Raw genomic sequence first — 224598 nt, 5'->3', positions numbered from 1 at the left:
TTGGCCAAACGCCGTGGCGCGCGTGTGATTGCGATGGCATCCGAATCCAAACACGCCGACGTCGCCGATCTTGGCCCTGATGTGATATTGCCCCGCACACCTGAAGATCTGCGGTCGGCGCTGGGCGACGAGAAGATCACCGTGGTCGCCGATGTGGTCGGTGGCCCTTACTGGCCGAACCTGATCGACGTACTGGAGCGCGGCGGGCGCTACACCTGTTCGGGGGCCATTGCAGGTCCGATGGTCGAACTTGACCTGCGGACGTTCTATCTGCGCGATCTGACCTTCACCGGTTCGACCGTGATCGGACCCGAGGTCATGAAGAACCTCGTGGCATATATTGAAGCCGGCGAAATCAAGCCGGCTCTGGCCGCAACCTATCCTTTGGAGGAGTTGCGGGACGCGCAAGCGGCGTTCATCGCCAAACAGCATACCGGCAATATCGTGGTGGTGCCATGACGCTGGATGATGTTCTCGAGGCGGCCCGCCAATTGCATCAGGCGCATCCTGACCTTGCCGGGTTTGCATCATGGCCGGACGATCTGACACCGACGGGTTTGCAGCCTGCTCACATACCGGCGACCGATCTGGTGGGCGATTTTGGCCTTGATGGCGTGGCGCCAACCCGTGATCTGGTCGCGGCGATCAAGGCCAGCGCGCATCTGGCGCAATGGAAACACACATACACCGAAGAGGAAGTCGGTGCGGATTTCCTGAATCGGTACGGGTATTACGAACTGTTCGGACCGACCGGGCATTTCCACTCGACCCAATTGCGTGGCTACGTGGGATATTGGGGCGCGGGTCTGGACTATGACTGGCACAGCCATCAGGCGGAAGAGCTGTATCTGACCCTTGCGGGCGGAGCAGTTTTTAGAAGCGACGAGGATGAAACCTTCGTCGGCCCGAACCAGACACGACAGCACAAAAGCTGGCAAAGCCACGCCATGATAACGACGGACCAACCGATCCTGACCTTTGTCCTGTGGCGAGGCGAAGGGATGGGCGACCTGCCCAGAATGGACGCCGCATGAAAATCACCCGCATCCGAATTTACCAGACCGGGCTTCCCTATGTCGGCGGCACCTATGCCTGGGGTGCGGGAAACGCAATTGAAACGGCCATCGCATCGGTGGTGGTAATCGACACTGACGCGGGTTTGCAGGGCTGCGGTGAGTTCACGCCCTGTGGCGAAAACTACATGGTGGCCCATTCCGAAGGTGTGACTGCGCTGGCGCGTCTTGTCGCCGGCAAACTGCTGGGCGAGGATCCGCGTCAGGTGGGGCGGATCGAGCACCTGATGGACCATCTGGTACAGGGGCATGGCTATGCCAAGGCTCCGTTCGATGCGGCATGCTGGGATATCCTGGGTCAGGCGTGTGATCAGCCGGTCTGGATGCTGTTGGGCGGCAAGCTGACGGATGGCGCGCCAATGTACCGGGTCGCTCCGCAGAAAGCGGTCGAGGAAACCGTGGCCGAGATGGACCGGTGCCGGGAACAGGGTTATCGGCAGTTTCAGATCAAAGTGGGCAGCGACTGGGCCAGTGACATTGACCGGATACGCACCACTGTACCGTTGCTGAAACCCGGCGAGAAAGCCATGGCCGATGCCAATCAGGGCTGGCGCGTGGACGATGCGATCCGCGTTGCACGCGAGACCCGGGATCTGGATTTCATTCTCGAACAACCTTGCCGCACGTATGAGGAATGCCAGCAAGTGCGCCGGATTGCCGAGCAGCCATTGAAGCTGGATGAATGCGTGACCGGGATCCATATGGCCCAGCGTATCGTCGCAGACCGGGGGGCAGAGATTTGTTGTCTCAAGATCTCGAACCTTGGCGGAATCAGCAAAGCCCGGCGGGTACGGGATTACCTGATCGACAACCGCATCCCTGTGGTCAGCGAAGACACCTGGGGAGGAGAGATCACGTCTTCGGTTGTCGCCCATTTTGCGGCGTCGACCCCGCCTGAATACCTGCAGAACACCACGGATCTGATGAACTACAACACGCGATCTACGGGCGTCGGCGGTCCTGTCGTGAAAGACGGAAAGCTATATGCAACCAATTCGCCGGGATTGGGTGCAACCCCCGATTTTGAAAGCCTCGGCGCACCCGTGGCGGAGTATGCTTTATGAAGATTGAAACCATTACCGTTTTTCAGGTCGATTTGCCGCTCGAGCATCCCTATTGGCTTTCCGGGGGGCGCCTGAAGTTCGAAACGCTTGATGCGACGCTGGTCAGGCTCGAAACCGATACCGGTCTGGTTGGCTGGGGCGAGGGTACGCCCTGGGGGCACACCTATGTACCCGCGCACGGGCCGGGCATCCGGGCCGGGATCGAAACGATGGCCCCCTTCATCCTGGGCCTTGATCCGCGTCGCGTGCTGGACGTGGAACGGGCCATGGATCTAGCCTTGCCCGGACATCTCTATGCTAAAAGCCCCATAGACATGGCCTGCTGGGATATTGCCGGTCAGGCGGCGGGCTTGCCGATTGCCGATCTGATGGGCGGCGGATCGCGGACACCGCGCCCGATTGCGTCCTCGGTCGGGGCAAAAACCGTCGAGGAAACGCGCGAGGTCATGGAGCGGTATCGCAAGCGCGGCTATGTCGCGCATTCGGTGAAGATCGGCGGTGATGTCGAGCGGGACATTGCCCGTGTGCGGGATGTGGAAAGCATCCGGCAGCCCGGAGAGATTGTTCTGTATGATGTCAACCGTGGCTGGACGCGCCAGCAGGCCTTGCGGGTGATGAGCACCTGCGAAGACCTGAACGTGATGTTCGAGCAACCCTGCGAAACACTGGATGATATCGCGGCGATCTCGGGGCTTCATGCGTCCCCTGTGTCTGTGGACGAGTCCCTTGTGACCTTGCAGGATGCCGTCCGGATTGCCCACGATGGTCTGGCCCAGATATTCGGGATCAAGCTGAATCGCGTGGGCGGTTTGACCAAGGCCGCGCGGATGCGCGATATCGCGCTGGCCCATGGAATAGACATGTTCGTGATGGCCACCGGTGGAACGGTTCTGGCCGATACCGAGGCGCTGCATCTGGCCGCCACGATCCCGGATGACCATTGCCACGCGGTTTGGGCCTGTCAGGACATGATCACGGTTGATGTTGCAGGTGGTCAAGGGCCCCGCAACGTCGATGGCCATCTGCATCTGCCCGAAGCGCCGGGGCTGGGCGTGCATCCGGACGAAGCCGCATTGGGTGATCCAGTAGGAGAATATGCTTGAGAATTGACAAGATAACACTCTGGTCCGTCGATCTGACCAGCCATGAAACCTATCACATGGCCGGCGGCAAGACCTGCGCGACCGAGACGTCTCATATCCTGCGCCTTGAGACGGATACAGGTCTGACAGGTTGGGGTGAGGTCTGCCCGATCCCGCATTATCTGCCCGCCTATGCAAATGGAGTACCGGGGGCCATCGCTGAAATGGGGCCCGAGATTCTCGGGATTTCGCCAATTGGGGTCGACGCACCGATGCGAAAGCTGGACGGGTTTCTGCAAGGCCACAGCTACGCGAAATCGATCGTCGACATTGCGTTGTGGGATCTGTTCGGCCGCGCGGCGGGGGTGCCGGTTTACGCGTTGCTGGGCGGGCGGACTCGGGCGGATATGCCGCTTTATCATTCGATCACATGTATCGCGCCGGACGAAATGGCGCGCATCGCCAAGGCAGCCTTTCAGACGGGCATTCGGCAATTCCAGGTCAAGCTGGGTGTCGAGGGTGATTGGCAAGCCGACGCCGAGCGGCTGATCAAAGTGTGCGAAGCCGTCGGAACCGGACCGCTTGTGTATGGCGACTGGAACTGCGGCGCATCGCGCCTTCAGGCAACGCGAACCGGGCGCGCGGTGGCGCATCTGGATGTGATGCTGGAACAGCCCTGCAAAACACTGGAAGACTGCGCCGCTGTTCGTCAGTCGACGGGACTGCCCATGAAGATCGACGAAAACGCCTTTGATCTTGCATCGCTGATGCGGGCGCATGAGTTGGGATGCATGGACGCGGTGGCGCTGAAACTGTCGAAATTCGGCGGTCTTTCGGCAATGCGCCGTGCACGCGATCTGACCGTGCAGCTGGGTGCCGAGATTTGCGCGGAATGCACCTGGGGATCGGATATCGTAACCGCGGCCTCGCTGCATTTTGCGGCTTCGACCCCGCATGGATCGCTGATGAACACTTGCGACTTGTCCTCTTACGTTGCTCCGCGCCTGTGCCCTGACGCACCAAACCGTGAAAACGGCCGGATTGCACCGCCCGAAGGCCCGGGTTTAGGTGTGACACCTGACCTCGAAATTCTTGGCGCCCCGATTTTGGAGATTGATTGAGATGCTGAAGATCCAGACACAGTCCGAGTGGATAGCACGCGCAAAAGAGGTTCTGCCAGCTGGCGGTTTCGGCAACTTCGATCCGGGCATCATCATCGCCCGTGGCGAGGGCAGCCATGTCTGGGACGAGGACGGGAAGGAATATATCGACTATCTGATCGGGTCCGGCCCGATGTTGCTGGGCCATGGCCACCCCGAGGTGATGGAAGCGGTGCTGGAGCAATTGCCCAAAGGCATGACCTTCTTCGCCAACAACAGCAAGGGCATCGAACTGGCCGAGGCCATCATCGAAGCCGTCCCCTGTTGCGAGCAGGTGCGTTTTGTTGCCTCTGGGGGCGAAGCAGACATGTACGCCATGCGGCTGGCGCGTGCCTATACCGGGCGCGACAAGATCCTCAAGTTCGAAGGGGGGTATCACGGAATGAGCGCCGAGGCGCAGATGAGCCTGGCCCCCAGCCGCCGGGTCAATTTCCCGCAGGCCGTTCCCGACAGCGCCGGTATCCCCCAAAGCGTGGCCGAGCAGATGCTGATCGCGCCTTTCAATGATCTTGACGCGGTGGCGGCGCTGCTGGACGAACATGATGATGTCGCTGCGATCATGGTCGAACCCTTGCAGCGGATCATCCCGCCCGAGCCGGGGTTTTTGCAGGGCTTGCGGACCTTGTGCGACAAATTTGGTGTGCTGCTGATTTTTGATGAGATCGTCACCGGGTTCCGTCTGGCTTACGGCGGCGCACAAGAGCGATATGGCGTGACCCCGGATATCTGTACGCTTGGCAAGATCACCGGTGGTGGTTTCCCTCTGGCGGCATTGGGTGCCAGCACCGAGATCATGAAGCATTTCGACAAATCGAAAGTCGGAGAACAGGGCTGGCTGATGCAGTTGGGCACTTTGTCCGGCAACCCCATAGCTTCAGCGGCGGGGCTGAAGACGATGGAGGTTTTGCGGCGCGACGGCACCTATGAACACCTGCGCTCGATTGGGAGGCAGTTGCAGCAGATGCAATCGGACGCTTTGAATGAGGCGGGCATTGCCCATCGCATCTGCGGTGACGAGACCTTGTTCGACATTTATTTCACCAAAGCCGAATGTCGGGATTATCGCAGCGCAAACCATGATGATCCGCAGCGCAATGCCACTTACAATGCAACGTTGCGGGCGCATGGGGTCTTCAAGGCTCCGGGCAAACTGTACCCGTCGCTGGCGGTTACCGAAGCGGATCTGGAACAGACCAGAGAGGCCGTTCGTCACGCCGTTGGCGCGATTTCCTGAACGCGGGTCTGGCACAACGCAATCTGGCACAACGTAAACGGGTCGCTGTTGAACTCAACAGCGACCCGCTACCTTTGGAAGCCGGGGGTCAGCCTCGCCCCCTCGAATACTGATTAAAACACCGGCAATCTGAAAACTTTTCGATACTTTCGAGACTGACCCGACTTCCTCTTCGGTATGTCACAGTAATGCCTGATCGCGCCGCCTGCTACAGTGATCAAGTTCACACTAAACGAATTTATTTTGAATTTTTCCAATCGAATAGATCAGGCCCCGCCTGTTCAAGCAGTTCAGCCGCCATCGCGCGGGCCATCTCAGGCCCATCCTCGACGGGGCCGGTCATATCTCTGCTGGCGGTTTCCGTTCCGTCCGGGCGCAGCACTTCGCCCCGCAACCTTAGGGTGTCGCCGTCAAGTTCGGCAAGGCCGGCGATCGGGGTTTCGCAGGACCCGTCCAGCGCGGCCAGCAATGTGCGTTCAGCCGCCAGACGCCATCCCGTTTCGGTGTGATGAATCGCGTCCAGCATTTCGGCCGCGCGCACGTCGTCGCTGCGCCGCTCGATGCCGATGGTGCCCTGCGCGATCGCCGGCAGCATGTCGTCAGGGGAAATGGCGCTGGCCGGAACCTCATCCATTCCCAAACGGCGAATGCCTGCCATTGCCAGAAACGTGCAATCAGCAACCCCGTCTTCAAGCTTTTTCAACCGTGTCTGCACGTTTCCGCGAAACTCGACCACTTTCAGATCCGGCCTCCTGTTCAGCAGCTGCGCCCGCCGCCGCAAGGACGAGGTGCCCACAACGGCGCCTTCGGGCAGATCGTGGATCGAGCCCAACCGCGGTGAGATGAAGGCGTCGCGCACATCCTCGCGCGGCAGGAACGTATCCAGGACCAGCCCTTCGGGTTGTTCAACGGGCATGTCCTTTGTTGAATGCACGGCGATGTCGATCTCGGCGCGCAGCATCGCCTCTTCGATTTCCTTGGTGAACAAGCCCTTGTTGCCGATTTCCTTCAGCGGTCGATCCGCGTCGATCATAGCGCGATTGTCACCGGTCGTCTTGATCACCACGATTTCGAACGCATCCTGTGGCAGATCGAAGGCATCGCTCAGACGTTGGCGCGTTTCATAGGCCTGAGCCAGAGCCAGCGGCGAGCCACGAGTGCCGATTCTGAGGGGCGATGCGGGGGTGGGCAGGGTCAAAGTCATGTGCACAGCTTTAGTCGCGTCACATTGCCCTGACAATGGGGGCTGAGCTTGACAAATTGCCGCCGAAGGACGACCCGTTGCCAAAACCTGAATGCTGGGGACAAACATGGCCGAGACAAAGAAGCTGCTGCGGGCGCTGGCGGGCGAAGTGCAGGATGTGCCGCCGATCTGGATGATGCGTCAGGCGGGTCGGTATTTGCCGGAATACCGGGCCACACGTGCTCAGGCCGGGGATTTCCTGTCACTGTGCTACAATCCTGAACTGGCAGCAGAAGTTACCTTGCAGCCAATTCGGCGATATGGGTTCGATGCGGCGATCCTGTTTGCCGACATCCTTCTGGTGCCACAGGCGCTGGGGGCTGACCTTTGGTTCGTGACAGGTGAAGGCCCGCGTTTGTCCACCATCACGCAGCAGGCCGAGTTTGATGCGTTGAAACCTGTTGACGCAATTCACGAGACATTGTCCCCGGTTTACGAGACGGTGCGCATTCTTTCGCGGGAATTGCCGTCGGAAACCACCTTGATCGGATTCGCAGGTGCGCCGTGGACTGTGGCCACTTACATGATTGCAGGGCGCGGCACGCCGGATCAGGGTCCCGCGCATGCGCTGCGCGAAGGTGATACCGCTTTGTTCGAGGCGCTGTTGGACCGCATCACCGCGGCAACGATTGAATATCTGTCCGCTCAGATCGACGCCGGAGCCGAGGTGGTCAAGATATTTGACAGTTGGGCGGGGTCTTTGAGGGGCGAAGCTTTCCGCAAATACGCGGTCGAGCCGTGCCGGGTTATCACGCAGGCCATCAAGGAACGTCATCCCGGCATCCCCGTGATTGGATTTCCGCGGGAAGCAGGCGACGGGTATATCGGGTTTGCAAGCTTGACCGGCGTGGATTGCGTGGCGCTGGACAATTCCGTGTCGCCCGAATGGGCGGCTGAGAAAGTGCAGATTGATGGCTGTGTACAAGGCAATCTGGCGTCGTCGCACATGGTTACCGGCGGGCAGGCGCTGGTGGATGAGACCCGGCGCATCGTCGAGGCGTTTTCCAAGGGACCGCATATTTTCAACCTCGGCCATGGGATCACTCCGGATGCCGACCCGGACAACGTTCAGCTGATGATCGACACGGTGCGCGGCGGGTAGAACGCGTGGGAGGGGGCCAGCCCCCTCTTGGCCGCTGGCCAATTCACCCCCGGGATATTTCTGGCCAGATGAAGAGTGTGTCAGGTGCTTTCCGGGGCTTGGAGTTCGTTTAGGATCTCGGCGGTGTGTTGTCCGCGCTCCGGGCTGGGCTTTGGTTGCCACTGGTGTGTGGAGAAGCGTGGGGCGGCGGCGGCCTGTAGGGTGCCGTCAGCCTGGCGCCAGGATTGACGAGCCGCATTCATCGGATGGGCTGCGGCCTCGTCGGGGCTGAGTACCGGTGCGACGCAAGCGTCTGAACCGTCGAACAGTTTGGCCCAATGGTCGCGCGGCCTGGACGAGAAGATTTTGGCCAGGCGCCGGGTCAGGTCGGGCCAGAGATTGCGGGTGTATTGTTGTTGGAACGCCGGGTCCCGAGACAGGCCCAGGATTTCAAGAAATCGGGCGTAGAATTTTGGTTCAAGGCATTGGACCGAAACAAATCCGCCGTCCGCGCAGGTGTAGGTTCGGCTCCAATGCGGACCGTCCAACAGGCTTTGGCCGCGGGTTTCAGACAGGTTTCCGGTTTGGCGCATGGTCATCAGAAGGTTCATCATATGGGCCGAGCCGTCGTAGATAGCGGCGTCGACCACGGTGCCTTTCCCGGTTCTTTGTGCGTTGATCAAACCTGCCAGGATGCCCGTGACAAGGTACATGGCGCCTCCGCCGATATCGCCGACCAGGGTTGCAGGGGTTTGAGGCGGCTGATCCGGGAGAGAGGCGTACCAGAGCGCACCGGACAAGGCGATGTAGTTCAGGTCATGCCCAGCCGTGTCGGCCAGCGGACCATCCTGCCCCCAGCCTGTCATGCGGCCATATATCAGTTTTGGGTTGCGGGTCAGGCACAGATCCGGGCCAAGTCCCAGTTTCTCCATCACGCCGGGGCGAAAGCCTTCGATCAGTGCATCTGCCGTGTCAATCAGGCGACGGGCGGTCGCCAGATCTTCGGGATCCTTCAGATCAAGCGGGATCGATCGTTTGCCGCGGTCCAGAAGCGAGTTGTCCGGCATGCCCGGTGTTACTGCCTGGCCTTTGCGGTGGATCGTGATGACGTCGGCGCCCAGATCAGCTAGCTGCATGGCGGCAAACGGGCCGGGGCCCAGCCCTTCGATTTCGACTATGCGTATTCCATTCAGCATCGGCGCCCTCCGTTGTGGCAGAGTTTGCGGGTGGGTTGACGGATTGCAAGTTGGAATTGAGCATGGTTCTGACAACCATTACAGAATGCGCAGCACGTTGTGCGAAATTGACCTGTTACAGGCTGGTTCCGCGCGATAGGGTCTCGGTCGGAACGGGGAACGGATATGACGACCATTTTGTCCATCAAAAACCTTCGCAAGTCTTACGCGGATGGGTTCGAGGCGCTGAAAGGTGTGTCTCTGGATATTGAAGAGGGTGAGATACTTGCGCTTCTGGGACCAAATGGCGCCGGAAAGACAACCCTGATTTCGACGATTTGTGGAATAACGACTCCGACCTCGGGGGTGGTCACGGTTGGCGGACATGACACCCAGTCCGATTATCGCGCAGCGCGCAGGATGATAGGGCTTGTACCGCAAGAGATCGCGCTGGAACCGTTTGAAAAGGTCTGGAACACGGTCCGGTTGTCGCGTGGGCTGTTCGGGCTTGGCAAAGACAGCGCGCGGATCGAAGAGATTTTGCGCAAGCTGTCCCTGTGGGACAAGCGCAACAACGCGATCAAGGAATTGTCCGGCGGCATGAAGCGGAGGGTGCTGATCGCCAAGGCCCTGGCCCATGAACCCCGTGTGCTTTTTCTAGACGAGCCGACTGCCGGAGTGGATGTCGAGTTGCGCAAGGACATGTGGGAGCTTGTGGCGGAACTGAAACGGGACGGTGTCACCATCATTCTGACCACCCATTACATTGAAGAAGCAGAAGCGATTGCGGATCGTGTCGGCGTCATCGACAAGGGTGAGCTTTTGCTGGTGCAGGACAAAGACACACTCATGTCGCAGATGGGAAAAAAGCAGATCGAAGTCATGCTGACCGAACCCATCGACCGAATTCCCGATAGTCTGGTCAGCCACAATCTGGCCCTCAACGGCGCAGGTGATTGTCTGATCTATACCTACGATACCAATGCGGATCGTACCGGCATAACGACCTTGCTGAATGACGTGTCCGAGGCCGGGTTGGTGTTGCGCGACGTACAGACCAGGCAATCAAGCCTGGAAGAGATTTTTGTCAATCTGGTATCGGGAGAGGCCGCATGAACTGGACCGCAATCGCTGCCATCTACCGGTTCGAAATGACCCGTTTCTTTCGAACTCTGGCACAGAGTTTTCTGTCGCCGGTTCTGTCGACGTCGCTTTATTTCGTGGTGTTTGGCACCGCCATCGGCAGCCGTATCCAAGAGGTCGAGGGCGTTTCATACGGTGCATTCATCGTGCCGGGGCTGATCATGTTGTCGGTGGTGATGCTGTCGATTTCGAACGCGTCGTTCGGAATTTACTTCCCCAAGTTTCTGGGCACCATCTACGAGCTGTTGTCCGCTCCGGTCAATTTCATCGAGATCGTGATCGGATATGTCGGTGCCGCCGCAACCAAGGCGTTGTTCGTGGGGTTGGTGATTTTGGTCACCGCGACGTTTTTCGTCGATATTCGGATCGAGCATCCATTCGCCATGGCCGCGTTTCTGATCCTGTCCTGTCTCAGCTTTTCGTTGCTGGGATTCATCATCGGCATCTGGGCCAGCAACTTCGAGCAGATGTCGCTGGTGCCGCAGTTGGTGGTGACGCCACTGATCTTTCTGGGGGGTACGTTCTATTCGATCTCGATGCTGCCGCCATTGTGGCAGACCATCACGCTGTTCAATCCCGTGGTCTATCTGATTTCGGGTTTCCGCTGGTCCTTTTACGGGCTGGCAGATGTGCCGATCGTTTTCAGCCTTCTTGCCATTGTCGCTTTTACGGCTCTGTGCCTGGCGGTTATCGGCTGGATATTCAAAACCGGCTGGCGCATTCGCAGCTGACCCTCGCCAAGGCGTTGCATTTTTGCCCATCGGGTGTGTGAATTTGGTTCACGTCGCGTTTAACGCCGGCAGAGTCCCTTGTTTACGGGTTGGGGGCACTCTACATCGGCACCCATGAAGCTCAGCCTGCCGTTCGTAAAAAAGCACCCTTGCGTGGCCGTTGTCCGTTTGTCCGGTTCCATTGGAATGGCGGGGCGTGGGGCGTTGAACGACACAACCCTGGCGCCTGTTCTGGAAAAAGCGTTTCGCAAGGGAAAACCAGCCGCCGTGGCGATTGAGCTTAATTCCCCGGGCGGGTCCCCTGTGCAAAGTTCGCTGATCGGTGCCCGCATCCGGCGTTTGTCGGAAGAGCTGGATGTGCCGGTGATTGCCTTTGTCGAGGATGTTGCGGCCTCCGGCGGCTATTGGCTGGCTGCCGCAGCGGACGAGATCTGGGCCGATGATAGTTCGGTTCTTGGGTCAATCGGTGTAATCTCGGCCGGGTTTGGCGCGCATGTCTTTCTGGCGCGGCAAGGGTTTGAGCGGCGCGTGCATACGGCGGGCCAGTCGAAATCCATGCTGGACCCGTTTGCGCCGGAAAAGAAAGAGGATGTGGCCCGCCTGCAAGGTTTGCTGGGGGATATCCACGAAAACTTCATCGCGCATGTCAAAGCCCGCCGAGGTGACAAGCTGGATCACAGTGCCGATCTGTTCACGGGTGAAGTCTGGCTGGCGCGTCGCGCGCATGAACTGGGTTTGATCGATGGTATCGCCCATCTGAAACCCAAAATGCAGGAACGCTTTGGCGACAAGGTCAAGTTCCGCCGTTATGGCGTGCGCAAACCGATCTGGTCGCGGTTCGGGGCCAACCTGGCACAGGATGCCATTGCCGGATTAGAGGAGCGTGCGGCCTACGCGCGTTTTGGTTTGTGACGTGATCATCAAGGCTGTCACACTTTTTCTGATTGGCATGGGTGTCCTGGCGATGTTCGGCAAACTGCGCTTTCCGGGGCAGAAGAAACTGAGTTCGGCCAAGTGTCCGCGCTGCGGACGGTTTCGCATAGGCAAAGGCCCCTGTGCCTGCGAAAAAGGAGGTCGGACTTGATCACCACTTGGCTGCTGTCTGGTCTTGGGCTGTTGATCCTGCTGCTTGCAGGCGATGCGCTTGTGCGCGGTGCTGTAAACCTGAGCCTGCGTCTGGGTGTTCCGGCGTTGATCGTCAGCCTTACGATTGTGGCCTTCGGCACGTCTGCGCCTGAGCTTTTGATTGCCATCAGCGCTTTGAAAGAGAACGCCCCCGGTATCGCACTGGGCAATGTGGTCGGATCAAACACGGCGAATATTTTGCTGGTTCTGGGCCTTCCCGCGCTTCTGGCGACTCTACACACCAGTGAATGCAACAGCCGCCGGAACTATGTCTTCATGCTGATGGCGACGGTTCTGTTCATTGGTTTGGCATTCTTGGGAACGTTCACGTTCTTCAGCGGCCTGATCTTGCTGGCGGCGTTGGGTCTTGTTCTTCTGAACGCCTTCCGCGAGGCAAAAGCCCATCGCAAAGCCTGCGGTGAAGCCTGTGTGGACGAAGAGCTTGAGGGGCTGGAAGAAGCTGATCCTGACATGCCTTATTGGAAGGTGTCGGTGTATCTGATCCTCGGGCTGATTGGTCTGCCAATGGGTGCGCATCTTTTGGTAGATAACGCAACGATCATCGCGCGGACCTACGGGGTCAGTGAGACGGTCATTGGTTTGACGTTGATCGCAGTTGGAACGTCTTTGCCCGAATTGGCGACAACAGTTATGGCCGCTTTGCGCAGACAGGCCGACGTTGCGCTGGGTAACGTGATCGGTTCGAACATGTTCAACCTTTTGGCCATCATCGGGATCGCAACCTGGTTTGGTCGTATCCCGGTTGATCCCGAGTTCCTGCAATTCGATCTTTGGGTCATGCTGGGCGCATCGCTGCTGCTGATACCGTTTGTATTTTTCAAACAAGATATCTCGCGCATCTGGGGGTTGGTGTTGACTTTCCTTTATGTGCTTTATGTCACCGTATTGCTGGTGTGATCTGACAAAACGAGGTGAAGCATGACCCGAGCCCTAGTCACCGGCGCCGGTATTCGTCTGGGCCGGGCCATGGCACTGTATCTGGCAGATCGAGGTTTCGATGTGGCCGTGCATTACGCCTCATCCGAAGGTCCGGCGCAGGAGACGGCGGCAGAGGTACAGACCCTGGGCCGAAAATCCGTGACCCTGAAGGCCGATCTGCTGGACGAAGCTCAGGTTCAGGCGCTGCTGCCCAAAGCGGCCGAGGCGCTGGGCGGGCCAATTACGTGTCTGGTGAACAACGCATCGATCTTCGAATACGACAACATCCGCACGGCAACCCGGCAAAGCTGGGATCGACATCTCGACAGCAACCTGCGCGCGCCCTTTGTGCTGACGCAGGCCATGGCAGTTCAGGGGCTGAGTGCTGGAACAGATGAAAAGGGCGAGCCGCTTGCAACCGGCCTCATCGTCAACATGGTGGACATGCGCGTGCGTAAACTGACGCCCGAGTTCATGTCATACACCATCGCAAAAATGGGTTTGTGGGCACTGACCCGAACGGCGGCGCAGGCGTTGTCTCCGACGATCCGTGTCAATGCGATCGGGCCGGGCCCCACGATGCAGGGCCACCGCCAAAGCGAAGAGCATTTCCAGACACAGCGTTCAAATACCGTTTTGGAGCGGGGATCCAACCCGTCTGACATAACCGCTGCGCTTGGGTACTTTCTGGATGCACACGCGGTCACCGGACAGCTTTTATGTGTGGACGGCGGTCAGCATCTGGGTTGGAAAACTCCGGATGTTCTGGGTGTAGAATAAGTAATTCTGCTGCAAGTTTTGCACCGCTCGCAATTGTGTTACACGCGCGTTACAAAAATGTCTTTTTTTTCATACACTTGCTAAGTATACAAAAAAATAACATTTAAAAACAAGCACTTGATAAGTTGCCTATTTTTTGTGCAAGTAAAGGAAAAGGCAAGGAAACAAGGGGATTTCCGATCTTCCGGAATTTTATCTTCACACTTATCCACAGAAACCGTGGATTTGTTTTCTCTTGATCTGGAAGGCGTGAGATTGCAGCCATTGCCAGAGAATCATATCTCAGGATCATGACCACCGACAGCGAATCATCCCCCACCGGCTATGCCTGCATTCAGCGCTATGTAAAAACGCTGGACAGTTCTCCGGGCGTTTACCGCATGCTCGATGCAGACAGCCGGGTTCTGTATGTCGGCAAAGCCCGAAACCTCAGGGCACGGGTGTCGAATTACACACGGCCGGGTCATTCGGGGCGGATCGAAAAGATGATTGCCGCGACGGCCTCGATGATGTTCCTGACCACGCGAACCGAGACCGAGGCCCTGCTGCTGGAGCAGAACCTGATCAAGCAGCTCAAACCCAAGTACAATGTATTGTTGCGGGATGACAAAAGCTTTCCGAACATACTGGTCGCCAAGGATCATGACTTTCCGCAGATCAAGAAACACCGAGGGGCGAAGAAGGAAAAAGGTGCCTATTTCGGCCCCTTCGCCAGTGCCGGTGCGGTGAACCGGACGCTGAACCAGTTGCAAAAAGCGTTCCTGCTGCGCAACTGCTCGGATTCGATGTTCGACAGCCGAACGCGGCCATGCCTTCTGTATCAGATCAAGCGGTGTTCCGGGCCGTGTGTCGGCCTGATCTCAGAGCAGGATTACCGTGAAAGCGTGAAGGACGCCGAACGCTTCCTGTCGGGCCGCTCGACAAAGGTGCAAGAGGAACTGGCCGAGCAGATGATGGCCGCATCCGAGGCGATGGAGTTCGAACGCGCCGCAGGTCTGCGTGACCGCATCCGGGCTCTGACGCAGGTGCAGACCTCTCAGGGCATCAACCCGCGCGGTGTGGCCGAGGCGGACGTGATCGGCCTGTATATGGACAGCGGTCAGGCCTGCGTGCAGGTGTTTTTCATCCGTGCGTACCAGAACTGGGGCAACAAGGATTTCTATCCCCGCGTCGGCCCGGATGTTTCACCTGCCGAGGTGATGGAGGCCTTTCTGGGCCAGTTCTATGACAACAAGGAACCGCCGCGTCAGCTGATCCTGTCGGACGGAATCGAAAACGTGGATCTGATGCAGGACGCGCTGTCTGAGAAAGCCGGGCGCAAGGTCGAAATCCTTGTGCCGCAGCGTGGCGAAAAACAGGAACTTGTTGCCGGTGCCTTGCGCAACGCGCGCGAGGCTTTGGCCCGCCGCATGTCGGAAAGTGCCACGCAGGCCAAGTTGCTGCGCGGGCTGGCCGAGGCGTTCGATCTGGATGGTCCGCCGGGACGGATCGAAGTCTATGACAACTCTCATATTCAGGGCACCAATGCTGTCGGCGGCATGATCGTGGCCGGCCCCGAGGGGTTCATGAAGAACGCTTACCGCAAGTTCAACATTCGCGGTGATGACCTGACACCGGGTGACGACTTCGGCATGATGAAAGAGGTACTGAACCGCCGCTTCACCAGACTGCAAAAGGAAGACCCGGACCGCGACAAAGGGCTGTGGCCCGATCTGTTGCTGATTGATGGCGGCGCAGGGCAGGTAAGCGCGGTGCATCAGATCATGGTCGAACATGGGGTCGAAGACATTCCCATGGTCGGCGTCGCCAAGGGGGTCGACCGCGACCACGGCAAGGAAGAGTTTCACCGGATCGGCCAGCGCCCCTTTGCGCTGAAACGCAACGACCCTGTGTTGTATTTCATTCAACGCCTCAGAGACGAAGCGCACCGGTTCGCCATCGGCACCCATCGTGCAAAACGCGCCAAGGCCGTGGGTGCAACGCCGTTGGATGAAATCCCGGGGGTAGGGGCTGCGCGCAAGCGTGCTCTGTTGACCCATTTCGGCAGCGCCAAAGCCGTCAGCCGGGCCAATCTGGCCGATTTGAAAGCGGTCGAAGGGATTTCGGCCGGGTTGGCGCAGAAGGTTTACGATTTCTTCCACGACAAGGGCTAGGCTTGCCGGCCCCGCCACAGGATATATAGGCCCGACGCGACGATCAGCGCGCCGCCGATCCACATGTTGGGATCCAGCCTCTCACCAAACATGGCTACGCCAAGCCCAATGCCGAACAACAGCCGGGTGTATCTGAACGGGGTCACGGCGGACACTTCGCCGGTGCGCATCGCCTTCATCAGCGACGCATAGGCCATTACGCCCATCAGCACCGCACCGATCAGATGCAGGCTGGTGTGAAGGCCAACCGGTGCAATCGGCGCGCCCTCCCAGAACCGATAGGCCACCCCGGCCACGATGATGCTGAGGAAGCCGTAAAACCCCAGGACTTCTGTTCCTAGCGTGGCAGGAGCTGCGCGGCTGGCCAGATCACGTCCGGCAAATCCCAGCATTCCCAGCACCGCCAGTATCGACAGCAACGAAAAGCTGTCTCCGGTGGGTTGCAGGATGACGACAACGCCGATCATGCCGACAAAGATAGCGCTCCAACGCCGCCAACCGACTGTCTCGCCAAAGAACAACGCGGCGCCTGCAACAACGACCAGAGGCGTGGCTTGCAGGATCACCGTGGCCGAGGACAACGGCGTCAGTGCGATGGCCAGAACATAGAACAACCGACCAAAGACCTCGAACAGCACCCGAATTTTCATCGGGCGGGACAGAACGTCAGGTTGCAGCAGCCGCTGCCCACGGGCCCGGGCCACCGCAGCGAAAATCACCGACCCGCCCGCGCCGAAAAGAACCAGGACCTGCCAGATCGGCAGCGCGGCTGAAGCTGCCTTCAGCATCGCATCCTCCAGCGCAAAACCGGCCATCGCGGCGACCATCCAGAGGCTGCCGATCATGTTTGACCGTGTGTCGGTTTGAATATGCGCTGTCATCTGGTTCTTTCCGGCTGGGCTTGCGCGGCAATCTGACCGCAAAGCCGGGAAAGGCCAAGAGGTACTGTTCTGAGACGTCGGGCCTGCGGCGCTTTGACCAAGCGCTTTTGAATGATACAGTTTTTTGTCTGATTGGCTTTTCTGTCCCGGACCGGCGATATAGGGTCCAAGCCATGAAGTGGAATTTGCCTAATCTCCTGACCGTCCTGCGCCTGCTGGCCGCGCCCGGGCTGGCAGTCATGTTTCTGTATTTCACCCGTCCCTATGCGGACTGGTTTGCACTGATCCTGTTCCTGTCGGCGGCGATTACCGATTGGTTCGATGGGTATCTGGCCCGCGCATGGAAGCAGGAGACCAAGATCGGAGCGATGCTGGATCCGATCGCCGACAAGGCCATGGTGGTGATCGCGCTTATGATCCTTGTGGGCTATTCGACCGAGCACTGGACGCCGTGGCTTGTCCTTCCTGCAACCGTGATCCTGTTTCGCGAAGTTTTTGTCTCGGGCCTGCGGGAATATCTGGGCGATGTGGCCGGGACGCTCAAAGTCACCAAACTGGCCAAATGGAAGACCACGGCCCAGATGGTCGCCATCGCGGTTCTGTTTTCGCAGGGTATCTTCGAGCACTATGCCGTGATGGCGAGTTTTGGCATGGATGCCGAGCTGGTCGAGCAGATCATTGCGGGTCAGGTCGACGACGTGAACCACCTGCGCCTGAATGTCGATGGCATGTATTGGGCGGGTCAGGTCGGGCTGTGGCTGTTGTGGATTGCGGCAACGCTTACATTGATCACCGGCTATGACTACCTACGTAAAGCCATGCCTCATCTGAAGGAGAGCTAACCGATGGATGTTCTGTATTTCGCCTGGGTGCGCGAACGCATCGGCTTGCCAAAGGAAAAGGTCGAAACGCAAGCGGCCACGGTCAGCGAATTGGTGACTGAACTGAGCGCTCGGGAAGAGCGCTATGCCGCGGCATTTGCCGATCTGTCCGCGCTGCGCGTTGCGTTGGATCAGGAGCTGTCGGATTTCGATGCGTCGCTGGCAGGTGTTCGGGAAGTTGCGTTTTTCCCGCCGATGACGGGCGGTTGACCGATGCGGATCGCGGTTCAGCAAGAGGCATTTGATCTGGGGGCCGAGGCCAATGCCTTTGCCGCCGGGGATGATTCCAACGGCGCCATCGTCACTTTCACCGGCGTTGTGCGTGACCTGGCGAGCGGTGATCTGGATGTGATGGAGATCGAGCACTATCCCGGTATGACCGAACGCGCCCTGACCAAGATCGCCGAAGAGGCGCAGGCGCGTTGGGCATTGGGTGACGTGCTGGTCATACACCGTTTTGGACGCTTGGTTCCGGGGGATCGCATCATGATGGTGGCCACGGCGGCCCCGCATCGCAAGGACGCGTTCGAGGCGGCCGAGTATCTGATGGATTACCTGAAATCCCGCGCGCCATTCTGGAAAAAGGAAATTACCCGTTCCGGCGCCGAATGGGTTGCGGCCAAAGATCAGGACGAAGATGCTCTGACCCGCTGGTAGCGTCGCGCGACCACCCCGGGGTTCTGGAATCCGAGCGGTTTCAATTCTTCTCTGGACGCCGGTTCACGAGCCTGCGCTAAATCTGCGCAAGAGGATCAAGAGGATGGCGCCATGCATGACGGACTGAGAAACAAGGGCCTAGCGACACGGGCAATCCATGCAGGCGAAGCCCCGGACCCGACCAGCGGTGCGTCTGCGCCGGCCCTGCATATGTCTTCGACATTCGTCACGGATCAGGTGGCGGGGTTCTCGGCCCACGATCTGGAGGAAGAAGCCCCTTATCTTTATGGGCGCTGGGCCAATCCCAACGTCAGGACGCTGGAGGCCAAGATCAGCATGTTGGAAGGCACCGAAGATTGCCTGTGTCTGGCGTCCGGTATGGCGGCGGCCACCGCCATCTTCCTGACGTTCCTGTCGGCCGGGGATCATGTGATCGTTTCCGACGTCTCTTACGCGGGTGTGGCAGAGCTGGCGCGGGACACGCTGCCGCGTCTGGGGATCCATGTCAGCACGGTCAACATGTCCGATCTTTCGGCGGTATCAGCAGCCATCAGGCCGAACACGAGTCTCATCCACACGGAAACACCCGTGAACCCGATCGGTCGTCTGACCGATCTGGCATCGGTCTCAGCAATTGCCAAAAGCGCCGGGGCGTTGCTGTCCTGCGATGCGACTTTTGCGTCTCCGCTTGGTCAGCCAAGCAAAGAGCTGGGCGTTGATCTGATCATGCATTCGGCGACCAAGTATATCGGCGGGCACGGTGATGCCATCGGTGGTGCGGTGGCCGGGCGAAAGGACCTGATCGCGAAAATCCGCACCGAATCCGCGATCCACCACGGCAGCATCATGTCCCCCTTCAACGCGTGGATGATCGCGCGGGGCATGGCCACTCTGCCGCTGCGGATGACAGCGCATCAGGCAGGCGCCACCGTCGTTGCCGATTGGCTTGAGACACGCGCGCGCGTGACCAGAGTGATCTATCCGGGGCTGAAGTCGCATCCCCAATATGAGCTGGCCCAACAGCAGATGCGCAACACATCCGGCATGATCGCTTTTCAGGTGGGTGATCACGCAACAGGCGAGGCACTGGCCCAGCAGATGATCGATAAACTCCGGATCGTTCACTATGCCGTGTCGCTTGGCCACCATCGCAGTCTGATATTCTGGATGGGAACCGAAGCTTTGATGCAATCGTCCTTCCGATTGGAAGGGGCGCAATTGGCAAGTTACCGGGATTTCGCAGGCGACGGCGTGTTCAGGCTGTCGGTTGGTCTGGAAGACCCCGAAGACCTGATCGCAGATTTGGCGCAGGTCCTGTGAGCCGTCCGGGAAGGCGGTTTCTCAGTCGGCGTTGTTGATGATCCGACCGCGCATTTCCTCGGCCTCTTGCCGCGCGGCGCGCAGACCGTCCATGGCCGCGGCCAGCTCTGCCTCTGTCTGGGTCAGCTGATTGGTCAACTCGGCTTCACGTTGCTGAAGATAGGTTATGGCCTGATCGCGGGTTTCTTCCGCTTCGTGCAGTTCCTGGCTCATGCGATCCAGATCGGCAACGTCGCTTTGGCGGACGCGGGACAGGCGGTGTGCCAGCCAGTTGGCAAACCAGCCCATGCAGAAGGCCGCAAACAGAATGACGGCTGTGGCGATGATGAATTCGGTTCTGTTCAACTTACTGGTCCTCTGCGTCCGTGTCTGGTGCGGTCGATTCGGTCTGATCCGTTTCAGGCGCGTCGGCCTCAGCCCCAACCTCGGCCTCAGCCTCGAGCGCTTCGAGGCCTGTTTCGGAGGCTTCGACCGGCTCGGGACGAATCAGCCGGAACTCGATCCGCCGGTTTGCTTCGCGGCCTTCTTCGGTGTCGTTGTCCGCGATAGGCTGTGTTTCACCGTATCCAACGGCAGTGTAGCTGCTGGTGGGAATGCGCCGCCCGCGCAGCTCGTTCAGAATCGATTGCGCCCGTGCCTGGCTGAGCTGCTGGTTCATCTCTTCGCGGCCCTGGCTGTCCGTATGGCCCTGGATCTCCAGCCGGATCGGCCCGCAGTCACGCAGGATGTCGGCGATCTGGTTCACCGTATCGCGCGAGTCGGATGCGATCGTCGCTGATCCGGGTTCGAACGCGATTTTGCTGACGGTCTGGATTTCGGCGATCTGCGCTTCGCAGACTTCAGGATCGGGCAGCGCGTCTTCGGGCTCTGGCGGAGGCTGATAGGTGATCGTCAGGGTGAATTCCTGCCCTTCGCCCAGCTTGTCCGACAACTGACCTGCGATACGGGCTTTGGCATCCTCTTCATGGCTGAGGCCGGTCAGTTCGACCGAGCCTGGTGTTACGGTCAAGGCCCCGTTGTGAAGCTGGGCCAACGCCTCGAGGCCGGCCAGAACACGCACCGGCCAATCTGCCGGAAGCCCCGGCGCGATGCGGGTCGCGGTATAGACCTGATCCGAGCCGAAGGCCGCGCGGGCATAGCTGTCGACCATGTCCCGCAACGTTTCATCCCCCAGACGCCCTCGCAGTTGCACAAGCCCTTCGGGGCTGCGGGTCGCCGAGAACTCGACGGGTCCGGTCTGTTCGCTGGTTTCAGGTTCCGGCAGCACAGCATGCAGGGCAAAGACCTGAGGCAACGCTGTTTCAAGTTCACCTACAACCCGGTCGAACAAGGCTGGATCCGTGCCTTGCGCCGCAACCAGGGTGATGTCCGCATCCGACATCGTGACCGAGCCTTTGCCGATTCTGGCCAGTGCCTGAATGCTCTTCTCGGCGGCTTCGGGCCAGCGTGGCGAGGGCTCGCCCAGACCGATGGTGCAGGAATATGTTCCCGACAAGCCGGCATCGCGCGCAGCGGTCACGATCCGGTCGCGTGCCTTTGCATCCTGTGCCGAACAGGCGTCAAATTGCCCACCGTCTTCGTTGATCAGAAAACGCAGCGTAAAGGGCGTTATGACGGGACGAGGTGCCGAGATCGCCAGCCCGATCCGCAGGCTGGGCGGCGCGGCGCGGGTCAGATCGCGTTCAAGACGTTGTTTTTCCTGTTGGCTGTCCGCAATGGCGGTGATTTTGACCAAATCGGCGTTTGCGGAAATTTTGGCACGCGGCAGGCTGGCCAGCGCCTCGATGGCATATGATATCGCGGCATCCCAACCATCGGGCTTGGGGTAATCCGCGGTTTCCATCAGGTCCGAAACCGCGATGTTGGGGTCGAGGTTGCCCAGCCTTCTGATCAGGTCATCTCTGTCTTCGCTGGCGGGGATCAAGCCGATGATCGATATGCCGCGATCGTTGCGCAGAATTTCCGCCGAAAAGCGCGGCGGCGCCAGGGCAGAGGTCGCTTCGACCTCCATTTCATCGATTACACGGGACGCATCGACCTCGGTTCCGGCTGCGGTCAGTGCGTTGAATCGTGTCGCCTCATCGGGTGCAATCCCGGTCAGGACCACGCGCAAGCCGTCTGACTCGACCTCGGCCCAGTCGTGTCCTTTGAGATCAAGCGCCCGGCGCACGGCGAATTCCGATGTTTCTTCGATCTTTGTGACGGCATAGCTGGCTGCCAAAAGCGACAGCCCGGCTGACACAAGAAAGATCAGGGAAACAACGATAAAATACGGCAGACGCATGTTTGGGTTTGACACTCCTCAGGCGGTTGGGCCGATCTTTACAGGCCGCGTTCAGCAGGTGCAATCAGAGCAACAGGGCGACGCAGAGGAAGATCAGCGGAATCAAGCCAGTGTCGCGGTTGAGCCTGAACAATTGCAACAGCCTGGCATTGTCTTCGATGTCCAGCGCGCGGAGTTGCCACATCATGTGCCAGCCCATTGCCCAAGGCCCACAGAGCGCAACGCCCAATGCCAGCATCGAGGCATCCGGCACCCCTGCATCGACGATGGCCAGCCCCATCAGCGACACGGTCGCCACCAAAAAGTACTTCAGCCACCGCGCTGTATCAGCTCCGAACAGACGAGCGGTTGATTTGATGCCGATCAGTTCGTCATCCTCGGCATCCTGATGCGCATAGATTGTATCGTAGAACAGGGTCCACGCAATTCCAGACAGGTAAAGCGTCACCGCAGGCCATCCCACGGAACCGCTATGCGCCGCCCAGGCCAGAAGGGCGCCCCAGTTGAAGGCCAGCCCCAGAAACACCTGAGGCCACCAGGTAAACCGTTTGGCAAACGGATAGATCGTCACGGGCAGCAGGGACAGAACACCCATTGCAATTGCCGCCTGATTGAAGCTGAGAAGGATGCCAAGCGCCAGAATGCATTGCAGGACCATCCAGACCGCGGCCTGCCGGACACTGACCTGACCCGAAGGAATCGGGCGCGAGCGTGTGCGTTCGACCTGCCCGTCGAATTCCCGATCCGTAATGTCATTCCAAGTGCAACCGGCGCCCCGCATCAGGAAGGCCCCAAATGCGCATCCCATGGCGATCCACAGATCTTCCCAACGCGGCTGCCCATCATGCAGGATCGCCAGAGCCAGCCCCCACCAACAGGGAATCAGCAGCAGCCATGTCCCGATGGGCCGGTCGGCGCGGCTGAGGCGCAGATAGGGGCGGGCAAAGGCCGGGGCGTGGGTGTCGACCCAGTTGCCGCTGACGGCATCGGCGACTTGACCATCTGGTGTTGGGGCATTGCCTTGCATATGTAGGGTCTCATGAGTGCGAAGATCAGACTGTATGTAGAGCAGCCCTTGGGTCAGGGGCAATCGGTTCCTTTGACGCGCGACCAGGCGCACTACCTCTTTGGTGTCATGCGACTTGCGGTCAAAGGGCAGGTCGCCCTGTTCAACGGGCGGGACGGAGAGTGGTTGGCCGAAGTCTCCGAGGCGGGAAAACGCGGCGGAACGCTGACCTGTATTGAACAGACGAAACCGTTGCAGTTGCCACCGGATCTGTGGTTCCTGTTCGCGCCCATAAAAAAGGCCCGCACCGATTTCATCGTGGAAAAAGCCGCCGAAATGGGTGCGGCGCGTATCCTGCCGGTGCAGACCGAGTTCACCAATTCCGAACGCATTCGTCAGGACCGCCTGCAGGCCCATGCGGTCGAGGCGGCCGAGCAGTGCGGCGGAACCTACGTGCCCGAGGTTGCCGACTTGCAGCGGTTGGATCGGCTGCTGGATGCATGGCCCGAAGATCGGCAACTGATGTTCTGCAACGAAGCCGAGGTTGGATCGGCCCTGCGACTGGCCGCCAATGAGAAAGGACGGCCCTGGGCGGTTCTCATCGGCCCGGAAGGCGGGTTTTCGGACCAGGAACGCGCGCGTCTGACAGGGTTGCCATTCGCGCATGTGGTCAGCCTTGGCCCTCGTATCCTGCGGGCCGACACGGCAGCGGTGGCTGCATTGACCATGTGGCAGCAGGCGCTAGGGGATTGGGCGTGATCCAAGAAGCCTCGCCGTCTGATACTCCGGCCATTGAGGCGTTTTTGGCCAAACATCCCGATACTTCCATGTTTCTGCGCAGCAACCTGTTGGCGCACGGGATTGGATTTGGAGACGATGACCACTCCACCCGGTTCTTCATTTGGGGGCAGGATCGCATTCAAGGCGTATTTGGCCTGACCAAAAAGGGTTACCTGATGGCGCAACTGCCCGATTGTTCGCCAGAGGCCGCTCAGGCATTTGCGGGCCGGATCGCAGGTCAGACCGTACTGGGCATGACAGGGGCTGCACAACAGGTTGAGATGATATTGGACGCGCTAGGGCTTGGACAGACCGGTTATCGCCTGCATCATGATGAACCCCTGTACCGCCTGGATCTGGGCGAAATCCCAGAGGCACCGATTCCGTTTCGCGCCCTGTCCGAAGCAGACCGGCCGTTACTGACGCGTTGGTTTGCGGATTACTTCGAGGATACCAACCAGGCCAAAGGGCAAGAGGCGCGTGATATGGCCTCCGACCGGATCACCACCGATATTAAATCAGGCAGAGCGATTGTCATGCTGGAAGACGACGCCCCCGTAGCCATGGCCGCCATCAATGCATCAGTCCGGGATCAGGTTCAGGTCGGCGGTGTATTTGTGCCGCGCGAGAACAGAAACTGTGGACTCGGGCGCAAGGTCACAACGGCTGTGCTGCAAAAGGCGAGGGCCGAGGGCGCGAACACGGCCATCCTGTTCGCCAACAATCCACCTGCCGCGCGAGCCTATGAGACGATGGGGTTCCAGCAGATCGGCTGGTATCGGATCGCCCTGTTGCAAACACCACAAAATGTGCTGTCATGAGTTTCATCCGACCCGAGGCAAAACTGGCCCTGTGGCGCTGGCGCGAAGTGCTGGTAGCCGGGTTTGTCCTGATCCTCGGTCTCAGCTGGATCAACGGGCCCGGTGGTCTGCTGGGGTGGATCGGCTGGCTGCTTGTCGCTGTCGCAATAGCCCTGGCGGTCATCGGGGTGCAGCGCGCGCGGTTCAGAACCGGCACTGGCGGACAGGGTGTCGTGACCGTCGATGAAGGTCAGATCACCTATTTCGGCCCACTGGATGGCGGCATCATCGCCACGCGCGAGATTGAGCGGCTGGCGCTCGATCCGACCTCGACGCCGGCGCATTGGGTGTTGGAACAACCGGGTCAGGCGGTGCTTCACATTCCTGTGAATGCGGAAGGGGCCGAGGCGCTGTTCGATGTCTTCTCGGCGCTTCCGGGCCTGAAAACCGAGCATATGCTGGCCGAACTGAACGGTGGATCGGCCCACCCGGTCGTGATTTGGGAGCGTACGCCCTCGCGCCCTCCACACCTTCGGCTGCATTGACACCGGCGCGGTTTGCCCCCACGACTGGCCAAAAGACAGACACATCAGGATCGGAGCACGGGTCTCATGTCCATCCCCCAGTCCGGCGGCGGACCAATCGAACGCCACGAGCAATTGGCCGAATATCTGGAGTCGGGCTGCAAGCCCAAGGCAGACTGGCGCATCGGCACCGAGCATGAGAAATTCGGCTACTGCACGGACACGCTGAAACCGTTGCCGTTCGACGGTGCGCGATCCATCGTGGCGGTGTTGGAGGGCCTGCGCGACCGGCACGGTTGGGCCGAAGTCCGTGAAGCTGGTCATCTGATCGGTCTGGAAAAGGATGGCGCCAATGTCAGCCTGGAGCCGGGCGGCGCGCTGGAGCTGTCGGGTGCTCCGCTCGAGACCATCCACGAAACCTGCGATGAGGTGAACACCCACCTGCGCGAGGTAAAGGACATCGCAGATGAGATCGGCGTGGGTTTTATCGGTCTGGGCGCGGCACCGACCTGGACACATGAGGAAATGCCGTTGATGCCCAAGGGACGGTATCGGCTGATGAACGACTATATGGAAAAGGTCGGCACCATGGGCCGCGCCATGATGCGGCGCACCTGCACGGTTCAGGTCAATATCGATTTCGGGTCCGAGGCCGACATGGTGCAGAAACTGCGCGTGGCGCTGGCCTTGCAGCCGGTGGCAACGGCGTTGTTTGCGAACTCGCCCTTTTTCGAAGGCAAGGTAAATGGCCAGAAAAGCTGGCGCAGCTATATATGGCGGCATCTGGACGATGCGCGTACGGGCATGCTGCCTTTCGTGTTCGAAGACGGCTTTGGGTTCGAGCGTTACGTGCAATACGCGCTCGATGTTCCGATGTATTTCGTCTATCGCGACGGCCAGTACATCAATGCGCTGGGCATGTCTTTCCGCGACTTCCTGAAAGGCGAACTGCCCGCCCTGCCGGGGGAAACGCCCACGCTCAGCGATTGGGCCGACCACCTGACCACCGCCTTCCCCGAGGCGCGGATCAAGAAATTCATGGAAATGCGCGGGGCCGATGGCGGCCCATGGCGGCGCCTCTGTGCCTTGCCCGCCTTCTGGGTTGGCCTGACTTACGATCAGACGGCCCTGGACGCGGCCTGGGATCTGGTCAAAGGCTGGGACACCGAGACCCGCGAGGCGCTGCGTGTCGCGGCTGCCAAAGACGGTCTGCAAGCGAAGGTCGGCAACATCAACATGCACGATCTGGCGCGTGAGGTTGTGGCGATCTCCGAGGCCGGCCTGAAAGCCCGCGCCTATCCCGGTGCCGGTGGCCTGGTGCCGGACGAGACCCATTTCCTCAACGCGCTCAAGGACAGCATCCAAAGCGGGAAAGTGCCTGCGGATGAGTTGCTGGAACACTACAACGGCGACTGGAACGGTGATCTGACCCGGATTTTCCCCGAATACAGCTATTGATCCGCCCGGTCCCGCTTGCATTCGCGGGGCTGGCCCGATAGCAGGTTGGCGACCAAATTCAGAGGGCGTCATGGACGATCTTAAGGCAAAATATCTGGGCCAAATCGCCGAGGCAGGCGACGAGAACGCGCTTGAGGCGATCCGTGTCGCCGCCGTGGGCAAAAAAGGCGAGGTCGCGCTGAAGATGCGCGAGTTGGGTAAAATGACGCCCGAGGAACGCCAGGTGGCAGGCCCAGCGCTGAATGCCCTGAAGGATGAGATCAACGCGGCCCTGTCCGCCAAAAAGGCCGCTTTGGCCGACGCCGCGCTGGATGAGCGTCTGCGCACCGAATGGCTGGACGTCACCCTGCCGACCCGCGCGCGCCGTCAGGGCTCGATCCACCCGATCAGCCAGGCGACCGAGGAACTGACCGCGATCTTTGCCGAACTGGGCTTCTCGGTGGCCGAAGGGCCGCGGATCGAGACCGACTGGTACAACTTTGACGCCCTGAACATCCCCGGCCACCACCCCGCGCGGGCCGAGATGGACACGTTCTACATGCACCGCGCCGAGGGCGACAACCGCCCGCCGCATGTGCTGCGCACCCATACGTCGCCGGTGCAGATCCGGTCGATGGAGAAACAGGGCGCGCCGATCCGCGTGATCTGTCCGGGCGGCGTCTATCGCGCCGACTATGACCAGACCCATACGCCGATGTTCCATCAGGTCGAAGGGCTGGCCATCGACAAGGACATCTCGATGGCGAACCTGAAATGGGTTCTGGAAGAATTCGTGAAGGCGTTCTTCGAGGTCGACGATGTCGAACTGCGCTTTCGCGCCTCGCACTTCCCGTTCACTGAACCGTCGGCCGAGGTCGATATCCGCTGTTCGTGGGACAATGGTCAGCTGAAGATCGGAGAGGGCGACGACTGGATGGAGATTTTGGGCTCGGGCATGGTCCACCCCAAGGTGATCGCCGCTGGTGGGATTGACCCTGAGGTCTACCAAGGCTTTGCGTTCGGGATTGGGATCGACCGTCTGGCGATGCTGAAATACGGCATTCCCGATTTGCGGGCGTTCTTTGACAGCGACCTGCGCTGGCTGCGGCACTACGGGTTCGCGGCGCTGGATATGCCGAACCTGCATGGTGGTTTGTCGCGGTGATTGAAGTAGCCTCGTCAATCTGGGCGACTCTTGATCCAATTCACGACGAACTAATCGGGCTAGCGTTCACGTTATTGGCCGCTTGCGTGCTATTCTTGTTTAGGCCGCGCGTGAAACTGATTTATGGGCGCGCCAATAACTCCCGCAATATCATTTCTGTGCCAACGGAGGATAACACCAGCAACGGCAACCACACAGAAATCTATACTGAAAAGTTTTTTCTCCAGAATGTTGGAAGTAAGCCAGCTACAAACGTGGAGTTTGTGTTGTCGGATTTTCCAGCGGACATTTCAGTTTGGCAACCGCGAAATGTAGAATACAAAAATGTCGAAAAAGGACATTGCTTGGTCACGATACCGCAAATGGCCCCTCGTGAGTTGGTTATTGTCGATTGCGTATACTTAAACCAACGGGCGGCCTTTGTCGCATCTGTTAAATGTGCTGAGTGCATAGGAAATGAAGTTCCATTTTGGACAGTTCGTCGCTTTTCATGGTGGATCAACACATTGATAGCCGCTCTCATGTTTTTTGGAGTTGCTTATCTATTTCAGATTGTTTTCAAGCTTTTCGCTTGATGTCCGGTCCGCACGGGCTGGCGATTTGTCTCCGCAGGCACCCCGTTTGAACGTCAAGCGGACTTGGCCAGCATAAACTGCCCAGCATAGCCCGAGGATCGCCACCCCGCGGTCTGGCAATGGCGCGGCTTGTGATCTAGCCTGACAGACGGGCGACAGCGCGGCTTGTTACAGGTTCCCACAGGGTTGTGACGTGACTTGGCGCTCAGGCTGGGTAGGGTCGGGCGCATGATCCATCGACTGCTTTTTCTTTTGCTGACCGCAACCCCCGCTTTCGCCATGGGACCATGGAAGTCGGATTGCCATGGCGATACGGCCTGTGAGGTCGGCGACCGCTCGTACCATGTGCTGGAACCCGATGGCTGGGACGGTGTAACGCCTCTGCCGGTGTTGCTGCATTTCCACGGCTGGGCGCGGCAGGGGACCGTTGTGGTGAACCACGAACGCATCGCAGGCGCGACCAAGCTGCGGGGTGTGTTGTTGGTGGCGCCGAACGGGCTGGGCAAAAGCTGGGATTTTTGGACCCCGGACACGGGCGATGTGCCCTTTGCCGATGCGGTGCTGGAGGATGTGGCCAAGCGCTATCCAGTTGATCCGGAACGTATCTATGTCTCGGGCTATTCCTTCGGCGGTGCGATGGCGTGGCGCTATGTGTGCCAGTCAGGCAATGACATCGCCGCCCTGCTGGCTGTTGCGGGCAGTATCCGGCAGACGGAAGCCTGCCCCGAAGCCCCGCGCGAGGTGCGCCATGTGCATGGGCTGGACGATACGGTGATGGATTTTCCCTTTGGGCCGGATGGTGACACGACCTATCCGGTGGCGCTGTGGAAAGCCAAGTTCGATTGCAACGGCGCGACACCGCGCGGGGATTGGAGCGTAAAGCCGTTCCTGACGCTTAACCGTGTGGAATGGACCGATTGCGCGCAGGGGCAGGTCACGCTGGACACTCATCCGGGTGGGCATTTCATCCCCCATGGCTGGATCGGCTGGCAATTGGACGAACTTTTGGGCCGCACCCCCACTTATCCGTGACCCGCAACGCTTGCACCTTGGCGCATTCTTTGTCATTGCCTGTGCCGACTGGATATCTGCCAAAAAAGGCCCCGAGCAATGAAATTCACTCTGTCCTGGCTGAAAGACCACCTCGACACCGATGCGTCGGTTGATGAGATCACTGAGGCGCTGACCGACCTTGGCCTTGAGGTCGAAGAGGTCATCAACCCGGCTGACAAGCTCAAGGACTTTACGCTGGGCTATGTGAAACACGCGGAAAAACACCCTGACGCCGACAAGCTGCGTGTCTGCAAGGTGGACACGGATGAAGGCGAGTTGCAGATCATCTGCGGCGCGCCCAACGCCCGCGAAGGGATTACTGTCGTCGTCTGCAAGCCGGGCATGTATATCCCCGGTCTGGACCTGACGATCAGCGTCGGCAAGATCCGCGGCGTCGAAAGCTTTGGCATGATGGCGTCCGAGCGCGAGCTGGAATTGTCGGACGAACATGACGGCATCATCGAATTGCCCTCGGGCGAGGTCGGTGACAGGTTCGTTGATTGGCTTGCCGAGAATGACCCGTCGAAAGTCGATCCCGTGATCGAGATCGCGATCACTCCGAACCGGCCCGATGCGCTGGGCGTGGAAGGCATCGCGCGTGATCTGGCGGCGCGTGGGATCGGCACTCTGAAACAGCGCGACTACGTGCCGGTGCCCGGTGATTTCGAAAGCCCGATCAAAGTATCGATTGACGAGGATACGCTGGATGGCTGCCCGCATTTCACGGGCCGCCTTATCAAGGGCGTCAAGAACGGCCCCAGCCCGCAGTGGTTGCAGGATCAGTTGAAGGCGATCGGGCTGCGTCCGATTTCGGCGCTGGTGGATATCACCAACTATATGACCTTTGACCATAACCGCCCGCTGCATGTGTTTGACGCGGACAAGGTGCAGGGCAATCTTCGCGTTCATCGCGCCAAAGGCGGTGAAACCCTGGTGGCGCTGGACGAGAAGGAATACACCCTTCAGCCCGGCATGATGGTCATTTCAGATGACAAAGGCCCGGAATCCATCGCAGGCATCATGGGCGGTCAGGAAACCGGCTGCACCGAGGATACTGTGAATGTGTTCCTGGAAAGCGCGTTCTGGGATCATGTGCAGATCGCGCTGACGGGTCGTGCGCTGAAAATCAATTCGGACGCGCGGTACCGGTTCGAACGCGGCGTGGACCCTGAATACACGCTGGAAGGGCTCGAGCACGCAACCCAGTTGATTCTGGACATCTGCGGTGGCGAAGCATCCAAAGTGGTCGAGGCGGGCAAAGCGCCGAACCACGCGCGTGCGTACAAGCTGGATGCCGAACGGGTGCAGTCTCTGGTCGGGATGGACATTCCCGAAAGCGAGCAGCGTCAGACGCTCACCCGTCTGGGTTTCCGGCTGGAGGGCGAGATGGCCCACGTGCCAAGCTGGCGCCCCGACATCATGGGTGAGGCTGATCTAGTGGAAGAGGTCGCACGGATCGCCTCGTTGACCAAGTTGCAGGGCAAGCCCTTGCCGCGTGTCACAGATGGTATTCCCAAGCCGGTGATGACACCGACTCAGCGCCGCCAGTCCATGGCGCGCCGCACCTGCGCCGCGCTGGGTTACAACGAATGCGTCACCTATACGTTCATCGATCAGGCTTCGGCTGCTTTGTTCGGTGGCGGGGTTGACGCAACCATGCTTGAAAATCCGATCTCGTCCGAGATGAGCCATATGCGCCCGGATCTTCTGCCCGGATTGTTGCAGGCCGCGGCCCGCAATCAGGCACGCGGATACGCCGACGTCGCCCTGTTCGAAGTTGGCCCTGTTTTCCATGATGGCGAACCCGGCGACCAGAAAACCCAGATCGCCGGCCTGCTGGTTGGCCACAATGGCCCCAAGGATGTGCGTGGGGCCTCGCGCCCGGTGGATGTCTTTGATGCCAAGGCGGATGCCGAGGCCGTTCTTGCGGCGATCGGAGCACCGGCCAAGGTACAGATTCTGCGCGACGGCGATGCCTGGTGGCATCCGGGTCGTCACGGCAAGATCTGTCTGGGTCCCAAAAAGGTGCTGGGTGTTTTTGGTGAGCTGCACCCGCGCGTGTTGCAGGCGATGGATATCAAGGGTCCGGCAATGGCCTTTTCGATCTGGCCCGACGAGGTTCCATTGCCCCGCAAGTCCGGTGCCACACGTGCCGCATTGGAATTGCGTGACTTGCAAGCGGTCGAACGTGACTTTGCCTTTGTCGTTGATGAAAACGTCGAGGCGCTGACATTGGTGAACGCGGCGGCAGGTGCCGACAAGGCGCTGATCGAAGATGTGCGTGTCTTTGACGAATTCATCGGTGGCAGCCTGGGTGAAGGTAAAAAATCGCTGGCCATAACGGTACGTTTGCAGCCGACAGAGCAGACGCTGAAGGAAAAGGACATCGAAGCGGTGGCCGAAAAGATCATCGCCAAAGTCTCCAAGGCGACCGGCGGTGTTCTGCGGGGCTGATGCAGGGCCGCCTCCGGCGGGAGTATTTCAGAAAAGATGAAGGGGCGGTGGCGCCCTTTTCGTGTTTACGGAGGACGAAAGATGCTGAACGTGTACCTCTCTGGCGAAATCCACACCGATTGGCGCGAACAGATCATCGACGGCGCGCAGGGGTTGGACATCACATTCAACAGCCCGGTGACGGACCACGCGGCAAGCGACGATTGCGGCGTTGCCATTCTTGGGGAAGAGCCGAACAAATACTGGCATGACCACAAGGGTGCGATGGTCAACGCGATCCGGACCCGCAAGGGCATTTCGGATGCTGACGTTGTGGTTGTACGGTTTGGCGACAAGTACAAACAGTGGAACGCGGCTTTTGATGCGGGCTATGCCGCAGCGCTGGGTAAATCCATCATCGTGTTGCACGGCCCCGAGCATCAGCACGCGTTGAAAGAAGTGGATGCAGCCGCGCTGGCCGTGGCGGAAAAGCCCGCGCAGGTTGTCGAAATCCTGCGGTATGTGCTGACGGGTGCACTGCCGGGCTGAGTTTTTCAATGCGGGTGCCGGTTTCGGCACCCTGTCAATCGCGAAACAGATCAAGCGCGTGAGGGTATGGCCTTGCCGCGCTGCACCGCCGGGCGTTGCATGAAACGGTCGACATAGGCGACGACATTGGCGTAGCCGTCCCAGCCGACAACCTCTTTCGCGCCGTAGAAGTCCAGAGCATTCAACCAAGGGGCAAGAGCGATATCGGCGATGGAGTAATCGCCGGCGATCCAGTCTTTCCCTTCCAGTTGCGTGTTGACCACGTTCAAAAGGCGTTTGGCCTCGTTGACATAGCGTTCGCGCGGTCGGGGGTCTTCGATTTCGCTGCCCGCGAATTTGTAGAAGAAGCCAAGCTGGCCAAACATCGGCCCTACGCCCCCCATTTGGAACATCAGCCATTGTGTAATGCGATGCTTGTCTGCCGCGCTTTGTCCCAGCAACTTGCCTGATTTCTCGGCCAGATACAGCAGGATTGCCCCGCTTTCGAACAGGGCCAGCGGCTCACCGTCCGGCCCGTTGGGATCGATGATGGCTGGGATTTTGTTGTTTGGGTTCAGCGACAGAAACTCGGGGCTTTTGACATCCGCATCCGATAGCGTCACCAGATGGGGCTCATAGGGCAGGCTGGTTTCCTCCAGCATAATCGATGCCTTTACGCCGTTTGGAGTCGGATAGGAATACAGTTGAATCTTGTCCGGGGATTGCGCGGGCCAGCGCGCCATGATCGGATGAGGTTTGTTGTCCAGCATTGGGGGCTCCTGTTTGGCTGTCCCTGTAAAAGCTAGGGGCCACGCCTGATTTATATAAGCCCTTGGCGATGTGCATTTCCGGTCAGGCCGTGTTTTCTGGCGAACAAAGGGGAAATCAAACGAAACTCGCACCTAGACCGGAAGCCAAACTTGGCTCACAATCTGGTGACCCCCGCGAAAACCTCGCGGGTTTCTTGCTGTTGAAAGGAGATGGGCGTGGATGAGGTCGTAACACAGGTGGGCGCATTTGCCCCGCTGATCATGAGTGCCGTCAAGGCGCTTGTCGTTCTGATCCTGGGCTGGATCGTGGCTGGTGCAATCGGGGGCATGGTTCGCCGCCGGATCAATTCGACGCCGCATATTGATCCGACGCTTGGGAACTTTATGGCAAGCCTGGTCAAATGGGCCATTCTCGCCATGGTTCTGGTCGCCGTTCTGGGCATCTTCGGAATTGAAGCCACCAGCATCGTCGCCATTCTGGGTGCCGCGTCTCTGGCTATCGGCCTGGCGCTTCAAGGAACGCTCAGCGATCTGGCGGCCGGTGTGATGCTGGTTGTCTTCCGGCCTTACAAGCTGGGTCAATTCGTTGATATCGGCGGCACGTCAGGCACCGTAAAGGACCTGAACCTGTTCACCACCGAGCTGGTGACGCCGGACAACGTGCAGATCATTGTTCCGAACGGTCAGGCATGGGGCTCGATCATCACGAACTACTCTGCCCATGACACGCGTCGTGTCGATCTGGTATTCGGAATCGACTATGGTGACAGCGCGGACAAAGCCATGCAGATCATTCTGGATGTGGCCAAAGCGGACAGTCGCATTCACAGCGACCCGGAACCCTGGGTTCGGGTTACGAACCTGGGTGACAGCTCGGTGGATCTGACGGCACGGCTGTGGTGCTCGGCGCCAGACTATTGGGATGTCAAATTCGAGCTGACGAAAACGATCAAGGAAGCCTTTGACGACAAGGGTATTTCGATCCCTTACCCTCATTCGGTGGAAATCCAGAAACAGGGGTGACGGCTCCCGCCCGTCGATCGGGCATTCGAAAATGCCCTCCTTCCGTTAGGCCGGGTACCGCGCAAGGGCGCGGTGCCCTTTTCTTTGTTCAAACCATCGCTTTGGGTCCGACCGCGCCACGCCTGTGGCGTGGCGCTATGCCCAACGCTGGAAACCGCTTTTCAAAAGCGATTTCAGGGGCGGGAGTGGTTACGACTTGACGATTACGTTGGGCGAGACGACGTCAATACCAAGGGCCTTGCCGACCGCATAGTAGGTCAGCTTGCCAGCGTGGACGTTCAGACCTTCCAGCAGATGCGGATCGTCCTGACACGCCTGTTTCCAGCCTTTGTCCGCCAGAGACAGCATGAACGGCATCGTGGCGTTGCCCAGGGCGATGGTCGAGGTGCGCGCCACCGCGCCGGGCATGTTGGCAACGCAGTAGTGCATGATGCCGTCGACGTCGTAGATCGGGTCGGCATGGGTGGTGGCTTTCGACGTCTCGAAGCACCCGCCCTGATCGATGGCAACATCGACAAGTACGGCACCGGGTTTCATCGTCGACAACTGGGCGCGCGAGACAAGTTTTGGGGCCGCAGCGCCGGGGATCAGAACGGCACCGATGACCATATCGGCATCCTGGATCAGCTCGGCCGTGGCACCCGCCGTCGAATACTGATTCTTGAAGGTTCCGCCAAAGACGTCGTCCAGATAGCGCAGCCGCGGCAAGGAGCGATCCAGAACGGTGACATCCGCGCCCATTCCGGCAGCGATCTTCGCCGCATGGGTCCCAACGACGCCGCCGCCAATTACGACCACTTTGGCAGGGCCGACACCGGGTACGCCACCCATCAGAACGCCGCGCCCGCCATTGGCCTTTTGCAGCGTCCACGACCCGACCTGAGGGGCCAGACGACCGGCGACTTCGGACATCGGTGCCAGCAGGGGCAGGCCGCCGTTCGCATCGGTCACAGTCTCATAGGCGATTGCGGTGCAACCCGATTCCAGCAGGTCATGCGTCTGATCCGGGTCCGGAGCCAGGTGCAGATAGGTGAACAGCAACTGCCCTTCACGCAGCATCTTGCGTTCCACGGCCTGGGGTTCCTTGACCTTGACGATCATGTCGGCGGTAGCAAACACCTCTTCCGCAGTGTCGATGATACGTGCGCCAGCCGCGACATAGGCGTCGTTGTCAAATCCCGCGCCGATGCCTGCGCTGGATTCGATCAGAACTTCGTGACCACGTGCAACTGCTTCCTGAGCAGCATTGGGCGTCATCCCGACGCGGAATTCCTGGGGTTTGATTTCCTTGGGGCAACCGATTTTCATGGGGTTCTCCGTACATAAACTGCTTAAATTATGTGCATTTCGCAGTGCAATTTCTGTGAAAGAAAACGTGTCAGTATATTTTTCTTTGGAAGAATATCGCGTAATATACAAAAACCTTGCAAAGGAATTGCATGAATGAGCTTGGATACGACTGATCGCAAGATTCTGGCGGCATTGCAAAAAAACGGTAGGATGTCGAATTCGGAATTGTCTGAACAGGTCAACTTGTCTCCGTCGGCTTGCCACCGGCGTGTTCAGCGGCTGGAGGTTGAAGGCTACATTCGCAACTACGTGGCGCTGCTGGATGCGCGGAAGATGAACGTGCCGACAACGGTCTTTGTCGAAATCACGCTACAGGGTCAGGCCGAAGAGGTTCTGGATGCGTTTGAAAAGGCGGTGGCCCGGATACCGGATGTGCTGGAATGCCATCTGATGGCCGGTACGGCGGATTACATTCTGAAAGTTGTGGCGGAAAACACCGAAGATTTCGCCCGCATCCATCGGCAATACCTGTCGCGCCTGCCCGGGGTGGCGCAAATGCAAAGCTCGTTTGCCTTGCGTACCGTGTTCAAGACCACAGCCTTGCCCGTCTAATTGTCATAAAGGTCCGGGATAGGTGAACAGAAAAAGGTGGGTCAGGTTGAACCCAAAATGCATCATCACAGGCACCCACAGGCGTCTGGTTGCATAGTATCCCAATCCGCAGGCCAGCCCGAGAATGGAAGCAAAAACCACCAGCGCCGGACCCCCGGCGACATGGGCCAGCCCGAACAGCAGACTGGCTGCTATTACACTGCCAACGTCCCCCAGGCGCGGGGCGATGGCCGATTGCAGATAGCCACGAAAGAAGGCTTCTTCCGTCAGGCAGGTCAGAAACAGGTTGGACAGGGCAAATACCAGCCACCAAGGCGGGACAGTAAATTCCGGCTGTACCGCGCCGAAGGAAAGCCCCAACAGAAACAGCCCCGGCAGGAGCAGCAACCCTGCCAGCAAAGCCGTGCGTTTGATCTGCGTTTTGCCGCGCAGCATCCGGGGCCAGGCCAGAAGAACGGCAAAGAAGACCATCGGTTTGTCCAGGTTCAGATGCAGGGTGAAACTGGCGCTTCCCGTACCCGCCTGTACCTGATCCAGAATTTTCAAATTTTCGAATCCCGGCAGCAGATGTGCACCCATCACCAGACACCACAGGATCAACAACAGGTGTCCGGCGACAGCAGGCCATCCTTTCAGATGGGGCAGCAACGAAGCTCCGACCAGACCAATGGCCGCCGCAGCGATCGCCATGGGTGACATCAATCCTGTCGCCGAGGCAATGCTGATGAACAAAACCAGCAACGACAAGCCGATGCCTGTCCGCCGGGTCAGCACAATCAATTGCGCTGATATAAGAACAAGCCAGGGCCAGATAATGGGCATCACGGAAAGAAGGAATGTCACAATCGCCTCGTCTTTGTCATGCGCACCGTGATGCCGCACCAAAACGAGGCAATGCAAGCATCCGTGGCCAAGCGCAACGCATTGCGTCAATTCAGACGCTTGTATCCCGCGGGACAGATGTACAAATTCAGGTGAAAGATCATATTCTCGCGCTGGACCTGATTTGCAGGCACGACAACGGCCGCAGGACTCGTGACCCTAGCATCAATTTATCTGGTGGCATCAGGTTGTTACACGGGCTCGATATGGTCCGAACCCGAAGACCGAGAAGGAGCTGACCTTGGACAACGAAAACACTGGCGCCCCCAAAGACTGGCTGGAAGCCGAGCTGGAGGACACGCTGGACGAAGATTTCGAGATAGAATTCAGTGAGCCGATGCTGTCGATGGAAGTCCGAAAAATCTATCGGGAACAGCATCCGGATATGTTGGATCGCAAGGTTTACTTCCGCAACCTGCTGCGCCTGCAAGCCGAACTGATCAAGGTTCAGGACTGGGTACAGCATACCGGGGCCAAGGTCTGTATCCTGTTTGAAGGCCGTGACAGTGCCGGTAAAGGGGGTGTGATCAAGCGGATCACCCAGCGTCTGAACCCGCGCGTGGCGCGCGTGGTCGCGTTGCCGGCACCCAGCCGCCGCGAACAAAGCCAGTGGTATTTCCAGCGCTACGTACCGCATCTGCCGGCGGCGGGAGAAATCGTTCTGTTCGACCGCTCGTGGTACAACCGGGCGGGGGTCGAGCGGGTAATGGGTTTTGCGTCCGAGGACCAGGTTGAACAGTTCTTTCAGGACGTCCCCGAATTCGAACGGATGTTGGTGCGGTCAGGGATCATTCTGCTGAAATACTGGTTCTCGATCACGGACGAGGAACAGCAGTTGCGATTCCTCATGCGTATTCACGATCCGATGAAACAATGGAAGCTGTCGCCGATGGATCTGGAATCCCGCATCCGCTGGGAATCCTACACAAAGGCCAAAGAGGATATGCTTTTCCGAACCAATATTCCCGAGGCCCCGTGGTACATCGTCGAGGGCAATGACAAGAAACGCGAAAGGCTGAACTGTATCGAGCATCTTTTGACAAAAATCCCGTACGAGGACGTGCCTCAGGAAAAGGTCAATCTGCCCGACCGCAAGTACAACCCGGAATACGAACGCCGCGTTTTGCCGGATGAGCTTTACGTACCAAAGATCTATTGAAGCAAAATCAGGCTCTGAGCCGGAATGTGCGAGGCCGACACGGCCGGCCTCGCACAGGGTCAACTGATCAGGCTGCATCCATCATGCAGTCAAAGTGGAAGAAGTTGACCATTGTGATGTCACAGTCATCGACGTCGGCGGTTTCGGTGCCCGCAGGCTCGGATTCCGTTTCCGGCGTGGCGTCGGCGGTCGGCATCATGTCGGTATCATCGGTGTCTGCCACGTCCGTGTCGCCGTTCACATCGTCACCCCAGTTGAACTCGTCAAACTGCGCTTGCAGGTTTTCGAGGAAACTGGCGATTTCATCCAGGAAAGCCTGAACGTCAAAGCAGAATGCTTCGGGCTCACCGCCATCAACCACTTCGGTGTCCGGCGTTTCGGGTTCCGGCTCTTCGGTTTCGGTGACGTCGGTATCTGGTGCATCGGGTGTTGGTTCTTCGGTTCCGGGTGTTTCGGGTTCCGGTTCCTCGGTCTCGGTGACGTCAGTATCCGGCGTTTCGGGCTCCGGCTCTTCGGTCTCGGTGACGTCGGTGTCTGGTGTCTCGGGTATAGGCGCTTCGGTTCCGGGAGTCTCAGTTCCTGGCTCTTCGGTTTCGGTGACGTCAGTGTCCGGCGTTTCGACTTCCGGCTCTTCTGGTACGGCAACTTCGTCCGGCGTGGTTGGCGGAACGGGCGGTGTGTTCGTATTGCCGTTGTCCAGCATGACTGCCGCGTCGGTTGCGGCAAAGTTCTGGGTGACCATCACCGCATCAAAGCCCTGCATGTCACCGGTTTCGACGCCGATCCCGATATATTTGAAATCCGGATTCAGGATATTGGCGCGGTGGCCCGGGCTGTTCATCAGGTTCTGGTGCAACTGCGCCACGTCATCGCTGATGCCGGGCTGCCCGCGTTCGGACTGCCATGCGATGTTTTCGCCGGTCCGCCAGTTTCCCTCAAGATCAAATCCGGCGTTTTGCATCCGCTGGGTTGCACTGGAACCGCCCGAACCGGTGTGACTGAACGTGTCTGTGTCCAGCATCCAGGTGCTGTGATCTTCGGATGAATCGTTCAGCTGCGTCTCAAGTTGCAGCGGGTTGAGCCCGCGGGATGTGCGTTCCTGGTTGATCAGCCCCAGCATCTCGCGTTCGAATGTACTTGCAGTCGACATTTTTGCCTCCGTTTGTGTTTGTGTCCTTCCGGACGGGCTCACTTAGAGGTGGGGGTGTCGACGGTGGTAGGGGGCGGTTCACTTCAGGCGAGTTTTGGCAACCCGATGCTACCGGTGCGGGATTCGCTGCGCTGCAAAATGCCGGGCAAAATGTTGCTGGTGAGGAAATGGCGGCTTGTCGCACAGCCGGTACCACGAGTCGGCGGATTGAAACCGATCCCCGAAACGACAAACCCCCGGGCGATGCCTCGGGGGTCGTCAAATAGTGTCATCCAAAGCTGGACGAGGAAAGTCTTAGAGCAGACCTTCGCGCTGTGCTTTCTTGCGTGCCAGTTTACGGGCACGACGGATCGCTTCAGCCTTCTCGCGCGCTTTTTTCTCGGACGGTTTCTCGAAATGTTGCTTCAGCTTCATTTCACGGAACACGCCTTCGCGCTGCAGCTTTTTCTTCAGGGCACGAAGCGCCTGATCGACGTTGTTGTCGCGAACACTAACCTGCATGTGGTTGTCACCACCTTTCTAGATAGAGTTGCAAGGAAATTGCAGGAGTTGGCCGTATAGCAAAGCCGCTCTAACTTGTCTAGTACTGGGGTCGACAACCGGAGAACCGCCATGACGACCACATATGAAGATGCAAAACAGCAGCTTTTGGATGCGATGCTGATCCATGTTCCCTTCGATGGGTGGTCGGAATCCAGTTTCCGCGCCTCCATTTCCGACTGTGGTCTGGATGACGGTCTGGCGCGCGCGATTTGTCCGCGCGGCGCGGTGGATTTGGCGCTGGCCTACCACGCGCGCGGGGATCAGGTGATGCTGGACCGCATCAGGTCCGAGGACCTGAGCGAACTGAAATTCCGCGACAGGATTGCCGCAGCGGTTCGGTTCCGGTTGCAGGCCGTCGAGGACAAAGAACTGGTGCGCCGGGGCATGACGCTGTTTTCCCTGCCAACCCATGCGGCCGACGGTGCCAAGGCGGTTTGGCAGACCTGCGATCTGATCTGGGATGCGCTGGGCGACAGCTCGGATGATGTGAACTGGTACACGAAGCGGGCCACTTTGTCGGGTGTCTATTCCTCGACCCTGCTGTTCTGGCTGGGTGATGACAGCCCGGATCATCAGAACACGTGGGAGTTTCTGGATCGCCGGATCGCAAATGTCATGGAGTTTGAAAAGCTCAAGGCGCAGTTGCGCGACAACCCGGTGTTGAAACCGTTTCTGGCGGTTCCGAACTGGCTGGCGGGTCAGGTGAAGGCTCCGGTCAAAATGCGGGCCGATCTTCCGGGAATGCTGAACCCCCGAAAGTAGCGCGTCTTGATGCTGGGCCTTGGCCCTGATGCCTGCTAGGCATTGGGCAAAGGAGGTGCCTATGACCCAGATGATGCGCGCTGTTGAGATCACCGAACCGGGTGGTCCCGATGTTTTGCAACTGACCGAGCGACCGATTCCTGAACCGGGTGCGGGGCAGGTCGTTCTGAAAGTGGCCTATGCCGGGGTGAACCGGCCGGACGCGTTGCAGCGTGCGGGCGCTTACGATCCGCCGCCCGGTGCCAGCGACCTGCCGGGGCTTGAGGCTTCGGGCGAAGTGGTCTCGGTCGGGGCCGGGGTCGAAGGACTGTCCGTTGGGGATCAGGTCTGCGCGTTGCTGCCGGGCGGCGGCTATGCCGAATATGTCGCCACCCCTGCGGCCCATTGCCTACCGGTTCCTGCCGGCATGGGAATGAAAGAGGCGGCCTGCCTGCCCGAGACCTTTTTCACCGTGTGGTCCAATGTATTTACGCGGGGCGGGCTGAAGGCCGGTGAACGATTTCTGGTCCATGGCGGCTCGAGCGGGATTGGCACGACGGCCATCCAGTTGGCCAATGCCTTTGGCGCCCGCGTTTTTGCCACCGCAGGGTCGGATGAAAAATGTCAGGCTTGCGTCAAGCTGGGTGCGGAAAGGGCGATCAACTACCGCGATGAGGATTTTGTGGCCGTCATACGGGCCGAAGGCGGGGCAAACCTGATCCTCGACATGGTCGGAGGCGACTATATCCCGCGCAACGTCAAAGCTTTGGCCGAGGATGGGCGGCTGGTCCAGATCGCCTTCCTGCAAGGCCCGGTGGTCGAGCTGAACTTTGCCCTGATGATGGTCAAGCGCCTGACCCTGACCGGCAGCACCCTGCGCCCGCAAAGCGATCTGGCCAAGGCCCGGATTGCGCAGGACCTGCGCGAAGCTGTCTGGCCTCTGCTTGAGGCAGGCAAGGTTGCGCCTGTCATGGACAGCGAATTTGATCTGGCCGAGGCTGCGGCCGCCCATGCACGCATGGAAAGCTCGGGCCATATTGGCAAGATCGTCCTGAACGTGGCGGGCTGAACTCCGCGCGCGCGGGGCAGACCCGCGCGTTCACGCAACCGCGCGGCGGTACAGGTGCCATGTGGCATGGCCCAGAACCGGCATCACTATGATCAGGCCCAACAGCATCGGCAGGGCACCCAGAAACAGAAGGGCCGCCACGATGAACCCCCAGGTCAAGATGACGCCGGGGTTGTGACGCAACACGCGAAACGATGTCACGACCGCCACCGGCAATCCGACTTGCCGGTCCAGAAGCAACGGAAAGCTGACAACGCTGATCGCCAGAGCGCAAAGAGCGAACACGAACCCAACGGCGAGTCCGACAACCATCATGGTCCAGCCGGCAACCGTAGTGACGGCCTGCTTGGCAAAAGTGCCAAGTGACGCGGGGGCTTCTGGCCCCATTGTATGCGTGTAAATGCTCTGCGCCACCATCAGCCAGATCAGCAGAAGCATCACCAGATAAAAACCCAAAACCAGAATTGCGCCGAAAGCCGGAGAGCGGAATACACCGAACGCATCCAACCAATGCACCGTGCTGCCTTGTTCTCGTTTGCGGCTGATCTCATACAGCCCCACAGCTGCGACTGGACCGATCAAGGCAAAACCGGCGATCAGAGGCGCCAGAAGTGGCACCATGTTGACGTTCAGGGCAAAGCCGAACATCAAAAGCCCCGCAACCGGGTAGATCAGCACAATAAATATGGCATCCGCCCGTGTTTCGACAAAGTCGTGATACCCCGCCTTCAGACAGGCGCGCAGATCTTGCATCGTCAATGTCTGCACCATCGGCAAATGCGTGGTATCTGCGCTTCCGAGTTTTGAAACGCTGTCCGAGACATGATCACTGGCCGCCCCCAGATTCTGGGCTGCCCAACTGATCGGATTTCCGATTGTTTTAGCCATTTTCATCCCCTTTCCTGGCGAGATTTGCGCCGCGGAATGGATCCGGCATTAAGTTGTCCGTGGCCGGACCAGCCGACAACGCCTGATCGCAGTATAGCACAGTTTGGCGGAATCCTGATCAACACTCTGATATCTGACGATTGCTCCGCATCGCAGTCATGTTAGCTTGATGTCAGGCAAGAGGAGGTCAGGATGCAGACAACAGCGAAAACGGTGGTATTGCACGAATTCGGCGGGCCCGAGGTTCTGCGGATCGAAGACAGGCCATTGGGCGACCCCGGACCGGGTGAAATACGTATCCGTCATCATGCCTGCGGTCTAAACTTTATCGATGTTTATCAACGCACTGGATTGTACCCCCTGGAGCTCCCCCATGCTTTGGGGATGGAAGCGGCGGGTGTCGTCGAGGCCGTCGGGGAAGGGGTAACGCACCTGAAACCCGGTCAACGGGCCGCGTATGCCGCAGCCCCACCCGGCGCGTATTGCGAGGCCCGCGTGATGCCTGCGGCACAGGTGTGCCCTTTGCCGGATGGCATCTCTTTCGAAGCTGCTGCGGCAATGATGTTGAAGGGTTTGACGGTTGAATACCTGTTTCACCGAACCACTCCGCTGAAACGCGGGGATACGGTGCTGTTCCACGCAGCGGCGGGTGGGGTCGGACTGATCGCCTGCCAATGGGCGAAGTCAGAAGGGATCACTCTGGTTGGCACGGCGGGAACCGACGAGAAGTGCAGCCTCGCCCGGTTCAACGGGGCCGCGCATTGCATCAACTACCGCTCCGAGAATTTCGCCGAACGGGTGGCCGAGATCACCAAAGGCAAGGGTGTGGATGTGGTCATGGATTCCGTGGGGGCGGACACGTTCGAAGGATCGTTGAACTGCCTGAAACCCTTGGGAATGATGATTTCCTTCGGTAACGCCTCAGGCCCGGTGCCGCCATTCGATATTGGTGTTCTGGGCCAGAAAGGATCGCTCAAGATCACCCGCCCCACTTTGTTCACCCATATTGCGGACCACTCCGTCTGTCAGGCAATGGCGCGCCGCTTGTTCGGCAAGGTCGAGGGCAGAGAGGTCAAGATCCACATCGATCAGCGCTTTGCGCTGGATCAGGTGGCCGACGCACATCGCGCGTTGGAAGCGCGGCAGACGACCGGCAGTACGATTCTGGACCTTTGACGCGAAACCCGGCCTGTCAGGCCGGGTCAAACTTGATCCTGAGTGCCGTTCAGAAGCGGTAAGAGACACGAACCTGCAATGTGGTTGCGTCGACATCCACATTGCTTCCGTTGAAGTTATTGAATTCGTGGTACAGCAGCTCTCCGCCAATGCTGACATTTGGGGCCACGATCTGTTCATAGCCTGCGCCGATGAACCACCCGTCATCACTGCCCAGGGTGTCGGTGCCCGCTTCGGCGTAGCCTGCCGTGCCGTACAGCAGACCTTGCGGGTTTACCTTGTAGCCGGCGCGCGCTTTCAGCCGCCAGACATCTTCGACAGTTGCGGCGCCGGACAGGCCCACGTCAGTCCAGTCATAGTCAAATCCGCCGCCAACGACCCAGTCGCCCAGATCATAGTCGTAGCCCAGGATGATACCGCCGATCGCGCCATCGCCATCGACACCGGACAGGCTGGTGTCTACATCGGCATAACCCAGTTGCAGACCGCCATAAAACCCGGTCCAGTTGCCCGAGGATTGTGCCATTGCCGATCCCGCGACCACGGTTGCGACAGTAGTGATGAGAGCCAATTTCAAAGTCATCTCATTTCCTTTCGATTGTCACTCTGCTCCAGTGAAATTCGGTTCACTTATGCAGACAGTTACGATCCGCGAACGTCATCGGATCAGTGATACCTACGAACCGCTGCCCGAATTTCACCTCTGAAACGTGAAAAGACACGCCGGGGGCCTTTGAAATCGGGCACTTCTGATACGGATGAGATAGGTAGAGATGAGAGGTCTTCAAACGATATGCGGCGGCGGAACATTCCGCCGCCGACACATCTGAAGATTTAGGCGGATTATTGCTTTTGCAATTCAGCAGGGGTCTTGTCCGCGATGTTTTCCCAGTTTGCACTTGCGCTTTCGATAAAGCCCGGGATGTCGCCTTCCCAGCGTTCCTGGATGTCTTCCGACAAGTTCAGGTACAGTTTGTTGTCGACGATTTTCCAGTGGTTCGGGTCACCGTCGAACTTGAAGCCCATGGCTGTACCAAAGGCACAATAGCCGCCATAGGCAGGCAGGTAAGCTTCCGGGTTGGCTTCAAAGGCGGCTTTGTTTTCCTCGGACGAGAAACGGTACAGCGCATCGTCGTGCAGCGCGGTGATGCGATAGTCGCCTTTGGTCGCTTCACCGACGGTGAAATAGGCAACCGGGTCATAACCCTGCATGGCCAGACCGGTCGAGCTTGCGTTGATGTCCACTCCAGCGGCCAGAGCGGATGTTGCCAGTGCAACGGACAGAGCGACGCCACCGATCAGAGATTTAAACTTGTTCATTGTTCCACCTTTCGTGAAAGGAGCCTCGTCTGTGTGCGGATCGAAGGCCCCGGATTGTTGTCCTGTGTGGCCCGTAATTGACCGTCACGACAGCGATCTGGGAAGCAGGCGGATCACGTTCAAAACAATGAATCGTGATTGTGCGTCAGAGAGGAACGTCTGTTCAAAAATGCAGGCCTGACATTACGCGTCCGGTTCAAAATCCAGAACAAACGCGATGACTTTGCTGGCCGCCCTTTCACAAGGTCTCAGCAGCGCGCCGCTGATGCGTGTCTGATACAGGTTCATGCTGATATAGTCGGTGCCGCCCATTTCGTGCGCAACCAGCTTGTGGGATTTCCCCTTTGCCAACTGTTGGCGCACGACGACATAGCGCCGGTCCCCCGATGTACCGGCAAACCTGCCCTCGGGCAGTGCGAAAAACGCGGAAACGAAAGCGTCCGGCGGTGTCACGATTTTCCGATTTTCGGTTCAGTCCCGGCCTTGATCCGTGCGACGTTGGTGCTGTGACGCCAATAGATCAGAAGGGTCAGGATAATCCCAAGGATAAAGGATTGTCCGTTTGTCAGAACCAGCACCCAGGTCGTTGAAAGCGCGGCCGCGGCCAGTGCGCCGACCGAGGATATCCGCCAGATCGCCGCCGCCACCAGCCAGCTGAGACCGCACGCAACTCCGACGCGCCAGTCCAGCGCCAGCCAGAGGCCCAGAAAGGTCGCCACGCCTTTTCCGCCCTTGAAACCCAGCCAGATGGGAAAGCAATGACCCAGAAAGGCAAAAAGGGCTGCGATCTGCGCGGCGTCTTCTCCGGCATAAGCACGGGCAATCAGAACCGCCGCCGCGCCCTTGGCCGCGTCGAACAGCAAGGTCAGCGCCGCGGCGGCTTTGTTGCCGGTGCGCAGGACATTGGTTGCGCCGATATTTCCGGATCCGATTTCGCGCAGATTTCCCAGCCCCATGACCTTTGCAAGCAGCAGGCCGAAGGGAATGGAGCCCAAGAGATATCCAACCACCGCCCATTGGAGCAGTTCGCTGGTCGAGTTGTCGATCGGGGGCATCAGGAACTCCGGAACACTTCTTTACCTGCAACATAGGTCGAAATGACCTTACCTTGCATCCGCTGGCCGTCAAATGGCGTGTTCTGAGATTTGGATTTTAAGGCAAAGCGATCAAGCACAAAAGGCACATCCGGGTCGAACAGAACCAGATCCGCCGGTGCGCCTTCCGACAATCGGCCGCTTTCCAGACCAAGCCGTTTGGCCGGGTTCAATGCCATCGCCCGGAACAGGGTTGGCAGGTCCAACTGGTCGGCATGATACAGGCGCAATGCCGCCGGCAAGAGCGTTTCCAGCGCCACCGCGCCCGAGGCGGCCTCTTCAAACGGCAGGCGTTTGCTTTCTTCGTCCTGCGGCGTGTGCATCGAACTGATCGTGTCGATCAGGCCGGTGCGCACCGCCTCGATCACCGCCTGCCGGTCATCCTCGGACCGCAGCGGAGGCTTGACCTTGAAGAAGGTGCGATAGTCGGCCACGTCCAACTCGTTCAACGTCAGGTGATGGATCGAGGTGCCGGCAGTGATGTCCAGCCCGTTGCGCTTGGCCCGTTCCAGCGCGGGCAGGGCGCGGGCGGTGGTGATCTGGTCGGCGTGATAGGCCGCGCCCGTCATTTCCAACAGCGCGATGTCACGGTCCAGCCCCATGCGCTCGGCCATGGGCGAGACCGCAGGCAATCCGCGCAGGGCGGCGAATTTGCCGCTGGTGGCCGCGGCGCCATGGCTCAGGCCCGGATCTTGCGGGTGGGCGATCACCAGCGCGCCGCAGGATTTCGCATAGGTCAGTGCGCGGGAAAACACCTTGGTATTGGTGATGACGTGATCGCAATCGGTAAAGGCCACGGCGCCTGCGTCCTGCAAGAACCCGATTTCCGTCATCTCACGCCCTTCGCGCCCCTTGGTCAGCGCGGCCATCGGCACCACGTTGACCGGCGCATCCGCCTGCGCGCGCCGGGTCGCGAATTCCAGCGTTTCCGGCGTATCGACCGCGGGCAGTGTATCCGGGCGGGTGACAATGGTGGTGACACCACCTGCTGCGGCAGCGAGGCCTGCGGATTTGTAGCTTTCCTTGTGCCGTTCGCCCGGCTCACACACCTTGACGCCGATATCGACGATGCCGGGGGCGAGGCACTTGCCCCCGCAGTCGATGACCTGGGCGTCAGCAACGGGCGCGTCGCCGTTGCCCTTGCCGTGAATGAGGCCGTCGGCAATGTGCAGCCAGCCGGCACTGTCCGTGCCGGTTTCAGGGTCGATCAGGCGGGCGTTGGTGAAGATCAGGGCGGTCATGTATGGGTCTCTCGGGCTTGGGTCAGCGCGGCCAACGCGGCATCCGGGTCGGGCAGATGGTCGAATCTGAAAAAGGGGTGGCGGTTAAAAACCACCGCTGAGGGCACAGTGCGGAAATTCAGGAACCGGTTGATTTCAAGTTTTTTGGTTTTCAGTTCTTTGTTGACTTGCCACGCGTTCTGCGGCGTCACAACATAAACGCGTTGCGAGCGAACAATGCGGTCCACCCACATCACGAATGCCAGCACGCCCGTGCAACAGATCAGCTTCCAGAAATCCCGCACCGAGTCGACAATCCACGGGCTGGCGAACCACGCCAGACCGACAGAGCCGATCAAAATCCTGTAGGACCAACCCAGATGAGGTGGGAAGAAACCGTTATGCGGCCGCCCGAACCATAGAACCTGTTCGCCCTCTGGTATCTTGTCGCGCCACCATTCGTCGCTCATCCCATCGCCCTTTCAATCGCGGCTTTGGTGGCGGCCGGGTCTGACTGGTATTTGATCAGATGTTTGTCGCCGGTTTTGGTGACAACCTGGACGAAGCTGCCCATGACATTCACGGCGGTGATCTGGTTCAGCGGCACGCTGCGTCCGCCGGGACCGGTCAGCGCGGTGTCTGACAATTGCCAATTCGAGTCCAGTTCTTCCGAGGCCAGATACCACGCGCGTATGCCGATGGCGGCCAGGCCAGCTGGGGCTCCGGTCCAGACGTAAGGATTGCCGATCAGCCACAGCACGGCCATTGCACCGGCCATGGCAACAGCAGCCAGCCATGCATTTGTGCGGATATAGGCCCCTTTGTCCGGGGCGAAGATCACAGGATCAGCCATAAGATGCCTCCGAAGACCAAAAGCGCGACCAGTGCCAGTATGGCCGATCCGACGCGGCGGGGGGTGTCACCCGCTGTGACGGTTTGCGGGGCGGAAAAGGGTTTGGCGCTTTCGGTTTCGATGATCCCCCCGGTCCAGTTCGTGGCCTCTTCCGTGAACAGGCCGATCAGGCGCAGTCGCGGATCGGGGTTCAGCGTCGCCGGGTGTCCGTTGAAAGCCGCGCTGCGAAGGACCATGACCCAACCGTCGACAGAGGCCAGAGCGTTCCGGTCCAGCTGGTCCGCAGACACGCCGCAGCCCTCGGTCATGTAGCCGTACAGGCCGAGCTCTTCGAGGTCGGAGACCGGGAAAATATCGATATGGCTGGGGTCCAGCCCGTCGACCCCAAGCACCTGATCGGCGGCACCCGGTTCGCGCAGGAACTTCGCCTCTTCCGGGCGCATGTCCAGCGTGAACAGGCGCAGAACACCGCGTTCGTGGGGGGCGACGGTCAGATCGCTCATACGGCCTCGCGCAGGTTGCGGGCCAGCAGATCCATCGCGGCCATGCGGACGGCGACGCCCATTTCCACCTGTTCCTGAATGACGGATCGGTTGATGTCGTCCGCCAACGTGCCGTCGATCTCGACCCCGCGGTTCATCGGGCCGGGATGCATCACGATCGCGTCCGACTTGGCCTGCGCCAGCTTTGCGGCGTCCAGCCCGTAGCGGTGGTAATATTCGCGTTCCGAGGGGATGAACCCGCCATCCATCCTCTCTTTCTGAAGGCGCAGCATCATGACGACGTCAACGTCCTTGAGGCCCTCGTTCATGTCGTCATAGATCTCGGCCCCGAACTCGGCGAATTGCGCGGGCACCAGCGTCGGCGGGCCAATCAGGCGGATGCGGTTTTCCATCTTGCCCAGCAGGATCAGGTTCGATCGGGCGACGCGGGAATGGGCGACATCGCCGCAAATGGCAATGTTCAGCCGGTGCAGGCGACCTTTGGCGCGACGGATGGTCAGGGCGTCCAGCAGGGCTTGCGTGGGGTGTTCATGTTTGCCGTCACCGGCGTTCAGAACGGCGCAATTGACCTTTTGCGCCAGCAGATCGACTGCGCCGGAATGCGGGTGCCGCACCACCAGAAGATCCGGATGCATCGCGTTCAGCGTCATCGCGGTGTCGATCAGGGTCTCGCCCTTTTTGATCGAACTGGCCTGCATCGCCATGTTCATCACATCCGCACCCAGACGCTTGCCCGCCAGTTCGAAACTGGCCTGCGTGCGGGTCGAGTTTTCGAAGAACATGTTGATCTGGGTCAGCCCTGACAGAACGTCCGAATGCTTGGTTGACTGGCGGTTCATGTCGACATAGGTCTCGGCCAGATCCAGAATGTCGGTGATATCGGATTGCGACAGATGCTCGATGCCAAGAAGGTGACGATGGGCGAAACGCATGGGCGGGCTCCTGTCTGACAATCGCGCCGCTTATAAGAAGCCGGGCGGCGCAAGGCAACCTAAGGTTCCGTACCCTCAGGCAGTTTTTCGCAGCCGCCTTCGGGCAGGCATTGCTCGCCCGGCTTGCACCACTTGCCATAACCGCAGTCGATGGCCTTGATCGGTACGCAGCCTTGATGCGCCGAGCATTTGAAACCGGGGCGGCATTGTGATCCGGTTTCCTCGCACAGGAACCACCCCGGACGCGAGCAGCCCCCGCCGGGCAGGCAGGCCGAACCGCGCGCGCAGGTTCTGCCATCAGCGCATGTGGTCGGTGGCGTCGTATCCAGTTCCGGTGCGCTTCGTTCACACTCGCCACGGCCATTGCAAAAACTGTCGCCCGGACAATCCAGCCGCGATGCGCATTTGTTCAGGCCTGCGGGCGCACATCTGAGTCCACCAGCGACGCAGCGTTCGAACGGACCGCAACTGCGCCCGCCGCCGCAATAGGTGCCGCCCAGTGGAATGCAATGGCCATCAAAACTGCATCTTTGCCCGCCTGAACAACATGTGCTGCCACATTTGAACTGACCCGCACGGCACTGCCCGTGTTTGTCATGAAATGTGGCCCATGCCGGATCATCGGTGACAACCAGCACTAATCCAATGATGAGGAATCGCAGAAATCTGAGCATCGCATGCCGATGGTCGGCGCGACAGAGCGACCGATCAAGCCCTATTCGCTTTCCCTCAGCCCTCAGGCGGGTAAGTTATCCCTATGGAATCGGGCTTGGACTATTATTCTGCGCGGGCGCTGCTGGAATGGCAGATCGAACTGGGTGTGACCGAGGCAATCGGTGATATGCCGGTTGACCGGTACGCGTTGCCCGACACCACGGCCAAACCCAGGAAACCGGAAACGCCCCCCGCCGCCCCGGCTAAGCCCAGCGATTTGGACCCGGTAGCAATCGCGGGATCCGCAGCACGGGGCGCAGGATCGCTGGATCAGCTGCGCGCAGCGATGGACGCGTTCGAGCATTGCGAGCTCAAGCGCGGTGCGCGGCAGTTGGTCTTTGCCGACGGGACCCCCGGCGCGCGCGTGATGATCATCGGCGAGGCGCCGGGTCGCGATGAGGATCGCGAGGGCAAACCCTTTGTCGGCCGTGCGGGTCAGTTGCTGGACCGGATGCTGGCGGCAATTGATCTGGATCGTCGCGAGAATGTCTATATCACCAATGTGCTGCCATGGCGGCCCCCGCAGAACCGCGATCCCAAACCCGAAGAGATCGGGATGATGAAGCCGTTTCTGGAACGCCACGTGGCCCTGGCCAGACCCGAGGTTCTGGTTGTGATGGGGAATATCAGCTGTCAGGCGGTGCTGGGCAAACGCGGCATCACCCGCCTGCGCGGCAAATGGGATCAGGCAATGGATCTTCCGGTGATCCCGATGTTCCACCCGGCTTACCTGCTGCGGCAACCGCAGATGAAACGGCAGGCCTGGGCGGATCTGCTGGAACTGAAAGCGCGGCTGCGAGGTGCAACATGAAGGTTCTGGCATTCTCTGATCTGCACATGGCGCGCAACCGGGCAGCCGATCTTGTTGCCGCCAGCACCGAGGCTGATCTTGTCATCGGTGGCGGTGATTATTGCAATTCGCGTCAGGGGCTGGACGAGGCGATGCAGATGCTGTCCGGCATTTCGGCCCCGCTGGTCCTGATCCCGGGAAACGCGGAAAGTGCAGAAGAGCTGGGCAATGCGGCCCCGGACGGTGTTCATGTCCTGCATGGGTCTGGCATGACCATAGACGGCTTGCGCTTGTTTGGTCTTGGCTACGGCGTACCACCTACTCCGTTCGGAGACTGGTCCTGTGACCTCACGGAAGGTGAGGCGACCGAGATGCTCGACCGGTGTGAAACGGCTGATGTCCTGATCGTTCATTCTCCGCCCAAAGGGTATGGGGATCAGACATCGCAAGGCCTTTCGGTCGGATCGACTGCCATACGGGATGCGGTGGAACGCCTTCAGCCGGGATTTGCGTTCTTCGGTCATGTGCATGAAAGCTGGGGCTATCGCGGGTCCTTGGGGCGAACGCATTTGGCCAATCTGGGCCCGATGCCAAGTTGGTTTGAGGTGGATGCGTGATCGAATTCCAGACTTTGCTGGTCTTTGTTCCAGCGGCACTGGCACTGAACCTGACGCCCGGTGCTGATATGATGTTCTGCTTTGGCCAAGGGCTGCGATCCGGGGCGTGGCCTTCGGTATCGGCAAGCGCCGGCGTGTCCGTGGGTTCGATGATTCACGTGCTGCTGGCAGGGCTTGGGCTGGGCGCTGCGGTGTCGGCGCTGCCCTGGCTTTTCGAAGTGATCCGCTGGTTGGGTGCCGCTTACCTGATGTATCTGGCTTGGGGTGCGGTCCGGCATGGCGCTTCGACAGGGGATGCGCCTATGCGGTCGACGCGCATGGCCTTTCGGGATGGGTTGTTGGTCAACCTGACCAATCCCAAGGTCATTCTGTTCGTGCTGGCGTTCATACCGCAATTCGTCGACCCGACTGCGGGATCGGTTCTGGTGCAGTTCCTGATCTTTGGACTGATCATCGCGTTTGGCGGGTTCTTGGTGAACGGGCTGGTCGGAATTTTTGCCGGCGGGGCAGGCAAGGTGCTGATCGGCAACCCGCGCGCCTCGCGTATTATTGGTTGGGTCACAGGGGGTATATATTCCGCCCTCGCGATCCGGCTTGTCATGATGGAAAGGGCCTGACGCAAGATGTCACGCATTGACGAAACCAAGGAGTTCATCCCCGTCAGAATTGCCGTTCTGACCGTTTCGGACACCCGATCGATGGACGAAGATCGCTCGGGGCAGACATTGGTGGACCGGATCGAAAAAGCGGGCCATGTTGTTGCGGATCGCCAGATCATCCGGGATGAGCGCGACCAGATCGCCGACCAGTTGCGGGCATGGGTGGCTGACGAGCAGATCGATGTCGTGATCTCGACCGGTGGAACGGGTCTGACCGGGCGGGACGTGACGGTCGAGGCGCATCGGGACGTGTACGAAAAAGAGATCGACGCATTCGGTACTGTCTTTACCATGATTTCGATGGAGAAAATCGGCACTTCGGCGGTGCAGTCCCGTGCAACCGGGGGGGTTGCGGGGGGAACATATCTTTTTGCATTGCCCGGCAGCCCGGGGGCCTGCAAGGATGCGTGGGATGGGATTTTGGAAAAACAGTTCGATTACCGGCATCGCCCCTGCAATTTTGTGGAAATAATGCCCAGATTGGACGAACATCTGCGACGGAAGTAGACTGGTCGTACGTTCAATTCCGTATAACCGCTTTGTGGCTTGGCATAATTCGTAATCCGGCTACATGTTGTGGACGGCAGCTTGGTGCAACCGGGGTAACTGTTTGATGCGATTTCTACGGCAGAGTCTTGTCGGTATCTTTCTGGCGTTCCTGACGCTTGCTCTGCTGTTTGTTGCCGCGCAGATCATCATGGGTGCCGTTCAGGACGTCCTGACGCGTGAGGACCAGGCGCCCGCCGCCCGCGAACGGGTCTTTGCGGTTGCCGTACGTCAGGCCGAAGCGGAAACCGTAATCCCATATCTCGAAGCATTCGGAGAGGTCCAGAGCCGGCGCAGACTTGAATTGCGCGCGGCACTGGGTGGCCGCGTTGTCGCCCTGGCAGAGGATTTTGTGGATGGCGGAACTGTGACTGCCGGGGAAGTTCTGGTTGAACTGGATCCGGCGGATGCCCAATCCGCGCTGGATCGGGCCAAGTCCGATCTATTGGACGCACAATTCGAAGAACGTGATGCCGAACGGTCTTTGCTGCTGGCGCAGGACGAATTGAAATCGGCCGAGGCGCAAGCCGAACTGCGGGAACGGGCGCTGCAACGGCAACGCGATCTGGAGTCCCGAGGGGTAGGCGCCGCCGCCAGCGTGGAAGAGGCGGAACTGGCGGCTGCTTCGGCACAACAGGCTGTGCTGGCGCGCCGTATCGCGCTTGCACAGGCTGAATCCCGCGTCGATCAGGCAACGACGTTGTTGGCGCGGGCGGGGATAGCCCTGGAGGCGGCGGAACGCGATCTTGAGGATATGACCATTCGGGCCGGATTCAGCGGTACGCTGACCGATGTGACGCTTGTGGAAGGGCGGTTGGTGTCGGCGAATGAAAAACTGGCTGAACTGGTTGATCCAAACGCTCTTGAAGTGGCGTTCCGGGTGTCGACGGCACAATATGTACGTCTGTTGGACGAGAATGACAGGCTGATCAACGCACCGGTCACGGTTTCGCTTGAGGTGACGGGCACCGATCTGACCGCGACTGGTCATATCAGCCGCGACAGCGGTTCTGCGGGCGAGGGTCAGACCGGACGACTGATCTATGCGCGTCTGCAAGAGGCATCCGGTTTCAAGCCCGAGGATTTCGTCACCGTCTCGGTTCAGGAACAACCGCTTGCCAATGTGTTCCGCTTGCCGTCTTCGGCATTGGATGCATCGGGAACGGTTCTGGTGCTGGGTGCGGATGACCGCCTGGAAAGCTTGCCGGTGCAGCTTGTCCGCAGACAGGGTGACGAGGTTTTGCTGCGGGGCGAAGGGTTGGAAGGGCGCGAGGTTGTGATCGGGCGCACGCCGTTGCTTGGATCTGGCGTGCGGGTGCGGCCCTTGCGGCTTGAGGCCGGGGCAGACCCGGGTATGGTCGAACTGTCAGATGCGAAACGCGCTGAACTCGTGGCCCGGGTCGAGGCCAACGAATCCATGCCTCAGGATGAAAAAACTCAGGTTCTCGGTCAGTTGCGGGAAGCGCGCGTCCCTTCATCTCTGGTGCGGCGCATTGAAACCAAGGCCGGGGGCTGAGCGTCATGATGCGCGAGATACCTGGCGCAGCGGGTGGCCTTCTCAGCTATTTCACACGGCACCGGACGGTCGCCAATTTGCTGCTGCTGGTGATGCTGGTTCTGGGTGCAGCGGCTATCCCGAACATGCGGGCGCAGTTCTTTCCGGATGTTGTTCTGGAACGTGTGGATGTCACCGTCACATGGGATGATGGCGGGCCGGAAGACATGGACGCTGGGATTGTCCAGCTGCTGGAACCCGCGTTGCAGGCTGTCGAAGGTGTGACCAGCACCGAGGCCAGCTCTTACCCGACCTGGACCCGTATTCGGCTGGAATTCGAACCCAATTGGGACGTGTCACGCGCGGTTGAAGATGTCAGAACCGCGATAGATGGAGTTACGGACCTGCCCGAAGGTGCCGACGAACCCAAAATCCAGCGTGGTGTATGGCGAGATCGGGTGACGGATCTTATCATCAGCGGACCAACCGATCCTGCACAACTGGCAAAACTGACCGATGAACTGATCAATCGCCTGTTCGCTGCCGGGGTCACGCGCACAAGTATACGCGGTCTCGCGGCACCGCAGATCATTGTCGAGGTTCCAACGGCGCAACTGATTGCCAATGACATCACGATGGCGGATATCGCCTCGGCCATTGGGGCCGAGGTCAACACGGACCCCGCAGGCCAGGTGGAAGGCGCGGGTGCGCGGGTTCGCGCTGGAACGGAAAAGCGCAGGCCCGATCAGATCGAAGAAATTGCGCTGCGAACAAATGCGGACGGATCGAAGCTGCGGGTTGGCGATATCGCCCGCATCGTGGTTGAGGGGGTCACACGCGACCACAGCTATTATGTCGGAGACCACCCGGCCATGTCGATCCGGGTCGACCGATCGAACCTGGGTGATGCCATAGAAATTCAACACACTGTCGAGGACGTTGCGCGCAATATGCAAGCCAGCGTTCCTGAAGGCGTGAAGATCGAACTGATCCGCACCCGGGCTCAGGCCATTACAGATCGGTTGAACATCCTTGTCGACAACGGGTTGATGGGCCTTGGTCTTGTCGTCTGCTTGTTGTTTCTGTTTCTGAACGCACGCATCGCCTTTTGGGTCGCTGCTGGGATTCCGGTAGCCATGTCGGCGGCCATTGCATTCATGTATCTGGGCGGCTTGTCGCTGAACATGGTCTCGCTGTTCGGCCTGATCATCACCTTGGGGATCGTGGTGGATGACGCCATTGTCGTGGGAGAACATGCCGATTTCCGCGCCCGCCGACTGGGCGAAGTGCCGGTGGTGGCTGCTGAACGCGCGGCCCGACGTATGGCGATGCCGGTACTGGCTGCTACCGTAACGACGGTGATTGCGTTTTTTGGTTTGACACTGGTCGGCGGACGCTTCGGAGAGCTGATCCGTGATATTCCCTTCACAGTGATCGCGGTTCTGATTGCGTCGCTGATCGAGTGTTTTCTGATCCTGCCCAATCACATGGCGCACGCGATTGCCCATTCAACAAAGGAGCACTGGTACGATCTGCCAAATCGCGTCGTCAATCGAGGTTTTCGTTGGGTGCGAGACCATCTTTTCCGCCCGCTGATCGGCTGGGTGATTTGGGCGCGCTACGTTGTTGTGGCGCTAATGATCGCCATATTGGCAAGCCAGGTTGCCCTGTTCATCCGAGGGGATGTGAATTGGCGATTTTTCAATGCGCCTGAACGCAGTTCAGTCAGTGGTGGCTTTATCATGCGCGAGGGGTCGACCCGGTCCGATACGCTTGAAATGATGCATATGTTACAGCAGGCGACCAATGAACTGGGCCAGATCTATGAAGAACGCTATGGTCAGAATCCGATCGAGTTTGTTCTGGCAGAAGTCGGCGGCACTGCCGGCCGCGGGCTCGCGGCGGCAGATGGCAAAGATGGAAGTGTTTTGGGTGGCATATCAATCGAATTGATTGATGCCGACTTGCGACCCTATTCCAGTTTCGAGTTTGTAGGCGAGTTGCAGGACTTCGTGCCGCGTCACCCGAACGTCGAAGTGCTTACGTTCCGGGGGTGGCGATCCGGTCCCGGTGGAGATGCCATCGACGTGCAGTTCTTTGGCTCGGACGTAAACGTTCTGAAGGGGGCATCAGAGGATCTGAGGGCCGCGCTGTCGAAATTTCCCGAAGTTTCGGCGCTTGAGGATAATCTGGCCTATGACAAGGAAGAGTTCATTCTGGACCTAACCGAACAGGGGCAGGCGCTGGGCTTTCGGATAGAAACACTGGGGCGTGCCTTGCGCAACCGCCTGAACGGGATCGAGGCTGCAACCTTCCCTGATGGACCACGCAGTACCGCGATTCGTGTGGAACTGCCCGAAGGTGAACTGACGGCTGATTTCCTGGAGCGCACGCTCATGCGCTCACCGGAAGGTGTCTATGTGCCTTTGGCGGACATTGTCTCTGTTGAGCGTAAGTCCGGTTTCTCGACGGTTCGGCGGGAAAACGGCGTGCGAGTTGTTTCAGTCAACGGCGATATCTCCGAGGACGATCCGGCGCGCGCGGCTGAAATCGAACGGGCGATGCAGGATGAGATCCTGCCCAACATAGCGGCGGAACGACAGGTGGAATGGCGCATGTCGGGCCTGAGCGAACAGGAAAATGAATTCCTTGCCGAAGCCCGCACCGGTTTGATCCTGTGCCTGACAGGTATCTACCTTGTTCTGGCCTGGGTGTTCGCCAGCTGGACACGGCCAGTGGTTGTCATGGCAATCATACCCTTTGGCCTCGTTGGTGCAATCTGGGGCCACTACATCTGGGATGTGCCGCTCAGCATGTTCACGGTGGTCGGGTTGCTGGGCATGACGGGGATCATCATCAACGACTCGATCGTTCTGGTGACGACGATAGATGCGTATCAAAAAGACCGTGGTCTGGTTCCGTCCATTGTCGAAGGTACCGCAGACAGGTTGCGTCCCGTGATGCTGACCACTCTGACAACGGTTCTTGGGCTTGCGCCGCTGCTCTATGAGGGATCGCAACAGGCGCAATTCCTGAAGCCGACCGTGATCACGCTGGTTTACGGGCTTGGGTTCGGGATGTTGCTGGTTCTGATCCTGGTGCCTGCCCTGTTGGCGATCCTCAATGATGTGGCGCGTCCTATGACAGCCATGCGCCGTGCCGCGCGGGCACCTGACCGGGTGGTTCGGGGGGCGCTGGCGGCAACCGGGGCCGCTTTGGCTGTTTGGTTCGGCCTGACGATGATTTGGCCCGCGGTTACAGGCGCACCGCTTGGCGTGCTGCAAGGCCTCTATGCGGGTGGAGATGGCATTGCGGTGCTGCGAATGGGGTTGGGTGCATTCCTGGCCGGGGCAATTCTGATCGTGGTCCTGAGCGTGATCCTGTCAGGTTTGCTTTATGGGCGGCTGACAAGATCGGCCGATGCCTGATCCGCGCGGATCGCGTGTTCCAAAAGGTCGATGACCCGCGCGCTCATCGGCAGGTCGCCTCGGCGTATCTGCTCGACGGCAAACCAGCGGGCATCCAGCGCGTCGTCACCAGCCTGTGGTTTGCCGGAGAGATAGCGGCAGGCAACACCGACCAACAGGTAATGGGACAAAACCTGACCCGCCTTGTCGTGACGCAGCAGATCCAGATTTCTCAGGTAGTGTGACGGTTCCGCAATCACCGAGGTTTCTTCCCACAACTCGCGCTGCGCCGCCTGCAGAACGGTTTCACCCCACTCTACGTGGCCGCCGGGGAACCCCCACAGGCCCTTGTCCGGCTGTTTGCTGCGCTGAACCAGAAGAACCTTGTCCTGATGCAGAACAACCGCCAATGCACCGATCTTGGGGGATTGGCTCATGCATTCAGCCCGCGCTACAGCCCAGAATATCCACCGCGTGGTCGGACCCCAGAACAGTGATCCGGATCTCGGACCGGTCCAGCGCAAAAGGTGCACCTGATGCGTGTATGATTTCCGCTTCGGCCACCAATGTATCCCCCTGCCTCTGAGATACGGGTTGCGAGGCCCAAAGCGAAGGATTGCCAGGTTCGATCACGGCGACTTCTCGGCCACCCGCGGACGGCATCGTCATCCGCGCCTCGATCCGCATCCCATCTTTCGTGGGCGTCAGATTGCAGGTGGTCTTGGTGACACGAGCTTCGCGTGCAGAATAGGGCCTTTGCGCCATCGCTGCGGCAATCGCCGGGTTGCGATCAGCTTCGGCGTCCAGCGTGTGGTCGAAATCCAGGCGTTCCGGGATGCAAACGTCTTTGCAGACCCCCAGATCCATCTTACCTTTCAGACGGACCGGTTTTGCCGGGTTGCGCGGAGTGACCTTGATGGGCAGGACCAGCTGATTTTCATAGCCAATCGATTGCAGGCCATTCTGGTCAAAGACTTCGGGCGAGGGCCAGATGATTTCCACCTGGCCGACATTGCTGGATCGCTTCCAGTCGAACTCGGGCGGGATGCCGGAATCTCCTGGCGCGCGCCAGTAGGTCTTCCAGCCATCCTTGAGCGTCAGTTTCAGCGCGGACATATAGGTGCCGTTGATCGTCCGTCCACCATCCAGAACATCCAGCCGAACCACGTTGTCCAAGTCTTGCGCGGCAACTGGAACGGACAGGCTCAGACACGCGAGCGCGGCTACGGTGGTGGGTTTGATCGGCATCTTCATACCCCATAAATGCGCGTCGTTGGCGCAGATTCCAAGTCACGATCCGGTCACCGCGATGAAATCCGTCGAAATACGGGTTGGTCTCTTGCAAACTGGGGTGCGGCAGGGCCATTGTTGACGTGAACTGACAAAGAGATGAAGGCTCATGGACCTGACCGGAAAACTGTTGATTGCGATGCCCGGAATGGGCGATCCGCGATTCGACCATTCGGTGGTGTATATGTGCAGCCATGGCGACGATGGCGCCATGGGATTGATCGTGAACAAGCCTTCGGATCTGCGAATCAAGACTTTGCTGGGGCAACTGAACATCGCCTGCCGTATCCCGGTAATCGGAGAGCGCCTTGTGCATTTCGGTGGCCCGGTCGAGATGTCGCGCGGATTTGTCCTGCACAGCGCCGATTATGAGGCCAATCTGCATTCGATGCATATTTCCGCGGATTTCAGCATGACGGCGACGCTGGATGTGCTTGAAGATCTGGCCTCTGGCAGCGGACCACTGAATTCGATGCTGACGCTGGGCTATTCCGGCTGGGGCCCGGGTCAGCTTGAGGACGAAATCGCGATGAACGGCTGGCTGACCACCGAAGCGACGACGAAACTTGTCTTCGACGTGCCTGATGACGAAAAATGGGAAGCTGCCTTGGCGACGCTCGGGGTGGACCCTCTGACGTTGTCCGCCAGCGCAGGCCGGGCCTGATCAGCTGTTGCGTGGTGCGGCGGCGCGGCGCAGCCTGTCGTTGATTGCGGCCCCCAATCCGGTGTTCGGGATCGGAGATACGGCAATGGGTCGACCGGTCTCGTTCAACCTGTGAAGGGCTGCAAAGAGGTTCGCGGCCGCCTCGGTCAGACGTCCTTGGACAGACAGGTTCAGGTCGCAATCCACCGCTCCAAAGCCCAGCAGAACCTCATCCCCGTGACGCGCAGTGGCGTTCAGGCGGACCGGGGCGTCGGGCGCATAATGCGACTGCAACTGCCCCGGAGCGGTCAGCAGATCGCCGGATTGGTGCAGGTGCAGGTGCAGGTTCAGCACGCTTTCGATCCGGTCCAACGCAACGCCGCCAGGACGCAGCAATGTGGGCTCTCCGGCCAGACCGACAATGGTGGATTCCAGCCCCACCGCACAGGGACCGTCGTCCAGAACAGCCGCGATCCTTCCGCCAAGACCGGACCACACATGAGCCGCCGTCGTGGGGCTGATCTGACCCGAGGGATTAGCCGAAGGGGCCGCGACCGGTCCGTCAAAGTCGGCCAGCAGCGCACGCGCCGTCGGATGCGCAGGTACCCGCACGGCCAGAGTGTCCAGCCCGGCGGTCACCAGCGAGGAAACCCCGTGCCCTTCGCGCAACGGCAAAACCAGGGTCAGAGGACCAGGCCAGAAGGCCTGTGCGAGTTGCTCGGCCAGATCCGACCATTGCACAAAGCGCTGGGCCGCTTCGACCGAGGCGACATGGGCGATCAGCGGGTTGAAGCTGGGCCGTCCCTTGGCCTCGTAAATCGATGCGACGGCCTGTCCGTTGCGGGCGTCGCCGCCAAGGCCATAGACCGTTTCGGTCGGAAAAGCGACCAGAAGACCCTGGCGCAAAAAATCGGCAGCCTGCGCGATGCCGCCGGGATCTGCCGTCAATTCCTGTGTGCCGGATGAGATCATATCTGATGACGCCGCGTTTTGGTTGCCTGGAACTTGAGGTAAGGTACGTAATCGGTTCAGGCCCACACGCTTACCGGCGCTTGCATTTGATTCCAAGCCCGCCGATGTATTCTGATCCGTTAGACCCCGAGAGAAATCATGCCATATCGCGCCCCAATCTCAGATTATCAATTTCTGCTGCAACATGTCGTCGGGTTCGACCAGGTCGCCGCCACCGAGACTTTTGCAGATGCCAGCGCCGATGTCGTCACGGCCATCCTGACCGAAGCCGCCAAGATGAGCGAAGAGGTTCTGGCCCCGTTGCAGCGTGCCGGTGATCTGGAACCGGCGCGGCTTGAGAATGGCGTGCTCCGCAGCTCTCCGGGTTATGCCGATGGCTGGAAGGCGATTGCCGAAGGCGGGTGGATCGGGATCAGCGCTGATCCCCAATTTGGCGGAATGGGCCTGCCGATGGCTGTCACCACTGCCGTGAACGAGATGATGAGCGCCGCTTGCCTGTCGCTGCAACTTGCTCCGCTGATGGCGCAGGGCCAGATCGAGGCGTTGGAACACCACGCCAGCGACGAATTGAAGTCACTGTATCTGCCCAAAATGATTTCGGGTGAATGGTCTGCTACCATGAACCTGACCGAAGCTCAGGCCGGATCGGATGTGGGTGCGCTGACCTCGAAGGCTGAGCCAAATGGTGATGGCACATACTCGGTGACCGGGCAGAAGATCTTCATCTCCTGGGGCGACAACGACTTTGCTGAAAATGTCTGCCATCTGGTTCTGGCCCGTCTGCCGGACGGTGTGCCAGGCACCAAGGGCATTTCCTTGTTTCTGGTGCCGAAATACATCCCCGATGCGGATGGCAATCCCGGCGTGGCCAACGACCTGAAGGTTGTTTCCGTCGAACACAAGATGGGGCTGCATGGATCACCCACCTGCGTGATGCAATATGACGGCGCCAAAGGATGGCTTGTGGGTAAGGAACATGGTGGTATGGCGGCCATGTTCACCATGATGAACAACGCCCGCCTGGGCGTGGGTGGCCAAGGTGTGGGCGTTGCAGAAGGCGCCTATCAGCACGCTTTGGCCTATGCGCTGGAACGCAAGCAGGGCAGGACGCCTTCTGGTACGATCATCGATCATGCGGATGTGCGTCGCATGATCATGGATATGCGCGCCGATATCTTTGCAGCTCGGGCGATTCTTCTGGCCAACGCGACCGCGATTGACATGGCGAAAGCCACCGGCGACGCCGATTGGGCCGCGCGGGCCGCGTTGTTGACGCCAATCGGCAAGAACTTTGGGGCCCGGACCGGGATACGCGTGGCCGAAACCGGCGTACAGGTGCATGGCGGCATGGGCTTTGTCGAAGAAACAGGTGCGGCGCAATATTCCCGCGATGTTCGCGTGACCGCGATTTACGAGGGAACCGACGGCATTCAGGCCATGGACCTTGTTGCGCGCAAAATGATGGACGGGGGCGAGGCGGCGTCGAACCTTCTGGACGAGATCGAAGAACAGGCCGAGCACGCGCGTACGACGATGCCCGATCTGGCCGGTCCAGTGTGGGAGGCAACAGAAACCCTGCGCGAGGCAACCGAATGGTTGGTGGCGCAAGACGACATGAACGACCGATTTGCAGGCGCAACGGCCTATCTTCAGGCGTTTGCCCGGGTTCTTGGCGGGCATTATCACCTGTCCGCGGCTCTGGCTGATCCGGAAGGACCACGGGCCAAATTGGCGCGCTACTACATCAACGCCCTGTTGCCCGAGCATTCCGGGCTTCTGGCGCGGGTGCAAAGCGGCGCGGATGACCTCTTTTCGCTCAGCCCCGATGAGTTGGCGGCGTGATGGACGGGGATCGCGTATCGGGGATCAGATATCCGTGGGCGGAACCGCCCGCGCTGGGTGAAGCCGTCGAGGTTGCCGAGGGTGTACTGTGGATGCGCCTGCCTCTTCCGATGGCGCTGGATCACGTCAATATCTACGCGCTGGACGATGGTGAAGGTTGGACGGTGATTGACACCGGGCTGTCGTCGAACAAGACGCGGCGTATCTGGGAAACCCTGATGGGCGGGCCTTTGAAAGGCAAACCGATCACCCGTGTGGTGGTGACGCATCATCATCCTGACCATGTCGGCAATGCCGGGTGGTTTCAGTCGGAACACGGGGCCGAGCTGGTCACAAGCCGCACCTCATGGCTGTTCGCGCGGATGCTGACGCTGGATGTGCAAGAGACATGGCCACAGGAAACGCTTGATTTCTATCGCAGCGCCGGCATGGCGCCCGAGGTTCTGAATGCGCGGATGAAGGATCGTCCGTTCAACTTTGCCGACACGGTTTACCCCATGCCGCTGGGCTTTGCCCGGATCAAGCAGGGCGACGTGATCCGAATGGGAGGGCGCGACTGGGATGTGCATATGGGCAATGGCCACGCGCCGGAACACGCCACTTTCTGGAGCCGTGACGACAATCTGGTGTTGAGCGGCGATCAGATTCTCGGCTCGATCAGTCCCAATCTGGGCGTCTATGCCACGGAACCGATGGCCGATCCGGTTTCAGCGTGGCTGGAAGCCTGCGAGCGGTTGCAGACGCTTGCCCGGCCCGATCATCTGGTTCTGGGCGGGCACAAGCTGCCGTTTTCGGGCCTGCCGCTGAGGATGAAACAGCTGATCGACAACCACCACGGCGCGTTGGACCGCCTGTTGAAGCATCTGGATCAACCCAGAGCGGCCGCGGATTGTTTTCTGCCACTGTTCAAACGCACGATCCGCGAAGGCGAATATGGGCTTGCGCTGGTTGAGGCGGTTGCGCATGTGAATCATCTCTACCACATTGGTGCGGTAACCCGGACGCAACGCGCTGACGGGGCATGGCTGTATCAGCGCAAAGGGTAGAAGAATGCAGGACCAGATCGAAACCTCGGCCGAGGCCGCCGAAGCCGCCGCTTTGCCGCGGTGTCACGAGGTGCACGCGGATCCCAATGCCGAATCCGGAACCAAGGACCTGCCCGAGGGGTTGAAGAAGCCTGTTGCCAACAAAAGCCCGGCGCAATGGGCTTACGAGCGTCTGATCATGTATATCCAGAACTTTGAAAAGACTCTGGACGGCGATCACGAAGTCGCCATGGGCTTTACCGGCGGCGATGCCGGCGTCATGCGAATCGAAGGGATGGGGTATTTCGACCCCGACGTGATCACCTTTTACGGATCTGACGGAACCGGGGCCCGCACGCAATTGGTGCAGCATGTCAGCCAGTTGAACGTGATGCTGCGCGCCTTGCCCAAATCGGTCGAGGACAAACCCGCCAACCGCATCGGTTTCCGTCTGGCGGCGGATCTGGAAGACAGCTGACTTGCAATTCACGCTTGCGCGCCTTTGAATGACTGCATCAGTCCGGAGGCGCACACGTGACAAGGTTTTTTCAAGCAGTAACACATGCCTATGCAGGTGCCTGGGAACGGCGCCGGGTCTTTGTGCCAATCTATATCGCTGTGCGCTTGCTGCTGGTGGCGCTGATCGCGCCGGGTGTGGCTGTGGCTGTCAATCTGGCGGTCTCTCTGTCAAATCAGACCGCTCTGACCGATCAGGACATTGCGATGTTCCTGCTGTCTCCGGCAGGGTTCATCGCGGGTGTTGCGGTGCTCAGTCTGTTCTTGCTGGCCGAGGTGCTTGTGTTCGCGGTCATGGCCGGGTCCTTGCGTATGGGAGAAAACGACCCCTGGCGCGCAGGCAGCGCGGCACTGGCACTGAACCTGTCCCGCTTTCCGGCGCTGTTCGGATTTGCCGTTCGGTTCATCCTGCGCGTTCTGCTGCTCGCCTTGCCGTTTGTGGCCATCGCGGGGTTGATCGCATGGTGGACGCTGACGGAATATGACATCAATTATTACCTGACATTCCACCCTCCGGCCTTTCAGGTGGCCGTGGTTCTGATCGGGCTTGTCGTTCTTGCATTGGCATGGGTGTTGATCCGCCGACTGTCGGGATGGGCGCTGGCGTTGCATCTGGTCCTGTTCGAGGGGGCCTCACCACGCGGAGCATTCGCGAAAAGCGAACAAAAGATGGAAGGCAAGCGAGGGCGTTTGAAGATCGAGCTTGCCCTTTGGCTGGGACTGCGGCTTTTGATTGCGGCTCTGATTGCGGCGGTGGCCAGTCTGTTGTTTGCGGTTGTGCCCTTGCAGGAAGGCGGCAGCCTCAGACTGGCATTGATCCTCAGCCTGATCATTGCGGGGCTTTGGTCCCTGGCGGGGTTGGTTCTGGCGGCCACGGCGCTGGGCGCATTGGCGGTCTTGCTGGACGGTTTCTTTGAAGCTGAGACCAAGGACGTTCCCCATCCCGAACCCCGAAGGATCCGCGTGCCGGTTCTTGTGACTGTCGTGGCGGCCTTGGCCGCGTTGGGCGTGGGCTTCTGGCTTGGGCAAAGCTTACTGGAACGCGTGCAGGCGCCGGATCAAGCCGAGGTCATCGGCCATAGGGGCGCTGCGGCTTTGCGACCTGAAAACACAATGGCCTCGGTCCTGAAAGCGATAGAAGATGGTGCGGACTGGGTTGAGATAGACGTTCAGGAAACGGCGGACGATGTGGTTGTCGTGGCCCATGACAGCGATTTCATGAAATTGGCCGGCGTCAACCTGAAGGTCTGGGATGCGACCATGCAGGATGTGGCTGATATCGACATCGGAAGCTGGTTCGGACCGGAATACGCCGCAGAGCGGACCCCGACCCTGCGAGAGGTACTGGAAGCGGCCAAAGGTAAGTCGAAGGTTCTTATCGAGCTGAAATATTATGGTCACGACGTCGATCTGGAAAATCGGGTGATCGGCCTTGTCGAAGAACTTGGGATGCAGAACGACGTTGCCACCATGTCGCTGAAATACCCGGCCGTGCAAAAGATGGAAAAGTTGCGGCCCGATTGGCGCTCTGGTGTGCTGGCGGCCACGGCCATTGGAGATCTGTCGGGGCTGGAAGGCGAATTTGTCGCCGTCAATGCAGGCATGGTGACACCCGGGCTGATCCGCAAGGTGCAGGACGCGGGCAAGGATATCTACGTCTGGACGGTGAATGATCCGTTGCAGATGTCCAGAATGGCCTCGATGGGGGTGGATGGTCTGATCACTGACCGTCCGGCCATGGCCAATGAGGTTTTACGTGTACGCGCTGAAATGGGGCCGGGCGAGCGGCTGTTGCTGTGGCTGGCCACTACGTTCGGATTGCAGGTCGATACAGAGGCGATGCGCGATGAAAGCCCTTGAACTGGCGCTGATTCTGGCCATGCTGCCGCTGTCGGCATGGGCGCAGGATCTGATGCGCGGAATTGAAATGCCGGGCCACCGCGCCCTGATCGAGCAAAGCGAGGGCGCCGAACTAACGTCGTTTGAAACCGATGGCTGTTCGGGCGGGTTGTCAGCCAGTTGGCGCTGGGTGGCAAAGCAGTTCCCACAAGTTGGCGAGCTGTATCAAGAGCACCCCCCGTGGGAGTACTGCTGCGTGACCCATGACCGGGCTTATCACAATGCAGGAGGAGCGGAGACGGTCGAGGAAAGCTTTGACGCACGTCTGGCTGCGGATGACGCCTTGCACGCCTGTGTGGTAGAGCACGGAGACCGCCATGCAGAAGATTATGCCGACCGGTACGACATGACACCTGACCAGATTCGCAGCGTGCACGCGATAACTGCGGATGCAATGTATGGGGCGGTGCGATTCGGTGGCGGGCCGTGCAGCGGCCTGCCCTGGCGGTGGGGGTTCGGGTATCCCGGCTGCTCGGTTCTCAAGTAAGCGCATCTTGCGTGTGAAAGACGTGGTGACAGGCGTTGTGTTTTCTATTATCCAACAGATCAAACACGCGAATTGGGAATCTGAGACTCATGGCTGAATACAAGCACGGCGAAATGGACATCACGGTCCAAACCAAGACATTCAATGGTTTCATCAAAGCCACCACGTGGTGTGTGGTCGCCATTGCCTTTCTGTGCCTGTTCCTGGCGGTATTCGCCTCCTAATCGTTTCGGGGGCTGACTTGCTCAGGATATTGATTGCCTGCTTTCTGGCAGCGACAGTGGCGGGTTGCGCCAATTCAAGCCGTCCGCAGGCGGATCGGAACGAAATCGTGTCCCGGTCCTACCGTGATCCGGGGCCATCGACGCTGACGCTGTACACGATGATCAGCACCCGCACCGGATCGGGCGCACATACGTCGCTGATGATTTCGGGCAGCGAGAGGGTGATCTTTGACCCTGCCGGTTCGTTCCGGGCGGATGTGGTTCCGGTGAATGATGATGTGCTTTACGGCATTACCCCGGCGGTCGAGCGGGCCTATCGCAGCTCGCACGCGCGCGAGACGCATTATGCCCGCATACAGACCATCCAGGTGAGCCCGCAACAGGCTGAAATCGCCTTGCAACTGGCAAAGCAATCCGGTCCGGTCGCCGGCGCGTTCTGCACCAATGCGACATCGCAACTTTTGAAACAGGTGCCGGGGTTCGAGCAGATCGATGTGACGTTCTATCCGGTGAAATTGTCGGAGCAGTTCGCGCAGATTCCGGGCGTCGTGACCGAAGAATACCGGGAAAATGACGATGCGGATCTGCAAAAAGGTTTGGCGGCAAACAATGCGCGTCTCAACCAGCTGAACGCTTCCTCAACTCAGTAGATACAGCAGACCATAGAGCGTGGCGGCCCCGGAAAAGATGGCCGCTATCACGTTTTTGCTGATCACTCCGACCGCCAGGGCAACGGCTGCCGCCGACATACGGGGCAGATCAGGCTGCCCTTCGGTGGCAGAGGGCCAAACGACCAGCGGTGCGATCAATGCGGGAAGGATGGCCACCGCTGTATATCGCAGGTGACGCAGCAGCCAAGGCGGCATCGGGCGATCACCCACAAAACCGATAAAGACAAAGCGCAGCGCATAGCTGCCGATGGCAAGCCCGATGATAATGGTCCAGATGGTGACGGAAGCGGGCTGTGTCATTGTCGCGTCTTTCTGCGTTCGAGGATCAGTTCCGCTTGTGCTCCGGCAACCATTCCAGCGCATCCGGCGATAAGCAGACCCAGATTGAACGGGATTATGACGGTCAACAACGATACCGTGATGGCCACAAGGGCCGCGACCACATGTGCAAAGGTCCGCATCATCGGCCCTATCATGGCCAGAAAGGTGATCGGCAAGGCAAAATCCAGCGCCCAGCTTTCCGGTATTTGCGCACCCAGCACCGCGCCCAGATAAGTGCTCAGAATCCAAAGCGGTGTGATCGGCGTGACAGAGCCCACGAAATAGGCCATGCGTTGTGGCACTGACAGGTCGGGCTCTTTCTCGAACCGCACGATCGAGCAGGCATAAGATTGATCCACGGTTAGATATGCCGCAAAGGCACGCTGCCACATGGGCGCGGAACCCAGGTAAGGTGTCAGTGATGCGGAATACATCGCCATACGCAGATTCACGGCCAGCGCCGAGATTATGATGATCACGGTCGGGGTGTTGTCCTGCAACAATTGCAACGCCGCGAATTGCGCGGCACCTGCAAAAACGGTCGATGTAAAGGCCATCGTCTGGACAAGGGTCAACCCGGCTTCGGTCGCAAAAACACCAAACAGAAGGCCAAAGGGCACGGCGACGAAGATAAACGGCGTCCCGTCCCGAAAACCTTTCCAGAAGTATGACTTGGATGTGGCAGAGGCCATGGCTAAATCCTATGGTAATTCATGCAGCAGTAACTGTCTTGGGAAGGGGTTGCAATTGGCCACGGAATTCGATCTGTCGGACTATCTTATCGCCCCTGATCCGGGTGCGATGCGCCTGACCCGAGCGGTTGAGGGTGTGGACCAGAACGGTGAAATCAGCCAGATATCTGTGGTCGAGGAACGCCCGCTGACGATCTTCCTCAACTCGCAGGAAATCGTGACGGCGATGACGATTGGCGATTATCCCGAATATCTTGCGCTGGGCTTTCTGCGCAATCAGGGGATGCTGCTGTCGGATGACGAAATCACGCGCGTGGAATATGACGACGATCTTGAAACCTTGATCGTCCGAACCGCGCGCGAAACATCGTATGAGGACAAGCTGAAGAAAAAGACCCGCACCAGCGGGTGTGCCGTGGGTACTGTGTTTGGCGACATGATGGAGGGGCTAGAAGACGTGCAGCTACCGCAGGTTCAGGTGCGCACCTCGTGGCTGTATGATCTGGCCTCGAAGATCAACCGCACTCCGTCGCTGTACCTCGAAGCCGGAGCGATTCACGGCACGGTCCTGTGCCGTGAAAACCGCCCGCTGGTCTATATGGAGGACGTGGGCCGTCATAATGCCGTCGACAAGATTGCCGGCTGGATGTTGTCCGAGAATGAGGCGGCGGAGGACAAGATCCTCTATACCACCGGTCGCCTGACATCCGAGATGGTGATCAAAACGGCGATGATGGGAATCCCCGTTTTGGCCTCCCGCTCGGGCTTCACCGCCTGGGGCGTCGAGATCGCGCGCGAGGTCGGGCTGACGCTGATCGGGCGGATGCGCGGCCAGCGCTTTGTCTGCCTGTCGGGTGAGGATCGCCTGCTGCGCGACGTGGACCCGTCAACCGTTGCTGTCGAAGACAGGAAACACCGCCGGAAAAGTGCAGGATGATTTTGGAAACCCTTAGACTTTTTTTCCTTTTTGTCGTTGCAGTCAGTATCTTGCCGCTGAGCATTCTTGCTGCGCGAAACTACGCACGCAGCAAACGGGCAATCGTAGAGGGCATGGCACGGTTGGACGAAGAAACTCTGGATCGATTGGGGTGGGAGGCAAGAGATTACATCGGCACATTCGACCTGTTTGCCCCCTTCCGGATGGGATGGGCAGCTTGGGGATTGGCGGTGCAAAAACAAAGCGCCGTATTGCAACGTATCCTTCTTCAAGGTTTGCCAGACTCAGTCGTTTTGCCAGATGAAATCAGACGATCACTTCGCAGGTATCGGTGCTTTTTCTGGTTGTTTTTCGCGCCTGTGGCGGTTTTGGTGCTCTTTTTCGCTTTCATTCGCTTGAGCCATGTTTTGGCCGACTTTTCCGGACTTCCTGTGAGCCTGTGTTTCATTTTGCTGGGTGCGGGTAGTGGGGTTTGGATTTTCACACCGCTGGAGAAATTCCAAAAATGGCCGGAAATCGAGGACCCATCATGACGAAACCGCTTGGCGTCATTCTTGCAGGCGGGCAGGCCACCCGTATGGGCGGCGGCGACAAGGGCCTGTTGCAGATCGGGGGGCAGAGCCTGCTGTCCCATGTGGTTGACCGTTTGTCCCCACAGGTAAGTGGGCTGGCGTTGAACGCGAATGGCGACCCTGAGCGCTTCGCTGATCTGGGCCTGCCCGTCCTGCCTGACACGATCGAAGGGTTCGCTGGGCCTCTGGCCGGTGTGCTGGCCGGGCTCGACTGGGCGGCAGAGCAGGGGGCGGACAGCATCGTGACAGCTGCCGCGGATACGCCATTTTTCCCGCGCGATCTGGTTACGCGACTGACGCAGGCTGCGGAAGGGCAGGTACACCCGTTGGTCTTGGCCACCACGCCGCGTTCGGGCGACGAGGCGCTGAAATCCGGTGGCGGCAAGCGAGTCAACCGACACCCGACATTCGGGCTTTGGCCCGTGGCCCTGCGCGATGATCTGCGGGCGGCGCTGATGGACGGGTTGCGCAAGGTGGTGCTGTGGACCGACAAACATGAAGGACGCGAGGCATTGTTCAGCGCCGACCCGTTTGATCCGTTTTTCAACGTCAACACGCCTGAAGAATTGGATCGTGCCCGAACACTGTTGGAGCAGGCATGAGGGTCTATGGTGTCACGGGCTGGAAGAATGCCGGCAAAACCGGGCTGATGGAACGGCTGGTGGCCGAGATCACCAGCCGGGGCTTTACGGTCTCTACGGTCAAGCACGCGCATCACAGCGTCGATGTGGATCAGCCGGGCACGGACAGTCACCGGCACCGCGTTGCGGGGGCCAGCGAGGTGCTGCTTGCCTCGGGGCAACGCATTGCTTTGATGCAGGAATTGCGGGGCGCGCCTGAACCGCCGCTGGCCGAGCTTCTGGCGCGGCTCTCGCCGGTCGATCTGGTGTTGGTCGAAGGCTTCAAGCGCGAGGACCACCCCAAGATCGAAGCGTATCGCGCCGCGGCGGGCCATGCGCTGATGGCACCGGAAAATGGCACCATCCGCGCGGTGGCCAGCGACACTCCGCTGGATCTGGACCGCCCGGTCTATGATCTGGACTATACCGTCGGGATTGCTGACTTCATCCTGAAAGAGGTCGGTTTGTGAGTCTGTTCCAGACCTTTGCAATGGTGGATTGGTCTGGCGGAAACGACACCGGGCCGACCCCGCGCAAGGATGCGATCTGGGCCTGCATTGTACGAAACGGAAAAGCGCTTGACCCCGAATACCTGCGCAACAGGCAGATAGCCGAGCAGAGGTTGGATGCTCTGATCCGCGCCGAACTGAAGGCCGGTCGCCGCCTGCTTCTTGGGTTCGATTTTCCTTTTGGATATCCATGCGGCTTCGCGCGGGCGATGACCGGAACGGACGATCCGCTGGCGTTGTGGGATTGGTTCGACCAACATGTCGAGGATTCCCCGAAGGCCAACAACCGCTTTGATCTGGCGGGTCGGATCAACCTTCAGTTTGGCGGCCGTGGCCCGTTCTGGATGAATGGACTGCGCCGAGATATTGACGGCCTGCCGCGTACTAAATCGGACTATTCAAACCCGTTCCCGAACCGTCGTGTCGTTGAGACTCTGGCAAAAGGAAGCTTCACCTGCTGGCAGATGGCAGGGGCAGGCGCGGTTGGCGGCCAAGTCATGATGGGGCTGCCGATTCTGAACCGGCTTCGCCGCCGGTTTGCCGGGCAAATCTCGGTCTGGCCGTACGAGCCGCTGGATAAACCTGTTGCCTTCGTGGAAATCTGGCCGTCTTTAACCCTTGGCGCGGTACCGGATGGGCGGATCAAGGATGCCTGGCAGGTTAAACAGGTCGCCTTGACTCTGTCGCGTTTGACAGAGCAGGAGTTGGATGCGCAATTGAACATCTCAGCGGCAGAGGAAGGTTGGATATTGGGTGTGCCTCAGGACAAGCCGAACATAGCCCCGCCCCCGTTGCGGAACGATTGCTTCGCGTTGCCCGCCGGGGTCAACTGGACACCGGTGGATGAGGCGCTGGCCTGTTTGCGTGACAGGCTGCACCCGATTACCGCATCTGAGACGATGGCGCTGACCAAGGCATGCGGGCGCGTTCTGGCTGGGGATGTGGTCGCCCGACGTTCGAACCCGCCGCAACCGAATACGGCCGTGGATGGGTACGGGTTTGCCGGTCCCGTCGCTGATGGCCCACAGATCATGCCATTGATTGACGGGCGCGCGGCGGCAGGGATCCCGTTCGACGGTGACGTGCCTGAAGGTCGGGCCTTGCGCGTGCTGACGGGGGCGGCGCTGCCTGCCGGTGTCGACACGGTCATTCTGGAAGAGGATGTCACGGTCAACGACGGCCACATTGCCTTCCACGGCCCGCTGAAAAAAGGCGCCAACACACGGCGCGCGGGAGAAGATGTGACCGCAGGCGATATCGCCCTTCCTGCCGGGCGCAGGCTGACCCCTGCCGATCTTGCGCTGCTGTCTGCCGTGGGGATCGCCGAAGTCAACGTGCGCAAACCGCTTCGCGTGGCCGTGGTCTCTACGGGTGATGAATTGGTCGAAGCCGGAGAGAGCGCTGGTCCGGGTCAGATTTTCGACGCCAATCGCCCGATGCTGCTGTCATTGATCGAACGTATGGGGTTCGTACCCGTGGATATGGGGCGTGTTTCGGATGATCGGGACGCCTTGCGGAATCGATTGGATCAGGCCGCGGAACAGGCGGATGTGATTTTGACCAGTGGTGGCGCGTCAGCGGGTGACGAAGACCATGTTTCGGCGCTGTTGCGTCAGGCCGGAGCGATGCAGCACTGGCGCATTGCGTTGAAACCCGGGCGGCCGCTGGCTTTGGGTTTGTGGTCTGGCGTGCCGGTGTTTGGCCTGCCCGGAAATCCGGTTGCCGCCATGGTCTGTACATTGATTTTCGCGCGTCCGGCTTTGGGGCTGATGTCCGGCGAAGGCTGGGCTGAACCGCAAGGTTTCGAAGTGCCTGCCGCCTTTGAAAAGCGCAAGAAGCCCGGTCGCCGGGAATATCTGCGAGCAAGAATGCGGGATGGGCGGGCCGAGGTTTTCCACTCGGAAGGATCAGGCCGGATCAGTGGCCTCAGCTGGGCTGAAGGGTTGGTCGAAATCGAGGACGGTGCGCGCCATGTCAAACCGGGCGATATGGTCCGGTTCCTTCCGTATGGAAGTTTCGGGTTGTGACGGTCACGATTTCAAGAGGGTTCGCCAATCAGGAACGCGCGCAAACGGCGGCACTGTTCTGGCAGGCATTTGCGGCAAAACTGGGCAAAGTCATGGGGCCGGACGAAAAAGGATTGGCTTTCTTTGAAATCGCATTGAACCCGGATTTCGCGCTGGTTGCACGGGATAAAACGGGCCGGATACTGGGTCTGGCAGGTTTCAAGACACGTGACGGCTCTTTTGCGGGGGGCAATATGTCTGGTCTGGCGCAGGTCTATGGTTGGTTCGGGGCGACCTGGCGCGCGTCGGTTCTGAGCGTGCTGGAGCGCGAATTGAAACCGGGCGTGTTCCAGATGGATGGTATTTTTGTCGCTGCCGAGGCGCGCGGCAAAGGAGTGGGCACGGCATTGCTGAATGCCATCAAGTCCGAGGCCCGCAACCGCAACATGTCAGAGGTTCAGCTTGATGTCATCGACACGAACCCCCGCGCCCGCAGCCTTTACGAGCGCGAGGGATTCCAGCCCATGGGTCAAGAAAAAACCGGACCGCTGAAGTATCTGTTCAATTTCAGCAGCGCGACCAAAATGTCGTGGATTGTCGGGCCGGATTAATCAAACGTGCCCGCCACGCGACCCAGCAACATGAACGCGCGGGCCGTTCGGGTTTCACCCAGTTCACTCAGTTCCGCATCGCTTGCCGTGGGTTCGAACTCGGCCATCATCTTGTCAAACCGACGCAGGAAATGGTGCGCGGCGTCGCGGAAAATCGGATCCTGTTTCATCCGGGCTGCCGTCAGCGCAAGTGAGGATCTGTCGCGCACGCCCCCCAGCGCCGCCACGGCGCGCCCGCGTGTGCCCTGGGCGAACTGGCGCCAGATTTCTGGCCGGGCCTTGTCGGGCCGCAGGTCATCCATGTAGATGCCTTCCTGGCTGAGCAGCGTCAGTACATCCTGCGAAGCTTGCACAAGCTGTGCCGTCTTGCGGTCCTTCAATGCAACACGCAGCGCATTGAAACCCTCGGTGTCATCCTGCGTTTCGGGGAAGTTCAGGGCGCGGATGAAAACCTCGGTACTCAGCGGCGGTGTGATCTCTTCCGCAGGTGTGCCCAGTTCCAACGAGGTCTGGTCGTCCTGAGAGGAACTCTGCGCGGCCGTGGCAGAACGCGCCGTGCGTTTGGTCGAGAACGTTGCCAGGGCGTCTTCGGTTTTCCGTGTGGCCGCAGCGATTTCATCCAGCTTTTTGGTCACCGCAGGTTCATAGGTGCTGGAGGCGCGCTGCTGCTGCGCCACATAGGTCTGCCGGATCGCGTCGATTGCCGTTTGCAACCGCGCACTTTCCTCTCGCATCACCCGGCTGGCGCGCATCGCGGTGGCCGCAACCCAGATCATCGCCACGGGCATGAACACGGCCAGAAAGGCGACGACAAAGCCACCGTTCTGCCCCTGACCGGGCAGCACGAGAAAGACGACCGACACCACCAGCCAGATCAGGCTGAGCACCAGTGCGGCAATCTCGATTTCGGTGACAGCCGGAGTTTTCGGGCGATCATAGATGCCCAGCGACGTCGGCTTTTCGGTTTCCGGGTCAGGTTTTGGCCCCGACATTACATGCGCTCCGGTCAGGCGTACTCGATACTCAGGATTTCGTAAGAGCGCACGCCGCCGGGTGTGCGCACTTCGACACTGTCCCCTTCATCTTTGCCGATCAGGGCGCGGGCGATGGGGGATTTGATGTTCAGCAGGCCGTTTTCGATATTGGCCTCGTATTCACCGACGATCTGCCAGGTCTTTTCTTCATCGGTATCTTCGTCGACCAATGTGACTTTTGCGCCAAATTTGACCGCACCCGACAATTTTGCCGGGTCGATGACATCAGCCAGCGACAGAATACCTTCCAGTTCCTTGATGCGACCTTCGATGAAGCCCTGTTTTTCACGGGCAGAATGATATTCGGCGTTTTCCTTCAGGTCGCCCAGCTCGCGCGCCGAGGCGATGGCTTCGATGATCGCCGGACGTTCAACGGATTTGAGGTTCTTCAGCTCAGCCTCGAGCGCGGCATTGCCCGCAGGCGTCATCGGGATCTTTTCCATACTCTCTACGTCCACGCATAAATTGAGTCGCCCCGCCGCACAGGAGCGTCGGGGCGAATGTTAGATTGGCAGTTACCTGACCCAAATGCCACGTGAATTGCAAGAGGTGACAGCGTCAGCAGCGATCAATTCGCGACTTCGCGCCGTTTTGATTTGGGGTGGGGCCTGTGCCGATGATCGGGATGCCGCGACCTGCGCCAACGCTGTGATGGGGTGCAAAGCCAAATCATCTCAATCATATTGCACCACTTCGAACTCGATCCCGTTGTCATCACGGAAATAGAACCGGCGCCCTGGTTCGTAATCGGCATGGTTGTGGGGCTCGAATCCTGCCTTGCGAACCTTGTCTTCGGTGGCATCGATGTCTTCGACCAGAACACCCACGTGGTTCAGCCCGCCGATTACATCATAGCTGCTTTCATCCGACTGCTTCGGGTCGTCAGGTTTGTACAGTGCCAGATACGTATGGGCCGAACCGACATGCACGGTGTATCCGCCGGCAATTGCGGGGCCTTCCCAACGGGTTTTCCAGCCAAAGACCTTTTGCATCCAATTGGCCGAGGCCTTCGGGTCGCGGACAGTGAAGTTGGTGTGTTCAAGCGTCGCCATCATGGGATCTCCTGTGTTTTTTGGCTTGTCCCGACTCAGCGTAATTTCTAAACCTAACTTTAGGTCAAGGAATTTTTCATGAGGGTTTGATGGCGGCATCAGAGGGGCTGGCGATTGGCGCATTGGCCCGGCGCACAGGTCTGGCCGTGTCGGCCATTCGGTATTACGAAGCGCAGGGTCTGATTTCGCCCTGGCGCAACGCGGGCGGACAGCGGCGCTATCAGCGGGCCGATATTCGGCGGCTGAGCTTTGTCATGATTGCGCAGCAGTTCGGCCTGACGCTGCCGGAAATCCGGCGGGTGCTGTCGGGCCTGCCCGGAAACCGCACGCCGACGCCTCAGGACTGGAAGGCGATCAGCGTACAGCTGAGGGCCCATCTGGATCAGCGAATCGACACCCTAAAGCGGTTGCGCGACAATCTGGATGGCTGCATCGGATGCGGGTGTCTGAGCCTGCCGAAATGCGCGCTCTACAACCCCGATGACCGGGCAAAATCGCATGGTAGCGGTCCCAGGTACCTGATGGGGGATGCACCAGAGGGGTGATGTGTCGAATAGCGCCCTTGTTACGCCGTGTTTCGATTGACCAATGTCTTTCCGACCATGTAATCAGCCGTGAAACAAAATTGCGCAGATCATGCGGTGACAGCGCCAATTCGGAAAGTTAGCTAGGGAGCCCGCGATGGCCGAGATTGAACGCGAAGCGATGGAATACGATGTGGTGATCGTGGGTGCAGGTCCTGCAGGCCTGTCGGCGGCCATCCGTCTGAAACAGCTGGATGCCGACCTGAACGTCGTCGTTCTGGAAAAAGGGTCTGAGGTTGGCGCGCATATCCTGTCGGGCGCGGTTCTAGATCCCTGTGGTCTGGGCGCGCTGATCCCGGACTGGAAGGAAAAAGGCGCGCCGCTGAATGTGCCCGTGAAGGACGACAAGTTCTACATGCTGGGAGAAGCAGGCCAGGTCCGTATCCCGAACTTCCCGATGCCGCCGCTGATGCACAACCACGGCAACTACATCGTCTCGATGGGCAATGTGTGCCGCTGGATGGCGGAACAGGCCGAAGAACTGGGTGTCGAGATTTTTCCGGGCATGGCGTGCTCGGAAATGGTCTATGGCGACAATGGCGAAGTCAAAGGCGTGGTAGCAGGCGTTTTTGGCCTTGAGGCAGACGGTTCCTATGGCCCCAACACCGAACCGGGGATGGAGTTGCACGGCAAATATGTCTTCTTGTCAGAAGGAGTGCGCGGGTCGCTGTCCAAGGAAGTGATCGCCAAATACGACCTGTCTGCCGGCAAAGAGCCGCAGAAATATGGTGTCGGCATGAAAGAGATCTGGGAGATCGACCCTGCCAAGCACAAGGAAGGCAGCGTGACGCACACGATGGGCTGGCCTTTGGGCAGCAACGCAGGCGGCGGATCCTTCATCTATCACCTTGAGAACAATCAGGTTTACGTCGGTTTCGTGGTTCACCTGAACTATAAGAACCCGTATCTGTACCCCTATATGGAGTTCCAGCGTTTCAAGCACCATCCCATGGTGGCCGATCTGCTGAAAGGCGGCAAGCGCGTGGCTTACGGCGCCCGTGCGATTACGGAAGGCGGCTATCAGTCGATGCCGAAACTGGTCGCGCCGGGCGTGGCGCTGTTGGGCTGTTCGGCAGGCATGGTCAACGTGCCGCGCATCAAAGGCAACCACAACGCGATGCTGTCGGGCAAAGCTGCGGCCGAGGCTGCTTTCGAAGCGATCAAGGCCGAGCGTTCGGGCGATGAGCTGACGGCTTACGAGACCGAAGTTCGCAATGGCGCGATTGGCTCCGACCTGAAGAAGGTTCGTAATGTCAAGCCGATGTGGTCGAAATGGGGTCTGACCGCCAGCCTGATGTTGGGTGGTCTGGACATGTGGACCAACACGTTTGGCTTTTCGCTGTTTGGCACGTTGGGCCATGGCAAGAACGACGCGGAATCGACCGAGGATGCCAGCAAGCACCAGCCAATCGATTACCCAAAGCCGGATGGAACGCTGTCTTTCGATCGTCTGACGAATGTCTCGTTCGCAGCGACAAACCACGAGGAAAGCCAGCCCTGCCACCTGCGTCTGGCCGATCCCGAGATCCCCGTGAAGGTCAACCTGCCCAAATACGACGAGCCGGCGCAGCGGTATTGCCCTGCGGGCGTGTATGAAGTGGTCGAGGATGAGGGCGGCCCGCGATTCGTCATCAACTTCCAGAACTGCGTTCACTGCAAAACCTGCGACATCAAGGATCCCAGCCAGAACATCACCTGGACCACACCGCAGGGCGGCGACGGTCCAAACTATCCGAACATGTAAGCAAAAAACGGGCAATGGCGGCGCTGTGAAGGCTCTGCCATTGCCTCTTGCCTGCCGAAGCCCTAGCTTACCCCTCAGTCAACGATAGCAAGGCAGGATTTCGGTGTTTTCCCTGGTTCGTCGCGCGGCTTTGTCCGTGCTGTTCATGTCGTCGGTCGCAGTTCCGGCCTTTTCGGAAACGGGCGCCGGGTCTTATCTGGCCGGGCGGCAGGCGATTTACGAAAACGACTATTCTGCCGCTGAAAGATATTACGCTCAGGCCCTCAGGTTTGATCCCCAAAATGCGCTGTTGCAGGAAAGCGTTGTCGTTGCACGCATCGCTTTGGGGGAAGTGGCGCGCGCGCTGCCGATCGCCCAGCAGATCGAGGAAGCCAACCTTCCCAGCCAGGCAGCGCGTATGGTGATTTCGGCCAATCTGATCGCCGATGGGAAATTTGACGACCTGCTGGCCCGGGACCCTGAAACACAGGGAGTTGGCCCCCTTGTTGACGGCCTGATGATCGCCTGGGCCCATCTGGGACAGGGTGAGATGACCAAGGCGATGGAACAGTTCGATTCTGTCGCCACACAGGATGGCCTCAGGGAATTCGCGCTTTACCACAAGGCGATGGCATTGGCGTCTATCGGTGATTTCGAAGGCGCAGAGGCGATACTTGCCGACAATGATGGAACGGTTGCCCGGTTCTCTCGTCGTGCTGCTTTGGCCCGCACCGAGATTCTGTCGCAGCTGGATCGCAACGAAGACGCCATTCAGTTTCTGGACGATGTGTTTGTAGCGGGCAGTGACCCGACCATCGAGGCGTATTTGAGGCAGTTGGCGGCGGGTGAAACACTGCCGTTCACCCACGTCCGATCCGCTCAGGACGGCATGGCCGAGATTTTTTTTACCGTCAGTGCCGCATTGAACAGCGAAGCTTCGGCCGATTACGTTCTGCTGTACGCACGCTTGGCCAGTTTTCTGCGCCCCGATCATGTGGATGCCATTTTGCTGAGCGCGGATCTGCTGGACAACTTGCAGCAATATGATCTGGCGGTTGAGGCATACCGCCTGGTCCCGGCGGACAGCAACGATCACCATGCGGCCGAATTGGGCCGGGCCGAAGTTCTGGACCGTTCGGGAAAAACCGATGCGGCCGTCGAGGTGTTGCAGAACCTGGCTGCGCAAGATCCTGATTTTCCGGGTGTGCATGTCGCTTTGGCAGACTTGCAGCGCCGACAGGAAAACTATGCCGCTGCCGTGGCCTCTTATGACACTGCGATCGCGCTGACGGATAGCGCGGCGGGTGGGAATTGGTTCCTGCATTATGCTCGTGGAATCAGTCATGAAAGGCTGAAGCAATGGGACCAGGCCGAAGCTGATTTCCGTCGGGCGCTGGAACTGAACCCGGATCAGCCTCAGGTTCTGAATTACCTGGGGTATTCGCTGGTTGAGCGCAAAGAAAAGCTGGATGAAGCATTGGATATGATCGAGCGCGCAGTAGCTGCGCGTCCGGACAGTGGCTATATCGTGGACAGTCTGGGCTGGGTACTTTTCCGTCTGGGGCGTTACGATGAGGCCGTCGAACACATGGAACGTGCGGTTGAGCTGATGCCGGTGGATCCGGTGGTCAACGATCATCTGGGTGACGTCTACTGGGCTGTCGGCCGCGCGCGCGAGGCCGAGTTTCAGTGGAGCCGCGCCTTGTCCTTCATCGACCCGGAAGACACGGACGGCGAAGCCGATCCGGATCGAATCCGGCGCAAGATCGAAGTCGGGCTGGATGCCGTTCTGGCCGAAGAAGGTTCGGAGCCATTGAAAGTCGCCAATGGAAATTAAGGCGTTTGCGCCCGCCAAGATCAACCTGACCCTTCATGTGACTGGCCGTCGAGACGATGGCTATCACCTGTTGGATTCGCTGGTTGTATTCGCCGATCTGGGTGATCGGCTGACATTCACCCCCGGTCCCGAATTGTCCATGGATGTGCGCGGCGAGTTTGCCGACGGAGTCCCCACGGACAGCCGAAATCTGGTCTGGAAGGCGGCAGAAGCTGTCGGCTGGACCGGTCATATTCAACTGACCAAGTCCCTGCCCCATGGGGCGGGCATTGGCGGAGGGTCGTCTGATGCTGCGGCCACGCTTGGGGCCCTGGCAGATCAGGGCCACGACCTCCCGCAGGGCCTGCCGTTGTCATTGGGGGCGGATGTCCCCGTCTGCCTGGAAGGTCGGGCGATCAGAATGCAGGGCATTGGCGATCGTTTGACGGCGGTGAACCTTCCGCACCTGCCCGCCCTTTTGGTCAACCCGAATGTACAGGTGCCCACCGGTGCCGTTTTCAACGCGCTGGCGTCCAGAGACAACCCGCCAATGCCTGAAAGCACACCTGAGTTTGAAAGTGCCGATGAGTGCGCCCAGTGGCTGCGCAATCAGCGCAACGATCTGCAAGTGCCCGCCATGAACGTCGCACCTGAGATCGATCAGGTGTTGGACGAGTTGACGATGACCAATCGCGCGCTCGTGGTGCGCATGTCAGGGTCAGGATCAACCTGTTTTGCGCTGTATCCGACGATGAAAGACGCGCATTTCGCGGCCTATGAGATCGGCGCAGCCCATCCTGATTGGTGGTGCCGCGCCACGCAGCTCAATTGAGACGTGAAACCACGTAATCGGCCAATTCGCGCAACAGGCTGCGAATCTCATGATCCGGCAGTACCTCCAGCGACGCCTTGGCTTTGTTGGCCCAGCCCAAAGCGTCTTGCCGGGTTTCTTCCAGCGTGGCGTATTTGTTCATCAGACCCAGCGCTTGATCCAGATCCCCATCCTGTTGGCGGCCCTTTTCGATCGCACGCTCCCAGAAGGCGCGTTCTTCCGGCGTGGATTGCGCCACGGCTTTGATGACGGGCAGGGTCAGTTTCCGTTCACGGAAGTCATCGCCAACATTCTTCCCGGTCGCTTTGCTGTCGCCCTGATAATCCAGCAGGTCATCGGCAATCTGGAACGCGATGCCCAGTGAATCGCCATAGTCGAAAAGCGCTTTGACCTGCTCTTCCGAGGCACCTGCGATCACGCCGCCCACTTCGGTCGCGGCTGAAAACAATGCAGCCGTCTTGCCGCGTACGACCTGAAGATAAACGTTTTCATCCGTACGCAGATCGGTTGCGGCCGTCATTTGCAGCACTTCGCCTTCGGCAATGGTTGCAGAGGCATTGGCCAGGATATCCAGAACGCGCAGCGAGCCCGTTTCCACCATCAGCTGGAAACTGCGTGAAAACAGGTAATCGCCAACCAGAACGCTGGATTTGTTGTCCCAAAGCAGATTGGCGGTCGGGCGGCCCCGTCGCTGTGCGCTTTCATCCACGACGTCGTCATGCAGCAGGGTGGCGGTGTGAATGAACTCGACCGTCGCAGCAAGGCGCACGTGGTGGTCGCCGGAATAGCCAAACAGGCGTGCTGCGGCCAGTGTCAGCATCGGGCGCAGGCGTTTTCCACCTGCTTCGACCAGATGCCGCGTCACTTCCGGGATGCGTGGCGCATGGTCCGATGCCATCCGCGTGCGGATCAGCCCGTTCACGGCCTCCATCTCGCCCGCCAGAATTTCAGCCAGACGCTCATGCGGTTTTGAGATCATGTCGACGGTCATCACACTCCTGATACAAGGCTCGACTTTCGCCTCGCCTTGCCCTTACATCCATCCCCATGAAAGAACTGTTGCGCAGTACCGATCCGACAATCTTGGCCTTTGCATCCGCTCTCCTTGAGGGCGAGGATATAGACTGCTTTCAGATGGACGTAAATATGAGCATCCTCGAAGGTGGTATCGGGATCTTTCCCCGTCGACTGATGGTTCGGTCCGAAGACCTGACCCGTGCCGAGCGTGTGATGCGCGACAACGAGATCCCGCTGGGCCGATGATGCGCTTTGACGACAATGAATTGACGTGCAACGATTTCCTTGCTGGCCGGGTGCGATTGCTGCAACCTGCGTCAGGTTACCGCGCCGGAGTAGACCCTGTTCTGCTTGCCGCATCCGTCCCTGCAAAGGCCGGGCAATCCGTGCTGGAACTGGGATGTGGCGCGGGGGCTGCCATTCTGTGCCTGTCCGCGCGGGTACCGGGGCTGCAAATGGTTGGGATCGAATTGCAACCGGCCTACGCGGAGCTGGCCCGCCGCAATTCTGAAATCAACGGCTGTGATCTGGACGTGATCGAGGCTGACCTGAACGCTTTGCCTGATGACCTCCGACAGCGGCACTTTGATCACGTAATCGCGAACCCGCCCTATTACCGTTCTGGGGCGCATAGCCCCGCCAGCGACACAGGGCGGAGCATTGCCCTGGGTGAAAATACGCCTCTGATCGACTGGATCACCGTGGCGGCCAAACGCCTTGCCCCTCGGGGGTTCCTGCACATGATCCAGAAAGCCGACCGTCTTCCCGATATGCTGACGGCTTGTGAAGGGAAACTGGGTTCAATCGAGGTGCTGCCGCTCAGCGCGCGGGTGGGCCGCGAGGCAGAGCTGGTCATCCTGAGCGCCCGCAAAGGGGGACGCGCGGCATTTCGCCTCCATGCGCCTTTGATTCTGCACGCCGGTGAGCGCCACGAAAATGACGGTGAAAGCTATACCAAGGCGGTCTCAGCCGTGCTTCGACACGCCGCTCCGTTGCCTCGGAACTTGTGCCATCGGCAATGACCAGCCGAATTTGTCGGATTTGTTACAGATTCTGTGCGTCTGCAGCGTGACAGGGTGGAAACGATGTGGTCAAATTCTTACGTGACATACAGACACATAAACAAGGAGGATCGCAATGAGCGTGAGCGCACATCTGACGGAACTGAAGAAAAAGCACGAATCTCTCGGTCTAGAAGTGGAACAAGCCCAACGCTCGCCAGGTATCGATGATCTCCATATTGCTCAGTTGAAAAAACAGAAGCTCAAGCTGAAAGAAGAGATCGAACGCCTGTCCGCTTAAGTTTTCAGGCTGGCGCGGGCCGCTATCAAGGCCCCGCCGGTGATCAGAAAGGCCGCGATCGCAAGCCCCCAGGACGGGGTCGCGATCCCGGCCACCACCAAAGCAAGGGTCGACAGCAACGGGGCCGCATAGGATGAGGTTCCGAGGATTTGGATGTCGCCTTGCTTGACGCCAATGTCCCAGACGTAGAACGCCAGCCCGACGGGCCCAAGGCCGAGCGCCAGCACCGACGCCCAGCCCAGTGCCGTATCGGGCAGTACAGTGTCTTCCACCGCCAGATGAAGCAGACCCGAAGCCGATGCAGCCGCAAGGCAGAAAATTGCAACGGAACTGGTCGGCGTGCCCTCCAGTTTGCGTGATAGAACGGAATAGCCCGACCATGTCAGTGCGCACAGCAAAGCCAATGCGTATCCGGGCAGGTATTGGGCCTGAAAGCCCGCGCCGCCACCCCCTGCAATGATGACAGCGGCCCCTGCGAATCCAAGGCAGGCCCCGATCAGGTGGCCGATACGCAGATGTTCACCCGGAAGCAGGCCTGACAGAAGCACAATGAGCAGAGGCCAGAGATATGCGATCAGCCCGGCCTCGGCAGCCGGCGCCATGCGCAGGGCCGAAAAATACAGCGCGTGATAGCCAAACAGGCCCAATGCGCCAAACAGGTAGGTCGTCCAGGGGACTTGCTTTAGATCGCTCAGACCACCTGTCGCCGTCGCCCAGACAAGCCCAAGCGCTCCACCAATCGAAAAGCAGATCGTGTTCAGCAGCAGGGGCGGCGTGGGCGCCGACCCGACAGTGAACAACGCCAGCAAGGCCCATAGCAAGACAGCCACGAAGCCGATGGCCGTTGCGCGCATTTTGGTCATGGGCGGGAAACCTCTTCAATCGGTATGATTTTGAACTCATCCGATATATGCGCGGTTTTTTCAATCTCGGTCAGGAACCAATCGCGAAACGCCGCGATCTGAGGTTTCTTTTCAGCCCCCGGCAGGCACAGAAACCGGAACCGGCCTTGTGTTTCCAGGGCCACCTTGAACGGCGCAACCAAGCGGCCTTCGGTCAGGTCCTTGAGAATCATGGCGCGTCGCCCCAGTGCCACGCCGACACCGGCAACAGCGGCATCAATCGCGTGATCTGCATTGGAAAAATGCGCGCCATGGGTCGGAGTGAAATCCATTCCGACAGCACGGAACCAAGCGGGCCAATCACAAGGCGGGGTCAGAAAGCTGATCGAATCGTCATGGATCAGCGGGGCCCCTTCAAGGCTTGCCGGCGTGGTGAATTGTTCCGCAAGTTCGGGGGTCATGACAGGGGTCAGCCATTCCTTTCTGACGGGAACGGAATACAGCCCGTCATCGGCCGAATTCCCGAAGCGGATGGCGACATCCACGTCGTCCCGCTCCAGATCCATGTTGCGCAGCGTGGCCGAGAATTTCAGATCGATCTCGGGATGCGCCCGAGCAAATTCGTAAAGCCGCGGCGCCAGCCACTTGGCGGTCAAAGCTGGGCCCGCGGTGACGGTCAGGCTTGTGTCATCTTCCTGTCTGCGCACCGCACGCCATGCGGCTTGCAAGGTGGCAAACCCTTCTGCCGCACCAGGCGCAAGGGCACGGCCCGCCTCGGTCAGTTCTACGGCGCGGTTCAGACGACGAAACAGCGGCCGGCCAAGGTGTTCTTCAAGCGACTTGATCTGAAAGGACAGGGCAGCTGGCGTCACATGCAGCTCTTCCGCCGCCTTCGAAAAAGACATGTGCCGGGCTGCGGCGTCAAAAGCACGCAACGCGGTCAGCGGAGGCAGATAGTCACTCATAGTGAAGAAAAACTTAACTGAAGTCTCAAGAAAGCTCGTTTGTCGTGTTTGTTTTAGCCTCCATATTCACATCAGGTCAAACAAAACTGATTTGAAAAAAGGAGACTGCCATGATCGAGATGACGACGAATCCCGCCGCCCAGATGGCGATCCTGCGTGCCCACCAAGAGCGCAGCAGGGTGGTCTGGCAGTTTTGGGGATGGATATTCGGTTCCCGCTGATCGCAGCGCGCGCGTTCTTACGGGATCAGAAAGGGCCGGCCCAAAAGGACCGGCCCGTTTTTTGTTCACAACTCTGGATCAGACGAAGAACTGCGCACCGTTGGCCGAGATCGTCGAACCGTTGATGAACTGCGAATCGTCCGATGCCAGGAAGACCACGCAGCGCGCGATTTCCTCCGGCTCACCCAAGCGGCCGGCTGGGATCTGACCAATGATGGACTCGCGCACCTTCTCAGGCACTGCCATTACCATTTCGGTTGCGATATAGCCGGGGCAGATCGCGTTGGCAGTGATCCCCGCCCGCGCGCCTTCCTGCGCCAGGGATTTCACGATGCCCAGGTCACCCGCCTTGGTCGCAGCATAGTTCACCTGAGCGAACTGGCCTTTCTGACCGTTGATCGAACTGATGACGATGACACGGCCGAACTTGCGCTCGCGCATGCCGGGCCAAATGGGGTGCACGGTGTTAAACACGCCAGTCAGGTTGGTGTCGATCACGTCTTTCCACTGATCCGGCGTCATTTTGTGGAACGGTGCATCGCGGGTGATGCCTGCATTGGCGACGACCACATCGATGGGGCCAACCTCAGCTTCGACCTTTTCGATGCCCGCTTTGGATTCGTCATAATCCGCGACGTTCCACTTGTAGGTCTTGATCCCGGTTTCTTCGGTGAATTTTGCGGCTGCTTCGTCGTTCCCTGCATAGGTGGCCGCAACGTTATATCCTTCGGCTTTTAGCGCCTTGGAAATTGCTGCGCCAATGCCGCGGGAACCGCCGGTTACGAGTGCTGTTCGTGCCATTTATGACTCCTTCAATTTTAGTCGTCTTAGTAATGCTGTTACTCTGAGAGATGGTTGTGCGCAATATTGTTTCGTTTTGAATCTCGGTTTCCGGGCGGCAATATCGTCGCATCCAAGGGTTAGAACCTCAATGTAACAAAAAAAGGCGCCCACTGGGCGCCTAATTCTATTTGATTGTCAAAGCGCTTAGTCGCGCTCCACACAAAGGGCAACGCCCATGCCACCACCGATGCACAAGGTGGCCAGACCCTTTTTCGCATCGCGTCGCTTCATTTCGAACAACAGGGTGTTCAAAACACGGCACCCCGAAGCACCGATCGGATGGCCGATGGCAATGGCGCCGCCGTTTACGTTCACGATCGACGGATCCCAGCCCATATCCTTGTTAACCGCGCAAGCCTGCGCGGCAAAGGCTTCGTTGGCTTCGACCAGGTCCAGATCGTCTACCGACCAGCCTGCTTTTTCCAGTGCCTTGCGCGATGCGTAGATCGGGCCGACGCCCATGATTGACGGGTCCAGACCGGCAGTCGCATAGGACGCGATGCGCGCCAGAGGTTCGATTCCCCGCTTTTCAGCGTTTTCGGCTGACATCAGCAGCGTCGCGGCCGCACCGTCGTTCAATCCCGAGGCGTTGGCAGCTGTGACCGAACCGTCCTTGGTGAAGGCCGGACGCAGTTTGGCCATCGCCTCCATGGTTGCGCCATGACGGATGTATTCGTCCTTGTCCATCACGATGTCGCCCTTACGGGTCTTGATGGTGAAGGGCACGATTTCGTCTGCGAACTTGCCGGCCTTTTGGGCTGCTTCGGCCTTGTTCTGCGAAGCAACGGCGAATTCATCCTGCATCTCGCGGCTAATCTGCCATTTCTGCGCAACATTCTCGGCAGTCTGACCCATGTGATAGCCGTTGAAAGCATCCCAAAGACCATCGCGGATCATCGTGTCGATATACTTCATGTCGCCCATCTTGTGACCGGCGCGCAGCGCGGCGGCGTGGGGTGACAGCGTCATGTTTTCCTGACCACCAGCAGCGACGATTTCCGCGTCTCCCAGCTGAATATGCTGGGCGCCCAAAGCAACGGCGCGCAGGCCCGAGCCACAAACCTGATTGATGCCCCATGCGGCGCTTTCCTGTGGCAGGCCGGCATTGATATGCGCCTGACGCGCGGGATTCTGGCCCTGGGCGGCAGTCAGAACCTGACCCATGATGGTTTCGCTGACTTCGCCTTTTTCCACTCCGGCGCGCTCGACAACTGCTTCCAGGACGGCAGCGCCCAGATCATGGGCAGGGGTGTTCGCAAACGAACCACTGAAGCTGCCGACACCTGTTCGTGCGGCGGATGCGATTACTACGTTGGTCATATGATCAGTCCTTTACCGTCATGGGCCAGCGGAATTTCTGACGGCGCAGGTCAAGAGGTGTCCTCTCGAAACAAGAGCGCCCCGTGATCCCCCGCTCAAGTACCCTTGCAATAGCGCAACGCTGCACATGCAGCAACGGGCAGCTTGTCTCAGTGTCGGAAATGGTAGGAAAATGTCGATGAACAGGCAATCAACTTCCTGTTTTTGATTTGTTTTCCTGTTTCCAGGGTTCCGCGACGCTGGGTGCGCCATACAAGAATCCTTGCAGGCAATCCACGCCACTTGCCATCAAAAACGCGGCATCCTCCTGCGTTTCAACCGATTCGGCCGTGACCAGAATCTCGAATTCACGGGCCACCGCGATCAGGGCCCGCACCAATGTCTGGTTGTCGGGGTCGGTGCTGATGCCCCGCACGAACTGGCCATCGATTTTGGCTGCGTCGAACAGAAACTCGCGAAAATACCGAAAGCTGAAATTACTGGCACCAAAGTCATCCAGCGCAAAAGCGATGCCGCGATCCTGCAAGCGGTCCATGAAGTCGACAACCAGCTCAGGCACCTGCATGGCCGAGCTTTCGGAGATTTCGAGGATCAAGCGTTCGCCCAATCCGGCGTCTCGTTTCAGGAATCTGTCCAGTACTCTGGACCAGTTGGAATAACCGATCGAACGAGCAGACATGTTGATCGACAGGCGTATTTCCGGGTTCCTCGCCAATGTGCGCAACCCAAGCTCCAACGCGACGCAGTCCAGATCGCGGCCGATAGGAGTGTTTTCGACCTGAGGCATGAATTCTCGCGCCGGGATGACGCGGCCGGTTTCGTCCAGAACCCGAATGAACCCTTCGTAAAACGCGACTCGGTACGGGGCGTGCGCCTGTATCACCGGCTGAAAAGCCAGTTTGCATTGCTTATGCTTCACGGCATCGGTTGCCATCTGCACAACCGAACGATCCCGCGTCGAAACGGCCGCATTCAACGGGCTGTCCGACCCCTCAGGCAGATTTGCCAGTTTTTTGTTTCCCATAAGCGCGGATTCCCATGTGTCCGGGACAGGTGTCCGGTCACAGTCTCGGGGCAAAGAGATGAATCTGCGGTTAAGGGTTCGGAAAAATTTCCGTCTCGCGGGCTTAGCGGGTGGATTGCCACGCGCGCGCCAAAGAAGCTGCCGCGCCAAGTATCGCGCCCATCGCACCTAGGGCCATCATTGCAAAACCCAACGCGATCAGGGCTGCAACGGCGCCCCCAAGGGCTGCGAGCATGGCCATCAAAAGGCCGAACAGGCCGAAAAAGGTTGAAATGGTTGCCAAACGATTCATACCGACCCTCGCTCACTCACACACGGCGCCCATCGACTGATATGGCGCTGAATGACCGAGATTCAAGGCACAAGCAAGTTTCAGCCGGCTGTTTCAGGCCTGTTCTGCTTGTCCGCTGGGCAGTTTTTTGTCCAGATGCTCAAAACCTGGCGTTCCGCGGTCTTCCGGGTGGCGTGCCAGATGCTTGGCCTTGATCTGTTCCGAACTGTCCCGGCTGCCGTCATGGCTGTACCCAGGTGGGGCAAAGCAGTAGGCCAGTCGCTGTTTCAGGGTCAGCCCCGGCTGGGTCGCGTCGCGCCAGATGGCCACCCATTCGTGAAAGGCCACCCGCAGGGGATTGAAAGTGCCGATATTGTGCACCAGGCCATAGTCCACCCGTTCGTCCTCCTGCTCGGGGACGAAGGTGCCGAACAGCTTGTCCCAGATGATGAACACCCCGGCATAATTGCAATCCAGATAGCGTGCGTTGCGGCCGTGATGGGCGCGGTGGTGACTGGGCGTGTTCATTATGGCCTCGAACCAGCGGGGCATCTTGCCGATGGCCTCGGTGTGAATCCAGAACTGATAGATAAGATTGAGGCCACCGACGAACAAAACCATCGCAGGATGGAACCCAAGCAGGATCAGCGGGGCGCGTACGACCATCATGAAAGTGAACGTATAGGTCCAGGTCTGCCGCAGCGCGGTCGTCAGGTTGTAGTGCTGCGAGCTGTGATGGTTTACGTGGCTGGCCCAGACCCAGCGGATGCGATGGCCAAAGCGGTGGACCCAGTAGTAACGCAGATCGTCCAGGACAAAGCACAGGATGATAACCGGAACTGACGTACCCAGGTTCATCGGTGTGATCTGCCACAGCCACATGAAAAACGCATAGGCGATAAAGCCCAGCAAAAAACCCGATGCGATGTTTCCGGCCCCCATGATCAAAGAGGTCACCGCATCGCGTGTTTCATAACGCCCGCCTTTGCCTTTGACTGCGATCCACAGAAACTCGGCCAGAATCGCTGCGATGAAAAAGGGAACGGCCCATTGTACCGCATCGGGAAAACTAATTTGGTCTGTCATGCGGGCTCCATCAGGTCACGCCAGTGATGGCGTTCGAAATCGTCCAGTCGGATGAGTGTCTTGGGCACCGAGAATTCGTGAAACAGGATCTCAAAGCCTTCCGGATGATCCAGAAGATCATAGTCCATCAGATGCCGGGCCACGGTGTCGGCCCCCAAGGACCAAAGCAACCCATTGCCTGAACTGGTGCGCACCACCGCGGCGTGGCCATCATGGGAAACCGTGACGTCGACCACATCATCGTCCGGAAAGTGACGTGCCCATTGTGAGCGTGCAATGTCGGGCGTCAGCATCACCTGCTGCGACCTGCCGGTGAGATGCAATAACAGGGTGACACCAGCTATGCCGCCGACGACCAGCGCCAGTAGAATTTCAAGTGGCATTCCATCCTCCTGAGCGCAGAGTGCAAAGGAGTTGAAATTCTGTCAAAGGTGGCGTTGCGTCAGCTGTTTTCCAGCCGTTCCAGTATCTCGTGTTGCACCACACGTTCGACGAAGGGCACCAGCCCCTCGGGGCCGGATGTACGATCCTTCAGATGGATGCAGATATCTGGGCGGCGGGCGGCAATAATACCCACCATTTCACCACGGATCTTGTCGTCAAGCCCCGCGCCCAAGATGGCACAGGCAATCCGGGGCTCGGCATCCAGCTGTTTCCGAACCTCGTCCGTGTCATGTGCGCCCAGCCACTGAATCGGCAGATGATCCAGTTGCCGCGCCACATCACCGATCACATTTGGCAACCGGCCGATCAGCAGTACGACGGGTTTCATCATTGCCTCCATTCCAAAAAATATACCTGCCCTGCCCGGCAGGGCAGGAACAGTATATCACGAGATTGAAAGGGGCTGACGCCTTTAGTTGTTGATCGAATAAATGGTTGTTTTGCCTTTACCTTTTTCGCGGGTCATTCGGGCAGTGGCCCCGTCAATTTCCCAAAGCTGACAATCCGTGCCCAGTGCCTTGCCGTCCAATACTCCGTTTCGGCACCAGAATTTTTTGTTCCAGACCCAGGTTCCGCTGAACTTTTTCCCACTTTGGAGTTTGGCTGAAATCGTGCCATCAGCATTCGCGACAAAAACATTGCCTTGTTCGTCGGTCAGCTTTTTCCCAACAATATCGGAATTGAACTGCTTTGCGGTCTTGATCCGTTTGTAGTCCGCGTGTGCGGCGCCAGCGATTGCCAATGTGCCTGCAACAGCAAGGAATAAAATCGTATGTTTCATAAAAAACCTCCCACTCTTAATGCGTGGGAGGGTACCATAATTCCGCAAATTTTTCTAAATGCGTTAACTTTCGGCGCCAACAAGCGTCGAAATGATCGCCTTCGCACTGTCCGAGTTCCATTCGGCGTCGCCGATCAGCCGGGCGATTTCCTGCCCTTCGGGGTTCAGGATGACCGTGATCGGCAAGGCGATGACGCCGAACTCACGGGCAGCGGCCGAGCTGGGGTCCTGGTGACGGGGCAGGTTGGCGATGCCGTTCTCTGCAAAGAACTTTTTGATGCCGGCTGGCGAGTTGCGGCCCGTGGCCAGTGTCAGAACCTGAAACTTGTCGCCGCCGAACTCTTCCTGAAGTTCAGCGATCTGAGGCATCTCTTTGCGGCAAGGCGCACACCAGGTGGCCCAGAAATTCAGCAGCACATACTTGCCCTCATAATCGGCAAGCGTGCCGACGCCGCCGTCATCTTCCAGCTGGAATTCGATTGATTTGGCGGGTTTCGGTTCCTTGTGCAGGATCAGACGTTTCAGGCTGTCTTCCCGCAGAGGGGCCAGCGTCTCGGCATCGGTCGCCAAGGCGGCATTTGCACCCAGCGCAAGGGCCATATAAAGGGGGATCAAACGAAATAGGCGCATATCAACTCCGGGTTTTCTTACATGACCGATCAATCCTCGAACCAGATGTGGGGCGGCCGCTTTGCCGCCGGTCCAGACGCGATCATGGAGGCAATCAACGCCTCGATCGGGTTCGATCAGCGGATGGCAGCCCAGGACATCGCAGGCTCGCGCGCCCATGCGGCCATGCTGGCAGCCACAGGCGTCATAAGTGATAGTGACGCCGAAGCCATTCGGGAAGGGCTGCTCACCGTTTTGTCAGAAATCCAGAACGGAGAGTTCCAGTTCTCGACCGCGCTGGAAGACATCCACATGAATGTCGAGGCCCGTCTGAAAGAGATCATCGGAGAGCCCGCAGGCCGTTTGCACACAGGCCGGTCACGCAATGACCAGGTCGCAACCGATTTCAAACTCTGGGTGCGCGATCAGCTGGACGCTGCTGAGAGCGGCTTACTGGCCCTGATCCGCGCGCTTTTGGCGCAGGCCGAGGCCGGGGCCGATTGGGTCATGCCGGGCTTTACCCACCTGCAAACGGCGCAGCCGGTGACATGGGGCCATCACATGATGGCCTATGTCGAGATGTTTGGCCGTGATCTGTCCCGCGTTCGTGACGCCCGCGCCCGGATGAACGAATCGCCACTGGGTGCTGCGGCGCTGGCCGGAACGTCCTTTCCCATCGACCGCCACATGACGGCACAGGCGCTGGGCTTTGACCGGCCTGCAGCCAACTCGCTGGACGCCGTCAGCGATCGTGACTTCGCGCTGGAGTTCCTGTCGGTGGCCTCGATCTGCGCCGTGCATCTGTCGCGCTTTGCCGAGGAACTGGTGATCTGGTCCTCGGCGCAGTTCCGTTTCGTTACCCTGTCCGACCGGTTCTCGACCGGCTCGTCGATCATGCCGCAGAAGAAAAACCCCGATGCGGCAGAGCTGATCCGTGCCAAGGTGGGTCGGATATTTGGCGCCAACACGGCGCTGATGATGGTGATGAAGGGCCTGCCGCTGGCCTATTCAAAGGACATGCAGGAAGACAAGGAACAGGTCTTTGACGCCGCCGACAACTGGATGCTGGCGCTGGCGGCGATGGAAGGCATGGTCAAGGACATGACCGCCAATCGCGACAGCTTGGCCGCTGCGGCGGGTTCGGGTTTCTCGACTGCAACTGATCTGGCCGACTGGCTGGTGCGGGTGCTGGGCCTACCCTTCCGTGACGCGCATCATGTTACCGGATCGCTGGTGGCCATGGCCGAGAAGAAGGGCTGCGACCTGCCCGATCTGACGCTGGACGACATGCAATCGGTCCATGCCGAGATCACAAATGACGTCTACTCTGTCCTTGGTGTCGAAAATTCTGTAAACTCACGCCAGTCCTATGGTGGCACGGCCCCGGATCAGGTGCGTGCTCAGGTTGAACGATGGAAGGCAATGGTGTGATGACCGAGCTGCGCGCGATTCTGATTGCAGGGTCCGGCCTAATGCTGGCCGGATGCGGAGCCGACGGCGAGCCCGTTCAGCCTGCGCCCGCTCAGCCAACTGTCAGTGCAACCGTTGGCGTTGGCTCTGGTGGAGCGTATGTAGGCGGTGGCGTAGGTCTAAGCCGTGGGCCGCTGGGGATTTACCTGGGATTCTAAGCCACTTTCATATTGCGCATCGGTTTTGTATCCACCAACGTGAGGTGGCATGTCGGTGCGCATGCCATCCAAAGAAAAGATACTGAAATGAGAACACTAGGACTGATTCTGGTATTTGCGGCTTTGACGGCTTGCGAACCTACATCGGCAAGACGCCCGGAACCTGCGGCAGAGCCCAAGCAATCGGGCACCGGAGTTTCGATCTCGGGCTATGGCCGGGTTGGAGTTTCGACCCGAAATTAAACTTGGTCGATGGGTTCGGAATCCATTGATTCGAAGCCATCTTCTGGTCTAAGCGCGCAGACATGGATCATTTTCTCTACCGCGACGGCGCGCTTTTCGCCGAGGATGTCCCTGTCTCCGAAATCGCTGCCGCGGTCGGAACGCCGTTCTATGTCTACTCCACCGCGACCTTGCTGCGGCATTTCCAGCTGTTCGACGATGCGCTTGACGGCACGGACCACCTTGTCTGCTATGCGATGAAAGCGGCCAGCAATCAGGCGATCCTGAAAACTCTGGCACAGGCGGGCGCGGGGATGGACGTGGTCTCGGGCGGGGAATACCTGCGCGCCAAGGCAGCGGGCGTTCCGGGCGACAAGATCGTGTTCTCTGGCGTGGGCAAAACGGCGGATGAGATTCGTACCGCGCTGACCGGCGGCATCCGTCAGTTCAACGTCGAATCCGAGCCCGAGATGGAAGTGATCAATGCCGTTGCACTGGAATTAGGTGTGGTTGCTCCGATCACGGTCCGGGTGAATCCGGATGTGGATGCCAAGACCCATGCCAAGATCGCGACCGGCAAGTCCGAGAACAAATTTGGAATTCCGATATCCCGCGCCTCGGACGTCTATGCGCATGCGGCCAGCCTGCCGGGGCTGGAGGTGATCGGCATCGACGTCCATATCGGCTCGCAGCTTACGGAACTCGAGCCATTCGAGCTGGCCTATACGAAAGTGGCCGAACTGACCGAGCAGTTGCGGGCTGAAGGCCACAACATCCGCCGTCTTGACCTGGGCGGTGGATTGGGCATCCCCTATACCCGCTCGAATGACGCGCCGCCGCTGCCGGTGGAATATGGCGCGTTGATCAAGAAAACACTGGGCCATCTGGGCTGTGAGATCGAGATCGAGCCGGGCCGCCTGATCGCAGGCAATGCGGGGCTGATGGTCAGCAAAGTGATCTATGTGAAGTCGGGCGAAGGCCGTGATTTCCTGATTGTCGACGGCGCCATGAATGATCTGATCCGCCCGGCGATGTATGAGGCGCATCATGATATCGTCGCGGTGCAGGAACCGGCGGCAGGCGTGGAGCAGCAAGCCTATGACATCGTGGGCCCGGTTTGCGAATCCGGTGACACTTTTGCCAAACAACGCAGCATGCCGCCGCTGAAATCGGGTGACCTGATCGCCTTCCGCAGCGCGGGTGCCTATGGCGCGGTGATGGCCAGCGAGTACAATACCCGCCCGCTGATCCCCGAGGTTCTGGTCAATGGTGATCAATTTGCAGTCATTCGTGAACGACCAAGCTTTGACGAAATCATAAACCGCGATACCATACCTTCATGGCTTTGACGCGATGACCGCGCGGGCCTAACCCCGGAGGCCCGTCTTGTCCGACCGTTCAAACCTGCCCATTCCGCGCCTGTCCGTTTGGCTGACCCATGTCGGCATGGTGGCTGAACAGGTGTTGCGCGCGTTCTGGCCGGCATTCTCGATTGCACTTGTTCTGCTTGCGGCATTGATGCTGGGGCTTCAAGATGTTGTTTCCGTGGAAATCGTCTGGGCAGTTGGCGCGCTGTCCCTGGGGTTGTTGTTGACGGCCGCGGTGCTTGGCCTGAGGGGTCTCAAGTTGCCCTCGCGCGCCGACGTTTTGGTGCGGCTGGATGAGACCTTGCCGGGACGCCCAATTCAGGCCTTGATGGATGATCAGGCTATCGGTGCGGCCGATCGGGATTCCGTGGCGCTGTGGCAAGCCCACAAAGACCGGATGGCGCAACGGGTCGCAACGGCCGAGGCCGTGAAACCAGATCTTCGGCTGGCATCGCGAGATCCTTATGCACTGCGCTACGCGGCGTTGCTGGCTTTTGTCGTGGCGCTGGTTTTCGGCTCATTGTGGCGCGTGGGGTCTGTGGCGGACATGGCCCCGGGCACTGCCGCCGCCGGGCAAGGGCCGACTTGGGAAGGATGGGTCGAACCCCCGCGCTATACGGGCCTTCCAACGCTGTATCTTGCGGACCAAACGGATGCAGAGCTTGCCGTTCCCAAAGGCAGCCGCGTTACCTTGCGGCTGTATGGTGAGGTTGGGGCACATAGCCTGACGGAAAACAGCTCGGCCCTGGGGGCCGAGGCGGCGACCGACCCCGAGCAGGAGTTCGTGGCAGAACGTTCTGGCCAGTTGCGCATCGACGGGCCAGCGGGGCGGGAATGGGCCGTTGAGATTATTGACGACACGGCACCACAGATAGCCGTGGCTGGATCGGCTGAGGCCGAAGCGGGCGGGCAGATGAAGCTGCCATTCGTCGCAGGAGATGACTATGGTGTGGTTGCAGGCTCTGCCTTGATCGAACTGGATCTGGCTGCCGTTGAGCGCCGCTATGGTCTGGCAGCAGAGCCCGAGCCACGCGAAGCGATCGCAGTTGAACTGCCTATGCCGATCACCGGCGATCGCGCGGATTTTGCAGAAGATCTGATCGAGGACTTCTCGCAACACCCGTGGGCGCATTTGCCGGTCCGGATTACTTTGATGGCCACGGACGCGGCGGATCAGCAATCGTCTTCCGAACCTTATGTGACCGACCTTCCGGCCCGTCGGTTTTTTGATCCGCTGGCCGCAGCGGTGATTGAACAACGGCGCGATCTGCTGTGGTCGCGGTCCAATGCGCCTCGGATCGCGCAACTGCTGCGGGCTGTATCTCATCTGCCAGAGGATCTGTTTCGTTCGGAAACTGCCTATTTGCGTCTGAGGGTCGTGCTGCGGCGGCTAGAGACCTTTGATCAATACGGGCTGAAACCCGAACAGCAGGCAGAGATCGCCCAGGCCCTCTGGGATCTTGCCGTGTTGATCGAGGACGGCACGCTTGCGGATGCGCTGGAACGGATGCGGCGCGCGCAGGAACGTCTGACCGAAGCAATGAAGAACGGCGCCAGCGACGAGGAAATCGCGGAACTGATGCAGGAATTGCGCGAAGCGACGCAGGATTACCTCCAACAACTGCAACGGTTGGCCCAGCCAAACGGCGAAGATGGCGAGCGTCAGCAGGGCCAGAACGGCGAGTCCCTGCAAATGACGCAGGATGATCTGCAACGCATGATGGACCGCATTCAGGAGCTCATGGAACAGGGCCGAATGGCTGAAGCCCAGCAGGCGCTGGAAGAGTTCCAGCAGATGATGGAAAACATGCGTGTGACTCAGGGCCAGAGCGGTGGGCAGCAGTCCGAAGGTCAGCAGGCCATGGAAGGTCTTGCGGAAACTCTGCGCGAGCAACAAGGTCTGAGCGATCAGGCCTTCCGTGATTTGCAGGAACAGTTCAACCCGGGCGCTCAATCCGGTGAAAGCCAGGGCAATGAGGGACGCAATGGCGGGCAAGGCCGGGGGCAAAGCCACGAAGGTCAGGGCGGTCAGGGGGAAGGCTCGGATCAGGCTGGCGAAGGCCAGCAGGGTCAAGGCACACTTGCGGATCGGCAGCAGGCGCTGAGAGATGAGTTGAGCCGCCAGCAACAGGGGTTGCCCGGTGCCGGTACGCCCGAAGGCGACGCCGCGCGCGAGGCGCTGGATCGGGCCGGGCGCGCCATGGACGAGGCGGAACAGGCCCTGCGTGGGGATGATCTGGCCGAAGCCATCGACCGGCAATCCGAGGCGATGGAAGCCCTGCGCGAAGGGATGCGTTCGCTGGGTGAGGCGATGGCGCAGAACCAGCAGAATCAGCCGGGTCAGGGAACGCAGGATGGCGACATGCAAGCCAACAACCGCGATCCGCTGGGCCGCAACCCCGGTGCCGCCGGTTCGATTTCAACAGATGAGAATTTGCTGCAAGGCGAAGACGTGTATCGCCGGGCGCGGGAACTGCTGGATGAAATCCGGCGCAGAACCGGGGAATCGGACCGCCCCCAGATCGAGCTGGAATACCTGAAACGTTTGTTGGAGCGGTTCTAGACCTCAGTTCTGGGCACCGGATCCAGCCTGTGCCTCAAGCCAGATACGCGCCTGATCCACAAGCGACACGTATGAGCTCAGCAACGGGTCGGCCTGAGGGACTGCTTCGCTGATCTGTTGGGCATTTCCATAGATCAAATACAGAACCACGCCGATGATCAGCATCAACGCGAAGCCGCGTAGGAATCCGCCCGATTTACGGGGTGGCTGCGGGACCTCTTCCGGCTCATCTGATCGCATGGTCGAATTGATGGCTTCGACATCCGGCAGCGCGTCTTTCTGCCCGGCATCGACAGCGGTTTCCGAAGCCGAAGGCCGCTTGGGGCGCACCTTGGGTTCTGGCGGCGTATCCAGCCCCAGATCGGGCTGGCTTTCGAGGCTGCTGCCTTCCTGCGCCCGCAATTCCGCTTCGCGGGCAGCTTCCTCTCTCAGAATGCTGGCGACGGACGGATCGACATTCCCGGTGGGCGCGGCGGGTTCATCAACTTCTGGCTTGTCTTCGGATACCGCTTCTTCAACAGGTTCCGGTTCAACGTCCTGCGGAGCGTCGACCACGTCGGGCGATGCGTCATCCTGTTCAGGGGTTTCCGCTTTTTCGTCCGGTGCCTCTGCGGCTTCGGCAGGGTGCTTCGCTTGGAACCAGGTCTGATCGCAGTTGGAACACTGTACGTCGCGGCCTTCCTCGGGGATGACCTCGTCAGGAACCTCGTACTGCGCGCTGCAATTCGGACATGTAAGACGCATGCTGCCTCCTCGGCCGGGCGAAGGGCCGATAATAGTTTTTTCAGGAATGATATTCGGTTAAGACCCAACAGCAAAGAGCGTTTTCGGTTTCGCAGGTCAAGTGTCACCAATTGGACTCGGTAGAGCCATTGAAACCATCACCATGCTCGGGCAAGAAGAGCGGCAAATAACGGGGGCACGTGTGATCGAGCTGGAAAATGTCAGCTACACCTATGGTGGCGGTGAATTGCTGAGTGATGTCTCGGTACAATTGCAGCCGGGTTCGTTTCACTTTCTGACCGGGCCTTCCGGGGCGGGCAAGACCACGTTGCTCAAACTGTGCTATGGTGCCCTGCTGCCGAGCTCGGGGCGGTTGAGCGTGTTTGACCAGGATATTTCAACGCTTGATCGCGACCAGCTGGCCGTATTGCGTCGCCGCGTTGGTGTCGTGCATCAGGATTGTCAGTTCCTTGACCACATGACGCTTGCAGAAAACGTCGCTTTGCCGCTGATGGTGTCCGGGCGTTCGGAAACATCCGAGCAGGAAAACCTGACCGAGCTGCTCAGCTGGGTGGGTCTTGGCGCCAGGCTTGAAGCGCTCCCGCCTGAACTGTCCGGCGGCGAGCGGCAAAGGGCCGCTCTGGCCCGCGCCGTCATATTGTCGCCTGACGTGGTTTTGGCGGATGAGCCGACAGGCAATGTTGACTGGGAAATGTCGCAACGGCTGCTGCGTCTTCTGATCGAACTGAACCGGATGGGCAAAACCGTCCTGATCGCCACCCACGATCTGAGCCTGATCCGCGCGGCCAAAAGCCAGGTACAGGCCCGTGTCTTGCGTATTTCGCAGCGCAAGCTGCAACTGGCGGGGGCGGATCTATGATCAGTCCTGACCTCAGAAATCTGTTGCGCGGTGACAAACGGGCAGACCGGGTTGTTCCCCCAACGGGATACACGGCGCACCTGACCCTTTTTGTCGCGGGTGCGATGGCGTTTCTTGCGGTATTCGCCCTGGCCCTGTCTCTGGCGTCGGGGCGCATTGCGGATCGCTGGGCCTCGGAACTGGCCGGCGCCGCAACCCTGCGCATCAACGCCCCCGCGGAACAGCGCGCAGCCCAGACCGAGGCCGCGCTGACCGTTCTGGGCCAGACGCCTGGCGTGGCCTCGGCCCGTGCTTTGACGCAGGAAGAGCAGGCGGCGTTGCTTGCCCCGTGGTTCGGGCCGGATCTGCCGCTGGATACGCTGCCCGTGCCGCAGCTTATCGAGATCATTGAAACCGAACCGGGCATCGACGTGGCTGGGTTGCGTTTGCGACTGGGGGCCGAAGTGCCGGGCGCCGTGCTGGATGATCATACGCGGTGGCGGGAGCCTTTGGTTGATGCGGCGATGTCCCTGCGTCGTCTGGGGTGGATTTCGATCCTGCTGATCGGAGGTGCGACCGCTGCCATGATTACCCTTGCCGCCAACGCGTCGCTTGCCGCAAATGCCCAGATCATCGAAGTGCTGCGCCTGGTCGGTGCACGCGATGGGTTCATAGCGGGCGCATTCGTAAGGCGGTTTACATATCGCGCATTCTTTGGGGCATCGGTCGGTACATTGCTGGGCATGACCGGTGTTCTGATGCTGCCCGAAGCCTCGGAATCGGGTGGTTTTCTGGCTGGCGTCGGCTTTCAGGGCAAAGACTGGGCGTTGCCGGTTCTTATTCCGATCCTTGGTGCCATGGTCGCGTTTTTTGCCACCTGGGCTGCGGCCCGACGCAAATTGAAGGAGCTTTCCTGATGTTGATGGCTGTTCAATGGGTTCGGTCATTGATCTTCATGATCGTGATCTACGCCTGGATGCTGATCCTTGGCATTGTCTTTCTGCCCTATGCACTGTTTTCCAAGGCTGGCGCCCTGAGGGCGTGCAAGACCTACGCGCGCAGCACCATGTGGCTGGCTCGTTGGATGGTTGACATTCGGTGTGAAGTGCGGGGTACGGTCCCAACGAATGAGGTGGTCATAGCCGCAAAACACCAGTCGTTTCTTGATATCATCATCATTTTTGATGCCATTCCGCACGGCAAGTTCATCATGAAGCGTGAGCTTTTGTTTACTCCCGTCATTGGAATGTATGCGCGGCGACTTGGCTGTATTCCGGTCAATCGCGGCAAGCGCGGTGCTGCCGTGACCAAGATGGTCAAGGATGTATCGAAAGAGTTTTCGGAACCCGGGCAGCTTGTGATCTACCCGCAAGGGACACGTGTGGCGCCCGGTGCGAAGAAACCTTACAAGGTTGGAACAGCCGTTCTTTACGAAGGGCTCGGCTTTCCCTGCGTTCCGGTCGCGACGAATGCTGGCGTTTTCTGGCCCCGAACGGGTGTCATGCGCAAACCGGGCCTTGCGATCGTCGATTTCCTCGACCCAATCGAGCCGGGTGTTGGCCGGGACGAATTCCTTGCCCGGCTGGAAGATGTGATAGAAACACGTTCCAACGAGTTGATGCGGGAAGTGGGGTTTGATCCGGATGGAGCACATTCGTGACATTGAAACGCTTGAAGCTTTGTATGGTCGGCCCGGTGCTCCGTCCTTGCGAAAGGTCGTTCATCAACTGACGCCTCTCTATCGAAAGTGGATCCTTGCATCGCGCCTCTGTGTGCTCAGCACAGTCGGCCCTGAAGGTGTGGATGGCAGCCCTCGGGGCGATGATGGCCCGGTGGTTAAAGACCTGGATGCGAATACGCTGGCTCTGCCGGACTGGCGCGGCAACAACCGTCTGGACAGTTTGCGCAATATCGTGCGCGATCCACGTGTTTCGCTGATGTTCCTTGTTCCGGGGTCCAACAACGTCGTTCGGGTGAACGGGTTGGCGCGGGTAACGGCGGATGAGACCCTGCGGCATCAATTCGAGAAGGCCGGCAAACGCCCAGCGACCGTTATCGTCGTTGAAATCGCCGAGATATACAGCCAATGTGCCCGTGCTCTGATCCGGGCGCGCATCTGGTCAAGCGGTGATGAAAGCGGCAATCTTCCCACGATCGGTCAGCTTCTGTCCGAGGCAACAGACGGTGTGGAAGGCGGCGCGCAATATGACGAGGAATGGCCTGCACGCGCCGCAAAAACGATGTGGTAGATGTGGGTGTCGGCTGTGGTTCAAACCGCAGCGGCCCCGATCCTGGATACTTTTTCCACCCAGCGATCTACGCTGCCGGGCTTGGGATAGCTTGCACCGGAAAAATAGGTGAAACGGGTTGGTTTGAAGCCGACGAACCCAAGAATCTGGTCCCGTACCTGACGGATTAGCGCCTGCCGGTATATCAGGCGCATGAACCATCCCGGCGTGTCTGACGTCAGGATGACGCGCGCGGTGCGCCCTGTCAGCATCGGGGCCGGAAACCCGATTTTGGTGGTGTTCCGTGTGTCAAAGGTTCGCCCCGGAATGAACATTCGATCGATCAGTCCTTTGAGTTTGGCTGGAAGGCCGCCCCACCACATGGGGGTGGTCAGTACCAGATGGTCGCTCCACTCAAAGTCCTGAAGCACTTGTTCCAGAACCGGCTCAAGCGGTTTGAAGTCGTGATAATTGCCCTGACCGAAATCAAAATCGAACTGCAGATCGCTCAGATGAACCAGCCGTACATCGTGCCCGTTTTTGCGGGCCGCGTCTCTGTATGTTTCGGCAAATGTGCGTGACAGGCTGCTTTCTGCGGGGTGTCCGTCAAGGATGAGAATCTTTTTCGTTTGCATCGGGTATCTCCTGAAAAAGTGACCGTGGTCAATTTATAGAATCAAAAAGTGACCACGGTCAATAAAAAATTTGACCACGGTCAGAAATTATGCGATTGAGCCGTATGCAAAAGACAATTCAGAAACGTACGATCAAGACCCGCGCCAAGCTTCTCTCGGCCGCTGAAGAGGTCATCCGCAATGGCGGATATGAAGCGTTACGGGTGGAAGAAGTCGTAAAGGCCGCAGGGGTCGCGAAGGGCACTTTTTTCGCGCATTTTCACGACAAGGATGCGCTGATGGAAATTTTGATCGCAGACAAGCTGAACGCCTGTCTGGATCAGGCCGAGGCTGGAACACCACCCAAAACTGTTGCAGAAATCGTCACTGCGCTGGAACCGGTTCACAGTTTCATGACGTCCGAGCGATATGTATTCGATCTGTTGATCAGGTATTCCGGTGCGACGGCTGTCGCCGAAATAGGACCGGTGGCCTATTGTTTTGAGCGATACTTCCGCGTCGTGATGCTGTGGCTCGAACATGCAGAGGTCCGCAAGGATGTGCCACCCGAGTTATTGGCCGAAGGTGTGCAGGCCTTTGCCATTCAGGCCATGTCACTAAGATTCTGCGCGTTGCATTCCGCGACGACATTCACCGACAGGTTGGAGACCTATCTGGATGCCTGGTTGACCCCGACAGGCTGATCGCTGTCGGGATCAAGGTTGTCAGCTGGGGATCGGGCCGTCGCCGCAAGCCAGTGCGGCCTCGCGTACAGCCTCGGAATAGGTCGGATGCGCGTGGCAGGGTTTGACGTGGTTCGGCGCAGCCGATGAAAGGTCCGGTGGACCTTTCACGCGTCAAACGGGCGGAGCCCGACCTGCCTAACTGTGGATCGGACCATCGCCGCAAGCCAGTGCGGCCTCGCGCACAGCCTCGGAATAGGTCGGGTGCGCGTGGCAGGTCAGGGCCAGATCCTCGGCGGATGCGCCGAATTCCATCGCCACGCAGACCTCATGGATCAGATCGCCTGCTGCGGGGCCGATGATGTGGCAGCCCAGGATACGGTCGGTTTCCTTGTCGGCCAGGATCTTGACGAACCCGTCAGAGGCAAAGTTGGCTTTGGCGCGGCCGTTGCCCATGAACATGAACTTGCCGACCTTGTAGGCACGGCCTTGTTCTTTGAGCGTCGCCTCGGTTTCACCGACATTGGCGACCTCGGGCCACGTATAGATCACACCCGGAATGACACCATAGTTTACATGGCCATGCTTGCCCGCAACCTGTTCCGCGGCGGCCATGCCTTCATCTTCGGCCTTGTGCGCCAGCATCGGGCCTTCGATCACGTCACCGATGGCATAGATCCCCGGTACGTTGGTTTGCCAGTCCGCACCCACCTTGATCTGGCCGCGCGGGGTCATCTCGACGCCCAGAGCGTCCAGCCCCAGACCATCGGAATAAGGTTTGCGCCCGGTGGCCACCAGCACGGTATCGGCGTCGATCACATGCTCGCTGTCGTCCTTGAGCAGCTTGTATGTCACTTTGGCCTTGGTCTTGGTTGCTTCGGTTTTCTGCACCGCGGCACCCATGATGAAATTCAGCCCCTGTTTTTTGAGGATACGCTGGAATGTCTTCTGTACTTCCGGGTCCATGCCCGGCGTGATTTCCTTGAGGAACTCGATCACCGTCACCTCGGCACCCAGGCGGCTGTACACCGAACCCAGTTCCAGCCCAATCACACCCGCGCCAATCACCACCATTTTCTTCGGGATCTTGCCCAGAGACAGCGCGCCGGTTGAGGTCACAACGACTTTCTCATCCACTTCGACACCGGGCAGCGAGGACGGTTCGGAGCCTGACGCAATGATGATGTTCTTGGTTTCATGGATTTCATCGCCAACCTGAACCTTGCCGGCCGCAGGGATCGAGCCCCAGCCTTTCAGCCAGTCGATCTTGTTCTTCTTGAACAGAAACTCGATGCCCTTGGTGTTGCCCTCGATCACCTCATCTTTATAGATCTGCATCTGTTTCCAATCGACCGAAGGGCTTTTGCCCTTCAGGCCCATCTTGGCAAAGTTGTGTTCGGCTTCATGAAGCTGGTGCGAGGCATGCAGCAGAGCTTTTGACGGGATGCAGCCCACGTTCAGGCAAGTGCCACCCAGCGTTTCGCGCCCCTCGACTACAGCGGTTTTCAAGCCCAGTTGAGCGCAGCGGATCGCGCAGACATAGCCGCCGGGTCCGGCGCCGATTACGATGACGTCATAGTTTGCCATTACATTCTCCTAAACCGACCGGACGATCCGGCGCTTTTCCGACCCGATCTGGCGGGTCGGGAATATCTATTGTCAAACAGGTTCCAGCAGCTTGATCGAGATATGCGCAATGCCGCCTCGTTCATGGTGCATTGCCAATTCCTCGGATCCGAAAAATGCCTTGGCCTTGTCCAGGTTGATCACCTCGAACATCGCGATCGCATGGTCCTTCTGATCGGGATCGCGCCAGACATGCAGGTCGCGGATACCCGCGGCCTTGCGCATCGGCTTGTCCTCGCGGAACACTTTCAGCCAGGCGTCGAAATCGGCCACATCGGCCTGCCAGAGTACATGTGTCGCCATGGTTAAAGATCCATCAGCAGGCGGCGCGGATCTTCAAGCGCCTCTTTCACGCGAACCAGGAAGGTTACCGCGCCCTTGCCGTCAACAATGCGGTGGTCATAGGACAGCGCCAGATACATCATCGGGCGGATCTTGATCTCGCCATTGATGACCATCGGCCGTTCCTGGATCTTGTGCATGCCCAGAATGCCCGACTGCGGTGGGTTCAGGATCGGCGAGGACATCAGCGAGCCGTAAACACCACCGTTCGAGATTGTGAAGGTACCGCCCTGCATCTCGGCCATCGAAAGTTTGCCATCGCGGGCGCGCTTGCCCTTTTCGGCGATGGCTTTTTCAATGGCTGCAAAGGACATGCTGTCCGCGTCGCGAATGACCGGAACCACCAGACCCTGCGGCGTGCCGGCAGCAACGCCCATGTGAACGAAGTTCTTGTAGACGATGTCGGTGCCATCGATCTCGGCATTGACCTCGGGCACTTCTTTCAGGGCATGGCAGCAGGCCTTGGTGAAGAAGGACATGAAGCCTAGGCGCACACCGTGCTTCTTCTCGAACTGGTCTTTGTACTGATTGCGCAGGGCCATGACCTCGGTCATGTCCACCTCGTTATAGGTGGTCAGGATCGCGGCGGTGTTCTGCGCATCCTTCAGGCGCTTGGCGATGGTCTGACGCAGACGGGTCATCCGTACACGCTCTTCGCGGGCTTCATCTTCAGCAGCAACCGGTGCGCGCGGAACCTGAGCAACGGGCGCCGGCGCAGCCGCCGCAGGTGCGGGGGCCGAAGCAGCCGCGACCGCCTTGGCTACATCTTCCTTCATGATGCGACCATCGCGACCGGTGCCGGTGACCTGGTCGGCTGACAACCCGGCTTCGGCCATCGCCTTTTCGGCAGACGGCGCATTTGCAACATCCTTGCCGGTGCTTGCCGCAGCAGGAGCCGCAGCAGCAGCTGCCGGTGCAGGGGCTGCGCCTGCGGCCGCGCCCGAGATGACTGCCAGCTTTGCGGTTGCATCAACGGTTGCACCTTCCGGCGCGACGATTTCCGCCAGAACACCCGCAGCCGGGGCGGGTACCTCGACCGAGACTTTGTCGGTTTCCAACTCACACAGCATCTCGTCCTGCGCGACGCTGTCGCCGACTTGCTTGAACCAGGTCGAAACAGTCGCCTCTGTCACGGATTCGCCAAGCGTGGGCACCATCACGTCAACCGACCCGCCCGATGCAGAGGGTGCGGCCTCGGGGGTTGCTGCGGCTGTTGTCGGGGCAGGCGCGGCTGCACCTTCACCGGCAGCAATCGTCGCCAGCAGAGCATCTACACCAACCGTGTCGCCTTCGGCGGCCACAATCTCACCCATCACGCCGGATGAGGGAGAGGGCACTTCGACCGTCACCTTGTCAGTCTCCAGCTCACACAGCATCTCATCCACGGCGACTGCATCACCGGGCTTTTTGAACCATGTTGCAACAGTGGCTTCGGTGACCGACTCGCCAAGCGTGGGAACACGAACTTCAATCGTCATCGCTTATTTTCCTTCGAGGCTCAGCGCTTCGTTAACCAGCGCTTCTTGTTGGGCTTTGTGTTGGCTGGCCAGGCCCGTCGCGGGCGAGGCCGAGGTTGCGCGACCGACATAAGCCGGACGGGTATGTTTCGCGCCGATCCGGGAAAGAACCCATTCGATATTGGGTTCAATAAAGGTCCACGCACCTTGGTTCTTCGGCTCTTCCTGACACCAGACCATTTCGGCATTCTTGAACCGTTCAAGCTCGTTGATCAGAGAATGTGCCGGGAAAGGATAGAATTGTTCGATCCGCATCAGATAAATGTCGTCGATGCCGCGAGCATCGCGTTCCTCCAGCAGGTCGAAATAGACTTTACCGGAACACATCACCACGCGTTTGATCTTGTTATCCGCCACCAGCTTGGTGTCGGAATTGCCCTTCTGGGCATCATCCCACAGTACCCGGTGGAAGCTGGATCCGGAGGTGAAATCCTCGGCGGTGCTGACTGCCAGCTTGTGGCGCAGCAGTGATTTCGGTGTCACCAGGATCAGCGGCTTGCGGAATGTCCGGTGCAGTTGGCGGCGCAGGATGTGGAAATAGTTCGCAGGCGTCGTGCAGTTCGCCACGATCCAGTTGTCCTGACCGCACATTTGCAGGAACCGCTCCAGCCTTGCCGACGAATGTTCGGGGCCTTGCCCTTCGAACCCATGCGGCAGCAGACAGACCAGGCCGGACATCCGCAGCCATTTCGATTCACCCGAACTGATGAATTGGTCGAACATGATCTGCGCGCCGTTGGCGAAGTCCCCGAACTGGGCTTCCCACAGGACCAGCGCATTTGGTTCGGCCAGCGAGTATCCGTATTCGAAGCCGAGCACTGCATATTCGGACAGCATCGAGTCGATCACTTCGTAATGCGACTGACCTGCGCGAATGTTGTTCAGCGGGTAATACCGTTCTTCAGTTTCCTGATGAACGAATCCGGAATGGCGTTGGCTGAAGGTGCCGCGCGTGGCGTCCTGCCCTGCAAGGCGTACCGGGTAGCCCTCGGTCAGCAAGGATCCGAAAGCCAACGCCTCACCAGTGGCCCAGTCAAAGCCTTTACCGGTTTCAAACATCTGTTTCTTGTGCTCAAGCAGACGACCAACCGTCTTGTGCATGGCAAATCCGCTTGGTGCGCGGGTAAGGGCATCGCCGATTTCGGCCATGGTTTCCGGCGTGATCGCCGTCTCGCCGCGCATGTATTCGTCTTTGTTCTTGTCAAGATGCGACCAGCGCCCATCCAGCCAATCGGCCTTGTTGGGTTTATAGTCCTTACCGGCCTCGAATTCGTCGTTCAGATGAGCCTGGAAGGCCGCCTTCATATCCTCGATCTCACCCTCGGGGATCAGGCCATCCTTGACCAAGCGTTCCGTATACAAGGACAGCGTGGTCTTATGCGTCTTGATCTTCTTGTACATGATCGGGTTGGTGAACATGGGCTCGTCGCCCTCGTTGTGACCAAACCGGCGATAACAGAAGATATCCAGAACCACGTCCTTGTGGAATTTCTGGCGGAACTCGGTCGCCACCTTGGCTGCATGAACAACCGCCTCGGGGTCATCCCCGTTCACGTGGAAGATCGGCGCCTCGACCATCAGCGCGATATCCGTCGGATATGGGCTGGAGCGTGAAAAATGCGGCGCGGTGGTAAAGCCGATCTGGTTGTTCACCACGATATGCATTGTCCCACCGGTGCGATGCCCGCGCAGACCGCTCAGGCCAAAGCCTTCGGCCACGACGCCCTGACCGGCAAAGGCTGCATCGCCGTGCAGCAGAATGGCCATGACCTTGGTGCGGTCCGTGTCGCCCAACTGATCCTGCTTGGCGCGGACCTTGCCCAGAACCACAGGGTTCACCGCCTCAAGATGCGACGGGTTCGCCGTCAACGACAGGTGCACGCTGTTGCCGTCGAACTCGCGATCGCTTGAAGCACCGAGGTGGTATTTCACGTCGCCCGAACCATCCACGTCTTCGGGTTTGAAACTGCCGCCCTGGAATTCGTTGAAAATGGCGCGGTACGGTTTGCCCATCACATTGGCCAGAATGTTCAAACGGCCCCGGTGCGGCATCCCGATCACGATATCACTGAGGCCGAGCGCGCCGCCACGCTTGATGATCTGCTCCATCGCCGGAATAAGCGCCTCACCGCCATCGAGACCAAAGCGCTTGGTGCCCATGTACTTGACGTGCAGGAATTTCTCAAAGCCTTCGGCCTCGACCATCTTGTTCAGGATGGCTTTGCGGCCTTCCTTGGTGAATTGGATTTCCTTGCCATAGCCCTCAATGCGCTCTTTCAGCCAAGCGGCCTCTTCCGGGTTCGAGATATGCATGTATTGCAGCGCAAAAGTGCCGCAATAGGTCCGTTTAACGATCTCGACGATCTGCCGCATCGAGGCGACCTGAAGTCCCAGAACGTTGTCGATAAAGATCGGGCGATCCATATCGGCATCGGTGAAGCCGTAGGTTTTGGGATCCAGTTCCGGATGATTGCTGGCCGCGCGCATGCCAAGGGGGTCAAGGTTGGCGGCCAGATGACCCCGGATCCGGTAGGCCCGGATCAGCATCAGCGCCCGCAGACTGTCCAGCACCGCGCGCTTGATCTGGTCATCGCTGACTTCGACACCTTTGTCGGCGGCCTTTTCCTTGATTTTCTTGCCTGCGGCCTTGGCGTCAATCTCGGCCCACTCGCCGGTCAACGCACCGGTCAGATCATCCGCTGGCATGGGCGGCCAGTCCGTGCGCGCCCACGAAGGCCCTTCGGCTTCGCGCTGCACATCAGGCGCGGCGTCACCCATGGCTTTGAAGAACTCGACCCAGGCAGCGTCTACCGCACCGGGGTTCTTGGTGTACTGCGCATAAAGCTGTTCCAGATATTCGGCGTTGTGCCCCTGCATGAAGCTCGAGGCGTGAAAGGCAGTATTGGGCGAGTGTTCGGTCATTGGGCTACCTCATGTGGGTTGGGACCGTATTGATTGGTGCCTGGCTGGCTGGGGCGGGTCAGCCACCACAGCACCAGGAGGGGCGACACCACCAGAACGATAAGTGTCGGGATGACGATCAGCAATGTTGCGCGGGTAAACAAAATGTCGAGCGTTCCGCCATGCTGAAAACTCGAGGCGATCCCGATACCAAAGATCAGGACGGCAAAGGCCCCAAGGATCAGCAGGATCGGCAGCAGAGCGTACAGCCCACTGCGCCCGGTATCGTGCATCCGCCGCCACGCAACGGCCAGATGCGGGAAGAACACGATCAGGCCGACGATGCTCTGCACCGGTTGGCTGGATGTTGCGGTGACGGCTTTGATCTCATCGCTTTCCGTGATCGCGACCTGCGTGAAGAACTGCCAGTCGATGATCCCGGCGATGATGTTCCAGATCACGATGAACAGGAAAAAGAACCAGTATTCGGGGCGCGAGGCACGACCCGAGAAGGTGAAGAACTTGGAGAAACAGGTACGGATCGCGTCAGAGAAGGTCATTCTGACTTCTCCATGTGTTTTGAGGTGAACGTTGAGTAAACAGTTGCGACATCGATGTGAGATTCTGACACTGTTGAAATACGCTCTGTGTTCAGGATGGCCCCTTTAAGACTTCGTTTGAGTCCGTTGCCCTCGGATGATTGCGGGCGAAGATGGTAGACAGGTGGAAGCGTTTGTGGATCCCGCCCATTGTCTCCCAGCAATTGCTGAAATGTAAATGGAGAGTCTTCATCTTTGAGCGCGAGCAGGCAGGATAAGCGACCGTGGACTTCATGCTCGAAACTGTCGACACGTAAGATGCTACCGGATTGCTCCCGAACAAACCAACGATCTTTCTTTTGCGAGGTTTCGATCTGCTTTAGATTGCGTACACCGGCCGCATTCTTGATTGCTTGCTCCCATGTACTCGCAATTCGGGGGTCCGGAACGTCCCCGAAACCAAGATGATTATACAAAAAAGTCGCCGCATATGATCGTATCGCGCGGTCATCGAGATCCGCTGGCGCGCTAACGCTCCAGCCGTGTTTTGTGAGGGTGTCGGTCAAACTTGCCAAATCAGTGGTCGACTGGCAGGCGGCGATGGTTTCCGATGCAAAGTTTTTTTCATTCGCAGCCGCAGGGACGGTTGTGGCCGCCAAGATGGCAGCCACAAGGCCAAACAGAAATTTCCCGCCCCAAGTCACAGCTTACCCAATCGCTTCCAGCACAGCCTCACCCAGCTGCGCCGGGCTTTCGGCCACGACGATACCGGCCGAGCGCATGGCTTCGATCTTGTCTTCGGCGCCTCCTTTGCCACCGGCGACAATCGCGCCTGCGTGGCCCATACGGCGGCCCGGAGGGGCTGTGCGGCCTGCGATGAAACCGGCGGTCGGCTTCTTGCGGCCCTTCTTGGCCTCATCCGCCAGGAACTGCGCGGCTTCTTCCTCGGCCGAGCCACCGATCTCACCGATCATGATGATCGACTCGGTCTCGTCATCGGCCAGGAACCATTCCAGCACATCGATATGCTCGGTGCCTTTGATCGGGTCGCCGCCGATACCCACGCAGGTGGACTGGCCCAGACCCACATCGGTGGTCTGCTTGACGGCCTCATAGGTCAGGGTGCCCGAGCGGGACACAACGCCGACCGAGCCGCGCTTGTGGATATGGCCGGGCATGATGCCGATCTTGCAGGCGTCGGGTGTAATCACACCGGGGCAGTTTGGGCCGATCAGGCGGGATTTGCTGCCTTCCAGCGCGCGCTTCACCTTCATCATGTCCAGCACCGGGATGCCTTCGGTGATGCAGACGATCACTTCCATCTCGGCATCAATCGCTTCGAGGATCGAATCCGCAGCAAACGGCGGCGGCACATAGATCACGCTGGCATTGGCTTCGGTCACGTGCTTGGCCTCGTGGACCGAGTTGAACACGGGCAGGCCCAGATGCTCCATCCCGCCTTTGCCGGGGGTGACGCCGCCGACCATCTTGGTGCCATAGGCAATGGCCTGTTCGCTGTGGAATGTACCCTGCGAGCCGGTAAAGCCCTGACAGATCACTTTGGTGTTTTCGTCGATGAGGACTGCCATTTTGTCCCTTTCTCTAGGCGGTGTTGGATTGATTGGGTTCGGTCGCCGGCAGAACCTGCGGCGCATAGGTAATTTTCTCGAGCGTGGCACGTCCCAGGGCCAGGTTGGCCGCCGTGCGCAGGCCGCTGCTGATTTCAGCGATGCCACGCCTTACTTTTTGCCGGATCAGGGGCCAGCCTGTTGGCCGCGCGCGCGGCGCACCCAAATTGTATTCGCCGGGCGCTTCGTTGCCCTGTTCGACCATGGCCGGGATCACCTGATAGGTGTTGATCTGGCGCGCCGCCGGCGAGGCGGAAGGGTTGAACAACAAACCATCCAGCGTAATGTCAAAGGGTTTCTGGGCCAGGAAGTGCCGGGCCGCTTCGCGTGTCAGAGCATAAGCTGCACCACCGGGATGGCGCGAGCGCATCAGGCGCAGTTCCCGCCCCAAATGGGACAACCGCTTGCGTCCAAGTGCCACGTAAAGCTTCGTGCTGCGCCAGCGTTCGAACCGGACGATATCGGCATCTGCGGGCCACCATGAGGCATCATTCAGCCAGTCTGCCAGTTCCGGTGTCAGAAACACATCATCCTCAAGGATCAACGCCTGTTCCGCGCCCGAGGCGATCAGCGCCTCCCATGCTTTGGCATGGCTGAGGGTGCAGGCCATGTCCTTGGTATGGAAATAGCCCCACGGCCCTTCGGCCCGACAGTCGCGCAGGAAATCCTCACGGGTGGCGGCGTCGCAATCAACAGCATTGACGCGCGTCGCCGACAGGCCTGCCTTTTGCAGCTCCTGCTCCATCAAACGCGCCCGCCCTGTGGCGCGTTCCAAGCCTATGAGGAAGATTGGGATGGTCATCAGATCGATTGCTTCTTTCGGCCTTGCGCGGCAATGCTTTTCAGCTTGGTTTTAGCCGCGATGGGGCGGGCCCGAGGCCAGCCCCACTTGAACAAGCTTAACCCTTGACCGCTTTCACGATCTTTTCGGCACCGTCTTTCAGGTTGTCCGCCGCGATCACGTCGAGGCCAGAGGTGTTGATGATCTCTTTGCCTTTTTCGACATTCGTGCCTTCCAGACGCACGACCAGCGGGACTTTCAGGCCGACCTCTTTCACCGCGGCCACGACACCCTCGGCGATGACGTCACAGCGCATGATGCCGCCGAAGATGTTGACCAGAATGCCTTTGACCTGCGGGTCTGAGGTGATGATCTTGAACGCCTCAGTCACTTTCTCTTTGGTCGCACCGCCACCCACGTCGAGGAAGTTGGCAGGCTCGGCCCCATACAGCTTGATGATGTCCATCGTCGCCATCGCCAGACCGGCGCCATTGACCATGCAGCCGATCTCACCATCCAGCGCGATGTAATTCAGGTCGTATTTGCTGGCTTCCAGCTCCTTGGGGTCTTCCTCGGTCGTGTCGCGCAGCTCGGCGATGTCGGGGTGGCGGTAGACCGCGTTGCCGTCAAAGCCGACCTTGGCGTCCAGCACCTTGAGATCGCCGCTGTCGGAAACGATCAGCGGGTTGATCTCCAGCATCTCCATGTCCTTCTCGACGAAGGCTTGATAGAGCTGACCCATCAGTTTGACGCATTGCTTGACTTGCGGGCCTTCCAGACCCAGCGAGAAGGCGATGCGGCGACCGTGATACGGCATGTAACCGGTGGCCGGATCGACCGAGAAGGACAGGATTTTCTCGGGCGTTGCGGCGGCCACCTCTTCGATGTCCATACCGCCCTCGGTCGAACAGACGAAAGAAATGCGGCTGGTCTGACGATCTACCAGCAGGGCCAGGTACAGTTCGCGCTCGATGCCCGAGCCTGCTTCGATATAGATGCGGTTGACCTGCTTGCCTGCCGGACCGGTCTGATGCGTGACCAGTGTACGGCCCAGCATCTTTTTGGCTTCTTCGGCGGCTTCTTCAACCGATTTGGTCAGACGAACACCGCCTTTTTCACCGGCGTCGGCCTCTTTGAACGAACCCTTGCCGCGACCACCCGCGTGGATCTGTGCTTTGACAACCCAGAGCGGGCCGTCCAGCTCACCTGCTGCGGTTTTGGCTTCTTCGGCGCGCAACACGGCGCGACCATCGGACACCGGTGCGCCATAGCTGCGAAGGAGGGCTTTGGCCTGATATTCGTGAATGTTCATCGAAACTGTCCCGTCTGACTGCGTTTAATCGTTATAGGGGTGTCTAGCGGGCAAGTTTAAAGGGTTTTTTGATGCTCGATAGGTTTTTAGCGAAGATTTTCAACATTTGTGATCACGGGATTTTAGGGTGTGATCACAAAATTTCTGATGTGGCAAAACGATTCGAAAAAACTGCGCAGCGTCAGAAAATCACATTCGAAAAAAGGGATTTGCGGCGTTTGCGCCAACATTTGCGACCGGGACATGCGCGGACCAAAAGAAAACCGGCCCTGAAACGGGCCGGTCTGTTATTCGGAGTTCAGGGCTGTTTTACGCCAGCGAGCTGTCGATGCCCTTGCACGCGTCGATCAGACCCTTCACGGCGTTCACCGAGTTGTCGAACCCTGCCTGCTCGTCTTCGTTCAGCTTGATGTCAACGATACGCTCGACGCCGCCTGCGCCGATCACGGTCGGAACACCGACATAGAGCCCGTCTACACCCAGTTCGCCGTTGCAGTAGGCCGCGCATGGCAGAACGCGTTTCTGGTCTTTCAGATAGGCTTCGGCCATTTCGATCGCCGATGTTGCAGGCGCGTAATAGGCCGAACCGGTTTTCAGCAGGCCAACGATTTCGGCGCCGCCGTCACGAGTACGCTGCACGATGGCGTCCAGTTTCTCTTGCGTGGTCCAGCCCATCTCGACCAGATCAGGCAGCGGAATGCCGGCAACGGTCGAGTAACGGACCGACGGTACCATGGTGTCGCCGTGGCCGCCCAGAACGAAGGCGGTGACGTCGCGCATCGAGACGTTGAACTCTTCCGACAGGAAGTGTGCAAAGCGCGCCGAGTCAAGCACCCCTGCCATGCCGCAGACCTTGTTGTGCGGCAGGCCCGAGAATTCGCGCAAGGCCCAGACCATCGCGTCCAGCGGGTTGGTGATGCAGATCACGAACGCGTCGGGTGCGTGGGCTGCGATGCCTTCACCAACCGACTTCATGACTTTCAGGTTGATGCCCAGCAGATCATCGCGGCTCATGCCCGGTTTGCGGGCCACGCCTGCGGTCACGATGCAAACATCCGCGCCAGCGATATCGGCATAGTCGCTGGTGCCTTTCATCGAGGCGTCGAACCCTTCCGAAGGGCCGGATTCAGCGATGTCGAGCGCCTTACCCTGAGGCAGCCCGTCTGCGATGTCAAACAGGACAACGTCACCCAGTTCTTTGACAGCTGCGAGATGTGCGAGCGTGCCGCCGATGTTCCCCGCGCCGATCAGCGCAATCTTGGGTCTGGCCATTTGGAATTTCTCCATATCCGGTCGGTATTGAAATCGCGGTTGTGCTAGTCGTTAAAACGTCAATAGGCAAGAGTTCTGCGACGTGGCATACAACCGCATACTGTTTGCAGGCCCTGCTTTGATTGCGCTAAACGGCCTTTGAGACAAGCCAAAACCGGGACTGTCGCATGTTCGAATTGAACTTGATGTTTTTTGCCGTGGCGATCCCTGCCGTGATCTTTGCCGGTATTTCAAAGGGCGGTTTCGGTTCCGGCGTGGCCTTTGCCTCGTCGTCGATTCTGGCCTTGATCCTGACGCCCGGGCAGGCTTTGGCCCTGATGCTGCCGATCTTGATGGTGATCGACGTGGCCACGTTAGGTCCCTATTGGAGGCGGTGGAGCTGGCCGGATTCCCGTCTGCTGATCCTTGGCGCCGTGCCCGGTGTGGCGATGGGTGCGTGGCTTTATCGTGCAACAGATGATAATCTGTTGCGTCTGCTGATCGGTGGCATCTCGGTCGGGTTCGTAATCTGGCACATCGCGCAGTCGAAAGGGTGGGTGCGCGGGTTTGCCAGGCGACTGCCGCCGTCTTCCGGTTTATTTGCCGGGCTGGTCGCGGGTTTCACAAGCTTCGTCAGCCACGCCGGTGGCCCCCCGGCAGCGGTCTATCTTTTGTCGCAACGCCTGACGAAAACGGAATTTCAAGCCAGTACGGTACTGGTTTTCTGGGTGATCAATATCGCGAAATTCATACCTTATGCGTATCTGGGTATGTTCACATGGCAGACGTTATGGGCGGATTTGCTGCTGACACCCTTTGCGATCCTGGGGGCATGGCTGGGCGTCCGGGCACATTTCATGTTGTCCGAACGCCTGTTCTTCGGGCTTGCCTATGTGCTGCTGACGCTCACCGGCAGCAAGCTGATCTGGGACGTGCTTACTTGATCAGGCATTGGGTGGCAGCGCCTCGGCCACCTCTTCAAAAGCCTGACCAGAAGCCACAAGGCAGGTGATCCCGTTGGGCAACGTCACCGTGATCGTCCAGCTGCCGGTTTCGTCCGAGGCAAAAAGCTCCACGACGGCGCCTTTCCGGGCCAGTCCCAAACCCCTGCGCGTTTCACCATAGGCCTCGTGCAACCGTTCCAGTACAGCTTCTCTGGGCGCACAGTTTTGACCCTGAGCATGCACATGTTGCGCGGCCAGGACCATGATCCCAAGCCCCATCGTCATCTTGAACACCGTCTTTCGCATTCCGTACCCCTTTTTGATTCCAACTGCCGTTCAGGGTGGGTGGCAAGGGACGAAATCCGGTTAAGGGAACGCACGTTGCGTCGGGTTTGCTGCGGTGCGGCGATTTTGTTCTTGAACTTTCCTGCAAAAAATGTCCCATTCCGCGCAACTTTATTTCAATGGGAGTGGTCCATGGATCCTCGTCTGCGCCCCTATCGTTCGGTTCTCTACATTCCTGGTTCGAGGGACCGGGCCCTGGACAAGGCCCGTTCTTTGCCTGTGGATGCGATCATCTTCGACCTGGAAGATGCAGTTGCAGCGGACGAAAAAGAAAACGCTCGCGAAACGCTGAAAGGGGCCTTGGCCGCTGGGGGCTATGGTGCGCGGGTCAAGATCGTCCGGATCAATGGGCTGGACACCGAATGGGGGCGTGCCGATGCCGAGGCGGTGCGCGACATGGATGCCGATGTTGTCCTGTTGCCCAAGGTGAATTCGGCGGCTGACGTGGATGCTCTGGCGGCGATCACCGGAGAATTGCCGATCTGGGCCATGATGGAAACGCCGCGCGGAATGCTGAACGCTGCCGAGATCGCCGCGCATCCGTTGATGGCCGGGTTCGTGATGGGCACAAACGATCTGGCCAAAGAACTGCAAACCCGCTTCCGTCCCGATCGCCTGCCGATGATGACTTCGCTGGGTCTGTGCCTGTTGGCCGCCAAGGCCGAAGGTCTGATCATCATTGATGGCGTGTACAACGCTTTCAAGGATACCGAGGGTCTGGCCGCCGAGTGTGCGCAGGGTCGCGACATGGGCTTTGATGGCAAAACACTGATCCATCCGGCCCAGGTCGATGTGGCCAACACGGCCTTCGCGCCATCGGATGACGAGATCGATCTGGCCCGCCGTCAAATCTCGGCATTCGAAGAGACCGAAGCGCAAGGACAGGGTGTTGCCGTCGTGGATGGCAAGATCGTTGAAAATCTGCACGTTGCAACGGCCCGCGAAATTCTGGCAAAAGCAGAGGCGATTTCAGCTTTGCAAGCGGGGTAAGCCAGCATGGGCTTTTTTCTTCTGATCTTGGGCGTGGCACTGTGGTGGGCGGCGCATCTGTTCAAACGTGTGGCGCCTGAACGCCGCGCCGCGATGGGCGACGGGGGCAAGGGGGCAGTTGCCCTGGCGCTGGTCGCGTCGATCCTGCTGATGGTGTTCGGCTATCGCATGACCGACTTCATCTATGTCTGGGCGCCGCCGACCTTCCTGATTCACGTCAACAATCTGTTGGTCCTTGTCGCGATCTACATGATGAGCCCAGCGGGCACCAAAGGTCGGGTGCTGAACAAGTTTCGCCATCCGATGCTGGGTGGGTTCAAGCTGTGGGCCTTTGCGCATTTGCTGGTGAACGGAGATCTGGCCTCGATCATCCTGTTCGGCGGTCTTCTGGCATGGGCCGTGGTGGAAGTCATTGTAATCAACAAGTCCGAACCCGACTGGACGCCGGGTGAGCCCGGTACTTACGGCAAGGATGCGATGTTCTTTGTGGCCTCGATCGTTCTGCTGGGGATTATCGGATATATCCACGGCCTGGTCGGTCCGTCTCCGTTCGGCTCATGAGGACCTGACTCCATGGCGAAACTCTATCGTTTGTTGACCGAAGAAGACACGTCAGCCTTCTGCCACAAGGTGTCAGATGCGCTGGCGAAGGGATGGGAGCTGTACGGCGACCCGTCCTATGCCTTTGACTCAGCCAACAATGTAATGCGGTGTGCGCAGGCTGTGACCAAAGAGGTCGAAGCCGACTATTCCCCCGACATGAAACTGGGACAGCAGTAATGGTAAAAACAAATCCGGGCCGATTTTTCGAGGATTATTCCGTAGGGCAGGTGTTGCAACACGCCGTGCCGCGCACAGTGACCGAGGGGGAACGCGGTTTGTATCACGCGCTTTATCCCGCACGTCACGCGCTGTATTCCTCGGACGAATTTGCCCGGGATTGCGGTTTGCCGGAAAGTCCGCTTGATGATCTGGCGGCGTTTCATCTGGTTTTCGGTAAAACGGTTCCGGATGTCTCGTTGAACGCGGTAGCCAATCTTGGCTATGGCGAAGGCCGTTGGCTGAAACCCGTCTACGCCGGTGATACCCTGCGATCTGTGTCCGAGGTGATTGGCGTCAAACAGAATTCCAACGGGAAAACAGGTGTCGTTTGGGTCCGCACCCGTGGATTGAACCAATTGGACGAAGTCGTCATCGAATATGTCCGTTGGGTGATGGTGCGCAAGGCAGACGTGAATGCGCCAGCGCCCGAAACGGTTGTTCCAGAATTGAAGAAGGCCTTGACGCCCCAGGATCTGATCGTGCCCGAAGGTCTGGATTTCTCGAATTACGATTTCGCTTTGGCCGGTGAAGCGCATCGTTGGGGCGATTATGAAATCGGAGAGAAAATCGACCACGTGGACGGCGTCACCGTGGAAGAGGCCGAACACATGCTGGCCACGCGATTGTGGCAGAACACCGCCAAGGTGCATTTCGACCTGACGTTCCGCCCGGAAGGCAGGTTGATCTATGGCGGGCACGTGATCTCGATGGCGCGGACATTGTCGTTCAACGGGCTTGCGAACGCGCAGATGATTGTCGGCCTGAATGGCGGCGCGCATGCCAACCCGTGTTTCGCGGGCGACACGATCAAGGCCTGGTCCGAAGTTCTGGATAAGGCGGAAACCGGTGTTCCCGGCGTGGGTGCGATCCGCCTGCGTCTGGTGGCGACAAAGGGTGGCGATCCGTTCGTTTTGAAGAATGACGAGGGCCGGTATTTGCCGGATGTTCTTCTGGACCTCGACTATTGGGCGCTCATGCCGCAATAGGCGTGCTGACGGTATTGTGAGCCATTCGCGTGCAAGCCGTGCTAGGCTTGCACCATGCATATTCTGCGCGCGATATTGACCAGCGTTTGTCTGGCGCCGGCGGCTCAGGCCTGCGATCTGGCGCTGGCCCTGGCGGTTGACGTTTCCGGCTCGGTCGACGCCAGCGAGTTTCGTATCCAGATGGACGGGCTGGCCGCTGGTCTGCGCGACCCGATCGTGTCCGAGGCATTGGTTCGTGGTCAGGCTCAGTTGATGCTGGTGCAATGGACCGGGTCGTCGCGCCAGCAGGTCACGATCCCCTGGACCCGAGTCGACAATTTCGCGGCGCTGGATCGTTTTGCCGATCAGGTTGCCGAAGATCCACGCATCTGGCGGAACTTCTCGACCGCGATTGGCGAGGCGCTGCACACGACGCTGGACGCATTTGAGTCCGTTTCCGATTGCAAACGGCGACTGATCGATCTGTCGGGGGACGGCGTATCCAATGAAGGCGTCGAACCGACGCAAGTTCACGCGGCTTTGCGCAACCGCGGCATTGTCGTCAATGCGTTGGCCATCGAAGAAAGTGAACCGGACCTGACGGCCTATTTCTTTGAGAATGTCATCGTGGGCGAAGGCGCTTTTGTCGTTTCGGCCTCGGGCTTCGCGGACTACCCGGAACGAATTCGCAAGAAACTGCTGCGCGAAGTGACGCAGCAAACGGCAGGCCTGAAATGACAGTCAGGAGATTCGTGATCACATGCCTTTGGTCTTGAAATCGCTAACATTGATGAAGGGGAATGTTAAATGTGATCACGACAATATTTTGTGTGATCACATACCGGAATAATCCGTCAAATTGCGCTGAATTTAGTGGTTTTTGCACCCGCAGCACGTGACAGTGTCGCAAAAAACAGTAAAACGTTCGGTAGCCAACCGAAAAGGAGCCGCCATGGCCGATGTAAATCGGGGCAACCGCCCACTTTCGCCGCACCTGTCGATCTATCGTCCACAGCTGACGTCGGTCACATCCATCCTGACACGCATCACCGGAAACGCGCTACTGCTGGCGGCGCTGCTGATCGTCTGGTGGTTTCTGGCCGCAGCAACGTCGCCCGAGGCCTTCGCCGTTGCGAACGGAGTGATAACTTCGGTGCTTGGCGATCTGGTGATGGCTCTGTCCGTTTGGGGTCTTTGGTATCACACGCTGGCCGGTGTACGGCACCTGATCTGGGACAATGCGATTGGGCTGGACCTTCCCACAGCGACAAAGCTGGGCTGGGCCGTCGTCATCGGATCGGTCGTGCTGACCCTTCTGACCCTTGTCATCGTCGCGTGATTGGAGGCCTTACATGCGTTATCTGACCGACCGCAAACGCGCCGCTGGCCTTGGCTCGGCGAAATCCGGCACCGCTCATTTCTGGGCGATGAAAGTCAGCTCGGTGGCTCTGCTGATCCTTGTGCCTTTGTTTGTTTTCACCTTCGGCCCGGTTCTGGGTCAGCCGTTTGACGTGGTGCTTGAATACTACTCGCGGCCCTTCCCGGCCATCGTGGCAGCACTGACGCTGGCGGTTGGCTTCAAACACTTCGCAGACGGTGCGCAGGTGATGCTTGAAGACTACGTTCACGGCACGCTTGAGAAGGTCCTGATCATTCTGGTGACCTGCCTGTCCTACGGTGCGGCCGCGGCCGGCATCTTCGCCATCGCGCGCATTGCCCTTTAATTCCCGGAGCTGAAAGAAATGGCTGCATACGAATACGAAACGCATGAATATGACGTGGTCGTTGTCGGCGCCGGTGGGGCCGGTCTGCGGGCGACATTGGGTATGGCGGAACAAGGCCTGCGTACGGCCTGCGTGACCAAGGTTTTCCCAACCCGTTCTCATACCGTGGCTGCACAGGGTGGCATTGCCGCGTCGCTGTCGAATATGGGCCCCGATCATTGGCAATGGCACATGTACGATACCGTCAAGGGCTCGGACTGGTTGGGCGATACCGACGCGATGGAGTACCTTGCCCGCGAGGCGCCCAAGGCGGTCTACGAGCTGGAGCACTATGGCGTTCCGTTCAGCCGGACGGAAGAGGGCAAGATTTATCAGCGCCCCTTCGGTGGACACACCACTGAATTCGGAGAAGGTCCTGCGGTACAGCGCACCTGTGCAGCCGCCGACCGGACCGGCCACGCGATCCTACATACTCTGTACGGACAGTCGCTCAAGAACAACGCCGAGTTCTATATCGAGTATTTCGCCATCGACTTGATCATGTCCGAAGACGGTCAGTGTCAGGGTGTCGTCTGCTGGAAGCTGGACGATGGCACCATGCATGTCTTCAACGCCAAGATGGTGGTATTGGCGACCGGCGGCTATGGCCGTGCCTATTTCAGCGCCACCTCGGCCCATACCTGCACCGGCGATGGCGGCGGCATGGTGGCCCGTGCTGGGCTGGCCTTGCAGGATATGGAATTCGTTCAGTTCCACCCCACAGGCATCTACGGTTCGGGCTGTCTGATCACCGAAGGTGCGCGCGGCGAAGGCGGGTATCTGACAAACTCGGAAGGTGAACGGTTCATGGAGCGCTATGCGCCCCAGTACAAGGACCTCGCACCACGCGATTACGTTTCGCGCTCGATGACCATGGAAATCCGCGAGGGACGTGGCGTTGGGGCCGAAGGGGATCACATTCACCTGAACCTCAGCCACTTGCCTGCCGAGGCTCTGGCAGAGCGCCTGCCCGGTATATCGGAAAGCGCCAAGATTTTTGCGGGTGTGGATGTCACGAAGGAACCGATCCCGGTTCTGCCCACCGTGCATTACAACATGGGCGGTATCCCCACGAACTATTGGGGTGAGGTTCTGAACCCGACTTCCGACGATCCGACTGCGGTTGTTCCCGGTTTGATGGCCGTTGGCGAAGCCGGTTGTGCCTCTGTCCACGGTGCGAACCGACTGGGGTCGAACTCGCTGATTGACCTTGTGGTCTTTGGCCGGGCGGCAGCGATCCGGGCTGGCAAGGTTGTCGACGCCGAATCCCCCAACCCGGTTCTGAACCAGGCGTCGGTCGACAAGGCGTTTGACCGTTTTGATGCGGTGCGTAACGCCAGCGGTTCAACCCCAACCGCTGATCTTCGGCTTGAGATGCAAAAGACCATGCAGGCGGATGCGGCCGTGTTCCGAACCGCCAAGACCATGGCCGAAGGCGTCGAGAAGATGACGGCGATTGCCGCAAAGATGGACGACCTGAAGGTCACAGACCGTTCATTGGTCTGGAACAGCGATCTGATGGAAACCCTTGAACTGACCAACCTGATGCCAAACGCGCTTGCCACCATCGTCGGCGCCGAGGCCCGCAAGGAATCCCGAGGGGCCCACGCGCATGAGGACTTCAGCGAGCGTGATGACGAAAACTGGCGTGTTCACACGGTCAGCCGGGTTGAGGGCAGCAAGGTTGAGCTCAGCTATCGTCCGGTCATCGTTGATCCACTGACGACCGAGGACCAAGGCGGTATCAGCTTGCAGAAAATCGCGCCCAAAGCGCGGACGTTCTAAAGGCTGGTCAGGAACAGGGGCGAGATGGCAGAGTTTTCTTCGACCGATTATTGGCAACGCCGATATGAGCGCGGCAAGACCTCGGGAGCGGGGTCTTACGGGCGTCTTGCCGTCTACAAAGCGAATTTCATCAACACGATGGTCGAGATGGAAGGCGTGGACTCGGTTGTAGAATTGGGATCGGGCGACGGAAATCAGGCGCAATTGTTTGATATCCCGAAATATACCGGTCTTGATGTCTCGGACCTCTGCGTTCGTCGCTGCAACGAAGTTTTTCGATCCCGCCCCAATTGGGTGTTCAAAAACGCCGATTCCGAGGTTGAGCCGCATGACGTTTCTCTTTCGCTGGATGTCATTTATCATCTGACCGAAGACAGCGTTTTCGAGAACTACATGCGGCGGTTGTTCGGGCTGGCAAAGCGTTTTGTCGTTATCTATTCGTCTGATTTTGACCAGAACCCTTCCAACCAGCATGTGCGCCATCGCCCGTATTCCCTGTGGGTTGAAGAATTCATGCCCGGCTGGCAGCTCTATTGTGAAGAAGAGAACCCGTTTGCCGTCAAAGGGCATGCGCATGCCTCAAAGAACAGCTTTGCCGCGTTCAAAGTGTTCGAGCGGAGTTGAACGTGTGACTGGCGCAAGCACCATATCGACCCGGAAAGCCAAACAAGCCGCTTTTGATCCAGTCACATGCCGGAAGGGCGTTCAAAAAAGCGCGAGTCATGGTGAAATCCCAGGCGTGCCGAGGCGTATGCTTTGCTGGTGCCTGCAATGACGGTCGAGAAACTCCAATCCGGGCAAAGCGATCCCAAGATCATCCTGATCGGCTTGAACCGCTGTGCGACGACCTCGTTTCACAAGCTGTTTCAGAACAACGGGATTCCATCTGTGCATTGGGAAGATGAACAGGGTCTAAACCTTGCACATCGCATGGTAACCAATATTGCCATGGGGCGCAGACCGCTGGATGGGTTTGGTGCCGTTCGGGCCTTCACCGATATCGCCTTTGTCAATTCGCGCTTCATGCTGGACGGCGCGCGGTTCTTTCGAGAGCTGCACGCGGCTTACCCTGACGCCTATTTCTTGCTGAACACGCGCAATCGCGATGACTGGATCGCATCACGTGCCAACCATTCCGGCGGTAGGTACCTAGAGCGATGCTGCAAGGCCAATGGACAGACGGCCGACGAGGTAAAACGGGGCTGGGCGCATATGTATGACGTGCACCATTCCGAGGTCGAAGCTTTCTTTGACGACAACCCGCGCTTTCTGCGCTTTGATATCGACCGGGACGATCCGCAAAGCCTTGCGGATTGGCTTTCGCCGGATTTCGACGTGAACATCGCCCATTGGGGGCATTATAACCGAGGGGCGTCTGAATGCGCCCGGACAGGCTGAAAGGCGGCCTTGTGCTGAATGGAGAATTGACATGGTTCAACTGACCCTGCCCAAGAATTCCCGGATTACCACCGGCAAGACCTGGCCAAAGCCGGACGGCGCCACGAACGTGCGCAAGTTCCAGATCTATCGTTGGAACCCCGATGACGGGCAGAACCCGCGTGTCGACACCTATTTCGTTGATATGGATACGTGCGGTCCGATGGTACTGGACGCGCTAATCAAGATCAAAAACGAGATCGATCCGACGTTGACGTTCCGACGGTCCTGCCGCGAAGGCATCTGTGGATCTTGCGCGATGAACATCGACGGGATCAATACGCTGGCCTGTATCTATGGCATGGATGAGATCAAGGGCGATGTGAAAATCTATCCGCTGCCGCATATGCCGGTGGTCAAGGACCTGATCCCTGATCTGACTCATTTCTATGCCCAGCATGCGTCCATCATGCCGTGGCTGGAAACCAAGACCAATCGTCCCGCGAAAGAATGGAAACAGTCCATCGAAGATCGCAAGAAGCTGGACGGTCTCTATGAATGCGTGATGTGCGCCAGCTGCTCGACCTCATGCCCCAGCTACTGGTGGAATGGCGACCGCTATCTTGGCCCCGCGGCTTTGCTGCATGCCTATCGCTGGATCATCGACAGCCGGGATGAAGCCACCGGTGAACGTCTGGATGAGCTGGAAGATCCGTTCAAGCTCTACCGCTGTCACACCATCATGAACTGTGCCAAGACCTGCCCGAAAGGTCTGAACCCGGCCAAGGCGATTGCCGAGATCAAGAAGATGATGGTCGAACGCGCGGTCTAAACACAGACCCGATTTGCGATTTTCGCATGTCCATCTTGCATAAATAGGCGATGCAGCCCCGGCTGCATTGCCTTATTTTTTGGGCAGGGAGGAGTGATGAGCTTTAGTCAGGATCACTCCAATGAGCAAAGACACATCCAAACGGAAAACCGACGCCCAAGACGCGCTGGAACTGCTTGAACAGGCATGGGCCTATTACACGCCCGAACCTGCGAAGGCTGACAAGGAACCAGAGCTTTTCGAATACGCAAACGCAGCCTGATACAGGCGGCAAGGCTTGCAAACTGACGGTTTATCGGCAAAGCAGAGGGATGCCTGTTCTTCTGCTTCTTCTGGCGGCCGGCGTGTTTGCCTATTTCCTCTGGCGCTCGCGCCATTCCGGGCTGACACGTGATTGCAGGTGGCGGCAGGACAAGAGCCACGGCATCTGGCGGTGCAGCTTCTGCGGTGCCGAAATAACTGCACTGGACCAACCATTGCGGTGCTTGAAGGCGCGTGACCCCTGAAAGATAGGGCTTTCCGAGGGCTGAATAATGCGCCACTCTGCCCGGCATGACCGTTTCAGAAAACACTCTACAACCGCCCGAAGATGCCGAAGCCCGTCGCGCGGTCGCCCCTGTCATCTGTTACCCGAACGAGGCATTGCCGCGACCGGATGTACCTTGGATGAAGTCCCTTCGCGCACGCGCAAGCAAAACGGGCGAAGTGCTGGTGCCGCCACGCGATGCGCGTTGTTTTGAAGTGCCTGCCGGCCATTTCTTTCGCATCACTTCCGTCGAGGGGCCGCAGGTTGGCGATCTGAACCTCTGGAACCGAAACGACCTTTCGGAACGCTTCTATTCCGGAAAAACCCGGGCGCTGCATGGCACGCATCTGACCACCGGAGAGCGGATGTGGTCCAGTTTTCCTCATCTACGCCCGATGGCCACGATTATTGCGGATACGCTGGAGTGGTACGGGATCGATTCCTATGGGGGGTCGGTTCATGACGTCATCGGTACGCGATGCGATCCGTATACGGGCAACCTTTTGTCCGGTACGCAATACCACCATTGTTGCCATTCCAACCTGACACGCGCGCTTGCGGATCACCTCAATATTCCGCTGGCCGAAGCCGAACCCGCGGTGCACGACGTATTGAACGTCTTCATGTGTACCGGTTTCACCCGCGACACGGGTCAGTACTTCATGAAAGCCTCACCCGTGCGCCCCGGAGATTTTCTGGAATTTTTTGCCGAGATTGATTTGCTGGGCAACCTCAGCGCCTGCCCGGGCGGGGATTGTTCTTCGGAACATTCCTCGGACACGGCTGCATGCCACCCCTTGCTGGTGGAGGTGTTCGCTCCTGCCAGTGGTGATTTGAAGGGGTGGGATAGCCCTGCGAGCAATGGTTATGATCGCTCGCACGGGCGTTAGCAACGGCAGGCGCCCGTTTCCTCGTGCCTGCCCACCATCAGCTGTTGGGGAACGCAGCCTGAAGCGCGATTTCCACCATTTCACCAAAGCTGCTTTCACGTTCTGACGATGGCAGAGCCTCTCCGGTCAACAGGTGGTCGGAAACAGTCAGAACGGCCAGAGCGCGGCACTTGTGGCGCGCCGCCAGGATATAGAGTTCGGCCGCTTCCATCTCGACCCCCAGAATGCCGTGACGCACCATCTGTTCATTGAGATCTGGACGCTCGTCATAAAAGACATCTGACGAGTAAATTCCACCAACATGGGTCGGCGTTCCCTTGGCGGCAGCCGCGGTGGCGGCAGCTTGCAGCAGCCCCCAATCGGCGCAGGGTGCAAAGTTGAGCTCTTTCATGATGCCGCGCGACGGCGTGCTCAGCGTGGTTGATGTCATGGCCAGAATAACGTCACGAATTTTGACGCTGTCCTGCATCCCCCCGCAGGATCCGATGCGGATCAGGGTTTTCGCATCGTAATCGCGGATCAACTCGTTTACATAAATGGAAAGAGACGGCATTCCCATGCCGCTTCCCTGAATTGTTACGGGGTTTCCCTTCCAGTTTCCGGTAAAGCCGAGCATTCCCCGAACGTTATTGACCTGTTTGACATCGTCCAAAAACGTTTCGGCCGCCCATTTCGCCCGGTAGGGATCACCGGGCAAAAGAACGGTTTCAGCTATTTCGCCTTTTTCGGCGCCAATATGAATTGTCATTTTCAAAAACGCTCAGATTAGATTTCCAGATCAGAAATATCCACGCCTGCGGTCAGCGCGTCATGCACCCATTGAGGCTTGCGGCCGCGACCGGTCCAAGTTTGATCTGGGTTTTCCGGGTTGCGGTATTTAGCCTTTGTTTTTGTTGGCTTAACGCTGCGCGACGCTTCTCCGGACAGCTCAGACAAAGAGAAGCCGAATTCTGCCGCAGCCTTTTCTGCGGCTTTCAAAGCTTCCTGACGTTCGCGTTTTTCTGCCCTGACCAAAGCTTTTTCAATGTCATTGCGCAAAGCCAAAAGGTCTTTGCGTGGCATATTCTCAAGATTGATCCCCATCATTCTTCTCCATCAGATAATAATTACGGTGCACATGAGCGCGCACCGTAATTCTAAATATCAGCTTATTCCATCCCGAATTTTTCAGAGACGGAAACAGGAGAAAAAGTGCCTTTAAGCTAATTTACTCTGCCGCGAGGTTCCGAGGATCCGCCAGAGTAACGATATCGCCCATTATCGAATTGAGTTCGAAGTTTTTCGGGGTGTAGACCTTGGCCACACCCATGGATTTCAGTTTTTCGGCATCTTCGTCCGGAATAATGCCACCCACCACGACTGGGATATGAGACAACCCCGCCTGCCGCAGACGTTCCATGACGTCTTTGACCAGTGGCAGGTGGCTGCCGGACAGGATCGACAATCCAATGACATGCGCATCATCTTCGCTGGCGGCCGCAACGATTTCTTCGGGTGTCAGACGAATGCCCTCATAGCTGATGTCCATACCGCAATCGCGGGCACGGAAGGCGATCTGTTCGGCACCGTTGGAATGGCCGTCCAGTCCGGGTTTGCCTACAAGGAACTTCAGACGCCGGCCCAGCTTGTCGCTGACGGCATCAACAGCGGCACGCAGGTCGTCCAGCCCTTCGGTCTTGTTCGAAACAGACCCGGAAACACCGGTTGGGCCGCGATAGGTTCCATAGACTTTACGCATCTCTTCGGCCCATTCGCCCGTCGTCGCGCCGGCCTTTGCGGCGGCAATGGACGGTTCCATGATGTTTGCCCCGGTCTGTGCCGCTTCGCGCAGCGCGGCCAGGGCCGCTGCTACGGCCGCTTCGTCCCGTTCTGCGCGCCACGTATTTAGTCGGTCGATCTGTTCTTGTTCCACGGCAGGATCGACAACCATGATGCCACCGTCGTCGGTTTGAAGCGGTGATGCCTCGCCTTCGATCCATTTGTTCACACCGACAACAACGGTTTCGTTGCGCTCGATCCGGTTCAGGCGTTCAGCGTTGGAATCTACCAGTCGGGACTTCATGTATTCGATCGAAGCGACCGCGCCGCCCATCGAATCCAGGTTGGCCAGTTCGGCCCGTGCGCCTTCTTTCAGTTCTTTCACCTTGGCATCGACTGCGGGGTTTCCATCGAACAGGTCGTCGTATTCCAGCAGATCGGTCTCATAGGCCAGGATCTGCTGCATCCGCATCGACCACTGCTGGTCCCACGGGCGCGGCAGACCCAGCGCCTCGTTCCAGGCGGGCAACTGCACCGCTCGGGCGCGGGCATTCTTCGACAGGGTTACGGCCAGCATCTCGATCAGGATGCGATAGACGTTGTTTTCGGGCTGCTGCTCGGTCAGACCCAGAGAGTTCACCTGCACGCCATAGCGGAATCGACGGAATTTCGGATTTTCAACGCCATAGCGTTGTTGCAGGATCTCATCCCAAAGATCCACGAAGGCACGCATTTTGCACATTTCGGTGACAAAGCGGATGCCAGCATTTACAAAGAAGGAAATCCGACCGCAGAGCGCCGGGAAATCCTCGGCAGGTACACGTGGGCGCAATTCGTCCAGCACGGCGATGGCAGTGGCCAGGGCATAGGCCAGTTCCTGCTCTGGCGTCGCTCCCGCCTCTTGCAGGTGGTACGAGCACACGTTCATCGGGTTCCATTTCGGAACATTGGTATAGCAATACTCGGCCACGTCCGCGATCATCTTGAGCGACGGCTTGGGCGGGCAAACATAAGTGCCGCGGCTCAGGTATTCCTTGATCAGGTCGTTTTGAACCGTGCCCTGTAGTTTGGATACATCCGCGCCTTGCTCTTCCGCGACGGCGACATAAAGCGCCAAAAGCCATGGCGCAGTGGCGTTGATCGTCATCGAGGTGTTCATCTGCTCCAGCGGGATCTGGTCGAACAGAACCCGCATGTCGCCCAGATGACAGACCGGCACACCAACCTTGCCGACTTCACCGCGGGCCAAAGTGTGGTCGCTGTCATAGCCCGTTTGAGTGGGCAGATCGAAGGCCACCGACAGGCCGGTTTGGCCTTTCGCAAGATTCCCCCGATAAAGCGCGTTCGAGGCTTTGGCCGTGGAATGACCGGCATAGGTTCGGATGAGCCAGGGGCGATCTTTCTGCGTCTGCGTCATAGCGGGGCCTCGCGTTTCAGTGGGCAATAAAATTTCGTCTTGAGGTTCTAAAGCGCAATTTTCGGGACATGTCAATTCGCTGCGTTGCGGCATGCCGCAATTGTTCAGATTGTGGGCGGCTGTGATTGGTGGCAATCTGCCGCCATGACGCAAACCGTGGAACTTCCGCTTTGGCTTTTCGTGCTGATCGTGGTCTTTGCCATGGTCACTTTCGCATCGCATTTCCTGTTTCCGTCCGTCCGCTGGTTTTTCCGTCGCAGGCTGGAACGCGCGGTGGCGCGCCTGAACCAGCGCCTTCAACGCCCGATCCAGCCCTTCAAGCTGGCGCGTCGACATGACATGATCCAGCGCTTGATTTATGATCCGCAGGTCGGCCAGGCGGTTCAGCAACATGCCCGTGAAACCGGCATGCCCGAGGCCGTCGCCTCGGAGCAGGCACGTCGTTATGCCCGAGAGATCGTTCCGTCATTTTCGGCCTTCGCCTATTTCAGCTTTGCGATCCGGTTGGCCCGCTTGCTGAGCAACACATTCTACGAGGTACGGCTTAGCTATCAGGACGAAGAATCCGTCAGGAACATTGACCCCGAAGCTACGGTTGTCTTTGTCATGAACCACCGGAGCAACATGGATTACGTTTTGGTCACGTATCTTGCAGCCCGGCATTCTGCGCTGTCTTATGCTGTCGGAGAGTGGGCCCGGGTCTGGCCGCTCAGCCGATTGATCCGGGCGATGGGGGCGTATTTTATCCGGCGCAAGTCCGGCAGCGAACTCTATCGTCAGGTTCTGTCCACCTATGTACGCCACGCAACCGAAGCCGGCGTAACTCAAGCCATGTTTCCAGAAGGCGGGCTGAGCCTGACCGGGGCCATTGCGCGCCCCAAGCTTGGACTGCTCAAATACATTATGGATGGAACATCGCCACAGGGGCGCGATGTGGTGTTTGTCCCGGTTGCTCTGAATTACGACCGTGTGTTGGAAGACACCATCCTGACCCGCGCGGCACTTGGAACAGAGCGGCGGTTTCGCGCACGGATCGGCGTCATCACGCGCTGGATAGTGAAACAGATCTGGCGTCGTTTGATCGGCCGATACAAGCGGTTCGGTCTGGCGTCCGTCCGGTACGGCAGGCCGATCTCTCTCAAGGAATTCCGGGCTGAAGGCAGTGACGACATGATGACGGATTTGGCTCGGACGCTGATGCAGCGTATCCAGCATGCTATTCCGCTTGTGCCGGCACCAGCGGCCTGTTTGCTGGTGCGCGACAAGGGCCCGATGTCCGAAGAAGACGTGCTGTCACAAATCCGACAGATGATGGAGCGCGATGATCCGCAGACCAAGGACAATTCGCAGGCCATATCAAATGCTTTGGATCAACTGGTTGAACGCCGGATTCTGAACCGACAGGGGAACATGCTGTCCGTATCAGGTCAGCGCGGCGATCTTCTGGACTATTACGCCGCATCCGCCCCGGCGGATTCAGGTAACCAGGTTTCTGCATCCGCAAAATAACTTTCTGCAACCGCTGGGTCATAAAATTACAATATGGCGCCAAAAACGGTTGCAATATTACTCATCGCCCAATATTCCAGTCTGTGAAGCGCGCGATTCTGCGTCGCGGCAAAGGCACTGAACAGAGGAGGCCGGCATGGCTTTGGACACCGAAAGTGGTATCGCGTCGTACGAGGCACCTGAAAAAGATCTGTATGAAATGGGTGAAATCCCGCCCATGGGATATGTCCCAAAGCAAATGTACGCTTGGGCCATCCGCAAAGAACGTCATGGTGAGCCGAACACCGCCATGCAGCAGGAAGTTGTGGATGTTCCGACCCTGGACAGCAACGAAGTGCTGGTTCTGGTTATGGCTGCCGGGGTCAACTACAACGGCGTCTGGGCTGCTCTGGGGCAGCCGATCAGCCCGTTTGATGGCCACAAAGCACCCTACCACATCGCGGGTTCGGATGCGTCGGGCATCGTTTGGGCCGTTGGCGACAAGGTAAAGCGCTGGAAAGTTGGCGACGAGGTTGTGATCCACTGCAACCAGGACGACGGCGATGACGAGGAATGCAACGGCGGCGATCCGATGTATTCGCCCAGCCAGCGGATCTGGGGTTATGAAACGCCGGATGGCTCGTTCAGCCAGTTCACGCGCGTGCAGGCTCAGCAGCTTATGCCGCGCCCCAAGCATCTGACATGGGAAGAAGCGGCGTGCTACACCCTGACGCTGGCAACCGCATACCGGATGCTGTTTGGCCACGAGCCACACGATCTGAAACCGGGTCAGAACGTCCTGGTCTGGGGTGCATCCGGGGGCCTGGGTTCCTATGCGATCCAATTGATCAATACCGCCGGCGCAAATGCGATCGGTGTGATTTCAGACGAAAGCAAGCGTGATTTCGTTATGGGTCTGGGCGCCAAAGGTGTTCTGAACCGTCGTGATTTCAACTGCTGGGGACAATTGCCCACGGTCAACACACCGGAATATGCCGAATGGTTCAAAGAGGCCCGCAAATTCGGCAAGGCGATCTGGGACATAACCGGCAAAGGCAACAATGTTGACATGGTGTTCGAACACCCGGGTGAAAGCACTTTCCCGGTGTCGACCTTCGTTGTGAAAAAAGGCGGTATGGTCGTGATTTGCGCTGGAACATCGGGTTTCAACTGTACATTCGATGTGCGCTACATGTGGATGCACCAAAAGCGTTTGCAGGGCTCGCACTTTGCTCATCTGAAGCAGGCGGCAGCCGCGAACAAACTGATGGTCGAGCGTCGTCTGGATCCCTGCATGTCCGAAGTGTTCACCTGGAATGACCTGCCTGAAGCACACATGAAAATGCTGCGGAACGAGCACAAGCCGGGCAATATGTCCGTTCTTGTTCAGGCGCCGCGCACTGGTCTGCGTACCCTCGAGGAAGTCCTGGACGCAGGTTGATAACCCGCCAGGGTTGTAGACACAAAACACCCGCGAATCACCTTGTTGGTTCGCGGGTGTTTTGTGTTTTTCAGGCCTCTGACGATCTTTCAAATGTTTGCATTTTTGCCCATCGCTATTTTTGGGGAGTAGAAACCGGCGAATAGGCTGAAAAAGATCATACATGTTATGGTTGTGTTAACCCTTCGTTAACTGTTTCAGAGAGACCCTGATGGCGCAAAATGAGTGGATATTGGACGTATTGTCGGACCTCAATGCTTTCGCCGTTGCGAATGGTTTGAGCGCGCTTGCAGAGCAGCTTGATGACACAAGACTGATCGCGGCTGCCGAGATTGCGTCCTTGAAGAACGAGGTACGGGCGCCCGCGGATGGCAACGAAGGTCGATTTGGGTCAAATCCTTCAGGATTTGGAAAACACCAACACGCTTGAAGAACTCAGCGCCGTAGCGGAGCGTTTGCGGGACGCGTTGAAGGTCGAGCACCTGACGTATCACTGGGTTGACGGTGCCGGAGATCAATACGGCTACACCACCTATTCAGACGCTTGGGATGAGCGCTACAGGGAAAAAAACTATCACCGTATCGACCCAGTGATCTTGGGGTGTTTCCAGCGGTTTCACCCGGTTGACTGGAAGTCTCTGGATTGGTCCGGCAAGGTGGCGAAAGCCTTCCTTCTGGATGCGCAAAGCCATGGCGTTGGCAATCAGGGGTATTCCATCCCAATTCGGGGTCCAAATGGTCAGTTCGCCCTGTTCACGGTCAACCACAGTTGTGATGATCAAACCTGGAAGAACTTTATCTCGACTTACGGGCGTGATTTGATTCTTGTTGCGCATTACATAAATCGCAAGGCGCTGGAGTTTGAAAAAGACAGGCAGCCGGACTGCCCGCGCAGCTTGTCGCCAAGGGAAATCGACGCGATCACACTTTTGGCGTTGGGATACAGCCGCGCCCAAGTGGCCCATTCCCTGACGATTTCCGAGCATACGTTGCGCGTTTACATTGAAAGCGCGCGCTCAAAGCTGGGCGCACATAACACAACCCACGCAATCGCCACGGCACTCAGCCGGGGATTAATAGTGGTTTAAGGGGTGAACGGCCTCCACACGCAAAATTAACCACGACTCTGTACTCCTTTCGTTCCTGCACAGGACGACAAGGGGAACAAGTCATGTTGCGTTATCTATATGCCGATGAGTTACACAGATTTCCGACTCTGGCAGAGGGGATGTTCAAGGATCGCGCGGATCAGTTCAAGACCCGGTTGGGGTGGGATGTCCACGTCAACGAGAAAGGGGAAGAGCGGGACGAATACGATGATCTCAATCCGCTTTACGTCATCTGGGAAGAGCCGGATGGCAGCCACGGAGGGTCGATGCGTGTATTGCCTACGACCGGCCGGGTGATGATCAATGAGGTTTTTGGTCATCTCAACGGCGGTAAGCCGATTTGCAGCCCCCTGATCTGGGAGGTGACCCGGTTCTGCCTGTCGCGAACAGCCAGCCCGCATACTGCCGGCGCCATCATGCTGAGCGGAGGCGAAATGATGGAAGGTTTCGGCCTGACGCATATCGCCGGCGTATTCGATGCCAGAATGATCAGAATCTATCGCCTGATCGGGTCATCGCCCGAGGTTCTGGGAACCCAGGGCAGCGGACGCGATCAGATTTCAGTCGGATTGTGGCCCTATTCCGCGGACGACTGCAACCGGGTGGCCGCGCGTGCGGGCATCCCGCGTGATCTGTCTCGGATGTGGTTCAAGGCCGCATTCGGGCCGAAGAGACAGCACCGGTTCGCCCTGTCCGCTTAAGTGCCGGAAAACGCCAATCCACATCTGGTGGTGGTCGGCGCGGCCCTGTAGGGTCGCGCCATGTCCTTGCCGAATGTAACGTTCTCAGATGATCAGGCCGCCGCATATGATAGCATCGCCGAGATGCTGCGGGCAGCGGGTGTTGATCTCGAAGATGATGCCCTTCTGAAACTGCCAGGCGCAGGAAAATCAGGTGTGATGGCCGTGATCGGCAAGGCTGGTTCGGGCAAAACGCTGCTGTTGGCCGAGCTGTACAAGGCACTGGCAGAGACGGGTGTTCAGATCGTGTCCGGCGATTATGAGAGCCGCAAATCGAAAGACAAGCGCAGCCTTGCTATCCTGGCCCCGACGAACAAGGCTGCAAGCGTTCTGCGATTGCGCGGCGTGCCTGCGACCACGATTCACCGCATATTGTACACGCCGGTCTATGATCCGGAATACGAGCGTATCGCGGAATGGCTGGCCGGCAATGACGAACGCCCCGATATCGAAGGTTTGACGGATGAAGCCTTGGATCGTGCAGCTGCTTTTTATCAAAACAACAATTCTATCCCCGGGGCGCTGGCCGCCGCCGGTTTGCGAGGGTCGGATTTCATCACCGGGTGGAAGCGCCGTGACGAACCGCTGGATATCGGGTTCGTCGACGAGGCGTCGATGCTGGATGACCGCCAGTTCGATGATCTCAAGGAGATTTTCCCGACCCTTCTGTTGTTCGGCGATCCGGCTCAGCTGGCACCGGTAAATCAGTCTGGCAGCATGGTGTTCGAGGCATTGCCCGAGCCCAGGAAGCTGACACTTCAGCGCGTGCACCGCCAGGATGCAGACAATCCAATTCTGGATCTTGCGCATGCGCTGGCTGACCCGGCAATGGGCTTCGAGGATTTCGAGCGACTGATCGAAGAAACAGCCCGTCGGGATGATCGGGTTGTCTGGGGCCAGCGAGTTGAGGTCGATCTGATGGCCCGAAGCCCGGTTCTCGTCTGGCGCAACGCCACGCGCATTCGTTTGATACAGGCCTTCAGGCAAGTTCACGGCGCACCGGATACGGAATTGCTGGAAGGTGAACCGCTTATTTGTGATGGGATCGAATTGCCCTTGAAACATCGCAAGAAACGGCTGGACCTTGAGGCGCGCGGGCTGATCAAAGGAGCTCAGGTAGTATATCTGGGGCCGGGACGAAAGCCGGGGTTCTCGCGTCTTCACGTGATGGGGGCCGAAGACCCGCAGGTCAGCGCCGCGTCCATTGTTCAGATCGAAAAACCGGACGAGGAAGAGCCGTTTATTCCCTATGCCGCCCGCATGGGGGCGACCTTTTTGCACGGAGCGGCCGTGACGATCCACAAGGCGCAGGGGTCACAATGGGATACGGTTCAGGTGTTCGCTCCGGACCTCTATGCCGCCGCTCGCATGGGCCGGACCGAGGCCGGACAGCCATTGTGGAAGCGTTTGGCATATGTCGCGATCACACGCGCGCAAGAGCGGCTGATCTGGGTGGTGCGCAATCGCCTGTCGAAACCCACGCACCCCCTGCGTGTGGATGACTTGAGGGCGATTCCGGCGGCTTCGCTGACATTGGAGGCGGAAGAGACATGAAATCCATCATCGTAACGGGTGCCAGTTCAGGTATCGGCCGGGCAACGGCCCTGCTGTTCTTATCCCAAGGGTGGACGGTCGGGCTGTTGGCGCGCAGCAAGGACAAGCTGGAAGCTCTGGCAAAAGAGCATCAGGCAGCCATCGTCCTGCCTGCGGATGTGACCGACCCGAATGCGGTTGAACGGGCTTTTCGGTCTTTTACAGACCGCACCGGGCGGCTGGATGTTCTGTTCAACAACGCCGGGATCTTTGCGCCGGGCGGCACGATCGACGAGATCGCTCTGGGCGATTGGTATCAAAGCGTCAACGTGAACCTGAACGGCATGTTCCTATGCGCGCGTGAAGCTTTCAAAATCATGCGTCACCAAAACCCGCAGGGCGGCCGGATCATAAACAACGGCTCGATAGCGGCACATGTTCCGCGCCCGAATTCGGTACACTATTCGGCCACAAAGCACGCCATTACAGGGCTGACGCGCAGCCTTTCGCTGGATGGGCGTCGCTTTGGAATTGCCTGCGGGCAGATCGATATCGGAAATGCGCGCACGCAGATGGTTCAGGGCCTTGTGGACGCGGCGCAAGCCGCGGGCGAAACACCAGATCCGACGATGGCCGTGGAAGACGCCGCGCGCTCGGTCCTGCATATGGCAAGCCTGCCGCCCGAGGCCAACGTGCAGTTCATGACCGTCATGGCCACGACCATGCCCTATATCGGCCGGGGGTGACGGTTACTTTTCTCGCAACAGCCGGAAGGCTGTCGAGGCGCCCCAGCCTGCCGCAATCGCTATGACCAGCGACATCAGGCCGTACCAGACGGGCTGCTGGCGGGACATATTGTACAAAAAACGCTCCAGACCGACTTTCCGGACATCAATGATCGCTTCATATTGCGAGACGACCTCTCCGCCTCGGGTGAGGAAAATCCGGGCGGAATAATCGCCTTCGGTCAGGTCGGCGGGCATATCGATTGAGGTACGGAACAGGGTTTGTTCATCCACTGCTACGGTGTTTTCGCGGATCGAATATAGTTGTTCGTGTTCTCGAATTCTTATTACGGCGTCTGCAAAATCCTGTGCGCCCCGGATATGCATCGCGGCACCGACCGAGCGGATCGCGCGTTCGATCGAAATCCGGTAACGCAGGTCTTCGGTGTCGGACAGGATGTCGTCAAAGGGCCCGCTGGTTGCAACGGCGTAAAAGCTGGGTGCAAGGTCGACAAGAACACTGTCGGTGTTCACCCAGATCCCAAGCTTGCGTTCCTTGCGTCGCACGGTGACAGGCTCGGACGGACCCGCAACCGCGACGATGACTTCGACCGGAGGGCCGGAAGGGATTGGGGTTTCCCGCTTGATGGCCCCAAAAATCAGAAGTTCAGATCCGTCGAATGTCGCGGTGATGGCAACCCGGTCCTGGCTGAGACCAAGGACAACCTGTTCTTCCGCTGCCAAAGCGGGCGTGCAGAACAAGCACAGGGCGGCAATAAGCGAACGCAGCATCCTCAGTGCCCTCCGCCGCTACCAAGCGAGTAGAGCTCGGCGGGTTCGATAAGCAGATCAAGTGCAAGCTTGCCACATACGGCCAGCACCAGAGCGGCAAGCAGCACGCGCAATTGTTCCGCCGGCATCCGGGCTCCGATCACGGTTCCGATCTGGGCGCCAATGACGCCGCCAACCAGCAACAAGACTGCCAGAACAACATCAACCGTATAGTTGGTGGTGGCGTGCAGCATCGTGGTGAAGGCTGTCACAAAGATGATCTGAAACAGCGACGTGCCGACAACGACCTTGGTCGGCATACCCAGCAAGTAGATCATGGCAGGGACCATGATGAAGCCGCCGCCAACGCCCATGATCGCCGACAAAACCCCAACGCACAGACCGACCAAGGCCGGCGGGATGACCGAGATATACAGGCCCGAGGTGCGAAAACGCATTTTGAAGGGCATGGCATGGACCCAGCCCCGCTGCCGGCGCTTGGCAGGGGCCGCGCCGCCTATCTTGGCTTTACGCAGTGCCCTCAGGCTTTCGACAAACATCAGGCTGCCAATGACGCCAAGAAAAACAACGTAACAGAGTGTCACCAGCAGATCGACCTGACCCAGGCTTTTGAGATAGTTGAAGACAACCACGCCCAAAGCGGCCCCAACAAGCCCGCCAACCAGCAATACCGTTCCCATTTTGAGGTCCACGGTCTTTCGTCGGAAATGTGCCAGAACTCCGGAAAAGGATGATGCGACGATCTGATTGGCTTCGGTAGCAACAGCCACCGCCGGCGGAATACCGATGAAGAACAGCAGCGGGGTCATCAAAAAGCCGCCACCGACACCGAACATTCCGGACAGGATGCCAACCATGCCGCCCAACCCCAACAAGAGAAAGGCGTTTACTGAGACTTCGGCGATGGGAAGGTATATCTGCATGGGCTCTTCTAGTCGCACTGAGTTGAGAGGCGCAACGCCATAGCGTCGCATTCGCCTAAATATTTAAAAAATTGAATGTGACTAATCGGCACATACGACCAGACCTGCCTGTTTGCGCTGATCGGGTCTGCGGACAACTGCCAGTTTGCAGGAAGGTACACACTCATACCCTCTTAGAACGGTTGCGGCATGCAAAATCAACTCTGCATGCCGCTCCGCAGCGAACAGGACTGAAACTCAGTTCGGAACTGGCCTTATCAGCGCTCTTTGACGTAGGGTTCTCCGCCTGCCCGAGGTGGGATGGCTTTGCCGACGAAGCCGGCAAGGATCACCACCGTCAGAATATAGGGCAGGGCGTCCATCACCTGCACGGGAATCACGACGCCACCCAGATCGATATTTTGGAACCGCAGCGCGATCGCTTGCAGCAGACCAAACAGCAAGCAGGCCCACATGGCATGCCACGGGCGCCACTTGGCAAAGATCAGGGCGGCCAAGGCGATAAAGCCACGACCGGCGGTCATTTCCTTGACAAACCCTGCCTGCAAGGCCGTAGCCAGATAGGCGCCTGCAATACCGCACAGCACACCACAGATGGCGACAGCGGCGAACCGCAGGCCAACCACCGAGACACCGGCGGTGTCCACTGCGGCCGGGTTCTCACCCACCGCCCGCAAGCGCAGACCGAACCGGGTGCGATACAGAATCCACCAAGTGGCCGGAACCATCAGGAACGCGACATAAACCAGGATCGAGTGGCCCGAGAGCAATTCGGAATAGATGGGACCAACAATCGGCACACCGCTGAGGGACTCGGCGAATGGAAAGTTGATCGGTTCGAACCGGCCCCCGCCAAACAGGGAGGGTGTCCGCCCACCTTGCTGAAACCAGCTTTGCGCGACCAAGACAGTCAGGCCCGAGGCCAGAAAGTTGATGGCCACGCCCGATATCAATTGGTTGCCCCGGAAGGTGATCGACGCCAGCCCGTGCAGGCCCGACAGCAACAAAGAGGATGCGATACCAGCCAGCAGGCCCAGCCAAACCGACCCTGTGAAAGCTGCGATTGCAGCCGAAAAGAACGCTGACATCAACATTTTGCCTTCGAGGCCGATGTCGAAGATCCCGGCCCGTTCCGAAAACAGACCGGCCAGACAGGCAAGCAGCAGTGGCGTGGACAGGCGAATGGTCGAATCCAGAACCTGAATGAGGGTTACAAAAAATTCCATCACTCAGCCCTCTTCCGCATACCCAGGAAAAGTTTTTCAAGCGGCATTCGCACCATGTTGTCCAATGCGCCGGTGAACAGGATGACCAGGGCTTGAATGACCACGATCAGTTCCCGCGGAATCGAAGCCCACAGCGCCAGCTCGGCGCCGCCCTGATACAGAAATCCGAACAAGAGCGCGGCCAGAAACACGCCGAACGGATGTGAACGCCCCATCAGAGCCACGGCGATGCCAATGAACCCCGCGCCCTCGGTCGAGTTCATAACAAGTCGCTCGGCTTCGCCCATGACATTGTTGATGGCCATCAGCCCTGCCAGCCCGCCGGAAATCAGCATCGCGACAATCGTGATGCGCACAGGTGAAATACCGGCATAGACAGCGCCGGTCTCGGAATGGCCGTAAGCCCGGATTTCATAACCCAGACGCGTGCGCCAGATCAGCGCCCAGACAACGACGCAGGCAAGCAACGCGATAAAGAAGGTGATGTTCGCAGGAGCGCCGCGGAAAACAACATTCTCTGCGGTCGAGAACATCTCCTGGAAAGAGGGCAGATGCACGCTTTCAGAGAACCGCGCGGTGGCCGGGTCCTGCGACCCTTGCGGGCGCATGACATTGACCAGCATGTAATTCAGGAAAGCAGCGGCGATGAAGTTGAACATGATCGTGGTGATCACGATATGGCTGCCACGCTTTGCCTGAAGATAGGCCGGAATGGCCGCCCAGAGCGCGCCGAACAGCATCGATGCCGCGCAGGCGGCAAGCAAGGCAATGCTCCAATGCGGCCAGTCGACATAAAGACAGACCATGGCCACGCCCAGCCCGCCCAGCATCGCCTGACCTTCGCCCCCGATGTTGAACATACGGGCATGGAAGGCGACGGCCACCGCAAGACCGGTAAACATGAAGTTGGTCGCGTAATAGAGCGTATAGCCCCAGCCATAGGTCGATCCCAGCGCACCAGTGACCATCAATTTGACGGCTTCGACAGGGTTTTCGCCGATGGCGAGAATGACCAGCGCCGAAAGGATTGCGGCCAGTATCAGACTGATCAGGGGGATCAGAATGACATCGGCCCATTTAGGCATTTTTTCCATGTTACGCGGCCTCTCCCGCAACACCGGCCATCAGAAGGCCCAGTTCTTTTTCATCTGTCTCATGGGGCAGGCGTTCTCCCATGATATGTCCGTCAAACATCACCGCGATCCGGTCCGAGAGCGAGAAGATTTCTTCCAGTTCGACCGATACCAGCAGGATTGCCTTGCCCTGATCACGCAGCGCGACAATCTGTTTGTGAATGAACTCGATGGCGCCGATGTCCACGCCCCGCGTGGGTTGCCCGACCAGCAGCAGGTCAGGGTTGCGTTCAATCTCGCGGGCGACAACGATTTTCTGCTGATTGCCGCCCGAGAAACTTTTGGCTGCCAGCCAGGGATTGGGCGGGCGGACGTCGAATTTTTCGATCTTTGCTTCGGTATCGGCGCGCAACGCCGCGTTGTCCATGAAAATACCGCGTTTATAGGCCGGGTCGCGGTGATATCCGAAGGCCACGTTTTCCCAGGCGTGGAAGTCCATGATCAGGCCTTCGCGCTGCCGGTCCTCGGGCACGTGGGCAATGTGTTGCGCGCGACGGGCCTGACCATCTGATCCGGCTCCACTCAGTGCCAGCGGTTCGCCGTTCAGCTTGATCGAGCCCTGTCCGGGGCGCATTCCACCAAGAACTTCCAGCAGTTCGGATTGACCATTGCCGGCCACGCCGGCGATGCCGACGATCTCACCTGCGCGCACGGTCAGGTCGATGTTTTTGACCCGTTCAACGCCTGCCGAATCAAAAACGCTCAGATTTTCGATCTCGAGAATGGGTTCGCCGGGCGTCGCGGGCACTTTGTCGACTTGCAGCAGAACCTTGCGGCCGACCATCAGTTCGGCCAACTCCTCGGGGCTGGTCTCGGATGTTTTGACCGTCGCCGTCATTTGCCCGCGCCGCATAACCGATACGGTGTCGGTGTTTTCCATGATCTCGCGCAGTTTGTGGGTGATCACGATGACTGTTTTGCCCTCGGACCGCAGTCGGTCGAGAATGCGGAACAGCTGATTGGCTTCGGCTGGGGTCAACACGCCGGTCGGTTCGTCCAGAATCAGAATTTCGGCCTTGCGGTACAGCGCCTTCAGGATCTCGACCCGCTGCTGCATCCCCACGCCGATCTCGTCGATGCGCTTGTCGGGATCGACGAACAGTTCGTATTCTTCCTCGAGCTCTTTCAGCTCTTTGCGGGCTTTTGCCAGTGATGGCGCCAGCAACCCGCCATCCTCGGCGCCCAGTACGATGTTTTCTAGTACGGTGAAATTTTCCACCAGCTTGAAATGCTGGAACACCATCCCGATGCCCGAGGCGATGGCCGCCTGGCTGTCCGGGATGTCGGTCTTGGTCCCATTGATCCAGATCTCACCTTTGTCGGCTTTGTAAAAGCCGAAGAGAATGCTCATCAACGTGGATTTGCCTGCGCCGTTTTCACCGATGATCCCATGGATCGTACCGGGTGCAACGCTGATCGAGATGTCTTTGTTGGCCTGAACTGGCCCAAAGGCTTTGGATATCCCTTTGAGCTCAATGGCTGGGACGGTCATGTCTTGCCCTCAACTGCCGAGAAACCCATCCGGCTGTCCGCCCGGATGGCGAAGTGGGTGGCGAGGCGGAAGGCATTCTCCCGCCCCGCGCGTTATCAGAACTGCAGCGCCGGGCAGCTGTCGTTCTCGTAATAGCTTACAACATTGATGTCGCCGTTGATGATCGCCTTGCGGGCTTCGTCTACGGCGTCGCTCATGCGAACCGAAACAAGCTCTTTGTTGTTTTCATCCATGGCAACGCCGACCCCATCTTCGGCCAGACCCATGATGAAAACGCCGGTTTCAACGTTTTCGCCTGCTTTCATCGCTTCATAAACAGCGACGTCCACACGCTTCAGCATCGAAGTCAGAACTTTGCCTGGGTGCAGGTGATTCTGGTTGCTGTCCACACCAATCGACAGGATGCCCTCGTCAGCCGCAGTTTGCAGAACGCCAACGCCGGTTCCGCCGGCCGCAGCGTAAATCACATCAGCGCCCTGGCTGATCTGCGCTTTTGTAAGCTCCGAACCTTTTACCGGATCGTTCCAGGCAGCAGGCGTTGTTCCTGTCATGTTGGCAACAACATTGATGTCTGGGTTCACGGCCTTCGCGCCCTGGGCGTAGCCGCATCCGAAATGGCGAATCAACGGGATGTCCATACCGCCGATGAAACCAACGGTGCCGGATTTCGACGCCATGGCGGCCATCATGCCGACCAGGTAGGATCCTTCGTGCTCGGCAAAGCCAATCTGGCGGATGTTTGGAGCGTCCAGCCAAGTCACGTCAACAGCGACGAATTTGGTGTCGGGGTAATCACTTGCAACAGCGGCCAGGGCATCGGCGATTCCGAACCCCATGGTGATGATCGGATTTGCACCGGATTCCGCAAACCGGCGCAGGGCCTGTTCGCGCTGCGGTTCTGCCTGAATTTCGATTTCCAGATACTTGCCGCCGGTTTCATTCGCCCAGCGCTGCGCGCCGTTGTAGGCGGCCTCGTTGAAGGACTTGTCGAACTTGCCGCCCAGGTCAAAGATCACCGCCGGTTCGGCCAGAACCGCTCCGGCTGACATTGCGACGGCAGCAGCAGCACCCATCAAGGATTTCATCAGGGTCATTTCAGTCTCCCAATTTTATTTTGTTGGCACAGGGTCAGATTAGCCCCGTTCACCCACTTTTAGCGAGCATAACTGTTGTGATGGCGGGTATTAAGGGGGTTTGCAACCACCATGGTCAACTGAATTCTGACCAAATGGTCTAAAAAACGGGCGATTGCCGTTGGGGCAGGTCGCATTCCATTACAAGTGCATCAACTTTTGGGCCCGTTTCGCGCGCATAATACGCCTTGCGCAGCCCGCACTGCCGATATCCGCATCGATTGTACAGGGAAATGGCCGCAATGTTGTCGGCCGCGACATCCAGAAAGGCACGCGTCGCCTGCAAATCGATCGCCTGATCATGCCATTCCTGCATGAGACGAAGTGCCAGGCCCTGCCTTTGAAACGAAGGGTGGCTCGCAATTGTCAGCAACTCGGCTTCGCCCGCAATCACCTGAAACAGTGCAAAGCACCGGGGATCTCCGACGGCATGAGTAAAGCGGTTTTCAAGTAGAGCGGCGAATTCATCTTCTGTCCAGCCGCGCGATTGCGAAAACGCTGCGGCGTGGGTCGATGCCATCTCGTGCGGTGTCATTCGTTCAGCAGAACAGGGGGGGTATCGCGGGACGGAGCCGCGTCGGCGGGCCTTACGTACAAAGGTGCAGGCGGCAAGCTGGTACGATCCCAGCGCCGCGCGGCCAGCCGGGCGATGGCTTGTGCCAGCAAGGCAGGGTCAGAGCAGGAATACAACGGCCCGCCATGTTCCGCTTCGGCCCGAGGCAAGAGACACGGATCGGCACCGGGCATTTTCACATAAACCTGGTCGCGCGGGGCAGGGATCGCCGGTGTCTGCCCGCCTTCCGCCAGCTCACGCAAGGCATCGAAGCCGGAAACTCCGACCGCAGGGATTTCCAGCCCAAGTGCAAGACCCCGCGCGGCCGAAACCGAAATACGGATGCCGGTGAAGTTCCCGGGCCCTATCCCAACGCCGATCGCGTCCAAACCGGCCCAATCACATCCGGTTTCCGCCAGAACGTCTTCCAACAGCGGAATCAATCGTTCGGCTTGTCCGCGTGACATCGCTTCGGCACGGGACGTCACGATTTCGCCGTCGCGCAACAAAGCGGCCGCGCAATGCGCGGCCGATGTGTCAAATGCCAGAATAGTCGGGTTAGACGGCAACAGGGCGAACCTCGGTCACTTCCGGAATGTAATGGCGCAGAAGGTTTTCGATACCCATCTTCAGGGTCAATGTCGAAGACGGGCAACCCGCGCAGGCCCCCTGCATGTGCAGATAGACCACGCCGCGATCAAACCCGTGGAACGTGATATCACCTCCATCCTGAGCCACGGCAGGACGCACACGGCTGTCCAGCAAATCCTTGATCTGATTGACGATATCAGCGTCCTCTCCAGAGTGTTCGGCATGGCCCGAGGCCCCGGCGGAATCTGCGCCCATAACAGGCTGGCCGGATTGATAATGCTCCATCACCGCGCCAAGAATGGCCGGTTTGATGTGGTCCCACTGAACGTCGTCCGATTTGGTAACGGTGACAAAATCGTTGCCAAAAAACACGCCAGTCACACCGTTGACCGCAAATATGCGTTTGGCCAGAGGGGATTTTTCGCCCGCTTCCGCAGTTGGGAAATCCGCTGTTCCAGCTTCCAGCACCGTTTGGCCGGGCAGGAATTTCAACGTGGCCGGATTGGGGGTGGATTCGGTCTGGATGAACATGAGGGCGCTCCGTCTGATGTGCTTCTGATATGCGCGCAGGCGCACGGGAAGTCAAGATTTGGAACGATTCTAAATTGTGGAAGCGTATTCTAGTGCATCATCCAGACGGTCATCGCCCCAGAACAACTCTTCCCCGGCCAGAAAACTTGGTGCACCAAACAGACCAAGCGCGTTGGCGCGGGCAGATTGTTCGAACAGGGCCTGTTTTATGTCGGTGTCCCCTGCACGGTTCATCAGGCTGCTGCGCAGCCCTGCCTCGTCGAGGCAGGAGGCCAGTACGCTGTCCTCGGAGATATTCTGCCCGGCGCCGAATTCGGCGCTGAAGACGGCCCGAACAAACGCCGCCCGTTCCCGATGATCCTCGATGGCCAGAACCAGACGTGCTGCCCTGAGCGAATTCTGCGGAAATGGATCAGGCTTTGCAAAAGGAAGCCCGCGCGCCTTGCACAGACGTTCCATATCGCGCCACATGTACCGCCCTTTGGCCGGATACAGGTTGAAAGGTGAGGTGCGCCATCCTTGATCCTCGAAAATCGGACCCAACAGGAACGGGTGCCATTCAATGTCAACGCCTTTGTCTTGCGCGGCCGCTTCGATCCGCATCGCGCTGAGGTAGGAATAGGTCGAGGCGAATTCGAACCAGAACTGTATCGTCTTCGCCATCGCCGCTCCTCAGGTTATTTCTTCCAGTTTCTCTTTGCTCAGATTGCCCGGAACGATCGTGATCGGAATCGGCAGGCTACCCGAATTCTTCGTCAGTTGAGTCACCAACGGACCAGGACCTTTCTTGTCGGTCCCTGCCCCAAGTACAAGAACACCAATCTCGGGATCGGACTGAACATGTTCGATGATCTGTGCCACGGGATCGCCTTCGCGAATGGCCAGTTCCGGTTCCACGTTCTGCTTGTCCCGCATCCATTTGGCAAACACTTCGAAATGCGCGTGGATACGTTCGCGGGCTTCTTCACGCATGGTTTCGGCCACACCGATCCAGTGATTGAATTCGTCGGGCGGGATGACAGACAGGACCGTCACACCACCTCCGGTATGGGCAGCCCGCATCGCGGCGAACCGCATCGCGTTGAGGCATTCGCGGCTGTCATCCAGAACGACTAGGAACTTACGCATGGGTATCCTCTTTAGGTTTCCGGGATCATGCCCGACCGATCGCACGCTGGCAACTCGGGCAAGCCTGAGGCTTTGCGCTAGCGTTGGCTTGCAGCCCAATCCCAATAGAGCGCGCGGGCACGGCGAGCAACAGGACCCACCTGAAATTGCGTATCCTCCAGTGCAGTTACCGGTGTGACCTTGCTCATGTTGCCGGACATGAAGACCTCGTCGGCCTCGTGGAAATCCTCGAAGCTTAGAACCGTTTCGTGGACCTTTACTCCATCTGCGCGCAGGTTTTTGATATGCCGTGCTCGGGTAATTCCAGCCAGGAAGGTTCCGTTCGGGATCGGTGTAAAGACTTCGCCATCCTTCACCATGAAGATGTTGGCCGTCGCCGTTTCCGCCACATGCCCCATCGCATCGGCCACCAAAGCGTTGGAAAAGCCTTTCGAGCGCGCCTCTTGCAGCATGCGGGCGTTGTTGGGGTAAAGGCACCCCGCCTTGGCGTTTACGACCGCGCTTTCCAGAACCGGGCGGCGGAAGCGCGTGGTCGACAGAGTGGCCGACGCGGTTTCCGGGGCCATTGGGATTTCTTCCAGGCAGATGGCAAAACCGGTGCTGTTTTCCTGCGGGACTATTGCCGTGCTGTCACCGTCGATCCCCCAGTACATCGGGCGAATGTAAACGGCTGTGTCCGGGCTGTAGGCCTGCAACCCTTCGCGTACCAACTCGACCATCTGTTCGGTCGTCATGGTCGGCGTCAGCATCAAGGCTTCGGCTGACCGGTTCACCCGTGCGCAATGGGCCTCCAAATCCGGGGCCACGCCGTCAAAATATCGCGCGCCGTCAAAGACCGAAGATCCCAGCCAGGCGCCATGATCCGCCGCGCGCATGATGGGTGCGTCCCCCTCATGCCATTGGCCTTGAAAATAGGTCCGGATGTTCGTGCCGGTTGCCATGACGCCCTCCTTTGATTCAGGCAAACCCTAGGAGGGCGTCAGGCGAAGGTCCAGTGCAATCAGCGTGATGCGGCGCCGACCATGCCAACGATCTCGTAAGTCTTTTGCAGGATCGGAGCAGCGATTTCACGTGCGCGCTCGGCGCCGCGGGCGAGAATCCGGTCAATCTCGGCCTGATCCCCCATCAGGCGTGACATTTCGGTCGAGATCGGAGCCAGTTTCGCCACTGCCAGATCGGCCAGCATCGGTTTGAACTCACCGAACTGCTTGCCGCCTACTTCGGACAGAACCTGTTCGATGGTTTGATCGTTCAGGGCCGCGTAGATATTGACCAGGTTACGCGCCTCGGGGCGGTCCTCGAGCCCTTCGGCCTCTGACGGCAGAGCATCAGGGTCGGTCTTGGCTTTGCGGATTTTCCTGGCAATCGCTTCGGCGTCATCCGTCAGGTTGATCCGGCTCATGTCAGAAGGATCGGATTTCGACATCTTCTTTGATCCGTCCCTCAGGCTCATGACCCGTGTGGCCGCACCTTCGATCACCGGCTCGGTGACGGGAAAGAAATCGACGCCGAAATCGTTGTTGAACTTGATGGCGATGTCGCGAGTCAGCTCAAGATGCTGTTTCTGGTCTTCCCCGACCGGTACGTGGGTTGCGTGATAGATTAGAATGTCCGCAGCCATCAGAGCAGGATAGGCAAACAAGCCAAGCGAAGCGTTCTGCTGGTTCTTGCCGGCCTTGTCCTTCCACTGGGTCATGCGCTGCATCCAACCCATACGAGCAACACAGTTAAATATCCAAGCCAGTTGCGCGTGTTCCGGCACTTGGCTTTGATTGAACAAAATCGATTTTTCGGGGTTTAGTCCAGAAGCGATGTAACCGGCACAAAGCTCCCGCGTTGCGTGCTGCAACTCGATTGGATCTTGCCAGACCGTGATTGCATGAAGATCGACCATGCAATAGATGGTTTCAAATTCCTCGCTTTGCATTCTCACCCAGTTCCGAAGCGCACCGAGATAATTGCCGAGGTGCAGGTTACCCGAAGGCTGTGCGCCGGAAAACACGCGGGGCGTGAACTGGGTCTCGGTCATCAAAGGGAACTCCTGTCTGGAAAAATCAGCCCCCGTCGCTTACCCATGAGGCAAAGGGACGTCAACAGCCGCGAAAGGCCAGCCCGATGAGCAGTGAGCATTACACACCCGCCGTAAACCCGTTGCCGCCTGTTGTGGTGGCGCTGGTTCTGTTCATCATCGGCGTAGAACTGGCCTTCACGCTGGGAGCGCGCGGTTTGATCGGAGGGCCGGCGGCAGTGGGCTGGCGTCTGGACGCGATACAGCACTATGCCTTCTCGGCGGATATTTTCGATTGGATGGTGCTGAACGGGCGTTGGCCGTTCGAACATCTGGTCCGGTTCGTGACCTATCCCTTTGTATCCGCCAACTTTACGCAGGCGATTTTTGTCTGTGTCTTCGTTCTGGCGATGGGAAAAATGGTTGGTGAGGTTTTCGGTGGTGTCCCCATGCTGCTGATCTTCGTCGTCTCGGGGATTGGCGGCGCGTTGAGTTATGCCGTTTTGTTGGACCCGCGCTATCCCCTGATCGGAGGGTTTCCACCTGTTTATGGCCTGATCGGAGCGTTCACGTGGTTGTTGTGGCGCAAACTGTCGCTTGTGGGGGCAAATCAGGCAAGGGCGTTCCAACTGATCGCCGTTCTGATGGGCATTCAGTTCCTGTTTGGTCTGATCTTCGGCGGAAACGCGGAATGGGTCGCCGATCTGGGCGGGTTTGCCACTGGCTTTGGCATGTCATTTCTGGTGGCGCCGGGGGCCTGGGCCCGGATCGTCGGGCGCATCCGCCGCGATTGATCAGGCCCGGCGCAAGGCGCGTTTGAACTCTGACAATTTGAACGCTCCCAGGACATGACCAAGACAGAAATACGAGACGGCGGCGACCACGATCAGGACCAAAAGCGCAAGATAGCGCCAACCGGGAATGTCCAGCGTCCAACCTAAGAAGTGGATCAACGCAAACAAAACCGCGCCCATACCGACCGAGGCCAGAACGATCCGGCCCGCACGTGCCCTGAAACGATCATCGAAACGCGCTTCTTCGCCCATGCGACGTGCCCCGATCGCCAGAAGAACAACCATGGCCCAGCCGGCAGTTGACGCGGCAATCGCAGGGGCGATCCAACCCACCAGCGGAAATAGGCCAAACGCCAAGGCCGCGTTCACGACCATTGCGACCACCGCATATCGGAACGGGGAACGCGTATCCTCGCGCGCAAAGAAAAGTGGTTGCAGCAGTTTTTGCAGCATGAATGCAGGCAGACCGATGCCATAAATCGCGACCGCCAGAGCTGTCGCAGCGGTATCCTCGGGACTGAACTGTCCCCGTTCGAACAGTACCGAAACCAGCGGGTTCGGGATGATCAGGAACGCCACGGTAGAGGGCAGCGTCAACAGCAGCATAAATTCCCCGGCGCGGGAAAACGCGTTGCGGGCCCCGTCCTTGTCGTCGGCGCGCAGGCGGCGGGACAGGTCGGGCAGCAGGACAATGCCAATGGCGATTCCGACGACGCCCAAAGGCAGTTGGTACAGGCGATCCGCGGCGAACAGCCAACTCACGGCCTTTTCGGTCTTTGATGCCACCAGTTGTCCGACCACCAGATTGACCTGGGTGACCCCCATGGCCAAGGCGGCGGGAACCGCGATGCGGACCATCCGGCGCATCTCGGGCGTCAGGTGGGGCAGGCCGGGGCGGATACGGATACCTGCACGTTCGGTCGCCACCCAGACCAGCACCAGTTGTGCGACGCCGGCGACCGGAATGACCGAGATCAGCCATCGTATCACCTCACCGCCGGAGATGGCCCCGGCAATCAGCGCGGTGCAGGCAAAGATGTTCAGCAAAACAGGTGCCGCTGCGGCCGCGGCGAACCTGCCGGTTGCGTTCAATACGCCCGAGAACAGGGCCGCCAAGGACATGAAAAGGATATACGGGAACACGACATAGCCATAGTCCACGGCCAGATCGAACCGTTCATCGCCATAAAACCCTTCGGCTGTCAGCCACACCAGGCCGGGCATGAAGACCATGGCCAGCCCGACCAGTGCCAGAACAGCCAGGGCCAGCAGGTTGAACGCATCCTGCGCGAAGCCCTGTGGATTCTCATCCGCTTCCAGCCGTTTCGAGAACATGGGCACAAAGGCTGCGTTAAACGCGCCTTCGGCAAAAAAGCGGCGGAACATGTTCGGCAGGCGAAAGGCCGCCACGAAAGCATCCATCACCGGCCCGGGGCCGATGAAGGCGGTCAGCAGAATTTCCCGCAGAAACCCCAGTATTCGACTGGCCAGCGTCCAGAAACCGACCGTGAACAGGCCCGAGACCAAGCGTATTTGCTTCATGACGCAGCACGCTCGGCGCCTTCGGTGATCGCCTTGCGCAGCTTGGCCTCGAGCCCACGTTGCTTGCTTTCCGAATGGTACTTCAAGCCGAACATATCCTTGACGTAAAACGTATCGACCACCTGTTCGCCATAGGTCGCGATCACCGCATTGGCGATGTAAACATTGGCTGCGGCGAGGGTGCGGGTCAGATCAAACAGCAGGCCCGGCCGGTCGCGGGTGTCCACTTCGATGATCGTGTAAATTTCAGAACCGTCATTGTCGAAGGTAATATGCGTTGGAACGTTGAAGGCACGCTCGCGTTTCTTGATCTTGTCGCGTGATTTCAACGCCTCCTTAGCAACGACTTCGCCGCGCAGTGTCTTGTGAATCATCTGCGTCAGACGTGGCAGGCGCGAGGCTTCAAACGGGTGCCCTTCGGCGTCCTGAATCCAGAAGGCATCGGTGACATAGCCGTCTTTGGTGGTATAGCTGCGCGCATCCACGACATTCGCGCCGACCAGGGCCAGCGCGCCGGCAATGCGGGCAAAGATACCGGGGTGATCGCCCATCGCAAAACAGGCTCGGGTTGCGTCGCGATCCTCGTCAGGTTGCAGGCGGATCTCCATCGCGCCGGGGTCGCCGCTTTGTTCCAGCGCACGCAGCATGTTCGCAAACTCGACATGTGTAGCCAGATTGAGACCCTGCCAATACGGGTCATAGTGGCGCCCCGTCTCGGATTTGAGGTCGGCCTTGGACCAGGCTGCCAGTTCGGTGCGCAGGGCTTTCTTTGCCTCGGCGCCGCGATTGGCGCGGTTGAGGTCCTCCATCCCGGTTTCCAGCGCGCGCTTGGTTTCGGCGTGAAGGGCGCGCAAAAGCGTGGCTTTCCAGTTGTTCCATGTGTTCGGTCCCACGCCGCGAATGTCGCAGACGGTCAGAACGGTCAACAGGTCTAGCCGTTTGACGGTTTGAACTGCCTTGGCGAAATCACGCACTGTGCGGGGGTCTGAAATGTCACGTTTCTGTGCCATGTCGGACATCAGCAGGTGATAGCGCACCAGCCATTCGACCGTTTCCGAATCTGCTTTGTTCAGGCCCAGTCTTGGTGCCACCTTGCGCGCGATCTGTGCCCCAAGGATCGAGTGATCCTCGGGGCGCCCCTTCGCGATATCATGCAGCAACAGGGCGACATACAGCACCTTGCGATTGACCCCACCTTTCAGAATCGAAGAGGCAAGAGGCAGCGATTCAATCAACTCTCCGCGTTCGATCTGGGCCAGGTTCACGATGCACTGGATGGTATGCTCGTCCACCGTATAGCTGTGGTACATGTTGAACTGCATCATTGCCACGATGGGCTCGAACTCGGGCAGGAAGGCGGATAGTACGCCCAGTTCGTTCATCCGCCGCAAGGCTCGCTCTGGGTTGCCGTGTTTCAGCATCAGGTCCAGAAAGATGCGCCGCGCCTCTTTGTCATTGCGCATTTCGTCGTCGATCAGATGCAGATTTGCCGCCACCAGACGCATGGCATCCGGATGGATCAGCATTCCCGTTCGCAAGCCTTCTTCGAACAGGCGCAGAAGGTTTACCTTGTCGGACAGAAATTTGTCAGGGTCCGCTACGTCCAGACGACCGTGAACAACCCGGTATCCCGCTTTGACCCGACGGCGCCTGCGGAAAATACGCTCCAGCAAAGGTGCGCCTTTCACGTGCAGCGCCTCAAGCTTCGTCAGAAAAATCCGCGTCAACTCGCCCACACGCGTGGCTTCGCGGAAATAGCGTTGCATGAACACCTCGACCGCCCGGCGGCCGGCGTGATCCTCATAGCCCATGCGCGCGGCAACCTCGACCTGCATGTCAAAAGTCAGTTGCTCGGTGGCGCGACCCGTCACCAGATGCAAATGCGAACGAACGGCCCAAAGAAATTCTTCGGCCTGAACGAAAGTCTTGAACTCTTCCGGGGTGAACAGACCCAAAGGCACAAGTTCAGCCACGTCCTGAACGCCATAGATGTACTTTGCGATCCAGTAGAGGGATTGGAGGTCGCGCAACCCCCCTTTGCCCTCTTTCACATTGGGTTCGACCTTGTAGCGCTCTCCCTGTTTCAGGTGCCGCTCATCTCGTTCGTTCAGTTTGGCTTCGATGAATTCCCGCTCGGTTCCTTTGAACAGCTCGGTTTTCAGGCGTCGCTCAAGCTCGTCGGCCAACGCCTTGTCGCCCGCCAAATAGCGTTGTTCAAGCATTGCCGTGCGGATAGTGAAATCCTCGGTGCCCAGCCGAAGGCAGTCTTTGATCGTGCGCGAGGAATGCCCGACCTTAAGCCTGAGATCCCAAAGGATATAAAGCATCGATTCGATGACGCTCTCGGCCCAGGCGGTGATTTTGTACGGGGTCAGAAACAGCAGATCGACATCAGAAGACGGTGCCATTTCACCGCGCCCGTATCCGCCAACGGCCAGTACGGCGATCTTTTCACCTTGTGTTGGCGTCGCAAGCGGGTGCAGGCGCGTGCTGGAGACCAGCATCGCGGTTCCGACCAGCTGGTCCGTCAGGTAGGTATAGGACCGGGTCAGCGCGCGCGCGTCGAACGGACGCTCGCTGAAGGCATCGGCAATGGCTTTACGGCCCGCTTTCTGAGCGTCACGCAGGATGCGCACTGTTTCAGAACGCATTTTGCTGTTGTCAGAGCTGGTCTCGAACACCTCGGCCAGCGCATCATTGACGCTGACGCTGTCAAAGATGTTTTCGGCAGGGCAAATTAGCGCGCCATCCGGCGCCATGGTCTCGCCCGATCGCTCAGAAACCGGCACCAGAGAAGCTTTGCGGGGCAGGGTCAATCACAACCACCTGTTTATTCTGAATCGTCGCTACGGCAAGGCCGCGTTCATTGGTGCCGTTCGGGCGGAGGCGGAAGATACCGCCAACACCTTGGAAACCGGCATTTTGGGTCAGGGCAGCACCGGTCAGAGCATTGGATTTGCCCTGGCTGACCAAAGCACCAATCGCCGCTATTCCGTCATAGGCCAGACCGCTGATCGGATGAGGCGCTTCTCCATATGTCGCGTTATAGCGTTGACGATAGGCTTGGGCCTTTGACGGGTCGGGCAGGGCGAACCATCCCCCTTGCACGCCCGGCAGCTCCAGCGTTTGCGGGGGGATATCCCAACGGGTTAGACCGATGAATTGTGTCGTCGCCGGAGAAACGCCGGCCTCAGGCAGCAATTGCGAGAAAAGTGGCAAGGCACCCGCTGTCGTTGCCGTCATGAAAATCGAGTCCGCCCCTGTCGAATCGACGGTGGCCTTGATGGTGGGAACCGAGTTGATGACACCCTGTTGCGACCGGTCGTATCCGACCGTTCCCGCATTGTTGACCCGGCTGTTTGCCAGAGCATTGGCGATGGCAGCTTGCCCCACTTGCCCCGCGGCATCATTGCTGTGCACGATAACCGTGTTCGTTTTGCCTTGCCTGCCCGCATAATTCACCAGCCGGTTGGCGGTGTTTTCAAAGGTCGGTCCAAGTACAAATACATTGCCACCCGCAATGCTGGTGTTGTTCGAGAACGAAAGAACATTCACGTTATTGTTCAGTACGGCCAGTCCGGCAGCGTTTGCCGCCTGGGCGTAAACAGGGCCGACAATGATCTTGGCGCCTTCGGCAACGGCCTGCTGGGCCACCGCTGTCGCCGTGGTCGGGTTTCCTGCCGTATCGTAAACACGCAGGTCGATTTTGACGTTGGGCAGATCGGACATCGCCATACGGGCCGCATTCTCAAGGCTCTGCGCCAGCGCGGCGTCACCCGAGCGGGGAACCAGCAAAGCAACCGGAACAGGATTCGAAGTGTCAATCGAAGGGCCACCCCCAACGCCGCCGGGCTCACAAGCGGCCAGAAACGCTGCGGTCGTCAGGGCAATGGCGGCTTTCGCCAGCTTGCTTACGGGCTTGCAAACGGTAAACATCTAAATGAAAACTCCCTGATCCGGCGGCTGTGAATGCTTCTGTTCTGTTGAGCCGCGATAATAAACGTCATGCTGTGAGGGTCCAGCTTTGAATTTCCAAAAGATCAGATTGGCTGCGGGCCTGTATTTTGTTGCCACTCCGATCGGAACCGCGCGCGATATTACGCTCAGGGCGCTGGATGTTCTGGCCTCGGCCGATGTGATAGCGGCGGAGGACACCCGGAGCCTGCGGCGGTTGATGGAAATCCACGGCATCCCCCTGGAGGGTCGGCATATCCAAGCCTACCATGATCACAGCGGCGCCGGGGCGCGTGGCAGGCTTATGGATGCCTTGGCACAGGGGCAATCGGTCGCCTATGCATCCGAGGCGGGTATGCCGCTGATCGCTGATCCGGGATATGATCTGGGCAAGCAGGCGGCCGAAGCCGGGCATATGGTGACCTGTGCGCCCGGGGCTTCCGCCGCCATAACAGCGCTGACCCTGGCGGGTCTGCCAACGGATTCATTCTTTTTCGCAGGTTTCTTGCCCAATGCATCGGGCGCACGCCGGACCCGGATTGAGGCTTTGAAAAACATACCAGGCACCTTGGTGTTCTATGAATCCCCAAAACGTGTCTCGGCCAGCCTTGCAGATCTTGCGGATTGCCTGGGGGCAGATCGTCAAGCGGCCTTCTGCCGTGAACTGACGAAAAAGTTCGAAGAAATCCGTCGTGGAAGCCTGGCCGATCTGGCAGCAGAAATTCAGGAAAAACCGGTCAAGGGTGAGATCGTTCTGCTGGTTGACCGTAGCCATTCGCAAAGTGTTAACGAATCCGACGTAGAAGAGGCTTTGAAGCGAGCTTTGGAAACTCATTCGGTCAGGGACGCAGCGGATCTTGTGTCAGAAATGTATGATCTGCCGCGCCGTCCAATTTACCAGAAAGCTCTGAAACTGGGAAAGGGATGACATGGGGCGGCGTGCAATTCAGGGCTCGGTTTCCTACCAGGCGGGGCAGTCGGCCGAGCTTCGGGTCGCTTCGGACTACGAGCGCCGGGGGTTTGCAATTGCGCATCATCGGTGGCGGGGTGCCGGTGGTGAAATCGATCTGATTGCGCGGGACGGCGATGGGCTGGTGTTCATCGAGGTCAAGAAAAGCTCCAGTTTCGAAAATGCTGCAGCCCGGATCAGCCAAAGACAAATTGACCGAATCTGTGCCTCGGCCGCGCAATACCTGGAAAACGAACCGGGTGGGCAATTGACCAATGTCCGATTTGACGCGGCACTGGTAGATGGTACTGGCGCGGTTCAAATCATCGAAAACGCCTTCGGTCACGCCTAAGCCCCATTGAACCCTCAGGCCTGCTGGGCCATGTATCTTGCGTGAAACTGAGGGACACGACATGAAAATCGCCTTTCAAATGGACCCGATCGGGGCCGTGGACATCAACGCCGACAGCTCATTCCGTCTGGCGGAGGAGGCGCAGGCGCGCGGTCATTCGTTGTTTTTCTATGGGCCGGATCAGCTGGCCTATCAGGAAGGTCGTATCACGGCGCGCGGCCATGACATGACCGTGCAGCGGGTCGCCGGCGATCCGGCGGTTCTGAGCCCCGAACGTGAGGTTGACCTGGCCGATTTCGACGTGGTCTGGCTGCGTCAGGATCCACCCTTTGACATGCACTACATCACGTCCACCCATCTACTGGACCGCCTGAAAGGGCAAACGCTGGTGGTCAACGACCCGTTCTGGGTTCGGAACTATCCTGAAAAACTGCTGGTTTTGGATTTCCCTGACCTGACGCCGCCGACAACGATTGCCCGTGACATAAAAACGATCAAGGCGTTCAAGGAAAAGCACGGCGATATCATCCTAAAGCCGCTTTATGGCAATGGCGGTGCGGGCGTGTTCCGACTGGATGCCAATGACCGCAACCTGACCTCTCTGCACGAGCTGTTCACGGGGTTCTCGCGCGAGCCTCTGATCGTGCAAAAGTTCCTGCCGGATGTCAGCAATGGCGACAAGCGGGTGATCCTCGTGGACGGTGAACCGGTTGGCGCAATCAACCGGGTGCCGGCCGCGGGCGAAACGCGGTCAAACATGCATGTGGGCGGACGCCCGGAAAAGATCGGGTTGTCAGAGCGTGATCTGGAGATCTGCGCCGCCATCGGGCCGCTGCTGAAGGAAAAAGGTCAGATTTTTGTCGGGATCGACATCATTGGCGACTATCTCACCGAGATCAACGTGACCTCGCCCACCGGTATTCAAGAGCTGGAACGGTTCGACGGCGTGAACATCGCCGAAAAGATCTGGCAGGCGATTGAAGCCAAGGTCTAAGCCATGACCCGGGCGCTGATGCGAAAGCTCAGCGCCTCTGCAACATGTGGCCTGCGGATGTCGCCTGAACCGTCCAGATCGGCGATCGTCCGCGCCACTCTCAGGATCCGATGAAAGGCACGGGCCGATAGGCCGAACCGATCAGCCGCCTTCAGCAAAACTGCTTTTCCTTCTGCATCGGGTGTTGCGATCTGTTCCAGAACCTTGCCTTCGGCGTCGGAATTCTGGCGCAGGTCCGGCATTCCCCGAAACCGCTCTGCCTGTATGGCGCGGGCGTTTTCAACCCGCGTGGCGACTGTCGCCGAGCTGTCGCCGGATGGGGGCAGATCAAGATCGGTGAAGCCCACAGGCGGAACTTCGATACGCAGGTCGAACCTGTCCATCAGGGGCCCCGAGATACGGTTCAGATAATCCTCGCCGCAGCCGGGTGCGCGAGAGCAGGCGCGCGATGGATCCGTCAGGTAGCCGCATTTGCACGGGTTCGCGGCGGCCACCAGCATGAAGCGGCAGGGGTATTTCACATGGGCATTGGCACGCGCCACCATGACTTCTCCGGACTCTATTGGCTGGCGCAGGGTCTCCAGAACCGCACGCGGAAACTCGGGAAACTCATCCATGAACAGCACGCCGTTATGCGCCAATGAGATTTCACCGGGCTTGGCACCTTTGCCCCCGCCGACAATGGCTGCCATCGAGGCCGTATGATGCGGTTCCCGAAAAGGACGCGTGCGGTTGATGCCGCCTTCATCCAGCAACCCGCACAGGGATTGGATCATCGAAGTTTCCAACGCTTCGACTGCGGTCAGCGGAGGCAAGATGCCCGGAAGCCGTGCAGCCAGCATGGATTTGCCCGACCCCGGCGTGCCGATCATGATCAGATGGTGACGCCCGGCTGCTGCGATTTCCAAAGCGCGCTTGGCGCGTTCCTGCCCCTTTACGTCGCGCAGATCTCGCACGCTGGGCGTCAGATTCACCTCGCCGGGTTGTGCCGCGGGCAAAGGGGACTGTCCCGAGAAATGGCGGACAACATCGCCCAGGGAACCCGCGCCGATAACCTGAGTGGCGTCGACCCATGCCGCTTCGGCGCTGGAGGCTTTGGGACACAGCAACATGCGATCTTCGGACGCGGCCGTCATGGCGGCGGGCAGGGCGCCGACGACAGGTACCAGAGATCCATCAAGCGACAACTCTCCCAGTGCGACCGTTCCTTCGGCGGCATCGGCTGGGATGACCTCGAGTGCCGATAACAGCGCGACTGCGATGGGCAGGTCGAAATGGCTGCCTTCCTTGGGCAGATCGGCGGGAGACAGGTTGATCGTAATTCGTTTCGACGGCAGAGCGATGGCCATCGCACTCAGCGCGCTGCGGACACGGTCGCGGGCTTCGGACACGGCTTTGTCGGGAAGGCCAACGATGGAAAAGGCCGGCAAGCCGGGCGATACGGCACATTGCACCTCGACCGGGCGGGCTTCGACGCCGTGAAAGGCAACAGTGTGGGCGCGGGCGACCATGGCAGTCCTGTTCTTGGTTAACAGTGTGTTGCTGCCATGATTGTGGTTTAAGAGTCGTTAACGGTTGCGCGCAATGCAGCGAATTTTGGCCACGCGTCGGGATCGGCAATTGTTTTGTCGCGGCAGAATGGATTGCAGAAGCCCCAGCATTTTCCATCCAACTCCAGAAATTCCGCAACGGGTTTGCCGGAATACGGGCAAACTTGGTTGATTGACGGGCCGGAGACCGGCTTGGCGGTTGAAACCCCTCCGATCGGCCAGGGCTTGGACGGCAAATCCAGACGATAGGGAAAAGGGTCGTATCTGACAGTCAGGCCCATTGCGCGCCATTGTCTGACGGCGGGGTCTGACAAAAGGTCCAGGCAATAGGTCCGGTTCGCCTTGGATACTGGCAGCCCGTATCCGATGATCCGCGCTGCGACAGGTGTGTAAAACACGTCCGCCAGCGAATACGAGCCAAACAACGGGCCTTGTTCCACACCTGACATTATGCGCGCATGATCCCAGAGTGTTTCGATGCGTGCCAGATCTGCCAGTGTTTCATCTGATGGGTCGAAATCCTGCCAGACGTGCAGCAATTGCATCGGGCATTCACCCCGCAAGGCTCCAAACCCTGCCACCATCTCGGCGCACAGCCAGCGGGCGGTTGCCCGGGCGGCGGGATCTGATGGCCACAACCCGGCATCAGGGTGGCGCTCGGCCAGGGTTTCAGCCATGGCCAGGCTTTCGCCCACCACAGTTCCTTCCGGCAGGTGCAGGGCAGGCACAAGTCGCGCTGGGGCCAAGGGCTCCATATCCTGTGCCATTGTGCCCGAATACAGGCCAATCATGTGGCTTCTGTAGGGCAGGTTGAATTTCTCAAGCATCAACCAGCCACGCATTGACCAGCTGGAGAAGAGGCGGTCGCCGATATACAAATCATATGTCATACGCAGACGATGCCGCAGGTTCGCAGTTCGGTAAAACATTGATTTGTGAGGGGTCTGTTCACGGAAGGTGATTGATTGTACCGACGGACCACCTGTCTGCGTCGATCAGGATATCCGTCACCGACAAGTTGTCGATTCGGTGTGAAAAAGTCTGTTGTCCGTCCAGATCAAGGGCGCGCTGCACCTGAGTTAGGATAACGCCGAAATGCGCGACGATGACCAGATCGCCGCCTGAATGTGCTGAAACAAGCGTGTCGATCGCCGCGTCGACCCGATTGCGGACGTCGTTCCAGCTTTCACCTTGCGGCGGGCGGACATCGCCGGGGTTGTCCCAATACGCAAAGGCCAGTTCCGGGTCTTCGGCTTCGATTTCGGCAAATCCGCGCAACTCCCAGCGACCAAAATGGATTTCCCGCAAGTCCGTATGATGAGGAAGACGTTGACGTTGGCCTTGTATGGCCGTGGCAGTGTCAACCGCCCGAGACAGATCGGACGAGATCACAAGCGCCTCGGGCGGCAAATGGTCGTGCAGACGTTTCAGTGCGGCTGCATCGCTCAGGTCAGCGGGCAGGTCGGACCAGCCGACCATGGTTTTCGCGTGCGTCGGCCCGTGTCGAACAAGGTGAAGGCGCGTCACGGCAATTGCCCTTTCAGAACAACGGGCAACCCGGCGGTGATCTGCACCACCAGACCGGCCTGCGCTGCAAGCGCGATGTTCAACCGCCCCTGGGCTTCGCGAAACCGGCGGGCCAGGGCGTTGTCCGGGACAATGCCGTGGCCAACTTCGTTCGAGACGATCACGATTTGCGCGGGGCATCCACGAAGGGCGTCAAGCAGGGCGGTTTGTGCCGCCTCCAGATCGGATTCGGCCAACAGGTGGTTGCTCAGCCACATAGTGGCGCAGTCAATCAGGCAAATCTGATCGGGCGACAACGTGGCCAGAACCGGCCCCGGATCGAAAGGTTCTTCAACCGTGGTCCAACCGTCGCCGCGTTGCTCAAGATGGCGCTCTACCTTCTGGCGCATCTCGTCATCAAACACTTGTGATGTCGCAAGGTAAACTCGGCTTTTCCCCTGAGAAACAACTAGTTCTTCGGCGAAAACCGACTTGCCCGACGCGGCCCCACCCAGAACCAAGGTTAAATCCGGCGACACAGTACTTACCTATAGTTGATCCGTTTGGTGCTGTTTTGCGTAATGGTCATAGGTCGGCAAAGCAAGTCTGACCAGTACCTGCAAACAGGGGAGAGGTTTATGGCACTGGATAATGCGACGGACTTTTCGATGTCCCGGCAAGCAATGAAGGCCGAGCTGCTGGATGCGGAAACCGAACTGAAACTGGCTTATGCGTGGCGTGATGAGCGTGATGAACAGGCGTTGCACCGTCTGATCACCGCCTATATGCGTCTGGCGATTTCGATGGCGGCCAAGTTCAAGCGCTATGGCGCGCCGATGAATGATCTCATTCAGGAAGCAGGCCTTGGCCTGATGAAGGCCGCAGACAAGTTCGATCCAGATCGCGGCGTGCGGTTTTCGACCTATGCCGTATGGTGGATCAAGGCAAGCATTCAGGACTATGTCATGCGGAACTGGTCCATGGTTCGGACCGGGTCAACCTCATCTCAGAAGTCGCTGTTCTTCAACATGCGTCGAGTTCAGGCCCGGCTGGAACGTGAAGCCGCCACCGAAGGTCAGGAACTGGACCGTCATCAGTTGCATCAGATGATCGCCACGGAAATCGGTGTGCCGCTGCGCGACGTCGAGATGATGGAAGGTCGTCTGTCCGGTTCTGATTTTTCGCTGAATGCGGTGCAATCCGCTGATGAGGATGGGCGCGAGTGGATCGATGCTCTGGAAGATGACCGCGAGCAGGCAGCCGAAGCAGTTGAACACAGCCTTGATACCGAACAACTGCGCAAGTGGCTGTTGACGGCGATGAATGCCTTGAATGATCGCGAGCGTTTCATTGTGCGCGAGCGCAAGCTGCGAGACCCTGCGCGAACCCTGGAAAGCCTGGGAACCGAGCTGGGCCTGTCCAAGGAACGTGTACGTCAGCTTGAAGCCGCAGCCTTCGCGAAAATGCGCAAGAACCTTGAAGCCCAGTCGCGCGAGGTGCAACACTTCATCGCATGAAACAGTTTGCGATTCTTGTGTGCGTTCTGGGTCTTACGGTTGCGGCAGCGCGACCGGGGCTGGCAGATAGACTTGTTCCCGCTGATGCCATGTCCGTGATGCGGGACGCCGATGTCGTGATATTGGGGGAAGTTCACGACAACCCGACTCATCATCTGGTGCAGGCCGAAGCGCTCGAGGCTGTTTCACCTTCGGCCGTCGTCTGGGAAATGGTCACGGAAGAGGGCGCGCAGAGGCTCGCTCAGAAAGCTGTGTCCAACCCAGAAGAACTGAGCCGCATTTTGAAATGGGCTGAAAGTGGCTGGCCTCCGCTCAGCATGTATTATCCGGTGTTCGAGGCGTCGGGCGCGCCGGTTTACGGGGCCATGGTTCCGCGTGCTGCCGCGCGTGCCGCGATGGAACGCGGGGCCGCCACGGCGTTGGGTGCAGACGCGGCGCGTTATGGTCTGACGGTGCCTCTATCGCCCGAAGAACAGGCCGCGCGAGAGGCCGACCAGTTGGCGGCGCATTGCGATGCGCTTCCGGCTGAAAAGTTGCCCCAGATGGTTGCGATCCAACGATTGCGCGATGCTGTGCTGGCCCGTGCCGTGGTCCGTGCGATGGACGAAACCGGGGGTCCGGTTGCCGTGATTACTGGAAATGGTCACGCGCGAAAGGATCGGGGCATACCGACCTATCTTGCGCGCCTCAGACCAGGTTGGAAAGTCGTGGCCGTCGGACAATCCGAGGATGGAGCGATCGACGGAGAATTCGATATCGTGATTGATAGCCCCACGGCCGAGCGCGAAGACCCCTGTGCAGCATTTCAGGTTCAGAATTAATCGCTGGAACTACCTGCGGGCCTTGCCTAATGTCGGGGCCGACCGGGACGGGAAGGGCTGAACATGCTGTCATCCAAACGCATTCTGCTGATTATCGGTGGCGGAATCGCGGCCTACAAATCGCTGGACCTGATCCGCAGATTGCGCGAGCGTGGCGCGGACGTGACCCCTGTATTGACGCGCGCTGCGGAAGAGTTTGTGACACCGCTGTCGGTATCGGCTCTGGCAGGTGAAAAAGGCTATCGCGATCTGTTTGACCTCACCGATGAGGCCGAGATGGGGCATATTCAACTGTCCCGCTCTGCGGATCTGATCGTTGTGGCCCCCGCAACGGCGGATCTGATGGGCAAGATGGCCGCAGGGCTGGCCAACGATCTGGCCTCGACGCTTCTGATGGCCACGGACACACCCGTTCTGTGTGCGCCCGCGATGAATGTGCGCATGTGGACCCACCCGGCAACACAGCGAAACCTGAAGCAGCTGCAAGCGGATGGCGTGCGCTTTGTGGGCCCGAACGAAGGCGACATGGCCTGTGGCGAATACGGTCCGGGGCGCATGTCAGAGCCGCTGGAAATTGTCACGGCGGTTGAGGCTCGGTTGTCTGCGGGGCCCTTGGCGGGCAGGCGGGTGCTGGTGACGTCCGGCCCGACGCATGAGCCGATAGATCCGGTCCGGTATATAGCCAACCGTTCGTCCGGGGCCCAAGGTGCCGCCGTGGCCCGGGCGCTGGCGGAATTGGGGGCCGAGGTGACCTTTGTGACCGGCCCGGCAGACGTGCCGCCCCCGGTGGGTGTGCGGGTCGTACCTGTCGAAACCGCGCAACAGATGTCTGATGCAGTTGATGCAGCTCTGCCCGTCGATGCCGGAATATTCGCGGCTGCGGTCGCGGACTGGCGTGTCGCCAGCGCGTCGGACAAGAAGCTGAAGAAAAGCCGCGATGGCCTGCCGGTACTGGAATTCGCCGAAAACCCGGACATTCTGAAACGTGTTTCCGGGATGGGCGCGAACCGTCCGCCGTTGGTTGTCGGCTTTGCGGCCGAGACGGACAATGTGATTGAACACGCCACGGCCAAGCGTCTGCGCAAAGGCTGCGACTGGATCGTCGCAAACGATGTCAGCCCTGCAACAGGCATTATGGGCGGGTCGGAAAATGCGGTCACCCTGATTTCGGACAACGGGGCCGAGGAATGGCCCCGTATGGGTAAAGACGAAGTTGCCCGGCGTCTGGCGGCGAAAATCGCGGACGCGTTGGCAGGCTGAAGGAAAGGCAAGGGCATGGTTGCAATCCGGGTGATCCGCGAAGACGGGGCAGACCCCGCCGTGGCGCTTCCCTCTTACGAAACCTCGGGGGCGGCCGGCGCGGACGTGCGTGCCAATCTGCCCGGCGGCGCGCCGATTACGCTGGACCCCGGTCAGCGGGCGCTGGTGCCGACCGGCCTGCGCATTGAAATCCCACAAGGGTATGAGGTGCAGGTTCGGCCCCGCTCGGGCCTTGCGTTGAAGCATGGGATTACACTGCCCAACACGCCGGGCACTATCGACAGCGACTATCGTGGGCCTTTGGGCGTGATCGTGATGAATGCGGGACAGGAACGGTTCGAGATCGCCCACGGAGATCGTATCGCGCAGCTTGTGGTCGCGCCGGTGGTGCAGGCAACGTTTGAACTGGCTCAGGCTCTGGGCGAAACCGATCGCGGGGCTGGCGGTTTCGGCTCGACCGGGCGCGGCTGATGCTGTTGGTTTTCATCCTGGCTGCGGGGCTTTGGGGTGTCGGTTATATCGCCGGCACGTCGAAAAAAGCGCGGGTGGTTTCCGTGAGTGTGTTGCTGGCCGGCGTCATACTGTCCCATCTGATCTTGCCGGATGGGCACCCTCTTCGCGAAGCAACGGGTGGGTCTGCGGCGCTTTGGCTAATCCTCGTGGGTTTCGCGGCGCTGGCTTTGCTGTATGGCAGAATACTCAAAGCCTTGCGTAACCGCGCAGTTTCAACTTCGGAACCGGAGCCCGACATGCCCTCGGACCGATTTACCGAGGCCGAGCTGGACCGCTATGCCCGCCATATCGTTTTGCGCGAACTGGGTGGGCCCGGTCAGAAAAAACTTAAAAAAGCCCGCGTACTGGTGATCGGCGCAGGTGGTCTGGGTGCACCTGCGCTGCAATATCTGGCGGCTGCGGGTGTCGGCACGATCGGGATCATCGACGATGACGTTGTCGAGAATGCCAACCTGCAACGACAGGTCATTCACCGGGACGCGGATATTGGAATGCCCAAGGTCTTTTCGGCGCAGCAGGCGATGGAGGCGCAAAACCCGAACGTCGTTGTTCTGCCCTATCACCGCCGCTTGAGCGAGGAAATCGCCACCGACCTGTTTGCAGACTTCGATCTGATTCTTGACGGAACCGACAATTTTGAGACCCGGTATCTGGCAAACCGAACCGCCGTCGCGCTGGGCAAACCGCTGATCTCGGGGGCTTTGTCGCAGTGGGAAGGTCAGCTGAGTGTGTTTGACCCGGCCAATGGCAGCCCCTGCTATCAGTGCATCTTCCCAGAGGCCCCGGCCCCCGGTCTGGCCCCGTCCTGTTCCGAGGCCGGCGTGATCGGCCCGCTGCCGGGCGTCGTCGGATCGATGATGGCGGTCGAGGCGATCAAGGTGATAACGGGCGCCGGCGTGGCGCTGCGCGGCGAGATGCTGATCTATGACGCGCTGTACGGCGAAAGCCGAAAGATTGTTCTGACCCGCCGGGACGATTGCCCCGTTTGTGGCATGAGAAACGATTAACCTTTCTTCACATGGGATGGGTGTTCTGGAACACCCGGCCATGGCGACATAGCTATGGGATCAAAGGAGATCCGCATGACCAACCCGATCCTGTCCAACTGGACCACACCGTTTGAAATCGCCCCTTTTTCCGATATCTCGGATGATGATTTCTCGCCGGCACTGGAGCAGGCGATGAAAGAGCATAACGCCGAGATTGACGCGATAGCGGCAAATCCGGATACCCCCACATTCGCCAACACGATCGAGGCGCTCGAGGCTGCGGGCGGGCAACTGGACAAGGTTCTGTCGGTCTTCTTCACGATTGCGGGCGCGGACAGCAACCCCAAGCGGGAAGAACTGCAACGCGCGTTTTCCCCCAGGCTTTCGGCGCATTTTTCGGGCATTTCTTCCAACAAGTCGCTGTTCAAACGTGTGGCCGACCTATGGGCACGGCGCGATGATCTTGACCTGACCGAGGAGCAGGCGCGTGTGCTGATGCTGACCCACCGGGGCTTTGTGCGTGCCGGCGCGGCTTTGGAAGGGGACGAAGACGCCCGCATGCAAGAGATCAAGTCGCGCCTCGCGTCGCTGGGCACGTCGTTTACCCAGAACTTGTTGGCGGATGAGCGGGACTGGCACATGGATCTGACCGAAGAAGATCTGAACGGCCTGCCGGATTTCGTCGTGGACGCGGCGCGTGCCGCGGGGCAGGAGAAGAAAGCCAAGGGGCCGGTGGTCACCTTGTCACGGTCGCTGATCGTGCCGTTTCTGCAATTCTCGCCCCGCCGGGACCTGCGTGAAAAAGCCTATCGCGCCTGGGCCGCACGCGGTGCCAATGGGGGAGAGACAGACAACCGAGATATCGCGGCCGAGATCCTGGCCTTGCGCGAAGAGCGTGCCAAGCTTCTGGGCTATGACACGTTCGCCGACTACAAGCTGGAAACCGAGATGGCGCGCACGCCGGATCGGGTGCGCGAACTGTTGATGCAGGTTTGGGAACCGGCCAAGTCCCGCGCCGACACCGACGCGGATGTTCTGACGCAGATGATGCAGGAAGACGGCATCAACGGCCCGCTGGAAGCCTGGGATTGGCGGTATTATGCTGAAAAGCGGCGCAAGGCGGAACATGATCTGGATGAGGCCGCGTTGAAACCCTATCTGCAACTGGATCGTATGATCGAGGCTTCGTTTGCCTGCGCCAACCGGCTTTTCGGGCTGGAATTCAAACCGTTGGACGTACCCCTCTATCACCCGGATTGCCGGGCTTGGGACGTTACCCGCGACGGGCAGCATGTTGCCGTATTTATCGGAGACTACTTTGCACGAGGGTCCAAGCGGTCAGGTGCCTGGTGCAGCGCGATGAGGGCGCAGGCCAAATTCCCAAAGAAGCAGACACCGGTTGTCATCAATGTCTGCAACTTTGCCAAGGGGGATCCCGCCCTGCTGTCCTATGATGACGCGCGGACTCTGTTTCATGAATTCGGCCATGCCCTGCACCAGATGCTGTCCAACGTGACATATGAAAGCATCTCGGGCACGTCTGTGGCGCGCGATTTCGTAGAATTGCCCAGCCAGCTTTACGAACACTGGCTGGAAGTGCCCGAGGTTCTTGCCGAGTTTGCGACCCATGCGGAAACGGGCGAGCCGATGCCGCAGGAAATGCTGCAAAAGGTGCTGAAGGCGGCCAATTTCGATCAGGGATTCCAGACGGTGGAATATGTCGCCTCGGCCCTTGTTGATCTGGCCTTCCACGATGGCGAGGCGCCGACAGATCCGATGGCGAAACAGTCAGAAGTTTTGGCCGGGTTGGGGATGCCGAAGGCCATTGGAATGCGCCACGCTACTCCGCATTTCGCGCATGTCTTTGCAGGCGATGGCTACAGCTCGGGGTATTACAGCTATATGTGGTCCGAAGTGATGGATGCCGACGCCTTTGCCGCCTTTGAAGAGGCGGGAGGTGCCTTTGACCCCGAACGCGCCAAAGCGTTGGAGGACAACATCCTGTCCACTGGCGGTTCGCGCGAGGCAGAAGACCTGTATCTGGCGTTCCGGGGAAGATTGCCGGGGGTTGACGCCCTGTTGAAAGGCCGCGGTCTGATCGCGGCCTGAAATCAGTAGCCCAAAGCGCGATCCACCAGGTGCACGAAGGGCTCTCCGGCTTCGCCGCGACGGATGTTTTCGCAAATGACCTGCGCGGCTGTGGCCGGGCGGGTCTCGGACGCGATATGAGGGGTCACCGTCACGTTCGGATGTGCCCAATACGGATGATCGGGGGGCAGGGGCTCGACCCGGAACACATCCAGCGTCGCGTGACCGACCTGACCCGCGTTCAAGGCATCCAGCAGCGCATCGTCATCGATCAGAGGTCCGCGACCCGGGTTGATGATCCGCGCGCCCTTGGGCAGCAGGGCCAGCGTTTCAGCATTCAACGCGTTTTCGGTGGCAGCGGTGTCAGGCAGCAGCAGAACCAGTATCTCGGCCTGGGAAAGCGCGTCACGTAGACCGTCAGGACCATGCAGGCAATTTACGCCGGGGATGTCCTTGGCGGTGCGGCTCCAGCCTGTGACCGTGAAATTCAGCGAGGCCAGGGCGCGGGCCGCGGCTTCGCCCAACGCGCCGAGGCCCAGAATGCACACTTTGCGCTCTTGCGCCAAAGGTGGGGCATCCGGGGCCCAGACGCCATCTAGGATGGTGATGTGGCGATCCATTCCCAGATGATAGCGCAGCACATGGCCCACCACCCATTCGGTCATACCCTGCGTCAGCCCGTGATCCACCATTCGCGCCAAGGGGACGGTCAGCGTGTCATTGTCCGCGATCTTTTCAACCCCGGCCCAGAGGCTCAGAACCGCCTTCAGGCGTGTAAAGGGCGAAAAATCCAGTAACCCGCCATTTGGAGCGTAGACAACGTAATCGACCTGATCCGGGTCAAATTCCGTACCGAGCCGCGCCTCAACGCCAGCTTCCGCAAGGTATCGAGTGAGCAGCGGTTCATAGACGGGCCACAGGGCAGGGCGCGCGGAAAACAGAACGTTTACGGGCATCGGGGGCCTTTCAGATCAGCGGGGACGATGGATATGAGCGCTTTGGACGATGCCGAACGCGGCCATCAGCACCAGCATGGCCGATCCGCCATAGCTGACCATTGGCAGAGGGACGCCCACAACCGGTGCCATGCCCATCACCATCGACATGTTGACGGCAAAGAACAAGAAGAAGTTCAGCGCGATGCCCAGAGTAACCAGTGACGAGAACCGATCCTTGGTGGCCAGTGCGGTCGCCATGCAGAACACAAGGATCAGGGCATAGAGAATCAAGAGCGTGATGCCACCGACAAACCCGAACTCCTCTGCGAGGGTGGTGAAGATGAAATCGGTGTGTTTCTCGGGCAGGAAGTTCAGCCGGGATTGCGTACCCTGCATGAAACCGCGCCCGTTCCAGCCGCCGGAACCAAGGGCGATCTTGGATTGCGTGATGTGATACCCGGCACCCAAAGGATCGGTAGAAGGGTCAAGAAACGTGTCGATCCGGCGGAACTGATAATCCTTGAGCAACTGCCAGTCGGTCCCACGACTGTTGAACACGGCGGCGATCAGGCCCACGACGGCGGCAATGACGGCTGCAAAGTAAGCCCAGTGGACACCCGCAAGAAACATCAGCCCGCCACCGGCAGCCAACAGCAGGATCGACGTGCCGAGATCCGGCTGCTTCAGAACCAGCAGCGTGGGCAGGACAATCAGAGCCACGGGAATAAAGACCCAAAGAGGGCGAGACGTCTTGTGCGATGGCAGCCAGTCGTAGTACGCCGCCAGAACCATGACCAGGGCCACCTTCATGACTTCTGAGGGTTGCAGGCGCATGAATCCAAGGTCGATCCAACGCTGCGCGCCCATGCCGATGGTGCCGAACAATTCCACGAATACCAGCAACGCAACCGACCCGAGATAGGCCAGCACGGACATGTTGCGCCAGAACCAGATCGGAACCAAAGCAATGATGAACATCGCGATCAGGCCAAGCCCAAACCGCTCCATCTGCGGTTCTGCCCAGGGTGTCCACGACCCGCCTGCAACCGAATACAGCATCAGGAACCCTGCGCTGGCCGTGCTGATCAGCAACAGGGTCAGCGGCCAGTTCATGTACAGGAATTTCCGAAACCCCGACGGCGTGGATTTCACGGCATATTCAAGATAGCTCATGCGCGGTCCTTTCCATCGGGACGCGCTTTGGGGCGACGGTCGCCCTCGAGCCGTTTTTGCTGTTCCTTGATGCGCTCGCGGTCGGCAACCGGATATGCTTCAAGCGGCGGAGTACCGTTGTAGAGCGCCTGAAGCATGATATCGCGGGCGACCGGTGCCGCCGCCTTGGACCCGCCGCCGCCATGTTCAACGACCACGGCAACCGCGTATTTCGGATTGTCATAGGGCGCGAAGCAGACGAACAAGGCGTGGTCGCGACGTTCCCATGGGAGGTCTTCGTTGCGGATAACGCCGGCGGCACGCTCGGCCTTTGTGATGTTGCGGACCTGGCTGGTGCCGGTTTTGCCGGCCATGCGGAACTCGTCTGCGATGATGCGACTGCGATAGGCCGTCCCCCGCCGATCATTCGAGACCGAGTACATGGCCTTGCGCACCTGTTCCAGATTGTAGGCGTTGATGTCCAGCGGTTCCCCTGCGCCCGAAGGCTGCTCGACACCGTCGATCGATCGTACAAGGCGCGGTGTCACCGATCGGCCGGTGGCTATACGAGCCGTCATGACGGCCAGTTGAAGCGGTGATGCCAGCATGAACCCTTGCCCGATGGACGCGTTGGCCGTGTCGCCCACCAGCCAATCCTGACCGTGTGTCCGCTGCTTCCATTCCTGATTGGGGGCAAGTCCAGCGGCAACCGCCGACATCGGAATATCGTGCTTGACGCCTAGCCCCAATGTACGGGCCATTTCGGATATCTTGTCGATCCCGACCCGCAAAGCCACGTCGTAGTAATAGACGTCGCAGCTGCGTTTAAGCGACAGGTTCAGATCGACCGTACCATGCCCACCGCGCTTCCAGCAGTGGAACCTGCGGCTGCCGACCTTCAGATGTCCGGGGCAATACACTGTGTTTCCAGGGCCTATTACGCCGGCCTCCAGCGCGGCCAATGCGGTGACCATCTTGAACGTCGACCCCGGAGGATAAGTGCCTTGTACGGACTTGTTGGCCAGAGGGCGATACTTGTCCCCCGTCAAAGCCCGATAATCCGCGACCGAGATACCGCGCACAAACAGATTAGGATCGAAACTGGGTGTAGAGCTGACAGCGCGCAGGTCCCCGGTTTCGCAATCCAGAACAATTGCAGCCGCGCTTTCACCTGCCAGCCGCGCTTGCGCATATTGTTGCAGGTCGGCATCGATCGCCAATTGCAAGTCCGCACCCGGCTGACCTTCCTGCCGGTCCAGCTCGCGCATTACGCGCCCTGTGGCGTTGACTTCGACACGCTTTGCGCCGGCTTTGCCACGCAAGGCAATTTCCTGCTTGGCTTCCAACCCGACCTTACCAATCTGAAACCTGGGAATTCGCAAAACCGGCTCGGGGTCCTCGAGTTTGCTGAGATCGTAGTCGCTGACCGGGCCGACATAGCCGACGATATGGGCGAAATCCTCATAGCGTGGGTATTGCCGTGTCAGGCCGACCTCGGGCGTCACACCCGGAAGGGCCGGGGCATTGACTGCGACTTTCGAGATGTCTTCCCAAGTGACCTGATCCGCCAGAGTGACCGGCAGGAACGGCGCTGATCGGCGCATTTCGGTCCGGGCGCGTTCGATCTCATCGTCGTTCAGCGGGATGAGTTCCGACAATTTGGCAATCACCTTGTCGACGTCGCCTGCGTCTTCACGCACGATGACGATGCGATAGGATGGTGAGTTCTGACCGATGATCTGCCCGTTGCGATCATAGATACGTCCACGGGTTGGCGGGATCAGTCGAATGTTGATGCGGTTTTCTTCGGCCAGCAGGCGGTATTCGTCGGCCTGATCCACCTGCATGAAACGCATCCGTGCGGCCAGCCCGCCGATAAAAGCCGCCTGCAAACCGCCCAGCAGCAGCGCCCGGCGTGGCAGGCGTTTATAGGCAAGGCCCTGCGACTTGGGTTTGCGTTGTTTCATGTTCCGCCCCCTACGGCTCCGGCATCCGCAGCAGACAGGCGGTGGACGCCAAATACGCTTTGGCTCAACAGCACGATGAACGGGTAGAAGGCGATTGTCAGCACAAGTTGCATCACGACTGGCCACAAAGCGGCCTGCTGCACCGACAAGATCGACAAAACGACTCTGTTCGTCAAAAACACCATGGCAATCACCACACCGACGGACATCCATTCTCCGACAAATCCAGTGTCCTTCATACCCGGAGCGGCAGAGCGCAGATAGGCTGTGCCAAACACCACCAGCGCAGCCAGAAGGCCGGGCGGGCGTTGCAGCAAAAGATCCGCCATCAGCATGACAAACGCGACCAACAGGGTGGGCACATAATCGGGGCGCCGCAATACCCAGGCAAAGGTCAGCGCAACCAATACATCAGGAAAAGGCCAGCGATCCGGTTGTGCATCAAGCGGCAGCAGGTGCATGAACAGCACGACAAAGGCCAGCGCAACGTAAAGGCCGCGCATGGCCCAGTTGTATGAGGCGGGCCTATCCATCGCTTACCTCATCCGGTACAAGCGCAGTTTCGGGCCGAGTTGGCCCGACGATCCCACCCGGATCCTGAATTGGCGGGGGCGAATGGAAGCGCAGAACGCGAAGAAACTCGAGCCGTTCAAAATCCGCTGAAAGGCGAACGCGCAGACGGCCGCCCGGATCCGCGGCGATCTGGCCGATCAAAAGGCCTGCCGGAAAAACGCCTCCGTCGCCGGATGTGATCACCCGATCACCGGGGCGGACCAGCTCTCGGTTTTCCAGGAATTCGACCACTGGGGCCGGAGTATTGTCTCCTTTGATCAACGCGGTCTGGCCAGAAGGCTGAATCGTTGCCGGAATGGCACTGGTGGCATCCGTCACCAGGATCACCCGAGCCGTATCTGGCCCGACGCCGGAAATTCGGCCAACCAGCCCGATGCCATCCATCGTGGCCCAGCCATCAACGATCCCGTCGCGTTCCCCCACATTCAACAGGACGGACTGCCGGAAGGGTGACCCGCTGTCGGCCATCACCACACCCGTGATGTATGTCAGGCGCGGGTCGAGGCGGACATTGTTCAGATCCAGCAGCCGCGCATTTTCCTGCTCCAATTGCAGTGCGGCCTCTTTCCAGGCACGCATCAGGCGCAGTTCGCTGCGCAGTTCGCGGTTCTGCTCGCTCAGACGCTGGTAGCTTTGGAAATCGCGCACAAGGTTCACAGCGGCGGTCACGGGCACCATGGCCCAATCCATCGACGGTACGACCGCGTCCACCACCTGCGCGCGGAACCGCTCGACGCGGGGGCTGTCGATCCGCCAGACCAGAAAGATGCCCAGCAAGCACAGAATGACGATCCCCAGCAACAAGCGGCGCAGAGGGGTCGTGTAGTCATCGCGCTGTGATCGGTCTTTTGCCACAGGTTACCTTCCCGTGCTGCTCGTGCCGAATTCAGACTGCCCCTAAAAGGTGCGCGCCTCAGCTTTCGTAGTCAATCGCATGGCGCAGCTGTTTTTCGTATTCTAGCGCCTTGCCGGTGCCCAAAGCCACACAATTCAGGCTTTCGTCGGCAATCGACACGGCCAGGCCGGTCTGTTCGCGCAGGGCCAGATCTAGATCACCCAGCAATGCACCACCGCCTGTCAGCATGACGCCGCGATCCACGATATCGGCGGCCAGATCGGGCGGAGTGGTTTCCAGCGCAGTCATCACCGCTTCGCAGATCTGCTGGACGGGTTCCGACAGTGCCTCGGCGACCTGGGCCTGGCTGATCTCGATTTCCTTGGGTACGCCGTTCAACAGGTCACGACCCCGAATATGCATCGACTGGCCGCGTCCATCATCAGGCATCCGCGCCGTGCCGATGGTGGTCTTGATCCGCTCGGCGGTGGATTCACCGACCAGCAGGTTCTGCTGGCGACGCAGGTACGAGATGATGGCTTCATCCATGCGGTCGCCACCCACGCGGACCGAGCGGGCATAGACGATGTCGCCCAGCGACAGAACCGCCACTTCGGTTGTACCACCACCGATGTCGACGACCATGTTGCCGGTCGGGTCGGTGATCGGCATGCCCGCGCCGATGGCGGCGGCGATCGGTTCGGCGATCAGGCCGGCGCGGCGGGCACCAGCGGACAGAACCGACTGACGGATCGCTCGCTTTTCAACGGGTGTCGCGCCATGGGGGACGCAGACGATGATCTTGGGCTTCGAGAAAGTCGAACGCTTGTGAACCTTGCGGATGAAGTGCTTGATCATTTCTTCGGCTGTATCGAAGTCAGCAATCACACCTTCGCGCATGGGGCGGATGGCTTCGATCGAACCGGGCGTCCGGCCCAGCATCAGCTTGGCATCTTCGCCGACAGCCAGAACTTTCTTCACGCCGTCCTTGACGTGATAGGCTACGACCGAAGGCTCAGACAGGATGACACCGCGCCCCTTGACGTAAACCAGCGTGTTCGCCGTTCCAAGGTCGATGGCCATGTCCGCTGTGAACAGGCCGCCCAGATTGCCAAAGATCCCCATGTTTCCCCTGATCCTGTATGTCGGTTTTTCTACTGCCCGCGACTCGACGGTTCCGGGACGGATGACTTATAGGGTGCCATCACGCCCGGTAAAAGGGCTGATTCCGCGACAATCAGCACCTTTCCGCCTTATTGAATGGGACTTTAGAAGGCAAAATGCTCTCTTATCAACACATTTACCACGCCGGGAATCTGGCTGATGTCCAAAAGCACGCATTGCTGGCCTGGGTGCTGAATTATTTGACGCAGAAGGACAAGCCGCTCAGCTATGTCGAAACGCATTCTGGACGGGGGCTGTACCACTTGGACGCGGACGAATCCATGCGGACGGGCGAGGCGGCGGCGGGAATCGAGCGCGCGAAACGAGAAGGGTGGTTCGGCCCCGGACATCCGATGGCGCGGGTTCTGAAAAACATTCAGGCCCGGCACGGCGACGCGGCCTATCCGGGATCGCCGATGATTGCAGCACATCTGTTGAGGGATCAGGACAGCCAGCATTTTGCCGAGCTGCACCCCCAGGAACATGCCGCGCTGTCTTTGGCAATGTCACCGTTCGGGGCGAAGGTGTATCGGCAGGACGGGTTTGAACTGGTGCAATCCCTGCTGCCTCCGACGCCGCGAAGGGGGCTTTTGCTGATTGACCCAAGCTATGAGGTGAAGACCGATTACGATCGACTGCCCGGAGCGATTGCCAAACTGCACCGGAAATGGAATGTCGGGGTGATCGCGCTGTGGTACCCGGTTCTGTCGGACAAACGCCACGCCCGGATGATCGCGACGCTTGAAGCGCAAAACTTCCCCAAGGCTATTTGTCATGAGGTGACATTTCCACCGGTGCGCGAAGGGCATCGGATGGTGGGATCAGGGATGTTCATTCTGAACGCACCATTCGGCATCGAGGAAGAGACGACACGCCTGTCGCAGCTATTTGCAAGCCTCTGAGGTCAGCCACCAGAAATGCAACCGATACTCCCGCCCTGTTTGCCTGCATCAGAGATGTCGTCAAACATGTTGGGCCCGGCAGCGCGCTGCATGTCCGCTGCCGGGCCCAAAGCTGCAAGGGCGCTCGGCGCAGCCGGGCAACCGCAGGTGCGGGAGCCCCTCACCGCGCCACTTTGGATCAGGTCAGGTCTTTGTAGCTGATTTCGCGGGCATCCGCGCCCGGGCCGGTCTTTTCCCGGCGCACGATCAGGCGGTTCAGCGCGTGGATATAGGCTTTGGCCGAAGCCACGACGGTATCCGTGTTCGCCGACTGACCCGTGGCGATCATGCCATCTTCTTCCAGCCTGACCGAAACCGTGGCCTGCGCATCGGTGCCTTCGGTCACCGCATGAACCTGATACAGCTGCAAACGGGCCGTGTTGGGGTGAATCGCACGGATTGCCTTGAAGGTCGCGTCTACCGGCCCGTCGCCATGTTCAGTTGCGATGACGTCCTTGCCGTCGACTTCCAGCTCAACCGTCGATTCCGCCTGCCCGCCGGTGCCGCAGGTGACTTTCATCGACACCAATTGCAGATAGTCGTCCGCCTCGTCCAACGTCATCAGCGCAATGAGATCGTCGTCGAACACTTCTTTCTTGCGATCCGCCAGATCCTTGAACCGCACGAAGATGTCTTTGAGTTGATTGTCGCCAACTTCAAAGCCCAGCGTTTCCAGTTTGTCGCGCAGAGCCGCGCGGCCCGAGTGCTTGCCCAGAGGCAGGGATGTGCCCGACAGGCCGATATCCTCGGGGCGCATGATCTCGAAATTGTCGCGGTTCTTGAGCATGCCGTCCTGATGGATGCCGCTTTCGTGGGCAAACGCGTTCTTGCCGACGATGGCCTTGTTGAACTGAACGTTGAAGCCCGACACCGTAGCGACCCGGCGCGAGATATGCATGATCTTGGTCGTGTCGATCCCGGTGTGGAAGGGCATGATGTCATTGCGCGTGCGCATAGCCATTACGACCTCTTCCAGGGCGGTGTTGCCGGCGCGTTCGCCCAGGCCGTTGATGGTGCATTCGATCTGGCGTGCGCCACCGATGACCGCCGCCAGCGAATTCGCTGTCGCCATGCCGAGGTCGTTGTGACAATGGGTGGCGAAGATCACCTCATCTGCGCCCGGAACCGTTTCGATCAGGCGTTTGATCAGGTCAGCGGATTCCAGAGGCGCAGTATATCCCACGGTGTCGGGGATGTTGATGGTGGTTGCCCCGGCCTTGATCGCGATTTCGATGACGCGGCACAGGTAATCCCACTCGGTCCGGGTCGCGTCCATCGGCGACCACTGCACGTTTTCGCACAGGTTGCGCGCGTGGCTGACCGTTTCGTGAATTTTGTCAGCCATCTCGTCCTGTGTCAGGTTCGGAATGGCGCGGTGCAGCGGAGAGGTGCCGATGAATGTGTGAATGCGGTTCTGTTCCGCGTGTTTGACCGCCTCCCAGCAGCGGTCGATATCGGCGAAATTGGCGCGGGCCAGACCGCAGATGCGGCTGTTTTTCGATCGTTGTGCGATCTCGGACACCGCTTTGAAGTCACCTTCGGATGCGATCGGAAAACCCGCTTCGATGATGTCGACGCCCATGTCATCCAACAGTTCGGCAATCTCGAGCTTTTCGTCATGGGTCATGGTCGCGCCGGGGCTCTGCTCGCCGTCGCGCAAAGTGGTATCAAAGATCAAGACGCGGTCTTGGTCGGTCACGTTGGTCATGGGAATCTCTTTCTTGTCTGTCCTAAAGCCTGTTGGCGCGCTGGCGTCCTCCTCTGAGCGGGCGCGCCGGATGGCACGCTCAGAGGCGGATTAGGATCAGTAGGCCACGCAGAACCGCGCCGTGAGGGGCGGCTTTGGCAAAAGGGATATCTGCGCAGTTGATCATGGGTTTGAGGTTATACAGACGCCGCCGGGAATGAAAAGAACCAATTTTCGACAAGTTGCGGTGTACGGGGTTGGAAATTCCCGTCCCTTGATTGATCCGTCCATGCCGCTAGCTGGTCGCAGATGGATACTGCTTTGATCATTGGTGCGTCCGGCGGGATTGGTGCGGCCGTACGCGAGCAATTGGAGGCACAGGGCGTTGCGGTGACGTGCCTCTCGCGCTCTGTCGAGGGGTTCGATCTGATGGAGCCAGATCGAGCAAGCCGGATGCTTGATCGCCTATCGAGCCCGTTCGATCTTGTTCTCGTCGCTTCCGGGGCGCTGGAAATTTCAGGCAATGCGCCCGAAAAGACCATTCGATCTGTTTCGGCAAGGGCAATGATGGACCAGTTTGCTCTGAATGCCGTTGGTCCGGCGTTGGTGCTAAGCCGGGCCCATCAGTTGTTGCCGCGACAGCGGCGTTCGGTATTTGCTGTATTGTCCGCGCGGGTCGGGTCCATTGGCGACAATCGGATGGGCGGCTGGATCAGCTACCGCGCGGCCAAGGCCGCGGTCAATCAAATCGTCCATACTTCGGCAATTGAATTGGCCCGGACCCATAAACAGGCGATATGTGTTGCGCTGCATCCCGGCACGGTCAAAACAGAGTTTACTCGGAAATATCTGGGACGGCATCCTGCCGTTGAACCCGGTGAAGCCGCGCGCAACCTGATGTCCGTGATCGGCGGGTTGCGCCCGGCGGATACCGGTGGGTTCTTTGACTGGGCCGGAAAACCAGTTCCCTGGTGAGCGATCATTCGCCAGACGGATCTGGCTGTGCCGTCTCTGAGCCCGGGTCTGTCTGCTGTGCCGGAGCGTCTACGCCGCCCTGCTGGTCCTGGGTTTGATTTGGCAAAACACCGTTTTCCCAGATACCGGTTTCTTCTTGCCCGTTGGCATAGCGCATGGTTCCGCTGCCCTGCCTTTTGTTGTCGACAAAGTTGCCCTCATAGACGTCGCCGTTCGAATAGGTCGCTATGCCTTCGCCGTTGATTTTCCCTTCGGACCAGTCGCCGACATACTTGAACCCGGCAGGGGTCACGATTTCTCCCTTGCCGTGGCGCTTACCGTTCACGAAATCCCCGGTGTATACCGTGCCGTCAGAGTAGGTCGCCTTGCCTTTTCCCTGACGAACCCCGTTGACCCAGTCTCCGTCATAGATCGAACCGTCCGCGCGGGTCATCACACCCTTGCCGTGGCTTTGCGCGTTTTTGAACTGGCCCTTGTAGATCATGCCGGTGGCATAGGTCGCCGTACCCTGGCCTTCGATGACGCCAGCGATCCACTCACCCTCGTAAGTGGAGCCGTCGGGATAGGTGATGCGGCCGTTTCCTTCCGCCAGATCGGCCACGAAATCGCCCACGTAAACCGAACCGTCGGGATAGGTCAGCTCACCCAGGCCTTCTATCTGACCCTGGTTCCAGTCGCCGGTGTACACAAAACCATCGGTTCCGGTGAACGTGCCTGTGCCATGGCGGCGATCATCGACAAAGTCGCCCTCATAGACGTCCCCTGACGCGTGAGTTACTTTGCCTTTGCCCTGACGGCGCCCCTGCACAAGCTCGCCTTCGTACACATCACCATTGGCATAGGTCAGGCGACCTGTCCCGGTGATCTGGTCCTGCGTCCATTCGCCTTCGTATACCATTCCGTCAGGCATTGTCTGGGTGCCCGTTCCATCGCGCAAGCCGGCGTTGACATCGCCTTCGTAAACGCTGCCATCGGCATAGGTGATCGTGGCCTTGCCTTGCCGCTGACCGTCCACCCAGTCGCCATCGTAGACGTATCCGTCGGGAAAGGTCAGTTTGCCCTTGCCGTGCCGTTGTGCGTTCCTGAACTCACCCTCATATCGCGAGCCATTGGCAAATTCAGCGACGCCCGTGCCGTTGATGGATCCGTTGGACCATTCTCCATCATAGCTGCTGCCATTGGCGTAAACGATCTTGCCGCGCCCTTCCGGCTGACCTTTGACGAACGCGCCTTCATAAACCGATCCATCCGGGTACTTGGTGACGCCCTGGCCCTGAATTTCGCCTTCCACCCACTGGCCGGTGTATTCGAACCCGTTGGGCAGCCGATACGTACCCGTCCCGTGGCGCAGGCCATTCTCATAAGTGCCCTCGTAGACGCCGCCCACTTCGTCATCCTTGACGATAATCGTGCCGTCCTGTGCAAAAGCGGTCGCAGCTGCCAGGCTCATGGCCACAGCCCCAATTGAGTTTCGGATCACGTTCATTTTGGTCCTGCCTGCCGGATCATCGTTGGTTGCATCCCTGGGCGCAAAACTAGGGTACCGTCGCGGGCAGGGCAACGGGTTTTGCCGCATTGGCCTTTTACTCGCGCGATGATCTGCTAAATGGCAATAGGACTGACGAGGCAAGAGGGCAGCATGGCCGACCGTTTCCGCATCACTCTGGCGCAACTGAACCCGACCTTAGGGGATATCGACGGCAATGCGGCCAAGGTCGTTTCCGCGTGGGAACAGGGCAAGGCGGCGGGGGCCGATCTGGTGGCGTTCCCCGAGATGTTCATTACCGGATACAACACGCAGGATCTGGTGCTGAAGCCGGTGTTTCATCGCGCGGCCATGGATGCGGTCGAGTCTCTGGCGGCGAAATGCGCCGATGGGCCCGCGATTGCCCTGGGTGGTCCGTGGGTCGATGATGGCAAGTTGTACAATGCCTATCTGATCCTGAAGCGGGGGCGGATCACCAGCAAGGTTCTGAAGCACCACCTGCCGAATGAGACTGTTTTCGACGAAGTGCGCCTGTATGATGCGGGTCCTCTGGGCGGTCCGTATTCGGTTGGCAACTTCCGGATCGGCAGCCCCATCTGCGAGGATGGCTGGCACCCGGATGTGGCGGAAACGCTTGAGGAAACCGGTGCCGAGTTTCTGCTGATCCCCAATGGGTCGCCCTATTTCCGGAACAAATACGATGTACGTCTGAACCATATGGTCGCGCGCGTGGTCGAAACGGGCTTGCCGCTGATCTACCTGAACATGGTAGGCGGGCAGGACGATCAGGTTTTTGACGGCGCCAGCTTCGGTCTCAACCCGGGCGGAGAGCTGGCCTTCCGGATGCCGGTATTCGACGAAGTGGTTTCTCAGGTGGATCTTGAGCGCGGCGATGATGGCTGGCGCATTGTGCCGGCAGAAATCGTGCCCCAGCCGGATGTGTGGGAGCAGGATTACCGCGCGATGGTGCAATCCCTGCGGGACTATATGGGCAAGACCGGTTTCAAAAAGGCAGTTCTGGGACTGTCCGGAGGGATCGATTCCGCCTTGGTGGCGACCATCGCGGTGGATGCCATCGGGGCCGACAATGTTCGCTGCGTGATGTTGTCGTCGGAATATACCAGCCAAGCGTCATTGGACGATGCCGAGGCCGTCGCCAAGGCGCTGGGTGTGCACTATGACCATGTGCCGATTTCGGAAAGCCGGGCTGCCGTCACCAACACGCTTGCTCCGCTATTTGCGGGGTTGGACGAAGGCTTGACCGAGGAGAACATTCAGTCGCGCCTGCGCGGGCTTTTGCTGATGGCGATCTCGAACAAGTTTGGTGAAATGCTGTTGACCACCGGCAACAAGTCCGAGGTTGCGGTGGGCTATGCCACGATCTATGGCGACATGAATGGCGGCTACAACCCGATCAAGGATCTGTACAAGACCCGCGTGTTCGAAACCTGCCGCTGGCGCAACGCCAATCATCGAGACTGGATGATGGGGCCTGACGGAGAGGTCATTCGCCCGTCCGTCATTGACAAACCCCCCAGCGCCGAACTGCGCGAAGATCAGAAAGACAGTGACAGTCTGCCGGACTATCCCGTGCTGGACGCGATACTTGACATTCTGGTCGATCAGGATGGCTCCATCGCGGATTGCGTCGCCGCCGGATTTGACGAGGCGGACGCGCGAAAGGTCGAGCACCTGATCTATATCAGCGAGTACAAACGGTTCCAGTCCGCTCCGGGCACGCGCTTGAGTAAGCGGGCATTCTGGCTGGACCGGCGGTACCCGATCGTAAATCGCTGGCGTGATCGTCGCTGAAATCGAAGCCAAACTCGTCAGATCGGAAACAGTGAAGTTTCCGTGTTGTGCATTGTTCCTTGATCGAGGGGCAAAGCCCGTGCAACCGGGCGAAAAAGGCCATCCCTGGCTTGCTTGGGTGACATTTTTCTGACACATTTTTGCTTGGAAGTTGCCCAATGTGGGGCGGATGCGACGCATTGTCGTTGATGGCGAAGGCCGAATGTGGCGAACGCAGCGTATCCGGGGTTGGATGTCTGAGTGAATGGTTTGGTGTTAAAATGTACGAGGATTATGAAAGATCGCTTCATGCGCCTTTGAAATGGCGCACATTGGAATCTCCGCCGCAAGAATTGGATGAAGAAAAGCTGGATGCAGCAATTGCCGATCTGTTGAATGAGCAGCGGCAGTCGGAAGATCAGAAAGCGGCCATGTTGCGGCCAGAGTTTCCGCAATTGCTTCCACAGGAAGACGTATCCGCGCAAGCGGCGCTTAAGGAAAACCGGTTGTCCGCGATCTTGCGCCAAAAATGGGCGGAACTGTCCGGCGCAGCTTAACCTTCGGCCCCGCGCTTTCAACCTCAGGCGTCTGGGTCACAGATGCCGAAAATCTCATGTTGCGGTGGCAGTTTGTATTGCCCATGCTTTGTCTTTTGGTCTCCATAGCGGTCCAAGCGACAGAGTAAGGCATATTGATGACCGCGCCCAAACCGACTCCTGTAGAACCTGATCTTGCCCTGCCCAAAACTGTTGATGTCGTGGTCATCGGCGGCGGAATCATCGGCGTTTCAACCGCATTGGAACTGGCAGAGCGGGGCGCTTCGGTTCTTGTGTGCGAAAAAGGGCAGATTGCAGCCGAACAAAGTTCACGCAATTGGGGCTGGGTCCGTCTTGGGATGCGGGACCCAAGAGAGATACCCCTGATGCAGGAATCGTTGCGCATCTGGCAGACGCTCGATGACCGGCTGGACCGCAAGACAGGTTACACCCGATCCGGTATCCTTTTTGGCGCATCCGGCAGGCGGGATACCGGCAACATGGAACGTTGGCTGCACCATGTCGAAGGATTGCAGACCGGCGCGCGGATGGTTTCTGGCGGTGAGTTGGCAGACCTTTTGCACGGCAACCAATCGGGCTTTGAATCCGCTTTGTACATGCCGCAGGACGGTCGTGCCGAACCTCAATGGACAGCCCCCGCCATTGCCGAAGCTGCGCGGGCTCGGGGCGCGGTGATCATGACGAACTGCGCCGTGCGCAGTTTGGACGTTCAGGCTGGACGTATCGCCGGTGTTTTCACCGAGCGCGGCAAAGTTGCCAGCGGCCGCGTCGTTCTGGCCGGGGGCGCGTGGTCGCGCCTGTTTGCAGGCAATGCGGGGATCGAACTGCCGCAGCTGAAGGTTCTGAATACGGTCCTGCGCACATCCCCCGTCGCAGAGGGGCCCGAGACGTCGTTGTGGTCGGATGACTTTGCGATCCGAAAACGGGCCGATGGCGGTTACACAATTGCGTCTGGTCACGAAAATACTGTGGACATTGTGCCGGACAGCTTTCGATTGGCGATGCAGTTTCTGCCGGCATTTGTGCAAGAGTGGAAATCTCTGCGCTTTCGCCTGTCCAAACGCTGGACGATCGAAGCACAACAGGACCGGAGATGGCTGCCAACCGATGTGACGCCGTTCGAAAAGTGCCGGATTCTGGACCCTGAGCCGTCTCAAAAAACGTTGCGACGCGCCTGGGCCAGTGCATGCAAGGGATATCCCGCTGTGCAAACGGGCGAGATCGTACAAAGCTGGGCAGGTATGATCGATGTGACGCCGGATGCCATTCCCGTAATCTCGGGCGTGGATGATCTGCCGGGAATGTACATTGCCACGGGGTTTTCAGGCCATGGCTTTGGAATCGGCCCCGGGGCGGGGCGGCTGATGGCTGATCTGGTTACCGAAACAACGCCTTGCGTGGACCCGGCCGCCTTTCGCTTGTCGCGGTTCAGTGACGGTTCAAAAGTGCGGCCGGATCCGGGGTACTGAACGCTCAGCCCATCATCTGGTAGCTGACCGGGACAAAGCGAAAGCCTTCTCCACGGGTCTCAACATACCCGGCGCCGGGGAAGGGCATGTGATAGCCGACCATTGGCACCTTGTCGGCATCCAGCATGCCAAGAACATCGCGGCGTGCGGCAGTCGCTGCGGCCTTGTCCATGTCAAACCGGACTTCCCATTCGGGATGGGCGAAAGACCAGACATAGTGGTTGGCCAGATCCGCCGTCAGCACCAGACGTTGCCCGTTGCTTTCCAGATGGTAGACCGTGTGGCCCGGTGTGTGGCCATAAGCGGCCACTGCGGTAATGCCCGAGGCAACCTCGCCCCCGTCTTCGACAAAGGTCATTTTCTCGGCCAGCGGTGTGACTTTTTCAGCGACCAGATCGCCCACGCGATTGCCTGCGTCCTGCGCAGCCCAGAAATCATATTCCGGAGAAGCCGTCACGTAGCGCGCATTCGCAAAGGTCGGCGCGCCTTCGGTGGTCATGCCACCGATATGGTCAGGGTGCATATGCGTTATCACGACCACATCGATCTGATCCGGGGTCACGCCCGCATCTGCCAGCGCGGCCTGTATGCCACCTTGCCCCAGACCGGTATCAAACAGAACCAGCTCTGATCCCGTGTTGACCAGTGAGGGGGTAAAGAAAAACTGTGCGACGTCTGCCGGAATGAAGTTTTCAGCCGAAACCTTGGCAAATTCTTCCTCCGTCGCTCCGCCCCCAAAAATCTCTTTGGCTCCGTCGCGTGGAAAGCTGCCATCCAGCAGGGTCGTGACCGTGAAATCGCCAATATGAAATGACCTTGCGATGGTCGAGTTTGCTTTGGTTTCCGGGCTGGCGGCCAGAACCGGTGCGGCCGCAGCTGCAAACGGCAAGGCGGCGGCACTTCCCAAAGCGGCGCGGCGTGTAAGTTTTATTGTCATCTTCGTTCTCCCTGTCAGGACATCATTGTTATTGTTGCAGTTAGGGCGTCGAGAGTCTCTTGCCAGTTTATACGCCATTCAGATGGGGTGCATGGATGAATAATACGTGTTAATTTTTGTTCATGGCGCGATCAGACAACAAGACAGTTCCGACAGATCAAAGCGTCGAGAATTTCCTGAGAACGGTTCAACCGGCGCGCCGTGCTGAAGACGCGCACCAGCTTGACAAATTGTTTCGCGCCACCACCGGGTTTAGCCCGGTCATGTGGGGCCCGTCGATCGTCGGGTATGGCCGCTACCACTATCGCTACAAATCGGGTCGTGAAGGGGACTTTCTGGCAACCGGTTTTTCGCCGCGCAAATCAGCTTTGGTGATTTACATCATGCCGGGTTACGCAGATTTTGCGGATCTCATGGCCAGATTGGGAAAGCACAAGTTGGGCAAGTCCTGTCTTTACGTCAACAAACTGGCGGATATCGACACGGGCGTTTTGCGCGAACTCATTCGCGCCGGACTGGACGACCTCGACAGGGTGTGGCCGGTGAAACCTTTCTGAATCACCTGATGGATCAAGCGGCGGCTGGACAAAAACGCCCCCATGTGACAAGAGCCGCGCCAACAGGAGACACCCATGACAACCACCCGTTTCGCCCCGTCGCCCACCGGTTACATCCATGTGGGCAACCTGCGCACCGCCCTGATGAACTATCTGATTGCCCGCAAGGCAGGCGGTACGTTTATCCTGCGCATCGATGATACCGACCCCGAGCGGTCGAAAGAAGAATATGTCGATGCCATCAAGCAGGACCTGGAATGGCTGGGTTTGCATTGGGACCGGGTCGAGCGTCAGTCGGACCGTCTGGACCGCTATGCCGAAGCGGCCGACAAGCTGCGCGCGATGGGTCGTTTGTACGAAGCGTTCGAAACGCCGACCGAGCTGGATCTGAAACGCAAGAAGCAACTGAACATGGGCAAGCCGCCGGTCTATGACCGCGCTGCGCTGAACCTGTCGGAGGCCGAGAAAGAGAAGCTGCGCGCCGAACGTGGCAACGGCGTCTGGCGCTTCAAGCTGGATCATGAACGTATCGAATGGAATGACGGCATTCTTGGCGACATCTCGATTGATGCGGCTTCGGTTTCCGATCCGGTTCTGATTCGTGGCGATGGCCAGGTTCTCTATACGATTGCGTCGGTTGTGGATGATACTGAAATGGGCGTGACGGATGTTGTACGGGGTTCGGACCATGTGACCAACACGGCGACGCAGATCCAGATCATCGAGGCGCTGGGCGGGCGTTGTCCACGCTTTGCCCACCATTCTCTGCTGACTGGTCCGCAGGGCGAGGCATTGTCGAAACGGCTAGGCACGCTGGCCTTGCGCGATCTTCGCGAACAGGGTGTGCAACCGATGGCATTGCTGAGCCTTATGGCGCGTCTGGGCTCGTCTGATCCGGTTGAGCTGCGCTCGGAAATGGCCGAGCTGATCGAAGGGTTCGATGTAAACCGGTTTGGCGCCGCGCCGACCAAGTTCGATGTACAGGACCTGTTCCCGCTGACCGCCAGGCATTTGCAATCGCTGCCGCTGTCTGAGGTGGCCAGTGCCGTTGCGGATGCCGGTGTTCCCGATGAATTGGCAGAACCTTTCTGGGCCATGGCCCGCGAAAACATCACCACCTTGGCCGATCTCAAGGGCTGGTGGGAGCTGTGCCGTGACGGGGCCGATCCCCTGATCGCCGATGAAGATCGGGAATTTATTGCCCAGGCGATGGCGTTGCTGCCCGAAGGACCGTTCGATGGTGACACGTGGGGCACCTGGACCAAGGCCGTGAAAGAGGCAACCGGTCGCAAGGGCAAAGGCCTGTTCATGCCACTGCGCAAAGCGTTGACCGGCATGGAGCGCGGCCCGGAAATGGCTGCGCTGATGCCGTTGCTACAGGTGATCCGCGCGCGCGGCTAATGTGGTGGCACACCAGTTTTCTGGGCCACGTCATCGGCGTGGCCCTTTTTTGTTACGCCGGCTGTACGAACCGCACCGATAAACTTGTCAGGCGGTCATCGACAAAATCACGTTCGACAGGTTTGAGTTGCTGATGGCGTGGATAACGCGGTTCGGCGCGATCATTCAGGATCGGGGCGTCCCAGCCGGTTGTTGTCTCAAAGAATCGATCCGCGCCGTCTTCGCCAAATGCCCGCAAGTAACCCTGCGCGACAACATCGATATAGCTGAGCAGCAACGGGTGGTGATTGCTGGGCTGGCTGTGCCGATCCTGCGGGACGGCGTAGACAGCTATTTCGACGTCGTGCTTCAAGGGATGTGAAACCGACTGCGTTGCAGGAATTCGGTCATACGCCCATTCCCGTTCATCCAGCGCGGCCCAGTCATTATTGGGAACATGCGCAATCATGCCTTCGATCTCCGACTGCGGGTCGGGCACGGCAGTCAGAAACGCCACGGGTCGCAGATCGGTGTGCCGCCAGGCCCGCCGCCAACCCTTCAGTCGCGCGGGGCGCGGATCGGGGAAATCATGCGTCGCGAGGTTCACGAGGCTGCCATAGCCAAAGAAATAGGGGCCGGCCATCCAAGAAGTGTCCTTTGGGTCGATTGATGTATGTCAAACCGCTTTTTTCCCGGACATGCAATAAGGTTGCATCTTGAATTTAGGGAGGCCCTCATGCGGATTACCAAAAGGACGAATATCGCTGTGCGCCTGTTGATGTATTGCGCAGCTCACCCGGACAGGCTGGTCACGAAATCCGAAATCGCCGAAGTGTGCAACATTTCGGAAAACCATCTGGCGCAGGTGATCAATCAGTTGAGCCAGCTGAACTATCTAAGCACGCAGCGCGGTCGAAACGGTGGCATGTCGCTGGCGCGCCCTGCGGATCAGATACGCATCGGTGCGGTGTTCCGGCATGTTGAAGGGGCTTTGCCCATTGCCGAGTGTTTCGCCGACGCTGACAACACGTGCCCTCTTACGGATGCCTGTCGGCTGAGGCTTGCGCTTCAGGACGCGGCAGAGGTGTTCTATGCGTCCCTCGACGATGTTACCCTGGATGCGCTGGTATGTGACAATGATCCGCTGCTGAGGCTCTTGCAGCCCGTGGCCTGCGTGCGCTGATTTCAATCGCTCGCTCGCAATATGCGCGCCGGACGCACCGAAAGTGGACGCAGGGCAAATGCCAGCCCAGCACATAACGTGACGCCTATCCCGGCCAGTACGATGCCGAAGGCCGATGACCAGATGACCGTGAACTCTGTGTCAAAGATGTAGGTGGCAACCGCCCAGCCGCCCAGAATGCCAACGAACAGCGCGACGCATCCCGCGGCGGCCCCAAGCAGAACAGATCGCAGGCCAAAGCTGCGCAGGATACTGCCACGATCTGCACCCAATGTCCTGAGGATCGCTGCTTCGTATCTGCGGGCAGGTTCGCCCGCCGCCGCTGCGCCGATCAGAACCAAAAATCCGGTCAGCAGCGATACTCCTGCACCGTACGAGGTTGCTGCGGCGATGCCTGCCAGCAGGCCCGAGACGCGATCAATGGCGTCGCGCACCCGGATGGCCGTGATATTGGGGAACTGGCCCGCAAGATCCCGCAGGATGGCCGCCTCGGCCTGTTCTTCGGCATAGACCGTCGCGATAAAGCTGTGCGGCGCACCGGCCAGCGCAGAGGGGTTCATCGACATGACAAAGCCTATTCCCGCGGTAGAGAAATCCACCTCGCGCAGGGACGTCAGCTCTGCCGTGATGTCTCGCCCCAGGATATTGACGGTCAGTTGGTCGCCCAGGTTCAGGCCCATCTCTTCGGCTTCTTCTGCGGCAAAGCTGACCTGGGGTGCACCTGCGTAATCTTCGGCCCACCATTCCCCTGCGGTCAGGCGTGCGTTCGGCGGCGGTTGAACCGAATAGGTCACGCCGCGATCCCCTTCCAGCACCCAGTGATCTCCGGCCACGTCCCGAGCGGGCTGGCCGTTGATCTGCGTGATGATCCCGCGCAACATCGGCGCGCTTTCAATGCGGCTGACCGCGGGGTCGCTTTGCAGGCGTTCGGTGAAGCCGGGCATTTGATCTTTCTGGATGTCCACAAAGAAGTACGACGGCGCGACATCCGGCAGGTTGCCCGAAATGGCGTTGCGCAGGGTACCGTCGATCTGCCCGACCGCAGCCAGCACCGACAGGCCCAGCCCCAGTGACAGAACCACAGATCCTGCACCTTCGCGTGGGTCCGAGATGGCCGACAACGCCCATCTGATTGTGGGTCGCCCGCGGGCCAACGAAGTCCCAGCCCGGGCCAGTTTGCGAATGGCATAAGCGGCGAGGGCCAACAGCGCCAGTGCACCGACAAGCCCGCCGCCGGTCCAGACAGTAAGCCGCGTCGAGCCGCTGAACCATGATGCCAGGGCGATCAGCAACAACAGCCCGGCACCGGTTGCCACGACGTAAATCAGACGTGGAAAGGGGCGGGCCGAGCTCAGCGCGTCGCGAAACAACGTCGCGGCGCGCACATCTTCGGTGCGGGCCAATGGCCAAAGGGTGAACAGGAACGCTGTGAGCAGACCGTATATTGCTGCCTCGATCAGCGGCTGTGCATACAGCGAAAACACTGCTGGAACCGGCAATTGGCTTTCCAGCAGCGGGGCCAGAACAAGCGGCGCCAATCCACCCAGCGTCAGGCCGATCACGATCCCGAAGACGGACAGAACGCCAATTTGAATCATGTAGGTTTGAAAAATGGTGGCGCGATCGGCCCCCAAGGTGCGCAGAGTCGCAACCGTTTCCGTCTTCTGCCCCAGATAAGCACGCACGGCGGCAGAAACGCCGATGCCTCCGACGGCAAGCCCGGACAGCCCGATAAGGACAAGAAATGCACTCAGGCGATTGACGAACTCGGATATCCCGGGGGCACCGTTGCGTGCATCCGTCCAGCGCATTCCAGTGCCTTCGAATGCCGCGTCAGCCCTTGCGGATACATCCGAAAGATCTGCGTTCCGGGGCAGGATCATCCTGTACTTTGTTGAAAACAGTGTTCCGGGTTCCAGCAGACCGGACGCCTGCAACGCCTTGGTTCGCACCAGAGTGCGCGGCCCAAGGCCAAACCCATCCGCCGCGCTGTCGGGCTCGTCCAGCAAGGCAGCCGTCAGGATGAACTCTTGCGTCCCAAGTGAAAACCGATCACCGACGGACAACCCAAGCCGGTCCATCAGCACAGGTTCCATCACCGCCCCGGGCAAGCCGGAGCTACCGTTCAGGGCGTCTTCCAGCGGGATCTCGGGTTCCAGCCGTACCGAGCCGACAAGTGGGTACACGTTGTCGACCGACTTGACTTGAGTCAGCGCTCGTTCCGGACCTGTCGCGCCGGGCACAACGGCCATCGAGCGGAAATCGACAACCTCGGACATCTGGACGGACGTCTGTTGCATCCAGGCGCGCTCTGCCTCATCGGCAAAACGATAGGTGAATTCAAGTTCGGCATCGCCCCCCAACAGCGAGGCCCCTTCTTGCGCAAGCCCAGCCTGTATGGCTTGCCGCACCGACCCGACGGCTGCGATGGCGGCGACCCCCAACGCCAAACAGGCCAGAAAGATCCGAAAACCGCTCAGGCCTCCGCGTAGCTCGCGGCGGGCGAGCCGCCCGGCCATCCGCAGGCTCATTCCGCGGCCTCCTGCCGGGTCTCTTCGGCGATTCTGCCGTCACGCAACCGAACGACCCGATCACATCTTTCGGCCAATGAATGGCTGTGGGTCACCAGAATCAGGGTTGCATCGTATTTCCGGCGCAGACCAAACAGCAAATCAACAATTGCGGCCCCGTTGGTTTCGTCCAGATTCCCGGTCGGTTCATCAGCCAACAGGATTTTGGGACGCGGTGCAGATGCTCGTGCCAAGGCAACACGTTGTTGTTCTCCGCCCGACAGTTGCGCCGGGTAATGATCGCGACGGTGCGACAGGCCAACGGCGTCCAGCTCTTGCTCGGCCCGGTCGAACGCATCCTTGTGCCCTGCCAGTTCCAGTGGGGTTGCCACGTTTTCAAGCGCGGTCATCGTCGGGATCAGGTGGAAGTTCTGAAACACCACCCCCATACTGTCGCGTCGAAACCGGGCCAGAGCGTCCTCATCCATGTCGGTAAGGTCTTGACCCAGCGCCATGATTTGACCGTGCGTCGCCTGTTCCAACCCCGCCATCAACATCAGCAGCGAAGACTTGCCCGAGCCAGAAGGCCCGATAAGCCCCAGCGTCTCGCCTTTGTTCACAGTCAAAGTAATGTCATGCAGGATATCGACCCGCCCGGCATTGCCATCTAGGGACAAAGAGGCATCTTGGAGGGCGAGAACAGCAGTCGTCATGGGTCTACCCGAAAAAGGAGCGGTCTTTTGGGATATGGAGCGATCACCACGTTGCGCAAGGCTTTGATGGCAGGCCTTTTCACGTGGTGCGGTTTTGCGGCCACAGCCGAACAAGTGGTGATTGCGGCTTTGGGGGACTCGCTGACTCAGGGCTATGGGCTGGTGGAGGAAAGCGGGTTTGTTCCACAGCTTGAACGCTGGTTGCAGACGCAGGGCGCGGATGTCCGCGTCATCAACGCAGGTGTTTCGGGTGACACGACGGCGGGCGGGGCCGCACGTGTGGACTGGACCCTGACACCGGATGTGGATGGCATGATCGTTGCCCTTGGCGGCAACGACCTGCTGCGGGGGATCGACCCTGCCGTATCAAAGGCCAATCTGCGCAGGATCCTTGACGTGGCGCGGGGCGTGAATGTACCGGTTCTGCTGATCGGTATGCAGGCGCCGGGTAACTACGGGGCCGATTACAAGCAAGCTTTCGACGGAATGTACCCAGACTTGGCGAAGGAGTTCGACGTCCTCTTCGCCGCCAGTTTCTTTGAAGGGCTTGCGGCCGAGGGCGACCCCGGTGCGGTATCGCAGTTCATGCAGCCGGACGGAATACATCCAAACGCGGATGGGGTGTCCACAATCGTTGAATCACTGGGGCCGTCCGTTCTGAAGCTGGTTGATCAGGCGGGTCGAGCGGAATAGGCGCCCATCCATGGGCACCTAGACGACCGTGACAACTGTTCCGATCGGGACCCGGTTGTACAAATCGATCACATGCTCGTTCAGCATTCGTATGCAACCGTTGGACACTGCCCGGCCAATGGTCTGCGGCTGCGTCGTGCCGTGGATGCGGAAATAGGTATCGACACCGTTCTGGAACAGATACAGCGCGCGCGCGCCCAGCGGGTTATCTCCGCCGCCGGGTTGGACATAGTCATTGTCCTTGAATTTGGCGTAAGCGACGGGATCACGTTCGATCATCTCATCGGTCGGGCGCCAGGTCGGCCATTCCTTTTTCACATCGATGGTGGCCGTGCCGGTAAACTCCAACCCCGCTTTGCCGACGCCGCATCCATAGCGGATCGCTTTGCGAGGTTCCGTGACGTAGTAAAGGTAGAACGACCGGGGCGCGACCAGCAGCTGACCAGGTACGAACTGTTTCTTGATGCGCACGAATTGCGGTGTCGGATCATACTCGACCGCTTTTTTGGCGCTGGCGATGCCCGGCAACATGCTTGCTGCTGTTCCGGCCAGAAAAATACGGCGTGTAAACATCGAAACCCTCGTCGAATGACCAATGAAACTGAAACCAATTTCATCATGATACGATATTTGGTCAATTCTAGGGCAGGCATCACGTGGACGTGATGTGTCCTGCCTGCCACCCGAGGTGGTGGCGGGAAAGGGGCGAGGGGAATCCCCTCACCCGAAATCAAGCTCAGGCCAGCTGGATGCTGTCGGCGCTTTCGCGGCCGTCACGACCGGCGCGCAGCTCGTACGTGACTTTCTGGTTGTCGGCCAGACCGGTCAGGCCCGAACGTTCGACAGCCGAGATGTGTACGAATACATCTTTGCCGCCTTCTTCCGGTGCGATGAAGCCGAAGCCTTTGGTGGTATTGAACCATTTTACGGTGCCTGCTGGCATATCCGTGTCTCCTGTTTGAGTGCTGCCCACGGAGTTGCGGCAGCCTGGCGTCGTCGGTCTGTATCGATAGACTGACTGCCGATGAAGGAGACAGTAGGTCGAATAGAAAAACGTAAGCACTTTGCATATGGCATCGGGGCGGGGGTGTGACAAGGGATTTTGTTTGATTTCTGCAAAGGCATGAGGGATTTCCGCCGTGTCCACAGGCCCGGGGAGGCTAGTTTTCTTTCACGGTGCCGCAGCCTTGCCTAGCATCCACGAACAAGTTGAACGGTCAATCCTAGTTATCACTGATGTCGTGCAGAGTGGTGTTCATGTCACCAGATGGTCACCGCCTTTTTCACTGCAATGCAGGTCGCGATGCGGCTTGCGTCAATCGCGATCGCTTTCCCGTCCAGGCGCGGGCGATCAAGCCAGCCAAGATCCGGATGAAGGCACCTTAGTCGCGCCTGCGTTTGCACCGGTTGAATACCGGTTTGTGACGCGCGCATTCTTTGTCAAAATCGCGCCCGAGAAAGTCGTCGTGATGGATAGAGGCTATCCCGCGCCACACGCCTGCCGTTGACGCAAGGCATGCGCTTCGATTCCAGAAACGAAAGCGCCGGGCATGCCCGTTACCCATAAAGTGCGCGGGCCTCGGCGAAGGACAACAGACGACGGTTCTTCTCGTCCCACAGGTGAAGCCGCGCATTGGCGAGGCTTTCCCGGATCGTCATCCGGTTGCTGTTTGCCAGTTCTTCATGATCGCGCAGCACCTCGGTCAGGCGGTAGAACGGAATGCGGCTGTAGAGGTGGTGTACATGGTGGATGCCGATATTGGCGCTGAACCATTGCAACACTGAGGGCAGGATATAGTGCGAACTTCCGTGCAGCGCCGCTTCATGCAGTTGCCAGTCTGCATCCGCGTCCCAATGCGTGTTCTCGAACTGGTGTTGTACATAAAACAGCCAAACTCCGGCCGTTGCGGCAATCAGAGTCGACGGCAGAAAGATCAGCAACATCGGCATCAGCCCGCCAAAATAGTAGATGGCCACGAGGGCAACCAGAATCGCAAGATTGGTCGCCATCGCGCTGACCCAGAACCTGACGCTGTCTGTCAGACCCAGCGGAAGGCGGTTTTGAAACAAAAACAGATAGCCAGGGCCAAGCACGAACAGAGTAATCGGGTTCCGGTACACGCGATACCAGAATCTGTTCAGTGGTGTTTTGGCGCGGTATTCGGCCACTGTCAGGGTGTGGATATCGCCCATCCCGCGCTTGTCCAGGTTGCCGGAACTGTTGTGATGCGTAGAATGCGTGCGGCGCCAGACATCATATGGTGTCAGTGTCAGAACCCCGATGCCGCGCCCGATCCAGTCGCTGACGGCCCGGTTTTTGAAGAACGCGCCGTGCCCGCAATCATGCTGGATGGCAAACAAGCGCAACAGAAAGGCCGCATTGAGGGCGGAAATCACAAAGGCCAGCCAATAGCTGACTGAAAGTGACATCCAGGACAATGCCCACAGTCCGACAAAGGGGATAATGCTTACACCCAGCTCAAAAGCGCTGCGCATTTGGTCCGGTTCGCGATATTTGGCAAGCGTTGTTACCCAGTCACGTGCGGCGGTGGTCTCCGGCTTGTCGCGGAGCGAGAGAGAGGGTTCAGTCATACGCCTGCCAGTCTAGTGTTTGTAAGCCACCGGATAGACGACCACCCCGACATAGCAAGCGGTTTTTCTTAAAGGCGCTGCATTTCACAGTCACTTTTCGGTCAAAGGCCGGCAGAGGTGCCCTTTGCGTAACACTTGGCTCAAGACCTCATGCCGGCATCCCGGGGCGCAGGGCAATCTACAGGCTTGTCAAGTGCGGTTATCGGGCCTATACGCCTGCGGTGGCTTTCCGCCACGAGAATCAAAACCAAGAAATGCCGTGTTTGGCCCATCACGCTTCGGGGTCATATCCGGCTTAGGAGAAGCGACATGAAACTGAACGAACTGCGCGACAATCCAGGCGCCAGCCCGAAACGCACCCGCGTTGGCCGTGGTCCGGGTTCCGGCAAAGGTAAAATGGGTGGCCGTGGTATCAAAGGCCAGAAGTCCCGTTCGGGTGTGGCCATCAATGGCTACGAAGGCGGCCAGATGCCATTGTACCAGCGTTTGCCCAAGCGCGGCTTCAACAAGCCGAACCGCAAGGAATTCGCGGTTATCAATCTGGGTCTGATCCAGAAATTCGTCGACGCCGGCAAGCTGGACGCTTCGGCTGCGATCACCGAAGACGCTCTGGTTGCGTCCGGTCTGGTGCGCCGCAAGCTGGACGGTATCCGCGTTCTGGCCAAAGGCGAAATCAGCGCCAAGGTGAACCTGGAAGTGACCGGTGCTTCGAAATCTGCCGTCGAGGCAGTCGAGAAAGCGGGCGGTTCACTGAAGGTCACAAAAGCTGCTGCGGCAGAGTAATCGCTTGTGAGCGGGCAAAGACCCGCTTACATAGACCTCAGAGTTTTCCAAGACGCCGTCCGAGCCGGAAAACGGTTCCGGGCGGCGTTTGCATAAGAGAGACCGATTTATGGTATCAGCAGCAGAACAAATGGCAGCCAACACAAGCTGGGCTGCTTTGGGCAAGGCCACCGATCTGCGCAACCGCATCCTGTTCACGCTGGGTTTGCTGATCGTCTATCGTTTGGGCACCTTTATTCCGGTGCCGGGGATTGACGGAGCAGCTTTGCGCGAATTCATGGAACAGGCGGGGCAGGGCATCGGCGGCATGATTTCGATGTTCACCGGCGGGGCGCTGGGGCGGATGGGTATCTTTGCCCTCGGCATCATGCCTTACATCTCGGCCTCGATCATCGTTCAGCTTCTGACATCCATGGTTCCCGCGCTCGAACAGCTCAAGAAAGAGGGCGAGCAGGGGCGCAAGAAGATCAACCAGTATACCCGGTTCGGCACCGTGGCTCTGGCCACCGTTCAGGCTTATGGTCTGGCCGTTTCGCTGGAATCGGGCGATCTGGCGACTGATCCGGGGCTCTATTTCCGCATGTCGACCATGATAACGCTGGTTGGCGGTACCATGTTCCTGATGTGGCTGGGTGAGCAGATCACTGCACGCGGGATCGGCAACGGTATCTCTTTGATCATCTTCGTCGGCATCATTGCCGAGGTTCCGGCTGCTCTGGCGCAGTTCTTTGCAAGCGGCCGCAGCGGTGCGATCAGCCCTGCCGTGATCGTCGGCGTGATCGTTATGGTCATCGCGGTCATCACCTTTGTGGTGTTCATGGAGCGCGCCCTGCGCAAGATCCACATTCAGTATCCGCGCCGCCAGGCCGGTATGAAAGTCTACGAAGGCGGCTCAAGCCACTTGCCGGTCAAGGTCAACCCTGCGGGTGTTATTCCGGCGATCTTCGCCAGCTCGCTGCTGCTGCTGCCTGTCACGATCTCGACCTTCTCGTCCGGTGCTGCCAACGGGCCGGTCATGTCGTGGCTGCTGGCCAATTTCGGCCCCGGACAGCCGCTTTACCTTCTGTTCTTTGCCTCGATGATCGTGTTCTTCGCCTATTTTTATACGTTCAACGTGTCGTTCAAGCCGGACGATGTGGCGGACAACCTGAAAAAGCAGAACGGTTTTGTGCCCGGCATCCGGCCCGGCAAGAAAACCGCCGAGTATCTGGAATACGTGGTCAACCGCGTGCTGGTTCTGGGTTCGGCCTATCTGGCCGCGGTCTGTCTGCTGCCCGAAATTCTGCGGGGTCAGTTTGCTATTCCGTTCTATTTCGGTGGCACCTCGGTTCTGATTATCGTCTCTGTGACCATGGATACGATCCAGCAGGTCCAGAGCCACCTGTTGGCGCATCAATATGAAGGGCTTATCGAAAAGTCCCAGCTGCGCGGCAAAGGCAAGAAACGTGGCAGAAAGGGAGCTGCTCGTCGATGAACATCATTCTTCTGGGCCCCCCGGGGGCAGGCAAGGGAACGCAGGCGCGTCACCTGGTAGAGACCCGCGGGATGGTGCAGCTCAGCACCGGGGATATGCTGCGCGAGGCCAAGACCAGCGGAACCGAAATGGGCCAGAAGGTTGCTGCGATCATGGACGCGGGCAAGCTGGTCACCGATGAGATCGTGATCGGCCTGATTGAAGAGAAACTGACCACCGAAAAGGGCGCTGGTTTCATCTTTGACGGCTTCCCCCGCACTTTGGCGCAGGCCGACGCGCTGTCGGCTCTGCTGACCAAGCTGGGCCAGTCCCTGCATACCGTGATCGAGATGCGCGTGGATGACGATGCTCTGGTGGAACGGATTACCGCACGGTCAACCTGCGGCGGATGCGGTGAGGTCTATAACGACAAGACCAAGCCGATCCCGGCTGACGGCAAATGTACCAATTGCGGCAAGGAAAATGACTTCGTTCGTCGCGCCGACGATAACGAAGACAGTCTGCGTACGCGGTTGATGGAATACTACAAGAAGACCTCTCCGCTGATTGGCTATTACTACGCCAAGGGCGATCTGCGCCCCGTGAACGGGCTGGCGGACATCAAGGAAGTCACAGCGTCGATCGAGGACATTCTCGGCTGATTTCAATATGGGCTTGACGGCACCGCCAAAAGCCCATATCGACCCCCATCCCTAAAGGGAATCAAGACCGCGTGCGGGATTCGTCCCAACCGCCCCGACCACCTCGAATAATGCTGAACCCTCTGGCCACACTGCCACGGTAAAGCGTTGTGAAAAAAGGTTCTGGAGTTACGGAACCGCAACGAAAAGGAAAGTGACACGTGGCACGTATTGCCGGCGTAAACATCCCGACTGCAAAGCGGGTACCTATCGCCCTCACATATATCACCGGTATCGGAAACACTTCGGCCAAAGCAATCTGCGAAGCCGTAGGTATTGAAGCGCACCGTCGCGTCAACGAACTGTCCGACGCCGAAGTTTTGGCCATCCGCGAGCACATCGATGCAAATTTCACCGTTGAAGGTGACCTGCGTCGCGAAGTTCAGATGAACGTCAAGCGCCTGATGGACCTGGGCTGCTATCGCGGTCTGCGTCACCGCCGCAACCTGCCGGTTCGCGGTCAGCGTACCCACACCAACGCTCGTACCCGCAAAGGCCCCGCAAAGGCCATCGCTGGTAAGAAGAAATAAGGGAGGGTCTGACCGATGGCACGTGACAAGACTCGCGTTAAGCGCAAAGAGCGTAAGAACATCGCATCGGGCGTTGCCCATGTGAATTCGACCTTCAACAACACCAAGATCCTGATCTCGGACGTACAGGGCAACGCCATCTCGTGGTCGTCTGCCGGGACCATGGGTTTCAAAGGGTCGCGTAAATCGACACCCTACGCCGCTCAGATGGCTGCCGAAGACGCAGGCAAGAAGGCGCAGGAACATGGCGTCAAGACGCTGGAGGTCGAAGTTCAGGGCCCCGGTTCGGGCCGTGAATCGGCACTGCGCGCGCTGGCTGCCGTGGGCTTCAACATCACGTCTATCCGCGACGTGACGCCGATTGCTCACAACGGCTGCCGCCCGCCGAAGCGTCGTCGCGTCTAAGCGTTTTTGAATTGAGCTGGGGCTGTGTTTCTGCACGGCCCCAGCACGTCATTTTGAACCTCGGGCGTCTGCACCTTGTTGGTCATGGGGCGCGGACAGGAATGGAGGGATTACATGATCCACAAGAATTGGGCCGAATTGATCAAGCCGACCCAGCTGGAAGCCAAGCCGGGCAATGATCCTGCACGTCAGGCCACCCTGGTTGCCGAACCGCTGGAGCGTGGCTTTGGTCTGACCTTGGGCAACGCCCTGCGTCGCGTTCTGATGAGCTCGCTGCAAGGTGCGGCCATCACCAGCGTCCAGATCGACAACGTCCTGCACGAGTTTTCGAGCGTGGCAGGCGTTCGTGAAGACGTCACCGACATCATCCTGAACCTCAAGCAGGTTGCCCTGCGCATGGAAGTCGAAGGCCCCAAGCGCCTGTCGATCAATGCCAAAGGCCCCGCGGTCGTCACTGCGGGTGACATCAGCGAAAGCGCCGGCATCGAGGTTCTGAACCGTGATCACGTCATCTGCCACCTCGACGATGGCGCTGACCTGTTCATGGAACTGACCGTCAACACTGGCAAAGGCTATGTCTCGGCCGAGAAGAACAAGCCCGAAGACGCGCCTATCGGCCTGATCCCGATCGATGCGATCTATTCGCCGGTCAAAAAGGTCGCTTATGACGTTCAGCCGACCCGTGAAGGTCAGGTTCTGGACTATGACAAACTGACCCTGAAGATCGAAACCGATGGTTCGATCACGCCGGAAGACGCACTGGCCTTTGCCGCTCGTATCCTTCAGGATCAGCTGTCGATCTTCGTCAACTTCGACGAGCCGGAATCGGCAAGCCGCCAGGACGAAGACGATGGTCTGGAGTTCAACCCGCTGCTGCTGAAGAAGGTGGACGAGCTGGAACTGTCGGTCCGTTCGGCAAACTGCCTGAAGAACGACAACATCGTCTATATCGGTGATCTGATCCAGAAGACCGAAGCCGAGATGCTGCGCACCCCGAACTTCGGCCGCAAGTCGCTGAACGAGATCAAGGAAGTGCTGTCCGGCATGGGCCTGCACCTGGGCATGGATGTCGAGGATTGGCCGCCGGACAACATCGAAGATCTGGCCAAGAAATTCGAAGACGCGTTCTAAGCGCGTCTTCCCCAATGCCCGGCCCGAAGTGGGAATATCCGGGGACCATATGGGCATTCCCGCCCCAAGGAGAGCCGGTGACACGCATCGCCGGCCAGACAAAGCAAAACGCGAAAGAAGGAACTAGAAAATGCGTCACGCACGTGGTTACCGCCGCCTGAACCGTACTCATGAGCACCGCAAGGCGCTGTTTGCGAACATGGCTGGCTCGCTCATCGAACATGAGCAAATCAAAACGACTCTGCCCAAGGCAAAAGAACTGCGCCCGATCGTTGAAAAACTGATCACTCTGGGCAAGCGCGGCGACCTGCACGCCCGCCGTCAGGCCGCAGCACAGCTGAAGGAAGACAAAGACGTCGCCAAGCTGTTCGAAGTTCTGGGCCCCCGCTACGCCGAGCGTCAGGGCGGTTATGTCCGCATTCTGAAAGCTGGCTTCCGCTATGGCGATATGGCCCCGATGGCGATCATCGAATTCGTTGATCGTGATCTGGACGCCAAAGGTGCGGCTGACAAAGCCCGCGTTGCCGCCGAAGAGGCAGCAGACGAAGAATAAGATCTGACCCAAGGTCACGGTCGAACCTCCGTTCGGGAAACCGGACGGAGGTTTTTTCGTTATGGCATGTCCGACATGTTGCGGGGCATACCCGACCGCCGACTTGCAATTCAGATTTTGTGTCAGCATATCTGGGCCAATCGCAAAAAACGGAGCCACCATGATCCGCGTAATGCTGACCCTTGTTGCCTTGACCTGCGCGACGCAAGGAATGGCCGAAACGAAAGTTCCGCAGTCACAGGCCGAGATTTCGTTGGGATTTGCCCCGGTCGTGAAACAGGCATCGCCGGCGGTTGTGAACATCTATGCCAAGATCGTCCGGCAGGGCCGGGCAAGCCCGTTTTTCTCGGACCCGTTCTTTCAGGATTTCTTTGGCCGGGGGTTTGGCGAACCACGTCAGCGGGTTCAAAACTCGTTGGGTTCCGGGGTTATCCTGTCTGCCGATGGGTATGTTGTGTCCAACTATCACGTGGTCGGATCCGCGACCGAGATCCGGGTTGTCACGACGGATCGGCGCGAGTTCTCGGCCGAGGTTGTGCTGGGCCATGAGGAAAGCGATATCGCGATCCTGCGGCTGAAAGAGGCCGAAGACCTGCCCTATCTGACCCTTCGCGATTCCGATCAGGTCGAAGTCGGAGAGTTGGCCCTGGCCATCGGAAACCCGTTCGGGGTGGGGCAGACGGTGTCGTCCGGCATCATCTCGGGGCTGGCGCGCACGGGCACGGCAACCGGGAATGGCCGCGGATATTTCATCCAGACGGATGCGGCAATCAACCCGGGCAACTCCGGCGGGGCGCTGATCGATGTGAATGGCCAGCTTATCGGGATCAATACCTCGATTCTGACCCGATCGGGTGGGTCAAACGGAATAGGCTTTGCCATCCCCGCCAATCTGGTGGCGCAATTCCTCAAGCAGGCGCAGCAGGGAAACGAAACCTTCGTCAGCCCGTGGGCGGGAATGTCGGGTCAACACATGAGCGCGGATATCGCGGAATCCCTTGGCCTGGCCATCCCGTTGGGCGTTGTGATCTCTGATCTGCATGAGCTCAGCCCTTTGCGCGACGCAGGGTTCAGAGTGGGAGACGTGGTAACCCATGTGGACGGGGACGAGGTCAATTCACCCGCCGAGATGAAGTTTCGGATGTCGGTCGCCGGAGTTGGCGGAACCTCGGTTCTGACCCGTCTGCGCGGCGACCAAAGTGAAGATGTCGAGGTGGCGCTTATCAAAGCCCCCGATGTTCCGGCCGCCGAAGAAACGACGTTGAATGACAGAACCGTTCTTCCGGGGTTGGTGGTGTCCCGGGTCAATCCCGCGGTGATCACCAGGATGGGATTGTCGCTGTCGCTGACCGGTGTCGTCGTGGTGGACCCCGGCCCGTATGGCGGAAGGGCGGGTTTGCGAACCGGTGATATTCTTGAAAGCATCAATGCCGATGAGATCCAGCGCCCTCGGGACGTTGAGACCGCGCTGACCGATCCGGGCCGTTACGTGCAGATAGGTCTGGTGCGCGGGGGGCGGTCCGTCTCTTTGCGGTTCCGGTTGTGACCTGTGAGTGATCTGTTCGATACCGGGGCGGCAGAACCTGCCGCTTCTCCTCACCGGCCTCTGGCTGACCGGTTGCGGCCTCGATCCCTGGCCGAGGTGATCGGGCAGGAGCAGGTGCTGGGCCCCGAGGCCCCTCTGGGTGTCATGCTGGCGGCAGGCAGTTTGTCCAGCCTGATCTTCTGGGGCCCACCCGGAGTTGGAAAGACCACGATTGCACGGCTGTTGGCACAGGAAACCGATCTGCATTTCGTTCAGATCAGTGCGATCTTTACCGGTGTGCCGGATCTGAAGAAAGTCTTCGAGGCCGCGAAGATACGCCGCCAGAACGGGCAGGGCACCTTGTTGTTCGTGGACGAGATTCACCGCTTCAACAAGGCTCAGCAAGATGGGTTTCTGCCCCATATGGAAGACGGGACCATCCTGTTGGTCGGCGCAACCACCGAGAATCCGTCATTCGAGCTGAATGCCGCTGTGCTGAGCCGGTCGCAGGTGCTGGTGCTGGAACGGCTGAGCCTTGCCGATCTGGAGCGTTTGACCCAGCGGGCTGAGAAAGAGTTGGGCCACGCGTTGCCATTGACGCCTGCCGCCCGCGATGCGTTGCAAGAGATGGCCGATGGCGACGGTCGGGCTTTGCTGAACCTGATCGAACAGGTTTCGGCGTGGAAAGTAGACGAGCCGCTGGGCCCCGATGCGCTGTCTACGCGTTTGATGCGGCGGGCTGCAAAATACGACAAGTCTGGTGATGAGCATTACAACCTGATCTCGGCCCTGCACAAATCGGTGCGCGGATCTGATCCCGATGCGGCCTTGTATTGGTTCGCGCGCATGCTGACCGGGGGCGAAGATCCGCGGTATCTTGCGCGCAGGATCACACGCATGGCGGTCGAGGACATAGGCCTGGCCGATCCGCAGGCGCAGGCCATTTGTTTGCAATCGTGGGAAACCTACGAACGTCTGGGTTCACCCGAGGGCGAGTTGGCGCTTGCTCAGGCGCTGGTCTATCTTGCCCTGGCGCCAAAATCCAACGGCGCCTATGTCGGTTACAAGGCGGCAATGCGGCTGGCCAAGCAATCCGGCAGCGAGCCACCGCCAAAGCATATCCTGAACGCGCCGACTTCTTTGATGAAGGATCAGGGTTACGGCGCGGGCTATGCCAATGACCATGATGCCGAGGACGGGTTTTCCGGTCAGAACTACTTCCCCGAGACGATGAAACGCCCGGTGTTGTATCAGCCGGTCGAGCGCGGTTTCGAGCGTGAGCTAAAGAAACGCCTCGATTACTTTGCCAAGCTGCGGACACAGCGGAATAGCTAGTTACGCAGGGTCAGTCGTAAAGGTTCCGCGGCGTCACAGGCGACAGGATTGAAATTGGACGCTTCCCTTGGGTCAACGCTTGCAGGGGAGGACTTGATATGCCGGTTTCAATCGAAAAATCCGAAGATGTCTGGACCGTCATTCACGACAGGCCGGATGCGCGGAACGCCGTTGATACGAAACATGCCGAGGCTCTGGTTGAGGCATTTCTGAGTTTCGAGGCCAGTTCGGCCAAGGCTGCGGTATTCTGGGGCAAAGGTGGCAATTTCTGTGCAGGGTGGGATCTGAAACTTGCCGCATCGCTGGCCGATCCCGAACGGCGCGAGGCGTATTTCGACAAACATGGTTTTCCCATCGGTTCGGCCCCGTCAACGCTGGGGCCCATGGGGCCGTCGCGGCTGGAGCTTTCGAAACCTGTCATAGGCGCGATAGAGGGCGCGGCAGTGGCCGGAGGAATGGAGCTTGCCTTGTGGTGCGATATCCGGGTCATGGCGGAAACGTCTTACTTGGGTGTGTTTTGCCGCCGCTGGGGGATTACCCTGATGGATGGTGGTTCGGTCAGGTTGCCGCGTCTGGTGGGGCAGGGCAAAGCATTGGAGATTGCTCTGACCGGGCGCAAGGTCGAGGCGGAGGAGTGTTACAGAATTGGGCTGGCGGAAAAGGTCGTTCCACATGGCACAGCACGAAAGGCGGCTGAAGACATGGCACATGATATCGCCCGTTTCCCGCAAGAGGCCGTTCGGGCAGACCGCCGGTCGATCATCGAAACCCGTGGAATGCCGGTTCGTGACGCGCTGAAGGTTGAATGGGCCAACGGGTTGGATGCCATTCGCCGCGAAGGAACCGCTGGTGCGACCCGTTTTCGGGATGGAGCGGGGCGGCACGGCGACTTCTCGAACATCTGAGATCCAGAGCCAGATACCTTGACTCTTGCCGCGTTGCGCGCGACAGACGCCCATGATTTCTGGGACACGGATAAATACGCAATCTGGGCGGATCACCCGCGCGGAACAAGGGGTAATGGCATGAGTGGCGTGCAGATGATTACAGTCGCTGAAGGGGATGGGGACCAGCGCGTGGATCGCTGGCTGCGCCGCCTGTTTCCGCATGTCAGCCAGGGGCGCATTGAAAAGATGTGCCGCAAGGGAGAATTGCGTGTTGACGGAAGCCGTGCCAAGGCCTCGACGCGGCTGGAGGCAGGGCAGGTGGTTCGCGTGCCGCCTTTGCCGGACGCTGATCACAAACCGGCTGAGGTCAAGCATCACATCTCGGATGCGGACGCCAAGATGATCCAATCCTGCGTGATCTACCGCGACGATCACATTCTGGCGCTGAACAAGCCGCATGGTCTGCCGGTGCAGGGCGGCAGCGGGCAGACAAGGCATGTTGACAGCTTGTCCGAAGCGCTGCGGTTCGGCTATGACGAGAACCCTCGGCTGGTTCATAGATTGGACAAGGACACGTCAGGTGTTCTGCTGCTGGCACGCACGCGTGAGGCCGCCAAGGGTTTGACGGCCGCTTTCCGTCACCGTGATACGCGCAAGATCTACTGGGCGCTGGTTGCCGGTGTTCCAACGCCGTACCTGGGTGAGATCAAGACCGGCCTTGTCAAGGCGCCCGGTCATGGCAAGCACGGCGAGGGTGAAAAGATGATCCCCGTGCATATGAACGAAATTGACAGCACTCCGGGCGCAAAACGCGCGCATACGCATTATGCAACACTCTATCGAGTTGCCGGCCGCGCCGCCTGGGTCGCGATGGAGCCGATCACCGGACGTACGCACCAATTGAGGGCGCATATGGCCGCAATCGGACATCCGATTATCGGCGACGGAAAATACGGTGGTTCGGGTCAGGAAAACCTTGGCGACGGATGGGGCGCGCAACTGGGTGGGATCATCAGCAAAAAGCTGCATCTGCACGCACGGCGACTGTCCTTCCTGCATCCGGTGACGCGGAAACCAGTGACCGTGACGGCGCCCTTGCCCGAGCATATGAAGCACAGCTGGGACACCTTCGGATGGAGCGAGGATCTGGCGGCTGACGACCCGTTTGAGGAACTGCAATGAGCGCACCCTTGCGGCTGGTCCTGTTCGACGTCGACGGTACTCTGGTCGACAGTCAGGGCAGCATCGTTCATTCCATGACCGCCAGCTTTCAGGCCGCTTCCGTGCCGGTTCCGACGCGAAAGGCGATCCTGTCTATTGTCGGCTTGTCGCTGCCGCATGCCATCGCCAGGTTGGCGCCGGAACAGCCTCTTTCGGTCCAGAACGATCTGGTCGACGGGTATAAAGAGGCCTATCACGCCCATCGTCTTGAATTGGGCGCGGCAAGTTCGCCGTTGTACCCCGGTGCGCGCGAGGCGATTGAAGCGTTGCATGCCGTGCCCGAAGTGCTTCTTGGCGTGGCAACCGGCAAGTCGCAGCGCGGGTTGGACGCATTGATCGAAGCCCACGGGCTGGAACCGTATTTCGTGACCCGGCAGGTCGCGGATCACCACCCGTCAAAGCCGCATCCGTCCATGGTGCAGACCGCATTGGCGGAAACCGGGGTCGATCCGGCCTGCGCAGTGATGATCGGCGACACGAGCTTTGACATGGATATGGCCGCGGCCGCCGGTGTTCGCGGCATCGGCGTCACCTGGGGCTATCATGACCGATCGGCTCTGACCGCAGCTTCTTGCATTATCGAAACCTTTGACCAGTTGCCCAATGCGCTGGCTGGGATGTGGGATTGAAAGATGAGTGACTGGAAACCGAAACGATTCTGGAAGGACAGCACCGTTGTCGAGGTTGATGGCGGGTTCACCGTCGAACTGGATGGCCGCAGGGTCAAAACACCCGCCAAGGCAGACCTGATCCTGCCAACCCGCCCCATGGCCGAAGTGGTGGCAGGGGAATGGGACGCGCAGGAAAAAGAGGTTGATCCTGCCGTGATGCCTTTCACCCGTTCTGCAAATGCAGCGATAGACAAAGTCCGCATCCAGCACGGGGAAGTGGCCGACATGCTGGCCGATTATGGCGATTCCGATTTGTTGTGTTATCGCGCAACGCACCCGCAGGAGTTACAGGATCGTCAGAGCGCCGAATGGGATCCCGCCCTGGATTGGGCCGAGACCGCGCTGTCTGCCCGTCTGGTTCCGGTTGCGGGCGTCCTGCATCAACCGCAGCCGGAATCCGCCCTGGCGACATTGCGTTCTCGGGTGCACGGGCTGGATGCGTTCCAACTGGCCGCTTTTCACGATCTTGTCAGCTTGTCGGGGTCATTGATTCTTGGCTTTGCGGCCGCCATGAATTGGCGCAAACCGGACGAGATATGGCGCATTTCAAGATTGGATGAAACCTGGCAGATTGAACAATGGGGCCATGACGAAGAAGCTCATCAGGTTGCCGAGGCCAAGAAAGCAGCCTTTATGCATGCCAAACGCTTCTTTGAATTATCGGTTTGATCCTAAATTCCGGTTTTTTGAGCAAATCTGTAAACAGCTTGGGGCCTGATCCATCGATTTCGATGATCCGGCCCTTGACGTTTGTTTATGAATACGCCCAAACTCAGTGCCACTAAAGGGGAGACACCTTTGGGGTAACCTATCCGGCATCCACTTGCCGGGCAGAGCCGTCTCGGACGGGGCGGAAAATCAGGAAGAGGTAAAAATGAAAAAATCCGTATTCTTGGGCGCGGCAACGATTGCCGGTCTTGCTGCTGGCGCAGCCATGGCAGGGACCGTTGACGACGTTAAAGCACGCGGCAAGCTGAATTGTGGTGTGACCACCGGTCTGGTTGGTTTTGCTGCGCCCGACGCCAATGGCGAATGGCAGGGCTTTGACGTATCGCTGTGCCGCGCCGTTGCTGCTGCCGTTCTGGGTGACGCCAACGCCGTTGAATTCGTTCCGACCACTGGTAAGACACGCTTTACCGCTCTGGCCTCGGGCGAGATCGACATGCTGGCAAGAAACACCACCTGGACCTTCAGCCGCGACGTCGACCTGAAGTTCGAATTCACCGGCGTGAACTACTATGACGGTCAGGGCTTCATGGTTCCCAAGGCGCTGGGCGTCAGCTCGGCCAAGGAACTGGACGGCGCCCGTGTCTGCATCCAGACCGGCACCACCACCGAGCTGAATCTGGCCGATTTCTTCCGTGCCAACAACATCAGCTACGAGCCGGTTCCGATCGAAACCAACGCCGAAGCGCAGCAGCAGTACCTGGCCGGTGCATGTGACGTTTACACCACCGATGCATCGGGCCTGGCCGCAACCCGCGCCACCTTCGAAGCGCCGGACGAGCACATCCTGCTGCCCGAAATCATCTCGAAAGAGCCGCTGGGCCCGCTGGTCCGTCATGGCGACCACGAGTGGGGCGACGTTGTCCGCTGGACCCTGAACGCACTGATTTCGGCTGAAGAGCTGGGTGTGACCTCGGCAAATATCGACGAGCTGAGCGCCGGTACCGACAACCCGGAAATCAACCGCCTGCTGGGTACAGAAGGCACTCTGGGTGAAATGCTGGGTCTGGACGCCGACTGGGCGGCCAAAGCGATCAAAGCTGGCGGCAACTATGGTGAAATCTTCGCCAAGAACATCGGTGAAGAAACACCGATCGGCCTGGCGCGCGGCCTGAACGCACAGTGGACCGAAGGCGGCCTGCTGTACTCGCCGCCGTTCCGTTAAGGCATCAATGGAAGAGGGCGCGGGGCAACCTGCGCCCTCTTCTACAATAAATTGCTGCGGGCAGATGCAGAGCGGGGAAAACCTCGCCGAAATGAAACAGCTCGCAAGCCACGGGGATCCCAAAATATGTCGACTATGACTGACCCACCGAAAGCTGATTTTCGGTTGTCTATGCTCATAAACGATACCCGCTATCGCTCTCTTACATTTCAGGTGATTGCGGCCATCGTCATTGCGCTTTCCATCTGGTATCTGGGCAACAACCTGATCCAGAACCTCAGGGCCGCAGGGCTCAATATTTCCTATGCTTTCCTCGGCGATTCCGCCGGGTACGACATCAACCAGCGTCTTGTTGAATATGACAGTCAGTCATCGCATGCACGCGCGGCACTTGTCGGTTTGCTGAACACACTGCTCGTGGCCTTCCTGGCCTGTATCACCGCAACGGTTTTCGGTGTGATCGCGGGTGTTCTGAGACTGTCGAACAACTGGCTCGTGTCGAAGCTGATGGCAGTATATGTCGAGATCTTCCGGAACATCCCGGTTCTGATCTGGATCATCATCATCTTTACGATCATGACGGCCGTGCTGCCGGCGCCCAGTGCGTTCCGGGGGGAAAACCCGACGTCTTCAATGCTGTTTGGGTCCTTTGCCTTTACCAATCGAGGCATTTATTTTCCCCGTCCCGAGTTCGCCAATGGCCTGTTTGCATCGACAGCCCTGAACTGGTTGCTGGTCATCGCCGTCCTGATCGGATCGTGGTTCGTCAGTGGCGAAGTCGAAAAACGCGCGACCAAGAAGCAGGAAGAAACTGGCGAGCGCCCCGCGACGCTGTTGCCGAAACTGGCAATCTGGCTGGTGCCTTTTGTGCTGTTGATGATCATCATGGGCCTGACCTGGGATGTCCCCGAGCTGAAGCGCTTTAACTTCAGCGGTGGACTGAATGCCGGTGGTCCTTTGATTGCGCTGTGGTTTGCCCTGTCGATCTATACCGGTGCCTTTATCGCGGAAAACGTGCGTGCGGGTATTCAGGCGATCAGCAAAGGTCAGACCGAGGCGGCCGCCGCGTTGGGCCTGCGTCAGGGACGGATCATGAAACTGGTCATCCTGCCCCAGGCATTGCGGGTCATCATCCCGCCGCTGATCTCGCAGTATCTGAATATCACCAAGAACTCGTCTCTCGCGATCGCCGTTGGCTATGCGGATATCACCGCAACACTGGGTGGTATTACCCTGAACCAGACCGGCCGGGCGATTGAATGCGTTCTGCTGCTGATGTTGTTCTACCTCACGGCCTCGCTGCTGATTTCGACGGGGATGAACATCTACAACGCTTCCGTCAAGCTGAAGGAGCGCTGAGCCATGAGTGATCAAGCAACAAACCCGATCGCCTTCGTGGCCGAAGGCACCATCCCGCCCTCACCGCCGCCGGCAAATGAGACAGGCGTCATCAAATGGCTGCGCGAGAATCTGTTTTCAGGGGTCGTCAATTCGATCCTGACAGTTCTGTCGCTGATCCTGATCTACATTCTTCTCAAGAATACCTTGCCATGGATTCTGAACGGAGTGTGGAATGCCAACTCGCTCGCGGAATGCCGCGAGATTCTGGGGGACAAGACCGGAGCCTGTTTCGCGGTTCTGACGGAACGCTGGCCGCAGCTGATCTATGGGTTCAAGTACCCCGTCGATGCCTATTGGCGGCCGAACCTGGCCTTTGTGCTGATGCTGGTAGCGATTGCGCCGGTGCTTTTCTTTGACTTGCCTCGCAAGATGCTGTTGTTCACTGCGGTCTATCCCTTCCTGGCTTTCTGGCTGATCTGGGGTGGCACGATCCTCGTGCCTCTGGTTGCGCTTGTTGGCTGCATAGCCGCCGGTGGTGTCTTCCAGAAGCTGGGCAACAACAACTTTGCCGCCGGGTTCTTCGGCGCAATTGTGACGGCACTGGTCATCTGGAACGTCGGAGGGGCCCTGATCCCGGAAGGCGCATCAGAGAATGCGTGGCTGACGGCCGTTCCCAGCCGTGATTTGGGCGGTTTCATGCTGAACATGATGCTGGGCGTAACCTGTGTGTCGCTGTCGGTACCACTTGGGATCGCACTGGCCTTGGGGCGACAGTCGAACATGCCGCTGATCAAGTGGGTCTGCGTCATCTTCATCGAGTTCATCCGCGGCGTGCCTCTGATCACGCTGCTGTTTGTGGCTTCGGTGATGCTGGCCTATTTCTTCCCGCCTGACAGCACGGTCGACCTGTTCCTGCGCGTTGTGATCATGATCACCATGTTCTCGTCCGCCTATATCGCCGAGGTGATCCGCGGCGGTCTGGCAGCGCTTCCGCGCGGGCAGTACGAGGCCGCAGACAGTCTTGGGTTGGATTATCCGCAGGCGATGCGGCTTATCATCCTGCCGCAGGCGCTGAAGATCTCGATCCCCGGGATTGTGAACGTGGCCGTGGGCCTGTTCAAGGATACGACACTGGTTTCGGTCATTTCGATGTTCGATCTGGTGGGCATGATCCGGGGACCCATCCTGGCGTCGACCGAATGGAACGGCGTCTACTGGGAGCTTCTGGGCTTTGCCGCGCTTCTGTTCTTCGTCGTCTGCTACGGCATCTCTCAATATTCTCAGTGGCTCGAGCGTCGCCTTGCCACAGATCATCGTTAAGGAGTTCAACACATGTCTGAACTTGCAATCGACCGCGAAATCGACCGCTCCAAGATGCAGGTGAGCGACGAGGTCGCCATCGAAATCAACCAAATGAACAAGTGGTACGGGTCCTTCCACGTGCTGCGCGACATCAATCTGACCGTCAATCAGGGCGAGCGGATCGTGATCGCGGGCCCGTCGGGTTCGGGCAAGTCCACCCTGATCCGCTGCCTGAACGCGCTGGAAGAACACCAGCAAGGCAAGATCGTGGTGGACGGGATCGAGCTGTCGAATGACCTGAAGAACATCGACAAGATTCGCTCCGAGGTCGGAATGGTGTTCCAGCACTTCAACCTGTTCCCGCATCTGACCATTCTGGAAAACTGTACGCTGGCCCCAATCTGGGTGCGCAAGACGCCCAAGAAAGAGGCTGAAGAGCGTGCAATGCATTTCCTTGAAAAGGTGAAAATCCCCGAGCAGGCTGACAAGTTTCCCGGTCAGCTATCCGGCGGTCAACAGCAGCGTGTGGCGATCGCCCGCTCGCTCTGCATGATGCCACGGATCATGTTGTTCGATGAACCGACATCGGCGCTGGACCCCGAGATGATCAAAGAGGTGCTCGACACCATGATCGAACTGGCCGAGGAAGGCATGACCATGCTGTGCGTGACTCACGAGATGGGTTTTGCCCGCCAGGTCGCCAACCGCGTGATCTTCATGGATGCCGGTCAGATCGTGGAACAGAACGAACCCGAAGAGTTCTTCAACAACCCGCAAAGCGAGCGGACCAAACTGTTCCTGAGCCAGATTCTGGGTCACTGACCTGCACAAAGGCTGAAAGAATTATGGCGGGGTGTTGCCCCGCCTTTTTCTATTCGATCAACTCACGCGGGATGGTGAACCCCAGCACCGTCCCGGTTTGCCATCGGACCTCGGCCCAGCTGTTTAAGTCGAACGACATGACGGTTGTTGCACAGGTTGGATAATCGAAAAAGCGTGTATGATTTGGCGGTTGTCGCACCAGACGGTTGGCAAAATCGGCGATCCCGGGATTGTGGCCCAGCATCAATACCGCCGGTTCCGTAGCACCTGAAAGCTCTCGCAGCATGACCTTTGAATCAGCGTGGTAGAGCGCGCTGTGAAAGCTGACTTTATCGGCCTGCAAACCCATGCGATCCCATGTCTCGCGGGTGCGAGTTGATGTAGAGCTTAGGACTTCATCCGGCAACCAACCGTGGTGACGCAACCAAGCAGCGATGGCCGGGGCTGACTTTCGTCCACGCTTGTTCAGCGGGCGGTCATGATCGCCAAGACCCGGGCTATCCCAGCTGGATTTCGCATGACGTGTCAGGATCAGAATTCGGGTCATGACGGATGAAAGGCTTTCATGTGATGGGCCGATTGTTCCGGGTCGCGTCCTGCGCCCGCGCTCAGAGGGCAGGCTAGGCGGGCCAGACACCCGCCCGCCATACAGGTTTGACCTTCAGCGGTGCCCAGATGGTCGTGGCATGCAGCGACGTCATAGAACTCCTGCGCGTTCAGCGCGCTGACCGGACAGGTCGTCGTGCAAGGCGCGGCGCAGCTTTCGCAAGGCGACACGCCGGAAGGGGCCGGGATGGCGAACTCTTCGGCAAAATGCAGTGCGCCCCGATAGGAAATCATCATCCCAACGGTATCATGCACCAATGCCCCGACCGGGCTGCTGAATGTCCGCCCAGATTTGAGTGCCCAGTCAATGAATGGCGTGTACGGGGGGCCGCCGAACGGAAAATACGCCTGTGCGCAGAGCCTTTCGGCCATCTGACCGACGACCCTTTTCGACCATCGGTCAACGGGGTCGGCCTGGTGCCATTCCGGTGAGGCCTTTAGTACGTGCCAGAATTCCGGCCCGGCCCCCAACAGGATCAGCGTACCGGTTTCAAGGTCTTTGGCTGCAACGAGGCGAGGATGCAGCGCGCCCATGACCAACAATCCAGCATCACGGGCGGCGTTTTCAACCTGTTCATAAGGCGTCGCGTCAGGATCAGAGGAAGGCTGTGCAAGATGTGTCATGTCTCCTCCTCCTCTCTTGCGGGGATCAGTCCGGGCGTATCAGCGACCCGGCCCCATGTTCCGTGAACAGCTCCAGCAGCACGGCATTGGGTGCGCGCCCATCAAGTATGACGACAGCCCGAACGCCGCTGTGCAGGGCGTCCAGTGCGGTTTCTGTCTTGGGTATCATACCGCCTGCAATGGTGCCTTCGCGGGTCATTTCCCTTATCTGACCGGCCTTGAGTTCGGTCACGACATCGCCCGCCGCGTTCTTGACACCGGAAACATCCGTCAGCAGCAACAGACGGTCTGCCTTGAGCGAAGAAGCGATTGCTCCGGCTGCCGTGTCACCATTGACGTTGAATGTTTCACCGTCGCGGCCTGCACCAAGCGGGGCGATGACCGGGATTACGTCATGTGAAAACAGATCATGCAGGATCTTCGGATTCATCTCGGCAGGGGTGCCGACAAAGCCCAGCGACGCATCCGTTTGATCGCAGACCATCAGGCCTGCGTCCTTGCCGGACAGGCCCACGGCTGATCCGCCCTGATCATTGATCGCCTGTACGATGCGCTTGTTCACGAGTCCGGACAGAACCATTTCGACCACTTCAACCGTGGCCTTGTCGGTCACTCGCTTGCCGTTCACGAATTCGGATTGAATGTCCAACTTGCCCAGCATTGCATTGATCATCGGACCACCGCCGTGGACGACCACCGGGTTCACACCCACCTGGCGCATCAGAACCACGTCCCGGGCAAAGCTTTCCATCGCCTCATCGCTGCCCATGGCGTGTCCGCCAAGTTTGATGACGACGATGGCTCCGTCATAGCGCTGCAGATAGGGCAGGGCGCTGTTGAGTGTGGCTGCGGTGGCGATCCAGTCCCGGTTCATATCTCGTGTCTTCATAGCTAAAGTCCTTCTGGAAAACCGTGTTAGGACCTTTGCCCCACGCTGCCAAGGGCGAAGCTATTCCAGATGCGCAATGATGGACCGCAGGGTCGCGATGCCGTCACCCTTTTCGGATGAGGTAAGCACAATTTCCGGAAATGCCGCGGGATGTTTGGACAACGCGGCCCGGGTTTGTTCCAGAACCTTTTCACGATCCTTGGCTTTGACCTTGTCTGCCTTGGTCAGAACGCATTGAAATGTCACGGCGCTGGTGTCCAGCAACTTCATGATTTCGTCATCGACCGGTTTCACCCCGTGGCGCGAGTCGATCAGGACAAAGGCACGGCGCAGTGTCTGGCGCCCGCTGAGATATTGTTTCAGCAGCTTCTGCCACTTCTCGACCACTTTCACCGGGGCGTTTGCATAGCCATAGCCCGGCAGGTCCACGAGATAGAGTTCAGGGCCTTGGGTGAAAAAGTTGATCTCTTGCGTGCGGCCGGGCGTGTTGGATGCGCGGGCCAGACCCTTCGTGCCGGTCAAGGCATTGATCAGGCTGGATTTGCCCACGTTCGAACGCCCCGCAAAACAGACTTCCAACCGGTCAGGGGCGGGAAGGCCATTCATGGCGACAACGCCTTTGACGAACTCGGACGGGCCTGCAAACAGTTTGCGGCCTCGCTCCTGGGCGAATTCATCCGGGTCTTCGGCCAGGGGGAAGGGAAGCGTGGTCATAGCACCTGCACCTCATCGTTGACGCGGATTTCGCCGCCCTGAACGACCTCGGCGTAAACGCCGAAATCCTGATGGTCCCAGCTGTTCAGGGCGCGCAGGGTGTCTGCATCCCTCTCACCGGTTTCGGGATTGGCGGTGGTGGCCATACATCGCGTGATCCGCTCGCGTACGCGAAGCACGGCCTCGCCAATGCGCACGTCACGACCCAGCCAGTCAAACTCATCCCACAACGGCAGACCTTCGAACCAGATATTGCCGCGCCACCGAACAATGGACAGAGTCTGGCCCAGCTTCTGTTCGACTGCGCGATGCGATGCCATGTTGCACAGGCTGATCGATGGAAAGTCGCTGTCCGTCATACCGCGCCCCGGAATCCGAACGATCCGGGCAGATGCAGCCCGGTCCGCCGGCATAAGTGGCTTTACCCAGTCCAGAAAAGCCTCTTGTTCGGTGTCCGGCGCAAAACTGAGATCCGGTCGCTGCGGGTGGCGCAATGTAACCCGGTCGCCCTGCAATTCGGCCGAAATGGCCATCAACTGAGGCGCTTTTGAACCGCGGCTGAAATTGAAACAGGGTGCCCATTCCGAACCATCGGTTTTGGCGGCCTCATGAGCGACCGCCCAAACGCGATCCCCGGGCATGGTCTGCCCGGGGATGAGTGTGACTTGGCTCAGGGCTTCTCGCCCATGGCTTTTGATCGGGTGGCGCCAAAGGCTTGAGACCGTTCCGCTCATTTGTTGTCCGTTTTTGGCGTCCGCTTGAAACCGGACTTTATGTTTCCGAACACATCCGGCTTATAGCCCTGGCTGCGCATGATCAGATATTGCTGTGTGAACGTGATAGTGTTGTTCGCGATCCAGTACACGACCAGACCACTGGCGAAACCACCCAGCATGAACATGAAGACCCAAGGCATCCAGGCAAAGATCATGGCCTGCGTCGGATCGGTTGGCGCCGGGTTCAGTTTCTGCTGCAACCACATCGAAATACCCAGCAGCAGCGGCAGAATACCGATGAAGATCAGCGCCATCAGGCTTTCGGGTGCAGGTGCGGCCCAAGGCAGCAAGCCAAAGAAGTTGAAGATCGACGTCGGATCCGGCGCGCTCAGGTCCTGGAACGGGCCGAACCATGGGGCCTGACGCAGTTCGATCGTCACGAAAATCACCTTGTAAAGCGAGAAGAAGATCGGAATCTGCAACAGAATTGGCAAGCAGCCTGCGGCAGGGTTCACCTTTTCCTTTTTGTACAGCTCCATCATGCCCTGCTGCATTTTCTGGCGATCATCGCCTGCGGCTTCTTTCAGGGCTTCCATTTGCGGCTGCAATTCCTTCATCTTCGCCATCGAGACGTAGGACTTGAAGGCCAGCGGGAACAGGATGGCCTTGATGATCAGCGTCAGGCCGATGATTGACCAGCCCATGTTTCCAATCAGGGCATTGATGTTGTGCAGCAGCCAGAAGATCGGCTTGGTCAGGAAGTAGAACCAACCCCAGTCGATGCTGTCGATGAACTTCTGAACACCTTCTGCCTGATACTCCCGGATGGTTTCCCACTCCTTGGCACCGGCGAACAGTCTGGTCGTGACCTCTTCCGTCGTACCGGGCGCGACTGTCAGTGTCGGCAGCACCGTTTCCGTTTGATAGATTTTGCGACGTGAATCGTATTTGGCAGCGGCCTTGAACGCTGCACCCTCGGCCGGGATCAGGGTGGTCATCCAGTAGTGATCCGTGAACCCGATCCAGCCGCCTTCTTTGACCTGATAGACCTCGGCCTGTGCGCGTTCATTGGGGTCGATATCGAAATCGCGCACATCGCCATAGTCGATCTCATCCAGAACGCCGTCAGACATGACCATGACGCCTTCGTGAAGAATAAAGAAGTTCTTCAGGCCCGGCAGATCACCGTCTTCGCCCATGCCGTGGCGGGCCAGAATGCCGTAGGGGGCCATGCCGACTTCGGCGTCCGTGGTGTTCTCGACCGACTGGGTGACCGAGAACATATAGTCTTCATCAACGGCAATGGTGCGGCGGAAGGTGAGGCCGTTTCCATTGTCCCAGGCCAGCGTGATCGGAGTGTCAACACCCAGAGTTTCGCCCTGCTCAAGCGTCCAAAGAGTGTTCGGGCCGGGAACGTCCGTGACCGACAGGCCCGCGCCGGGGGCCCAGCCATAAAGCGCATAATAGGCCGAGTCACTTCCAACTGGGGACAGAAGTTCGACGATCGGAGAATCCTCGGCCAGTGAAACCTTGTAATCCTTCAGAGACAGTTCATCAATTCGGCCACCGGCAAGCGACAGGCTGCCCGTCAGGCGGGGCGTGTCGATGCTGACGCGGGGCGCCTCGGGTTCGGCTTCGGCTTCAGTGGCGCTTGCAGTTGCTTCGCCGACCGTACCGGTATCAGCGGCGCTGGGCGTCTGAACCTCATTCCCTTCGATGCTGGCGATTTCAGCCTGTTCCGTGGTTGGTGTGGGTTCCGGCGGGGGGAACAGCACGAACCAGACCAGGATCACGAGAAAGCTGAGCGCGGTTGCGAGGATGAGATTCTTGTTCTGATCGTCCATCTGGGACAGCCACCTTGAGCAGTGAAAGACACCCGCAGGGTTCAACAGAGTGCAGGCCCAAAGGTCAAGCGGAATCGCTCGTCATTTCGTCACGGATTGGTCTTCTGTGGCGCAGTTTCCGGTTCTTCAGCCGGTTTGCCGCCCGATTTTGGGCATTCCGTCAATCTTGTTGCAATGAGACGTGATCCAGCCCTTGGTTTTTTCGAAAGGCATGGGCTTGCCGATGCCAAACCCCTGAACATGGTCACATCCCAATTGCGCCATCAAGGCGTGCTCCCCGGGTGTCTCGACCCCTTCAGCAAGGGATTCCAGGTTCAGCCGTTCTGCCATGGTCAGAATTGCGCTGGCCAACTGCTGCTGGCTTGGGTCCTGGTCCGCCTTTGTCACGAAAGAGCGGTCGATTTTGATCCGGGACACGTTGAACCGCTTGATTGACGCGATCGAGGCATGCCCTGTGCCGAAATCGTCCAGATCGATACAGCACCCTATCGCGGCCAAGCCCGTGACATTGCGGGTGATTACGTCATCCGGCCCTCTGGAAAACACGGTCTCCAATACTTCGACCGCCAATCTGTCCGGGGTCAGATCGCATTGATCCAATTCCCATTTCAGGCGGTCGATCAGCCCCGGGTCACGCAATTCGTCCGACGAAAAGTTGATGCCGATGCGTGGTACGGTCAGACCGGCGCGATCCCATTCGCGCATTGCGCAAAAGGCGTGATGCCGCATCGCCTGCCCCAGTTTGCCCATCAACTCCGCCTGTTCGGCAAAGGGCAGAAAGACATTGGGACCCAGCACTCCTTTTTTCGGGTGTTCCCAGCGGGCCAGAGCCTCGAACCCGGACACGCGCCCGGTATCCGTCGAGATCTGCGGTTGAAACCATGGACGAATTTCACCGCTTTCCAGCGCCGCATCAAATTCCTTGCGCAGATTGGTTCTGACCTGAGCCCGGCGACGTGTTTCGGACGAAAAGGCACGAATCGTCGACGGCCCGTTTTGCTGTGCTTCTTGCAGCGCGTTGTTTGCAGCGTTGCACCAATCCGTCGCGGTGCCGTCGGGGACATTGCTGCTGAGGCAGAAACCGATAGAGCAGGACAAGTAAACTCCGGTTCCGTTCAGCATGATGGGGTCTTCGACCGCGGATTGCATTCGTCCCGACATCTGAATGCAGGTTTCCAGATCAAGCTGTTGCGCCGGGTGCAGAACAACCATCATCTTGTTTCCATCGATCCGGGTCGCGGAGTCACTGGCGCGGATCATGGACATGACACGAGAGCAGAATTGCTGTGCCACATGGTTTGCTGCTGCTTGGCCATGCAGATCGAGCATTTGCATATAGTCGTCCAGGATCACAGCGAAACAGGCCGACGTTTCACCGCTGCGGCGACTATCCGTGAGCACCTCTGCCAGAACGGTTTCGAACTGGTCATTCGGCAGCAGGCCACCCTGTTGCCGTTTCCTGTCTGCCGGGTTGGGGGCCATTGCGCCTAAACCGGCAATCATCAGGGGCAAGCCCAGGGCCACCGCGACCAAAGCGCGTTCACCGCCAAGCCAGAACGCCCCCAGGCTTGTTGCCGGAACAAAGGCAAGAACGGCTGGGCCGTATGCCACGTTTCTCAAAGCTTCAAAAATACGGTCGACGAAAGGATGATTCCACATCGGGTCCTGACCTTGGGCATGAATGGTATGCCGAGCCTAGGAAACCAGTCTGAGTCAGTCGTTAACGCAGAAGCGGTATTTCTTCCAAATTTTCCGCTTTTTCGTCGGAGTTTACGGAAAGATTAACAAAATCAAAGAGTTTCGCATCCAGAAGGTGCGACGGGCGTGCATTTGTTAACGCGCGGAACATAACCTGACGCCGACCCGGACTGTTCGATTCCCATTGATCGAGAATCTGTTTGACCTGCTGCCGTTGCAACCCGTCCTGACTGCCGCACAAATCGCAGGGGATGATCGGATACTGCATGGCCTTGGCAAATTTCTCGCAGTCGGCTTCGGCGACGTGGGCAAGCGGGCGAAAGACAAAAAGATCTCCCTCTTCATTCACCAGTTTCGGTGGCATGGTGGCCAGACGGCCTCCGTGGAAGAGGTTCATGAAAAACGTTTCGAGAATATCGTCGCGGTGGTGGCCCAGCACGACGGCGGAACAGCCTTCTTCCCGGGCAATGCGATACAGGTTGCCGCGGCGCAGTCGCGAGCACAGGGCGCAATATGTTCGGCCCTGCGGAACCTTGTCCATCACAACAGAGTATGTGTCCTGATACTCGATCCTGTGTGGCACACCCATGCGGTCCAGAAACTCTGGCAGGACCGTTGCCGGAAATCCGGGTTGTCCCTGATCCAGATTGCAAGCCAGAAGATCGACAGGCAGCAATCCGCGCCATTTGAGTTCGTAGAGGACGGCCAGCAGCGTATAACTGTCCTTGCCGCCCGAAAGGCAGACAAGCCAGCGTGGCGGTTTGCCGTCCTTGTCGTGGGCGGACGGGTCCACCATCCCGTATTGTTCGATCGCTTCGCGGGTCTGGCGCACGATGCGTTTGCGCAGTTTTTTGAACTCGGTGGTCGAGGGCGCGCCGGCAAAGAGCGGGTGGATATCATCTGCATCATCAAACATGCGCAGCCCCTACAGCAGATGGCGCAACCGGGCAAGTGGCGGGTCAGCCAAGCCGCGCCAGCAGGGCGCCGGTATCCAACCCGGCTACTGCTCCGGGAATGCGGCCGCTGTCACCGGAAAGACGTGTGGCAACAAAGCCATCAGCCACAGCGCCGGGCGCATGGCGCAGCAATTGCGAGGCCGTCAGCAGCAGAGCCGTACGTTCAGCGTACCAGCGCGCTTCGGCCTCGGGCGGCGGACCGGGCCAGCGGCTGCGATGCGCGGTCAGAGCTGTGTCATACCTTCTGTCCGTGCCTCTCACCGTATCCAACTCGGCCCCCAGAACCTCGGCAGCCAGCGGCTCACGGGCCAGAGTGCGCAGGATATCGAGGCAGATCACATTGCCTGACCCCTCCCAGATGCTGTTCAGGGGCGCTTCACGATAGATCAGGGGCAGGGGCGTGTCTTCGACATACCCCATGCCGCCCAGCACTTCCATCGCCTCGACGACGACGACCGGGCAGCGCTTGTTGTTCAGGAACTTGGCCAATGCGACACCGATCCGGGCAAAGGCCTTGTCTTCGGGCGTTTGACCGTCAAATGCCTGCGCGACACGCATTCCCAAGGTCACTGCGCCTTCCCAGTCCAGAACAAGGTCGGACAGGACCGCTCGCATCAGCGGTTGATCGATCAATCGGCGCTGAAATGCGCTGCGGTGTTCCACCCAATGATGCGCTTCGCTGAGTGCGGCACGCATCAGCCCGGCCGGCGCCATGGCTGTATCAAGCCGCGTGTGGTGCACCATTTCCAGTATGGTGCGCACGCCCGCGCCTTCTTCGCCCAACTGATAGGCCAGCGCGTCATGATACTCGATTTCCGAGGATGCGTTGGATTTGTTGCCCAGCTTGTCTTTCAGGCGCATCAGGTGGATCGCATTGCGCTCGCCCTCCAGCCAGCGGGGCACCAGAAAGCAGGTCAACCCACCGGGCACCTGCGCCAGCGTCAGGAACCCATCCGACATTGGCGCGGAACAGAACCACTTGTGCCCGCGCAAGCGCCAGTGATCCCCGTCGCGTGCGGCAACGGTCGTATTGGCGCGTATGTCCGAGCCGCCCTGTTTCTCGGTCATGGCCATCCCCAGCGTCGCGCTGGTCTTTTGACCGATCGGTTCTTCCGAAGGATCATATTGCCGGGCCATGAGTTTTGGCTGCCAGAGTGAGGCAATGTGTTCATTGGCGGCCAGTGCAGGGATTGCTGCATAGGTCATGGTCATCGGACAGCAATGCCCGGGTTCGACCTGCCCGGCCAAGTAAACCATCGCCGCATGGGTCGCATGTCCGCCGGGCTGTCCATCCCAGGCCAGCGCGGCATAGCCCGCCGATTGGCTGATCTGCATCATCTGATGATAGGCCGGGTGAAAGCGCACCTCGTCCAGGCGCCTACCGCCGGGATCGAACAGCCGCAGCTCTGGAGGATGCCGGTTGGCTTCCCGCCCCAGTTCCCGCGTTTCTTCGGTTCCGAGTGTTTTGCCATATGCCGCCAGCTCCAAAGCGCGCGCGCCCGCTGTCTTTGCTGCGTCTTGCAGGACCGGATCAGACAGCCAAAGATCGGTGCCGCCGCGCGCGGGCGGTTGGTTCAGGACATCGTGGGTTGGCAGGGTATCGCGCGCTGGGGATTTCATCGGGACCTCGGGTTGGACTGGTCCAACTGTTCAGGCGCGGCACTTGCCGGTCAAGTCTGACGAGGGGTCAGGACGAAGGGTCGTTATGCTTGTCGTCAGGTACCGGATCGTATCCGTCGCCGCCCCAAGGGTGGCAACGGCAGATCCGATGAGCGGCCAGGTAGGATCCTTTGACCGCCCCGTGTTTCTCCAGCGCCTCAAGCGCATAGGCGGAACAGGTGGGTTGGTAGCGACAGTTGAAACCGACCCATGGGCTGAAGATCAGCCGATACGCCCGAACAGGCAGGGCGACGATATGGGACAGGAAGGTCATTTTTCGGCCGCATGCACCTTGCGGAGCGCATAGCGCAGGTCGTCCAACAGTGCGTCATAGGGGCGGTTGGCGGTAACCTCGGCGCGGCCGATCAGGACGTAATCCCACCCGTCGCGGCCGGCTTCGGGCAACACGGCCCGCGCGGCTTCGCGCAGACGGCGCTTGGCGCCGTTGCGGGCCACGGCATTGCCCACTTTTTTCGAGCAAGTGAAGCCCACGCGAATCCCGACGCCCTCGCCGGGCGCGCGCTTGCGGGCCTGAACCATCATCGAAGACGTGCCTTGTCGGCGGGCACGCGCCGCTTTCAGAAAGTCGGACCGCTTCTTGAGAACGGTCAGGGGTGCAGATGCACAAACGGACGCCGCCGGGGGCTTGTTCCCGGGGTGGTTCCTACCAACCTCAGGGGCCTCCGGCGGCGTCATGTTCATAACCTGATCGGTGAGCGGTTTACGCGCTCAGCGATTTGCGGCCGCGTGCGCGGCGTGCATTCAGGATCTTGCGGCCGGCCTTAGTGGCCATGCGCGCGCGGAAACCGTGGCGGCGTTTGCGAACCAGGTTCGAAGGCTGATAGGTGCGTTTCATCGCTCCGTCTCCAATCTATGCGGTCGGGTGCGGCGCGGATTCGCCTGCCCGTGGTGTTCGAAGCCCGTCCTCTACTGCCAAGCGGGGGGTAAGTCAAACCCCAACGGCCAGGTTTTCGCAGCTTTTGCAACAATTCTGTTACCGGCTACGGCAAAAGGTTTCAAAATACCCGTTTATCGCCGAAATCTCTCACATTCGGTGCCACAAAGATCAAGGCCCCGTGATCCCCCTGTTGCTGGCCCGTCAGTCAGCGCATCTTGGGCACAAGATGAAGCACAAAGAACCGGAAAATCTGATGTCCGACACGAGCCAGGCGCCGCGCAATGGTTTCGCGCGCCACATTCCGTTGCTTGTAATCCTGAGCGTTGCCGTTGTCGGCTTTTTCACGCTTGGGGATTACCTGACTTTCGAGACCTTGCGGGACAATCGCGAGGCGCTTCTGGCGTGGCGGGTCGGTCACTATTGGGTCATGGCAGCCGCTTTTGTCGCCATTTATATCGTCATAGTGGCCTTTTCACTGCCCGGTGCCGCGGTGGCTTCGATGACGGGCGGTTTTCTTTTCGGTCTTTTTGCGGGAACCGTTTTCAATGTCGTGTCCGCCACCATCGGTGCGTCGGCGATCTTTCTGGCGGCGCGCTGGGGCTTGGGCGAAGCCCTGACGTCGCGCCTGGAATCATCAGAAGGCACGGTCAGGAAACTGAAGGACGGTCTGCGGGAAAACGAAATCTCGGTGTTGTTTCTGCTGCGACTGGTGCCGGTCGTGCCGTTCTTTGTTGCCAATCTCGTGCCGGCTTTGGTCGGTGTGAAGTTCCGCAATTTTCTTTTGACGACCGCGCTGGGCATCATCCCCGGAGGTATCGTGTACACGTGGATCGGGGTCGGTTTGGGCGGTGTATTCGACCGTGGGGAAACGCCTGATGTTTCGTTGCTGTGGGAACCGTTCGTGATCGGGCCGATTACAGGGTTGTGCGTATTGGCCGCCTTGCCCATCGTTTTCAAAGCACTGCGCGCGAAAAGAGGCACCTGAACCATGAAAGAGTTGAAAACCGATCTCCTGGTCATTGGCGCCGGGTCCGGAGGATTGTCCGTCGCTGCGGGCGCCAGCCAGATGGGCGCGGATGTTGTCCTGCTGGAAGGGCACAAGATGGGTGGGGATTGCCTGAATTTCGGCTGTGTCCCGTCGAAGGCGCTGATCGCAAGTGGCAAAGCGGCCCATGCTCAGGCGCATTCCGTTCGTTTTGGCATCGCTGATACAATCCCTCAGGTCGACTACGCCGCAGTAAAGGATCATGTTCATGATGTGATCGCGCAGATCGAACCGATGGACAGTCAGCAGCGGTTCGAAGGCTTCGGCGTGAAGGTCATCCGCGAATATGGCACGTTTTTATCCCCTGAAAAGGTGCAGGCCGGGGATCATGTCATCTCTGCGCGTCGCATCGTCATCGCGACCGGTTCATCACCGCTGGTGCCGCCGATTCCGGGGTTGGACACAGTGCCCTATTACACGAACGAAACCATCTTTGACTTGAGAGAGCGGCCAGATCACCTGCTGATCATCGGGGGCGGCCCGATCGGGATGGAGATGGCGCAGGCCCATATACGCCTCGGCAGCAAGGTGACGGTCGTCGAAGGGCTCAAAGCCTTGGGCAAAGACGATCCCGAGGCCGCGTCCGTGGTGCTGGATACCCTGCGCAGTGAAGGTGTGGACATCCGGGAAAACGCCATGATCGCTCAGGTGCGCGGAACAGAGGGCGCTGTGGAGGTCGTTGCCGAAAACGGTGAAACTCACCGGGGCTCTCATCTTTTGATCGCTGCCGGTCGCAAAGCCAATATCGAGCGTCTGAAACTGGAGGCAGCCGGAATTGAACGCACGAGAACCGGCCTCAGGACGGATGACGCGCTGCGCACGACCAATCGGCGCGTCTATGCGATCGGAGATGTGGCCGGTGGTCTGCAATTCACCCATGTTGCAGGGTATCATGCAGGTATCATCATTCGTTCGGCCTTGTTCGGTCTGCCGTCCAGGGCGAAAACGGCACATATCCCTTGGGCCACCTATACGGACCCGGAGCTGGCCCAGGTCGGACTGACCGAAGCTCAGGCCCGCGAGGCGCATGGAGAAAAGCTCGAAATCGCCCGTTTTGACTATCACCACAATGACAGGGCGATTGCCGAGCGCAAAACCAAAGGCTTCGTCAAGGTAATGGTCGTGAAAGGCCGACCCGTCGGCGCCACAATCGTCGGGCATCAGGCGGGTGAGTTGATCAACTTGTGGTCGTTGGCTTTGGCCAATAACCTGAAGATGGGGCAGATCGCCGCCATGGTTTCACCCTATCCGACGATCGGAGAGCTTAACAAACGTGTGGCGGGTGCTTATTTCTCGCCAAGGCTGTTTGAGAATCAGACAGTTAAACGAGTGGTCAGGTTCGTCCAGCGCTGGATTCCCTGACCTGAGGAGGGGCGCAAATTGAACTCGCTTTCGGGCCGATTTCTGATCCTGACGACGGTCTTCGTCATGTTGGCCGAGGTTCTGATCTTTGTCCCGTCGATCGCCCGGTTCCGCGAGGACTTTCTGCTGAACAGGCTCGAACGCGCGCAGATCGCCTCGCTGGCTTTGCTGGCGGATGATATGCTGGCCGAAGATCTTGAGGCGGAACTGCTGGCAAACGCAGGCGTCTACAATGTCGTATTGCGACGGGATGAGGTTCGGCAACTGATGCTGTCGTCGCCGATTCCCGATCCAATCGCCGGCACGTTCGATTTGCGGGATGCAAGCCCCTGGATTCTTATCCGGGATGCGATCAGCCGCTTTCTCAAACCCGAAAACGAAGTCATCCGGGTCATCGGAGAACCGGTCAAGGGGGCAGGCCTTCTGATCGAAGTCACCATGGACAGCATACCGTTGCGAACGGCGATGATTGACTACGGGTTGCGTATTCTCGGTCTGTCCTTTGTGATCTCCATCATCACGGCGTTTTTCCTGTTTCTCGCCGTACGCGTCGTACTTGTGCGGCCCATCAAAAGCGTCGTCGGCTACATGCAGCGCTATGCCAGTGCGCCAGAGGACGCGCGTGGCATAATCTCGCCGAATTCGAAGGTGACGGAGCTGCGAGAGGCCGAGGAGGCACTGAAGATGCTGCAAACGGACCTGACCCAGGCGCTCAAACAGCGGGAAAGGCTGGCGCAGCTTGGGGGGGCCGTAGCCAAAGTCAGCCATGACTTGCGCAATATCCTGACGTCGGCGCAGCTGTTTACCGATCGGATCGAGGCCAGCGATGATCCGCTGGTGCGGCGGATGGCGCCGAAACTGGTGAATTCCATCACCCGGGCCGTGTCCCTTTGTGAAAGCACATTGGCCTTTGGCCGCGCGGAAGAGCCCGCGCCCACTCTGACTATGGTTCCGATCCGCGCAATCGCGGCGGATGTCGCGGCCAGCGAACAACTCGCCGTCGCCGATGCCTGCGTCGAAATCGTGAACGAAGTGCCGGACGCGCTTGTGGCCCGCGCCGACCCCGAACAATTGTACCGCGTCATCATGAACCTCGTGCGCAACGCGAGACAGGCTCTGGTTGCCTCCGGAAAACCTGGACGGGTTACCATTGCGGGGTGTGAAAACGACGATGCTTGGTGCATCGAAATCCGCGACACGGGGCCGGGTCTTCCCCCCAAGGCGCGCGAAAACCTGTTCACGCCTTTCCAGGGCGGGGTCCGAAAGGGTGGCTCGGGTCTGGGGCTGGCAATCTCGCAGGAGCTGGTGCGCGGCCATGGCGGGGATCTGGTTTTGAAAGAGACCGGACCCGAGGGAACAGTCTTTGAAATCAGCCTTCCGCGCGGGGACATGACTTTTTGATTTTTTTTTGAAGAATCGGCTTGCACGTCTCGGGCAGCAGGTCTAAACAGCGCCTCACCAACGCGGACCGATAGCTCAGCTGGATAGAGTACTTGACTACGAATCAAGGGGTCGGGGGTTCGAATCCTCCTCGGTCCGCCACTTTTTCGCCTAAAAAAGTGGCAGCGTTTGAAAAATCAAGCAAAAACAAAATGTTATCCTTAGATTTTCCGATTAAAAATTAGGCAATCCCGCAACATCTGAAATCCCGCAACATTGTCCGCAACAAATCCCGCAACATTTGGTGGGAGATTCTAAAGGTTGGTAGTACCCATCCTTTGGACAAGCGCTTCTTCCGCATCCTCAATGGCGCGATTCAACTCGCTGATTTCCTGAACAAGAGTTTGGGCTTCTTGCGGTGAAACGGGCTCTGAATAAGTAAGAGAGGCATTCAAGAGACTCTGAACTTTTGAACGCACACCGCCTTTGCCGTAGGAAATCTCTCTCAGCACCCGTTGTGCCTTCAAGGTGAGCGAGCGATTGTTACGTTCGAAATCTGGGTCAAGCCTGTAGAGCGCACGTCGGACAAAAGGGTCGGCGTCATTGAATTCTGGTAGCACTAACTCAATCTGATCTTGAGTGGGATATTCGCCGTCGGCAATAATTTCTAGGAGTGAAAGAACACCCCTGGGTGAAAAGTAGATCAACCTCAAAGATTCGATGAGTTCCTTGATCTCGCGCTGGTGTCTCTTGTCAGTTTTCTGGCCTGGCTCAATACGGGCCAGATCGGCCAGTTCTTTAGCCCCTTTCAGGAGTTCCAAGACTGAAGTGAATTCCATTCTATCTTCCAATTTTAATGGTACTGAAACGCCAAGCACATTTAACAGCAATCTAGTTTAGAAGCATCGTGCGATTGCATCCCGCAACAAATCCCGCAACATTTTGAGCAAATGGTAGGGTCTTGATTAAGTGTAAGCAATTGAAAATAAATCATAATAATGGAAATTTTTGGATTGGTCCTAGTCCTCCTCGGTCCGCCACTTTCCTTTTATGTGGCGACACATAGTTCTGCCACCAGCGACAGAACCTTGCCATTTTCGCCTCACTTCCTTCATCCAGCACCTAGACCGATTTCAATGATCCTGACTTCCCATTTGGGATAATCAGGGCTGATTTGCGGATCAGACGCCGAAGGCGCTTGTTCCTGCTGATCTGCCACGTGGCGAACGCGGATGGGGGCGAGGCAATGCTATTCGACAATAGTGGTGCGGCCCGCAGGCGCAGCCGAGGACACGGTGTTGTCTAATAGGGTTGCCCGAGGGGGAAGGCAGCGTCTTACCCCTGATGGACAGGGGCGTTTGGCTTGTCCAAATCCCACTGTCCCCAAAAGATGTGCGGCGGTGTGGGCTGCGCCGTAACTCTTTGCGCCAGAACACTTTGTTTTTCTAAAGAACAAGGCGGATGGCAGACATTCTTTGAAGTTGCGATATGAGCCTCCCCAACTGAACGGGTCCACCGTTATGTTTAGGAAACGGAGGACTGAGAATGGCAAACAAGCGACCGAAGCCCGAAGAGATTGTCTCGAAGTTACGGCAGGTTGAAGTTCTGATGGGGCAAGGG

At 59.0% G+C, this 224598-nt stretch carries 237 protein-coding genes and 1 tRNA gene (1 of these 238 only partly in view); 130 read left to right on the top strand and 108 right to left on the bottom strand.

Annotated elements, in window-relative coordinates; genetic code table 11:
* The 6 genes in view from GOW09_RS17375 to GOW09_RS17350 are tightly spaced (at most 1 nt apart) and all read left to right on the top strand, a layout consistent with a single transcriptional unit that may run on beyond the window.
* A protein-coding gene (locus GOW09_RS17375; protein ID WP_253284277.1) for an alcohol dehydrogenase family protein crosses the window boundary here: on the top strand, positions 1-459 show its 3' end. Its footprint begins 624 nt before the window's first position; 459 of the gene's 1083 nt are visible here — the last part of the coding sequence; the start codon falls outside the window, past its left edge; the stop codon is at positions 457-459.
* Positions 456-1034: a dimethylsulfonioproprionate lyase family protein gene (locus GOW09_RS17370; RefSeq protein WP_171119796.1), complete on the top strand. Its 579-nt coding sequence runs from the start codon at positions 456-458 to the stop codon at positions 1032-1034. The genes GOW09_RS17375 and GOW09_RS17370 overlap by 4 nt, the downstream gene beginning before the upstream one ends.
* Positions 1031-2137 carry a mandelate racemase/muconate lactonizing enzyme family protein gene (locus GOW09_RS17365; RefSeq protein ID WP_171119795.1) on the top strand — a complete coding sequence of 369 codons (1107 nt, stop codon included), beginning with the start codon at positions 1031-1033 and terminating at the stop codon, positions 2135-2137. The genes GOW09_RS17370 and GOW09_RS17365 overlap by 4 nt, the downstream gene beginning before the upstream one ends.
* Positions 2134-3240, top strand: a complete 1107-nt coding sequence (locus GOW09_RS17360) for a mandelate racemase/muconate lactonizing enzyme family protein (protein WP_171119794.1) — start codon at positions 2134-2136, stop codon at positions 3238-3240. Before GOW09_RS17365 ends, GOW09_RS17360 begins: the two co-directional genes overlap by 4 nt.
* Positions 3237-4340, top strand: coding sequence for a mandelate racemase/muconate lactonizing enzyme family protein (locus GOW09_RS17355; protein WP_171119793.1), 1104 nt, complete (start codon positions 3237-3239; stop codon positions 4338-4340). Before GOW09_RS17360 ends, GOW09_RS17355 begins: the two co-directional genes overlap by 4 nt.
* 1 nt (position 4341) lies before the next feature.
* Positions 4342-5613: an aspartate aminotransferase family protein gene (locus GOW09_RS17350; protein WP_171119792.1), complete on the top strand. Its 1272-nt coding sequence runs from the start codon at positions 4342-4344 to the stop codon at positions 5611-5613.
* 238 nt (positions 5614-5851) lie between these two features.
* Here GOW09_RS17350 and hemC read toward each other — a convergent pair whose 3' ends face one another.
* Positions 5852-6817 (bottom strand): hydroxymethylbilane synthase, encoded by a 966-nt coding sequence (hemC, locus tag GOW09_RS17345; protein ID WP_171119791.1) that lies wholly within the window; start codon positions 6815-6817, stop codon positions 5852-5854.
* A gap of 106 nt (positions 6818-6923) precedes the next feature.
* On the opposite strand from hemC, the gene hemE reads away from it, so the two are divergent.
* Positions 6924-7958 (top strand): uroporphyrinogen decarboxylase, encoded by a 1035-nt coding sequence (gene hemE / locus GOW09_RS17340; RefSeq protein ID WP_171119790.1) that lies wholly within the window; start codon positions 6924-6926, stop codon positions 7956-7958.
* A gap of 80 nt (positions 7959-8038) precedes the next feature.
* Here hemE and GOW09_RS17335 read toward each other — a convergent pair whose 3' ends face one another.
* The gene (locus tag GOW09_RS17335; protein ID WP_171119789.1) at positions 8039-9133 is read right to left on the bottom strand and encodes a CaiB/BaiF CoA-transferase family protein; all 1095 of its coding nucleotides are present in this window, start codon (positions 9131-9133) and stop codon (positions 8039-8041) included.
* A 165-nt stretch (positions 9134-9298) separates the two neighbouring features.
* Here GOW09_RS17335 and GOW09_RS17330 point away from each other — a divergent pair, with 165 nt between their 5' ends.
* The 6 genes from GOW09_RS17330 to uvrC all read left to right on the top strand — a co-directional run bounded on the left by GOW09_RS17330 (position 9299) and on the right by uvrC (position 15983).
* The gene (locus GOW09_RS17330; protein WP_171119788.1) at positions 9299-10228 is read left to right on the top strand and encodes an ABC transporter ATP-binding protein; all 930 of its coding nucleotides are present in this window, start codon (positions 9299-9301) and stop codon (positions 10226-10228) included.
* The gene (locus GOW09_RS17325; protein ID WP_171119787.1) at positions 10225-10986 is read left to right on the top strand and encodes an ABC transporter permease; all 762 of its coding nucleotides are present in this window, start codon (positions 10225-10227) and stop codon (positions 10984-10986) included. Before GOW09_RS17330 ends, GOW09_RS17325 begins: the two co-directional genes overlap by 4 nt.
* 114 nt (positions 10987-11100) lie before the next feature.
* Positions 11101-11898: a S49 family peptidase gene (locus GOW09_RS17320; RefSeq protein WP_171119786.1), complete on the top strand. Its 798-nt coding sequence runs from the start codon at positions 11101-11103 to the stop codon at positions 11896-11898.
* Between the two features lie 171 nt (positions 11899-12069).
* The gene (locus GOW09_RS17315) at positions 12070-13029 is read left to right on the top strand and encodes a calcium/sodium antiporter (RefSeq protein WP_171119832.1); all 960 of its coding nucleotides are present in this window, start codon (positions 12070-12072) and stop codon (positions 13027-13029) included.
* Between the two features lie 21 nt (positions 13030-13050).
* Complete coding sequence (locus tag GOW09_RS17310) at positions 13051-13830, top strand: SDR family oxidoreductase (RefSeq protein WP_171119785.1); 780 nt, start codon at positions 13051-13053, stop codon at positions 13828-13830.
* A gap of 290 nt (positions 13831-14120) precedes the next feature.
* A complete protein-coding gene (gene uvrC, locus GOW09_RS17305; RefSeq protein ID WP_171119784.1) occupies positions 14121-15983 on the top strand; it encodes an excinuclease ABC subunit UvrC in 1863 nt (620 codons plus the stop codon).
* Here uvrC and GOW09_RS17300 read toward each other — a convergent pair.
* A complete protein-coding gene (locus GOW09_RS17300) occupies positions 15980-16864 on the bottom strand; it encodes a DMT family transporter (protein ID WP_171119783.1) in 885 nt (294 codons plus the stop codon). The two genes, uvrC and GOW09_RS17300, sit on opposite strands and share 4 nt — an antisense overlap.
* 173 nt (positions 16865-17037) lie before the next feature.
* On the opposite strand from GOW09_RS17300, the gene pgsA reads away from it, so the two are divergent.
* The 4 genes from pgsA to GOW09_RS17280 all read left to right on the top strand — a co-directional run bounded on the left by pgsA (position 17038) and on the right by GOW09_RS17280 (position 19722).
* Positions 17038-17706, top strand: a complete 669-nt coding sequence (gene pgsA / locus GOW09_RS17295) for a CDP-diacylglycerol--glycerol-3-phosphate 3-phosphatidyltransferase (protein ID WP_152456738.1) — start codon at positions 17038-17040, stop codon at positions 17704-17706.
* A 3-nt stretch (positions 17707-17709) separates the two neighbouring features.
* A complete protein-coding gene (gene moaD / locus GOW09_RS17290; RefSeq protein ID WP_171119782.1) occupies positions 17710-17955 on the top strand; it encodes a molybdopterin converting factor subunit 1 in 246 nt (81 codons plus the stop codon).
* Positions 17956-17958: 3 nt separating this feature from the next.
* Positions 17959-18402, top strand: a complete 444-nt coding sequence (locus GOW09_RS17285; RefSeq protein ID WP_171119781.1) for a molybdenum cofactor biosynthesis protein MoaE — start codon at positions 17959-17961, stop codon at positions 18400-18402.
* A gap of 111 nt (positions 18403-18513) precedes the next feature.
* A complete protein-coding gene (locus GOW09_RS17280; protein WP_171119780.1) occupies positions 18514-19722 on the top strand; it encodes a PLP-dependent aspartate aminotransferase family protein in 1209 nt (402 codons plus the stop codon).
* Positions 19723-19743: 21 nt separating this feature from the next.
* Here GOW09_RS17280 and GOW09_RS17275 read toward each other — a convergent pair whose 3' ends face one another.
* From GOW09_RS17275 to ubiA, 3 genes are all read right to left on the bottom strand, one after another.
* Positions 19744-20067: a hypothetical protein gene (locus tag GOW09_RS17275; RefSeq protein ID WP_171119779.1), complete on the bottom strand. Its 324-nt coding sequence runs from the start codon at positions 20065-20067 to the stop codon at positions 19744-19746.
* A gap of 1 nt (position 20068) precedes the next feature.
* The gene (locus GOW09_RS17270) at positions 20069-22006 is read right to left on the bottom strand and encodes an OmpA family protein (RefSeq protein ID WP_171119778.1); all 1938 of its coding nucleotides are present in this window, start codon (positions 22004-22006) and stop codon (positions 20069-20071) included.
* Positions 22007-22070: 64 nt separating this feature from the next.
* Positions 22071-23033, bottom strand: coding sequence for a 4-hydroxybenzoate octaprenyltransferase (gene ubiA, locus GOW09_RS17265; protein ID WP_171119777.1), 963 nt, complete (start codon positions 23031-23033; stop codon positions 22071-22073).
* A gap of 12 nt (positions 23034-23045) precedes the next feature.
* On the opposite strand from ubiA, the gene GOW09_RS17260 reads away from it, so the two are divergent.
* The 9 genes from GOW09_RS17260 (at position 23046) to GOW09_RS17220 (ending at position 32328) form a co-directional block, all read left to right on the top strand.
* Positions 23046-23771, top strand: coding sequence for a 16S rRNA (uracil(1498)-N(3))-methyltransferase (locus tag GOW09_RS17260; protein WP_171119776.1), 726 nt, complete (start codon positions 23046-23048; stop codon positions 23769-23771).
* On the top strand, positions 23768-24613 hold the full coding sequence (locus GOW09_RS22880; protein ID WP_171119775.1) for a GNAT family N-acetyltransferase: 846 nt from the start codon (positions 23768-23770) through the stop codon (positions 24611-24613). Before GOW09_RS17260 ends, GOW09_RS22880 begins: the two co-directional genes overlap by 4 nt.
* The gene (locus GOW09_RS17250; RefSeq protein WP_171119774.1) at positions 24610-25137 is read left to right on the top strand and encodes a hypothetical protein; all 528 of its coding nucleotides are present in this window, start codon (positions 24610-24612) and stop codon (positions 25135-25137) included. Before GOW09_RS22880 ends, GOW09_RS17250 begins: the two co-directional genes overlap by 4 nt.
* A gap of 66 nt (positions 25138-25203) precedes the next feature.
* A complete protein-coding gene (locus GOW09_RS17245; RefSeq protein ID WP_171119773.1) occupies positions 25204-26574 on the top strand; it encodes a glutamate--cysteine ligase in 1371 nt (456 codons plus the stop codon).
* Between the two features lie 70 nt (positions 26575-26644).
* The gene (gene pheS / locus GOW09_RS17240) at positions 26645-27718 is read left to right on the top strand and encodes a phenylalanine--tRNA ligase subunit alpha (RefSeq protein WP_171119772.1); all 1074 of its coding nucleotides are present in this window, start codon (positions 26645-26647) and stop codon (positions 27716-27718) included.
* Between the two features lie 110 nt (positions 27719-27828).
* Positions 27829-28293, top strand: coding sequence for a hypothetical protein (locus tag GOW09_RS17235; RefSeq protein WP_171119771.1), 465 nt, complete (start codon positions 27829-27831; stop codon positions 28291-28293).
* 228 nt (positions 28294-28521) lie between these two features.
* Complete coding sequence (locus tag GOW09_RS17230; protein WP_171119770.1) at positions 28522-29325, top strand: PHB depolymerase family esterase; 804 nt, start codon at positions 28522-28524, stop codon at positions 29323-29325.
* A 78-nt stretch (positions 29326-29403) separates the two neighbouring features.
* A complete protein-coding gene (pheT, locus tag GOW09_RS17225) occupies positions 29404-31800 on the top strand; it encodes a phenylalanine--tRNA ligase subunit beta (protein WP_171119769.1) in 2397 nt (798 codons plus the stop codon).
* Between the two features lie 81 nt (positions 31801-31881).
* Entirely contained in the window at positions 31882-32328 is a 447-nt protein-coding gene (locus GOW09_RS17220) for a YtoQ family protein (RefSeq protein WP_171119768.1), read from the top strand.
* Between the two features lie 50 nt (positions 32329-32378).
* On the opposite strand, the gene GOW09_RS17215 is transcribed toward GOW09_RS17220, so the two are convergent.
* Positions 32379-33077, bottom strand: a complete 699-nt coding sequence (locus tag GOW09_RS17215) for a glutathione S-transferase family protein (protein WP_171119767.1) — start codon at positions 33075-33077, stop codon at positions 32379-32381.
* A gap of 261 nt (positions 33078-33338) precedes the next feature.
* On the opposite strand from GOW09_RS17215, the gene GOW09_RS17210 reads away from it, so the two are divergent.
* A complete protein-coding gene (locus GOW09_RS17210; RefSeq protein ID WP_245218130.1) occupies positions 33339-34100 on the top strand; it encodes a mechanosensitive ion channel family protein in 762 nt (253 codons plus the stop codon).
* A gap of 189 nt (positions 34101-34289) precedes the next feature.
* Here the strand turns inward: GOW09_RS17210 and ald are convergent, their stop codons facing one another.
* On the bottom strand, positions 34290-35408 hold the full coding sequence (gene ald / locus GOW09_RS17205) for an alanine dehydrogenase (RefSeq protein WP_171119765.1): 1119 nt from the start codon (positions 35406-35408) through the stop codon (positions 34290-34292).
* A 135-nt stretch (positions 35409-35543) separates the two neighbouring features.
* Between ald and GOW09_RS17200 the strand changes: the two genes are divergently transcribed.
* Positions 35544-36002, top strand: coding sequence for an Lrp/AsnC family transcriptional regulator (locus tag GOW09_RS17200; RefSeq protein WP_152456756.1), 459 nt, complete (start codon positions 35544-35546; stop codon positions 36000-36002).
* Between the two features lie 3 nt (positions 36003-36005).
* Here GOW09_RS17200 and GOW09_RS22875 read toward each other — a convergent pair whose 3' ends face one another.
* Positions 36006-36845, bottom strand: a complete 840-nt coding sequence (locus tag GOW09_RS22875; protein WP_171119764.1) for a CPBP family intramembrane glutamic endopeptidase — start codon at positions 36843-36845, stop codon at positions 36006-36008.
* 280 nt (positions 36846-37125) lie between these two features.
* Here GOW09_RS22875 and ppk2 point away from each other — a divergent pair, with 280 nt between their 5' ends.
* Positions 37126-38043 (top strand): polyphosphate kinase 2, encoded by a 918-nt coding sequence (gene ppk2 / locus GOW09_RS17190; protein ID WP_371419726.1) that lies wholly within the window; start codon positions 37126-37128, stop codon positions 38041-38043.
* Positions 38044-38110: 67 nt separating this feature from the next.
* Here the strand turns inward: ppk2 and GOW09_RS17185 are convergent, their stop codons facing one another.
* Together GOW09_RS17185 and rpsU are read right to left on the bottom strand one after the other, a co-directional pair.
* Positions 38111-39193 carry a CAP domain-containing protein gene (locus GOW09_RS17185; protein WP_171119763.1) on the bottom strand — a complete coding sequence of 361 codons (1083 nt, stop codon included), beginning with the start codon at positions 39191-39193 and terminating at the stop codon, positions 38111-38113.
* A gap of 294 nt (positions 39194-39487) precedes the next feature.
* Positions 39488-39694, bottom strand: a complete 207-nt coding sequence (rpsU, locus tag GOW09_RS17180) for a 30S ribosomal protein S21 (RefSeq protein ID WP_005614280.1) — start codon at positions 39692-39694, stop codon at positions 39488-39490.
* A 111-nt stretch (positions 39695-39805) separates the two neighbouring features.
* Here rpsU and GOW09_RS17175 point away from each other — a divergent pair, with 111 nt between their 5' ends.
* Both GOW09_RS17175 and GOW09_RS17170 read left to right on the top strand, forming a co-directional pair.
* Positions 39806-40498, top strand: coding sequence for a COQ9 family protein (locus tag GOW09_RS17175; RefSeq protein WP_171119762.1), 693 nt, complete (start codon positions 39806-39808; stop codon positions 40496-40498).
* Positions 40499-40559: 61 nt separating this feature from the next.
* The gene (locus GOW09_RS17170; RefSeq protein ID WP_171119761.1) at positions 40560-41546 is read left to right on the top strand and encodes an NAD(P)H-quinone oxidoreductase; all 987 of its coding nucleotides are present in this window, start codon (positions 40560-40562) and stop codon (positions 41544-41546) included.
* Between the two features lie 30 nt (positions 41547-41576).
* On the opposite strand, the gene GOW09_RS17165 is transcribed toward GOW09_RS17170, so the two are convergent.
* Complete coding sequence (locus GOW09_RS17165) at positions 41577-42434, bottom strand: DUF2189 domain-containing protein (protein ID WP_171119760.1); 858 nt, start codon at positions 42432-42434, stop codon at positions 41577-41579.
* A 192-nt stretch (positions 42435-42626) separates the two neighbouring features.
* On the opposite strand from GOW09_RS17165, the gene GOW09_RS17160 reads away from it, so the two are divergent.
* The gene (locus GOW09_RS17160; RefSeq protein WP_171119759.1) at positions 42627-43610 is read left to right on the top strand and encodes a quinone oxidoreductase; all 984 of its coding nucleotides are present in this window, start codon (positions 42627-42629) and stop codon (positions 43608-43610) included.
* Positions 43611-43659: 49 nt separating this feature from the next.
* Here GOW09_RS17160 and GOW09_RS17155 read toward each other — a convergent pair whose 3' ends face one another.
* From GOW09_RS17155 to GOW09_RS17110, 10 genes are all read right to left on the bottom strand, one after another.
* Complete coding sequence (locus GOW09_RS17155; RefSeq protein ID WP_171119758.1) at positions 43660-44193, bottom strand: outer membrane protein; 534 nt, start codon at positions 44191-44193, stop codon at positions 43660-43662.
* Between the two features lie 260 nt (positions 44194-44453).
* A complete protein-coding gene (locus tag GOW09_RS17150; RefSeq protein WP_171119757.1) occupies positions 44454-44930 on the bottom strand; it encodes a YHS domain-containing (seleno)protein in 477 nt (158 codons plus the stop codon).
* A gap of 183 nt (positions 44931-45113) precedes the next feature.
* Complete coding sequence (locus GOW09_RS17145; RefSeq protein WP_171119756.1) at positions 45114-45383, bottom strand: hypothetical protein; 270 nt, start codon at positions 45381-45383, stop codon at positions 45114-45116.
* Positions 45380-45985 carry a glycerol-3-phosphate 1-O-acyltransferase PlsY gene (gene plsY, locus GOW09_RS17140; RefSeq protein WP_171119755.1) on the bottom strand — a complete coding sequence of 202 codons (606 nt, stop codon included), beginning with the start codon at positions 45983-45985 and terminating at the stop codon, positions 45380-45382. Before plsY ends, GOW09_RS17145 begins: the two co-directional genes overlap by 4 nt.
* Positions 45985-47265 carry a dihydroorotase gene (gene pyrC / locus GOW09_RS17135; RefSeq protein WP_171119754.1) on the bottom strand — a complete coding sequence of 427 codons (1281 nt, stop codon included), beginning with the start codon at positions 47263-47265 and terminating at the stop codon, positions 45985-45987. The genes plsY and pyrC overlap by 1 nt, the downstream gene beginning before the upstream one ends.
* Positions 47262-47714, bottom strand: a complete 453-nt coding sequence (locus tag GOW09_RS17130; RefSeq protein WP_171119753.1) for a hypothetical protein — start codon at positions 47712-47714, stop codon at positions 47262-47264. Before GOW09_RS17130 ends, pyrC begins: the two co-directional genes overlap by 4 nt.
* The gene (locus GOW09_RS17125; RefSeq protein WP_171119752.1) at positions 47711-48097 is read right to left on the bottom strand and encodes a hypothetical protein; all 387 of its coding nucleotides are present in this window, start codon (positions 48095-48097) and stop codon (positions 47711-47713) included. The genes GOW09_RS17130 and GOW09_RS17125 overlap by 4 nt, the downstream gene beginning before the upstream one ends.
* On the bottom strand, positions 48082-48600 hold the full coding sequence (locus GOW09_RS17120; RefSeq protein WP_171119751.1) for a hypothetical protein: 519 nt from the start codon (positions 48598-48600) through the stop codon (positions 48082-48084). The genes GOW09_RS17125 and GOW09_RS17120 overlap by 16 nt, the downstream gene beginning before the upstream one ends.
* Positions 48597-49532 carry an aspartate carbamoyltransferase catalytic subunit gene (locus GOW09_RS17115; protein WP_171119750.1) on the bottom strand — a complete coding sequence of 312 codons (936 nt, stop codon included), beginning with the start codon at positions 49530-49532 and terminating at the stop codon, positions 48597-48599. The genes GOW09_RS17120 and GOW09_RS17115 overlap by 4 nt, the downstream gene beginning before the upstream one ends.
* Positions 49533-49591: 59 nt before the next feature.
* Complete coding sequence (locus tag GOW09_RS17110; protein WP_152456772.1) at positions 49592-50206, bottom strand: scavenger receptor class F, member 2; 615 nt, start codon at positions 50204-50206, stop codon at positions 49592-49594.
* An 83-nt stretch (positions 50207-50289) separates the two neighbouring features.
* On the opposite strand from GOW09_RS17110, the gene GOW09_RS17105 reads away from it, so the two are divergent.
* The 6 genes from GOW09_RS17105 (at position 50290) to GOW09_RS17080 (ending at position 57781) form a co-directional block, all read left to right on the top strand.
* The gene (locus tag GOW09_RS17105; protein WP_171119749.1) at positions 50290-51057 is read left to right on the top strand and encodes a uracil-DNA glycosylase family protein; all 768 of its coding nucleotides are present in this window, start codon (positions 50290-50292) and stop codon (positions 51055-51057) included.
* The gene (locus GOW09_RS17100) at positions 51054-51653 is read left to right on the top strand and encodes a metallophosphoesterase (protein ID WP_171119748.1); all 600 of its coding nucleotides are present in this window, start codon (positions 51054-51056) and stop codon (positions 51651-51653) included. Before GOW09_RS17105 ends, GOW09_RS17100 begins: the two co-directional genes overlap by 4 nt.
* Positions 51650-52270, top strand: coding sequence for a LysE family translocator (locus GOW09_RS17095; protein ID WP_171119747.1), 621 nt, complete (start codon positions 51650-51652; stop codon positions 52268-52270). The genes GOW09_RS17100 and GOW09_RS17095 overlap by 4 nt, the downstream gene beginning before the upstream one ends.
* A 6-nt stretch (positions 52271-52276) precedes the next feature.
* Positions 52277-52819 (top strand): molybdenum cofactor biosynthesis protein B, encoded by a 543-nt coding sequence (gene moaB / locus GOW09_RS17090; protein ID WP_171119746.1) that lies wholly within the window; start codon positions 52277-52279, stop codon positions 52817-52819.
* A 106-nt stretch (positions 52820-52925) separates the two neighbouring features.
* On the top strand, positions 52926-54374 hold the full coding sequence (locus GOW09_RS17085) for an efflux RND transporter periplasmic adaptor subunit (protein ID WP_171119745.1): 1449 nt from the start codon (positions 52926-52928) through the stop codon (positions 54372-54374).
* Positions 54375-54379: 5 nt separating this feature from the next.
* Positions 54380-57781 (top strand): efflux RND transporter permease subunit, encoded by a 3402-nt coding sequence (locus GOW09_RS17080; RefSeq protein WP_171119744.1) that lies wholly within the window; start codon positions 54380-54382, stop codon positions 57779-57781.
* Here the strand turns inward: GOW09_RS17080 and GOW09_RS17075 are convergent.
* Both GOW09_RS17075 and GOW09_RS17070 read right to left on the bottom strand, forming a co-directional pair.
* Entirely contained in the window at positions 57748-58197 is a 450-nt protein-coding gene (locus tag GOW09_RS17075) for an NUDIX hydrolase (RefSeq protein ID WP_171119743.1), read from the bottom strand. The two genes, GOW09_RS17080 and GOW09_RS17075, sit on opposite strands and share 34 nt — an antisense overlap.
* Positions 58198-58201: 4 nt before the next feature.
* On the bottom strand, positions 58202-59014 hold the full coding sequence (locus tag GOW09_RS17070; protein WP_254442751.1) for a protein-disulfide reductase DsbD domain-containing protein: 813 nt from the start codon (positions 59012-59014) through the stop codon (positions 58202-58204).
* A gap of 145 nt (positions 59015-59159) precedes the next feature.
* On the opposite strand from GOW09_RS17070, the gene GOW09_RS17065 reads away from it, so the two are divergent.
* Positions 59160-59714 carry a YqgE/AlgH family protein gene (locus GOW09_RS17065; protein ID WP_152456781.1) on the top strand — a complete coding sequence of 185 codons (555 nt, stop codon included), beginning with the start codon at positions 59160-59162 and terminating at the stop codon, positions 59712-59714.
* Here GOW09_RS17065 and GOW09_RS17060 read toward each other — a convergent pair whose 3' ends face one another.
* Complete coding sequence (locus GOW09_RS17060; protein ID WP_171119741.1) at positions 59715-60665, bottom strand: L-threonylcarbamoyladenylate synthase; 951 nt, start codon at positions 60663-60665, stop codon at positions 59715-59717. It lies immediately after the preceding gene.
* 138 nt (positions 60666-60803) lie between these two features.
* On the opposite strand from GOW09_RS17060, the gene GOW09_RS17055 reads away from it, so the two are divergent.
* From GOW09_RS17055 to GOW09_RS17025, 7 genes are all read left to right on the top strand, one after another.
* Positions 60804-62507 carry an acyl-CoA dehydrogenase gene (locus tag GOW09_RS17055; protein ID WP_171119740.1) on the top strand — a complete coding sequence of 568 codons (1704 nt, stop codon included), beginning with the start codon at positions 60804-60806 and terminating at the stop codon, positions 62505-62507.
* Entirely contained in the window at positions 62507-63553 is a 1047-nt protein-coding gene (locus GOW09_RS17050; RefSeq protein WP_171119739.1) for an MBL fold metallo-hydrolase, read from the top strand. The genes GOW09_RS17055 and GOW09_RS17050 overlap by 1 nt, the downstream gene beginning before the upstream one ends.
* A 4-nt stretch (positions 63554-63557) precedes the next feature.
* Entirely contained in the window at positions 63558-64010 is a 453-nt protein-coding gene (locus GOW09_RS17045) for a DUF6173 family protein (protein ID WP_171119738.1), read from the top strand.
* Positions 64011-64066: 56 nt separating this feature from the next.
* Positions 64067-65908, top strand: coding sequence for a glycerophosphodiester phosphodiesterase (locus GOW09_RS17040; protein ID WP_171119737.1), 1842 nt, complete (start codon positions 64067-64069; stop codon positions 65906-65908).
* On the top strand, positions 65895-66434 hold the full coding sequence (locus GOW09_RS17035; protein ID WP_171119736.1) for a hypothetical protein: 540 nt from the start codon (positions 65895-65897) through the stop codon (positions 66432-66434). Before GOW09_RS17040 ends, GOW09_RS17035 begins: the two co-directional genes overlap by 14 nt.
* Before the next feature lie 89 nt (positions 66435-66523).
* Positions 66524-66658, top strand: coding sequence for an aa3-type cytochrome c oxidase subunit IV (locus tag GOW09_RS17030; protein ID WP_117870443.1), 135 nt, complete (start codon positions 66524-66526; stop codon positions 66656-66658).
* 17 nt (positions 66659-66675) lie between these two features.
* Positions 66676-67308, top strand: coding sequence for a hypothetical protein (locus GOW09_RS17025; RefSeq protein WP_171119735.1), 633 nt, complete (start codon positions 66676-66678; stop codon positions 67306-67308).
* On the opposite strand, the gene GOW09_RS17020 is transcribed toward GOW09_RS17025, so the two are convergent.
* Entirely contained in the window at positions 67297-67629 is a 333-nt protein-coding gene (locus GOW09_RS17020; protein WP_171119734.1) for an AzlD domain-containing protein, read from the bottom strand. The genes GOW09_RS17025 and GOW09_RS17020 overlap by 12 nt on opposite strands.
* The gene (locus GOW09_RS17015) at positions 67626-68342 is read right to left on the bottom strand and encodes an AzlC family ABC transporter permease (protein WP_171119733.1); all 717 of its coding nucleotides are present in this window, start codon (positions 68340-68342) and stop codon (positions 67626-67628) included. The genes GOW09_RS17020 and GOW09_RS17015 overlap by 4 nt, the downstream gene beginning before the upstream one ends.
* Positions 68343-68391: 49 nt before the next feature.
* Here GOW09_RS17015 and GOW09_RS17010 point away from each other — a divergent pair, with 49 nt between their 5' ends.
* From GOW09_RS17010 to GOW09_RS16985, 6 genes are read left to right on the top strand one after another with little or no spacing between them, the layout of a single operon-like run.
* On the top strand, positions 68392-69279 hold the full coding sequence (locus tag GOW09_RS17010; protein ID WP_171119831.1) for a formate dehydrogenase accessory sulfurtransferase FdhD: 888 nt from the start codon (positions 68392-68394) through the stop codon (positions 69277-69279).
* Entirely contained in the window at positions 69276-69812 is a 537-nt protein-coding gene (locus GOW09_RS17005) for a hypothetical protein (protein WP_171119732.1), read from the top strand. The genes GOW09_RS17010 and GOW09_RS17005 overlap by 4 nt, the downstream gene beginning before the upstream one ends.
* Entirely contained in the window at positions 69809-70453 is a 645-nt protein-coding gene (mobA, locus tag GOW09_RS17000; protein WP_171119731.1) for a molybdenum cofactor guanylyltransferase MobA, read from the top strand. The genes GOW09_RS17005 and mobA overlap by 4 nt, the downstream gene beginning before the upstream one ends.
* On the top strand, positions 70450-70941 hold the full coding sequence (gene mobB / locus GOW09_RS16995) for a molybdopterin-guanine dinucleotide biosynthesis protein B (protein WP_171119730.1): 492 nt from the start codon (positions 70450-70452) through the stop codon (positions 70939-70941). Before mobA ends, mobB begins: the two co-directional genes overlap by 4 nt.
* A gap of 20 nt (positions 70942-70961) precedes the next feature.
* Positions 70962-73007, top strand: a complete 2046-nt coding sequence (glp, locus tag GOW09_RS16990; RefSeq protein WP_171119830.1) for a gephyrin-like molybdotransferase Glp — start codon at positions 70962-70964, stop codon at positions 73005-73007.
* Positions 73004-73597 carry a GNAT family N-acetyltransferase gene (locus GOW09_RS16985; RefSeq protein ID WP_367397109.1) on the top strand — a complete coding sequence of 198 codons (594 nt, stop codon included), beginning with the start codon at positions 73004-73006 and terminating at the stop codon, positions 73595-73597. Before glp ends, GOW09_RS16985 begins: the two co-directional genes overlap by 4 nt.
* Here the strand turns inward: GOW09_RS16985 and GOW09_RS16980 are convergent.
* The 3 genes from GOW09_RS16980 to GOW09_RS16970 all read right to left on the bottom strand — a co-directional run bounded on the left by GOW09_RS16980 (position 73594) and on the right by GOW09_RS16970 (position 75686).
* Positions 73594-74589: a hypothetical protein gene (locus GOW09_RS16980; RefSeq protein WP_171119729.1), complete on the bottom strand. Its 996-nt coding sequence runs from the start codon at positions 74587-74589 to the stop codon at positions 73594-73596. The genes GOW09_RS16985 and GOW09_RS16980 overlap by 4 nt on opposite strands.
* A 14-nt stretch (positions 74590-74603) precedes the next feature.
* Positions 74604-75074, bottom strand: a complete 471-nt coding sequence (gene greA / locus GOW09_RS16975; RefSeq protein WP_170346321.1) for a transcription elongation factor GreA — start codon at positions 75072-75074, stop codon at positions 74604-74606.
* Between the two features lie 231 nt (positions 75075-75305).
* A complete protein-coding gene (locus tag GOW09_RS16970; RefSeq protein WP_152456795.1) occupies positions 75306-75686 on the bottom strand; it encodes a VOC family protein in 381 nt (126 codons plus the stop codon).
* 86 nt (positions 75687-75772) lie between these two features.
* Between GOW09_RS16970 and soxR the strand changes: the two genes are divergently transcribed.
* The 4 genes from soxR to GOW09_RS16950 all read left to right on the top strand — a co-directional run bounded on the left by soxR (position 75773) and on the right by GOW09_RS16950 (position 80638).
* On the top strand, positions 75773-76228 hold the full coding sequence (gene soxR, locus GOW09_RS16965; protein ID WP_171119728.1) for a redox-sensitive transcriptional activator SoxR: 456 nt from the start codon (positions 75773-75775) through the stop codon (positions 76226-76228).
* A 136-nt stretch (positions 76229-76364) separates the two neighbouring features.
* On the top strand, positions 76365-78011 hold the full coding sequence (locus GOW09_RS16960) for an electron transfer flavoprotein-ubiquinone oxidoreductase (RefSeq protein ID WP_171119727.1): 1647 nt from the start codon (positions 76365-76367) through the stop codon (positions 78009-78011).
* Between the two features lie 145 nt (positions 78012-78156).
* Positions 78157-79827, top strand: a complete 1671-nt coding sequence (locus tag GOW09_RS16955; protein WP_171119828.1) for a tetratricopeptide repeat protein — start codon at positions 78157-78159, stop codon at positions 79825-79827.
* Positions 79817-80638 (top strand): 4-(cytidine 5'-diphospho)-2-C-methyl-D-erythritol kinase, encoded by an 822-nt coding sequence (locus tag GOW09_RS16950; RefSeq protein WP_171119726.1) that lies wholly within the window; start codon positions 79817-79819, stop codon positions 80636-80638. Before GOW09_RS16955 ends, GOW09_RS16950 begins: the two co-directional genes overlap by 11 nt.
* Here the strand turns inward: GOW09_RS16950 and GOW09_RS16945 are convergent.
* Positions 80631-81629 carry a polyprenyl synthetase family protein gene (locus tag GOW09_RS16945; protein WP_171119725.1) on the bottom strand — a complete coding sequence of 333 codons (999 nt, stop codon included), beginning with the start codon at positions 81627-81629 and terminating at the stop codon, positions 80631-80633. The two genes, GOW09_RS16950 and GOW09_RS16945, sit on opposite strands and share 8 nt — an antisense overlap.
* Before the next feature lie 56 nt (positions 81630-81685).
* Here GOW09_RS16945 and GOW09_RS16940 point away from each other — a divergent pair, with 56 nt between their 5' ends.
* From GOW09_RS16940 to GOW09_RS16930, 3 genes are all read left to right on the top strand, one after another.
* Positions 81686-81901 (top strand): DUF2007 domain-containing protein, encoded by a 216-nt coding sequence (locus GOW09_RS16940; RefSeq protein WP_152456800.1) that lies wholly within the window; start codon positions 81686-81688, stop codon positions 81899-81901.
* Positions 81898-82677 (top strand): tRNA1(Val) (adenine(37)-N6)-methyltransferase, encoded by a 780-nt coding sequence (locus GOW09_RS16935; protein WP_171119724.1) that lies wholly within the window; start codon positions 81898-81900, stop codon positions 82675-82677. The genes GOW09_RS16940 and GOW09_RS16935 overlap by 4 nt, the downstream gene beginning before the upstream one ends.
* A 115-nt stretch (positions 82678-82792) precedes the next feature.
* The gene (locus tag GOW09_RS16930; RefSeq protein WP_083445267.1) at positions 82793-82957 is read left to right on the top strand and encodes a YdcH family protein; all 165 of its coding nucleotides are present in this window, start codon (positions 82793-82795) and stop codon (positions 82955-82957) included.
* Here GOW09_RS16930 and GOW09_RS16925 read toward each other — a convergent pair.
* From GOW09_RS16925 to GOW09_RS16875, 11 genes are all read right to left on the bottom strand, one after another.
* Positions 82954-83820, bottom strand: coding sequence for a DMT family transporter (locus tag GOW09_RS16925; RefSeq protein WP_171119723.1), 867 nt, complete (start codon positions 83818-83820; stop codon positions 82954-82956). The genes GOW09_RS16930 and GOW09_RS16925 overlap by 4 nt on opposite strands.
* Entirely contained in the window at positions 83817-84764 is a 948-nt protein-coding gene (locus GOW09_RS16920) for a transcriptional regulator GcvA (RefSeq protein ID WP_171119722.1), read from the bottom strand. Before GOW09_RS16920 ends, GOW09_RS16925 begins: the two co-directional genes overlap by 4 nt.
* Positions 84765-85063: 299 nt before the next feature.
* Complete coding sequence (gene phbB / locus GOW09_RS16915) at positions 85064-85786, bottom strand: acetoacetyl-CoA reductase (protein ID WP_152456804.1); 723 nt, start codon at positions 85784-85786, stop codon at positions 85064-85066.
* A 186-nt stretch (positions 85787-85972) separates the two neighbouring features.
* Positions 85973-87148, bottom strand: coding sequence for an acetyl-CoA C-acetyltransferase (locus GOW09_RS16910; RefSeq protein WP_152456805.1), 1176 nt, complete (start codon positions 87146-87148; stop codon positions 85973-85975).
* A gap of 190 nt (positions 87149-87338) precedes the next feature.
* Positions 87339-88172: an EAL domain-containing protein gene (locus GOW09_RS16905; protein WP_171119721.1), complete on the bottom strand. Its 834-nt coding sequence runs from the start codon at positions 88170-88172 to the stop codon at positions 87339-87341.
* 103 nt (positions 88173-88275) lie between these two features.
* Positions 88276-88464, bottom strand: coding sequence for a hypothetical protein (locus GOW09_RS16900; RefSeq protein ID WP_171119720.1), 189 nt, complete (start codon positions 88462-88464; stop codon positions 88276-88278).
* A 93-nt stretch (positions 88465-88557) separates the two neighbouring features.
* Positions 88558-89529 carry a sterol desaturase family protein gene (locus GOW09_RS16895; protein WP_171119719.1) on the bottom strand — a complete coding sequence of 324 codons (972 nt, stop codon included), beginning with the start codon at positions 89527-89529 and terminating at the stop codon, positions 88558-88560.
* A complete protein-coding gene (locus GOW09_RS16890; RefSeq protein ID WP_171119718.1) occupies positions 89526-89912 on the bottom strand; it encodes a hypothetical protein in 387 nt (128 codons plus the stop codon). The genes GOW09_RS16895 and GOW09_RS16890 overlap by 4 nt, the downstream gene beginning before the upstream one ends.
* Positions 89913-89971: 59 nt before the next feature.
* On the bottom strand, positions 89972-90301 hold the full coding sequence (locus GOW09_RS16885) for a hypothetical protein (RefSeq protein ID WP_170346337.1): 330 nt from the start codon (positions 90299-90301) through the stop codon (positions 89972-89974).
* A gap of 84 nt (positions 90302-90385) precedes the next feature.
* Positions 90386-90754, bottom strand: a complete 369-nt coding sequence (locus GOW09_RS16880) for a hypothetical protein (protein WP_171119717.1) — start codon at positions 90752-90754, stop codon at positions 90386-90388.
* 63 nt (positions 90755-90817) lie between these two features.
* Positions 90818-91384: a TlpA disulfide reductase family protein gene (locus GOW09_RS16875; protein ID WP_171119716.1), complete on the bottom strand. Its 567-nt coding sequence runs from the start codon at positions 91382-91384 to the stop codon at positions 90818-90820.
* Positions 91385-91405: 21 nt separating this feature from the next.
* Here GOW09_RS16875 and argH point away from each other — a divergent pair, with 21 nt between their 5' ends.
* The 5 genes from argH (at position 91406) to GOW09_RS16850 (ending at position 97143) form a co-directional block, all read left to right on the top strand.
* The gene (gene argH / locus GOW09_RS16870; protein WP_171119715.1) at positions 91406-92794 is read left to right on the top strand and encodes an argininosuccinate lyase; all 1389 of its coding nucleotides are present in this window, start codon (positions 91406-91408) and stop codon (positions 92792-92794) included.
* Positions 92794-92991 carry a hypothetical protein gene (locus tag GOW09_RS16865; protein ID WP_171119714.1) on the top strand — a complete coding sequence of 66 codons (198 nt, stop codon included), beginning with the start codon at positions 92794-92796 and terminating at the stop codon, positions 92989-92991. The genes argH and GOW09_RS16865 overlap by 1 nt, the downstream gene beginning before the upstream one ends.
* An 87-nt stretch (positions 92992-93078) precedes the next feature.
* Complete coding sequence (locus tag GOW09_RS16860; protein ID WP_171119713.1) at positions 93079-93234, top strand: hypothetical protein; 156 nt, start codon at positions 93079-93081, stop codon at positions 93232-93234.
* A 62-nt stretch (positions 93235-93296) separates the two neighbouring features.
* Positions 93297-94562: a diaminopimelate decarboxylase gene (lysA, locus tag GOW09_RS16855; protein ID WP_171119712.1), complete on the top strand. Its 1266-nt coding sequence runs from the start codon at positions 93297-93299 to the stop codon at positions 94560-94562.
* 37 nt (positions 94563-94599) lie between these two features.
* The gene (locus GOW09_RS16850) at positions 94600-97143 is read left to right on the top strand and encodes a TIGR02302 family protein (protein WP_371808057.1); all 2544 of its coding nucleotides are present in this window, start codon (positions 94600-94602) and stop codon (positions 97141-97143) included.
* A gap of 3 nt (positions 97144-97146) precedes the next feature.
* On the opposite strand, the gene GOW09_RS16845 is transcribed toward GOW09_RS16850, so the two are convergent.
* The gene (locus tag GOW09_RS16845; protein WP_171119711.1) at positions 97147-97887 is read right to left on the bottom strand and encodes a zinc-ribbon domain-containing protein; all 741 of its coding nucleotides are present in this window, start codon (positions 97885-97887) and stop codon (positions 97147-97149) included.
* Positions 97888-98068: 181 nt separating this feature from the next.
* Here GOW09_RS16845 and GOW09_RS16840 point away from each other — a divergent pair, with 181 nt between their 5' ends.
* From GOW09_RS16840 to GOW09_RS16825, 4 genes are read left to right on the top strand one after another with little or no spacing between them, the layout of a single operon-like run.
* Positions 98069-98746: a cell division ATP-binding protein FtsE gene (locus GOW09_RS16840; protein WP_152456816.1), complete on the top strand. Its 678-nt coding sequence runs from the start codon at positions 98069-98071 to the stop codon at positions 98744-98746.
* Entirely contained in the window at positions 98743-99642 is a 900-nt protein-coding gene (locus GOW09_RS16835) for an ABC transporter permease (protein WP_152456817.1), read from the top strand. Before GOW09_RS16840 ends, GOW09_RS16835 begins: the two co-directional genes overlap by 4 nt.
* Entirely contained in the window at positions 99642-100385 is a 744-nt protein-coding gene (locus tag GOW09_RS16830) for a 1-acyl-sn-glycerol-3-phosphate acyltransferase (protein WP_171119710.1), read from the top strand. Before GOW09_RS16835 ends, GOW09_RS16830 begins: the two co-directional genes overlap by 1 nt.
* Complete coding sequence (locus GOW09_RS16825) at positions 100369-100974, top strand: pyridoxamine 5'-phosphate oxidase family protein (protein WP_171119709.1); 606 nt, start codon at positions 100369-100371, stop codon at positions 100972-100974. The genes GOW09_RS16830 and GOW09_RS16825 overlap by 17 nt, the downstream gene beginning before the upstream one ends.
* A 20-nt stretch (positions 100975-100994) precedes the next feature.
* Here the strand turns inward: GOW09_RS16825 and GOW09_RS16820 are convergent, their stop codons facing one another.
* Positions 100995-101588 carry an NAD(P)H-dependent oxidoreductase gene (locus GOW09_RS16820; RefSeq protein WP_171119708.1) on the bottom strand — a complete coding sequence of 198 codons (594 nt, stop codon included), beginning with the start codon at positions 101586-101588 and terminating at the stop codon, positions 100995-100997.
* A 104-nt stretch (positions 101589-101692) separates the two neighbouring features.
* Between GOW09_RS16820 and GOW09_RS16815 the strand changes: the two genes are divergently transcribed.
* A complete protein-coding gene (locus tag GOW09_RS16815; protein ID WP_171119707.1) occupies positions 101693-102271 on the top strand; it encodes a TetR/AcrR family transcriptional regulator in 579 nt (192 codons plus the stop codon).
* Positions 102272-102292: 21 nt separating this feature from the next.
* Here GOW09_RS16815 and GOW09_RS22810 read toward each other — a convergent pair whose 3' ends face one another.
* The 11 genes from GOW09_RS22810 to mdh form a co-directional block, all read right to left on the bottom strand.
* Positions 102293-102421, bottom strand: coding sequence for a hypothetical protein (locus GOW09_RS22810; RefSeq protein ID WP_256367778.1), 129 nt, complete (start codon positions 102419-102421; stop codon positions 102293-102295).
* Positions 102422-102448: 27 nt separating this feature from the next.
* Positions 102449-103837, bottom strand: coding sequence for a dihydrolipoyl dehydrogenase (gene lpdA / locus GOW09_RS16810; RefSeq protein WP_171119706.1), 1389 nt, complete (start codon positions 103835-103837; stop codon positions 102449-102451).
* A 72-nt stretch (positions 103838-103909) separates the two neighbouring features.
* Complete coding sequence (locus GOW09_RS16805) at positions 103910-104179, bottom strand: hypothetical protein (protein ID WP_152456823.1); 270 nt, start codon at positions 104177-104179, stop codon at positions 103910-103912.
* Between the two features lie 2 nt (positions 104180-104181).
* On the bottom strand, positions 104182-105696 hold the full coding sequence (gene odhB, locus GOW09_RS16800) for a 2-oxoglutarate dehydrogenase complex dihydrolipoyllysine-residue succinyltransferase (protein WP_171119705.1): 1515 nt from the start codon (positions 105694-105696) through the stop codon (positions 104182-104184).
* Between the two features lie 3 nt (positions 105697-105699).
* Positions 105700-108657 (bottom strand): 2-oxoglutarate dehydrogenase E1 component, encoded by a 2958-nt coding sequence (locus GOW09_RS16795; protein ID WP_171119704.1) that lies wholly within the window; start codon positions 108655-108657, stop codon positions 105700-105702.
* Positions 108654-109196 (bottom strand): DUF805 domain-containing protein, encoded by a 543-nt coding sequence (locus GOW09_RS16790; RefSeq protein ID WP_171119703.1) that lies wholly within the window; start codon positions 109194-109196, stop codon positions 108654-108656. Before GOW09_RS16790 ends, GOW09_RS16795 begins: the two co-directional genes overlap by 4 nt.
* A complete protein-coding gene (locus tag GOW09_RS16785) occupies positions 109193-109834 on the bottom strand; it encodes a hypothetical protein (RefSeq protein ID WP_171119702.1) in 642 nt (213 codons plus the stop codon). Before GOW09_RS16785 ends, GOW09_RS16790 begins: the two co-directional genes overlap by 4 nt.
* 48 nt (positions 109835-109882) lie before the next feature.
* Entirely contained in the window at positions 109883-110764 is an 882-nt protein-coding gene (gene sucD, locus GOW09_RS16780) for a succinate--CoA ligase subunit alpha (protein ID WP_152456828.1), read from the bottom strand.
* 13 nt (positions 110765-110777) lie between these two features.
* Positions 110778-111605: a glycosyltransferase family 25 protein gene (locus tag GOW09_RS16775; protein ID WP_171119701.1), complete on the bottom strand. Its 828-nt coding sequence runs from the start codon at positions 111603-111605 to the stop codon at positions 110778-110780.
* A 97-nt stretch (positions 111606-111702) separates the two neighbouring features.
* Positions 111703-112896, bottom strand: a complete 1194-nt coding sequence (gene sucC, locus GOW09_RS16770; protein WP_152456830.1) for an ADP-forming succinate--CoA ligase subunit beta — start codon at positions 112894-112896, stop codon at positions 111703-111705.
* A gap of 309 nt (positions 112897-113205) precedes the next feature.
* A complete protein-coding gene (gene mdh, locus GOW09_RS16765) occupies positions 113206-114168 on the bottom strand; it encodes a malate dehydrogenase (RefSeq protein WP_117870353.1) in 963 nt (320 codons plus the stop codon).
* Positions 114169-114335: 167 nt separating this feature from the next.
* Here mdh and GOW09_RS16760 point away from each other — a divergent pair, with 167 nt between their 5' ends.
* Positions 114336-115091 carry a sulfite exporter TauE/SafE family protein gene (locus tag GOW09_RS16760; protein WP_171119700.1) on the top strand — a complete coding sequence of 252 codons (756 nt, stop codon included), beginning with the start codon at positions 114336-114338 and terminating at the stop codon, positions 115089-115091.
* Here the strand turns inward: GOW09_RS16760 and GOW09_RS16755 are convergent, their stop codons facing one another.
* Positions 115092-115397 carry a hypothetical protein gene (locus GOW09_RS16755; protein ID WP_171119699.1) on the bottom strand — a complete coding sequence of 102 codons (306 nt, stop codon included), beginning with the start codon at positions 115395-115397 and terminating at the stop codon, positions 115092-115094. It abuts the gene before it with no gap.
* A 171-nt stretch (positions 115398-115568) separates the two neighbouring features.
* On the opposite strand from GOW09_RS16755, the gene GOW09_RS16750 reads away from it, so the two are divergent.
* The 14 genes from GOW09_RS16750 (at position 115569) to GOW09_RS16690 (ending at position 125386) form a co-directional block, all read left to right on the top strand.
* Positions 115569-116426, top strand: coding sequence for a CoA ester lyase (locus tag GOW09_RS16750; RefSeq protein WP_171119698.1), 858 nt, complete (start codon positions 115569-115571; stop codon positions 116424-116426).
* A gap of 6 nt (positions 116427-116432) precedes the next feature.
* A complete protein-coding gene (locus GOW09_RS16745; protein ID WP_171119697.1) occupies positions 116433-116987 on the top strand; it encodes an NnrU family protein in 555 nt (184 codons plus the stop codon).
* A gap of 12 nt (positions 116988-116999) precedes the next feature.
* Positions 117000-117206: a DUF1737 domain-containing protein gene (locus GOW09_RS16740; RefSeq protein ID WP_152456835.1), complete on the top strand. Its 207-nt coding sequence runs from the start codon at positions 117000-117002 to the stop codon at positions 117204-117206.
* On the top strand, positions 117206-118234 hold the full coding sequence (locus GOW09_RS16735) for a MaoC family dehydratase (protein WP_152456836.1): 1029 nt from the start codon (positions 117206-117208) through the stop codon (positions 118232-118234). The genes GOW09_RS16740 and GOW09_RS16735 overlap by 1 nt, the downstream gene beginning before the upstream one ends.
* Positions 118235-118288: 54 nt before the next feature.
* Entirely contained in the window at positions 118289-118951 is a 663-nt protein-coding gene (locus GOW09_RS16730; RefSeq protein WP_171119696.1) for a DUF1194 domain-containing protein, read from the top strand.
* A 214-nt stretch (positions 118952-119165) separates the two neighbouring features.
* The gene (sdhC, locus tag GOW09_RS16725) at positions 119166-119552 is read left to right on the top strand and encodes a succinate dehydrogenase, cytochrome b556 subunit (protein ID WP_152456838.1); all 387 of its coding nucleotides are present in this window, start codon (positions 119166-119168) and stop codon (positions 119550-119552) included.
* Between the two features lie 13 nt (positions 119553-119565).
* Positions 119566-119937, top strand: a complete 372-nt coding sequence (gene sdhD, locus GOW09_RS16720) for a succinate dehydrogenase, hydrophobic membrane anchor protein (RefSeq protein WP_117870336.1) — start codon at positions 119566-119568, stop codon at positions 119935-119937.
* 18 nt (positions 119938-119955) lie between these two features.
* Positions 119956-121761 (top strand): succinate dehydrogenase flavoprotein subunit, encoded by a 1806-nt coding sequence (sdhA, locus tag GOW09_RS16715; protein WP_171119695.1) that lies wholly within the window; start codon positions 119956-119958, stop codon positions 121759-121761.
* A gap of 24 nt (positions 121762-121785) precedes the next feature.
* Complete coding sequence (locus GOW09_RS16710; protein ID WP_171119694.1) at positions 121786-122385, top strand: class I SAM-dependent methyltransferase; 600 nt, start codon at positions 121786-121788, stop codon at positions 122383-122385.
* A gap of 147 nt (positions 122386-122532) precedes the next feature.
* Positions 122533-123159, top strand: a complete 627-nt coding sequence (locus GOW09_RS16705) for a sulfotransferase (RefSeq protein ID WP_171119693.1) — start codon at positions 122533-122535, stop codon at positions 123157-123159.
* 31 nt (positions 123160-123190) lie between these two features.
* Positions 123191-123970 carry a succinate dehydrogenase iron-sulfur subunit gene (locus GOW09_RS16700; protein ID WP_152456842.1) on the top strand — a complete coding sequence of 260 codons (780 nt, stop codon included), beginning with the start codon at positions 123191-123193 and terminating at the stop codon, positions 123968-123970.
* Between the two features lie 121 nt (positions 123971-124091).
* On the top strand, positions 124092-124232 hold the full coding sequence (locus GOW09_RS16695) for a hypothetical protein (protein WP_171119692.1): 141 nt from the start codon (positions 124092-124094) through the stop codon (positions 124230-124232).
* Between the two features lie 49 nt (positions 124233-124281).
* Positions 124282-124476, top strand: coding sequence for a hypothetical protein (locus tag GOW09_RS22390; RefSeq protein ID WP_171206040.1), 195 nt, complete (start codon positions 124282-124284; stop codon positions 124474-124476).
* A gap of 46 nt (positions 124477-124522) precedes the next feature.
* Positions 124523-125386, top strand: coding sequence for a DUF1989 domain-containing protein (locus GOW09_RS16690; RefSeq protein ID WP_171119691.1), 864 nt, complete (start codon positions 124523-124525; stop codon positions 125384-125386).
* A 37-nt stretch (positions 125387-125423) separates the two neighbouring features.
* On the opposite strand, the gene deoD is transcribed toward GOW09_RS16690, so the two are convergent.
* The 3 genes from deoD to GOW09_RS16675 form a co-directional block, all read right to left on the bottom strand.
* Positions 125424-126134: a purine-nucleoside phosphorylase gene (deoD, locus tag GOW09_RS16685; RefSeq protein WP_171119690.1), complete on the bottom strand. Its 711-nt coding sequence runs from the start codon at positions 126132-126134 to the stop codon at positions 125424-125426.
* A 17-nt stretch (positions 126135-126151) separates the two neighbouring features.
* The gene (locus tag GOW09_RS16680; RefSeq protein ID WP_171119689.1) at positions 126152-126469 is read right to left on the bottom strand and encodes an H-NS family nucleoid-associated regulatory protein; all 318 of its coding nucleotides are present in this window, start codon (positions 126467-126469) and stop codon (positions 126152-126154) included.
* Positions 126470-126593: 124 nt separating this feature from the next.
* On the bottom strand, positions 126594-128561 hold the full coding sequence (locus GOW09_RS16675) for a protein meaA (protein ID WP_171119688.1): 1968 nt from the start codon (positions 128559-128561) through the stop codon (positions 126594-126596).
* Positions 128562-128705: 144 nt separating this feature from the next.
* On the opposite strand from GOW09_RS16675, the gene GOW09_RS16670 reads away from it, so the two are divergent.
* The 6 genes from GOW09_RS16670 to GOW09_RS16645 all read left to right on the top strand — a co-directional run bounded on the left by GOW09_RS16670 (position 128706) and on the right by GOW09_RS16645 (position 135618).
* Positions 128706-130070: a 1-acyl-sn-glycerol-3-phosphate acyltransferase gene (locus GOW09_RS16670; protein ID WP_171119687.1), complete on the top strand. Its 1365-nt coding sequence runs from the start codon at positions 128706-128708 to the stop codon at positions 130068-130070.
* Between the two features lie 136 nt (positions 130071-130206).
* The gene (gene ccrA / locus GOW09_RS16665; RefSeq protein WP_170346380.1) at positions 130207-131490 is read left to right on the top strand and encodes a crotonyl-CoA carboxylase/reductase; all 1284 of its coding nucleotides are present in this window, start codon (positions 130207-130209) and stop codon (positions 131488-131490) included.
* 368 nt (positions 131491-131858) lie between these two features.
* Positions 131859-132578: a LuxR family transcriptional regulator gene (locus tag GOW09_RS16660; protein ID WP_170346381.1), complete on the top strand. Its 720-nt coding sequence runs from the start codon at positions 131859-131861 to the stop codon at positions 132576-132578.
* Positions 132579-132661: 83 nt separating this feature from the next.
* Positions 132662-133300, top strand: coding sequence for an acyl-homoserine-lactone synthase (locus tag GOW09_RS16655; protein WP_171119686.1), 639 nt, complete (start codon positions 132662-132664; stop codon positions 133298-133300).
* Positions 133301-133360: 60 nt separating this feature from the next.
* A complete protein-coding gene (locus tag GOW09_RS16650; RefSeq protein WP_171119685.1) occupies positions 133361-134893 on the top strand; it encodes an ATP-dependent RecD-like DNA helicase in 1533 nt (510 codons plus the stop codon).
* Positions 134890-135618, top strand: a complete 729-nt coding sequence (locus tag GOW09_RS16645; RefSeq protein WP_171119684.1) for an SDR family oxidoreductase — start codon at positions 134890-134892, stop codon at positions 135616-135618. Before GOW09_RS16650 ends, GOW09_RS16645 begins: the two co-directional genes overlap by 4 nt.
* 3 nt (positions 135619-135621) lie before the next feature.
* Here the strand turns inward: GOW09_RS16645 and GOW09_RS16640 are convergent, their stop codons facing one another.
* The 13 genes from GOW09_RS16640 to trpS all read right to left on the bottom strand — a co-directional run bounded on the left by GOW09_RS16640 (position 135622) and on the right by trpS (position 147128).
* A complete protein-coding gene (locus GOW09_RS16640; RefSeq protein ID WP_171119683.1) occupies positions 135622-136389 on the bottom strand; it encodes a TIGR02186 family protein in 768 nt (255 codons plus the stop codon).
* A 2-nt stretch (positions 136390-136391) separates the two neighbouring features.
* Complete coding sequence (locus GOW09_RS16635; RefSeq protein WP_171119682.1) at positions 136392-137312, bottom strand: sulfite exporter TauE/SafE family protein; 921 nt, start codon at positions 137310-137312, stop codon at positions 136392-136394.
* Positions 137313-137569: 257 nt separating this feature from the next.
* Positions 137570-138538 (bottom strand): ABC transporter permease, encoded by a 969-nt coding sequence (locus GOW09_RS16630; RefSeq protein ID WP_171119681.1) that lies wholly within the window; start codon positions 138536-138538, stop codon positions 137570-137572.
* A complete protein-coding gene (locus GOW09_RS16625) occupies positions 138538-139632 on the bottom strand; it encodes an ABC transporter permease (RefSeq protein ID WP_152456858.1) in 1095 nt (364 codons plus the stop codon). Before GOW09_RS16625 ends, GOW09_RS16630 begins: the two co-directional genes overlap by 1 nt.
* 1 nt (position 139633) lies before the next feature.
* Entirely contained in the window at positions 139634-141163 is a 1530-nt protein-coding gene (locus GOW09_RS16620) for an ABC transporter ATP-binding protein (protein ID WP_171119680.1), read from the bottom strand.
* A gap of 95 nt (positions 141164-141258) precedes the next feature.
* Positions 141259-142257 (bottom strand): BMP family protein, encoded by a 999-nt coding sequence (locus GOW09_RS16615; RefSeq protein ID WP_171119679.1) that lies wholly within the window; start codon positions 142255-142257, stop codon positions 141259-141261.
* Between the two features lie 139 nt (positions 142258-142396).
* Positions 142397-142831, bottom strand: coding sequence for an N-acetyltransferase (locus GOW09_RS16610; RefSeq protein WP_171119678.1), 435 nt, complete (start codon positions 142829-142831; stop codon positions 142397-142399).
* Positions 142828-143418, bottom strand: a complete 591-nt coding sequence (gene tsaB, locus GOW09_RS16605; RefSeq protein ID WP_171119677.1) for a tRNA (adenosine(37)-N6)-threonylcarbamoyltransferase complex dimerization subunit type 1 TsaB — start codon at positions 143416-143418, stop codon at positions 142828-142830. The genes GOW09_RS16610 and tsaB overlap by 4 nt, the downstream gene beginning before the upstream one ends.
* Complete coding sequence (locus GOW09_RS16600; protein ID WP_152456863.1) at positions 143408-143971, bottom strand: NifU family protein; 564 nt, start codon at positions 143969-143971, stop codon at positions 143408-143410. Before GOW09_RS16600 ends, tsaB begins: the two co-directional genes overlap by 11 nt.
* Before the next feature lie 69 nt (positions 143972-144040).
* Positions 144041-144634, bottom strand: coding sequence for a 2-hydroxychromene-2-carboxylate isomerase (locus GOW09_RS16595; RefSeq protein ID WP_171119676.1), 594 nt, complete (start codon positions 144632-144634; stop codon positions 144041-144043).
* A 9-nt stretch (positions 144635-144643) separates the two neighbouring features.
* Entirely contained in the window at positions 144644-145099 is a 456-nt protein-coding gene (locus tag GOW09_RS16590; protein WP_152456865.1) for a universal stress protein, read from the bottom strand.
* Between the two features lie 77 nt (positions 145100-145176).
* Positions 145177-146040, bottom strand: a complete 864-nt coding sequence (locus GOW09_RS16585; RefSeq protein ID WP_171119675.1) for a branched-chain amino acid aminotransferase — start codon at positions 146038-146040, stop codon at positions 145177-145179.
* Between the two features lie 59 nt (positions 146041-146099).
* On the bottom strand, positions 146100-147128 hold the full coding sequence (gene trpS / locus GOW09_RS16580) for a tryptophan--tRNA ligase (RefSeq protein ID WP_171119674.1): 1029 nt from the start codon (positions 147126-147128) through the stop codon (positions 146100-146102).
* A gap of 86 nt (positions 147129-147214) precedes the next feature.
* On the opposite strand from trpS, the gene GOW09_RS16575 reads away from it, so the two are divergent.
* Positions 147215-147901, top strand: a complete 687-nt coding sequence (locus tag GOW09_RS16575; RefSeq protein ID WP_171119673.1) for a rhomboid family intramembrane serine protease — start codon at positions 147215-147217, stop codon at positions 147899-147901.
* On the opposite strand, the gene murJ is transcribed toward GOW09_RS16575, so the two are convergent.
* From murJ to GOW09_RS16560, 3 genes are read right to left on the bottom strand one after another with little or no spacing between them, the layout of a single operon-like run.
* Positions 147902-149443: a murein biosynthesis integral membrane protein MurJ gene (gene murJ / locus GOW09_RS16570; RefSeq protein ID WP_171119672.1), complete on the bottom strand. Its 1542-nt coding sequence runs from the start codon at positions 149441-149443 to the stop codon at positions 147902-147904.
* Positions 149440-152259, bottom strand: coding sequence for a [protein-PII] uridylyltransferase (locus GOW09_RS16565; protein WP_152456870.1), 2820 nt, complete (start codon positions 152257-152259; stop codon positions 149440-149442). Before GOW09_RS16565 ends, murJ begins: the two co-directional genes overlap by 4 nt.
* Positions 152219-153379, bottom strand: a complete 1161-nt coding sequence (locus tag GOW09_RS16560; protein WP_152456871.1) for a penicillin-binding protein activator — start codon at positions 153377-153379, stop codon at positions 152219-152221. The genes GOW09_RS16565 and GOW09_RS16560 overlap by 41 nt, the downstream gene beginning before the upstream one ends.
* Before the next feature lie 88 nt (positions 153380-153467).
* Between GOW09_RS16560 and rsmI the strand changes: the two genes are divergently transcribed.
* The 3 genes from rsmI to gshB all read left to right on the top strand — a co-directional run bounded on the left by rsmI (position 153468) and on the right by gshB (position 155692).
* Positions 153468-154325: a 16S rRNA (cytidine(1402)-2'-O)-methyltransferase gene (rsmI, locus tag GOW09_RS16555; protein ID WP_171119671.1), complete on the top strand. Its 858-nt coding sequence runs from the start codon at positions 153468-153470 to the stop codon at positions 154323-154325.
* A gap of 1 nt (position 154326) precedes the next feature.
* Positions 154327-154698 carry a YraN family protein gene (locus tag GOW09_RS16550; RefSeq protein ID WP_171119670.1) on the top strand — a complete coding sequence of 124 codons (372 nt, stop codon included), beginning with the start codon at positions 154327-154329 and terminating at the stop codon, positions 154696-154698.
* A 61-nt stretch (positions 154699-154759) separates the two neighbouring features.
* Entirely contained in the window at positions 154760-155692 is a 933-nt protein-coding gene (gene gshB / locus GOW09_RS16545; protein ID WP_152456874.1) for a glutathione synthase, read from the top strand.
* Here the strand turns inward: gshB and GOW09_RS16540 are convergent.
* From GOW09_RS16540 to cobU, 4 genes are read right to left on the bottom strand one after another with little or no spacing between them, the layout of a single operon-like run.
* On the bottom strand, positions 155689-157203 hold the full coding sequence (locus tag GOW09_RS16540) for a YifB family Mg chelatase-like AAA ATPase (protein WP_171119669.1): 1515 nt from the start codon (positions 157201-157203) through the stop codon (positions 155689-155691). The two genes, gshB and GOW09_RS16540, sit on opposite strands and share 4 nt — an antisense overlap.
* Positions 157204-157250: 47 nt before the next feature.
* Positions 157251-158132, bottom strand: coding sequence for a glutathione S-transferase (locus GOW09_RS16535; protein ID WP_171119668.1), 882 nt, complete (start codon positions 158130-158132; stop codon positions 157251-157253).
* Positions 158133-158190: 58 nt separating this feature from the next.
* Positions 158191-158769 (bottom strand): histidine phosphatase family protein, encoded by a 579-nt coding sequence (locus tag GOW09_RS16530; RefSeq protein WP_171119667.1) that lies wholly within the window; start codon positions 158767-158769, stop codon positions 158191-158193.
* Entirely contained in the window at positions 158766-159287 is a 522-nt protein-coding gene (cobU, locus tag GOW09_RS16525) for a bifunctional adenosylcobinamide kinase/adenosylcobinamide-phosphate guanylyltransferase (protein WP_171119666.1), read from the bottom strand. The genes GOW09_RS16530 and cobU overlap by 4 nt, the downstream gene beginning before the upstream one ends.
* Before the next feature lie 99 nt (positions 159288-159386).
* On the opposite strand from cobU, the gene GOW09_RS16520 reads away from it, so the two are divergent.
* The 6 genes from GOW09_RS16520 to GOW09_RS16495 all read left to right on the top strand — a co-directional run bounded on the left by GOW09_RS16520 (position 159387) and on the right by GOW09_RS16495 (position 165957).
* Positions 159387-160265 carry an RNA polymerase factor sigma-32 gene (locus GOW09_RS16520; protein ID WP_171119665.1) on the top strand — a complete coding sequence of 293 codons (879 nt, stop codon included), beginning with the start codon at positions 159387-159389 and terminating at the stop codon, positions 160263-160265.
* Complete coding sequence (locus tag GOW09_RS16515; protein WP_171119664.1) at positions 160262-161086, top strand: ChaN family lipoprotein; 825 nt, start codon at positions 160262-160264, stop codon at positions 161084-161086. Before GOW09_RS16520 ends, GOW09_RS16515 begins: the two co-directional genes overlap by 4 nt.
* A 63-nt stretch (positions 161087-161149) precedes the next feature.
* Positions 161150-162346, top strand: coding sequence for a bifunctional phosphopantothenoylcysteine decarboxylase/phosphopantothenate--cysteine ligase CoaBC (coaBC, locus tag GOW09_RS16510; RefSeq protein ID WP_171119663.1), 1197 nt, complete (start codon positions 161150-161152; stop codon positions 162344-162346).
* Positions 162347-162361: 15 nt separating this feature from the next.
* On the top strand, positions 162362-162817 hold the full coding sequence (gene dut / locus GOW09_RS16505) for a dUTP diphosphatase (protein ID WP_171119662.1): 456 nt from the start codon (positions 162362-162364) through the stop codon (positions 162815-162817).
* Positions 162817-163866: a HesA/MoeB/ThiF family protein gene (locus tag GOW09_RS16500; RefSeq protein ID WP_171119661.1), complete on the top strand. Its 1050-nt coding sequence runs from the start codon at positions 162817-162819 to the stop codon at positions 163864-163866. The genes dut and GOW09_RS16500 overlap by 1 nt, the downstream gene beginning before the upstream one ends.
* A 75-nt stretch (positions 163867-163941) precedes the next feature.
* Positions 163942-165957: a M3 family metallopeptidase gene (locus GOW09_RS16495; RefSeq protein ID WP_171119660.1), complete on the top strand. Its 2016-nt coding sequence runs from the start codon at positions 163942-163944 to the stop codon at positions 165955-165957.
* Positions 165958-165959: 2 nt separating this feature from the next.
* On the opposite strand, the gene GOW09_RS16490 is transcribed toward GOW09_RS16495, so the two are convergent.
* The 6 genes from GOW09_RS16490 to GOW09_RS16465 are packed head-to-tail and all read right to left on the bottom strand — an operon-like array spanning position 165960 to position 172526.
* Positions 165960-166892, bottom strand: a complete 933-nt coding sequence (locus GOW09_RS16490; RefSeq protein ID WP_171119659.1) for a glyoxylate/hydroxypyruvate reductase A — start codon at positions 166890-166892, stop codon at positions 165960-165962.
* Between the two features lie 15 nt (positions 166893-166907).
* The gene (rodA, locus tag GOW09_RS16485) at positions 166908-168047 is read right to left on the bottom strand and encodes a rod shape-determining protein RodA (RefSeq protein WP_152456886.1); all 1140 of its coding nucleotides are present in this window, start codon (positions 168045-168047) and stop codon (positions 166908-166910) included.
* On the bottom strand, positions 168044-169993 hold the full coding sequence (gene mrdA / locus GOW09_RS16480) for a penicillin-binding protein 2 (protein ID WP_171119658.1): 1950 nt from the start codon (positions 169991-169993) through the stop codon (positions 168044-168046). The genes rodA and mrdA overlap by 4 nt, the downstream gene beginning before the upstream one ends.
* Positions 169990-170526 carry a rod shape-determining protein MreD gene (locus GOW09_RS16475; protein WP_171119657.1) on the bottom strand — a complete coding sequence of 179 codons (537 nt, stop codon included), beginning with the start codon at positions 170524-170526 and terminating at the stop codon, positions 169990-169992. The genes mrdA and GOW09_RS16475 overlap by 4 nt, the downstream gene beginning before the upstream one ends.
* Entirely contained in the window at positions 170519-171421 is a 903-nt protein-coding gene (gene mreC / locus GOW09_RS16470) for a rod shape-determining protein MreC (protein ID WP_170346418.1), read from the bottom strand. The genes GOW09_RS16475 and mreC overlap by 8 nt, the downstream gene beginning before the upstream one ends.
* A gap of 58 nt (positions 171422-171479) precedes the next feature.
* Positions 171480-172526 carry a rod shape-determining protein gene (locus GOW09_RS16465; RefSeq protein WP_039523195.1) on the bottom strand — a complete coding sequence of 349 codons (1047 nt, stop codon included), beginning with the start codon at positions 172524-172526 and terminating at the stop codon, positions 171480-171482.
* A gap of 155 nt (positions 172527-172681) precedes the next feature.
* Between GOW09_RS16465 and GOW09_RS16460 the strand changes: the two genes are divergently transcribed.
* Positions 172682-173467 (top strand): 23S rRNA (adenine(2030)-N(6))-methyltransferase RlmJ, encoded by a 786-nt coding sequence (locus tag GOW09_RS16460; protein WP_171119656.1) that lies wholly within the window; start codon positions 172682-172684, stop codon positions 173465-173467.
* A 178-nt stretch (positions 173468-173645) separates the two neighbouring features.
* Here GOW09_RS16460 and GOW09_RS16455 read toward each other — a convergent pair whose 3' ends face one another.
* Positions 173646-175214 (bottom strand): 2-isopropylmalate synthase, encoded by a 1569-nt coding sequence (locus GOW09_RS16455; protein WP_171119655.1) that lies wholly within the window; start codon positions 175212-175214, stop codon positions 173646-173648.
* A 288-nt stretch (positions 175215-175502) separates the two neighbouring features.
* Between GOW09_RS16455 and GOW09_RS16450 the strand changes: the two genes are divergently transcribed.
* Positions 175503-176168 (top strand): SDR family NAD(P)-dependent oxidoreductase, encoded by a 666-nt coding sequence (locus GOW09_RS16450; protein ID WP_171119654.1) that lies wholly within the window; start codon positions 175503-175505, stop codon positions 176166-176168.
* 4 nt (positions 176169-176172) lie between these two features.
* Here GOW09_RS16450 and GOW09_RS16445 read toward each other — a convergent pair whose 3' ends face one another.
* Complete coding sequence (locus tag GOW09_RS16445) at positions 176173-177654, bottom strand: 2-isopropylmalate synthase (RefSeq protein ID WP_171119653.1); 1482 nt, start codon at positions 177652-177654, stop codon at positions 176173-176175.
* Between the two features lie 153 nt (positions 177655-177807).
* Here GOW09_RS16445 and GOW09_RS16440 point away from each other — a divergent pair, with 153 nt between their 5' ends.
* The 3 genes from GOW09_RS16440 (at position 177808) to GOW09_RS16430 (ending at position 181471) form a co-directional block, all read left to right on the top strand.
* Positions 177808-179466, top strand: coding sequence for an NAD+ synthase (locus tag GOW09_RS16440; RefSeq protein WP_171119652.1), 1659 nt, complete (start codon positions 177808-177810; stop codon positions 179464-179466).
* Positions 179467-179624: 158 nt separating this feature from the next.
* Complete coding sequence (locus GOW09_RS16435; protein WP_253284275.1) at positions 179625-180002, top strand: hypothetical protein; 378 nt, start codon at positions 179625-179627, stop codon at positions 180000-180002.
* 137 nt (positions 180003-180139) lie between these two features.
* A complete protein-coding gene (locus tag GOW09_RS16430; RefSeq protein WP_171119651.1) occupies positions 180140-181471 on the top strand; it encodes an FAD-binding oxidoreductase in 1332 nt (443 codons plus the stop codon).
* Positions 181472-181475: 4 nt separating this feature from the next.
* Here the strand turns inward: GOW09_RS16430 and GOW09_RS16425 are convergent, their stop codons facing one another.
* Positions 181476-182408, bottom strand: a complete 933-nt coding sequence (locus tag GOW09_RS16425; RefSeq protein ID WP_171119650.1) for an MBL fold metallo-hydrolase — start codon at positions 182406-182408, stop codon at positions 181476-181478.
* A 122-nt stretch (positions 182409-182530) separates the two neighbouring features.
* On the opposite strand from GOW09_RS16425, the gene GOW09_RS16420 reads away from it, so the two are divergent.
* Both GOW09_RS16420 and gltX read left to right on the top strand, forming a co-directional pair.
* Positions 182531-182965, top strand: a complete 435-nt coding sequence (locus GOW09_RS16420; RefSeq protein ID WP_171119649.1) for a DUF1801 domain-containing protein — start codon at positions 182531-182533, stop codon at positions 182963-182965.
* Between the two features lie 75 nt (positions 182966-183040).
* A complete protein-coding gene (gltX, locus tag GOW09_RS16415; RefSeq protein ID WP_171119648.1) occupies positions 183041-184366 on the top strand; it encodes a glutamate--tRNA ligase in 1326 nt (441 codons plus the stop codon).
* Between the two features lie 52 nt (positions 184367-184418).
* On the opposite strand, the gene GOW09_RS16410 is transcribed toward gltX, so the two are convergent.
* Positions 184419-184988 (bottom strand): gamma-glutamylcyclotransferase family protein, encoded by a 570-nt coding sequence (locus tag GOW09_RS16410; RefSeq protein WP_171119647.1) that lies wholly within the window; start codon positions 184986-184988, stop codon positions 184419-184421.
* Between the two features lie 93 nt (positions 184989-185081).
* Between GOW09_RS16410 and GOW09_RS16405 the strand changes: the two genes are divergently transcribed.
* Entirely contained in the window at positions 185082-185528 is a 447-nt protein-coding gene (locus GOW09_RS16405; protein WP_170346430.1) for an Rrf2 family transcriptional regulator, read from the top strand.
* A 2-nt stretch (positions 185529-185530) separates the two neighbouring features.
* Here GOW09_RS16405 and GOW09_RS16400 read toward each other — a convergent pair whose 3' ends face one another.
* Positions 185531-188059, bottom strand: a complete 2529-nt coding sequence (locus GOW09_RS16400; RefSeq protein ID WP_171119646.1) for an ABC transporter permease — start codon at positions 188057-188059, stop codon at positions 185531-185533.
* Positions 188056-188751 (bottom strand): ABC transporter ATP-binding protein, encoded by a 696-nt coding sequence (locus GOW09_RS16395; RefSeq protein ID WP_171119645.1) that lies wholly within the window; start codon positions 188749-188751, stop codon positions 188056-188058. The genes GOW09_RS16400 and GOW09_RS16395 overlap by 4 nt, the downstream gene beginning before the upstream one ends.
* A gap of 66 nt (positions 188752-188817) precedes the next feature.
* Here GOW09_RS16395 and GOW09_RS16390 point away from each other — a divergent pair, with 66 nt between their 5' ends.
* The gene (locus GOW09_RS16390; RefSeq protein ID WP_171119824.1) at positions 188818-189444 is read left to right on the top strand and encodes an arylesterase; all 627 of its coding nucleotides are present in this window, start codon (positions 188818-188820) and stop codon (positions 189442-189444) included.
* An 18-nt stretch (positions 189445-189462) separates the two neighbouring features.
* Here GOW09_RS16390 and GOW09_RS16385 read toward each other — a convergent pair whose 3' ends face one another.
* The 4 genes from GOW09_RS16385 to GOW09_RS16375 all read right to left on the bottom strand — a co-directional run bounded on the left by GOW09_RS16385 (position 189463) and on the right by GOW09_RS16375 (position 192036).
* Positions 189463-190017, bottom strand: a complete 555-nt coding sequence (locus tag GOW09_RS16385) for a L,D-transpeptidase (protein WP_171119644.1) — start codon at positions 190015-190017, stop codon at positions 189463-189465.
* Positions 190018-190180: 163 nt separating this feature from the next.
* The gene (locus tag GOW09_RS16380; protein WP_152456904.1) at positions 190181-190387 is read right to left on the bottom strand and encodes a cold-shock protein; all 207 of its coding nucleotides are present in this window, start codon (positions 190385-190387) and stop codon (positions 190181-190183) included.
* Positions 190388-190704: 317 nt separating this feature from the next.
* Positions 190705-190878, bottom strand: a complete 174-nt coding sequence (locus GOW09_RS22385) for a hypothetical protein (RefSeq protein WP_172978449.1) — start codon at positions 190876-190878, stop codon at positions 190705-190707.
* Positions 190879-191001: 123 nt separating this feature from the next.
* Positions 191002-192036, bottom strand: coding sequence for a fatty acid desaturase (locus GOW09_RS16375; RefSeq protein WP_171119643.1), 1035 nt, complete (start codon positions 192034-192036; stop codon positions 191002-191004).
* A gap of 309 nt (positions 192037-192345) precedes the next feature.
* On the opposite strand from GOW09_RS16375, the gene rplO reads away from it, so the two are divergent.
* From rplO to GOW09_RS16290, 17 genes are all read left to right on the top strand, one after another.
* Positions 192346-192819: a 50S ribosomal protein L15 gene (rplO, locus tag GOW09_RS16370; RefSeq protein WP_152456906.1), complete on the top strand. Its 474-nt coding sequence runs from the start codon at positions 192346-192348 to the stop codon at positions 192817-192819.
* 109 nt (positions 192820-192928) lie between these two features.
* Positions 192929-194293 (top strand): preprotein translocase subunit SecY, encoded by a 1365-nt coding sequence (secY, locus tag GOW09_RS16365; protein WP_152456907.1) that lies wholly within the window; start codon positions 192929-192931, stop codon positions 194291-194293.
* Entirely contained in the window at positions 194290-194934 is a 645-nt protein-coding gene (locus GOW09_RS16360; protein ID WP_171119642.1) for an adenylate kinase, read from the top strand. The genes secY and GOW09_RS16360 overlap by 4 nt, the downstream gene beginning before the upstream one ends.
* A gap of 200 nt (positions 194935-195134) precedes the next feature.
* A complete protein-coding gene (rpsM, locus tag GOW09_RS16355; RefSeq protein ID WP_008757392.1) occupies positions 195135-195503 on the top strand; it encodes a 30S ribosomal protein S13 in 369 nt (122 codons plus the stop codon).
* A gap of 15 nt (positions 195504-195518) precedes the next feature.
* Positions 195519-195908 carry a 30S ribosomal protein S11 gene (gene rpsK / locus GOW09_RS16350; protein ID WP_008757289.1) on the top strand — a complete coding sequence of 130 codons (390 nt, stop codon included), beginning with the start codon at positions 195519-195521 and terminating at the stop codon, positions 195906-195908.
* A 114-nt stretch (positions 195909-196022) separates the two neighbouring features.
* Positions 196023-197039, top strand: a complete 1017-nt coding sequence (locus GOW09_RS16345) for a DNA-directed RNA polymerase subunit alpha (protein ID WP_117870179.1) — start codon at positions 196023-196025, stop codon at positions 197037-197039.
* 130 nt (positions 197040-197169) lie between these two features.
* A complete protein-coding gene (gene rplQ / locus GOW09_RS16340) occupies positions 197170-197592 on the top strand; it encodes a 50S ribosomal protein L17 (RefSeq protein WP_152456909.1) in 423 nt (140 codons plus the stop codon).
* A 160-nt stretch (positions 197593-197752) separates the two neighbouring features.
* Positions 197753-199138, top strand: coding sequence for a trypsin-like peptidase domain-containing protein (locus GOW09_RS16335; RefSeq protein ID WP_171119641.1), 1386 nt, complete (start codon positions 197753-197755; stop codon positions 199136-199138).
* Positions 199139-199141: 3 nt separating this feature from the next.
* A complete protein-coding gene (locus tag GOW09_RS16330; RefSeq protein ID WP_171119640.1) occupies positions 199142-200452 on the top strand; it encodes a replication-associated recombination protein A in 1311 nt (436 codons plus the stop codon).
* Positions 200453-200550: 98 nt separating this feature from the next.
* Positions 200551-201357: a crotonase/enoyl-CoA hydratase family protein gene (locus tag GOW09_RS16325; RefSeq protein WP_171119639.1), complete on the top strand. Its 807-nt coding sequence runs from the start codon at positions 200551-200553 to the stop codon at positions 201355-201357.
* Positions 201358-201477: 120 nt separating this feature from the next.
* Positions 201478-202521, top strand: coding sequence for an RluA family pseudouridine synthase (locus GOW09_RS16320; protein WP_171119638.1), 1044 nt, complete (start codon positions 201478-201480; stop codon positions 202519-202521).
* Positions 202518-203189, top strand: coding sequence for an HAD-IA family hydrolase (locus tag GOW09_RS16315; protein ID WP_171119637.1), 672 nt, complete (start codon positions 202518-202520; stop codon positions 203187-203189). Before GOW09_RS16320 ends, GOW09_RS16315 begins: the two co-directional genes overlap by 4 nt.
* 3 nt (positions 203190-203192) lie before the next feature.
* Positions 203193-203900: an ATP12 family chaperone protein gene (locus GOW09_RS16310; RefSeq protein WP_171119636.1), complete on the top strand. Its 708-nt coding sequence runs from the start codon at positions 203193-203195 to the stop codon at positions 203898-203900.
* Positions 203901-204105: 205 nt separating this feature from the next.
* A complete protein-coding gene (locus GOW09_RS16305; RefSeq protein ID WP_170346448.1) occupies positions 204106-205122 on the top strand; it encodes an amino acid ABC transporter substrate-binding protein in 1017 nt (338 codons plus the stop codon).
* Positions 205123-205248: 126 nt separating this feature from the next.
* The gene (locus GOW09_RS16300) at positions 205249-206481 is read left to right on the top strand and encodes an amino acid ABC transporter permease (RefSeq protein ID WP_152456917.1); all 1233 of its coding nucleotides are present in this window, start codon (positions 205249-205251) and stop codon (positions 206479-206481) included.
* Positions 206482-206484: 3 nt separating this feature from the next.
* Complete coding sequence (locus GOW09_RS16295) at positions 206485-207783, top strand: amino acid ABC transporter permease (protein ID WP_171119635.1); 1299 nt, start codon at positions 206485-206487, stop codon at positions 207781-207783.
* Between the two features lie 12 nt (positions 207784-207795).
* Positions 207796-208587, top strand: coding sequence for an amino acid ABC transporter ATP-binding protein (locus tag GOW09_RS16290; protein WP_171119634.1), 792 nt, complete (start codon positions 207796-207798; stop codon positions 208585-208587).
* A 49-nt stretch (positions 208588-208636) separates the two neighbouring features.
* Here GOW09_RS16290 and GOW09_RS16285 read toward each other — a convergent pair whose 3' ends face one another.
* The 12 genes from GOW09_RS16285 to rpmH form a co-directional block, all read right to left on the bottom strand.
* Complete coding sequence (locus GOW09_RS16285; RefSeq protein WP_171119633.1) at positions 208637-209134, bottom strand: histidine phosphatase family protein; 498 nt, start codon at positions 209132-209134, stop codon at positions 208637-208639.
* Positions 209131-209817 (bottom strand): ferredoxin, encoded by a 687-nt coding sequence (locus GOW09_RS16280; protein ID WP_171119632.1) that lies wholly within the window; start codon positions 209815-209817, stop codon positions 209131-209133. The genes GOW09_RS16285 and GOW09_RS16280 overlap by 4 nt, the downstream gene beginning before the upstream one ends.
* Positions 209818-209842: 25 nt before the next feature.
* Positions 209843-210706: an acetylglutamate kinase gene (gene argB, locus GOW09_RS16275; protein WP_171119631.1), complete on the bottom strand. Its 864-nt coding sequence runs from the start codon at positions 210704-210706 to the stop codon at positions 209843-209845.
* Positions 210707-210766: 60 nt separating this feature from the next.
* Positions 210767-211420, bottom strand: coding sequence for a ribosome biogenesis GTP-binding protein YihA/YsxC (yihA, locus tag GOW09_RS16270; RefSeq protein ID WP_171119630.1), 654 nt, complete (start codon positions 211418-211420; stop codon positions 210767-210769).
* The gene (locus tag GOW09_RS16265; protein WP_171119629.1) at positions 211417-212154 is read right to left on the bottom strand and encodes an MOSC domain-containing protein; all 738 of its coding nucleotides are present in this window, start codon (positions 212152-212154) and stop codon (positions 211417-211419) included. The genes yihA and GOW09_RS16265 overlap by 4 nt, the downstream gene beginning before the upstream one ends.
* On the bottom strand, positions 212151-213980 hold the full coding sequence (gene yidC / locus GOW09_RS16260) for a membrane protein insertase YidC (RefSeq protein ID WP_171119628.1): 1830 nt from the start codon (positions 213978-213980) through the stop codon (positions 212151-212153). The genes GOW09_RS16265 and yidC overlap by 4 nt, the downstream gene beginning before the upstream one ends.
* Positions 213981-214106: 126 nt before the next feature.
* Positions 214107-215639, bottom strand: a complete 1533-nt coding sequence (locus tag GOW09_RS16255) for a bifunctional diguanylate cyclase/phosphodiesterase (protein ID WP_171119627.1) — start codon at positions 215637-215639, stop codon at positions 214107-214109.
* Positions 215640-215700: 61 nt separating this feature from the next.
* Positions 215701-216594: a tRNA 2-thiocytidine(32) synthetase TtcA gene (ttcA, locus tag GOW09_RS16250; protein ID WP_171119626.1), complete on the bottom strand. Its 894-nt coding sequence runs from the start codon at positions 216592-216594 to the stop codon at positions 215701-215703.
* A 43-nt stretch (positions 216595-216637) separates the two neighbouring features.
* Positions 216638-218254 carry an acyl-CoA dehydrogenase family protein gene (locus GOW09_RS16245; RefSeq protein WP_171119625.1) on the bottom strand — a complete coding sequence of 539 codons (1617 nt, stop codon included), beginning with the start codon at positions 218252-218254 and terminating at the stop codon, positions 216638-216640.
* 67 nt (positions 218255-218321) lie between these two features.
* Positions 218322-218567, bottom strand: coding sequence for a membrane protein insertion efficiency factor YidD (gene yidD / locus GOW09_RS16240; RefSeq protein WP_152456928.1), 246 nt, complete (start codon positions 218565-218567; stop codon positions 218322-218324).
* On the bottom strand, positions 218564-218989 hold the full coding sequence (gene rnpA, locus GOW09_RS16235) for a ribonuclease P protein component (RefSeq protein ID WP_171119624.1): 426 nt from the start codon (positions 218987-218989) through the stop codon (positions 218564-218566). The genes yidD and rnpA overlap by 4 nt, the downstream gene beginning before the upstream one ends.
* Positions 218990-219014: 25 nt before the next feature.
* Positions 219015-219149 (bottom strand): 50S ribosomal protein L34, encoded by a 135-nt coding sequence (gene rpmH, locus GOW09_RS16230; RefSeq protein ID WP_005980833.1) that lies wholly within the window; start codon positions 219147-219149, stop codon positions 219015-219017.
* Positions 219150-219444: 295 nt separating this feature from the next.
* Between rpmH and GOW09_RS16225 the strand changes: the two genes are divergently transcribed.
* The 4 genes from GOW09_RS16225 to GOW09_RS16210 all read left to right on the top strand — a co-directional run bounded on the left by GOW09_RS16225 (position 219445) and on the right by GOW09_RS16210 (position 223140).
* Positions 219445-220176 carry a TVP38/TMEM64 family protein gene (locus GOW09_RS16225; protein ID WP_171119623.1) on the top strand — a complete coding sequence of 244 codons (732 nt, stop codon included), beginning with the start codon at positions 219445-219447 and terminating at the stop codon, positions 220174-220176.
* Between the two features lie 3 nt (positions 220177-220179).
* Positions 220180-221598, top strand: a complete 1419-nt coding sequence (locus tag GOW09_RS16220; RefSeq protein WP_171119622.1) for an NAD(P)/FAD-dependent oxidoreductase — start codon at positions 220180-220182, stop codon at positions 221596-221598.
* An 18-nt stretch (positions 221599-221616) separates the two neighbouring features.
* Entirely contained in the window at positions 221617-222999 is a 1383-nt protein-coding gene (locus tag GOW09_RS16215) for a HAMP domain-containing sensor histidine kinase (protein WP_253283963.1), read from the top strand.
* A gap of 64 nt (positions 223000-223063) precedes the next feature.
* A tRNA-Arg gene (locus GOW09_RS16210) sits at positions 223064-223140 on the top strand.
* Positions 223141-223292: 152 nt separating this feature from the next.
* Here GOW09_RS16210 and GOW09_RS16205 read toward each other — a convergent pair.
* Complete coding sequence (locus tag GOW09_RS16205) at positions 223293-223817, bottom strand: hypothetical protein (RefSeq protein WP_171119621.1); 525 nt, start codon at positions 223815-223817, stop codon at positions 223293-223295.
* Positions 223818-224598 lie beyond the last annotated feature (781 nt).

Origin of the sequence: Ruegeria sp. HKCCA5463 (genome assembly GCF_013034175.1) — a bacterium.
GTDB lineage: Bacteria > Pseudomonadota > Alphaproteobacteria > Rhodobacterales > Rhodobacteraceae > Ruegeria.
The sequence above is the reverse complement of the archived record's forward strand: the minus strand, read 5'-3'. Positions and strand labels throughout refer to the sequence as shown.

Bases quoted from the DNA above. Each gene is read 5' to 3' on its own strand.
- GOW09_RS16755 (WP_171119699.1), bottom strand. From the start codon at position 115,397: ATGCGAAAGACGGTGTTCAAGATGACGATGGGGCTTGGGATCATGGTC.
- GOW09_RS16390 (WP_171119824.1), top strand. From the start codon at position 188,818: ATGGCAGGCCTTTTCACGTGGTGCGGTTTTGCGGCCACAGCCGAACAA.
- trpS (WP_171119674.1), bottom strand. From the start codon at position 147,128: ATGACCGAGACCCAGTTCACGCCCCGCGTGTTTTCCGGCGCACAGCCT.
- GOW09_RS16520 (WP_171119665.1), top strand. From the start codon at position 159,387: ATGGCACTGGATAATGCGACGGACTTTTCGATGTCCCGGCAAGCAATG.
- GOW09_RS16535 (WP_171119668.1), bottom strand. From the start codon at position 158,132: ATGACATATGATTTGTATATCGGCGACCGCCTCTTCTCCAGCTGGTCA.
- GOW09_RS17215 (WP_171119767.1), bottom strand. From the start codon at position 33,077: ATGCTGGACAACAAACCTCATCCGATCATGGCGCGCTGGCCCGCGCAA.
- rnpA (WP_171119624.1), bottom strand. From the start codon at position 218,989: ATGACGCCGCCGGAGGCCCCTGAGGTTGGTAGGAACCACCCCGGGAAC.
- GOW09_RS16385 (WP_171119644.1), bottom strand. From the start codon at position 190,017: ATGTTTACACGCCGTATTTTTCTGGCCGGAACAGCAGCAAGCATGTTG.
- pyrC (WP_171119754.1), bottom strand. From the start codon at position 47,265: ATGACCGCCCTGATCTTCACCAACGCCCGCCTGATCGACCCTGAAACC.
- GOW09_RS16760 (WP_171119700.1), top strand. From the start codon at position 114,336: ATGTTCGAATTGAACTTGATGTTTTTTGCCGTGGCGATCCCTGCCGTG.
- GOW09_RS16345 (WP_117870179.1), top strand. From the start codon at position 196,023: ATGATCCACAAGAATTGGGCCGAATTGATCAAGCCGACCCAGCTGGAA.
- pgsA (WP_152456738.1), top strand. From the start codon at position 17,038: ATGAAGTGGAATTTGCCTAATCTCCTGACCGTCCTGCGCCTGCTGGCC.
- GOW09_RS16475 (WP_171119657.1), bottom strand. From the start codon at position 170,526: ATGGATAGGCCCGCCTCATACAACTGGGCCATGCGCGGCCTTTACGTT.
- GOW09_RS16405 (WP_170346430.1), top strand. From the start codon at position 185,082: ATGCGGATTACCAAAAGGACGAATATCGCTGTGCGCCTGTTGATGTAT.
- GOW09_RS16620 (WP_171119680.1), bottom strand. From the start codon at position 141,163: ATGACCGTCCCAGCCATTGAGCTCAAAGGGATATCCAAAGCCTTTGGG.
- murJ (WP_171119672.1), bottom strand. From the start codon at position 149,443: ATGAAGCAAATACGCTTGGTCTCGGGCCTGTTCACGGTCGGTTTCTGG.
- GOW09_RS17360 (WP_171119794.1), top strand. From the start codon at position 2,134: ATGAAGATTGAAACCATTACCGTTTTTCAGGTCGATTTGCCGCTCGAG.
- GOW09_RS16635 (WP_171119682.1), bottom strand. From the start codon at position 137,312: ATGCAGATATACCTTCCCATCGCCGAAGTCTCAGTAAACGCCTTTCTC.
- GOW09_RS17045 (WP_171119738.1), top strand. From the start codon at position 63,558: ATGCAGGACCAGATCGAAACCTCGGCCGAGGCCGCCGAAGCCGCCGCT.
- GOW09_RS16670 (WP_171119687.1), top strand. From the start codon at position 128,706: ATGACGCAAACCGTGGAACTTCCGCTTTGGCTTTTCGTGCTGATCGTG.
- GOW09_RS16895 (WP_171119719.1), bottom strand. From the start codon at position 89,529: ATGACAGACCAAATTAGTTTTCCCGATGCGGTACAATGGGCCGTTCCC.
- GOW09_RS16625 (WP_152456858.1), bottom strand. From the start codon at position 139,632: ATGGAAAAAATGCCTAAATGGGCCGATGTCATTCTGATCCCCCTGATC.
- gshB (WP_152456874.1), top strand. From the start codon at position 154,760: ATGAAAATCGCCTTTCAAATGGACCCGATCGGGGCCGTGGACATCAAC.
- GOW09_RS16940 (WP_152456800.1), top strand. From the start codon at position 81,686: ATGAAAGAACTGTTGCGCAGTACCGATCCGACAATCTTGGCCTTTGCA.
- hemE (WP_171119790.1), top strand. From the start codon at position 6,924: ATGGCCGAGACAAAGAAGCTGCTGCGGGCGCTGGCGGGCGAAGTGCAG.
- GOW09_RS17015 (WP_171119733.1), bottom strand. From the start codon at position 68,342: ATGGCCTCTGCCACATCCAAGTCATACTTCTGGAAAGGTTTTCGGGAC.
- GOW09_RS16645 (WP_171119684.1), top strand. From the start codon at position 134,890: ATGAAATCCATCATCGTAACGGGTGCCAGTTCAGGTATCGGCCGGGCA.
- GOW09_RS16700 (WP_152456842.1), top strand. From the start codon at position 123,191: ATGGTTCAACTGACCCTGCCCAAGAATTCCCGGATTACCACCGGCAAG.
- sdhC (WP_152456838.1), top strand. From the start codon at position 119,166: ATGGCCGATGTAAATCGGGGCAACCGCCCACTTTCGCCGCACCTGTCG.
- yidD (WP_152456928.1), bottom strand. From the start codon at position 218,567: ATGACCTTCCTGTCCCATATCGTCGCCCTGCCTGTTCGGGCGTATCGG.
- GOW09_RS16245 (WP_171119625.1), bottom strand. From the start codon at position 218,254: ATGAAATCCCCAGCGCGCGATACCCTGCCAACCCACGATGTCCTGAAC.
- sucD (WP_152456828.1), bottom strand. From the start codon at position 110,764: ATGGCAGTCCTCATCGACGAAAACACCAAAGTGATCTGTCAGGGCTTT.
- GOW09_RS16795 (WP_171119704.1), bottom strand. From the start codon at position 108,657: ATGACCGAACACTCGCCCAATACTGCCTTTCACGCCTCGAGCTTCATG.
- GOW09_RS16910 (WP_152456805.1), bottom strand. From the start codon at position 87,148: ATGACCAACGTAGTAATCGCATCCGCCGCACGAACAGGTGTCGGCAGC.
- GOW09_RS16300 (WP_152456917.1), top strand. From the start codon at position 205,249: ATGTCGACTATGACTGACCCACCGAAAGCTGATTTTCGGTTGTCTATG.
- argH (WP_171119715.1), top strand. From the start codon at position 91,406: ATGACCGATCAATCCTCGAACCAGATGTGGGGCGGCCGCTTTGCCGCC.
- GOW09_RS17120 (WP_171119751.1), bottom strand. From the start codon at position 48,600: ATGAGCGATCTGACCGTCGCCCCCCACGAACGCGGTGTTCTGCGCCTG.
- GOW09_RS16935 (WP_171119724.1), top strand. From the start codon at position 81,898: ATGATGCGCTTTGACGACAATGAATTGACGTGCAACGATTTCCTTGCT.
- GOW09_RS16655 (WP_171119686.1), top strand. From the start codon at position 132,662: ATGTTGCGTTATCTATATGCCGATGAGTTACACAGATTTCCGACTCTG.
- GOW09_RS16905 (WP_171119721.1), bottom strand. From the start codon at position 88,172: ATGGGAAACAAAAAACTGGCAAATCTGCCTGAGGGGTCGGACAGCCCG.
- GOW09_RS16820 (WP_171119708.1), bottom strand. From the start codon at position 101,588: ATGCAAACGAAAAAGATTCTCATCCTTGACGGACACCCCGCAGAAAGC.
- GOW09_RS17155 (WP_171119758.1), bottom strand. From the start codon at position 44,193: ATGACTTTGAAATTGGCTCTCATCACTACTGTCGCAACCGTGGTCGCG.
- GOW09_RS16610 (WP_171119678.1), bottom strand. From the start codon at position 142,831: ATGACACCGCACGAGATGGCATCGACCCACGCCGCAGCGTTTTCGCAA.
- lpdA (WP_171119706.1), bottom strand. From the start codon at position 103,837: ATGGCAAACTATGACGTCATCGTAATCGGCGCCGGACCCGGCGGCTAT.
- moaB (WP_171119746.1), top strand. From the start codon at position 52,277: ATGTCACGCATTGACGAAACCAAGGAGTTCATCCCCGTCAGAATTGCC.
- GOW09_RS16575 (WP_171119673.1), top strand. From the start codon at position 147,215: ATGAGCAGTGAGCATTACACACCCGCCGTAAACCCGTTGCCGCCTGTT.
- GOW09_RS16325 (WP_171119639.1), top strand. From the start codon at position 200,551: ATGCCGGTTTCAATCGAAAAATCCGAAGATGTCTGGACCGTCATTCAC.
- GOW09_RS17330 (WP_171119788.1), top strand. From the start codon at position 9,299: ATGACGACCATTTTGTCCATCAAAAACCTTCGCAAGTCTTACGCGGAT.
- GOW09_RS16500 (WP_171119661.1), top strand. From the start codon at position 162,817: ATGCTGTTGGTTTTCATCCTGGCTGCGGGGCTTTGGGGTGTCGGTTAT.
- GOW09_RS16970 (WP_152456795.1), bottom strand. From the start codon at position 75,686: ATGATGGCGACGCTTGAACACACCAACTTCACTGTCCGCGACCCGAAG.
- GOW09_RS16490 (WP_171119659.1), bottom strand. From the start codon at position 166,892: ATGCCCGTAAACGTTCTGTTTTCCGCGCGCCCTGCCCTGTGGCCCGTC.
- GOW09_RS16560 (WP_152456871.1), bottom strand. From the start codon at position 153,379: ATGTTTACCGTTTGCAAGCCCGTAAGCAAGCTGGCGAAAGCCGCCATT.
- GOW09_RS17370 (WP_171119796.1), top strand. From the start codon at position 456: ATGACGCTGGATGATGTTCTCGAGGCGGCCCGCCAATTGCATCAGGCG.
- GOW09_RS16280 (WP_171119632.1), bottom strand. From the start codon at position 209,817: ATGACACATCTTGCACAGCCTTCCTCTGATCCTGACGCGACGCCTTAT.
- GOW09_RS16710 (WP_171119694.1), top strand. From the start codon at position 121,786: ATGGCAGAGTTTTCTTCGACCGATTATTGGCAACGCCGATATGAGCGC.
- GOW09_RS17130 (WP_171119753.1), bottom strand. From the start codon at position 47,714: ATGAGCGACGAATGGTGGCGCGACAAGATACCAGAGGGCGAACAGGTT.
- GOW09_RS16465 (WP_039523195.1), bottom strand. From the start codon at position 172,526: ATGGGGATCTTTGGCAATCTGGGCGGCCTGTTCACAGCGGACATGGCC.
- GOW09_RS17115 (WP_171119750.1), bottom strand. From the start codon at position 49,532: ATGCGTTTCGCCCATCGTCACCTTCTTGGCATCGAGCATCTGTCGCAA.
- GOW09_RS16600 (WP_152456863.1), bottom strand. From the start codon at position 143,971: ATGTTCATCCAGACCGAATCCACCCCCAATCCGGCCACGTTGAAATTC.
- GOW09_RS16445 (WP_171119653.1), bottom strand. From the start codon at position 177,654: ATGAACGTGATCCGAAACTCAATTGGGGCTGTGGCCATGAGCCTGGCA.
- GOW09_RS17080 (WP_171119744.1), top strand. From the start codon at position 54,380: ATGATGCGCGAGATACCTGGCGCAGCGGGTGGCCTTCTCAGCTATTTC.
- GOW09_RS16400 (WP_171119646.1), bottom strand. From the start codon at position 188,059: ATGAGCCTGCGGATGGCCGGGCGGCTCGCCCGCCGCGAGCTACGCGGA.
- mdh (WP_117870353.1), bottom strand. From the start codon at position 114,168: ATGGCCAGACCCAAGATTGCGCTGATCGGCGCGGGGAACATCGGCGGC.
- ubiA (WP_171119777.1), bottom strand. From the start codon at position 23,033: ATGCAAGGCAATGCCCCAACACCAGATGGTCAAGTCGCCGATGCCGTC.
- GOW09_RS16880 (WP_171119717.1), bottom strand. From the start codon at position 90,754: ATGAAACATACGATTTTATTCCTTGCTGTTGCAGGCACATTGGCAATC.
- GOW09_RS16865 (WP_171119714.1), top strand. From the start codon at position 92,794: ATGACCGAGCTGCGCGCGATTCTGATTGCAGGGTCCGGCCTAATGCTG.
- greA (WP_170346321.1), bottom strand. From the start codon at position 75,074: ATGGAAAAGATCCCGATGACGCCTGCGGGCAATGCCGCGCTCGAGGCT.
- GOW09_RS16455 (WP_171119655.1), bottom strand. From the start codon at position 175,214: ATGACCAACGTGACCGACCAAGACCGCGTCTTGATCTTTGATACCACT.
- GOW09_RS17175 (WP_171119762.1), top strand. From the start codon at position 39,806: ATGACGACCACATATGAAGATGCAAAACAGCAGCTTTTGGATGCGATG.
- GOW09_RS16790 (WP_171119703.1), bottom strand. From the start codon at position 109,196: ATGACCTTCTCTGACGCGATCCGTACCTGTTTCTCCAAGTTCTTCACC.
- GOW09_RS16640 (WP_171119683.1), bottom strand. From the start codon at position 136,389: ATGCTGCGTTCGCTTATTGCCGCCCTGTGCTTGTTCTGCACGCCCGCT.
- GOW09_RS17200 (WP_152456756.1), top strand. From the start codon at position 35,544: ATGAGCTTGGATACGACTGATCGCAAGATTCTGGCGGCATTGCAAAAA.
- mrdA (WP_171119658.1), bottom strand. From the start codon at position 169,993: ATGAAACAACGCAAACCCAAGTCGCAGGGCCTTGCCTATAAACGCCTG.
- GOW09_RS17335 (WP_171119789.1), bottom strand. From the start codon at position 9,133: ATGCTGAATGGAATACGCATAGTCGAAATCGAAGGGCTGGGCCCCGGC.
- GOW09_RS17070 (WP_254442751.1), bottom strand. From the start codon at position 59,014: ATGAAGATGCCGATCAAACCCACCACCGTAGCCGCGCTCGCGTGTCTG.
- GOW09_RS16920 (WP_171119722.1), bottom strand. From the start codon at position 84,764: ATGAGTGACTATCTGCCTCCGCTGACCGCGTTGCGTGCTTTTGACGCC.
- GOW09_RS17160 (WP_171119759.1), top strand. From the start codon at position 42,627: ATGCAGACAACAGCGAAAACGGTGGTATTGCACGAATTCGGCGGGCCC.
- hemC (WP_171119791.1), bottom strand. From the start codon at position 6,817: ATGACTTTGACCCTGCCCACCCCCGCATCGCCCCTCAGAATCGGCACT.
- GOW09_RS16690 (WP_171119691.1), top strand. From the start codon at position 124,523: ATGACCGTTTCAGAAAACACTCTACAACCGCCCGAAGATGCCGAAGCC.
- rplQ (WP_152456909.1), top strand. From the start codon at position 197,170: ATGCGTCACGCACGTGGTTACCGCCGCCTGAACCGTACTCATGAGCAC.
- GOW09_RS17005 (WP_171119732.1), top strand. From the start codon at position 69,276: ATGATTTTGGAAACCCTTAGACTTTTTTTCCTTTTTGTCGTTGCAGTC.
- GOW09_RS16335 (WP_171119641.1), top strand. From the start codon at position 197,753: ATGATCCGCGTAATGCTGACCCTTGTTGCCTTGACCTGCGCGACGCAA.
- rodA (WP_152456886.1), bottom strand. From the start codon at position 168,047: ATGAGCTATCTTGAATATGCCGTGAAATCCACGCCGTCGGGGTTTCGG.
- GOW09_RS17365 (WP_171119795.1), top strand. From the start codon at position 1,031: ATGAAAATCACCCGCATCCGAATTTACCAGACCGGGCTTCCCTATGTC.
- plsY (WP_171119755.1), bottom strand. From the start codon at position 45,985: ATGCCCCCGATCGACAACTCGACCAGCGAACTGCTCCAATGGGCGGTG.
- GOW09_RS17150 (WP_171119757.1), bottom strand. From the start codon at position 44,930: ATGAACAAGTTTAAATCTCTGATCGGTGGCGTCGCTCTGTCCGTTGCA.
- ccrA (WP_170346380.1), top strand. From the start codon at position 130,207: ATGGCTTTGGACACCGAAAGTGGTATCGCGTCGTACGAGGCACCTGAA.
- GOW09_RS16590 (WP_152456865.1), bottom strand. From the start codon at position 145,099: ATGCGTAAGTTCCTAGTCGTTCTGGATGACAGCCGCGAATGCCTCAAC.
- GOW09_RS17270 (WP_171119778.1), bottom strand. From the start codon at position 22,006: ATGCGTCTGCCGTATTTTATCGTTGTTTCCCTGATCTTTCTTGTGTCA.
- sdhA (WP_171119695.1), top strand. From the start codon at position 119,956: ATGGCTGCATACGAATACGAAACGCATGAATATGACGTGGTCGTTGTC.
- GOW09_RS16420 (WP_171119649.1), top strand. From the start codon at position 182,531: ATGGCGCGATCAGACAACAAGACAGTTCCGACAGATCAAAGCGTCGAG.
- GOW09_RS22390 (WP_171206040.1), top strand. From the start codon at position 124,282: ATGCCTGTTCTTCTGCTTCTTCTGGCGGCCGGCGTGTTTGCCTATTTC.
- GOW09_RS16435 (WP_253284275.1), top strand. From the start codon at position 179,625: ATGTGGGGCGGATGCGACGCATTGTCGTTGATGGCGAAGGCCGAATGT.
- pheS (WP_171119772.1), top strand. From the start codon at position 26,645: ATGGACGATCTTAAGGCAAAATATCTGGGCCAAATCGCCGAGGCAGGC.
- GOW09_RS16430 (WP_171119651.1), top strand. From the start codon at position 180,140: ATGACCGCGCCCAAACCGACTCCTGTAGAACCTGATCTTGCCCTGCCC.
- yidC (WP_171119628.1), bottom strand. From the start codon at position 213,980: ATGGACGATCAGAACAAGAATCTCATCCTCGCAACCGCGCTCAGCTTT.
- GOW09_RS22385 (WP_172978449.1), bottom strand. From the start codon at position 190,878: ATGCGCGCGTCACAAACCGGTATTCAACCGGTGCAAACGCAGGCGCGA.
- GOW09_RS17060 (WP_171119741.1), bottom strand. From the start codon at position 60,665: ATGATCTCATCCGGCACACAGGAATTGACGGCAGATCCCGGCGGCATC.
- GOW09_RS17105 (WP_171119749.1), top strand. From the start codon at position 50,290: ATGGAATCGGGCTTGGACTATTATTCTGCGCGGGCGCTGCTGGAATGG.
- GOW09_RS16680 (WP_171119689.1), bottom strand. From the start codon at position 126,469: ATGGGGATCAATCTTGAGAATATGCCACGCAAAGACCTTTTGGCTTTG.
- GOW09_RS16845 (WP_171119711.1), bottom strand. From the start codon at position 97,887: ATGCGTCTTACATGTCCGAATTGCAGCGCGCAGTACGAGGTTCCTGAC.
- GOW09_RS17030 (WP_117870443.1), top strand. From the start codon at position 66,524: ATGGCTGAATACAAGCACGGCGAAATGGACATCACGGTCCAAACCAAG.
- GOW09_RS17230 (WP_171119770.1), top strand. From the start codon at position 28,522: ATGATCCATCGACTGCTTTTTCTTTTGCTGACCGCAACCCCCGCTTTC.
- mobA (WP_171119731.1), top strand. From the start codon at position 69,809: ATGACGAAACCGCTTGGCGTCATTCTTGCAGGCGGGCAGGCCACCCGT.
- GOW09_RS17210 (WP_245218130.1), top strand. From the start codon at position 33,339: ATGAGTGCCGTCAAGGCGCTTGTCGTTCTGATCCTGGGCTGGATCGTG.
- GOW09_RS16745 (WP_171119697.1), top strand. From the start codon at position 116,433: ATGGGCTTTTTTCTTCTGATCTTGGGCGTGGCACTGTGGTGGGCGGCG.
- glp (WP_171119830.1), top strand. From the start codon at position 70,962: ATGGTGGATTGGTCTGGCGGAAACGACACCGGGCCGACCCCGCGCAAG.
- GOW09_RS16660 (WP_170346381.1), top strand. From the start codon at position 131,859: ATGGCAACGAAGGTCGATTTGGGTCAAATCCTTCAGGATTTGGAAAAC.
- rpsK (WP_008757289.1), top strand. From the start codon at position 195,519: ATGGCACGTGACAAGACTCGCGTTAAGCGCAAAGAGCGTAAGAACATC.
- GOW09_RS16900 (WP_171119720.1), bottom strand. From the start codon at position 88,464: ATGAATCGTTTGGCAACCATTTCAACCTTTTTCGGCCTGTTCGGCCTT.
- ttcA (WP_171119626.1), bottom strand. From the start codon at position 216,594: ATGTTTGATGATGCAGATGATATCCACCCGCTCTTTGCCGGCGCGCCC.
- GOW09_RS16705 (WP_171119693.1), top strand. From the start codon at position 122,533: ATGACGGTCGAGAAACTCCAATCCGGGCAAAGCGATCCCAAGATCATC.
- GOW09_RS16730 (WP_171119696.1), top strand. From the start codon at position 118,289: ATGCATATTCTGCGCGCGATATTGACCAGCGTTTGTCTGGCGCCGGCG.
- rpmH (WP_005980833.1), bottom strand. From the start codon at position 219,149: ATGAAACGCACCTATCAGCCTTCGAACCTGGTTCGCAAACGCCGCCAC.
- phbB (WP_152456804.1), bottom strand. From the start codon at position 85,786: ATGGCACGAACAGCACTCGTAACCGGCGGTTCCCGCGGCATTGGCGCA.
- GOW09_RS16875 (WP_171119716.1), bottom strand. From the start codon at position 91,384: ATGCGCCTATTTCGTTTGATCCCCCTTTATATGGCCCTTGCGCTGGGT.
- GOW09_RS17300 (WP_171119783.1), bottom strand. From the start codon at position 16,864: ATGACAGCGCATATTCAAACCGACACACGGTCAAACATGATCGGCAGC.
- soxR (WP_171119728.1), top strand. From the start codon at position 75,773: ATGGCGGCATCAGAGGGGCTGGCGATTGGCGCATTGGCCCGGCGCACA.
- GOW09_RS16925 (WP_171119723.1), bottom strand. From the start codon at position 83,820: ATGACCAAAATGCGCGCAACGGCCATCGGCTTCGTGGCTGTCTTGCTA.
- GOW09_RS17065 (WP_152456781.1), top strand. From the start codon at position 59,160: ATGGACCTGACCGGAAAACTGTTGATTGCGATGCCCGGAATGGGCGAT.
- GOW09_RS16495 (WP_171119660.1), top strand. From the start codon at position 163,942: ATGACCAACCCGATCCTGTCCAACTGGACCACACCGTTTGAAATCGCC.
- GOW09_RS17035 (WP_171119736.1), top strand. From the start codon at position 65,895: ATGAAAGCCCTTGAACTGGCGCTGATTCTGGCCATGCTGCCGCTGTCG.
- GOW09_RS17325 (WP_171119787.1), top strand. From the start codon at position 10,225: ATGAACTGGACCGCAATCGCTGCCATCTACCGGTTCGAAATGACCCGT.
- GOW09_RS16890 (WP_171119718.1), bottom strand. From the start codon at position 89,912: ATGCCACTTGAAATTCTACTGGCGCTGGTCGTCGGCGGCATAGCTGGT.
- sucC (WP_152456830.1), bottom strand. From the start codon at position 112,896: ATGAACATTCACGAATATCAGGCCAAAGCCCTCCTTCGCAGCTATGGC.
- uvrC (WP_171119784.1), top strand. From the start codon at position 14,121: ATGACCACCGACAGCGAATCATCCCCCACCGGCTATGCCTGCATTCAG.
- GOW09_RS16265 (WP_171119629.1), bottom strand. From the start codon at position 212,154: ATGAGCGGAACGGTCTCAAGCCTTTGGCGCCACCCGATCAAAAGCCAT.
- GOW09_RS16320 (WP_171119638.1), top strand. From the start codon at position 201,478: ATGAGTGGCGTGCAGATGATTACAGTCGCTGAAGGGGATGGGGACCAG.
- GOW09_RS17280 (WP_171119780.1), top strand. From the start codon at position 18,514: ATGCATGACGGACTGAGAAACAAGGGCCTAGCGACACGGGCAATCCAT.
- GOW09_RS17310 (WP_171119785.1), top strand. From the start codon at position 13,051: ATGACCCGAGCCCTAGTCACCGGCGCCGGTATTCGTCTGGGCCGGGCC.
- gltX (WP_171119648.1), top strand. From the start codon at position 183,041: ATGACAACCACCCGTTTCGCCCCGTCGCCCACCGGTTACATCCATGTG.
- GOW09_RS16695 (WP_171119692.1), top strand. From the start codon at position 124,092: ATGAGCAAAGACACATCCAAACGGAAAACCGACGCCCAAGACGCGCTG.
- GOW09_RS17075 (WP_171119743.1), bottom strand. From the start codon at position 58,197: ATGAGCCAATCCCCCAAGATCGGTGCATTGGCGGTTGTTCTGCATCAG.
- GOW09_RS16585 (WP_171119675.1), bottom strand. From the start codon at position 146,040: ATGGCAACCGGCACGAACATCCGGACCTATTTTCAAGGCCAATGGCAT.
- GOW09_RS16380 (WP_152456904.1), bottom strand. From the start codon at position 190,387: ATGCCAGCAGGCACCGTAAAATGGTTCAATACCACCAAAGGCTTCGGC.
- argB (WP_171119631.1), bottom strand. From the start codon at position 210,706: ATGAAGACACGAGATATGAACCGGGACTGGATCGCCACCGCAGCCACA.
- rpsU (WP_005614280.1), bottom strand. From the start codon at position 39,694: ATGCAGGTTAGTGTTCGCGACAACAACGTCGATCAGGCGCTTCGTGCC.
- GOW09_RS16885 (WP_170346337.1), bottom strand. From the start codon at position 90,301: ATGAAACCCGTCGTACTGCTGATCGGCCGGTTGCCAAATGTGATCGGT.
- GOW09_RS16425 (WP_171119650.1), bottom strand. From the start codon at position 182,408: ATGACAATAAAACTTACACGCCGCGCCGCTTTGGGAAGTGCCGCCGCC.
- GOW09_RS17250 (WP_171119774.1), top strand. From the start codon at position 24,610: ATGAGTTTCATCCGACCCGAGGCAAAACTGGCCCTGTGGCGCTGGCGC.
- deoD (WP_171119690.1), bottom strand. From the start codon at position 126,134: ATGACAATTCATATTGGCGCCGAAAAAGGCGAAATAGCTGAAACCGTT.
- GOW09_RS16440 (WP_171119652.1), top strand. From the start codon at position 177,808: ATGGCCGACCGTTTCCGCATCACTCTGGCGCAACTGAACCCGACCTTA.
- GOW09_RS16255 (WP_171119627.1), bottom strand. From the start codon at position 215,639: ATGTGGAATCATCCTTTCGTCGACCGTATTTTTGAAGCTTTGAGAAAC.
- sdhD (WP_117870336.1), top strand. From the start codon at position 119,566: ATGCGTTATCTGACCGACCGCAAACGCGCCGCTGGCCTTGGCTCGGCG.
- GOW09_RS17260 (WP_171119776.1), top strand. From the start codon at position 23,046: ATGAGTGCGAAGATCAGACTGTATGTAGAGCAGCCCTTGGGTCAGGGG.
- GOW09_RS16930 (WP_083445267.1), top strand. From the start codon at position 82,793: ATGAGCGTGAGCGCACATCTGACGGAACTGAAGAAAAAGCACGAATCT.
- GOW09_RS16310 (WP_171119636.1), top strand. From the start codon at position 203,193: ATGAGTGACTGGAAACCGAAACGATTCTGGAAGGACAGCACCGTTGTC.
- GOW09_RS17245 (WP_171119773.1), top strand. From the start codon at position 25,204: ATGTCCATCCCCCAGTCCGGCGGCGGACCAATCGAACGCCACGAGCAA.
- GOW09_RS17350 (WP_171119792.1), top strand. From the start codon at position 4,342: ATGCTGAAGATCCAGACACAGTCCGAGTGGATAGCACGCGCAAAAGAG.
- GOW09_RS17170 (WP_171119761.1), top strand. From the start codon at position 40,560: ATGACCCAGATGATGCGCGCTGTTGAGATCACCGAACCGGGTGGTCCC.
- GOW09_RS16225 (WP_171119623.1), top strand. From the start codon at position 219,445: ATGTCCGACACGAGCCAGGCGCCGCGCAATGGTTTCGCGCGCCACATT.
- GOW09_RS17100 (WP_171119748.1), top strand. From the start codon at position 51,054: ATGAAGGTTCTGGCATTCTCTGATCTGCACATGGCGCGCAACCGGGCA.
- odhB (WP_171119705.1), bottom strand. From the start codon at position 105,696: ATGACGATTGAAGTTCGTGTTCCCACGCTTGGCGAGTCGGTCACCGAA.
- GOW09_RS16395 (WP_171119645.1), bottom strand. From the start codon at position 188,751: ATGACGACTGCTGTTCTCGCCCTCCAAGATGCCTCTTTGTCCCTAGAT.
- GOW09_RS16825 (WP_171119709.1), top strand. From the start codon at position 100,369: ATGGAGCACATTCGTGACATTGAAACGCTTGAAGCTTTGTATGGTCGG.
- GOW09_RS16540 (WP_171119669.1), bottom strand. From the start codon at position 157,203: ATGGTCGCCCGCGCCCACACTGTTGCCTTTCACGGCGTCGAAGCCCGC.
- GOW09_RS16205 (WP_171119621.1), bottom strand. From the start codon at position 223,817: ATGGAATTCACTTCAGTCTTGGAACTCCTGAAAGGGGCTAAAGAACTG.
- pheT (WP_171119769.1), top strand. From the start codon at position 29,404: ATGAAATTCACTCTGTCCTGGCTGAAAGACCACCTCGACACCGATGCG.
- GOW09_RS17020 (WP_171119734.1), bottom strand. From the start codon at position 67,629: ATGACACAGCCCGCTTCCGTCACCATCTGGACCATTATCATCGGGCTT.
- GOW09_RS17125 (WP_171119752.1), bottom strand. From the start codon at position 48,097: ATGGCTGATCCTGTGATCTTCGCCCCGGACAAAGGGGCCTATATCCGC.
- GOW09_RS17220 (WP_171119768.1), top strand. From the start codon at position 31,882: ATGCTGAACGTGTACCTCTCTGGCGAAATCCACACCGATTGGCGCGAA.
- GOW09_RS16220 (WP_171119622.1), top strand. From the start codon at position 220,180: ATGAAAGAGTTGAAAACCGATCTCCTGGTCATTGGCGCCGGGTCCGGA.
- GOW09_RS16650 (WP_171119685.1), top strand. From the start codon at position 133,361: ATGTCCTTGCCGAATGTAACGTTCTCAGATGATCAGGCCGCCGCATAT.
- GOW09_RS16835 (WP_152456817.1), top strand. From the start codon at position 98,743: ATGATCAGTCCTGACCTCAGAAATCTGTTGCGCGGTGACAAACGGGCA.
- GOW09_RS16950 (WP_171119726.1), top strand. From the start codon at position 79,817: ATGGAAATTAAGGCGTTTGCGCCCGCCAAGATCAACCTGACCCTTCAT.
- GOW09_RS16295 (WP_171119635.1), top strand. From the start codon at position 206,485: ATGAGTGATCAAGCAACAAACCCGATCGCCTTCGTGGCCGAAGGCACC.
- GOW09_RS17055 (WP_171119740.1), top strand. From the start codon at position 60,804: ATGCCATATCGCGCCCCAATCTCAGATTATCAATTTCTGCTGCAACAT.
- GOW09_RS16375 (WP_171119643.1), bottom strand. From the start codon at position 192,036: ATGACTGAACCCTCTCTCTCGCTCCGCGACAAGCCGGAGACCACCGCC.
- GOW09_RS16315 (WP_171119637.1), top strand. From the start codon at position 202,518: ATGAGCGCACCCTTGCGGCTGGTCCTGTTCGACGTCGACGGTACTCTG.
- GOW09_RS16955 (WP_171119828.1), top strand. From the start codon at position 78,157: ATGTCGTCGGTCGCAGTTCCGGCCTTTTCGGAAACGGGCGCCGGGTCT.
- GOW09_RS16830 (WP_171119710.1), top strand. From the start codon at position 99,642: ATGTTGATGGCTGTTCAATGGGTTCGGTCATTGATCTTCATGATCGTG.
- GOW09_RS16410 (WP_171119647.1), bottom strand. From the start codon at position 184,988: ATGGCCGGCCCCTATTTCTTTGGCTATGGCAGCCTCGTGAACCTCGCG.
- GOW09_RS16740 (WP_152456835.1), top strand. From the start codon at position 117,000: ATGGCGAAACTCTATCGTTTGTTGACCGAAGAAGACACGTCAGCCTTC.
- GOW09_RS16980 (WP_171119729.1), bottom strand. From the start codon at position 74,589: ATGTCGGGGCCAAAACCTGACCCGGAAACCGAAAAGCCGACGTCGCTG.
- yihA (WP_171119630.1), bottom strand. From the start codon at position 211,420: ATGACCACGCTTCCCTTCCCCCTGGCCGAAGACCCGGATGAATTCGCC.
- GOW09_RS17085 (WP_171119745.1), top strand. From the start codon at position 52,926: ATGCGATTTCTACGGCAGAGTCTTGTCGGTATCTTTCTGGCGTTCCTG.
- GOW09_RS16305 (WP_170346448.1), top strand. From the start codon at position 204,106: ATGAAAAAATCCGTATTCTTGGGCGCGGCAACGATTGCCGGTCTTGCT.
- GOW09_RS16860 (WP_171119713.1), top strand. From the start codon at position 93,079: ATGAGAACACTAGGACTGATTCTGGTATTTGCGGCTTTGACGGCTTGC.
- GOW09_RS16360 (WP_171119642.1), top strand. From the start codon at position 194,290: ATGAACATCATTCTTCTGGGCCCCCCGGGGGCAGGCAAGGGAACGCAG.
- GOW09_RS16675 (WP_171119688.1), bottom strand. From the start codon at position 128,561: ATGACGCAGACGCAGAAAGATCGCCCCTGGCTCATCCGAACCTATGCC.
- GOW09_RS17050 (WP_171119739.1), top strand. From the start codon at position 62,507: ATGGACGGGGATCGCGTATCGGGGATCAGATATCCGTGGGCGGAACCG.
- GOW09_RS17285 (WP_171119781.1), top strand. From the start codon at position 17,959: ATGCGGATCGCGGTTCAGCAAGAGGCATTTGATCTGGGGGCCGAGGCC.
- GOW09_RS16805 (WP_152456823.1), bottom strand. From the start codon at position 104,179: ATGGCGACACATGTACTCTGGCAGGCCGATGTGGCCGATTTCGACGCC.
- GOW09_RS16550 (WP_171119670.1), top strand. From the start codon at position 154,327: ATGGGGCGGCGTGCAATTCAGGGCTCGGTTTCCTACCAGGCGGGGCAG.
- GOW09_RS16960 (WP_171119727.1), top strand. From the start codon at position 76,365: ATGGCCGAGATTGAACGCGAAGCGATGGAATACGATGTGGTGATCGTG.
- rplO (WP_152456906.1), top strand. From the start codon at position 192,346: ATGAAACTGAACGAACTGCGCGACAATCCAGGCGCCAGCCCGAAACGC.
- GOW09_RS16615 (WP_171119679.1), bottom strand. From the start codon at position 142,257: ATGACCCTGATGAAATCCTTGATGGGTGCTGCTGCTGCCGTCGCAATG.
- lysA (WP_171119712.1), top strand. From the start codon at position 93,297: ATGGATCATTTTCTCTACCGCGACGGCGCGCTTTTCGCCGAGGATGTC.
- GOW09_RS17110 (WP_152456772.1), bottom strand. From the start codon at position 50,206: ATGCTCAGATTTCTGCGATTCCTCATCATTGGATTAGTGCTGGTTGTC.
- GOW09_RS16595 (WP_171119676.1), bottom strand. From the start codon at position 144,634: ATGGCGAAGACGATACAGTTCTGGTTCGAATTCGCCTCGACCTATTCC.
- GOW09_RS16945 (WP_171119725.1), bottom strand. From the start codon at position 81,629: ATGACCGTCGACATGATCTCAAAACCGCATGAGCGTCTGGCTGAAATT.
- GOW09_RS16290 (WP_171119634.1), top strand. From the start codon at position 207,796: ATGTCTGAACTTGCAATCGACCGCGAAATCGACCGCTCCAAGATGCAG.
- GOW09_RS16630 (WP_171119681.1), bottom strand. From the start codon at position 138,538: ATGGAATTTTTTGTAACCCTCATTCAGGTTCTGGATTCGACCATTCGC.
- ald (WP_171119765.1), bottom strand. From the start codon at position 35,408: ATGAAAATCGGTTGCCCCAAGGAAATCAAACCCCAGGAATTCCGCGTC.
- GOW09_RS16750 (WP_171119698.1), top strand. From the start codon at position 115,569: ATGGATCCTCGTCTGCGCCCCTATCGTTCGGTTCTCTACATTCCTGGT.
- GOW09_RS16285 (WP_171119633.1), bottom strand. From the start codon at position 209,134: ATGACCCGAATTCTGATCCTGACACGTCATGCGAAATCCAGCTGGGAT.
- GOW09_RS17185 (WP_171119763.1), bottom strand. From the start codon at position 39,193: ATGTCGACTGCAAGTACATTCGAACGCGAGATGCTGGGGCTGATCAAC.
- GOW09_RS16450 (WP_171119654.1), top strand. From the start codon at position 175,503: ATGGATACTGCTTTGATCATTGGTGCGTCCGGCGGGATTGGTGCGGCC.
- GOW09_RS16515 (WP_171119664.1), top strand. From the start codon at position 160,262: ATGAAACAGTTTGCGATTCTTGTGTGCGTTCTGGGTCTTACGGTTGCG.
- GOW09_RS17165 (WP_171119760.1), bottom strand. From the start codon at position 42,434: ATGGCTAAAACAATCGGAAATCCGATCAGTTGGGCAGCCCAGAATCTG.
- moaD (WP_171119782.1), top strand. From the start codon at position 17,710: ATGGATGTTCTGTATTTCGCCTGGGTGCGCGAACGCATCGGCTTGCCA.
- GOW09_RS16815 (WP_171119707.1), top strand. From the start codon at position 101,693: ATGCAAAAGACAATTCAGAAACGTACGATCAAGACCCGCGCCAAGCTT.
- GOW09_RS17320 (WP_171119786.1), top strand. From the start codon at position 11,101: ATGAAGCTCAGCCTGCCGTTCGTAAAAAAGCACCCTTGCGTGGCCGTT.
- dut (WP_171119662.1), top strand. From the start codon at position 162,362: ATGGTTGCAATCCGGGTGATCCGCGAAGACGGGGCAGACCCCGCCGTG.
- coaBC (WP_171119663.1), top strand. From the start codon at position 161,150: ATGCTGTCATCCAAACGCATTCTGCTGATTATCGGTGGCGGAATCGCG.
- GOW09_RS16460 (WP_171119656.1), top strand. From the start codon at position 172,682: ATGCTCTCTTATCAACACATTTACCACGCCGGGAATCTGGCTGATGTC.
- GOW09_RS16775 (WP_171119701.1), bottom strand. From the start codon at position 111,605: ATGACCATCCCAATCTTCCTCATAGGCTTGGAACGCGCCACAGGGCGG.
- mobB (WP_171119730.1), top strand. From the start codon at position 70,450: ATGAGGGTCTATGGTGTCACGGGCTGGAAGAATGCCGGCAAAACCGGG.
- GOW09_RS16735 (WP_152456836.1), top strand. From the start codon at position 117,206: ATGGTAAAAACAAATCCGGGCCGATTTTTCGAGGATTATTCCGTAGGG.
- secY (WP_152456907.1), top strand. From the start codon at position 192,929: ATGGTATCAGCAGCAGAACAAATGGCAGCCAACACAAGCTGGGCTGCT.